Genomic DNA, 230,686 nt, shown 5'->3' with positions numbered 1-230,686 from the left:
ACGTCGCGTGCGCAGGCCCGCTGCTGGCCGCTGAACTGGATGCGCTGGGTAAAGCGCTGAAAGAGCCGGCTCGTCCGATGGTGGCTATCGTTGGTGGTTCTAAAGTATCTACCAAACTGACCGTTCTGGATTCCCTGTCTAAAATCGCTGACCAGCTGATTGTCGGCGGCGGTATCGCCAATACCTTCGTTGCCGCTCAGGGCCACAGCGTCGGTAAATCCCTGTACGAAGCTGACCTGGTTGACGAAGCAAAACGTCTGCTGACCACCTGCGATATCCCGGTTCCGACCGATGTTCGCGTTGCCACCGAGTTCTCCGAAACCGCACCGGCGACTCTGAAATCCGTTAACGACGTGAAAGAAGACGAGCAGATCCTGGATATCGGCGATGCTTCCGCTCAGCAGCTGGCTGAAATCCTCAAGAATGCCAAAACCATTCTGTGGAACGGCCCGGTTGGTGTGTTTGAGTTCCCGAACTTCCGTAAAGGGACTGAAATCGTGGCAAATGCCATCGCTGATAGCGAAGCGTTTTCCATCGCTGGCGGCGGCGACACCCTGGCGGCAATCGACCTGTTCGGCATTGCTGACAAAATTTCCTACATTTCTACTGGCGGCGGCGCATTCCTCGAATTCGTGGAAGGTAAAGTTCTGCCAGCCGTAGCGATGCTCGAAGAGCGCGCTAAGAAGTAATCGTTACGGGCAGGGATTCCTGCCCGTTGATTTATTGCCGATCTGACATTCAGGGCGGCCCGTGTTTTTTCCCAAAGCCCGACGATACAGGACAACGAAACATGTCTAAAATTTTTGATTTCGTAAAACCAGGCGTGATCACTGGTGATGACGTACAGAAAGTGTTCCAGGTAGCAAAAGAAAACAATTTTGCTCTGCCGGCAGTTAACTGCGTGGGCACTGATTCCATCAACGCTGTTCTGGAAACCGCTGCAAAAGTTAAAGCGCCGGTCATCGTTCAGTTCTCCAACGGCGGCGCTTCCTTCATCGCGGGTAAAGGCGTGAAAACTGACGTACCTCAGGGCGCGGCAATCCTGGGCGCTATCTCTGGCGCGCATCACGTTCACCAGATGGCTGAGCACTACGGTGTTCCGGTTATCCTGCACACTGACCACTGCGCCAAGAAACTGCTGCCGTGGATCGACGGTCTGCTGGACGCGGGTGAAAAACACTTCGCAGCGACCGGTAAACCGCTGTTCTCTTCTCACATGATTGACCTGTCTGAAGAGTCTCTGCACGAAAACATCGAAATCTGCTCCAAATACCTGGCGCGCATGTCCAAAATTGGCATGACTCTGGAAATCGAACTGGGTTGCACCGGTGGTGAAGAAGACGGCGTGGACAACAGCCACATGGACGCTTCTGCCCTGTACACCCAGCCGGAAGATGTTGATTACGCGTACACTGAGCTGAGCAAAATCAGCCCGCGTTTCACCATTGCCGCTTCCTTCGGTAACGTACACGGCGTTTACAAGCCGGGTAACGTGGTTCTGACCCCGACCATTCTGCGTGATTCTCAGGAGTATGTTTCTAAGAAACACAACCTGCCGCACAACAGCCTCAACTTCGTTTTCCACGGCGGTTCCGGTTCTACTGCTCAGGAAATCAAAGACTCCGTAAGCTACGGCGTAGTGAAAATGAACATCGATACCGATACCCAATGGGCAACCTGGGAAGGTGTTCTGAACTACTACAAAGAAAACGAAGCGTATCTGCAAGGCCAGCTGGGCAACCCGAAAGGCGAAGATCAGCCGAACAAGAAATACTATGACCCGCGCGTATGGCTGCGTGCTGGCCAGACTTCGATGATCGCTCGTCTGGAAAAAGCATTTAAAGAACTGAACGCGATTGACGTTCTGTAATGTAGTCTGTTGATTAAAATGGCTTCCCTCGGGAAGCCATTTTTTTATCGTTATTTCCGGAGAGCGGCGTTAACGCTTTCATCCGGCCAACTCACAGTGTACCTGCCTTTTTTGGGATGATGCCGAAAAATGGCATATTCCTCTGTTTTTGTTTACCTTTAAAAAGTTCTTTTCGTGAGAATGATCTCATTTGCTTGTTTTGCTATGACCAAGGAATATTGAATGGAAGATTTGAATGTTGTCGACAGCATAAATGGTGCGGGCACCTGGCTGGTACGCAACCAGGCGTTATTGCTCAGCTATGCTGTGAATATTGTTGCGGCTATCGCTATTATCATCATCGGCTTGATTGTAGCGCGCGTGATCTCCAATACGGTAAATCGTCTGATGCGTGCGCGTCATATTGATGCGACAGTGGCCGACTTTCTTTCTGCGCTGGTGCGCTATGGGGTTATCGCTTTTACGCTGATTGCGGCTCTGGGTCGCGTGGGGGTTCAAACCGCCTCGGTTATTGCCGTACTGGGCGCCGCCGGTTTAGCCGTTGGCCTGGCATTACAGGGATCGCTTTCTAACCTTGCGGCTGGGGTATTGCTGGTTATGTTCCGTCCGTTCCGCGCCGGTGAGTATGTCGATTTGGGCGGCGTTGCCGGTACGGTACTGAACGTGCAAATCTTTTCCACGACAATGCGCGCGGTAGACGGCAAAATTATTGTGATTCCGAATGGCAAAATTATCGCGGGAAATATCATCAACTATTCTCGTGAGCCGGTTCGCCGTAACGAATTCATTATTGGGGTGGCCTACGATTCGGATATCGATCAGGTGAAACAGCTGCTAACGACGATTATCGAGTCCGACGATCGTATTTTAAAAGATCGCGAAATGACGGTACGTTTGAATGAGCTGGGCGCCTCATCAATTAATTTTGTGGTGCGTGTCTGGAGTAAAAGCAGCGACCTGCAAAATGTCTACTGGGACGTGCTGGAACGTATTAAACGTGAATTCGACGCCGCTGGTATTAGCTTCCCGTACCCGCAGATGGACGTCAATTTTAAACGTGTGAAAGATAACGCCGCGGAGTAATTTTTCTCTCGCGCTGCCTGCCGGCGCTGCGCTTATCCGCCTCCAGTATTCTCTGGTTATTGAGCGGATAAGCGTAGCCGCCATCCGTTATTCAGTCTCTTCATTAGCTTTTCTTATTAGTGATTAAAATTATCAATTTCCGCTAATAATATTCCCGCGCTATAGTCTGCCTTTAAGAAAAACAGCTCAGGGTAGTTAACGTGATATCTTATTATTTTCAAGGGTTTGCCCTTGGCGCCGCCATGATCCTTCCGCTTGGCCCGCAAAATGCGTTTGTGATGAATCAGGGAATCCGTCGCCAGTACCACCTCATGATAGCGCTGCTTTGCGCGTTAAGTGATTTAGTCCTGATTAGCGCCGGTATTTTTGGCGGTAGCGCGTTGCTGATGCAGTCGCCATGGCTGCTGGCGCTGGTCACATGGGGCGGGGTCGCGTTCTTGTTATGGTACGGTTTTGGCGCGCTGAAAACGGCAATGAGCAGTAATCTGGAGCTGGCCAGCGCCGAGGTTATGAAGCAGGGGCGCTGGAAAATTATTGCTACGATGCTGGCGGTAACGTGGCTGAATCCGCACGTTTATCTGGATACGTTTGTCGTGTTGGGCAGTCTCGGCGGGCAACTGGCTATGGAGCCAAAGCGCTGGTTTGCTCTCGGCACGATTAGCGCGTCGTTCTTATGGTTTTTTGGGTTAGCGCTACTGGCGGCCTGGCTTGCGCCTCGACTGCGTACGGCGAAAGCTCAACGCATTATCAACATTCTGGTTGGGGTGGTGATGTGGCTTATCGCCTTCCAACTAGCGCGGGAAGGCGTCGCGCATATGCACGCGCTTTTCAACTAAGCGTTGTCTGATGGACAACAGGCCGATATCCGCTAAGCTTGCCTGCATGCGCCCTGTATATCAGGGCAATGACTGCAATATGGAGGAGAGACTGTGAAGTTCAAAGTGATGGCCCTGGCGGCATTAGTGGGTTTAAGTGCAATGTCGGCGCAGGCAAGCGAATTGCCGGAAGGCCCGCACATCGTGACTTCCGGTACGGCAAGCGTCGATGCTGTGCCTGATATCGCCACCTTAGCGATTGAAGTGAACGTCGCGGCGAAGGATGCGGCGACGGCGAAGAAGCAGGCCGATGAGCGCGTGGCGCAATATCTTTCCTTCCTTGAGCAAAATCAGATTGCGAAAAAAGACATTAGCGCGGCGAATCTGCGCACGCAGCCGGATTATGATTACCAAAACGGTAAAAGCATTCTGAAAGGGTATCGCGCGGTGCGAACCGTTGAAGTGACGCTGCGTCAGTTAGATAAACTTAATTCTCTGCTGGACGGCGCGCTGAAGGCGGGTCTGAATGAGATTCGTTCGGTATCGCTGGGCGTGGCGCAACCGGACGCCTATAAAGACAAGGCCCGCAAAGCCGCCATTGATGACGCGATTCATCAGGCGCAAGCGCTGGCAGCCGGTTTTAACAGCAAATTGGGGCCGGTTTACAGCGTTCGTTACCATGTCTCTAATTATCAGCCGAGTCCGGTGGTGCGAATGATGAAAGCCGCAGATGCTGCGCCGGTATCCGCGCAGGAAACTTACGAGCAGCCGACCATTCAGTTCGACGATCAGGTCGATGTGGTATTCCAGCTTGAACCTGGAACAGGGCAGACGTCGACAACGGCCGCCAGCACGCAGTAATCTCGCCCGGCTTGGGCGCTTCCAGGCCGCGTTTTCTCCCGGTGTTCTCGGTTTTTGCCGCCTGAACGCAATGATTTTGTGATGAATTTCAAAGAAGTGGCGGGAGAATAATGGGTTATGCAGGCCGGATAAGACGTTCACGCCGCCATCCGGCATTCATAGAGAGGCTAATCCTGACGCAGCACCTTGTGCCCGTACTCCAGTAGCGCGTCGGTCACTTTGCGCATCATCCGGCTTTCCGGGGCAAAGCGGTGCCAGTAAAGCATCCGGCGCTGTAGCAAACCAGGCGTTAAGTTGATCAACTCGCCGCTTTCCAGCTCTTTCTCAATCTGCAGGTGAGGGATCATGCAGCAGGTCGTGCCCTGGCGCGCAAGCTGTACAAACGCTTCGGATGAATTAACGATATGGCATGGCACGCTGCCGGGCGGTAGATCGAAATTCTGTTGCAAAAAGGCCTGATGCATATCATCCAGATGGTCGAACGCGACGGCGGGCGCTTTCAGCAGCGACGACCGGGTAACGCCATTGGGGAAATAGCGCTCGGCAAACGGCTTTGACGCGACAAACAGATAGTCGAGCGCGCCCAGTTTGTCTACCAGGCAACTGGGCAGCGCCTGATGCTGAATACTCACCGCGCCCACCACCTCGCCGCGACGCAGACGTTCTTGCGTGCGCGTTTCATCTTCCACCTGTAAATTGAGACGGATAGGGGAGTCCGCCAGCACCGGCGCCAGCGCCGGAAGCAGCCAGGTCGCCAGACTGTCGGCGTTAACCGCCAGCGACAGCAGCAGCGGCGTAGAGCCGGTTTGTTCATCGCCCAGCCACTCTTCTTCCAGTAGTTCAACCTGACGCAGCAGAGCCAGTAATTTTTGTCCTTGTTCCGTGGGGCGAGGAGGAACGGTACGCACCAACAAAGGTTGTCCGAACATATTCTCAAGCTGTTTTATGCGCTGTGAGACGGCGGATTGCGTGATGCACAGCTTCTGGGCGGCGCGCTCGAATCCTCGTTCACGTATAACGGCATCCAGCGCCTGTAGTGTTCTGTAGTCCGGACGTTTCATTGTTGTGTCATGCTCCTGTTATTTTTTTCCGCACTATGACATAAATTTGCCGTCGGTACAGATGAAATCCGTAGCCTGTGTACGGACACGGAGATTTTTCCCGACAATGTTCTATAATGCGGCTGTATTTTCACACCACAGGCGAAACGATCTATGACGCAGGATGAACTGAAAAAAGCGGTAGGATGGGCGGCACTTCAGTATGTACAGCCCGGCACCATTGTGGGCGTTGGTACAGGCTCAACGGCCGCACACTTTATTGATGCGCTGGGCACAATGAAAGGCCAGATTGAAGGCGCGGTCTCCAGCTCGGACGCCTCGACTGAAAAACTCAAAGGCCTCGGTATTCATGTGTTTGATCTCAACGAAGTGGATAGCCTGGGTATCTATGTCGATGGCGCGGACGAAATCAACGGTCATATGCAGATGATCAAAGGCGGCGGCGCGGCATTAACCCGTGAGAAAATTATTGCTTCCGTGGCGGAGAAATTTATCTGTATTGCGGATGCCTCTAAACAGGTGGATATTCTTGGCAAATTCCCGTTGCCGGTCGAAGTGATTCCGATGGCGCGCAGCGCGGTCGCTCGTCAACTGGTGAAGCTGGGCGGGCGTCCGGAGTACCGTCAGAACGTGGTCACGGATAACGGCAACGTGATTCTGGATGTTTATGGGATGGAAATCCTTGATCCCATCGCGCTGGAAAACGCCATTAACGCGATTCCAGGCGTCGTGACCGTAGGGTTGTTCGCCAACCGTGGCGCCGATGTCGCACTGATCGGCACGCCGGACGGGGTGAAAACCATCGTAAAATGATCCCGCCAGGCGTATTTCCTGCCGCGTAAAAAATTCGGTCAGGGCAAATTTGGTGACATGTATCACGTTTAATCGTTTGCCCTGCCGATCCCTCCAAAGAAAAAGTTATTCCCGGTATTTTCATCTGCTATTTCCCGCTGTATGCGATTCCTTCACGACGCTGGCGCAAACGTTCATATTGCCGTGATAATTTTTTTTGATATGTTGAAGGACGGATGCAAATCCACACACAACATCAGATGGCAAAAAAAGACAGGATCGGGGAAATGGCAAAGGTATCGCTGGAGAAAGATAAAATTAAATTTCTGCTGGTTGAAGGGGTGCATCAAAAGGCGCTGGAAAGCCTTCGTGCGGCAGGTTACACCAACATTGAATATCACAAGGGCGCGCTGGACGCTGAACAGTTGAAAGCGTCCATCCGCGATGCCCACTTCATCGGTCTGCGATCCCGTACTCATCTGACAGAAGAAGTGATTAACGCCGCAGAGAAGCTGGTGGCGATTGGCTGTTTTTGCATCGGCACCAACCAGGTGGATTTAAATGCGGCGGCAAAACGCGGTATTCCGGTCTTTAACGCGCCATTCTCGAATACCCGTTCCGTGGCGGAGCTGGTGATTGGCGAGCTATTGCTGCTGCTGCGCGGCGTGCCGGAAGCGAACGCCAAAGCGCACCGCGGCGTATGGAATAAACTGGCGGCGGGATCGTTCGAAGCGCGCGGTAAAAAGCTTGGTATTATCGGTTACGGCCATATCGGAACGCAGTTGGGCATTCTGGCGGAATCGCTGGGGATGCATGTCTATTTCTATGATATTGAAAATAAACTGCCGCTTGGTAACGCAACTCAGGTGCAGCACCTGTCTGAATTGCTGAATATGAGCGATGTGGTCAGTCTGCACGTACCTGAAAACGCCTCCACCAAAAACATGATGGGCGCAAAAGAGATAGCCCTGATGAAGCCGGGTTCGCTGCTGATTAACGCCGCGCGCGGTACGGTAGTGGATATCCCGGCTTTGTGCGACGCGCTGGCGACGAAACATCTGGCGGGGGCGGCTATCGACGTCTTCCCGACGGAACCGGCCACTAATAGCGATCCGTTTACCTCTCCGCTGTGCGAATTCGATAACGTGATCCTGACGCCGCATATCGGCGGCTCGACGCAGGAGGCGCAAGAAAACATCGGTCTGGAAGTCGCAGGAAAACTGATTAAGTACTCGGATAACGGCTCGACGCTTTCCGCCGTGAACTTCCCGGAAGTGTCGCTGCCGCTGCACGGTGGTCGTCGCCTGATGCACATCCACGAAAACCGCCCGGGCGTATTGACCGCGCTTAACCAGATCTTTGCCGAGCAGGGCGTTAACATTGCCGCACAGTATCTGCAAACCTCCGCCCGAATGGGGTATGTGGTAATTGATATAGAAGCCGATGGCGATGTAGCGGAGAAAGCGCTGCTGGCGATGAAGGCGATTCCGGGCACCATTCGCGCCCGTCTGCTGTACTAATTTCCTCTAAATGGGCAGGAGATGACCTGCCCATCCTTTCTCTGGTTTCCCTGCCTCAACATCTCTTCGTGTAACGCATACATTCTGTTTTCGAGCCTTGCCGCAATTGGTAATTAAAGGCAGCGTTGCGTGTTGTACAGCAATAAAAGGAATTTACGATAAGGGCTCAGCATAGCGCTGAAACGGGAAAGCCCCTACCGAAGCAGGGGCTCTAAAAAGGAAAGGGACGATGATGAGATACGTCATCATGCTGCTGATCCTGTTAATCATCGCTTGCCCAGCATATTAACAGTGAGTACGCAGGAGGGGGGTTCGCCTCCCTCACCCTTCACCGAGAAATTTAGGTCAAAAAAGCGACGCTGTCAATCGACAAAACACGGCTACCACTCCCAAATTTTGGATGGCGTTACCACCGCAGGCAGCGGGATATCCCACTCTTCAACCGGCAGTTTTTCCACTAACTGGCAATCATGCGCGTAGCCCACAGGTAGGATCTTATGCTGCTGCCAGTTTTGTAGCGTGCGGTCATAAAAACCGCCGCCCATACCTAAACGCTGCCCGTCTTCGTCAAACGCGACTAACGGCGTTACCAGCACATCCAGCTTTGCCAGCGGCAATACGTCGCGGACATCAAGCCGTGGCTCCTGAATCTTTAAGCGGTTGGTCACCAGCACACTCTGCGGATGATAGTGCAGGAACAGGAGGTTGCCGGGGCTGAAGGGATGAAGAACCGGAAGGTAGACGCGCTTGCCCGCTTGCCATAGCTGTTCAATCAGCGGCTGGGTGTCGAGTTCGCCATCAAAGGAGAGAAACACGGCGACAGTGTGCGCCATCACGACGGGAGGAAAGCTGAGCATTCGGGCGGCGGCCTGTTGACCAAAGCGGCGTTGCAGCTCTGGCGTTAGCGCACGGCGACGTTGCCGAATCATTCGGCGGATTTCTTGTCGTGATAAAGAGAGTTCGGGAAGTTGCGTCATGGCTGTCGCCAGTCAGAAGGGGAATCTCCGAGATGCCGCCGCAGGCTGTAACCCTTGAACCCTTGGTTCAAGGTGAATGTGTCGTCACAGTTTTAAGGCTTCTCGGACGAACCGAGCATGCTCACCAACCGCGGAGCGCCACATTCTTGTGGTATGAAATATCGGCTCAGGGGACTGGCCCGCTTGCAAACATCTCAGAGAAATTCTGTTTTCACAATCACTTTACCATAGTAAAGCGAAAAGTGTTATTCAAAGTTTTGGCCCGTTTTTTCGGTTATGCGACCTTGATCAAGCAACGCCTGTTCGATGGTCTGTTGTAGCATCCGAATACGTTGTTCCATGCTCGCCGCGTAATCGCGGGTCTTCGCTTTTTCCTGAGTTAACTCATAGCTGATATTCAATGCGGCAATGAAAACCAACTGCTCAGTATTTGTGACTCTAGTGCGAACTTTCAGATCTTGCAACCGCTGATTCAGATCGTCCGCAGCCTGATTCAACGCATCCCTTTGGTCAGGCGGGCAATTCACTCGCAGTGAACGGCCAAATATTTGGATATCGACGGGTTGTGCAGACATGCCACCTTCCTGCTGATTGACTGCGCTGCCTTCGTCTCCAGACCCAGGGTCCGCGAAGGGGCGACACTATAGCTACCCTGGTGTGAAGATACAAGCCCTTTTCTGGTTCACCAGGGTCCAAAGTGGTAGCATATCATGAATATCCTCCCTTTGATGACGAATGCTTATGTCTATACAGAACGAAATGCCTGGTTACAACGAAATGAACCGGTTTTTGAATCAACAAGGGGCCGGTCTGACCCCGGCTGAAATGCATGGTTTAATCAGCGGGATGATTTGCGGCGGCAACAACGACAGCTCATGGCAGCCGCTGTTGCACGACCTGACGAACGAAGGTCTGGCCTTCGGGCATGAGCTTGCTCAGGCGCTGCGCAAAATGCACGCGGCGACCAGCGACGCGCTGGAAGACGACGGCTTTCTTTTTCAGCTTTATCTGCCTGAAGGCGACGATGTCAGCGTATTCGATCGCGCTGATGCATTAGCCGGGTGGGTTAACCACTTTTTGCTTGGCCTCGGCGTAACGCAGCCTAAACTTGATAAAGTCACCGGCGAAACGGGTGAAGCGATTGACGACCTGCGTAATATTGCGCAGCTTGGTTATGATGAGAGCGAAGATCAGGAAGAGCTGGAGATGTCGCTCGAAGAGATCATCGAATATGTCCGTGTTGCGGCGCTGTTATGTCATGACACTTTCACGCGCCAACAGCCAACCGCGCCGGAAGTGCGTAAACCGACGCTACACTAAGAAAAAACGAAATGGAGGCCATGTCATGACTCAGCAGGAATACCAACGCCGTCGCCAGGCATTACTGGCGCAAATGCAGCCCGGCAGCGCCGCGCTGATCTTTGCCGCGCCGGAGGCGACGCGCAGCGCAGACAGTGAATATCCGTATCGCCAGAGTAGCGACTTCTGGTATTTCACCGGTTTTAACGAACCGGAAGCCGTGCTGGTACTGATTAAGAGTGATGACACCCACAACCACAGCGTTTTGTTCAACCGCGTTCGCGACCTGACGGCGGAAATCTGGTTTGGTCGCCGTTTAGGACAGGATGCCGCGCCGGAAAAACTGGGTGTTGACCGGGCGCTGGCGTTTAGCGAAATCAACCAGCAACTCTTTCAGTTGCTTAATGGTCTGGATGTGGTGTACCACGCGCAGGGCGAATATGCGTATGCCGACGAGATTGTTCTGGCTGCGCTGGAGAAGCTGCGTAAAGGCTCCCGCCAGAATCTGACCGCGCCGGCCACCATGACTGACTGGCGACCGATCGTCCATGAGATGCGCCTGTTCAAATCGCCGGAAGAGATTGCTGTCCTGCGCCGTGCCGGGGAAATTAGCGCGCTGGCGCATATCCGCGCGATGGAAAAATGCCGTCCGGGGATGTTTGAGTATCAGTTGGAGGGTGAAATTCACCACGAATTTAATCGCCACGGCGCGCGCTATCCCTCCTATAACACCATTGTCGGCAGCGGCGAAAATGGCTGTATCCTGCATTACACTGAAAACGAAAGTGAAATGCGCGACGGCGATTTAGTGCTTATCGACGCGGGCTGTGAATATAAAGGTTACGCGGGCGACATCACGCGTACTTTCCCGGTGAACGGGAAATTCACGCCAGCTCAGCGTGAAATTTATGACATCGTTCTGGAATCGCTGGAGACCAGCCTGCGACTGTTCCGTCCTGGCACCTCTATTCAGGAGGTGACCGGCGAAGTCGTGCGCATCATGATAACCGGGCTGGTGAAGCTGGGGATTTTGCAAGGAGAGGTTGATCAACTGATTGCCGAAAATGCGCATCGTCCTTTCTTTATGCATGGCTTGAGCCACTGGCTGGGGCTGGATGTTCATGATGTCGGCGTTTATGGGCCGGATCGCTCCCGCATCCTGGAGCCGGGCATGGTGCTGACCGTAGAGCCAGGCCTCTATATCGCGCCGGATGCCGACGTGCCGGAAGCGTATCGCGGCATTGGCGTTCGAATTGAAGATGACATTGTCATTACCGAAACCGGTAATGAAAACCTGACCGCTGGCGTTGTGAAGAAGGCGGATGACATTGAGGCATTAATGGCGGCGGCGCGGCAGCAATGAGCGTCATTATCGTTGGCGGCGGCATGGCAGGCGCGACGCTGGCGCTGGCCATCTCTCAGTTCAGTCATGGGACGTTGCCGGTACACCTGATTGAAGCGAAAGCGCCTGAAGCCGACGGCCATCCCGGCTTTGACGCCAGAGCGATTGCGCTGGCGGCGGGCACTTGCCAGCAACTGGCGCGAATTGGCGTCTGGCAGACGATTTCCGATTGCGCAACGGCAATCAACACCGTACACGTCAGCGATCGCGGTCATGCCGGATTTGTGACTCTCGACGCGCAGGATTACAGCCTGGCAGCGTTGGGTCACGTTGCGGAGCTGCATGATATCGGGCTGCGTCTGTTTGCGCTCTTGCGTAAAGCGCCAGGCGTTACGCTGCACTGCCCGGAGCGCGTAGCCAGCGTGTCGCGTACCCAACAGCAGGTTAACGTCACACTGGAAAATGGCAATGTGATAGCTGGCAGCGTGCTGGTGGCGGCTAACGGTACCCACTCCGCGCTCGCGTCAGCCTGCGGCGTTGACTGGCATCAGGAGCCTTACGAACAGTTAGCGGTGATAGCGAATGTCGCGACCGCGATCCCGCATCAGGGACGCGCCTTTGAACGTTTTACTCCCAATGGCCCGCTGGCGATGTTGCCGATGTCGCATGGCCGATGTTCGCTGGTTTGGTGTCACCCGCTCGACCAGCGCGATGAGGTGCTGAGCTGGTCCGACGCGCAGTTCTGTCATGCGTTGCAGGCCGCGTTCGGCTGGCGGCTGGGGCGAATTACTCAGGCCGGTAAGCGCAGCGCGTATCCGCTTGCCCTTACTACGGCGGCAAAAGTGTTTACTCACCGGACTGTCGTGGTCGGCAATGCGGCGCAGACGTTGCATCCTATCGCCGGACAAGGGTTTAATCTCGGTCTGCGCGATGTCATGAGCCTGGCGGAAACGCTGGTCGCGGCACAGGACGCGGGCGAGGATATTGGCGCCTGGCACGTGTTATCGCGCTATCAGCAGCGTCGTCAGGTTGACCGGGATACGACGATTGGCGTAACGAACGGTCTGGTCCATCTGTTTGCAAATCGTTGGGCGCCGCTGGTTATTGGGCGCAATATCGGTTTAATGGCGATGGAATTATTACCGCCTGCGCGCGATGCGCTGGCACAGCGGACCTTAGGTTGGGTTGCGCGTTAAGCCGATCTGTAGGCCGGATAAGGCATTTACGCCGCCATCCGGCATCGTGTTCGTAAAAATGCCGGATGGCAGCTTCGCCTTATCCGGCCTACGGTTTTGATTGTTCCGGTTTCCAGGAGTAAATAGTGCAAAGTGTTGATGTAGCAATAGTTGGCGGAGGCATGGTGGGACTGGCTGTTGCCTGCGGCTTGCAGGGGAGCGGTTTGCGCGTTGCGGTACTGGATCACGTAGTCCCCCAGCCGTTGGCGAACGATGCGCCGCCTCAGCTTCGGGTGTCGGCGATTAATGCCGCCAGCGAAAAACTGCTTACCCGTCTTGGCGTATGGTCAAACATTGTGGCACGACGGGCAAGTTGCTACCACGGTATGGAAGTCTGGGATAAAGACAGCTTTGGCCGTATTACGTTTGATGACGCAAGCATGGGATATAGCCATCTGGGGCATATTGTTGAAAACAGCGTCATTCACTATGCACTGTGGCAAAAAGCGCAGCAAGCGGCGGATATCACCTTAATGGCGCCAGCGGAATTACAGCAGGTCGCCTGGGGGGAAAACGACGCTTTCCTGACTTTAAAAGACGGCGCGATGTTAACCGCGCGTCTGGTGATTGCCGCGGATGGCGCCAACTCCTGGCTGCGTAACAAAGCGGATATCCCCTTAACTTTCTGGGACTACCGTCACCATGCGCTGGTAGCGACTATCCGCACCGAAGAGCCGCACGGCGCGGTTGCTCGCCAGGTGTTTCATGGTGAAGGTATTCTGGCATTTTTGCCGTTAAGCGATCCGCATCTGTGTTCCATTGTCTGGTCGCTTTCTCCGCAGGATGCGGAGCGTATGCAACAGAGCGGCGACGAGGCGTTTAACCAGGCGTTGACTATCGCCTTCGATAATCGGCTGGGCTTATGCCGCCTGGAAAGCGAACGGCAGGTTTTTCCGCTGACGGGCCGCTATGCTCGCCAGTTTGCCGCGCATCGTCTGGCGTTGGTCGGCGATGCCGCGCACACCATCCATCCGCTGGCAGGGCAAGGCGTCAACCTCGGCTTTATGGACGCGGCTGAACTGGTGGACGATCTGCGCCGGCTTCAGCGCCAGGGCAAAGACATTGGTCAACATCTTTATCTTCGTCGTTATGAGCGTAGCCGTAAACATAGCGCGGCGATGATGCTTGCCGGGATGCAAGGTTTTCGTGACCTGTTTGCCGGCGAAAACCCGGCAAAAAAATTGCTGCGCGACATCGGACTGAAACTGGCGGATACGCTCCCCGGCGTCAAACCCCAACTGCTTCGCCAGGCAATGGGGCTAAACGACCTTCCGCAATGGCTTCGTTAAGCGTCTGACTGCACGCCAGCAAGAGTTTGAAACCCGTCACACTTTGCTTTCCCGGCTATCGCGCCGGGGGGCTTTCCTCGTTTGAAATAATCTAATTTCACCGCCTATTTCGCATTATATTTTCTAATGCCACTATTTTTAGCGAACGCGATTTTCGACATTTTTTCCGCATTTAATATTAATTTATGTTGTGGTAAATCGTATCAGCTTCCTTTTTATGACGAGTATTTAGCGTAATAGTGGTTTTTTGTGCTGATGGGATTTTAGCGTTTTTTAGTCATAAGCTAATGTGATGGTAAATTCAGCCTTATGGTTTAGCGCCTGGTTCGGTGGTAAGTTCAGGAGCAAGAGAACGTTTGCGTCGGCGCAGGAAAAAGGGCGTCGATGCCAGGTTTCGTGGCGAAGATTTCCCATGAAAATGGTTGTTAGCCCCCGCTAATTCAACGAGGAAAAGATGGCCCAACAGACGCCTTTGTACGAACAACACACGCTATGCGGCGCCCGCATGGTCGATTTTCATGGCTGGATGATGCCCCTGCATTACGGCTCTCAGCTTGATGAACACCACGCTGTGCGCACCGATGCCGGGATGTTTGATGTATCGCATATGACCATTGTCGATCTTCATGGTAGCCGTACACGAGAGTTTCTACGTTATCTGCTGGCAAACGACGTCGCGAAGCTAACGAAGACGGGTAAAGCCCTCTACTCCGGTATGCTTAATGCATCGGGCGGCGTGATTGATGACCTTATCGTCTACTACTTCACTGAAGATTTCTTCCGTCTCGTTGTTAACTCCGCCACCCGCGAAAAAGACCTCTCCTGGATTACCCAACACGCTGAACCTTATGCCATCGACATCACCGTTCGTGACGACCTGTCGCTGATTGCGGTACAGGGGCCGAATGCGCAGGAAAAAGCGGCGACTCTGTTTACTGACCAACAGCGCCATGCAGTAGAAGGTATGAAGCCGTTCTTCGGCGTTCAGGCGGGTGATTTGTTTATCGCCACCACCGGTTATACCGGCGAAGCGGGCTATGAAATCGCCATGCCGAATGAAAAAGCGGCGGATTTCTGGCGTGCGCTGGTGGAGGCGGGCGTGAAGCCGTGCGGTCTTGGCGCGCGCGACACGCTGCGTCTGGAAGCAGGCATGAACCTGTACGGTCAGGAGATGGATGAAGGTATCTCTCCGCTGGCGGCTAATATGGGATGGACTATCGCCTGGGAACCTGCTGACCGCGACTTTATTGGCCGTGAGGCGCTGGAGATGCAGCGTGAAAAAGGCCATGAGCAGCTTGTCGGTCTGGTGATGACCGAGAAAGGCGTATTGCGTAATGAACTGCCGGTGCGTTTTACCGATGCGCAGGGCAATCAGCAAGAAGGCATTATCACCAGCGGGACGTTTTCCCCAACGTTGGGCTACAGCATTGCGCTGGCGCGCGTTCCGGCGGGCATCGGCGAGACGGCGATTGTACAAATTCGTAACCGTGAAATGCCGGTAAAAGTGACTAAACCTGTTTTTGTGCGTAACGGCAAAGCCGTCGCGTGATTCATCCTTTTTTGGAGATTAATTGATGAGCAACGTACCCGCAGAACTGAAATACAGCAAAGAACACGAATGGCTGCGTAAAGAAGCGGATGGCACTTACACCGTTGGCATTACTGAACACGCTCAGGAGCTGTTGGGCGATATGGTTTTTGTTGATCTGCCGGAAGTCGGCGCGACCGTAAGCGCGGGCGACGACTGCGCCGTGGCGGAGTCCGTAAAAGCGGCGTCCGACATTTATGCGCCGGTAAGCGGCGAGATCGTGGCGGTAAACGATGCGCTGAGCGACTCCCCAGAGCTGGTGAACAGCGAACCGTATGCCGGTGGCTGGATCTTTAAAATCAAAGCCAGCGATGAAAGCGAACTTGAATCGCTGCTGGATGCCACCGCGTATGAGGCATTGTTAGAAGACGAATAATGTTGTGCCGGATGGCGCTAATGCTTATCCGGCCTACTCACTGCAACGCGAATGATTTTGCGTATTCGTTTTCGCACGCGTAGGCCCGGTAAGCGTCAGCGCCACCGGGCAATTGAGTTAGAGACACCTACGATTCACTGCACGTTTCAGGAACCATCGCCCATGACACAGACGTTAAGCCAGCTTGAAAACCGCGGCGCTTTCATTGAACGCCACATCGGACCGGACGCCGCGCAGCAGCAAGAGATGCTGAATGCGGTTGGCGCCGAGTCGTTAAACGCGCTGACAGGTCAGATTGTGCCGAAAGACATTCAGCTCGCGACTCCGCCGCAGGTTGGCGAGGCGGCAACCGAATATGCCGCACTGGCGGAATTAAAAGCCATCGCCGGGCGTAACAAGCGCTTCACGTCCTACATTGGCATGGGCTACACAGCCGTGCAGCTACCGCCGGTTATCCTGCGCAACATGCTGGAAAATCCAGGCTGGTATACCGCCTACACTCCTTATCAGCCGGAAGTCTCTCAGGGGCGTCTGGAAGCGCTGCTCAACTTCCAACAGGTGACGCTGGACCTGACGGGGCTGGACATGGCTTCCGCCTCGCTGCTGGATGAAGCGACCGCCGCCGCTGAAGCGATGGCGATGGCAAAGCGCGTCAGCAAACTGAAAAATGCCAACCGTTTCTTTGTCGCCTCTGATGTCCATCCGCAAACTCTGGACGTCGTGCGTACGCGTGCCGAAACCTTTGGCTTTGACGTCATTGTAGATGACGCGGCGAAAGCACTGGATCACCAGGATGTGTTTGGCGTGCTGTTACAACAGGTAGGCACCACAGGTGAAATTCACGACTACAGCGCACTGATTACTGAGCTGAAATCCCGTAAAGTTGTGGTCAGCGTCGCCGCCGATTTTATGGCGCTGGTGCTGCTGACGGCTCCGGGCAAACAGGGCGCGGACATTGTTTTCGGCTCTGCGCAACGCTTCGGCGTACCGATGGGGTACGGTGGCCCGCACGCGGCGTTCTTTGCCGCCAAAGACGAATTTAAACGCTCCATGCCAGGCCGTATTATCGGCGTCTCAAAAGATGCGGCGGGCAATACCGCACTGCGCATGGCGATGCAGACTCGCGAGCAGCATATCCGTCGTGAGAAAGCGAACTCCAACATTTGTACCTCGCAGGTACTGCTGGCTAACATCGCCAGCCTGTATGCCGTTTATCATGGTCCGGTCGGTCTGAAGCGCATCGCTAATCGTATCCACCGCCTGACCGATATTCTGGCGGCAGGTCTGCAACAGAAAGGCTTAAAGCTGCGTCATGCGCACTACTTCGACACCCTGTGTGTGGAAGTGGCTGATAAAGCTGCGGTACTGTCGCGTGCGGAAGCGGCAGAGATCAATCTGCGCAGCGATATTCATAACGCGGTGGGTATTACGCTCGATGAAACCACCACCCGTGAGAATGTGGCGCAGTTGTTCAATGTTTTGCTGGGCGACAGCCACGGTCTGAACATTGAAACACTGGATAAAGACGTGGCGCTTGATAGCCGTTCCATTCAGCAAAGTATGCTGCGTGACGATGCGATTCTGACGCATCCGGTATTTAACCGTTACCACAGCGAAACCGAGATGATGCGCTATATGCACTCGCTGGAGCGTAAAGATCTGGCGCTGAACCAGGCGATGATCCCGCTGGGTTCCTGTACCATGAAGCTGAACGCCGCCGCCGAGATGATTCCTATCACCTGGCCGGAATTCGCTGAACTGCATCCGTTCTGCCCGCCGGAACAGGCGGAAGGATATCATCAGATGATTAGCCAGCTTTCTGACTGGCTGGTGAAACTCACCGGGTACGACGCCGTCTGTATGCAGCCTAACTCCGGCGCACAGGGGGAATACGCGGGGCTGCTGGCGATTCGTCACTATCACGAAAGCCGCAACGAAGGGCATCGCGATATCTGCCTGATTCCGGCCTCTGCTCACGGCACTAACCCTGCTTCTGCACATATGGCAGGAATGCAGGTGGTGGTTGTGGCGTGTGATAAGAACGGCAACATCGACCTGGACGATCTGCGAGCAAAAGCAGAACAACATGCTGCGAACCTCTCTTGCATCATGGTGACCTATCCGTCCACCCACGGCGTCTATGAAGAAACGATCCGTGAAGTGTGTGAAGTTGTGCACCAGTTCGGCGGTCAGGTTTACCTTGACGGCGCGAACATGAACGCCCAGGTCGGCATCACCTCACCGGGCTTTATTGGCGCGGACGTTTCGCATCTTAACCTGCATAAAACTTTTTGCATTCCGCACGGCGGCGGCGGCCCAGGCATGGGACCGATCGGCGTGAAAGCGCATCTGGCACCGTTTGTACCTGGTCATAGCGTGGTGCAAATCGAAGGGATGCTCACCCGTCAGGGTGCGGTGTCTGCCGCGCCGTTCGGTAGTGCCTCTATCCTGCCAATCAGCTGGATGTACATCCGCATGATGGGCGCAGAAGGCCTGAAGCAGGCAAGCCAGGTCGCGATTCTTAACGCTAACTACATTGCCAGCCGTCTGAAAGACGCGTACCCGGTACTGTATACCGGTCGCGATGGCCGTGTGGCGCACGAATGTATTCTTGATATTCGCCCATTGAAAGAAGAAACCGGCATCAGCGAGCTGGATATTGCCAAGCGTCTGATCGACTACGGTTTCCATGCGCCAACCATGTCGTTCCCGGTGGCGGGCACGCTGATGGTAGAGCCGACGGAATCTGAAGGTAAGGCCGAGCTGGATCGCTTTATCGATGCGATGCTGGCTATCCGCGCAGAGATTGACCAGGTGAAAGCCGGTGTCTGGCCGCTGGAAGATAACCCGCTGGTGAACGCGCCGCACATTCAGAACGAACTGGTCGCCGAGTGGGCGCATCCGTACAGCCGTGAAGTTGCCGTATTCCCGGCAGGCGTGGCAGACAAATACTGGCCGACGGTGAAACGTCTGGATGATGTTTATGGCGACCGTAACCTGTTCTGCTCCTGCGTACCGATTAGCGACTACCAGTAATTTACTGATTCGACTGTCTTCTAAAGGCGCTTCGGCGCCTTTTCAGCTTGTTAATAAAGTGCGCTTTGTTGATGTCGGATGCAGTGTGAGTGCCTTATTCAGGCTACAAAGTGTTACTAATTCAATATATTACAGTAAATCGTTGGCTCCTGTCAGGTAACCTGGCGTTTGTATCAGTGTATTAGCCAGAATTAAATTACCGGTTTTTTAGAGTCTAATGATTCATTGTGCATCATTTTTATCTTGCTGTTATTTAATCAAAATAACACGGTGTATTTACATTTGATTACAAATAGTTTCTCTCCGGAATCGTTATTTACCTCTCAATATAGTTACAAAAATTTCCGTATATTAAATCCATCAAGTTATTAATTTAAATTATAAATTAAAAATAACCATAAATAACGTAAATATTTATTAACTTAGTGCTTTGTTTTTTATACCTGGAGGGAATAATGAAACGATTTATATTTCTGCCATTAATGACATGTTTTATATTAATGAATGCAATGGCAGCTGACGGAGAAAATAATCCCAGTAATCTATTAGGTGCACCTGTTAATACCGCTATTTCTGGTGGTTCAGTATTGCCGGAAGGAAAGTTATTAACCGCCGTGAATAGCTCATTTCGCGATAAAGATCATCAAATCGAGGGGCACGGAAGTCCGGATGTTTACTCCCAGATATGGTTATTGAAGATTCGTTACGGTTTGACCGACAGACTGGAATTATCAACTGTGGGTTCCTATATCAATAACAAACGAGACAATCTGTCTCCTGAGCACATAGAGGGAATGGGCGACCAATCGGTGGGGGTCAATTATGCTTTAATGAGCCAGCGAAGAGGTGATCCGTTTTGGGTTACGGTAGGTGGGGCATTATTACTACCCACCGGGCAAGATGGAGATAATCATTTGCCTGGGAATAGCGCCTGGGGAGGAAGAGTAACACTCACTTTAACAAAATTATTTACTCCTAACATTAAAGGGGATATGGGTTTTGTCTATCAGGGACCATTTGAGCGCGGTAACCAGGACGTGAAACGAGGTAACGAATTCCAGTGGAATACCCAGGTGCGGTATATGTTTAGCGATTTACCGCTGGATCTTGGTCTGGAAAGTGCCTACAGCAATAATGCCTCTGGAACGAAAAAACTGTCTAATGGCAGCGTAATTAATAACCATTCTGGAACTACCGAATGGGTTGTTGGTCCGTCATTTAATATTGCCGTCGATTCACTGAAATTATGGTTTGGTGCCGGAGCCTTCTTCCCGGTAATGCAGGAAGCGAAGTCGCCAACCAAAATGGAAGATGTACGCTGGGAATTTAAAATAGGTAAGACCTGGTAAGACTCGTTCAAAGTGTTACCCGCCGACTGGCGGGTAACGTGCAGGAGTTAAAGCTTCTCGCCGTTGCTGGCAATCACCTCTTTGTACCAGTTGAAGCTCTTCTTACGCGAACGCGACATATCGCCCGTACCGTCATCGTGCTTGTTCACGTAGATAAAGCCGTAGCGCTTGCTGTACTGCCCGGTGGTGAACGACACGCAGTCGATGCAGCCCCACGGCGTGTAGCCCATCAGGTCGACACCATCGTAAGTCACCGCTTTTTTCATCTCTTCAATATGGGCGCGCAGGTAGTCAATGCGATAGTCGTCGTTGATGCTGCCATCTTCTTCTACTTTGTCGTAAGCACCAAAACCGTTTTCGACAATAAACAGCGGCTTTTGATAGCGTTCGTACAGTTCACACAATGAATAACGCAGGCCCACCGGGTCAATCTGCCAGCCCCAGTCAGATGCTTTAACATAGGGGTTCGGTACGCTGCCTTCAAAACCGGAAATCGCATCGCCGCTACCGCCTTCGGCTTTGACCGCGTTGGTCATGTAATAACTGAAACCAAGATAATCGCAGGTGCCTTCGCGCAGCACTTCAAGATCGCCATCTTCTATTTTGATGTTAAATCCGCGGCGCTCCCACTCGTTCAACACATAGGACGGGTAATAGCCGCGCAGCTGTACATCGGTAAAGACGTAGCGTTCACGCATCGATTCCTGAGCAAACATCACATCTTCTGGTTTGCAGGAGAAGGGATACAGCGCGACCATCGCCAGCATACAGCCAACTTTCATCTGTGGATTAATACGACGTGCCGCTTTCACCGCCAGGGCGCTGGCGACAAACTGATGATGTAAGACCTGATACATGGTTTCTTCTGGATTCTCATGCTCGGTATACACCACGCCGGAACAGCAGTAGCCAAACAGCGGCGCGCGCCAGTTTCGCTGGTTGTTAATTTCGTTGAAGGTCATCCAGTATTTGACCTTATGCTTGTAGCGTTCAAACACGACTTCAGCAAAACGGACAAAGAAATCAACGACTTTACGATTGGTCCAGCCGCCGTAGTGCTGGACCAGATGTAACGGCATTTCAAAGTGGGAAAGGGTGATGACCGGTTCGATGTTGTATTTGAGCAATTCATCAAACATGTCGTCGTAGAATTTCAGACCGGCCTCGTTTGGCTGGGATTCGTCGCCATTCGGGAAGATACGCGTCCAGGCAATAGAGGTACGGAAGCATTTGAACCCCATTTCGGCGAAAAGACGGATGTCTTCTTTGTAATGTCCGTAAAAATCCACCGCCTCGTGGTTCGGATAGTATTTGCCAGCAACGACATTCTGGGTAATTTCGCGTGGCACGCCGTGTGCGCCGCCGGTTAGCACGTCGCAGATGCTGGGGCCTTTACCGCCTTTATTCCAGCCGCCTTCAACCTGGTGTGCAGCAACCGCGCCGCCCCATAAAAAATCTTTTGGCAAGGTGAGTTTTCTCATTGTTGCATAATCTCAATTTATTTAGTCTGTTATCATTCATTCTGCACCAAATGACATGTAAAGCGTACGCAAAATTCCAGGATGCTCGCGTGTCGGGGCAGGAACATATTCAGATCGTAGCATTCACTTCAAGAGGCCATATTCAGGGGGATAACCACATGCAGCCAAACGACATTACTTTCTTTCAACGTTTCCAGAATGACATTCTGGCAGGGCGTAAAACCATCACTATTCGTGATGCCTCCGAGTCCCACTTTAAAGCAGGCGATATGCTACGCGTGGGGCGGTTCGAAGATGATGGCTATTTTTGCACAATCGAAGTGACAGGAACGTCAACTGTGACGCTGGATACGCTGAACGAAAAACATGCGCAACAGGAAAATATGTCGCTTGATGAGCTGAAACGGGTCATTGCTGAAATCTATCCCAACCAGACGCAATTTTATGTGATTGATTTTAAATGTCTTTGATAAATATGAACGCGTGTTAGTTGAGTTTCTGTAATTAACTTGTTGAATAAGAAAGAAAATTTAATTTTGAGAATTTATTTTAGCTAACATGTGTTCACTGGAACCATTCTCAGTTACGCTAGAGGCGCAGTTCATCGTTATGAACGTTTCTCCGGAGTAAGTTATGGTGCAAAAACCATTAATGACGCAGGGATATTCGCTGGCTGAGGAAATCGCCAACAGTATTAGCCACGGCATTGGATTGGTATTTGGTATTGTCGGCCTGGTGCTGTTGTTGGTTCAGGCGGTAGAGGCGAATGCTGGTATGACGGCTATTGCCAGCTACAGTTTATATGGCGGGAGCATGATCCTGCTTTTTCTTGCCTCAACGCTTTATCATGCCATTCCTCATCAGCGGGCAAAAATCTGGTTAAAGAAATTTGATCACTGCGCTATCTATCTGCTCATTGCCGGAACCTATACGCCATTTCTGCTGGTAGGTCTTGATTCGCCGCTGGCGCGCGGACTAATGATTGTGATCTGGAGCCTGGCGCTATTCGGTATCCTCTTCAAGTTGACGATTGCGCACCGATTTAAAGTGCTTTCACTGGTTACGTATCTGGCAATGGGCTGGCTGTCGTTGATAGTGGTTTATCAGTTGGCGATTAAGCTGGCGATAGGCGGCGTGACGCTGCTGGCGGTAGGTGGCGTCGTTTACTCGCTGGGCGTAATTTTCTATGTTTGCAAACGCATACCTTATAACCACGCCATCTGGCATGGCTTTGTGCTGGGTGGCAGCGTGTGCCATTTCCTGGCCATCTATTTGTATGTGGGACAGGCGTAATTCCCGGATGCCCGTGCCGGATGGCGGCGCTGTCGCACCTTATCCGGCCTACGAGAACAGCACGTGCGAGCCTGATGGCGTTGCGCTATCAGGCTATCCGGCTTTTAACGTGATATCACTCTTCCAGCGAGTAGGGCAGCGGGACGATATGCAGGGTGTTGGCATCGTCGCGAACGCGGAAGACGCTTTCGGCTTCTAAATCGTTATTCATGACGGCCTGAACCAGTAACTGACCATCGTCCAACTGTGCCGCCGCCAGAATAGCGCCGGTACGACGCCAGTTCTCGCCCATCTGTAGCTCCAGATCTTCTCCTGCTTCCGGTACCCGGCTGGCTTTGCCCGCCAGCAACCAAAGCGCGCGTTTATTGGCGCCGCGGAATTTTGCCCGTGCGACCATCTCCTGTCCGGTGTAGCAGCCTTTCTTGAAGCTGATGCCGCCCAGCGCCTGTAGGTTAGTCGCCTGGGGGATAAACTGACCGCTGTTCGCCGCGTCAATCACCGGAATGCCTGCTTCAATATCCAACGCCAGCCACTGTTGACTGTTATTCAGTTCGGCTTCGCCATGCAACTTCTCCGTTAACATGTTGACCGTCGCGACATCGGTGACAAGCAGGAATCGTTCCGCAGGATGTTCAAACCATAGCAGCGTGGAGGCGCCGTCTCTGACCACCTGATTTTCACTATTGGGCAGTTCGCTAAAGACATTAGCCAGCGCCGCGCGGGCCTGAAAACCTGCCACGCCAAGCAATACGCGTTCGTCATCCGGCGCGATGACCACTTTGGAAAATACGGCGTACTTTTTCAGCTCCGTTAATTGCGCTTCACGCACGCTACGGCGCTCAATCCAGGCGAAACCGTCGCGCTCACGGAACAGGCGCAGAGTGCTCCACATCTTACCTTTAGCATCGCAGTGGGCGGCGAGAAGGTGTTGCTGTTCAGTCATCTGGCTTACGTCAGCGGTGACCTGGCCCTGAATATACTTTTCACTGTCTACGCCGGTAATGGACGACAGCGCCCAGTCGTCAAGCGCGATCAGCGTCAGCGGCAGGCGGGCTGACGATGAAGGATGACGTGGAGGAAAGGAGATAAAAGCCATAAATAATGTCCTGGTTAGCTGCAACAATAATGGTTAATGGTAAAAGAGCCATCGGTCATTGCAAGTGCTTTAAATAGCCCATTGAGAGCGGATTGATCGTTTTGCGAGGCGGTATCCAAAACGGATGAACGTATTGATTCCCAGCCTTTTATTTCGCGATCGCGTTCCAGATTACTGAGATTCCCGTAAAACAACGCCAAAAACACGTTACAATAGCCCGGTACTTCATTTTCGCGAGGCAGGAAGAACATGGATATTCACAATAAAGCACGTATTCACTGGGCATGTCGTCGCGGTATGCGCGAACTTGATATTTCCATCATGCCGTTTTTTGAACATGAGTACGATAGTTTAAGTGATGAAGAAAAGCGTATTTTTGTCCGTTTGTTGCAGAGTGATGACCCGGATTTATTTAACTGGTTAATGAATCACGGTAAACCGGCTGACGCTGAACTGGAACAGATGGTCCGACTCATTCAGACACGGAATCGGGAACGTGGTCCTGTGGCAATCTGATTTACGCGTCTCATGGCGCGCTCAGTGGATCTCATTGCTCATTCATGGGCTGGTTGCCGCGGTGATTTTATTGATGCCCTGGCCGCTGAGTTATACCCCGTTATGGATGATACTACTGTCGCTGGTCGTGTTTGACTGTGTACGTAGCCAGCGCAGGATTAATACCTGCCAGGGAGAGATCAAGCTACTCATGGACGGGCGCTTACGCTGGCAGGGGCAGGACTGGACGCTCTTGCGTCCGCCCTGGTTACTGAAGAGCGGGATGGTGTTGCGTTTACGCGCAGAGTCTGGACGTCATCAGCATTTATGGCTGGCGGCGGATAGCATGGAAGAAGCGGAATGGCGTGAGTTGCGTCGGATACTGTTACAGCAGCCGATATCGCGCCAACACTGACGGAACGGCGTAAACGCGGTTCCGTCGAGAGGGAAATACAGCGAGTAAGGTTTCAGGCGTAGTGTTCGGCCATTTCGCCGAGAATTTGTTCACACCAGGTCTGTATACGCTCATCGCTGAGATCGTACTGGTTCGTTTCATCCAGCGCCAGGCCGACAAACAGTTGCCCATCCGCAATGACCGGTTTATTGCTGGTAAATTCGTAGCCTTCTGTGGGCCAGTAGCCGACAAATTTAACGCCTTTGAGGGCAAGTTTGTCATGCAACATACCCAGCGCATCCAGGAACCACTCACCGTAGCCGAGCTGGTCGCCCATACCGTAAAGCGCAACGATTTTGCCTTCCAGATTGAGATCGTCCAGTTGCTCCCAGACGGCTTCCCAGTCCTCCTGAATTTCGCCAAAATCCCAGGTGGGAATGCCTAAAATGAGCACGTCGTACTGCTCCATTAAGGCGGGGGCGTCATCCTTAAGGTTATGTAATGTCACCAGCTCCGGGCCGAGGATATCGCGAATTTTCTCTGCGGCCATCTCGGTGTAGCACGTGCTGGAACCGTAAAAAAGACCCATGTTCATTACGTTACATCTCGATTCTGCTATAGCGTTGCGGGTAGTGTAACAGAATCGCTGCATTCACGGCACAATGAGGCATAATGCACCCAAAGTCAGCGTGAAGTGGGGAGCGCGAATGGAACAGGATTTAGCGCGTATTGAGCAGTTTCTGGATGCCCTGTGGCTGGAACGAAATCTGGCGGAAAATACATTAAGCGCGTATCGTCGCGATTTATCGATGGTCGTTGCGTGGTTGCATCATCGCGGAAAAACGCTTGCGACGGCGCAGGCTGATGATTTACAAACGCTGCTGGCTGAACGGGTGGAGGGCGGATACAAAGCGACCAGTTCCGCACGCCTGTTAAGCGCTATGCGGCGCTTTTTCCAGCATCTGTACCGTGAAAAGTATCGTGAGGATGATCCGAGCGCGCAGTTGGCCTCGCCTAAGCTTCCGCAGCGTTTACCGAAAGACCTTAGCGAGGCACAGGTTGAACGGCTCTTGCAGGCGCCGCTTATTGATCAACCTTTGGAGTTGCGCGATAAAGCTATGTTGGAAGTGCTGTATGCCACCGGTTTGCGCGTGTCGGAACTGGTGGGGCTGACAATGAGCGATATCAGTCTGCGGCAGGGCGTGGTGCGGGTTATCGGTAAAGGCAATAAAGAGCGGTTGGTGCCGTTAGGCGAAGAGGCGGTATATTGGCTGGAAACGTATCTGGAGCATGGGCGTCCCTGGTTACTCAATGGCGTATCGATTGACGTATTGTTCCCCAGCCAGCGTGCGCAGCAGATGACGCGGCAGACCTTCTGGCACCGTATTAAACATTATGCGGTACTGGCTGGAATCGATAGCGAAAAACTATCGCCGCATGTTTTACGTCACGCTTTCGCCACGCATTTGCTGAATCACGGCGCCGACTTGCGCGTTGTACAAATGCTACTTGGGCATAGCGATCTTTCGACGACACAAATTTATACGCATGTCGCAACGGAGCGTTTGCGTCAACTTCATCAACAGCACCATCCGCGGGCATGAGTGCTGACAGGAAAGGATAGTTTATGAAAAAGCGTTTTATGATGTTCACTTTACTGGCGGCGGCGTTTTCAGGCGTGGCCCATGCGGATGATGCGGCTATCCGTCAGTCGCTGGCTAAGCTGGGCGTTCAGAGTACGGAAATTCAGGCCTCGCCAGTGGCAGGAATGAAAACCGTCCTCACTCACAGCGGCGTACTGTACGTCACTGACGACGGCAAACATATTATTCAAGGGCCGATGTATGACGTGAGCGGCGCGCATCCGGTAAACGTGACGAACAAACTGCTGATGAGCCAGCTAAATGCGCTGGAAAAAGAGATGATCGTCTATAAAGCGCCGGATGAGAAACATGTCATTACTGTTTTTACCGATATCACCTGCGGCTATTGTCATAAGCTACATGAAGAGATGAAAGATTATAACGCGTTGGGGATCACGGTACGTTATCTGGCCTTCCCGCGCCAGGGGCTGGAAAGCCAGGCGGAGCAGGATATGAAATCTATCTGGTGCGCCAAAGACAAAAACAAAGCGTTTGATGACGCCATGGCAGGTAAGGGCGTGAAACCGGCAAGCTGTGACGTGAACATTGCTGATCATTATGCGTTGGGCGTGCAGTTGGGCGTTAGCGGTACGCCAGCCATTGTATTGAGTAACGGCTATGTGGTGCCTGGCTATCAGGGACCGAAAGAGATGAAAGCGTTTCTTGATGAGCATCAAAAACAGACCAGTGGTAAATAATACGCGTGAAACAACAGAGACAACTTCGTCGGCGTGAGGCTGATGAGACAGCGGAACTCCCCGCCGATCTTCCTCCATTACTACGACGTTTATATGCCAGCCGGGGCGTTCGTAGCGCCCGCGAACTGGAGCGCAGCGTGAAAGGAATGCTGCCCTGGCAACAGCTTAGCGGCATAGATAACGCGGTGGAGATCCTCTACAACGCCTTTCGCGAAGGTACCCGCATTATTGTTGTTGGCGATTTTGACGCCGACGGCGCGACCAGTACTGCGCTAAGCGTATTGGGAATGCGTGCGTTGGGATGTGACAACATCAGTTATCTGGTGCCTAATCGCTTTGAAGATGGCTACGGTTTAAGCCCGGAAGTGGTCGATCAGGCGAAGGCGCGCGGCGCGCAGCTTATCGTCACCGTAGACAACGGCATTTCATCCCACGCCGGCGTAGCGCATGCAAAGACGTTGGGGATTCCGGTGATCGTGACCGATCACCACCTGCCAGGCGACACGTTGCCGGATGCCGAAGCGATTATTAATCCTAATCTGCGCGACTGCGAATTCCCGTCTAAGTCGCTGGCGGGCGTCGGCGTGGCGTTTTACCTGATGCTGGCGTTGCGAACATTTTTGCGCGACAAAGGATGGTTCGACGAGCGCAACATCGCGCCGCCGAATCTGGCGGAGCTGCTGGATTTAGTGGCGTTGGGAACGGTAGCAGACGTTGTGCCGCTGGACGCTAACAACCGTATTCTGACCTGGCAAGGGCTAAGTCGTATTCGTGCCGGGAAATGCCGTCCGGGAATTAAAGCGTTGCTGGAGATATCGAATCGCGATCCGCAGCAGCTTGCCGCCAGTGATTTAGGCTTCGCGTTGGGGCCTCGCCTGAATGCCGCCGGCAGGCTGGATGATATGTCCGTTGGCGTGGCGTTACTGTTGTGCGACAACCTCGGCGAAGCGCGTGTTCTGGCCAGCGAGCTGGATGCGCTTAACCAGACGCGCAAAGAAATAGAGCAGGGGATGCAGGCGGAAGCGCTTATCCTGTGCGAAAAGCTTGAGCGCAGTAGTGAAACGCTTCCGGGCGGTCTGGCGATGTATCATCCTGAATGGCATCAGGGCGTGGTCGGAATTCTGGCGTCGCGCATTAAAGAGCGTTTTCACCGCCCGGTGATCGCCTTTGCGCCTGCGGGCGACGGCACGCTAAAAGGCTCAGGCCGTTCGATTCAGGGGTTGCATATGCGCGATGCGCTGGAAAGGCTGGATACGCTTTACCCTGATCTGATGATCAAGTTCGGCGGTCATGCGATGGCGGCGGGATTGTCGCTGGAAGAGCATAAATTCGAGCAGTTTCAGCAACGTTTTGGCGAGCTGGTAACGGAATGGCTCGATCCTGCCCTGTTGCAAGGCGAAGTGATCTCCGATGGTCCATTAAGCGCGGCGGAGATGTCTATGGAAGTGGCGCAACTGTTGCGGGATGCCGGACCGTGGGGGCAAATGTTCCCGGAACCGTTATTCGATGGTCGTTTCCGTCTGCTACAACAGCGTCTGGTGGGCGAGCGCCACCTCAAGGTGATGGTGGAGCCCGTCGGCGGCGGCCCGCTGTTGGATGGCATCGCATTTAATATTGATACGACCTGTTGGCCGGATAACGGCGTGCGGGAGGTAGAACTGGCTTATAAACTGGACATTAACGAGTTTCGCGGCAACCGTAGTTTACAGATTATTATCGATGATATTTGGCCGCTATGATCGGGGCGATTTAACAACACTTTCGCTGTAATTAAGGGGCGAAATCCGCTAATATTTCGCCCTTATAACCGCATTTTGACAAGTCAAATAAAAGAAATCAGACCATGTTTGAAATTAACCCGGTGAATAACCGCATTCAGGACCTCACGGAACGCACCAACGTTCTTAGGGGGTATCTTTGACTACGATGCTAAGAAAGAGCGTCTGGAAGAAGTAAACGCCGAGCTGGAACAGCCGGATGTCTGGAACGAACCTGAGCGCGCGCAGGCGCTGGGAAAAGAGCGTTCATCGCTCGAAGCGATCGTCGATACGCTTGATCAAATGACTCAGGGGCTGGACGACGTTTCCGGGCTGCTGGAACTGGCGGTAGAAGCTGACGACGAAGAGACGTTTAACGAAGCCGTCGCGGAGCTGAATACGCTGGAAGAGAAACTGGCGCAGTTGGAATTCCGCCGGATGTTCTCCGGCGAGTACGATAGCGCCGATTGCTATCTCGATATTCAGGCCGGTTCTGGTGGTACTGAAGCGCAGGACTGGGCCAGCATGTTGCTGCGTATGTATCTGCGTTGGGCGGAAGCGCGCGGCTTCAAGACGGAAGTCATTGAAGAGTCGGAAGGGGAAGTCGCCGGCATTAAGTCCGCGACTATCAAAATCTCCGGCGAATATGCCTATGGCTGGCTGCGCACTGAAACCGGCGTACATCGTCTGGTGCGTAAAAGCCCGTTTGACTCCGGCGGTCGCCGTCATACCTCGTTTAGCTCCGCGTTTGTGTACCCGGAAGTGGACGACGATATCGATATCGACATTAACCCGGCGGATCTGCGTATCGACGTCTATCGCGCGTCTGGCGCAGGCGGTCAGCACGTTAACCGTACTGAATCCGCAGTGCGTATCACCCATATTCCCACCGGGATTGTGACGCAGTGCCAGAACGACCGTTCGCAGCACAAAAACAAAGACCAGGCCATGAAGCAGATGAAAGCGAAGCTTTATGAACTGGAGATGCAGAAAAAGAACGCTGAAAAACAGGCGATGGAAGACACTAAGTCCGATATCGGCTGGGGAAGCCAGATTCGTTCCTATGTCCTGGACGATTCCCGCATTAAAGACCTGCGTACTGGGGTGGAAACCCGCAATACACAGGCGGTACTGGACGGTAGTCTGGATCAATTTATCGAAGCAAGTTTGAAAGCAGGGCTATGAGGAATCAACATGTCTGAACAAAACGCACAGGGCGCTGACGAGGTAGTCGATCTTAACAATGAAATGAAGGCACGTCGCGAGAAGCTGGCTGCACTGCGTGAGCAGGGTATCCCGTTCCCGAACGATTTCCGTCGTGACCGTACCTCAGACCAACTGCACGCAGAGTTTGACGCGAAAGAAGCTGAAGAACTGGAAGCGCTGAATATTGAAGTGTCCGTCGCGGGCCGTATGATGACTCGCCGTATTATGGGTAAAGCCTCTTTTGTTACCCTGCAAGACGTAGGCGGCCGCATTCAGCTGTATGTGGCGCGCGATGATCTGCCGGAAGGCGTTTACAACGAGCAGTTCAAGAAGTGGGATCTTGGCGATATCCTCGGCGCGAAAGGTAAGCTGTTCAAAACCAAAACCGGCGAGCTGTCTATCCACTGCACCGAACTGCGCCTGCTGACGAAAGCGCTGCGTCCGTTGCCGGATAAATTCCACGGCCTGCAGGACCAGGAAGCGCGCTATCGCCAGCGTTATCTGGATCTCATCTCTAACGATGAATCCCGTAACACCTTCAAAACCCGTTCGAAGATCCTGGCCGGTATTCGCCAGTTTATGGTTGCTCGCGGCTTTATGGAAGTCGAAACGCCGATGATGCAGGTGATCCCAGGCGGCGCGTCTGCCCGTCCGTTTATCACCCATCACAACGCGCTGGATCTGGACATGTACCTGCGTATCGCGCCGGAACTGTACCTCAAGCGTCTGGTGGTTGGCGGCTTCGAACGCGTATTCGAAATTAACCGTAACTTCCGTAACGAAGGCATCTCCGTGCGCCATAATCCTGAGTTCACCATGATGGAACTCTATATGGCGTATGCGGACTACAAAGACCTGATCGAACTGACGGAGTCTCTGTTCCGTACGCTGGCGCAGGATGTTCTGGGCACCACCCAGGTTCCGTACGGTGATGAAGTGTTTGACTTCGGTAAGCCGTTCGAAAAACTGACCATGCGTGAAGCGATCAAGAAATATCGTCCGGAAACGGATATGGCTGATCTGGACAACTTCGACTCCGCGAAGGCGATTGCTGAAAGCATCGGCATTCACGTCGAGAAGAGCTGGGGGCTGGGCCGTATCGTCACTGAGATCTTTGACGAAGTCGCTGAAGCGCATCTGATTCAGCCGACCTTCATCACTGAATATCCGGCTGAAGTGTCTCCGCTGGCGCGTCGTAATGATGTGAACCCGGAAATCACTGACCGCTTCGAGTTCTTTATCGGCGGTCGTGAAATCGGTAATGGCTTTAGCGAGTTGAACGATGCGGAAGACCAGGCGCAGCGTTTCCTGGATCAGGTTAATGCAAAAGCGGCGGGCGATGACGAAGCCATGTTCTACGACGAAGACTACGTGACGGCGCTGGAACACGGTTTACCGCCGACAGCGGGTCTGGGAATTGGCATCGACCGTATGGTGATGCTGTTTACTAACAGCCACACGATTCGCGACGTTATTCTGTTCCCGGCGATGCGTCCGGTGAAATAAGATGTAAATTGCCGGATGGGGCATTAGCCGCCATCCGGCATCTCTTCGTTCAGACGTAGCGCCATCAGGCAATCTTTAACGCTGGCAGTAATTGAGCAGTCGTTCACGCGCTTGTTCGTCTGACGCTTGCATGACCATCCACGGGCTAAATGCCCACGGCGTAGCGAGAAGGCTTTTCCATACGCTTTTAAATTCGCTCCACTGATAGTCCATCACCTCTTCGCTGTTAACCTGCAACACACTGGTTGCCCGCGCGGCAAATACCGGACAGACTTCATTTTCCACAATACCGTTTGGATCTGTCGCCCGATAGCTGAAGTGCGGATAGACGGGGGTGAGATCGGTAATTTCCACGCCGAGTTCGAACCGACAACGGCGGATGATCGCCTCTTCGGTGGTTTCGCCTTGTTGCGGATGACCGCAAACCGAATTCGTCCACACGCCTGGCCAGGCTTTTTTGCTCAGCGACCGTCGTGTTACCAGCAACTGACCATCTTCGTTAAATAGCCAGCAGGAGAAAGCCAGATGCAAAGGCGTATTAAGCGTATGAGCCGCATACTTTTCCAGTGTGCCGGAAGGCTTATCCTGCTCATCCAATAAAACGACATGTTCCTCAGTCATGAAAGCTCCTGAAAATTAAAATGACCCAGCAGCATGGCCAGGCCATATACTCAGACGATCAGCGTAGCGCATAACAGAAAGAAAGGCATTACCAAAACAGGCCCTGACAGAACGCAGACGAGCGCCATTGCGCCGTGAGTCGATATTATGCTGGCATATCGGATATTCGCGGCATCATCATCCGCGCGGACCCTTTCCGGCGTCAATGGATTGGGCATACGGCATTTGGCTGCTATCATAAGGCGTCTGTCAATAGAGTGAGGAATGGTTTTGAGCGCAGGACGCCTGAACAAAAATAGCCTGGGTATTGCGGTGCTGTTATGCACAGGGCTGCTGCTGGCGGGGTGTTCCAGTAATTCCGGCTCAGGAACGTATTCCGGCTCCGTCTATACCGTTAAGCGCGGCGATACGTTGTATCGTATATCGCGCGCCACGGGAACCAGCGTGAAAGAACTGGCCCGACTGAATGGCATTTCTCCGCCTTATACTATTGAGGTGGGGCAGCGAATTAAAGTGCGCGGCAGTGCAAAGAGTAGCAGTTCAACACGCAAAACCAGCAATAAAACAGCAACAAAAACTGCCGCGGTCAGACCGTCATCTTCGGTGCCAAAATCCTCCTGGCCGCCGGTGGGGCAGCGCTGTTGGGTATGGCCTGCCAACGGTAAAGTGATTTTACCTTATTCCACCGCGGAGGGCGGAAATAAGGGGATCGATATTGCGGGCGCGCGCGGAACGCCTGTTTATGCGGCGGGAGCGGGTAAAGTTGTCTATGTCGGGAACCAGCTGCGCGGTTACGGCAATCTCATCATGATTAAGCACAATGAAGATTACATTACGGCTTACGCTCATAATGACACCATGCTGGTTAATAATGGACAAAGCGTTAAAGCGGGGCAAAAAATCGCTACGATGGGCAGCACGGATGCCGCATCCGTAAGACTGCACTTCCAGATTCGCTACCGGGCGACGGCCATCGATCCGCTGCGTTATCTGCCGCCGCAGGGGAGTAAACCGAAGTGCTGACGGTGAATTAATCGCCAGTCAGCCAGTAAGTCTCTTGCCAACCAGAGCGTAAGGTTTATAATGCCTTACGCATCTCAAAGCGGGCGTAGTTCAATGGTAGAACGAGAGCTTCCCAAGCTCTATACGAGGGTTCGATTCCCTTCGCCCGCTCCAGACAAATATCTACTAAATCCACAAATTTACAGCCATTTTTCCTGTACTGCCCCACAGTACACAGGGTTTCAATGCCTATGTCGGACGGCTATTATCCGCTGGCGACTCCGGTAATGACTTTATCATTCAGCCCGCAGCACAACGATGCCCGGTCTGGAATGCATGTATTCCATAAACGGTGTATCCACCACTTTTCTGTTTGCGGCCAATGAGGAGGCGTTCCTGAACCACACCTGTTCATCATGACGAACTACGATACCCACATGTGAAACGTCCAGCCCGTCAAGCGGGGAGTAGACACCGATATAATCCCCGTTTTTTAGGTGGTTCATGACCTGCTGGTTGATGGCTCTTCCGGGAATGTAATTTATTTTACGAGGATGGATGCCCAGACCAGGAATGTACTCGCTGCCATCAGGTTTATGGTTAAGCTGCTTGTCAACAACGACATAATCAGGGCTGATATCCGGCGTTACATCCCGTGCATTACGCGGTGCTGCGGCGAACCAGTCAGAGAAGAAGTGCCGGCGGCTGAGATAAGCAACTTTGCCCGCGGCGTAGCGAGTCCTGGCAAGATTATGCAGAAACGATTTCTGATTATCGCTGCGGGCCAGGGCCTCAACGTAATCAGCCAGGGTAAAGCAGTCCACGCCGTTGAAATTCGCTACAAGGACTTCGGGTGTGCCGGGCCCACCGATGAGCGTATTTGCCTGATAAGGTGTTCCGAGAAAAGCAGACGATACGCGGCTGATAACTTCTCCATGGTTTTCGCCTTTATAAGGAATGACATCCGACTGGATAATCCGGCTTACTTTTTCTGCCGTAACGCTGTCCATGCTGGTCTGATATTTTTCTGTGCCAGGGACGGTACAGGCCGTCAGATGCGCCGACATAAGCAAAATTGTCCATGTATTTACCTTCATTATCATCTCCGGAAAGGTTCAAATCCCTTTTTTACCTTTACCGGAAATGGTTGTGATGGATACAGAAAAACGCCAGAGGTTGATTACAGGTTGAGTAATATGAACGCTGATGATGATAAATGTGAAGATCATCATACGACTTTATTCGCAGTTGTTTTTTGCCTGATCGTCAAAGCCAACATGCCCCTTCAGGCTGGCGATACATACCGGTCAAATCCGTGCCGAACTGGCCCGCAAGGGAACACCTGTCGGGCCTTATGACCAGATGATTGCTGGCCATGCCCGTAGCCGCGGACTGGTCGTCGTCACAAACAATCTCCGCGAGTTTGAACGCATTCCGGGTATCCGAATCGAAGACTGGTGCTAATTTCTGCATCAGATGTTATCCCCGGATTCAAACTCTTTTCCGGATTTAGTGGCACAGTCAGTTTGGTTACCTGCTTAATGGTGGTTTGCATCACATTTTTAGCTGGTGGTATTTTTTTATGTTGACTGGAGATACCTGCCAACAGCATAACTTTTACGGCCAGATAATAAATAAAAGAGTACCAAAATGTCGTATTCTGACATGTTTACGAAGGGAGTACCGCTCCCTTCTTTTTTTGTTTCCTGGATACTCACTGAACAATGCCGTTACTGCCCGATAACTGCCGCATCCCCTCTCCATAGCCTTTTCCTGCAACTAAGTCACAGACGTTGGTTTACCAGGCCGATATGACTTCTTTCCCGTTATATACCCTTCATACTTCAAGTGGCTTATGTGTTGACTACGGATTACTCGGCCCATCATGGGCCTCGCCCTGACGGGCCGTCGCACGCGACGTTCAAATCTGCTCCCGGCAGATTTGTCGCTCACCCCAGTCACAGAGTTATCTATGCTCCTGGGGACTCACTCCCTTGCCGCCTTTAAGCAACTCAAATTATTTTGGGTATATATCAGTGAACTTCTATTTTTGTCAGTTTTTATTTTTCAGTTTATTTATTATTAAATACTGTTTCTGGCCTGGATATATTTTCGTGAATAGCCTCCCGACAGCCGCAGACAAAGATATTTGCTGGCGTAACAGCGCTCATAATTTAAAAGATTTATTTATAGTTTGTTATCACGGAAAGATTTTAACTTAATACATGCCAGTAAGGCATCAGGTAAAAATAACCGGAGAGAAGAAGATGAACAAAATGCTATTAGCCGGAAGTGCCGGTATTGTTCTGCTGTCTGCTGCAGCCAGTCCGGTATGGGCAGACGATAATGCCAGTACATTTTCGCTTGGATACGCCCAGTCCCATACTAATCACGCCGGGACGTTGCGTGGGGTTCGGCTGGCAAACAACTATGAAATGTCACCGGACTGGGGGCTGACAACCTCATTTGCCTGGCTAAATGGAAGCCAGCGCTATTCCGATGAAAGCAGTAATGGTCGTGTAACAACCCGTTATTACTCCCTGCTTGCAGGCCCTTCATGGAAAATAAATAACCAGTTAAGCCTGTATAGTCAAGTGGGCCCCGTATTATTGCATCAGCGTGATCACGGAATAAATGAGTCTGACAGTAAGGTCGGATATGGTTATTCTGCAGGCGTGGCTTATACCCCGGTCAGTAATGTCGCTATAAATCTGGGTTATGAGGGTGCGGATTTTGATGCTACCCATAACAGCGGAAGCCTTAATAGCAACGGCTTTAATCTTGGCGTGGGTTACCGGTTCTGAATAGGATAATTCGATAAAAAATGTTACTTTGTGGAGATGATGGATTATGAAAAGCCATATTATGCCAGGCGTTGCGCTGATGGTTATCCTGTTTTCAGGAAATGTTATGGCCGCAACAAACATGACTGATAATGTTACTCTGAATAATGACAAGATATCCGGACAGGCCTGGCAGGCCATGCGTGATATCGGAATGTCGCGATTCGAGTTGTTTAATGGTCGAACCCAAAAGGCGGAACAACTGGCTGCGCAAGCAGAAAAACTCCTGAACGATGACAGCACTGACTGGAACCTGTATGTCAAATCAGATAAAAAAGCCCCAGTTGAAGGAGACCGCTATATTCGGATAAATTCATCGATTACGGTAGCCGAAGATTATCTCCCTGCGGGGCAGAAAAATGATGCTATTAATAAAGCAAACCAGAAAATGAAAGAAGGAGATAAAAAAGGGACTATAGAGGCCCTGAAACTAGCAGGCGTCAGTATGATTGAAAATCAGGAACTCATTCCTCTTCAGCAAACCCGTAAGGATGTGACCACAGCGCTTTCCTTGATGAACGAAGGAAAATACTATCAGGCAGGTCTGATACTGAAATCAGCTCAGGATGGCATAATTGTGGATTCTCAGTCAGTTCAGGAATTACCCACGGCCCCCGTGCAGCACGATTCCGCGCATTAATATCCCCCAGCCTGCTGTATATATTACAGCAGGCAGCATTATGTCTGACAGCTATTACCAGTTTGTTCTTTGCTGTCGGCATTGCTTTTAAATTTCATCCGTGAAGTTCAGTAATGTCAGGGTACCTGCATTCATATCTATTGTGATGCTCATCACAAATACAGAAGAATATCATTTCATTTATTATTTTTTATCCCTTCCGCTTATGATGGTTCATAATGATTTATTAAGTTAATGTTTTGGAATTAAATGCCTTTTACTTGCGTTATATCTAGTTTTTTATGCTACCAGTAGTTTTATTGTTATATATGGTTAGTATTATGTTTTGTAAATATCCAGTGTGATGGAAAAGCAAAACATACATTCCCGATAACATATTACAAAATATTTCATGTCCGCTGCGAATATCTGTCTGTTAGGTATTCATCCGCTTATAATTACATTAAAAAGTATTTCTTTGATGATTATTCTTAAATTACGATCATAATCATCGATCGTATCGATCTATTTTTATTGTTTTAATTTGAATAAGAATTTTCTTACAACTGATTAGGCATTAGCTGAAATCAATATTTTTCGATGGAAAGTTCAGGTGCTTCGTTTAACACCCGGCGTTTATTATTCATACGAATCTTTTCTGAACGCTTTCATTAATACCCTCAGATTTGTTTTCAGCCTTTGCAAAATAATTCTCATTCACCCAAAGGACATATTATCTATGCGTAATAAAATAATACTTGCCATGGCGGCTGCCGGTATGATGTATGGCGCTTCTGTATATGCAGTCGATCCACCAACAGCAGGCCCGTTCGGCTCAGGTAAAATTCTTTTCACTGGTACCATCACCAACTCACCCTGTGATATCGCACCGGGCGACGATGCGATCACCGTTCCGTTTGGACAGATTTCTTACCGTAAACTGAATACCGCCGACGCAACCACGGACTCAAAACCGTTCACCATTCATCTGCAGAACTGTGCTTTCGATCCGAATGATGCAGGTTCAAATCCTGCTGGCTCCGCAGGGAAAATGTCTAAAGTAACCGTCTCTTTCAGTGGCACAGCTGATACCTCAGGTAAAGCTTACGTCAGCACCGGCAGTGCCCAGCATGTTGGTGTGCAGCTTCTGAAAAGTGACAATACCTCACTGATTACACCCAATACCCCGATGCCGGATGGCGAAGCTCAGCAACTGCAAGCCGGGAATAACGAACTTAACTTCTTTGCCCGCCTGATAGCCCTGACAAATGCCGCAACTCCTGGCGATGTTAACGCATCTGTCACCTACACACTGAAATACCTGTGATTTTACGCGGTAAATAACGACAGGGAGAAGCCGTCCACGGAGGGGTTCGGACGGCTTTTATATCTGACCATGCCTGCGGGCTGTCTGTTACACGGACGACAACACGAAAGCGCCATGCCATGAAAATTACCCGGCTTGCCATTCTGATTACCCTGACATTTTCCGTCCTGAAGTCGCAGGCCACGGAGTTCAATGCCAGCCTGCTGGACAGCGGGAACCTGTCTAAGGTGGACCTCACGGCCTTCAGCCGCGAGGGGTATGTGGCGCCCGGTAACTATATTCTCGATATCTGGCTCAATGACCAGCCGGTACGGGAACAGTATCCGGTCAGAGTTGTACCGGTTGCCGGACGCGACGCGGCCGTCATCTGTGTGACAACAGACATGGTGGCCATGCTGGGTCTTAAGGATAAGATTATTCATGGCCTGAAACCCGTTACCGGTATCCCGGACGGGCAATGCCTTGAGCTGCGCTCCGCTGACAGTCAGGTACGGTACAGCGCTGAAAATCAGCGTCTGACCTTCATTATTCCCCAGGCCTGGATGCGATATCAGGACCCGGACTGGGTCCCCCCTTCACGCTGGAGCGACGGCGTCACCGCCGGCCTGCTCGATTACAACCTGATGGTCAACCGCTATATGCCGCAGCAGGGGGAAACCTCTACCAGCTACAGCCTCTACGGCACCGCCGGGTTTAATCTCGGCGCCTGGCGGTTGCGGAGCGATTACCAGTACAGCCGTTTTGACAGTGGGCAGGGCGCATCACAGTCCGATTTTTATCTGCCGCAGACGTATCTGTTCCGTGCCCTGCCAGCACTGCGCTCAAAACTGACGCTCGGACAGACGTACCTCAGCTCCGCTATTTTTGACTCCTTCCGCTTTGCCGGGCTCACTTTGGCCAGCGATGAGCGCATGCTGCCGCCCTCTCTTCAGGGGTATGCCCCGAAAATCAGCGGCATTGCGAACAGTAATGCACAGGTTACCGTCAGCCAGAATGGCCGCATTCTGTACCAGACCCGGGTGTCGCCGGGGCCTTTTGAGCTTCCCGACCTGAGCCAGAATATCAGCGGCAACCTGGATGTCAGCGTCCGGGAAAGCGACGGTAGCGTCCGGACCTGGCAGGTCAACACGGCCAGCGTCCCCTTTATGGTACGCCAGGGACAGGTTCGCTATAAGGTGGCCGCCGGACGTCCGCTGTACGGCGGGACGCATAACAACAGCACGGTCAGCCCTGACTTTCTGCTCGGGGAGGCCACCTGGGGAGCATTTAACAACACGTCGCTGTATGGCGGCCTCATTGCCTCCACCGGCGACTACCAGTCCGCGGCGCTCGGGATCGGCCAGAATATGGGGCTGCTGGGCGCTCTGTCTGCGGACGTCACCCGCTCAGATGCGCGGTTGTCGCATGGGCAGAAGCAGTCCGGTTACAGCTACCGTATCAACTATGCCAAAACGTTTGATAAAACCGGCAGTACCCTGGCGTTCGTCGGATACCGCTTCTCGGACCGCCATTTTCTGTCCATGCCGGAGTACCTGCAGCGTCGGGCCACCGACGGCGGCGATGCATGGCATGAAAAACAGAGCTACACCGTGACTTATAGCCAGTCCGTTCCGGTACTCAATATGAGCGCTGCCCTCTCGGTAAGCCGGCTCAATTACTGGAATGCGCAGTCCAACAATAACTACATGCTCAGCTTCAACAAAGTGTTCAGTCTCGGCGACCTTCAGGGGCTCTCGGCCTCGGTGTCGTTTGCCCGTAACCAGTACACCGGCGGGGGGAGCCAGAACCAGGTCTACGCCACCATCAGTATCCCGTGGGGAGACAGCCGCCAGGTGAGTTACAGCGTACAGAAAGATAACCGGGGCGGCCTGCAGCAGACCGTGAATTACAGCGATTTCCATAACCCGGACACCACATGGAACATCAGCGCCGGTCATAACCGCTATGACACCGGCAGTAACAGCAGCTTCAGCGGCAGCGTGCAGAGCCGTCTGCCGTGGGGCCAGGCGGCAGCGGACGCCACCCTGCAGCCCGGGCAGTACCGCAGCCTGGGCCTGAGCTGGTACGGCTCGGTGACCGCCACCGCCCACGGCGCCGCCTTCAGCCAGTCGATGGCCGGGAATGAGCCCCGCATGATGATAGATACCGGAGACGTGGCCGGTGTACCGGTGAACGGCAACAGCGGGGTGACCAACCGCTTCGGGGTGGGCGTGGTGAGCGCCGGCAGCAGCTATCGGCGCAGCGATATTTCGGTTGATGTGGCCGCCCTGCCGGAGGACGTGGACGTCAGCAGCTCCGTCATCAGCCAGGTGCTGACGGAGGGCGCGGTGGGCTACCGGAAGATTGACGCCAGCCAGGGGGAGCAGGTGCTCGGTCATATCCGGCTGGCTGATGGCGCCAGTCCACCGTTTGGCGCTCTGGTAGTGTCCGGGAAAAGCGGCAGAACCGCGGGGATGGTCGGAGATGACGGTCTGGCCTACCTGACAGGCCTCAGCGGGGAAGACCGCCGGACCCTGAACGTGTCCTGGGATGGCCGGGTGCAGTGCAGACTCACCCTGCCGGAAACGGTGACACTCAGTCGGGGGCCGCTGTTACTGCCCTGCAGATAAAAATATCCCTGTCACAGAGCAGGACTAACGGAGAAAACAGGTGAAAAACAGCAGAAGAAGCCGTGTGATTTTACTCGCACTGGCGGCAGCATGGAGCCAGTGCAGCCCGGCGGCCGTCAATGTTGACCGGACCCGTATTATCATGGATGCGCCGCAGAAAACGGTGGCCATCACGCTGAATAACGATGACAAAACCACGCCGTTCCTGGCGCAGTCCTGGGTGACGGATGCTGACGGGGTGAGAACGGATGCGCTGATGGCGCTGCCGCCGCTGCAGCGTATTGATGCCGGACAGAAATCCCAGGTCCGCATCACCCAGGTTCGTGGGCTGACAGATAAGCTCCCTCAGGACAGGGAAACGCTGTTCTGGTTTAACGTGCGGGGCGTTCCCCCGAAGCCGGAAGACGACAACGTCCTGCAGCTGGCCATGCAGAGCCAGCTGAAACTGTTTTACCGTCCGAAAGCCATTATCAGAAGCAGCAATGACCAGCCGGAAAGAAAGCTGACCGCTGAGCGGAATGCGGGACACCTGACCCTCAGAAACCCGACGCCGTACTACATCACTGTGGCGTGGCTGGGAGCAGACCGTAGCCACAGGCTCAGCGGTTTCCGCGAGGGCGTGATGGTGCCGCCCCTGGGGAGCCTGCCTTTAAAGGCTGTTCTGCCGGCAGAAACCCGGACGCTGTGGGTGGGGTATATTGATGATTACGGTGGACTGCAGATGAACCGCTACGCCTGCGATGCCCTGAACTGCGCGTTTAAGGACGCAGGGGCGACATCATGACAGAATGGATTTTTAATCTGAAAACAAAACTGACCGTGCTGGTGATGATGTTGTGCTCTTTATGTGTGACTAAAGTGTATGCGGTTGAGCCAAGCCTGAATGAATGTATCATTACCTCTGGTCAGAATATTAATTTTAAAAACATAAATATAACAAACGATAATTACACCCCGGGTCCGGGGACAGTTGTCAGCACAATAACTCAGAAGTTCACTTATTCGTGTAATATATCATCTTTGATTTCAGGTAAACCACCTTTACTGTTATTAAATCAGCCTTATTTCAGAGATTTTACCAAAAAGTTAGACAGTATGGGCCTGGGTTTTCAGGTGTCCGTTACCGACGCTCCTGTCTTAACCTGGGACGATATTAAAGGGATATCGCAGGGAGGAAATGAGCCTAAAGTGGAATTTGGACAGCCTTTACCTCCAGGGCTCACGACACGAACCGCAACTGTAAAAATGGACTTCTTATATCTGACAGCCTACAAAGAGAGCAGTGCTGTGTACACTTTTTCCGGTATAAATAATGTGATGAATGTTGTTCCGGTAAATTATGCTCAAAGAAACAACGGATTTGTTTTATCTGGTTTTAATGTGAGAATTCTCAGAAACGGATTGGGTAAAGTTGACATTGTTCCATTACAGGTCAACTTTGGGCATATTTATACGACTTATGAACCTTCACAGACCAGACAGGCAAATTTTACAGTGATCGCCAGGCAGGTTTTACGACCGGCTATGGGACAGGAATTCACGATCCCTCTGGCCATCACCTTCGGGAAAGGTGCGCTGACACAGGATACCGGGCAAACTCTGAATCTTGTCAGTCTGGATGGCCCCAACAAAGGTCAGCCTAATGGACTCCGGCTTTCAATAAAAGATGATAAAGGAAAAGAGATTACTTTTGATAAACAAGAAGTACTGGGGGATATTACTATTACAGGAACTGTCACCGGTAATGTGTCGAAGGTATATACTGCAGTAATAACCCCGACCCCGGGGGGAAGTGTAAAGACAGGAAAGTTTTCTGCTGCAATACCCGTTACTGTTACCTATAACTAATCGGGGGTGACAGATAATAAAAATAAAAGAGCTGACTGAGTTATCGGGGAACTAATCCCGAATAAACCCACATTAATAATAAATACTATTTAAGAGCTGTTCTTCACCTCCGGAAAATTATTTACCCAGTTATGGAGAGGTTTTATGTGCCCTGATAATACACACGCAAAAAAGCAGTACCTTATCCCAGGTAACGATATTCATTATCCCGGACAGACCAACCATGATGCCTGTTTTATTCCGGTAAGTGTCCGCCAGTATGCCGGCGAGCCCCTGTATATCATCGTGGCACACTGGTGCCTGTTGCAGCAGAACTGGGTTCAGCGTAACCAGATAGCAGAGGCGTTTCACATCACGGCCAGACGGGCCAGCTACCTGATTGCCTATCTGCGAAGCAAAACATCACGGGTGGTCAGCATCTGCCGTCACCAGACCCTGCCCAATAAAGCACGACGCTATGAGATTTATGTTATCCGGGTTCTTGACAGTCCCACCCCGTCCACGCGCCGTGAAAAGGCCGGACCGCCACCGGTATCAAAACGCCGGGTCGGTAATGGTGACAGGTCGATGGCAAATGAACTGTGGAACCGGCTGTGCAGTAACAGAAATGCGGGAAAGATCCTGAAAAAGAAGGAGAATGAGGATGACGGAACATAACCGGATACCGGCCCGGCAGATTATCGTTTACGGTGACTGCTGGCCGGTGACGATCGCCGTGGCACACCTGGTCCGGAGATTTCTGCCGAGCTGCAACTGTGAAACCGCATACAGGCTGCCTGTTCTGTTGCAGCAATTACGTCGGAAACCGGAGGCCATACTGATACTATGTCTGCGTCCCCGTGAACATCTCTTTTTGTTCTATTCCCTGAGACAGATACTGCCGGACTACCCGGTTATGATTATCAGCGATGAGCTGTTTTTCAGCGACCGGGTGGTACTGAAGGTATACGGCGGCATCCCGGCGCTGCTGGAGCAGGAACTGGCGGAGATACTTATCCGGGGGCGGCGGGGTGAACAGTGGGCCGGGGGCGCACGCCTGCGCAGGACAGGAGAGCTGGACGCCTTTTTGTTATCTCCGGCTCCGGTGACGGGCTTTCTGGAAGTGCCACCGATATTTAACAATCCGAAGCGGTTGATGAACTATATGGACCAGTTGATGCACCGGGAGATACTGGCATGCGGAGTGAGCCTGGCCCAGTTACGCTTGCTTCAGGAAGTTTACCGTGGACGGGGAAGGTTGTCAGCGTTGTGTGGAAGGCTGAATACGCAGGAGAAGCAAATCTGGCAGGACAAATACCGGTTACTGGTGAAGTTGGGAATGCGGAACCGATTACGGGAACTGCTGTTTGGTACCCGGTTTTGTAAATCACTGCAGCGAACTCCGTTTATCGCTCCGCAATAACCCGCCTCCGGCGACTCTATCCAGAAACCCTGAAACGCCGGCTAAACCCGGTGGCGGTGGGGTATGTTTTGCCTGTGGTGTAGTGGAGTAAAATACAGAATTCAGGCGGGACGCTGAATGTATGACCTTTCATACCGTTTGATAAGTAAAAACGCTTCTGGAATGAAACCCGACGTGAATGATACGGCCTGAGCAGAAGCGTTACATATTTACTGCATGATCTCGGTATAGCCATGAATTCCCATATACACGCCGACCAGACCAATCAGAATGCTCGAAAAATAGGGCGCCCGCCGGGCAAGCGTCGAAAAACCACTCCAGCGCTTTGCTGCCTGCTGAACGCTTATCGCCGCGCCCACGCCTACCGTCACCAGCGTTAATGCCAGGCCAAGACTAAAGCTCAGCACCATCGTGGCGCCCAGCGTAAACGCTTTAAGCTGGATACAAATCAGTAAAACGGTGATCGCAGCCGGACAGGGGATAAGCCCTCCGGTCAGGCCGAACAGCAGGATCTGTCCATTAGTCACTGTTTGACCATCAAAACGGCGTTGAATATCGGCAGCATGGGCGCGTTCATGGGCATCCTGATACGCTTTTGACGTTGCGCCTTCCGGATGTATGTGACCATGATGGTCGTGGTCGTGGTCGTGGTCGTGGTCGTGGTCGTGGTCGTGGTCGTGGTCGTGGTCGTGGTCGTGGTCGTGGTCGTGGTCGTGGTCGTGGTCGTGATGGTGGTCGTGATGGTGGTTTCCCGCCAGCCACTGCTGCTCGCCTCGCCATGTCCGCCAGAACATCCAGCACGCGGTGCTCAGAATAATAATCGCAGAAATTAACTGCAGCCATGGTTCCACTGATTGTGCGGTGAATGCCCGGCTAAGATACATCCCACCCAGCGCGATTAACCAGACGATCGCGGTATGAGAAAGCGTTGCTGCCAGACCGAGCATGACGGCCTGTTTAACCGTACCTTTAATGGCAATGATAAAAGCCGCCATCATAGTTTTGGAGTGCCCTGGTTCAAGCCCGTGCAAAATACCTAATAAAATGGCGCTGGGAATGAAGAACCAGCCGTTTCCTTGCTGAAGAAGTGTCGAAAATTCACCCATGAGAATGATTCTTAGTTGTTTTATGTGGGTGTCATTCTACTCCCCCCTAGTATGGAATACTACCCCCCAGTAGCATCGTAATGCTATAATTTGTATTCGTTAATGTTAGTGAGGTGTTGCAATGTCACATACCATCCGGGACAAACAAAAGCTTAAAGCCAGAACCAGCAAGATTCAGGGACAGGTGATAGCGCTAAAAAAAATGCTGGATGAACCGCATGAATGCGCGGCCGTGTTACAACAGATCGCGGCGATTCGCGGCGCGGTAAATGGCTTAATGCGCGAGGTGATTAAAGGGCATCTGACCGAGCATATCGTTCATCAGAGTGATGAAGCCAGACGTGAAGAAGATCTGGACGTAATATTAAAGGTGCTGGATTCTTATATAAAATAGCCGGGAGTTATATCCCGGCTATCTTTTACTTTAGCTGAAAAACATCACCGATACGCAAAGTAAACCGACGACCAACGTAATGAAATTACCTACTGAACGGTAGGGTTTCAATGCCGGTATCAGGTACGTTGACAACGTGGGCATAATAAACAGAATCATCGCAATGAGCGGGCCGCTAATGGCATAAATCATAGAGATGGCATTCGGGTTAATACAGCAAATAATAAACGTAATCCCGGAAACCAGCATGATAGACAGCGCGCGATTGAACGCCCGGCTTTTTTTCACGCCAACCTGCTGTAGGGTGGTTCTTACCATTTCGGTTGCGCCCTCGATGACGCCGAAATAGGTGCCGAGGAAAGATTTCGACATGGCCACGACGGCAACGATAATACCGGAAATAGAGAGCCAGGCCGGCGCATTGGGCATCATCGAGAGCGCGGAAAGGATGGTAACGCCTTCGTTGCGCGCGTCTTCAATGTATGACGGCGGAATGGAGAGCAGGCAGCTAAAGACAAAGAATAGCACGCTCAGGCAGATAATCAGGTAGGCGACCTTCATGATCTTTCTGCATTTATCCATGGCCTGATCGCCAAAATTTTCCCGTCTGTCGATGGCAAACGTCGAAATAATGGGCGTATGGCTAAAAGCAAAAACCATCACCGGAATAGAAATCCATACCTGGTGCAACGTGTGACTATCCAAAGACATCTGCCCGGTCAGTAACGAAGGTTGCCAGCTTCCGGTTAAGTAGAGCGAAAGGAACAAGAAGTAAGCGATAAGTGGAAAGACTAAAAAGCCCATTACGCGAAGAGTGGCATGTCTTCCCATTAAGAAAATCATATTCAGGATAAGTACTACGCCGAAGCTAACTGCCATCCGGATGCGAATATCTATCTGAATATGCTTCGCTAATTGCTCTGTCAGGGAATTGGTAATCGCCACAGCATAAATTAATACCACGACAAAAAACGCAATGAAATAAAGCGTGGTAATAATACTGCCGATTTTCTTGCCGTAATAATGAGTAACGGCGCCAGTAATTCCCTCACCGGCAGAAGTCTTTGAGGAAAGAATAAACTGACACAGCGCCTTATGCGGCCAGTATGTCAGCGGCCAGGCGACCAGCGCGGTAATAAATAGCACGATTGCGCCTGCCGATCCCAACTGGATGGGAAGGAAAAGAGTGCCTGCGCCTACAGCCGTTCCGTATAATGCAAAACTCCAGAGAGTCTCATCTTTTGACCAAATTTTAGACATTATTTGAATTTATCAACTATAAAACACACAAAAAGAAGCGCAATTTACCATAAATAGCGTCAGTTGGGGGCGTTTTAAGCAGATGGATGTCGTGGAGGAGGAGGGCCGGGAGCGTTGCGATCCCGGCAAAAAAGAGCAATATCATGCACTAACGCGCTGTTGGCGGCGGGTCACTATTCGCTGGCGTAAAACATCGTATGCCCAGTTGTACAGCATCGTGTACGGTAAAAAGAACAGGAAGAAACCAATTTCCAGGGTGAATGCTTGTAGCAGGCTGACATTCAGTACCCAGGCGACAATACTCACGCCAATGACAATAAACCCACTTTCAAATCCTAACGCATGGAGTGCGCGCACTTTGGCGGTTCGTCTCACCTGATGCGCAGGCCACAGTCGATCAAACAGAGCGTTATAAATGATATTCCAGATCATGGCCGTCGTTGCCAGCAATATCGTCAGGCCGCCCATCTCCAGCACCGAGCGCTGCATTAGCCAGGCGGTCGTTGGCGCCAGTATCGCAGTCGCAATACCTTCAAAACAGACAGCATGGAGAATACGCTCCGGCAGCGAGCGGCGTTGTATGGCGTCATGTTGCATAAACGAAAAAACCTTACTCTTAATCAAACGAAAGAAATTTCCGCTATTTTATCGTTTAATGTGATACCTAAAAGATAACATCCATCGATAAAATAGATATGTTATGCGTTACTCACCTGAAGCGTTAATGGCATTTGTTGAGACCGTCTCTTGCGGTTCGTTTTCTGCGGCGGCGCGCCGCCTGCGTAAAAGCCAGTCCACCATTAGTACCGCCATTGCGCATCTGGAGGCGGATCTGGGATTTTCATTATTTGATCGATCTTCGCGCCAGCCCGTTCTGACCGAAGAAGGAAAACGGGTGCTTAGCTATGTTCAGGCTATTTTATCGGCGAGCGATCGTCTGGATGAGGTGGCGCTGACATTATCCGGCGAGACGGAGGCAAGACTCACGTTCGTCCTCTCTGATACCCTGCACCCTGACAGTCTGGAAGAGTTAATGGCGCAGTTTGATCGTCAATTTCCGCATACCGAGTTTGAATGTTTGATCGGAGAAAATGATGATGTCATCGACCTGCTGCAAAAAGGGCGCGCCCAGATAGGCCTGATTGAAGCGCGTGATGACTATCCCACAAACATTGGCGCGATGCGTCTGCCTGTTCAAAGCTGGATGGGGGTTTATGTGGCGACCACGCATCCGTTGGCGTCGCAGACGAACCTGCAATGGGAGCAACTGCATACCTGGCGCGAGCTGCGTCTGAATACCTACCTTGAATCTAACGCCAACATTACGCGCGGCCCGGCCTGGTCAGCGCCAAACTATTTATTGCTGTTGAGCATGGCGGTTCAGGGATTTGGCTGGTGCGTATTGCCCTGCGCGCTGGTGGAAGAGTTTGCGGCGGAAAAACCGCTGGCGCAGCTGGATGTTCCTGGCTGGCCGAGGGCGATTGCTATTGATTTGCTGTGGAACAAGAAAACGCCGCCCGGAACGGCGGGGAACTGGCTTCGCTACCATTTGCAGCAGAAATAAGCTGCGTCACCGTCAAATCAGCGTCATTTCCTTTGTGATAAAACTCACTTTTTTTAAACAATCAAGATAACTAATTTTAACAATGCTCTACTATGGCGGTGTCATTTTGCGCTGAGGTGGTAATGAAAGAGGTTGTGATAGTGGGGGCTTTACGGACACCCATCGGCTGTTTTCAGGGAACGCTGGCCCGTCATTCCGCCGTCGAGCTGGGGAGCATGGTCGTAAAAGCGTTAATTGAGCGCACCGGCGTGGACGCTAACGCTATCGATGAGGTCATCCTCGGTCAGGTACTGACGGCTGGCGCCGGGCAGAATCCGGCGCGCCAGTCAGCCATCAAAGGAGGGCTGCCGACAACCGTTTCCGCCATTACCATTAATGACGTTTGTGGTTCCGGTTTAAAAGCGTTGCACCTGGCGACGCAGGCTATTCAGTGCGGCGAAGCGGACATTGTTATTGCGGGCGGGCAGGAGAATATGAGCCGTGCGCCGCATGTCCTCAATGACAGCCGTACCGGCGCGTTGCCTGATGCCGACAATCTGGTGGATAGTCTGGTACATGATGGCTTATGGGATGCCTTCAACGATTATCACATTGGCGTGACGGCAGAAAACCTGGCGCGGGAATATGGCATCAGCCGCGAGTTACAGGATGCTTATGCGCTCAGTTCGCAACAAAAAGCCAGGGCCGCGATTGATACCGGACGTTTTAAAGATGAGATTGTCCCCATCGTCACGCAACGTAATGGGCAGACCGCAATTGTCGATACGGATGAACAACCGCGGGCCGACGCCAGTGCGGAGGGGTTAGCCCTGCTGCATCCGGCGTTTGATAGTTTAGGTTCGGTGACGGCGGGTAATGCCTCCTCAATCAACGATGGCGCCGCCGCGGTGATGATGATGAGCGAGGCGAAAGCCCAGGCGCTGGGGCTGCCGGTGCTGGCGCGCATCCGCGCGTTTGCCAGCGTCGGCGTCGATCCTGCGCTAATGGGGATTGCGCCGGTATATGCTACCCGGCGCTGTCTGGAGCGTGCCGGCTGGCAACTGGCGGAGGTCGACCTTATCGAAGCCAACGAAGCGTTTGCCGCCCAGGCGTTGTCGGTAGGAAAAATGCTGGAATGGGATGAGCGACGGGTAAACGTTAATGGCGGCGCGATTGCGCTGGGGCATCCTATTGGCGCTTCCGGCTGTCGAATTCTGGTTTCACTGGTGCACGAAATGGTTAAACGCGACGCGCGAAAAGGCCTGGCGACGCTGTGTATTGGTGGCGGCCAGGGCGTTGCTTTAACCATTGAACGCGATTGATCCTGCGCCAGCCATCCTTTTTCTGCTTCATTATTCCGTCATAAAAAGCCCTCTATCACGAGGGCAAAGCCAGTAACAGAACCCCCTTTTTCGTTATAGCGCGGAACGTCTTGCCGCGTCGGGCATTGCAGACGCATACCGCTTTTAATTCAATTCGCACATCAGACCTCGTTCTAAAACAAGCTTCAATTTTTATCTGAGTAACCGCATACAGCACCTGGCGCACATGTCTGAAAATCATACAAGTGTATAAGTTTTAGCGCCGATCGTGATCGCTACAGCAGTTTTAAAAATAACCAACCATATAAATGAAACGTTGTTTTATTTATTGTTGAAAACCTTCATCCAGGCGACTATGATGCCGTTAAATAAATCAAAACAGTGTTTTGATTTTATGCCATTGCGATCGATTTATCATTGGAGGGAAAAGTGGACGTAAGGCAAAGCATCCATAGCGAGCACGCTAAAACGCTGGACACCCAGGCGCTGCGACGCGAGTTTTTAATAGAAAATATTTTTGTCGCTGATGAATATACGATGGTCTACAGCCATATCGACCGTATTATTGTCGGCGGCATTATGCCCGTCAGCCATTCTGTTGAAATCGGCGGAGAGGTGGGTAAACAGCTTGGCGTTTCCCGGTTACTGGACCGGCGCGAGCTGGGCGTCATTAATATTGGCGGCGCGGGCGCCATTATCGTTGACGGGCAGCGCCATGACATTGGTCATCGTGATGCTCTGTATATTGGTAAAGGGGCGAAAGAGCTGGTCTTCGTCAGCAATGAGGCGAGCAGACCGGCGAAGTTTTATTACAACTGCGCGCCAGCGCATACCGCTTATCCGACGAAAAAAGTGTCGCCTGCCGACGTTGCGCCCGTCACCTTAGGCGATAACCTCACCAGTAACCGTCGCACCATCAATAAATACTTCGTACCGGATGTACTGGAAACCTGTCAGCTCAGTATGGGACTCACCGAACTGGCGCCCGGCAATCTATGGAACACCATGCCATGCCATACCCATGAGCGCCGTATGGAAGTTTACCTCTATTTCAATATGGAAGAAGACAGTTGCGTTTTCCATATGATGGGGCAGCCTCAGGAAACCCGTCATATTGTGATGCGTAATGAACAGGCGGTTATTTCCCCAAGCTGGTCAATACATTCCGGCGTTGGCACCAAAGCCTATACGTTTATTTGGGGCATGGTGGGAGAAAATCAGGTCTTCGATGACATGGATCACGTTGCGGTACAAGATCTGCGCTAGTCGCGACCGGTGATAACGCCTGTGCGTGACAGGCATGACAAAAATAAGGATTAACAATGATTTTGAATGCATTTTCTCTTGAGGGTAAAGTCGCGGTTGTGACGGGGTGCGATACCGGATTGGGGCAGGGGATGGCGTTAGGGCTGGCGGAAGCGGGCTGTGACATTGTCGGTATTAACATTGTTGAACCGACGGAAACTATTGCGCGCGTCACCGCTCTGGGACGTCGTTTTTTAAGCCTGACAGCCGATCTGCGTCAAATCGATGGTATTCCGGCATTACTGGAACGGGCGGTGGCGGAATACGGTCATATTGATATTCTGGTGAATAACGCGGGTTTGATCCGTCGTGAAGATGCGATTGATTTCACGGAAAAAGACTGGGATGACGTCATGAACCTGAACATCAAGAGCGTGTTCTTTATGTCTCAGGCGGCGGCAAAACATTTTATTGCCCAGGGCAACGGCGGCAAAATTATTAATATCGCGTCTATGCTCTCCTTCCAGGGCGGCATTCGCGTTCCGTCTTATACCGCGTCGAAAAGCGGCGTAATGGGAATAACACGTCTGATGGCGAACGAGTGGGCGAAACACAATATCAATGTGAACGCTATCGCACCGGGCTATATGTCTACGAATAATACCCAGCAATTGCGCGCTGATGCACAACGTAGCGCCGAAATTCTCGACCGTATTCCGGCTGGACGTTGGGGGCTACCGGGCGATTTAATGGGCCCGGTAGTCTTCCTGGCATCCAGCGCCGCTGATTATATTAACGGCTATACCATAGCGGTAGATGGCGGTTGGCTGGCGCGTTAATCCGCTACTGACAAATGCGTTTCTGGGAAAATCGACTCTTTGGCCGAAAAACTGATAAAGCCCTGTCCTGGTACAGGGTTTTTTATGATCTCATTAGCATAGTCCATATTGTGGGTTTAACTTAATCCATATATTGTTAAATAATAGCTATGATCAATGCTTTAATTCATTGAAATATTGGTGGTTTAAAAGAATACCCGGCAACGGCGTTAAATTTAAAAAGTGTAATATCCATCACATATCGCTATAGCGTAGCCATTTAATCCATATTTATGCCGTTTCCAGCCTGACACTTGAGGAAGAGTATCCCGTACTTTCAGGCTATGTCTTACTCTGTTGTGGCAGGAAAATATGGTCTCTATTAATCATGACTCTGCTTTAACGCCGCGTTCGCTTCGCGACACACGACGTATGAATATGTTTGTTTCGGTTTCTGCAGCGGTAGCGGGACTGTTATTTGGTCTGGATATCGGCGTTATCGCCGGGGCGCTGCCTTTTATTACCGACCATTTCGTACTGACCAGCCGGCTGCAGGAATGGGTCGTCAGCAGTATGATGCTTGGCGCGGCAATTGGCGCATTATTTAACGGCTGGCTTTCATTCCGGCTGGGGCGTAAGTATAGCCTGATGGCCGGCGCGATTTTGTTTGTGCTCGGCTCGCTGGGGTCGGCGTTTGCTTCCAGCGTGGAAGTATTGATTGGCGCCCGCGTGATACTGGGCGTAGCAGTAGGGATTGCCTCCTATACCGCGCCGCTTTATCTATCTGAAATGGCAAGTGAAAATGTTCGCGGCAAAATGATCAGTATGTATCAACTGATGGTGACGTTAGGCATTGTGCTGGCTTTTTTATCCGATACGGCATTCAGCTACAGCGGCAACTGGCGCGCGATGTTGGGCGTACTGGCGCTGCCTGCGGTGTTGCTCATTATTCTGGTGGTATTCCTGCCGAATAGTCCGCGCTGGCTGGCGCAAAAAGGTCGCCATATTGAAGCGGAAGAGGTGCTGCGTATGCTGCGCGATACCTCGGAAAAAGCCCGTGATGAACTGAATGAGATTCGGGAAAGCCTCAAACTCAAGCAGGGCGGGTGGGCATTATTTAAAGCTAACCGCAATGTTCGCCGCGCCGTGTTCCTCGGTATGCTGCTACAGGCAATGCAGCAGTTCACCGGCATGAACATCATTATGTACTATGCGCCGCGCATTTTTAAAATGGCCGGCTTTACCACCACGGAACAGCAAATGATCGCTACGCTGGTGGTCGGACTGACCTTTATGTTCGCGACGTTTATCGCCGTCTTTACGGTAGATAAGGCCGGGCGTAAACCGGCGTTAAAAATCGGTTTCAGCGTAATGGCGTTAGGGACATTGGTGTTGGGCTACTGCCTGATGCAGTTTGATAACGGTACGGCATCAAGCGGCCTCTCCTGGCTTTCCGTTGGGATGACGATGATGTGTATCGCCGGTTACGCGATGAGCGCCGCTCCGGTGGTGTGGATACTGTGTTCGGAAATCCAGCCGCTGAAATGCCGTGATTTTGGCATTACCTGTTCAACCACGACAAACTGGGTATCGAACATGATCATCGGCGCGACATTCCTGACTCTGTTGGACAGCATTGGCGCGGCAGGTACATTCTGGCTCTACACCGCGCTGAATATCGCTTTTATCGGCATCACTTTCTGGCTGATTCCGGAAACCAAAAATGTCACCCTGGAGCACATCGAACGCAAGCTGATGGCGGGCGAGAAGCTAAGAAATATTGGCGTGTAATCCCCCCTCCCATGCCGGATAACGCCTGTTATCCGGCATGATGAAAAATAGACTGGAAACGGATGTGTAAGTTTGTTTCACTGCCATAATGCTTTAAAAAAAGGAGAGCGCAGTGAAAACGATCGGGCTGTTGGGGGGGATGAGCTGGGAATCGACTATCCCTTATTACCGTTTAATCAATGAAGGCATTAAACAGCAGTTGGGAGGCCTGCACTCGGCGAGCTTACTGCTGCATAGCGTAGATTTTCACGATATTGAAGTATGTCAACGCCGCGGCGAATGGGATAAAGCGGGCGATATCCTGGCGCAGGCCGCGCAGGGGTTACAGCAGGCGGGCGCAGAAGGCATTGTGCTGTGTACCAACACCATGCATAAAATCGCGCACATTATTGAATCTCGTTGTTCTCTGCCTTTCCTACACATCGCGGATGCTACCGGGCGAGCTATCGCCCGTCAGGGGTTGCATCGCGTGGCGCTATTAGGGACTCGCTATACGATGGAGCAGGATTTTTATCGCGGGCGGCTGGAACAGCAATTTGCGATTGAGACCATCGTGCCGGAGGCGGACGATCGGGCGCGTATCAATCAGGTCATTTTTGACGAGCTCTGTCAGGGGACATTCACTGACGCGTCGCGCCACTATTATTTACAGGTTATCGAACAACTGGCTGCGCAAGGCGCGCAGGGCGTTATTTTTGGCTGCACTGAAATAGGTTTGCTTGTTCCCCAGACGCAAAGCGCGCTACCGGTTTTCGATACCACGGCAATTCATGCCGCAGATGCCGTGAGCTTTATGCTTTCGTCATCGGCCCCAGAATAACCTCCAGCGGTTCGACCAGGCGCGAAAGGTGCGTTTGTAAATGCTTACTGAAGGCGTCAACCAGCGCGGAGGCGGGGCGGTGTAGCGGGCGAATCAGGCTGACGGTAAAGGGCACGTCAATGCTGAAGCGGCGAACGGTGACGCCGCTGGCGGCATAGTCCAGCGCGGTTAGCGGGTTAACGATCGAAACGCCCGCCCCGGCGCGCACCATCGCGCAGACGGAGGCCGCGCTATGCGTTTCCACCACCATTCTGCGCTTCACCTGATGTTCGGCAAATAACGTATCCAACAACTGTCGATAGCTGTCCAGACGGGAGAGGCTGATAAAGTTTTCCCCCTGAAAATCGTCTGGCGTCAGTACCGTTTTGGCGGCAAGCGGATGGTCGCAGGGCAGTACGCACACTTCATTTAGCGTTAGTAACTCGGTACGGGTTGTTCCTGCCGGGGCATGAAGCGTCTCCGTCAGCCCTAAGTCGTGGCGCTGGGCGGAGAGCCACTCTTCCAGCAACGGCGACTCCTGCGGCACAATATTCAGGCTGACATCCGGATAACGCGCCAGAAAAGGCGGTAGTAACGGCGGCAAAAAGGATTGTGAAAAGACCGGCAGGCAGGCGATAGAGAGCTCGCTCTGACGGAACTCGCGCAGACTTTCCGCCGCGCTGACGATGCGATCCAACCCATACCAGGAGCGTTGTACCTCTTCGAACAGGCGTAGCCCTTGCACCGTCGGATGTAAACGCCCGCGTGTGCGCTCAAACAGCGTTAATCCCAGCACTTTCTCAAAACGCGCCAGCTCGCGACTGACGGTAGGCTGCGAGGTATGCAGCAGCCGCGCCGCTTCGGTGAGATTTCCGGCGGTCATTACGGCATGAAAAATTTCAATGTGACGTAAATTAACGGCAGCCATACGTTTTCCTGAATCATTTATCCCATATCATTTTTGCATAGACTGACAATAAAACGATATTTTTTATTCTTTCTAAGGTATGGCGTAATCGTTAAAAAGCCTGTTCCGGAGTTTGTTATGTCATTGTCGCATTATTACGCTGAAACTGACCTTAACGCTGAAAATTTGCTCAGATTGCCTGCTGAATTCGGCTGTCCGGTCTGGGTCTATGACGCGCACATTATTCGCCGTCAGATAGCCGCCCTGCAGCAGTTTGACGTCGTGCGTTTTGCGCAAAAAGCCTGTTCGAACATTCATATCCTGCGCTTAATGCGCGCGCAGGGCGTCAAGGTGGATTCTGTTTCATTGGGGGAGATCGAACGTGCGCTGGCGGCGGGCTACGATCCGCAAACGTGCCCTGATGATATCGTTTTTACCGCCGATGTGATTGATGCCGCCACGCTGGCGCGCGTCAGTGAACTGCATATTCCGGTCAATGCCGGCTCGGTAGATATGCTGACGCAGCTTGGTCAGGTTTCGCCTGGGCATCGCGTCTGGTTGCGCGTGAATCCTGGCTTTGGTCACGGCCACAGCCAGAAAACCAACACCGGGGGCGAAAACAGCAAACACGGCATCTGGCATAGCGATCTTCCGGCGGCGCTGGCGGTAATGCAGAAATACCGACTGAAACTTGTCGGTATCCATATGCACATTGGTTCCGGCGTCGATTATGGTCATCTGGAGCAGGTTTGCGGCGCGATGGTACGCCAGGTACTGGAATGTGGTCAGGATGTGGAGGCGATTTCGGCAGGCGGCGGACTCTCGATACCTTATCGTGAGGGAGAAGAGCCCGTTGATACGCGTCATTACTATGGCCTGTGGAACGCGGCGCGCGAGCAAATCGCCCGCCATCTGGGACATGCGGTCAAACTTGAGATCGAACCCGGACGTTTTCTGGTGGCGCAATCAGGCGTGCTGGTAACGCAGGTGCGTAGCGTAAAACAGATGGGAAGCCGCCATTTCGTGCTGGTAGATGCGGGTTTTAACGATCTGATGCGCCCGGCGATGTACGGTAGCTATCACCGTATTTCGGCGCTGGCGGCGGATGGTCGCGCGCTTGAAAATGGCCCGAGGGTCGAGACGGTGGTCGCCGGGCCGCTATGCGAATCAGGCGATGTTTTTACGCAGCAGGAAGGGGGAATGGTTGAAACACGCGCCTTACCTGCGGTCATCCCCGGCGATTACCTCGTATTGCACGATACCGGCGCGTACGGCGCGTCTATGTCATCGAATTACAACAGCCGCCCGCTCCTGCCGGAAGTACTGTTTGACAATGGACAGGCGCGGCTGATCCGCCGTCGTCAGACCATTGAAGAGCTGTTAGCGCTGGAGATGCTCTGAAGCGCATCATTAGGCCGGACGTTGAAAAAACGGGCCTGCGGCGACGGACTCGCGCAGAATCAGCGTGCCGGTAAAGGGCGGGATCGGGGCGACCGGCTCGCTGTTCGCCAGACGAACGGCCTGATCGATTGCGGTGGCTATCATATCCTCGATGGGTAAATAGACTGTTGAAAGCCCCGGTTCAAGCCAGGTTGCGCCCGGCGCATCGTCAAAACCAAACAGCGACACATCCTGCGGGATGCGTAATCCGGCCTGGCGCAGCGCTTTTGCCGCGCCCAGCGCCGTGTCATCATTACAGGCGAATAGCGCGCTAAACGTGACGCCTTCCTCCAGTAATTCCCGGCAGGCGTCATAGCCGCGCGTCAGCGTGTAATCGCCGTATTTCACTTTTGCCGGTTGCCAGGGAATGCCATATTTTTCCAGCGCCTTGCGATAACCCGCTACGCGTGATGTGCCGGTGGGAGTATGAACAGGCAGCGTAATACAGGCGATATCGCGATGGCCCTGCGTAATCAGATATTCCACCGCCTGGAATGCCGCCGTCTCCTGCTCGAAGAAAATAGCGCGATCGCGGGCCTGAGTGACGTTGCGATTAATAATCACCAGCGGCATTTCCGTGGCGTCAATCAACGACAAAATCGCCGGCTCATCCATATAGCGAGTGTAAAGAATAATAGCGTCGCACTGTCTGTCGGCCAACATTTGTACGGCTTTCTGCTCTCGTTCCGGCGTATCGTGACCATCGGTGACGATCAACTGCTTGTTATGAAACTCCGCCTGGCGCGACGCCCGGCGCAACAAACTGCCAAAATAGAAGCCGTCAAACGTAGAGACGACCAGACCGATGCTGTTGCTGGTGCGATTCGCCAGCGAGCGTGCCAGCAGGTTGGGGCGATAGTCCAGAGCCTGCATCGCCGTAAACACTTTCTGGCGCGTGCTTTCTTTTACCTGCCCCGTCCCATTCAGCACTCGTGAGACGGTGGCCTTTGATACGCCCGCATGGCGGGAAACATCCAGCATTGTCGCCATCATGCTACCCTGATTAATCGGTTGTCGACAGGTGTCCGGTATCCGTCGGCGTGGATACCGAATGTCGGCGTACCAGTGTCGGACTAAATACATGAGTTACTTCTGGCGTAGGGCATTTCCCCGCCAACGCTAACGCCAGCTCCGCCGCCTGTGTCGCCATGGTGACGATCGGATACCGAATGGTGGTCAGTCGGGGACGCACATAGCGTGAGACCAGTACATCATCAAAACCGATGAGCGATACTTCGCCCGGCACCCCCACGCCATTATCATTTAATACTCCCATCGCGCCAGCCGCCATCGAGTCGTTATAGCAGGCCACCGCGGTAAAATTTCTGCCGCGACCTAATAACTCAGTCATCGCCTGCTCGCCGCCGCTTTCATCCGGTTCGCCGAACGTCACCAGCCGATCGTTAGCCGGGATATGGCTTTCCGCCAGCGCATCGTAATAGCCCCTCAGGCGATCTTCGGCATCAGAGATGGTGTGGTTGGAACAGATATACCCAATACGCGTATGACCTTGCTGGATCAGATGTCGGGTCGCCAGCCATGCCCCGTAACGGTCATCCAGCGCGACACAGCGGTGTTCTAACCCCGGTAAAATGCGGTTAATCAGCACCATGCCGGGGATTTGCTTCATTAATGAGGCCAGGTCCGCATCCGGAATCATTTTGGCGTGTACCACTAACGCTGCGCAACGATGACGAATCAACTGTTCAATAGCCTGACGCTCTTTTTGTTCGTTATGATACCCGTTGCCAATCAGTAAAAAATTTCCGGTGTGATACGCCACCTGTTCAACGGCTTTCACCATCGCGCCGAAAAAAGGATCGGAAACGTCGCCGACCACCAGACCGAGGGTTTCCGTTGCCTGCTGTGCCAGCGCGCGCGCGTTGGCGTTAGGGTGATAGCTCAGGGACTCCATTGCGCTGGTCACCGCCAGCCGGGACGCTTCGCTGGCTTTTGGCGAATCGTTAATAACGCGAGAAACGGTGGCGACTGAAACACCGGCCAGTCGGGCTACATCTTTTATGGTCGCCATGATAATACCTATAGTGGGTAAACGCTTACATTACGCCAGTTTTACGGAAAATGAACGTCTGTTCAAGCCTCTTGCCCCGCCGTGTCGGGCAAATGTGACCTGCACGGGAGAAATGCGTCTGTAAAGTGACAATACAAATCTTTCGTTACAGTTTGCGAAGCGCTGTTGCGATTGTCTGCTGGCAGGCCAGCGAGTCAGGTTGATAGAGTGGTGATCCCAGAGGTATTGATAGGTGGAATCAACGTCATTGTTGATCACACGAATTACACCAACCTGCGTAGAGATGCGCAGGTTTTTTTTTGTTTCGCCTGAACCTGTAACAGTAACGGATAATTTACACAACTCGTTGCATTTCCGTTTATTCCTTTGCGTTTTCGGACTGGCGATGCAGACGCGCGAAGCCCACAATCAAGATCCCAGAGGTATTGATTGGTGAGATTATTCGGTACGCTCTTCGTACCTGTCTCTTGCACCAACCTGCGCGGATGCGCAGGTTTTTTTTCGAACCTATTTTGCTATCGCTCCTGTTACGCAACTCGTGTAATCTGCCACAATTCATGTTTTAGCGAATTGTCGGCCAAAGGGAGTTGAAATGCTGTTTGGATTTTTCCGTAACCTGTTTCGCGTGCTTTATCGTGTGCGCGTCACTGGCGATGTCCGGGCGCTACAGGGGAACCGGGTCTTAATTACCCCCAATCACGTTTCATTTATCGATGGTATGCTACTGGCGCTGTTTTTGCCGGTACGGCCTGTCTTTGCGGTATATACCTCCATCAGCCAGCAATGGTATATGCGCTGGTTAACGCCGCTGATCGATTTTGTGCCGCTCGATCCCACTAAACCCATGTCCATTAAACACCTGGTGCGCCTGGTGGAGCAGGGGCGTCCAGTGGTGATTTTCCCGGAAGGGCGGATTTCCGTGACCGGCTCGCTGATGAAAATTTATGACGGCGCAGGCTTTGTGGCGGCAAAATCGGGCGCAACCGTCATTCCGCTCCGTATTGACGGCGCGGAGCTTACGCCTTTCAGTCGCCTTAAAGGTCTGGTTAAACGGCGCTTATTCCCCCGCATTCAGCTTCATATTTTACCGCCGACGCAAATACCGATGCCGGAAGCGCCGCGCGCGCGCGACAGACGTAAGATAGCGGGTGAGATGCTGCACCAGATCATGATGGAAGCGCGTATGGCGGTGCGCCCGCGCGAGACGTTATACGAATCGTTGCTGGCGGCGCAATATCGTTACGGCGCAGGTAAAAACTGTATTGAGGACATTAACTTTACGCCGGATACGTATCGTAAGTTACTGACCAAGACGCTTTTTGTTGGCCGGATTCTGGAAAAGTACAGCGTTGAGGGCGAGAAAATCGGTTTAATGCTGCCGAATGCCGCCATCAGCGCGGCGGTGATTTTCGGCGCGGTTTCTCGTCGCCGCATTCCGGCCATGATGAACTACACGGCGGGGGTAAAAGGGCTGACCAGCGCGATTACCGCGGCGGAAATTAAAACGATTTTTACCTCCCGCCAGTTCCTCGATAAAGGTAAATTGTGGCACCTGCCGGAGCAGCTAACGCAGGTTCGCTGGGTTTACCTGGAAGATTTAAAAGCGGACGTCACGCCCGCCGACAAGCTGTGGATTTTTGCCCACCTCCTGGCGCCGCGACTGGCGCAGGTAAAACAGCAGCCGGAAGACGCGGCGATCATTCTTTTTACCTCCGGCTCGGAAGGGCACCCGAAAGGGGTGGTGCACAGTCATAAAAGCATTCTGGCGAACGTCGAGCAGATAAAAACGATTGCGGATTTCACCGCCAATGACCGTTTTATGTCGGCGCTGCCGCTCTTTCACTCGTTCGGTTTGACGGTGGGCCTGTTTACGCCGTTGTTGACCGGCGCGGAAGTGTTTCTTTATCCAAGTCCGCTGCACTATCGCATTGTGCCGGAACTGGTCTATGACCGTAACTGTACCGTGCTGTTTGGTACATCAACCTTCCTCGGCAACTATGCGCGCTTTGCCAATCCGTATGATTTTTATCGCCTGCGCTATGTGGTGGCCGGTGCGGAAAAACTTCAGGAGAGCACTAAACAACTGTGGCAGGATAAATTCGGTCTGCGCATTCTTGAGGGCTACGGGGTAACGGAATGCGCGCCAGTAGTCTCGATTAACGTGCCGATGGCGGCTAAGCCGGGTACTGTTGGCCGCATTCTGCCTGGCATGGACGCGCGTCTGCTGGCGGTGCCCGGTATTGAAAACGGCGGTCGGCTACAGCTGAAAGGGCCGAATATCATGAATGGCTATCTGCGCGTGGAAAAACCGGGCGTGCTGGAGGTGCCGTCAGCGGAAAACGCCAGAGGCGAAACCGAGCGCGGGTGGTACGACACGGGTGACATTGTACGCTTCGATGAAAATGGTTTTGTGCAGATTCAGGGGCGCGCGAAACGCTTTGCGAAAATTGCTGGCGAAATGGTCTCGCTGGAGATGGTCGAGCAACTGGCGCTTGGCGTTTCGGCGGACAAAATGCACGCTACCGCCATTAAAAGCGATGCCAGCAAAGGTGAAGCGCTGGTACTGTTTACGACTGACAGCGAACTCACCCGAGAAAAGTTACAGCACTATGCCCGTGAACACGGTATTCCGGAACTTGCCGTCCCGCGCGATATCCGTTATCTGAAACAGCTTCCCTTACTTGGCAGCGGAAAACCCGATTTTGTCACGCTGAAAAGCTGGGTGGATGCGCCGGAACAACATCATGAGTGAGTCAGTACGCACTAACACCTCCATCTGGTCGAAAGGGATGCTGTCGGTGATTGTCGCGCAGTTTCTCTCGGCTTTTGGCGATAATGCGCTGCTGTTTGCGACGCTGGCGCTGCTGAAAGCCCAGTTTTATCCGGACTGGAGCCAGCCTGTTCTGCAAATGGTGTTTGTGGGCGCTTACATTCTTTTTGCGCCGTTTGTCGGTCAGATCGCGGACAGCTTTGCCAAAGGCCGGGTGATGATGGTCGCCAATGGCCTTAAACTGGCGGGAGCGGCAGGTATCTGCCTCGGCGTGAATCCTTTTGTCGGTTATACGTTGGTCGGGATTGGCGCGGCGGCTTATTCTCCAGCGAAATACGGCATTCTGGGCGAACTGACGACAGGCGATAAGCTGGTTAAAGCCAATGGTCTGATGGAAGCTTCTACTATTGCGGCGATTTTGCTCGGTTCTGTCGCTGGCGGCGTATTGGCCGACTGGCATGTCATCGCCGCGCTGGTTGCCTGCGCGTTGGCCTACGCTGGCGCAGTGGCGGCGAACCTGTTTATCCCGAAGCTTGTGGCGGCGCGTCCAGGACAATCCTGGCGGTTGGCGGCGATGACGCGTAGCTTTTTCTGCGCTTGCGTTGTCCTTTGGCGTAACGGTGAAACGCGTTTTTCGCTGGTGGGCACCGGCTTATTTTGGGGCGCAGGCGTGACGCTGCGTTTTCTGCTGGTACTGTGGGTGCCGGTGGCGCTGGGCATTATGGATAACGCCACGCCGACTTACCTGAACGCCATGGTGGCGGTAGGGATTGTGGTCGGCGCGGGCGCGGCGGCAAAACTGGTGACGCTGGAGACCGTATCGCGCTGTATGCCCGCCGGGATTTTGATTGGCGTTGTGGTTGCGATCTTCTCATTACAGCACGCATTGCTGCCTGCTTATGCCTTGTTGCTGTTGATAGGTATGCTGGGCGGCTTTTTTGTGGTGCCGCTCAACGCCTTGCTCCAGGAGCGCGGTAAGAAGAGCGTTGGCGCCGGGAATGCCATTGCCGTACAAAATCTGGGCGAGAATAGCGCCATGCTATTAATGCTGGGACTGTACTCGCTGGCGGTGCTGGTTGGCGTTCCGGCAGTGGCGATAGGTATCGGCTTTGGCGTGCTGTTCGCGCTGGCGATCGCGGCGCTGTGGATCTGGCAGCGCCGGCAGGCATCATACTGAGTGAATATGCCGGGCGGCGAGTGCGCGTTATCCGGCTTACATTGTCTCTGTAAGCCCGGAAGCGTAGCGCCACCGGGCACTGACTATCACGGTGCCGGGTAGGTATAAACCTGATGCGCCGCCTCAATCTCCGCCAGGACCTCTTCGCTTAACGTCAGATGCAGACTTTCCACATTCGTCTTGAGCTGCGCCATCGTGGTTGCGCCCAGTAACGTACTGGCGACAAACGGCTGGCGGCGAACAAAGGCCAGCGCCATCTGCGCCGGATCAAGATTGTGACGCTTCGCGATATCGACGTAGGCGGCAACGGCTTTTTGCGCCTGTTCGCCGCTGTAACGTGTGAAGCGGCTGAACAAGGTATTCCGCGCGCCTGCGGGTTTGGCCCCGTTCAGGTATTTACCGGTTAATGTGCCAAACGCCAGACAGGAATAGGCGAGCAATTCAACACCTTCATACTGGCTGACTTCCGCCAGTCCGACCTCGTAGCTGCGGTTTAACAGGCTATAGGGGTTCTGGATAGTGACAATACGCGGCAGGTCATGTTTTTCCGCCAGATGCAGATAGCGCATCACGCCAAACGCTGTCTCATTTGAAACGCCAATATAACGAATCTTACCCGCTCGCTGAAACTCACTTAGCGCGTCTAACGTCTCTAGTAGACTTACTACTGGCGTGGAGTCTGTCCAGTTATAGCCGAGTTTACCGAAGCAGTTAGTGGGGCGCTGCGGCCAGTGCACCTGATACAAATCCAGATAGTCGGTCTGCAATCGGGTCAAACTGTCGTGTAGCGCTTCGCGAATATTTTTACGATCCAGCGCCTGATGAGGCCGGATGCCTTGATCATTATTACGTGCCGGTCCGCTAACTTTGCTGGCGATGATCAGTTTTTCACGGTTGCCGCGTTTGGCGAGCCAGTTACCGATATAGGACTCCGTCAGCCCTTGTGTTTCCGGGCGCGGCGGTACCGGATACATCTCGGCGGCGTCGATAAGGTTAATGCCATTTGCGATGGCATAGTCGAGCTGTGCGTGAGCGTCGGCTTCGCTGTTTTGTTCACCAAATGTCATTGTGCCCAGCCCTAGCGTACTTACTTCGAGCGAGCTGTGGGGTATACGGTGATAGTGCATAGCCGTTTCCTTTTTATTATGAAGTCAGAAATTCCCGACAAAGGACAATAAAAATGGCAGAGGGAAGGCAAAAGGGAAAGTAAAATTGCAGGCTGCGCGGCGTAATTGTTACCGGGCGTGGTCACCACGCACCGTTACGGGACGCAGCCTGAAGGCTTGCAGAACGCTGACCTCGATCACAGGCCACCGCTTAACGTTCGATAATTTGAGACACTTCGTCACGGTTGATTTGCATCTCGTTTCCCTGTGCATCGGTATAGCTGACCAGACCGGTATCATCGTCAACTTGCGGTTTTCCATCGGTCAGGATCATACGACCATCTTTCGTCGCCATTACATAATCGCTGCTGCATCCGGATACCGCAAAAGCCAACCCTACTGCGGAAATTACAACTGCCCACTTTTTCATCCGTTTGTCCTCACGTAGCCTGCATCTGATAATAGTCTGTTAATCATATGTCTGATAATAGTCTAGTAATAACGCGCAGCTCTGCATGTCGGAAGCAGCAAAATCTTAATCTGTGAGAAGAAAGGAAATAAAGTGAGTATTCGCTCCCCCGGCGGGGGAGCGAGACAGGATTACAGTGGATTCTTTTTATTACGCAACAGGTTCAGGCTCTCTACTGCGATAGAGAAGAACATGGCGAAATAGATATACCCTTTCGGAACGTGAACGTCGAAACTTTCCAGAATCAGGGTAAAGCCAACCAGGATCAGAAAGGAGAGCGCCAGCATTTTTACCGACGGATGGCGATCGACAAACTCGCCGATGGGCCGTGCCGCAAACATCATGACGCCTACGGCAATAACGACTGCCGCCATCATAATAAACAGATGATCGGAGAGGCCAACCGCTGTGATAACTGAATCAAGGCTGAAAATAATATCCAGCAGCATAATCTGCACTATTGCGCCCAGGAAAGAAGAAACCCGGGTTTTTAACCCTTCTTCTTCGCCTTCGATGGACTCATGGATCTCCTTGCTGGCTTTCCAGATTAAAAATAACCCGCCCAGTAACAGAATGAGATCGCGAGCGGAAATCGCTTCGCCGAAAAGCTCAAACAGCGGATTAGTCAGACGAGTGACCCAGGCGATTGACGCCAGCAGCGCCAGGCGCATAACCATCGCCGCCGCCAACCCAAGCCGCCGTGCGTGGTTTCGTTGCGCCGTAGGAAGTTTTGCTACCACCAGAGAAAGAAAAATAATGTTGTCGATCCCAAGTACAATCTCCAGCAGCGTCAGCGTACCGAGCGCCAGCCAGGCATTAGGATCGGTTATCCATGCAAATAACATCGAACAAAGTCCTGCCAAAAAAAGAAGCGGTAATTATAGGCCCGTCGAGTGACGGGCGAAAGCCCAGGCTGAATTTGCGCAACCAGGAACGGTGTAAAATAGCGGCGACAATACGCTTACGTTTATCCGGCATCGGCCCGATGCGTAGCCATAGCGGAGGCGCATTTGCGTGTAATGGACGTTACGGATTCTGCAATAAAAAATGGCGAGCCAGCAGCGCCTGCGTAAAATTTTTTTTCAGATAAAATCCACGCGGTAGCGTCAAAATAGGTTCCCCGCGCGCGCCGATAGCCTCGGTGAGCGCCCTGGCATTGGCGGCTTTGGGTCGCAGTTGCAAGACTTCGCCATGACGGGCGGTAATGCGTTCCACCTGGCCCAGCACTATCATGTCCATCAGCTCTTCCCAGTCGAGGCGTAGCTGCCTGTCCTCTTCTTCACTCGGACTCCAGAGTAGCGGCGAACCTACGCGGCGTTCGGCTAACGGTATGCTGCGATCGCCTTCGACCGGTACCCATAGCACGCGCTTCAATTTATGCCGTACGTGACTTGTCTCCCAGGTCACGCCGCTGTTACCGGTTAACGGCGCCACGCAAACAAAGGTTGTTTCCAGAGGACGACCCAGACTATCCACCGGGATGGTTTTCAGTTCTACGCCTAACGCGGCGAAATCCTGCTCCGGCTTGCTCCCGGCGCTGGCGCCGAGCCAGATCTCCAGCAAGACGCCGATCCAGCCTTTGTCTCGCTTCAAATCTTTAGGCGTGGTAATGCCGGCCATCGCCGCCAGCTCGCCTAACGTATAGCCGGAAAGCTGCCGCGCCTGGGCTAACAGCAATGCTTCCGAAGCAGGCGGAGTCAGTAGCGGACAAAGAGCGGACATGACAATTACCTTAGGTCAAAAAGTGAGCAGTGATTTTATACCGTATGGGCAGAGTTTATCTTTTTCTGTGTCTTATATTCAATAGACTGATTTTTATTGCCTTTTTTGTGTTGTTTCTTCGTGTTGCGCAACGCTGAAGCGGGTTTTCCAATTCTGGTCACTGACAATAAACAGGATCTTACACTATGTTATCCACAGAAAGTTGGGATAACTGTGTAAAACCACCACTACTGTTTCCATTTACAGCCTTGACGTGCGACGAAAATCGAAAATTCAGACAAATAGTGCGTAAGTTATTGGCACAATCTGTGGATAAAACCGACGCTGGTTGATCTTTCATCAGCATAAGGATCTTAGATGTGATACTGGTCACGCTTTATGAAGGCGGCATGTAAGATTTGTCTATAACACAATGAATATAAGGCACTATTTTTACTGTTTTCAGCATGAGGAATTCAGACTGTTCTGGGTTTTCCCGTGGTAATTCCATACTTCTTCACAACTATATCCACAGAAAAGGTGAATAAAATGGCGCAAGGGGGTCATCATCTGTTTATAACTCGGCTATTTACTGTGAGTTATTCAATTGTTATTAGGCTGTGTCACTATTACAGAGTGGTTTACCGCCTCACTGGAGTATGAAACAATCGTTCATATATAAGGTTTATGTTGAGGTAGTCCGGTGATTGATGACGATGGCTACCGCCCAAATGTAGGTATCGTAATTTGTAATCGTCAGGGGCAGGTGATGTGGGCCCGGCGATTTGGTCAGCACTCCTGGCAGTTCCCGCAGGGCGGGATAAATCCAGGGGAGTCGGCAGAACAGGCGATGTACCGGGAACTGTTTGAAGAAGTTGGGTTAAGCCGTAAAGATGTGCGGATCCTTGCTTCTACTCGCAACTGGTTGCGTTACAAGTTACCAAAACGTTTGGTGCGTTGGGACACAAAGCCGGTATGTATCGGCCAGAAACAAAAGTGGTTTCTTTTGCAGTTAATGAGCGCCGACGCCGAAATCAATATGCAAACCAGCAGTACGCCGGAGTTTGACGGCTGGCGCTGGGTAAGTTACTGGTATCCGGTTCGACAAGTGGTGTCATTTAAACGCGATGTCTACCGCAGGGTAATGAAAGAGTTTGCAAGTGTTGTCATGGCGCTTCAGGATAATCCCCCTAAGCTACAAAGCGCGCCTGCTTATCGACGTAAAAGAGGTTAAGCCACGCAAATTATGCTCACTCGCCTGCGCGAAATAGTCGAAAAAGTGGCCAGTGCGCCGCGTCTGAACGAGGCGCTGAATATTCTGGTCACGGATATCTGTCTTGCGATGGATACAGAGGTTTGCTCGGTTTACCTGGCCGATCATGACCGACGCTGTTATTACCTGATGGCGACGCGGGGGTTGAAAAAACCGCGTGGTCGAACCGTTGCGCTTGCGTTTGATGAGGGGATCGTCGGTCTGGTGGGCAGGCTGGCGGAACCCATTAACCTTGCCGATGCGCAAAAACATCCCAGCTTTAAATACATTCCTTCGGTAAAAGAGGAGCGTTTTCGCGCGTTTCTCGGCGTGCCGATCATTCAGCGTCGCCAACTTCTCGGCGTGCTGGTCGTACAGCAGCGCGAATTGCGCCAGTACGATGAAAGCGAAGAGTCTTTCCTCGTCACGCTCGCTACGCAGATGGCGGCTATCCTGTCACAGTCGCAGGTCACAGCGCTGTTCGGGCAATACCGGCAGACGCGAATCCGCGCGCTTCCTGCGGCGCCGGGCGTGGCTATCGCAACGGGCTGGCAAGACGCGACCATGCCGCTGATGGAACAGGTTTACGAAGCGTCTACGCTGGATACCTCTCTTGAACGCGAACGACTGACCGGCGCGCTGGAAGAGGCGGCGAACGAATTCCGACGATACAGCAAACGCTTTGCCGCCGGCGCGCAAAAAGAGACGGCGGCCATTTTCGATCTGTACTCACACCTGCTTTCAGATGCCAGACTGCGTCGCGAACTCTTCGCCGAGGTCGACAAAGGCGCTGTTGCGGAGTGGGCCGTTAAAAAAATCATCGAAAAATTTGCCGAGCAATTTGCGGCGCTAACCGATAACTACCTCAAAGAACGTGCGGGAGACTTACGCACGCTGGGGCAGCGGCTGTTATTCCACCTTGATGATTCAGTTCAGGGGCCAAACGCCTGGCCGGAACGTTTTATTCTGGTCGCGGATGAGCTGTCGGCGACCACCCTGGCGGAGCTGCCGCAGGACAGGCTGGCGGGCGTTGTAGTGCGCGACGGCGCGGCAAACTCGCATGCGGCGATTATGGTGCGCGCGCTCGGTATCCCGACCGTCATGGGCGCGGATATCCAGCCTTCGGTGCTACATCGCCGTACGTTGGTGGTGGATGGCTATCGCGGTGAATTACTGGTCGATCCTGAACCCGTGCTTATTCAGGAATATCAGCGGCTCATTAGTGAAGAGATAGAACTCAGTCGTCTGGCGGAGGACGACGTCAATCTTCCCGCCCAACTGAAAAGCGGCGAGCGAGTCAAAGTGATGCTGAATGCCGGGCTCAGCCCCGAGCATGAGGAAAAGTTAGGCAGTCGGATCGACGGTATCGGCCTGTACCGTACTGAAATTCCCTTTATGCTGCAAAGCGGGTTTCCCTCGGAAGAAGAGCAGGTGGCGCAGTATCAAGGGATGCTGCAAATGTTTAACGATAAACCGGTGACGCTGCGGACCCTGGATGTGGGAGCGGATAAACAACTGCCCTATATGCCGATCAGCGAGGAGAACCCGTGCCTGGGCTGGCGCGGGATCCGCATTACGCTGGATCAGCCGGAGATCTTTTTGATCCAGGTCCGCGCGATGCTGCGCGCCAATGCGGCGACTGGCAACCTCAGCATTTTGTTGCCGATGGTCACCAGTATTGATGAAGTCGATGAAGCGCGGCGTCTGATCGAACGCGCCGGGCGCGAGGTCGAGGAGATGATCGGCTATGCGATCCCGAAACCGCGTATCGGCATTATGCTGGAAGTGCCGTCCATGGTATTTATGCTGCCGCATCTGGCTAACCGGATCGACTTTATCTCGGTCGGTACAAACGATTTAACGCAATATATCCTGGCGGTAGATCGCAACAATACTCGCGTGGCCAGTATTTACGACAGTCTGCATCCGGCTATGCTGCGCGCACTGAGCATGATTGCGCAGGAAGCCGAAAAAAATGGCCTCGATCTTCGTTTGTGCGGCGAGATGGCGGGCGATCCGATGTGCGTGGCGATTCTTATCGGTCTGGGATATCGCCATCTTTCGATGAATGGCCGTTCGGTAGCGCGTGTGAAATATCTGCTGCGGCATATCGATTTTGAAGACGCGCAAACCCTTGCCAGACGCAGCCTTGAGGCGCAGATGGCGACCGAAGTGCGTCATCAGGTGGCGGCGTTTATGGAGCGCCGCGGGATGGGGGGATTGATTCGAGGAGGGTTGTAACGACTGGAGCGGGAAAAGAGAGTGACTGTGGATTCACGGCGCAGACAACACGCCTGCAAGATGAAAGACAATGCGTATACATATCTTTTAACGGTAATCGGCATCTCGCTTTTAACCCTTGTGCTATTATTCGCACCTTTGGAGCGTCTGCAACGCGCAGGCGCGCTTATCAATCGCTATCTCTTCAGCGAAATAACAAGAAATTGTGGTGACAGATGACCAGTAGCTATCTGCATTTTCCGGACTTTGATCCGGTCATTTTCTCAATTGGGCCCGTCGCGCTTCACTGGTATGGCTTGATGTATCTGGTGGGATTCGTTTTCGCGATGTGGTTGGCGGTGCGTCGCGCTAACCGTCCGGGAAGCGGTTGGACCAAAAACGAAGTTGAAAATTTACTCTATGCAGGTTTCCTGGGGGTCTTCCTGGGGGGGCGAATTGGCTATGTCCTGTTTTATAACTTCCCTCTGTTTCTGGATAACCCGCTCTATTTATTCCGCGTCTGGGACGGCGGCATGTCCTTCCACGGCGGGCTTATCGGCGTGATACTGGTGATGATTATCTTCGCCAGGCGCACGAAGCGCTCGTTCTTTCAGGTGTCTGATTTTATTGCACCGTTAATTCCGTTCGGCCTGGGCGCCGGGCGTCTGGGCAACTTTATCAACGGTGAATTGTGGGGGCGAGTCGATCCTAACTTCCGGTTTGCCATGCTCTTTCCTGGCTCACGCGCGGAAGATATTGCGCTGCTGCCGTCACATCCGCAATGGCAGCCTATTTTTGATACCTACGGCGTATTGCCGCGCCACCCTTCCCAGTTGTATGAGCTGGCATTAGAAGGCGTGGTGCTGTTTATCATTCTTAATCTCTTTATTCGTAAACCGCGTCCGATGGGCGCAGTCTCCGGATTATTCCTGATTGGCTATGGCGCGTTTCGTATCATTGTTGAATTCTTCCGCCAGCCGGACGCGCAATTTACCGGCGCGTGGGTACAGTACATCAGCATGGGGCAGATTCTCTCTATCCCGATGATTATCGCTGGCGCGATCATGATGGTTTGGGCATATCGCCGCCGCCCGCAGCAACACGTTTCCTGAGGAACCATGAAACAGTATTTAGAACTGATGCAAAAAGTGCTGGATGAAGGCACACAGAAAAACGACCGTACCGGCACCGGCACGCTTTCCATTTTTGGCCATCAGATGCGTTTTAACCTGCAGGAAGGCTTTCCGCTGGTGACGACAAAACGCTGCCATTTACGTTCAATTATTCACGAACTGCTATGGTTTTTGCAGGGCGATACCAACATCGCTTACCTGCACGAAAATAATGTCACCATCTGGGACGAATGGGCCGATGAGAACGGCGATTTAGGCCCGGTTTATGGTAAGCAGTGGCGGGCATGGCCAACACCGGATGGCCGCCATATCGATCAGATCGCCACGGTTTTAAGCCAGCTTAAAAACGACCCGGACTCTCGTCGTATTATCGTTTCTGCGTGGAACGTCGGCGAGCTGGATAAGATGGCGCTGGCGCCGTGTCACGCCTTTTTCCAGTTTTATGTCGCAGATGGAAAACTCTCCTGTCAGCTTTATCAGCGCTCCTGCGATGTGTTCCTCGGTCTGCCGTTCAACATTGCCAGCTACGCGTTACTGGTGCATATGATGGCGCAACAGTGCGACCTGGACGTCGGCGATTTTGTCTGGACCGGCGGCGACACGCACCTGTACAGCAACCATATGGAGCAGACGCACCTGCAATTAAGCCGTGAACCGCGCGCGCTGCCGAAGTTGGTCATTAAGCGTAAACCCGATTCGCTTTTTGACTACCGGTTCGATGATTTCGAAATTGAAGGCTATGATCCGCACCCCGGTATTAAAGCGCCGGTCGCTATCTAAGCGCTGACGATCCTGCCATAACCGACGCCATCGCGCGTCGGTTTTTTTTACCCTTCGTCTCAATCTTCGGCGCGGATTCCTGAAATTTTGCAACGCGCTGCAAGAAATGAACTTTTTTCCGTAACGCGCCGAACAATCTGTATTTGGCGCTCGTTATTTTTCTTCCGCCCGCCATACTGCCGACATGAAAAAACAACAGGGCTATACGCTCATTGAAACGGTGGTCGCGATGTCGCTCATTATCATTCTCAGCGCCACAGGACTTTATGGCTGGCAACGCTGGCAGCAGCAACAGCGCCTGTGGCAAACCGCATGTCAGGTGCGGGATTACCTGCTGCAACTTCGTGAGGACGCTCACTGGCATAACCGCGATCACATTCTTCGCGTGGTCAGCGAAGGCGGTTCATGGTGCTTTGTCAGCTCTGTTGCTACGCAAACATCGTGTACGCCATCTTCCCCCTTTGTGTTTACGCCCGACTGGCATGATGTCGTCCTTGCCGATATCACGCCGTCGTTAGCCTTCTTTGGCCTGCGCAATACGGCATGGGCAGGGCACATCGTACTGAAAAACGCTGCCGGAGAGTGGCGTCTGGTCGTCTCTTCCTGGGGGCGAATCAGGCTATGCGAGCGTAACGAGGCCGCTACGTGTCAATAACCACGCGGGGGTTCTCGCTACTGGAGGTTGTGCTGGCGATGGCGATAGGTTCCATTTTACTGCTTGGGTCCGCACGATTTTTACCGGCGCTACAGCGTGAGATCTGGCACAACACGCGACAGTTATCGCTGGAAGATGAAATCTGGCAGCGAACCTATACCGTAGCGAAGCATCTTCAGCGTGCGGGTTACTGCCATGGCCACTGTACTGGCGAAGGGTTACATCTTGCCGAACAGGGGCAATGCGTCATCGTTCAGTGGGACGGGAATAATAACGGTGTCTGGGATACCATACCGGCGAAAGAGGCCGACCAGACCGGGTTTCGTATGAAGGATAACGTTCTGGAAACATTACGCGGAGCAACATCTTGCCAGGGGAAGGGATGGGAAAAAATGACCGATCCCAATACGGTACTCATCACGGCGTTTACCGTTGAGCGCCGGGATATAACGGGATTCTCGCCAGTGCTCATGCTGCATCTGCGCGGCGCCAGCAAAGCCGAGCCTCAGACGGTTATTGACGCGCAATACAGCGTAACGGGATTTAATCTGTGAATCGGGAACGTGGCGCTTCTTCGCTAATACTGGCGCTTTTAATACTGATTCTGGGTAGTCTGCTACTGCAAGGCGTAAATCAGCAGCAGGCCAGCTATGCCGCCCGCGTGACGACGCAGAGCCTGGCGATACAACGCCAGGCGCTCGTACAGTCGGCGCTGGAATGGGGGCGGGGGCAGCTATGGTCAGGCGTAACCGAAATGGAATGTCGGCGCTATTCCTCTTCAGGAGCAAGAGTCTGTTTGCGGAGATTATCGGGGGATGAGGTGGTGATGGCGGCGCAAGATGACGGCATGACGTTATGGCGTTTGGGCAACGTCATTCAGGGAAGCATTGTCTTTTCTCCCCACGGCTGGAGCGATTTTTGTCCGTTAAAAGAGGTGGCGTTATGCCGCATCCCCTGAATTTACAACGCGGGTTTAGCCTCCCGGAAGTTTTAGTGGCGATGGTTCTAATAGTAATGATCATCACCGCGCTGTCAGGCTATCAGCGGGTATTAATGCACAGTTTTGCATTACGACACCAGTATCTCCAGATCTGGCGGCAGGCGTGGCAGCAAACGGCGCTGTATCCATTTTCGCCTGCTGACGGCTGGAAGGCCAACCGGATGCAGACAATGCAATCGGGATGTGTCAGCATCAGCGTCACGATGGTTTCACCCTCTGGCAGGCAGGGGCAGATGACGCGCTTGCATTGTCCAAATCGTTAATCGTCAGGAGTAATTATGTTAAGGGTCTACCACTCCAATCGTCTGGATGTGCTGGAAGCGTTGATGGAGTTCATCGTCGAACGCGAGCGGCTGGATGATCCCTTTGAACCAGAAATGATTCTGGTTCAAAGCACGGGTATGGCGCAGTGGCTGCAGATGACCCTTTCACAAAAGTTTGGTATTGCGGCGAATATCGCTTTTCCGTTACCGGCGAGTTTTATCTGGGAGATGTTTGTCCGCGTGTTGCCGGATATCCCCAAAGAAAGCGCTTTCAGCAAACAAAGCATGAGCTGGAAACTGATGACCTTGCTGCCACAGTTGCTGGATAAGGATGAGTTTGTACTGCTGCGCCATTATCTGACCGACGACACCGATAAACGCAAACTCTTTCAGCTTTCCGCGCGCGCTGCCGACCTGTTCGATCAGTATCTGGTTTATCGGCCTGACTGGCTTACGCAGTGGGAAGTAGGAAAAAGCGTGGAAGGTCTGGGGGAGGCGCAAAACTGGCAGGCGCCGCTGTGGAAAGCATTGGTGGAATATACCGCCACGCTGGGGCAGCCACGCTGGCATCGCGCCAATCTCTACCAACGCTTTATTCAAACGCTGGAAAGCGCGACCGCCTGCCCGCCAGGGTTGCCGTCCCGCGTTTTTATTTGCGGCATTTCCGCGTTACCGCCAGTGTATCTCAGAGCGTTGCAGGCGCTGGGCAAACATATTGAAATCCATCTCCTTTTTACTAATCCGTGTCGGTATTACTGGGGGGACATTAAAGACCCAGCCTGGCTGGCAAAACTCATGGCTCGCCAGCGTCGTCACAGTTTTGAAGACCGTCATTTACCGTTGTTCCGTGAAAACCAGAATCCGGAAGCCTTATTTAACAGCGACGGTGAACAGGATATCGGTAATCCGCTACTGGCCTCATGGGGAAAACTGGGGCGGGATTATATCTACCTGCTATCTGAACTGGAAAACAGCCAGGAGCTGGATGCGTTTGTTGATATTACGCCAGATAATCTTTTGCATCGGATTCAGGCGGATATTCTTGAACTGGAAAGCCATGCGGTGGCGGGCGTAAACCTTGAGGAGTATTCGCGCAGCGACAATAAGCGTCTGCTCGATCCCGAGGATAACAGCCTCTCTTTTCACGTTTGTCACAGCCCGCAGCGCGAGGTGGAGATACTGCACGATCGCCTGCTGGCGATGCTGGAAGCCGATCCGACGCTAACGCCGCGCGACATTATCGTTATGGTGGCTGATATTGACAGCTATAGCCCGTTTATCCAGGCGGTATTTGGTAGCGCGCCAACGGAGCGCTATCTGCCTTATGCCATTTCCGATCGGCGGGCGCGTCAGTCACATCCGGTGTTACAGGCATTTATCAGCCTACTTTCGTTACCGGACAGCCGCTTTGTCTCCGAGGATGTTCTGGCGTTGTTAGACGTACCGGTATTGGCTGCCCGCTTTACGATCAACGAAGAAGGGCTGCGTTATCTGCGCTTGTGGGTCAATGAGTCAGGCATTCGCTGGGGAATTGACGATGACAACGTGCGCGAGCTGGAACTTCCTGCCACGGGGCAGCATACGTGGCAATTTGGCCTGACGCGTATGCTGCTGGGGTATGCGATGGAAAGCGCCCAGGGTGAGTGGCAGTCGGTTCTGCCTTATGACGAATCCAGCGGTCTGATTGCTGAGCTGGTCGGGCATCTGGCTTCGCTGCTGATGCAGCTTAATATCTGGCGGCGCGGTCTGGCGCAGGAGCGACCGCTGGAAGAGTGGTTGCCCGTTTGTCGCGACATGCTCAATGATTTCTTCCTGCCCGATGCGGACACGGAAGCGGCAATGACATTGATTGAACAGCAGTGGCAGGCCATTATCGCCGAAGGCGTCGCGGCGGAATATGGCGACGCGGTACCGATTTCGCTACTGCGGGATGAACTGGCGCAGCGTCTGGATCAGGAACGTATTAGCCAGCGCTTCCTGGCGGGCCCCATCAATATTTGTACGCTGATGCCGATGCGTTCCATTCCGTTCAGAGTCGTTTGCCTGCTGGGAATGAACGACGGCGTATACCCGCGCAAGCTTGCGCCGTTGGGCTTTGACCTGATGAGCCAAAAACCCATGCGCGGGGATCGAAGCCGTCGCGACGATGACCGCTATCTGTTTCTGGAAGCGTTAATCTCGGCGCAGCAGACGCTGTATATCAGCTACATCGGTCGCTCCATCCAGGATAATAGCGAACGCTTTCCCTCTGTACTGGTGCAAGAATTGGTGGATTACATCGGGCAAAGCCACTATTTGCCTGGCGACGAAATGCTGACCTGTGATGAGAGCGAAGCACGAGTCAAAGCGCATATTACGCGTCTGCATACCCGTATGCCTTTTGATGCGCAAAATTACCAACCCGGCGAACAGCAAAGTTATGCCAGAGAGTGGTTGCCTGCGGCGAGTCAGTCGGGAAAAGCGCATTCTGACTTTGTGCAGCCGCTTCCTTTTACGATGCCGGAAACATTGACTCTGGAAAGTCTGCAGCGTTTTTGGGCCCATCCGGTACGCGCATTTTTTCAGATGCGGCTTCAGGTTAATTTCCGCTCGGAAGAGAGTGAGATTCCTGATGCGGAACCGTTTGAATTAGAGGGGTTGACGCGATATCAACTTAACCAACAGTTGCTCAATACGCTGGTTGAAGAGGACGACGTCGAACGCTTGTTCCGCCGTTTCCGGGCAGCGGGAGAGCTGCCTTACGGCGCGTTTGGCGCAATATTCTGGGATGCGCAATGTCAGGAGATGCAGCAACTGGCAAGCCGGGTCATCGCCTGCCGTAAGCCGAGCCAAAGCCTGGAAGTGGATCTGCTTTGCAATGGCGTTCAGCTAACCGGCTGGCTACCGCAGGTACAGGAGGATGGATTATTGCGCTGGCGTCCCGCTTTAATCAGCGTTGCGCAAGGTGTGCAACTTTGGCTGGAACACCTTGTCTATTGTGCCAGCGGCGGTAGTGGCGAAAGTCGCCTGTTTTTGCGCAAAGAGGGAGAATGGCGATTTCCGCCTCTTGATAAAACGCAGGCAATGGCTTACCTGGCGCAACTGATTGAAGGCTACCGGGAAGGCATGTCTTCTCCGCTATTGGTACTGCCGGAAAGCGGCGGCGCATGGATAAAAGCCTGTTATGACGCTGAAAATGATGTCATGTTAGACGACGATGATACCTTACAGAAGGCCAGGACAAAGTTTTTACAGGCTTATGAAGGCAACATGATGGTGAGCGGCGAAGGCGAAGATATCTGGTATCAACGTCTTTGGCGTCAGCTGGAATCTGAAACGTTGCAGGCTATCATTGCGCAGTCCCGGCATTACCTGTTACCGCTGTTTCGTTTTAATCAGTCTCGTTGATTGTATGAAAATCGCGCCATTAAAAGGCTTCGACTATGATGCGCTCTTCGTCACGGACTGATTACTGATAAAAAGATGCTGCCTGGTTCAGCACAATAATATCCCGTTCTGCTCAGGTCGATGGTTTACGTGACCATACAGATGAGTGGGAATGAAAGTTAATGATGAGGTCCGTGAATGCCCCGCAGCACCTGGTTCAAAGCGTTATTGTTATTGGTCGCCCTCTGGGGGCCTGCAGTTCAGGCGGATATCGGTTGGCAACCGCTGCAAGAAACTATCCGTAAAAGCGATAAAGATACCCGGCAGTATCAGGCGATACGTCTTGATAATGACATGGTGGTGTTGCTGGTATCCGATCCGCAGGCTGTAAAGTCTCTTTCAGCGTTAGTGGTGCCCGTTGGATCGCTTGAAGATCCTGAGGCTCATCAGGGGCTTGCTCATTATCTTGAGCATATGTGCCTGATGGGGTCAAAAAAATATCCGCAGGCGGATAGCCTTGCCGAATACCTTAAAAGACATGGCGGTAGCCATAACGCCAGCACTGCGCCTTATCGAACAGCCTTCTACCTGGAGGTTGAAAACGATGCGCTTCCAGGCGCCGTAGATCGCCTGGCCGACGCCATTGCTGCGCCATTGCTCGATAAAAAATACGCCGAACGCGAACGAAACGCGGTGAATGCCGAGCTGACGATGGCGCGCACCCGCGACGGTATGCGTATGGCGCAGGTAAGCGCCGAAACCATTAACCCGGCGCATCCAGGCTCGCACTTTTCTGGCGGCAATCTGGAAACGTTAAGCGATAAGCCGGGCAATCCGGTGCAACAGGCGTTGATCGCTTTTCATGAAAAATACTATTCATCTAATCTGATGAAGGCGGTGATTTACAGTAATAAACCCTTGCCGGAACTGGCGCGTATTGCCGCCGCAACCTATGGTCGCGTGCCGAATAAACAGATTAAAAAACCGGAAATTAACGTACCTGTCATCACCGAGGCGCAGAAGGGCATCATTATTCATTACGTGCCGGCGCTACCGCGTAAAGTGCTGCGCGTGGAGTTTCGTATTGATAACAATAGCGCGCAGTTCCGCAGCAAGACCGATGAACTGGTCTCTTATCTGATTGGCAATCGTAGCCCGGGGACGCTCTCTGACTGGCTGCAAAAACAAGGACTGGTCGAAGGTATTAGCGCGGATTCCGATCCGATTGTTAATGGTAACAGCGGCGTATTTGCCATTTCGGCAACGCTGACTGATAAAGGTTTGGCCAATCGTGATGAAGTTGTCGCGGCTATTTTTAGCTATATCAATACGTTACGTGAAAAAGGGATAGATAAACGTTACTTTGACGAGCTGGCGCATGTGCTGGATCTCGACTTCCGCTATCCGTCGATTACCCGCGATATGGACTATGTCGAATGGCTGGCGGACACTATGATCCGCGTCCCGGTAGCGCATACGCTGGATGCGGCGAATATCGCCGATCGTTACGATCCTGCCGCTATCAAAAATCGCCTGGCGATGATGACGCCGCAGAATGCGCGCATCTGGTACATCAGTCCCCAGGAACCCCATAATAAGATTGCGTATTTTGTGGATGCGCCTTATCAGGTCGATAAGATTAGCGAACAGACGTTTAAAAACTGGCAGCAAAAAGCACAGGGCATTGCGTTGTCGCTGCCGGAGTTAAACCCCTATATTCCTGATGATTTTACGCTTGTTAAGAATGACAAAAACTACGTGCGGCCAGAACTGATTGTCGATAAAGCGGATTTGCGCGTGGTTTATGCGCCGAGTCGTTATTTCGCCAGCGAGCCAAAAGCTGACGTGAGCGTGGTATTGCGTAATCCGCAGGCGATGGACAGCGCCCGCAATCAGGTACTGTTCGCCCTTAATGATTATCTGGCGGGAATGGCGCTCGATCAGCTCAGCAACCAGGCGGCAGTGGGCGGCATTAGCTTTTCTACTAACGCCAACAATGGTCTGATGGTCACTGCGAACGGTTATACCCAGCGTTTGCCGCAGCTTTTCCTGGCGTTGCTGGAAGGATATTTTAGCTACGACGCCACGGAAGAACAGCTGGCGCAGGCGAAATCCTGGTATACGCAGATGATGGATTCTGCGGAGAAGGGAAAAGCCTACGAGCAGGCGATTATGCCGGTGCAGATGATTTCGCAGGTGCCTTATTTTTCCCGTGATGAACGTCGCGCTTTGCTGCCGTCCATTACGTTGAAAGAGGTAATGGCCTATCGTAATGCGTTAAAAACGGGCGCTCGTCCGGAATTTCTGGTTATAGGGAATATGAGCGAAGCCCAGGCGACCTCTCTGGCGCAAGATGTTCAAAAACAGCTCGCGGCGAACGGATCGGCGTGGTGTCGCAACAAAGACGTGGTGGTTGAGAAAAAGCAGTCCGTAATATTTGAAAAAGCGGGCAGTAGCACTGACTCCGCGTTAGCAGCGGTCTTTGTCCCGGTCGGCTACGACGAGTACGTCAGCGCCGCCTACAGCGCGATGTTAGGTCAGATTGTTCAACCGTGGTTTTACAATCAGCTACGAACCGAAGAGCAACTGGGATACGCCGTTTTCGCCTTTCCGATGAGCGTTGGCCGTCAGTGGGGAATGGGATTCCTGCTACAGAGCAACGATAAACAGCCCTCTTACCTGTGGCAACGCTATCAGGCATTTTTTCCTGACGCCGAGGCGAAGCTGAGGGCGATGAAGCCGGAAGAGTTCGCCCAAATTCAGCAGGCGATCATTACGCAAATGCGCCAGGCGCCGCAAACGTTGGGCGAAGAAGCATCCCGTTTAAGCAAGGATTTCGATCGGGGTAATATGCGCTTTGACTCGCGTGATAAAATCATCGCTCAGATAAAATTGCTGACGCCACAAAAGCTTGCCGACTTCTTCCACCAGGCGGTGGTGGAACCACAAGGTATGGCAATATTGTCACAGATTGCCGGTAGCCAGAATGGAAAAGCAGAATACGTGCATCCGACAGGCTGGAAAGTGTGGGATAACGTCAGCGCATTGCAGCAAACGTTACCTCTAATGAGCGAAAAGAATGAATGATGTCGCCGAGACTCTTGATCCTCTGCGCTTGCCCCTGACAGGCGAGCGTCTGATTGAAGCATCAGCGGGCACAGGCAAAACGTTTACTATCGCGGCGCTGTATCTGCGGTTATTGCTCGGTCTGGGCGGCAGTGCCGCATTTCCCCGTCCGTTGACCGTTGAAGAACTGCTGGTGGTAACCTTTACGGAGGCCGCCACTGAAGAGCTGCGTGGGCGAATTCGCAGTAATATCCATGAGTTGCGCATCGCCTGTCTGCGAGAAAGCACGGATAATCCGCTGTATGCCCGCTTGCTGGAAGAAATTAGCGACAAAAAGCAGGCCGCGCAGTGGTTATTACTGGCGGAACGACAAATGGATGAGGCCGCGGTTTTTACCATCCACGGTTTTTGCCAGCGTATGCTCAGCCTGAACGCTTTCGAATCCGGTATGTTGTTTGAGCAACAGCTTATTGAAGACGAATCTTTGTTGCGTTATCAGGCCTGCGCCGATTTCTGGCGGCGTCATTGCTATCCGCTGCCGCGCGACATCGCGCAGGTGGTGTTTGACGTATGGAAGGGGCCGAAGGCGCTCTTAAAGGATATCGATCGTTATCTGCAGGGCGAAGCGCCGGTCATTAAAGCGCCGCCATCGCAGGAGGAGACGCTGGCATCGCGTCATGAACAGATCCTGGCGCGCATCAACCAGGTGAAGCAGCAGTGGTGTGAGGCGGTTAGCGAGCTGGACGCGCTAATCGAATCATCCGGCATCGATCGCAGAAAATTCAACCGCGGCAATCAGGCGAAATGGATCGAAAAGATCACCGCGTGGGCGCAAGAAGAGACCAAAAATTATCAATTACCCGAGGCGTTGGGAAAATTTTCACAGCGTTTTTTAGCTGAGCGCACCAAAGCTGGCGGCGTGACGCCCCAGCACCCATTGTTTGTCGCCATTGATAACCTGTTGGGCGAACCGCTATCGATTAAAGATCTGGTTCTTACCCGAGCGCTCTCAGAGATCCGTGAAACGGTGGCTCAGGAAAAACGACGGCGCGGCGAGCTGGGGTTTGACGATATGCTCAGCCGTTTAGATACCGCGCTGCGTAGTGAAAGCGGCGAGGCGCTGGCTACGGCGATTCGTACCCGTTTTCCGGTGGCGATGATCGATGAATTTCAGGATACCGACCCACAACAGTACCGTATTTTTCGCCGTATCTGGCGACATCAACCCGATACGGCGCTATTGCTGATTGGCGATCCTAAGCAGGCGATTTATGCGTTTCGTGGCGCGGATATCTTTACCTACATGAAGGCTCGCAGCGAAGTGAGCGCGCACTATACGCTTGACACTAACTGGCGCTCCGCGCCGGGGATGGTGAATAGCGTTAACAAGCTGTTCAGTCAGATGAACGACGCCTTTATGTTCCGCGATATTCCCTTCAGTCCGGTAAAGTTTGCGCCCAGAAACCAGTCGCTGCAATTTAAAGTGAATGACGCGCCTCAACCGGCGATGACCCTGTGGCTAATGGAGGGGGAAAGCTGCGGTTCGGGCGATTATCAAAGTTATATGGCGCAGGTGTGCGCCACGCAAATTCGCGACTGGCTGCGCGCCGGACAAACGGGCGACGCGCTGCTGACGAATGGCGATTCGTCGCGGCCCGTTCGCGCCTCGGATATCAGCGTGCTGGTGCGCAGCAGGCGTGAGGCCGCGCTGATACGGGATGCGCTGACCTTACTGGCGATCCCCTCCGTCTATCTTTCTAACCGCGACAGCGTATTCGAAACGCTCGAAGCGCAGGAAATGCTGTGGGTGTTGCAGGCGGTGATGGCGCCCGAACGTGAGAATACGCTACGTAGCGCTCTGGCGACATCAATGATGGGCCTTACCGCGCTGGATATCGAAACGCTTAACAATGATGAAAATGCGTGGGATGCGGTTGTCGAAGAGTTTGATGGCTACCGGCAGATTTGGCATAAACGCGGCGTGATGCCTATGCTGCGCGCGTTAATGTCGGCGCGCAATATTGCTGAAAACCTGTTGGCGACAGCGGGAGGCGAACGTCGGCTGACGGATATTCTGCATATTAGCGAACTGTTACAGGAAGCCGGTTCGCAGCTGGAAAGCGAACATGCGCTGGTGCGTTGGCTGGCGCAACATATCCTTGAACCCGATAGCAATGCTTCCAGCCAGCAACTACGTCTGGAAAGCGATAAGCATCTGGTGCAAATCGTCACCATTCATAAATCGAAAGGTCTGGAATACCCGCTGGTCTGGTTACCTTTTATCACCCATTTCCGCGTGCAGGACCAGGCTTTTTATCACGACAGGCACTCCTACGAGGCGGTGCTGGACCTTAGTCACGCCGAAGAGAGCATAGCACTGGCGGAAGCCGAACGCCTGGCGGAAGACCTGCGCCTACTTTATGTCGCGCTGACCCGTGCAGTGTGGCATTGCAGCCTAGGCGTCGCGCCGCTGGTGCGGCGTCGCAGCGATAAGAAAGGCGAGACGGATGTGCACCAAAGCGCGCTTGGGCGACTCCTGCAAAAAGGCGAACCGATGGATGCCGCAGGCCTTCGCGCCTGTATTGAGGCGCTATGCGACGAGGATATCGTGTGTCGAACGCCAGGCAGTACGGATAACGACCGCTGGCAAATTGCCGCTGCATCGCACGCGGAACTCAGCGCCAGAACGCTGCAACGTCTGCTTTATGATAGCTGGCGCGTCACCAGTTATTCCGGTTTGCAGCAGCGGGGACATAGCGTGGCGCAAGATCTTATTCCTCGTCTCGACATTGACGCCGCAGGCGTTGGCGAAGCGGCGGAAGCGCCGGCAATGACGCCGCATCACTTTCCTCGCGGGGCATCGCCGGGAACATTTTTGCACAGCCTGTTTGAAGAGCTTGATTTTACTCAACCGATAGACCCCCAATGGGTACAGGAAAAACTGGAGCTGAGTGGTTTTGAAACGCGATGGGAGCCCGTACTTACCCGCTGGCTGGACACCGTGTTACACGTTCCCCTTAACGAGACGGGCGTTAGTCTGAGCGTGCTGACCGGGCGTGAAAAACAGGTCGAAATGGAGTTTTATCTGCCGATTGCCCAGCCGCTTACCGCCGGAGAGCTGGATGCGTTGATTCGTCGATACGACCCGCTTTCAGCAGGTTGCCCTGCTCTGGATTTCATGCAGGTTCGCGGCATGTTAAAGGGCTTTATCGACCTGGTTTTTCGTTATGAGGGGCGCTATTACCTGCTCGACTATAAATCTAACTGGCTGGGCGAGGATAGCGCCGCTTATACCCAGACGGCGATGGCTGCGGCGATGCAGGCGCATCGCTATGATTTGCAGTACCAGCTTTATACGCTGGCATTGCACCGTTACCTTCGTCATCGAATGGCGAATTACGACTATGAACGCCATTTCGGCGGCGTCATCTATCTCTTTTTACGCGGGGTGGATAGCGAACGTCCGCAGCAGGGTATTTTTACCACTCGTCCTGCGGCGGCGTTAATTAACCAACTGGATGATATGTTTGCAGGTGAAATGAGTGAGGAGGCGCAATGACAATCCAGGAGCGGTTGCTGGAGGCCGTTGAACAAAAACTCTTACGGCCCATTGATGCCCAGTTTGCTTTAACCGTCGCCGGTAACGACGATCCCGCCGTGACGCTGGCGGCAGCGCTGCTTAGTCATGACGCAGGTGAAGGTCACGTGTGTCTGCCGTTGTCGCGTTTAACGTTAACGGAGGAGGCGCATCCCTTACTGGTCGCCTGGATAAGCGAAACGGCTACGCCAATTGACTGGAAAAAGCGGTTACTGGCGTCTGCGGCGGTTAGCTGCGGCGATAGCCCCGCGCCGTTAATTCTGTGCGGCGATCGCCTCTACCTGAATCGCATGTGGTGCAACGAGCGTACGGTTGCGCGCTTTTTTAACGAGGTTAACCAGGCCATCGCCGTAGATGAAGATCAGTTATCCCGTATTCTGGACGCGCTATTCCCTCCGACAGACGAGGTGAACTGGCAAAAGGTGGCCGCCGCTGTAGCGCTAACTCGCCGTATCTCCGTGATTTCAGGCGGTCCCGGCACCGGTAAAACCACCACCGTCGCGAAGCTGCTGGCGGCATTAATTCAAATGGCGGATGGCGAACGTTGCCGTATCCGGCTGGCGGCACCGACCGGGAAAGCGGCCGCACGCCTGACGGAGTCGCTCGGCGCGGCGTTGCGTCAGCTTCCTCTTACCGATGCGCAGAAAAAGCGTATACCGGAGGACGCCAGTACGCTGCACCGACTGCTGGGCGCACAGCCCGGCAGCCAGCGATTACGCCATCATGCGGGCAACCCGCTGCATCTGGACGTGCTGGTGGTCGATGAAGCATCAATGATTGATTTGCCGATGATGTCACGTTTGATTGACGCTCTGCCGCCGCACGGGCGGGTCATTTTTCTTGGCGATCGCGATCAGTTGGCATCCGTTGAGGCGGGTGCTGTGTTGGGCGATATTTGCGCCTATGTCAACGCAGGGTTTACGGCGGAACGCGCCCGACAGCTAAGTCGACTAACAGGGAGCGCCATTCCGGCGGGGGCCGGAACGCAAGCCGCGTCTTTACGCGATAGCCTCTGTTTGTTGCAAAAGAGCTATCGTTTCGGCAGCGATTCTGGCATCGGCAAGCTGGCGGCGGCGATTAACTGCGGCGACAGGTCGGCAATCCAGGCTGTTTTTCAGCAGGGGTTTAGCGATATAGAGAAGCGTACATTGCAAAGCAGCGACGATTATGCCGGGATGCTGGATGACGCGCTGGCGGGCTATGGTCGCTACCTGCGGTTGCTGCATGAAAAAGCAACGCCGGAGGCAATCCTTCAGGCTTTCAATGAGTATCAACTGCTTTGCGCGCTGCGCGAAGGCCCATTTGGCGTGAGGGGACTGAATGACCGCATTGAGCAGGCGATGGTGCAGCAACGAAAAATTCAGCGGCATCCGCACTCTCGCTGGTATGAAGGGCGTCCGGTAATGATTGCGCGCAACGATAGCGCGTTGGGGCTATTTAACGGCGATATTGGTATTGCGCTCGATCGCGGGCAGGGGTTACGCGTCTGGTTTGTGATGCCGGACGGCACGATCAAGTCCGTTCAGCCCAGCCGTCTGCCGGAACATGATACAACCTGGGCGATGACGGTACATAAATCACAGGGGTCTGAATTTGATCACGCCGCGCTGATTTTACCCAGCCAGCGTTCGCCGGTCGTGACGCGGGAGCTGGTGTATACCGCTGTTACGCGGGCGCGGCGGCGGTTATCGCTGTATGCCGATGAACGGATCCTGGCAAGCGCGATTGTGACGCGTACGGAGCGGCGCAGCGGATTAGCCACCTTATTTGATGAAGTCAGTCGTACCGGATAAGACGAGTTCTCGCCGGATGGTGACGCGTAGCGTCTTATCCGGCCTCCAAATGATGCTTTCGAGCGTAGGCCTGATAAGCGCAGCGCCATCAGTCCCCTCTTGTTATCCTAAATCCGCCATCAGCACCTTTGAACGTCGCTGATAGTTATACATTTTTTTCTTGCTCTCAGGCAGTAACTCAATATCGACAGGCGTGAAACCGCGTTCCTGGAACCAGTGAATACTGCGCGTCGTCAGCACAAACAATTTACTCAGCCCCATTTGCCGCGCCTGGGCGGCAACCCGCTCCAGAAGCACTTCTCCACGCGATGAGCTGCGATAATCCGGATGCACCGCAACGCAGGCCATTTCGCCTATTTTCTCTTCCACAAAAGGATACAGCGCCGCGCAGGCGATAGTCATATTATCGCGCTGAATAATGGTAAATTTATCGATCTCCATCTCCAGTTGTTCACGGGAACGGCGTACCAGAATGCCCTGCTGTTCCAGTGGGCGGATAAGCTCCAGAATACCGCCAATATCGTTGATGGTGGCGCGGCGGATCTGCTCGGCGCTCTCCATGACGATCTGCGTACCGATACCATCACGCGAGAACAATTCCTGTAATAGCGAGCCATCTTCCTGATAGCTGATCAGATGGCAACGACGGACGCCGCTACGACAGGCTTTTACCGCGCCGCGCAAAAAACGTACGGTTCCGGAGTTGTAATCGCCCAGCGCTTCCAACTCTTCCACCCGCGCCTGCGCTTCATTCGGGAAGAGTTCAGAAATGATGCCGCCCTCGCTATTGGTAACGCCCTGAGAAGAACAGAAACCGATCATTTTTTCCGCTTTCAGTTTAACGGCGAGTTGAGTGGCAATCTCTTCTGAGGTCAGATTAAAACTTTCGCCGGTCACTGAGACGGCGACCGGCCCCATCAGAACGATCGCGCCGTTATCCAACTGGCGGTTGATCGCATCTTCATCAATGCGCCGGATACGGCCGCTATGACAGTAGTCCACGCCATCATCAACGCCCAGCGGCTGCGCAATGGTGAAATTGCCGCTGACGACATTAATGTGCGCGCCCTGCAACGGCGTATTGTTCAGACTCATCGACAGACGGGCGGTAATATCGAGCTGGAGTAAACCGGCGGCCTGTTTCACCAGCTCCAGTGCTTTGGCGTCCGTCACCCGCGTGTTTTTGTGGTAAATCGGTTCATGATGATGCGCGGCCAGATTGGCGTCGATTTGCGGTCGCGCGCCATACACCACGACAAGGCGAATACCGAGGCTATGCAGTAGCCCGATATCGCTAACGATGCTGGAAAAATTGTCATGCTCAATGGCTTCGCCGCCGAGCATAATGACAAAGGTTTTTCCGCGATGGGTGTTGATATAGGGAACTGAATGGCGAAACCCTTCTACCAGTTCGGTTTTACGTTCCTTTATCATTGCGCGCCCCACTAGTGAATTATTATTCGAAATTAGTGTATTTTTATTCTGTTTTTGCCCTCTGTGCAAGCGTAAATTTTATGCGGTTCGATCGCTTTTCTTAGTAATGCCGTGAATATAAAAAGAATGTTTACCCTTTTATAGATGACAGATTATGCGTCATTCGCTAAAGTTTCCGGTCAATTTGGATGAACTTTGTATGATCTCTATTTAGTTTTTGCTCGGGAGAAGCATGTCGGGAGCCAATTCAGCAATCAGCCGTCGCCGTTTACTACAAGGCGCGGGCGCCATGTGGCTATTAAGCGTGAGCCAGGTCGGGCTGGCTGCCGTAAGCCAGGTCGTTGCGGTGCGTATCTGGCCTGCGTCCAGCTATACCCGCGTCACGGTAGAGTCGAATCGTCTGCTGAAATATAAACAATTTGCCTTAAGTAACCCGAACCGCGTGGTGGTAGATATTGAGGATGTGAATCTGAACTCGGTGCTTAAAGGCATTGGCGCGCAGATTCGCAGCGACGATCCGTATATCAAATCCGCAAGGGTAGGGCAGTTTGATCCTAAGACTGTGCGTATGGTCTTTGAGCTAAAACAAAACGTGAAGCCGCAGCTATTTGCGCTGGCGCCTGTGGCAGGCTTTAAAGAACGTCTGGTGATGGATCTTTATCCTGCCAATGCGCAGGATATGCAGGATCCGCTGCTGGCGCTGCTGGAAGACTACAATAAAGGCGATCTGGATAAACAGGTGCCGCCTTCGCAAAGCGGGCCGCAGCCCGGTAAAGCGGGGCGCGACCGCCCCATTGTTATTATGCTTGATCCGGGACACGGCGGCGAAGACCCCGGCGCGATAGGCAAATACAAAACGCGTGAAAAAGACGTGGTGCTCCAGATAGCCCGCCGCCTGCGCGCGTTAATCGAAAAAGAAGGCAACATGAAGGTCTATATGACGCGCAATGAAGACATCTTCATTCCGTTAAAAGTCCGGGTGGCGAAAGCGCAGAAACAGCGCGCCGACCTGTTTGTCTCTATTCATGCGGATGCCTTCACCAGCCGGCAGCCTAGCGGTTCATCCGTATTCGCGCTATCGACCAAAGGCGCCACCAGTACCGCGGCGAAATATCTGGCGCAAACGCAGAACGCCTCGGACTTAATTGGCGGCGTGAGCAAAAGCGGTGACCGTTATGTCGACCATACGATGTTCGATATGGTGCAATCGCTGACCATTGCCGATAGTTTGAAATTCGGTAAAGCGGTGTTGAAGCAGCTTGGTAAAATTAATGACCTGCATAAAAACAAGGTCGAGCAGGCGGGGTTTGCGGTGTTAAAGGCGCCCGATATTCCGTCTATTCTGGTCGAGACGGCGTTTATCAGTAACATTGAAGAAGAACGCAAGCTCAAGACCGCGACGTTCCAGCAACAGGTCGCAGAGTCGATTCTGGCGGGCATTAAAGCGTATTTTGCCGATGGGGCGACGCTGGCGAGAAGAAGTTAACCTGAGATGACGGCGAGTTTATTGCGCGGGTAAGTAGGATGCTGCCCGCACTGTCGTTGCGGACCAGACGACAGATACAAAAAAACACCCGTAAGGGTGTTCATTAAGTTGGTTGCGGGGGCCGGATTTGAACCGACGACCTTCGGGTTATGAGCCCGACGAGCTACCAGGCTGCTCCACCCCGCGTCCGTCTAAACTTGCATTCTCATTGTAATTGGTTGCGGGGGCCGGATTTGAACCGACGACCTTCGGGTTATGAGCCCGACGAGCTACCAGGCTGCTCCACCCCGCGTCCGTGGATGCGCACTATACTCCGCTGAGCTTTTGTTGCAACCCTTTTTTCATATAAATCGCTAATTTCTCATGAATTGCGCAAATACACCGCAGATAGCGCGATTTTTAAACGAATTTACATAATGAGATCGCGATCGCATTTCATTACTTCGGACGGTTTGTTATCTTCACCGGGCACTTTCGATTACGCAGAAGACGAGACACCATGAAAGGACGTTGGGCAAAATATGTGGCGACAGGCGTAATGCTGGCAATGCTGGCTGCCTGTTCATCAAAACCGACCGATCGCGGTCAGCAATATAAGGACGGGAAATTTACCCAGCCCTTCTCCCTGGTAAACCAGCCGGACGCGGTGGGCGCGCCGATTAATGCTGGTGACTTTGCCGAGCAGGTCGACCAGATCCGTTCCGCGTCGCCACGTTTATACACCAATCAAAGCAACGTCTATAACGCTGTCCAGAACTGGTTACGTTCCGGAGGCGATACGCGCACTATGCGCCAGTTTGGTATCGATGCCTGGCAGATGGAAGGCACCGACAACTACGGTAACGTCCAGTTCACGGGCTACTATACGCCCGTCGTTCAGGCTCGCCATACGCGGCAGGGCGCGTTCCAGTACCCTATCTATAGTATGCCGCCAAAACGCGGACGCTTACCGTCCCGCGCTCAGATCTACGCAGGCGCGCTGAGCGATAAGTACATCCTGGCCTGGAGTAATTCGCTGATGGATAACTTTATTATGGATGTCCAGGGCAGCGGTTATATTGATTTCGGTGATGGTAGTCCGCTGAACTTCTTTAGTTATGCTGGTAAAAACGGCTGGCCTTATCGCAGTATTGGTAAAGTACTTATCGATCGCGGTGAAGTGAAAAAAGAAGATATGTCGATGCAGGCTATACGCGAATGGGGAGAGAAGCACAGCGAAGCGGAAGTGCGTGAATTACTGGAGCAGAACCCGTCGTTCGTCTTCTTTAAGCCGCAATCTTTTGCGCCGGTCAAAGGCGCCAGCGCTGTACCGCTGATTGGGCGAGCATCCGTCGCCTCCGACCGCAGCATCATTCCGCCTGGCACGACCTTGTTGGCGGAAGTACCGTTGCTGGATAACAACGGTAAATTTAGCGGTCAGTATGAGCTACGTTTGATGGTCGCACTGGATGTCGGCGGAGCGATTAAAGGCCAGCACTTTGATATTTACCAGGGGATTGGCCCGGATGCCGGGCATCGTGCCGGATGGTATAATCACTATGGTCGCGTCTGGGTGTTAAAAAGCGCGCCGGGCGCCGGTAACGTGTTTAGCGGCTGATTGTGGTATTCTGCGACAACCGGATTGCCCGATAACGCGATCGCTATCGGGCCTGAAAATAGTGAGCAGGGGTGAGGAATAACCTCACCTTTTTTTATTCTGAGGTCATATGTCAGTGGTGATAAGTGATGCCTGGCGCCAACGCTTTGGCGGCACCGCGCGTCTGTATGGTGAAAAAGCGCTGCAGCGATTTGCTGAGGCGCATATCTGCGTCGTGGGAATCGGCGGGGTGGGATCATGGGCGGCAGAGGCGCTGGCGCGTACGGGCATCGGCGCGATTACGCTGATTGATATGGACGATGTCTGCGTGACCAATACGAACCGTCAGATCCATGCGTTGCGTGATAACGTCGGGTTGGCGAAAGCGGAAGTGATGGCCGAACGGATTCGTCAAATTAACCCGGAGTGCCGGGTAACGGTTATCGATGATTTCATCACGCCGGATAATGTGGCGGGTTATATGGACGCGGGTTTTACCTATGTCATTGACGCCATTGACAGCGTTCGTCCAAAAGCCGCGCTGATTGCGTACTGTCGCCGATATAAGGTTCCTTTAGTGACCACTGGCGGCGCAGGCGGGCAGATCGATCCGACGCAAATCCAGGTCGCTGATTTGGCGAAAACCATCCAGGATCCGCTGGCGGCAAAACTGCGTGAGAGATTGAAACATAATTTTGGCGTAGTGAAGAACAGTAAAGGTAAACTGGGCGTGGACTGCGTTTTTTCCACTGAAGCGCTGGTTTACCCACAGGCGGACGGTTCCGTATGCGCGATGAAAGCTACCGCAGAAGGGCCAAAACGGATGGATTGCGCCTCTGGCTTCGGCGCGGCGACGATGGTGACGGCAACGTTCGGTTTTGTCGCCGTTTCCCATGCGCTGAAGAAGATCATGGCTAAAGCGGCGCGACAAGAATAAAAGGACGGGGCGGAGTGTCACGCAGACGCGTATCCGGCCCTGCGCCCTTTGTTAGCGAAAGAAGCGCTGTACCCTGCCGAACACCGGTTTCAGACGGGCGCGGAGATAATGGGAATATAAATTTTCAGATATGCATAGAAACAACCCGAACCATACTGCACAAAAGCAGAGCAGTTCCGCGTAATTAATGTGCTCGCCAAATATCATAATGGCAAGTAAGAACTGTAAAGACGGCTCTATATATTGCGCCAGTCCGGTGACAATCAACGAGGTATGATTTAACGCGATGGCAAATAATACCAGTGGAATGATTGTCACTGGCGCCGTCATAACATACAAAAAGAAAGGAGTATTAGCGGATATAATTGGCCCGCTATCGCTAAAGATAAAAATTAATAGTGAGACAGGCAATGCCCATAATGTTTCAATCGCTATCGATGTCATCACATCATAATGTATAAACTTTCGTGCCAGGCCATATAGCGCAAATGATAATCCCATGGTTAGCGCCAGCGCCGGGAAATGCCGTAGCATGATAATTTGAAAAGTCAGGCCACAAACACCGGAAAAAACGGCGATGGCCTGAAACAACGACAGTTTTTCTTTAAGAAAAATGCATCCCAGCGCAATAACAAATAGCGGGTTGATAAAATAGCCGAGGCTGGCATCAAGCACCAGATGATGGGTTAGCGCATAAATAAAAGATGACCATGAGACAATCATTAAAAGTCCGGCGATCATGCAGAAGAAAAAAGATTTTTTATCTTTCCAGGCATCATGAAATCGCGTTCGCTGCCGAAATAACAATCTTACTGCCAGTAATAATGGAATTGACCAGAACACCCGGTATATCAATATTTGTGCGAGATTTCCCCCTGATAAATATTGATAATATAAAGGTGTTAACCCCCATAATATAAATGCCAGTACCACAAACATGGTACCGCTACGCAGATATTTTTCCACTTATCCATATCCTGTTATAACTTCACCCGATGCGTATGAATTTTCCAGTTCTCCTGCTACGCTACATCAAGTGGCTTTATTTACTCTAAAATCTTCACGCCGTTTTAACATGGATTCTAACATTGTAATTTCATTGTGATAGCTGATAAAAATCAAAAGAATGTTTATCAGGGAAATCTGATGCAGAAACTAATAAAGTGACTGGATTATTTTATCTGCATCGCCTGACCGCCGCGGACGGCGCTGTCAGGCGACAGAATATTTACGCTATTTCAACCCTTATGCGTTGCGGCAACAATCGCTTCGCTCAGCGCGTTCAGCCCCTGACTGCGTGAGGCGCTAAGCTGGGCGCGTAAACCCAGCTCATCAAACAGCGCCAGCGGTGAACGAGCCTGCAGCTCGGCGGCGTTTTTTCCTTCCACCGCGGTGAGCAATACCGCCAGCAGGCCGCGGACAATCCGCCCCTCACTGTCGCCGAAAAAGTGCATCGTTCCGTTATCTGATCGGGTAAAGCCCAGCCAGACGCGGTTCTCGCAGCCGGCTATCTCTTTCGCCTGCGCTTTGCATTCATCCGGCAGAGCGGGGAGCTGTTTTCCTAACAGAATCAACTGACGATATTTATCCTCCCACTGGGTCAGCGGGAGAAAGATAGCGCGTAACGTCTCTTCCGTTACCGTTGTGCCGAACGGGTGTCCGGTATAAAGAGGGTTTGTCATTAATCCACCAGCAGTTCCAGCGCGCGGTCAACGGCGTTAACCAACGCATCCACATCATGTTGGGTATTATACGGCGCAAAAGAGGCGCGCAGAGTCCCTGTGACGCCAAGTTCCGCCAGCAATGGCTGGGCGCAATGTTGCCCGGCCCGGAGCGCAATACCGTATTCCGCCAGCAGCGTCACCATATCGCCGTGGTGCACGCCGACAAAATCAAAGGCCAGCAGGCTGGAGTCCTGGCAGCGGAACGAACGAAAGCCCGGACGTTTCGCCAGTGCGTCTTCCGCCAGCGTCGCCAGCCCGCGGCTCCAGTTTTCGGCCTGTTCAATATCGATATCGGACAGCCATTCCAGCGCAGCGCTCAGGCCGATGACCCCGGCGACGTTCGGCGTCCCCGCTTCCAGTTTCCAGGGAGCGCTTTGAGTGGTGAAGCCTTCAAAGCTAACGTCACGGATCATCTTGCCGCCGCCGAGCCAGGGCGACATCGCCTCAAGAAGCTCCGGCTTACCGTACAGCACGCCGATACCGGTCGGGCCATACAGTTTGTGAGCGGAAAAAGCATAAAAATCGATATCAAGCTGCTGGAGATCCGCCGGGAAGTGTACCGCGCCTTGCGCGCCATCTACCATCACTACCATTCCCGCCGCGTGAGCGGCGCTGATAGCGCTTGCGAGATCCGGGCAGCCGCCCGTTACGTTCGACATTTGCCCCAGCGCCAGAATCCGGCTGCGCGACGTGATCAGTTCCGGCAGACGCTCAACATCAGGAAGACGTCGGTCATTAAGCGGCAGTTTTATGACCTGCGCGCCGGTTTGTTGCGCCACCATCAGCCAGGGCACAAGGTTGGCGTGATGCTCGGCGACGCTAACGATAATTTCATCGCCGGGGCGCAGACGAGGACGGGCGTAACACTGCGCCACCATGTTGATCGCTTCGGTGGTGCCGCGAGTCCAGACGATACTTTTTTCATCGGGCGCGTTTAACAGTCGCGCTGCTTTTGCTCTGGCCGCTTCATATTGCGCCGTCAGGCGCTGCGCCTGTGCAAACTGGCTACGATGAACGTTACCGGCGCTCAAACAATAAAACTGGTGCGTGGCGTCAATGACTGCCTGTGGCTTTAATGCCGTGGCGGCGCTATCGAGATAAACACCCGCATCGGCTAGCGCGGGAAACTGCGCGCGAAACTGCGTGGGATTAAAAGCGTTCATGATATTCCTCGGTTCAGTTTACCGATCGTGGCGTAAAAGCGCGGCTGATACAAGGTTTGTCCTAACCATCGGAATCGTCTGTATATCCTGGCGAATTATGTAAAGGAGGTTATGCTGAATAATGTTAGGCGAATGTTTAAGCCTGTTACGGAGTCCGCTTTAAATAGCACAAACAGCTTTAAGGAGAAGAAGATGAAAAAGACTGCCGCAATTATCTCTGCATGTATGCTGACTTTTGCCCTGAGCGCCTGTTCCGGTCCTAATTACGTTATGCACACCAATGATGGACGTAGCATTGTGACCGACGGTAAACCCCAGACCGATAACGATACCGGTATGATTTCGTATAAAGACGCTAATGGCAACAAACAGCAGATCAATCGTACTGACGTGAAAGAGATGGTGGCTCTGGAAAACTAACCGTTTGTTATACAAAAAAAAGCACCGCAATATGGCGGTGCTACATTAATCACTATGGACAGACAGGGTAAATGTACAGGAAGTGAAAAAGGGTAGTCTCGCTACCGTGGTCTGAATCGCAGACCAATTGCAAACACAACAACACAACATCACAACCGTAAGCCAAAAGCCCATCAGAACACGCATTCCGATAAAACTTTTCGTTCCGGCTCAGGAAGTGCCGCCACTATAGGTATTTGCTGGTAGAACCTCAACGGACAATTTATAATGTCTCAGATTAAAAAAACTAATAGGTTACATATTGTTACCTATTTGTTAAATTCATTCGACATTAAGTCCAGAGGCCATGTCAAAACGATTACCTCCTTTAAATGCGTTACGCGTTTTTGATGCTGCCGCGCGCCATTTGAGCTTTACGCGAGCAGCGGAAGAACTTTTTGTGACGCAGGCCGCAGTAAGCCACCAAATTAAGTCACTTGAGGATTTTTTGGGGCTAAAACTGTTCCGCCGCCGCAATCGTTCGCTGCTGCTGACGGAAGAAGGCCAAAGCTATTTTCTCGATATTAAAGAGATATTTTCCCAGCTCACGGAAGCAACGCGTAAGCTCCAGGCGCGCAGTGCCAAAGGGGCGCTGACGGTGAGTTTACCGCCCAGTTTTGCCATCCAGTGGCTGGTGCCCAGACTCTCCAGCTTTAACTCAGCTTATCCGGGAATTGACGTTCGGATACAAGCCGTTGACCGTCAGGAAGATAAACTGGCAGACGATGTCGATGTCGCGATTTTTTATGGCCGGGGAAACTGGCCGGGCTTGCGCGTCGAAAAATTATACGCAGAATATTTACTGCCCGTCTGTTCTCCTTTATTGCTCACAGGCGAAAAACCGTTAAAAACGCCGGAAGATCTGGCGAAACACACGCTATTGCACGATGCCTCCCGGCGTGACTGGCAGGCCTATACTCGTCAGTTAGGGCTCAACCATATTAACGTTCAGCAAGGGCCGATATTTAGCCACAGCGCGATGGTGCTACAGGCCGCTATTCACGGACAGGGGATCGCGCTGGCGAATAATGTTATGGCGCAGTCGGAAATTGAAGCCGGGCGACTGGTGTGTCCATTTAACGATGTTCTGGTGAGTAAGAATGCTTTTTATCTGGTTTGTCATGACAGCCAGGCAGAACTGGGTAAAATAGCCGCCTTCCGTCAGTGGATTTTGGCGAAGGCGGCGACGGAGCAAGAAAAATTCCGTTTTCGTTACGAACAATAATTAACTTAGGGTATGACCATGACCAGCCGTTTTATGCTGATTGTCGCCGCTATCAGCGGTTTTATTTACGTTGCTCTGGGCGCGTTCGGGGCGCATGTTTTGAGTAAAACCCTGGGCGTGGTTGAAATGGGCTGGATTCAGACCGGCCTGCAATATCAGGCGTTCCATACGCTGGCGATCTTTGGCCTGGCGGTGGCGATGCAGCGCCGTATCAGCATCTGGTTTTACTGGAGCAGCGTTTTTCTGGCGCTGGGCACGGTGCTGTTTAGCGGCAGCCTATACTGCCTTGCGCTTTCGCATCTGCGCCTGTGGGCGTATATCACGCCTGTCGGCGGCGTCAGTTTCCTGGTGGGCTGGGCGCTATTGCTGATTGGCGCCATTCGTATGAAACGTAAGGGCGCGAGCCATGAATAAAGTTGTATTGCTCTGCCGTCCGGGGTTTGAAAAAGAGTGCGCTGCAGAAATTACCGATAAAGCGGGAAAACGGGAAATATTTGGTTTTGCACGCGTAAAAGAGAACGCAGGCTATGTCATTTATGAATGCTATCAGCCGGAAGATGGCGAAAAGCTGATTTCAGAACTGCCGTTCAGTTCGTTGATTTTCGCCCGCCAGTGGTTTGTGGTGGGTGAACTGCTGCAACATTTACCGCCGGAAGACAGAATTACGCCGATTGTCGGCATGTTGCAGGGCGTAGTGGAAAAGGGCGGCGAGCTGCGGGTTGAAGTCGCCGACACCAATGAAAGTAAAGAACTGATGAAGTTCTGCCGCAAATTTACGGTGCCGCTGCGCGCGGCTTTGCGTGATGCGGGCGTATTGACGAATTATGAAACGCCGAAGCGTCCGGTCGTTCATGTCTTTTTTATCGCGCCAGGATGCTGCTATACCGGTTATTCGTTCGCGCATAACAATTCACCGTTTTATATGGGCATCCCGCGTTTGAAGTTTCCGTCTGATGCGCCGAGCCGCTCAACGCTGAAACTGGAAGAGGCGCTCCACGTTTTCATCCCGGAAGATGAGTGGGATGAACGTCTGGCGAACGGCATGTATGCGGTGGATTTGGGCGCCTGTCCCGGCGGATGGACGTACCAGTTAGTGAAGCGCAATATGTGGGTCTACTCCGTAGATAACGGCCCGATGGCGCAAAGCCTGATGGACACCGGACAGGTGACCTGGTTGCGTGAGGATGGCTTCAGGTACCGTCCGAACCGGAATAATATTTCATGGATGGTCTGCGATATGGTGGAGAAGCCGGCCAAAGTCACCGCGTTAATGGCGCAGTGGCTGGTGAACGGCTGGTGTCGGGAGACGATTTTTAACCTTAAACTGCCGATGAAAAAACGCTATGAAGAGGTATCGCATAATCTGGCGTATCTTCAGGCGCAGTTGGATGAGCATGGCGTTAATGCGCAGATCCAGGCGCGTCAGCTTTATCACGATCGCGAAGAAGTGACGGTGCACGTGCGTCGGTTGTGGGCGGCTGTTGGCGGACGTCGCGACGAGCGATAAAAACGCGCTGCCGTCATCCGGCGCGTCATCAGCGCCGGATGGCGCACGCTTATCCGGCCTATGACTGCGGCGCATCTGAAACAATATGCGTCACGTCATCCAGATGGCCGATGCGCGCCTCTCCTGAACGATTAAATTTACTTTTATCAATCAATAGCAAAGACTGCGAGGCGCGTCTGAGCAGGATAGATTTAAAATCGGCGTTGATCGCATTGGAGTCCCACAGATCGCCGCCGCTGTCGATCCCCTCGCAGGAAAAGATGAACAGATCGATATCAAGCGATTTTAGCTGTGAGATAAGCGACGGGTTAACGTAACAGCCATATTTACGTTCAAGCTGGCCGCCGGAACTTATCAGCGCAATGCGTTCGCGTTTTCCCAGCTCCTGACAGATAGGATGGCTATTGGTAAAAACCTGAATGGGAATATCCGGCAACTGGCGGGCCAGATACCAGCAGGTTGAACTGGCATCCAGCGCAATCGTCATTCCTTCTTCTATCCACGCTAACGCTTCACGGGCAATATCGGCTTTATGCGCATAATGGCTTTTCAGGCGGATATGGAATGGATCGCCGCTGTCCTGATTTTCACGATGAATATATTTAGCTCGTCCGTGATTACGCAGCACTTTTCCCTGCGTCTGTAGTTCACTGAGATCGCGGCGGATGGTCTCTTTACTGACGTTAAGCCGGGTGGCCAGCGCTTCGGTGGTCAGGCTTTTATGATTGATCAGCAGATCGACTATCGCTTGTTGGCGTGCCGCTTTCATTTTTCTCACCCCATCATTCGATGAACGCCCGCGTCATGCGGGCGCACCGGCAAGAGATTACGGCGTTACCCCTTTTTTTAAAAGAATATTTCCGTACTTCGCGCACTCACCTGTGATAACGATCGCAAACGCTTTTTGCGCCCGCTCATAAAACGCATAGCGGTCGATACGAACGATATCCGGGCACGGCGCTTCTAATGACAAGGCATCGCGATAGCGCGCTTCAACGCTGGGATCGAGCGTGTCGCCTTCCTCGGCGGCCATCATCACCAGCGGCGGGGCGTAGCTATCCAGCTCAAAGAGCGGAATGATTGCCCGCAGTAGATCGCTGACGCTAAGACCATCGGCGCGAATCACCTGCGGGCCCAGGCTATGCGCGGGAAAGTGAGCGTCGGAAAAAATGATTTCGTCCCCGTGGCCCATCTCGGCCAGCACTTTGAGCAGTGTCGGGGAAATTAACGGTGAAATGGTTTTTAGCATTTCATACTCCCTCAATAATTTCAGGTTCGGTTTGCGGCCAGAAATAGCGATACTGATAATTGACCTGCGCACGCGCCTGTTCCGGGCTATTAAATTCGCCTACGCCGTACCAGCCAAACATGGCAGCGCCGGCCACGGTGGTTTCCGCGTCGTCCAGCACCTTGATAGGGAGAGCAAGCTGATTCGCTTTAATTTGATTCCATAAAGCGTTGCGACTGCCGCCGCCAACCAGTAACAGTTCTGTGGCGTTAAAATGGCCGATTTTCTCCAGCGTGCGCAGATTACGTTGCAGTTGCGCCGTCAGGCCTTCCAGCGCGGCGCGATAGAAATGGCCGCGGGTGGTATTGAGCGTCACGCCCTGCCAGCCTGCATTTTGGCAGGCAAGCAGATCGCACTGCATCCGCACGCCTTCCGCGCCAGCGGGAATAGCGCGCGCTTCGTCGATCAGCGTTTGCCATGGCGTTTCCGGCGTCCACAGCAGTTTTCGTACCCATTCGAGTACGCCGGAGGCCAGCCACTGCATTCCGGGGTTATAAAGCCCCGACTGACTGTCCAGTTCACAGGTCGAGCCTGGATACTGGCTGAGCAGCGAGGTATCCACCTGACCGCTGCGCACCATCAGAATCTCCCATGTTCCTGAGGAGAGCACCGGTTCACCTTGCTGCGCGCCAGCGCCGAATAACGCGAACTGAGTATCGTGTCCGGCAGAGATCACCGGCACACCCGCCGGGAGACCGAGTAGCCTGGCCGCGTCTGTCTGTAGCGTGCCTATCTGGGCGCCCGCTTCCACGATACGCGGGAACAGGCGGCGCGCCAGGCCCGTCGCCTGCAGGATTTCCGGACTAAAGTCGCGCTGATGGATATCCAGTAGCTGGCTGGTGCCTGCCATAGTGATATCGGTCGTAAACTCGCCGGTCAGACGGTGGTTAATCAGCGACGAGATAAACAGCCAGCAGTGAGCTTGTTCCAGCAGGCGCGGATGATTCTCTTTAAGCCAGACCAGTTTATACAGCGTGTTAAAGCTGAACGCGCCGACGCCGGAGAGCGTCTGCAATTGCCGGGGCGAGATAGAGCGCTCAATCGTTTCCATCACGGCAGCGGTTCGCGGGCATTTCCAACTGATGACCGGGTAGAGCAGCTCGCCCTGCGCATCGACCAGCGCGCCATCGACGCCGAACGTAGTCACCGTAATACCGCGAACAACACACTCCGACAGGGCGCTGGAAAGTGACCTGCAACAATCGGCGAAACGTTGCAGGATGGCGTCCAGCGACCACTGATGCCAGGTGCTATTTTCTGCGGCAATGTCGCTGGCGTTAGCGGTTGAGGCGCGGGCGACAATTTTCCCCAGGCGATCAACGGCGATCGCCCGAACGTTAGTCGCACCGCAGTCGAGAACCAGGATAACGTCTTGTTTCATAGATAACTCCATAAACGCCGCCCGATGGCGCTACGCTTATCCGGCCTACGGTTCACGCGCCCGTAGGCCCGGTAAGCCTGCGCCACCGGGCTAAGCCGCATTAACGTTTATACAGCGGGCCATAATTCTGGCAGGCACGATAATCCTGGCCTTCGATATCCATACCGTGAGCCGCCCAGGCGGAAGGACGGTAGATCTTCGCCTCCTCCACGTTGTGCATACATACCGGGATACGCAGCATCGCGGCGAGAGTAATAAAGTCCGCCCCTACATGGCCGATGGTGAGTACGCCGTGGTTAGCGCCCCAGTTCGCCATCACCGAATAGACATCGGTAAACGGGCCTTTGCCGGTAAGACGCGGCGCAAACCAGGTGGTAGGCCAGGTAGAGTTGGTGCGGGCATCAAGCTGATCGTGCATCGCTTTCGGCAGTTCGACGCTCCAGCCCTCGGCGATTTGCAGTACTGGTCCCAGGCCTTTGATGATATTCACGCGGGTCATGGTGAATGGCACGCCGCCTTCGGTCAGGAAACGGGATGAGTAGCCGCCGCCGCGGAAGTATTCGTGAATCGCCGGGCACCATTCAGTGGCCGCCAGACACGCATCCGCCTCTTGTTGGCTGATTTCCCAGTGCGGTTTCATGGTCGGCTTGCCTTCGCTGTCGCGCTGTTTACAGGCACCGTCCAGAGCGGCAGAACCGGAGTTAATCAGGTGAATAATGCCGTGCTCCGCCAGGCCGCTAAGCGCCTGGCCGGTGACGCGTTCTACGGCTTCCGGCGACCAGTAGGTTCGCACGTCGGCGAATATCTGCGCGGTACCGGTGAGTTGATGGCCAAACAGCATCGCTACGCCGTTCAGACTGTCATTTTCGGTGGCGACGACAAACGGTTCGCGTACGCCGTTCCAGTCAAAAGAACTATTGAGCAGCGCTTCGGCGGTATCGCCGTTCGGGTATTGATCGGTCCAGTGGCGCTGACCCTGGAAGCCGGCGGCAATGGCGTTGTAGCCCTGCGATTCTTCAACTAACCCTTTGTCCGCCAGCGTCTTGTTGCCCTGCATCATGTCGCGAATACACATCGCCATCAGCAGGCTCTCTTTTAACACCGCGCGGTTCTGGGCTTCATTGCGCTTATACTGCGAGGCGTTCTGATCTTCGCCGTAGCGGAAGTTTTTATCCGCCCACGCCAGCGCCATCTCCAGTTCGGCCTCATCATAAATTTTTTGATCGATACGGCGGCGCAGTTCGGTCATATCTACCGCTTGCACCTTCATGCCCAGCCAGGATTCGAAGAAGTTATGATCGACAATGGAACCCGCGATCCCCATCGACACGCCGCCGACGGAGAGGTAGCTTTTGCCTTTCATACTGGCAACCGCTAACCCTGCCCGCGCAAAACGCAGCAGTTTTTCTTCGACGTCGGCAGGAATGGAGGTATCGTCGGCATCCTGCACGTCATGGCCATAAATGGAGAACGCCGGAATGCCTTTCTGGCTGTGCGCCGCCAGCGCCGCGGCAAGGTAAACCGCCCCAGGACGCTCTGTGCCGTTAAAGCCCCAGATGGCTTTCGGACGCATCGGGTCCATATCAATGGTTTCGCTGCCATAGCACCAACACGGCGTAACGGTAATGGTCACGCCCACGTTCTGGCTACTGAATTTTTCTTCACAGGCGGCGGATTCCGCCATTCCGGCAATACAGGTATCCGCAATGACGCACTCCACCTGTGCCCCGCAGGCGTGGCGGATTTTCTCGGTGATGAGCGCCGCCGTCGCTTTCGCCATGTTCATGGTTTGCTCTTCGAGCGACTCGCGTACGCCCATACGACGTCCATCAATCACCGGGCGGATACCGATTTTCGGTAAGCTGATTTTTTTCATGACAGATTCCTCACGTTATTCGGATAAATGTTCAGTTTGTCGCCGCTTGTGAACGGAAACGGGCAAAAATGAAGATGACGGCAAAACACAATGCCGGAACCAGTTCGGCGGTCGGGATTTTGCCTGCAGCGTCGCTAACGAAACCCATTACTGGCGTAACAATACCGCCGCCAATGATGGTCATGACGATAAAAGACGAGCCGTACTTAGTGTCCTGTCCCAGATTTTTGATACCCAGCGAGAAGATGGTCGGGTACTGGATTGACATAAATGCGCTACACAACGTCAGAGCCAGCAGGCCGATATGTCCGCCGCTAAAGGCGGAAATCAGACACAGGAGCATGGCAAACAGGGCATAGGCGGCCAGCACTTTATGCGGCGCGAAGCGGCTGATAAGCCAGGTTCCGGTGAAACGGCCGATAAAGAAGCACACCATCGTGCCGGTCAGGTAGTTGGCGGCGAAACCGGGCGTCATTCCAGGGATCTCCTCAATGGCGTAGCGGATCAGATAGCTCCAGCAGGCGGTTTGCGCCCCCACATAGCAGAACTGCGCCAGCACCGCCCAGCGCCAGTGGCGGATACGGATGAGTCGGGAGAGAGAAGATAAGAAAGAGCTTTGTTTAGCATCGCTATGATCGTCACTTTGCAGGGCCGGAAATTTGGTCAGCATAATCAGCAGCGCAACTACTAATACGATGGCGACGATAATCATGTATGGCGTTTGTACCGATAACACCAGGCTGTGTTTATAGGCGCTAAGCTGATCCGGCGTCATTTTATCAAGCGCTGCTTGCGATTGATGCGGCACGTTAGACAAAATAAGGCTTTGCCCAAACACAACGGCGATAATAGCGCCAAAGGAGTTAAAAGTTTGCGCCAGATTAAGCCGGAAATGTCCGCCGCTTTCTGGACCTAATACCGTAACAAAAGGGTTGGCTGCAGTTTCAAGGCAGCCTAAACCGGCGGCGATGATAAACAGGCCAATTAAAAATAATGTGTAATTCATTATCTCGGCGGCAGGCCAGAATAATGCGGCGCCAACAGCATACAAAAAAAGCCCGGTGATAATCCCTGCTTTATAACTGAGTTTTTTCATCAAAATCCCAGCGGGGATTGGAATGACGAAATAACCGAAATAAAACGCTGACTGAATAAGCCCGGCCTGAAAGTTAGTTAGCGTAAAAGCTTGTTGAAACTGCGGTAATAAAATGTCATTCAGATTATTGGCGACGGCCCACAGAAAAAATAGCGAGCAAAGTAAGGCGAATGGAATAATGTAGCGCTTGCTCTTGCTTTGCTCTGCATCCACAGCACGAAAACTCTGCGTTTGTATTGTTGTGTTTCCCATAGCATCCTCATCGGTTCAGAAGCTTTTGCGTGCGGTCGGTTCTGGTCACCAGACCGTAAAATTAGGTGAGTTCGCTTTTCTTTCCGGTAATAAATTGGCGTCCGGAATGAACTCATGGATTCATTTTCAAATAAAAAAGGCCTTTTAATATGATGGCGGTCACATTTATACCTGAGAGCAGAGCGTTCTGTGATTATCATCACTTTAATTTCCATAAAAAAATGACCGTTTGAGATGTTTAATTTAAAAAACCACAGACTGAATGCCCGAATTAAATTATTGCCACGAAAACGGGCAGTAGTAACTTATTCTTCATTTTTGCCCGTTTTAAAAAATATTATTAAGAGCGGGCATTTATCGGCGAGAGAAACGGTAGTCGTCTGGTTTATCGTGGCGAATTAATTGATGTGAATCACAAAATATCGTTATTTAAATTCCCTTCTCTTTATTCAGTATGATGATAGTTGCTAACTATTCGATTATTTCAACAGGACAGCAGCGCGATGCGAAAGGCGGTTTTGTTGTCTCATTTTGAATCACAGAGAGAGGTAAATAATGGAACGAAATAGACTGGCGCGGCAGATTATTGATACCTGTCTGGAAATGACGCGGTTAGGGTTAAATCAGGGGACGGCAGGTAACGTGAGCGTACGTTATCAGGGCGGAATGCTGATTACGCCGACGGGGATCCCCTACGAGAAGCTGACAGAGTCGCACATTGTTTTTATTGATGCTGACGGTCAGCATGAGCAGGGCAAGCTGCCTTCCAGCGAGTGGCGTTTTCATATGGCGGCATACCAGACGCGCCCTGACGCCAATGCTGTGGTACATAACCACGCTGTCCATTGTACGGCAGTCTCGATCCTGAATCGCCCGATTCCGGCGATTCACTACATGATTGCCGCCGCGGGTGGAAACTCTATTCCCTGCGCGCCCTACGCCACTTTTGGCACCCGCGAACTTTCTGACCATGTTGCCGTGGCGCTTAAAAATCGTAAAGCGACGCTGTTACAGCATCACGGGCTTATCGCTTGTGAAGAAAATTTAGACAAAGCATTGTGGCTGGCGCATGAAGTGGAAGTGCTGGCGCAGCTCTATTTAAGTACGCTGGCCATTGTCGATCCGGTACCGGTACTGGATGACGAGGCGATCGCTATCGTACTGGAGAAATTTAAAACTTACGGATTACGTATTGAAGAGTGATGTCAGGAGACAGGCGATGGCGAACAGAATGATTCTGAATGAAACGGCATGGTTTGGCCGGGGAGCGGTGGACGCATTAACCGATGAGGTGACGCGCCGCGGTTATCATAAAGCGCTGATTGTTACCGATAAAACGCTGGTGCAATGCGGTGTGGTCGATAAAGTGACAAGCAGAATGGATGCCGCAGGGCTGGCGTGGGAAATCTATGCGGGCGTGATCCCTAATCCTACGATTTCCGTTGTCCAGGAAGGGCTTAAGGTCTTTACCCAAAGCGGCGCGGACTATCTCATCGCCATTGGCGGCGGTTCTCCGCAGGATACCTGCAAAGCGATCGGTATTATCAGTAACAATCCGGAATTTGCCGATGTGCGCAGTCTGGAAGGGCTATCGCCGACCCGTAAACCCAGCGTGCCGATTATGGCGATCCCGACAACGGCGGGAACCGCGGCGGAAGTCACTATCAATTATGTGATTACCGATGAAGAGAAACGGCGCAAATTCGTTTGTGTCGATCCACATGATATTCCGCAGGCGGCATTTATCGATGCCGATATGATGGACGGTATGCCGCCCGCGCTGAAAGCGGCAACGGGCGTGGATGCGCTAACCCATGCTATTGAAGGCTATATTACCCGGGCCGCATGGGCGCTGACGGATGCATTACATATCAAAGCCATTGAGATTATTGCTGGCGCGCTGCGCGGCGCCGTAGCCGGAGAAAAAGAGGCCGGTGAGGCGATGGCGCTGGGGCAATACGTTGCCGGGATGGGGTTTTCCAATGTGGGGCTGGGACTGGTGCATGGGATGGCGCATCCGCTGGGCGCGTTTTACAACACGCCGCACGGCGTCGCGAATGCTATTTTGCTTCCGCATGTGATGCGTTTCAATGCCGGGTCTACCAACGAGAAATTCCGTGATATCGCCCGGGCGATGGGGGTGAAGGTAGAAGGATTGAGCCTTGAAGAGGCGCGTAATGCCGCAGTGGAAGCCGTATTTGCGTTAAATCGCGATGTGGGAATTCCGCTGCATTTGCGTGATGTCGGCGTTCGAAAAGAGGATATCCCGGCGCTGGCGCAGGCGGCGTTCGATGATGTCTGTACGGGCGGCAATCCGCGTGAAGCGAGTCTGGCGGACATTGTCGAACTGTATCATATCGCCTGGTAATTTTGCCGGATGGCGCTGCGCTTATCCGCTCTACATTTCGTGCAGTCCTGTAGGCAGGATAAGGCGTTCACGCCGCCATCCGGCAACAAAACTACCGCGCCAGCCGTAGCTGCTGTAAGTTTCCGTCGATATGTAAATCGGTTTGCAGACGTGCAATATCGCGGCAGAGAAATGCCATTTCTTTATGCGTCTCAAGCTTTTTGCGCCACTTTTCCGGCACCTCGTCCAGATGGGCGTAAATTCCCTCCAGATTTTGAAACTGAATCAACAGCTGGGTCGCGCTTTTGGGGCCGATACCGGCAACGCCGGGGACTTTCGAACTGCTGATTCCTGCCAGACCCCAGTAATCCGGCAACTGCCGGGGAAGTACGCCAAACTCTTTTTCAATAAATGGCGCGTCCAGCCAGCGTTTCTGGAAGTAGTCGCGAATGCGCAATCCCGGAGAGAGCAACTGGCAATAGCCTTTATCGGTTGACACAATGGTTGCCTGGTGTCCGGCTTCGGTAACTTTTAGCGCCAGCGTCGCCGCCAGATCGTCCGCTTCGTTACCGTCTGATGCCCAACAGCGTACGCCGCGCTGTTCAAACGCGGCGCGTAGGGCGGGCATTTCATTATGTAAATCGTCAGGCATCGGCGGACGTCCTGCTTTGTAGTCCGGCAAACGCTGATGACGCCAGCCGCTGCTGCGCGCGTCGTCATCAAATACCGCTACGGCATGGGTTGGCTGGCTGTGGATAATCAATTGATCGAGCGCGTGTTGGCAGGTTTCCACACAGGGCGATCCCTGAACGGCGTGAATACGGCGAATCAAATTGAGCGCGTCGACGATAAGCAGATGAGCAGCCACGGTGTTCTCCCTTACAAACCTGCGCGTAGGGTAACATTCACGGCGGGGGGAGGCGAGCATTGCGAAATAGCGCTATCCGTAGGCCTGATAAGCGAAGCGACATCAGGCAACAAAGCCGGATGGCGACGAGCGCCTTATCCGGCCTACAGATCCTAAAATGTGCTGAGAATTAATCGCAGGTAACGATCTTCATCGCCAGGCCGCCGCGCGAAGTTTCGCGGTACTTAGCGTTCATGTCTTTACCGGTTTCGTACATGGTCTCAATCACTTTATCGAGGCATACACGCGGTTCGCTGGTACGGCGCAGCGCCATACGCGCGGCGTTGACTGCTTTGACTGAAGCAATCGCGTTACGCTCAATGCAGGGAACCTGTACCTGACCGGCAACCGGATCGCAAGTTAACCCCAGATTATGCTCCATGGCGATTTCTGCGGCGATACACACCTGCGCCGGACTACCGCCCAGCAGCTCGGCCAGACCCGCTGCCGCCATGGAACAGGCCACGCCGACCTCTCCCTGACAACCCACTTCGGCGCCGGAAATAGAGGCGTTCATCTTATACAGCGAGCCAATCGCGCTGGCGACCAGCATATAGCGAGCAAGTGAGTTAGCATTTACTTCGCGGATAAACTTGTCATAGTACGCCAGCACCGCCGGAACAATACCACATGCGCCGTTAGTCGGCGCAGTGACTACTCGTCCGCCTGCGGCATTCTCTTCGTTCACCGCCAGCGCGAACATATTGATCCAGTCGACGACCGCCATCGGATCGGTGGTGGTCTTATCCTGACTGACCAGCACCCGACGCAGCGCCGCCGCGCGACGCGGAACGCGCAGTTTGCCCGGCAATACGCCCTCGGTGGTGATACCGCGCTCAATACCGCTGCGCATTACCTCCCAGACCCTGGCGAAGTGCTGCTCCAGCGCTTCTTTACTGTGCAGAGCCAGTTCGTTTTGCATCATCAGACCGGAGAGCGACAGACCCGTCTCCTGGCAGTGACGCTGTAAATCCGCGGCGGTTTTGTAAGGGTACGGCACGTTAACAGGTTCGCTATTCGTCAAACCAAAGTGCTCTTCATCGACGATAAAGCCACCGCCAATGGAGTAGTAGGTTTGGCTGTAGAGCACCTTATCGCCCGCCAGCGCGGTAATACGCATCCCGTTTTCATGCAGAGACAGGTTGTCGGCGTGGAAATTCATGCACTTATCGACCGGAAATTCGACTTCATGCTGCCCATTGGCCAGTAGTAAACGCCCATGGGTGTTCACATCCTGGATAAAGGACGGAATGGCGTCGATATCGACGGTGTCCGGCAGATTCCCCGCCAGGCCCATAATAATGGCGATATCAGTGTGGTGGCCTTTACCCGTCAATGACAGCGAGCCGTAGACATCCACCACGACGCGGGTGACATCTGTAAGGATATGGCGGGCAATCAGATCGTCCGTGAACTGCTTGCCTGCTTTCATTGGTCCGACGGTGTGAGAACTGGAAGGGCCAATGCCGATTTTAAAAATATCGAATACGCTAATCATAGGGCATCCATTGCGGTTGTATCATAGAGAAGCGCCGCGGTAAGCGGCGCTAAAGGACTTAGCTGAACAGTGAGTAGAAAATAGCGGAGATGGCAATCAGGCCCATAATCACAACGAATACGTTGCTGATATGACCGCTGTACTTACGCATTGCCGGTACTTTCTGGATGGCATACATCGGCATCAGGAACAGAATCATCGCGATGATCGGGCCGCCCAGGGTTTCAATCATGCCCAGGATGCTGGGGTTCAGCGTCGCCACAATCCAGGTGGTGACCAGCATGAACAGCGCGGTAATTTTATTCAGTTTGTTGATTTCGATGGATTTACCTTTACCACGCAGCGATTTAATCACCATACCGTTAAAGCCTTCACGCGCGCCCAGGTAGTGGCCGAGGAAGGATTTGGTGATAGCAATCATCGCAATGATCGGCGCCATCCAGGCGATGATCGGCGCGTTAAAGTGGTTCGCCAGGTAAGACAGAATAGAGATGTTCTGCTCTTTTGCTGCCGCCAGATCTGCCGGCGTCAGGCTCAGCACGCAGCTGAAGACGAAGAACATCACGGTTAGCACCATCATGATGTGGGCGAAGGCCAGAATTTTAGAACATTTCTTCTCAGCGCCTTCACCGTACTCTTCACGCTTCGCAACCGCGAAGGAGGAGATGATCGGGGAGTGGTTGAAAGAGAAAACCATCACCGGAATCGCCAGCCACAGCGTCATCCACAGACCGTTACCGGTAGACGCGGCGGAGTCAAAGGACAGCGTTTCCAGCGCCGCGCCGTTCCACTGCGGGATCAGGTACAAGGCCAGCAGCATCAGCGCAGCGACGAACGGGAATACCAGGATACTCATCGCCTTAACGATCATTTGCTCGCCGAAGCGCACGATGGTCATCATGCCAACAATCAGGATCAGGGAAAGAATCGCCCGCGGCGGCGGATTAATCGCTAACTGGTGGGTCAGGAAGCTTTCCACGGTATTAGTAATCGCCACGCTGTAAACCAGCAGGATGGGGTAAATCGCGAAGAAGTAGAGCAGGGTAATCAGTTTACCTGCGCCGATACCGAAGTGTTCCTCAACGACTTCAGTGATGTCTTCACCCGGGTTTTTACCGGACAGCACGAAGCGGGTTAAACCACGGTGTGCGAAAAAGGTCATCGGGAAAGCGAGAATCGCCATGATGATGAGCGGAATCATGCCGCCGACGCCTGCGTTGATCGGCAGGAACAGAACGCCCGCGCCGATTGCCGTGCCGTAAAGGCCCAGCATCCACATGGTATCCGTTTTGCGCCATGCGCTTCGAGAGTCAATCGAAGCAATAGTGCTGGTCTGAGTGGTTTCCATCTATTTCTCCTGGAGGATGCTAAAAATCAGGTTGCTGGTCTAATCCAATGAAAAAAGACCTGATCGTAAAATGAAATCTGCTTAGGGACGCTTTTTATATAATTTTTCGCCGTAATAATTTTCGGGCGGAAAGATACATTTAAGTGATGAATCTATCAGTGATCCCGATCTCAAATGCAATAATCCGCTTCTTACATGGATAAATTTGGACCATTAATCTATTAAAAAAACGTCATAACGAATTTCCGGGCGCGAAGGCTACCATTAACGATATAAGGCCGGAAAGATTGGGGCGCAAGATACGGAGGTTTGACTATAAAAATCAAGTTTTTTAGTGAATTCTGGCGAAGAATAAGAGTTTGAACCGATAAATCACGGTAAGAGGAGTGAGGTAAACGTTTGCCTGGCAATCTATTTATGGTGAATTATAAATGGTGTTTATAAAACAATGCGGGCTATGCCTCTGATGAACATCATAAAAAATGAAGGCATACGTTAATCGCCATACCGCAATGAAAGGAATGGGGGAAGCGCCCGGCTGCTGGCGGCAACCGGGCATAAGCGCTAAGCGCAGATCTCGTAACAGGGGATGTAGGCGGAACCTGGCAATTTCATACGATGCTGCGCGACGAATCCCTGCAGCAGATCGTCCATGCGACGCATCATCTCTCGATCGCCGTGGATTTTATACGGACCATTAGCTTCAATGGCGCGTATCCCGACCTCCTTCACGTTCCCCGCGACAATACCGGAGAAGGCGCGCCGCAGATCCGCCGCCAGAATTTCAACCGGCTGATCCGGGTACAGTTTCAGGTTGGCCATATTCTCATGCGACGGCTCAAACGGCACCTGCAGATCCGGTGCAATACGCATCGACCAGTTAAAACTATAGGCGTCGCCGGTATCGCGGCGATTCTCTTTCACTTGCGGCATCGCTTTCTTCATCAGCCGCGCTACCTCCGCCGCATCGTCAATGATGATGCGGTAATGACGGCGGGCCGCTTCGCCCAGCGTATGGGTAATAAACTCATCCAGCACGCGGAAGTAATCGGCGCTCTCTTTTGGTCCGGTCAGGATCAGCGGCAGCACCTGATTTTTATTGGCTGGATTCATCAGAATCCCCAGCAAATAAAGCAGCTCTTCCGCCGTACCCACGCCGCCCGGGAAGATGATGATACCGTGTGCGATACGGACGAACGCTTCCAGGCGTTTTTCGATATCCGGCATGATGATCAGTTCGTTCACCAGCGGGTTAGGCGGTTCAGCCGCAATAATGGAAGGTTCAGTCATGCCGATAAAGCGGCTGTCTTTATAACGCTGCTGCGCGTGACCGACCGCCGCGCCCTTCATGGGGGCTTCCATCGCCCCAGGGCCGCAGCCGGTGCAGATGTTCAGCTCGCGTAATCCCAACTGTGTGCCGACGCGACGGGCATACAGGTACTCGTTTTCGTTAATTGAGTGGCCGCCCCAGCATACCACCATGTTTGGCGCTTCGCCGACGTGCAGCGCCCGGGCGTTGCGCAAAATGGAGAACACCAGATTGGTGATATGTGTTGAGCTTTCAAGATCCAGATGCTGGAAACGACCGGCATTATGGATCTGCCCATTCACAAAGAGAATGTCGCGCAGCACCGCGAACAGGTTAGCCTGTAGCGCACGAATAATCCGCCCGTCAACAAAGGCGTCTTCAGGCGGATTAATCAATTCCAGCTTCACGCCGCGCTCGCGGCGCAGCACGTTAATATCGAAATTTTCAAAGCGGGACAGCAGCTCTTTGCTGTTGTCGGTCAGGCTGCCGGAGTTAAGAACGGCAAGTGAACAGTTACGAAACAGTTGATACAGGTCGCTACTGGCCGTGCGTTTCAGCATGTCCACTTCCAGTTGCGACAACATATCCATTGAGCCAAGCGGGCTAATATGTGTAATCAAGTAAACTCCTTATGGGACGCAACACGCCATTCCCTGTTGATTACAATAGCCCTGGCTGATGACCTTTCACAACCTTACATGCGCAATCCGGCACGCAAAATTGACAAAAAAGATTACTGACGCGCCAGCCTGCCCGTGGCGGGCACAAAATCGGCATTGCTGCGCCAGGGATTAATGTCCAGCCCGCCGCGGCGGGTATAGCGCGCATAAACGCTTAACGTTTCCGGCTGACAGAAGCGCAGAATGTCATTAAAAATACGCTCTACGCACTGCTCGTGAAATTCATTATGGTGACGGAAGGAGACCAGATAACGCAGCAGTTTTTCCCTGTCGATTTTGCGCCCGCGATACTGAATTTGTATTGAGCCCCAGTCCGGTTGGTGGGTGATCAGGCAGTTGGATTTCAGCAGATGACTGACCAGCGTCTCCTCTACTTGCTTCTCGCCGCTGACCGCATGTTGCAGATAGTCGGTAGTAAACTGGTAGTTGTCGATACTGATATCCTGATCGTCAATACAGGCGCCGTGGAAATGGGCGACAGGCTGTCCTTCCAGCTCATCAAGACGATGAAGCCTCACGCTAACGTTGCCCTGCGCGCAGGCGCGCAGATCGCGCTCCAGCGTCTGGCGCACCGTCTCCCAGGTGTCAAAGCGCGTCTGGTTAAAGCTGTTCAAATACAGTTTAAAGCTTTTGGATTCGATTAAATTAACGCTGGTGTAATCCAGTTCGACATGCCCGACGGCGACCTGCGGAAGACCACGGCTGTTAAGCCAGGAAAGTTCATACAACGTCCAGATATCCGCGCCGTGGAACGGCAAATTATCGGCTGTTAATCCGAGCGGGTCGCGATTCAAACTGCGTGGTACGCCCTGCAGCAGGCTGGCGTCATAATTGTCCCGGTAATCCGTTGATTTTCCGAGAGTCAGGCCATCGAGAGCCTGATGGTTTTCATAAGAAGACATGTTTCACCGTCATAAACCAGATACACTATGCGCCAAGTGTATCCTGGCTTTTATGAAGAGAGAAACTGGTGGACGAACTGACAGCGCAGGCATTGAAAGCCTTTACGACGCGTTACTGCGACGCGTGGCAAGAAAAACACGGTAGCTGGCCGTTGAGCGAAGAACTGTATGGCGTACCTTCTCCGTGCATTATTTCTTCAACCCGCGATGCCGTTTACTGGCAGCCGCAACCTTTTGAAGGCGAAGAAAATGTAAACGCGGTTGAACGCGCCTTCGATATTATGGTACAACCTGCGCTCCACGCGTTTTACACCACGCAGTTTGCTGGCGACATGCCCGCGCAGTTCGCGGATGAAAAGCTTACGCTACTGCAAACCTGGAGTCAGGATGACTTTCGGCGCGTGCAGGAAAATCTGATAGGCCACCTGGTCACGCAAAAGCGGCTCAAGCTTCCTCCCACGCTTTTTATTGCGACGCAGGAAAATGAGCTTGAGGTCATTTCGGTCTGTAATCTGTCCGGCGAGGTGATTAAAGAAACGCTGGGCACCCGCAATCGTACCGTTCTTGCCGCAACGCTTGCGGAATTCCTTACGCAACTTAATCCTCTTCTGTAATCGTTTGCCCTAACAGGTGTGAGAGATCTCTTACAAAGTCTGTAGGAGATCGCCAGGATATCAGCGGATACTGAGTCCCGTTTTCTTATGTAAGTCTATATAAAACAACCTGTTAAAATGTTTTTGCGCACTTTCATATGAAAATTTACTTAAGGTATTGTCTGTAGGTGTCTTGTAAGACAAGGTGAAACAGGCGATTCTATCTTCGTCGACAGGGAGTCGTACAACGAAGCGAACGTCAGGATGATGACGCTTCAGCAGGACACGCCAGGATGGTGTTACAAGGAAAGGCTTCAGGATGAAGCAAAGTGGAAAGCGCAGGATGCGTTAAAGGACACCTCCAGGACGGAGAACGAGAGCCGATCAGGATGTTCGGCGGGTCTGGATGACCAGGGACGCTTCAGGAAGAAGCTATCACATCGGGCGATGTGCGCAGGATGCAAACGTTCAGGATGAACAGGCCGTAAGGTCACAGGAAAAGTTGTCACGGATGAGCAGGGAGCACGAAAAGTAGCTGGAATGCTGCGAAACGAACCGGGAGCACTGTTTATACAGTGCTCCCTTTTTTTTGTTATTCTTCGCGCCAGATTTTCATCATTGAGGTTTTTAACATGACGACTCATGACCGTGTGCGTCAGCAGTTACATGCGCTTGAAACGCTGCTGCGCGAGCATCGCCACTGGCGGCTGGATGCGCCGCAGGCGCACCTGTTTACCAGCACCCAACCATTTTTTATGGATACCATGGAACCGCTGGAATGGCTGCAATGGGTATTGATCCCACGTATGCATACCCTACTTGATAATGCGCAGCCGCTGCCCGAGGCGTTTGCCGTCGCCCCTTATTATGAAATGGCGCTGGCGGCGGATCATCCGCAGAGGGAGGCGATCCTGGCGGTTTTGCAGGATCTGGATGCGCTATTCGTCCGCGATAAATCCTGATGCTGGAGATCCTCTATCAAGACCAGTGGCTGGTTGCCGTGAATAAACCCGCAGGCTGGCTTGTTCACCGGAGCTGGCTGGATCGCGACGAAAAAGTCGTGGTCATGCAAACGGTGCGCGACCAAATCGGCCAGCATGTTTTTACCGCCCACCGTCTCGACAGACCCACGTCGGGCGTACTGTTAATGGGGCTGTCCAGCGAAGCGGGACGCCGTCTGGCGCAGCAGTTCGAGCAGCACCACATCCGTAAACGCTACCATGCCATTGTGCGCGGCTGGCTGATGGATGACGCAGTACTGGATTATCCGCTGGTGGAAGAGCGCGATAAAATTGCTGATAAATTCGCCCGCGAGGATAAAGCGCCCCAGCCGGCTGTAACGCAGTATCGCGGACTGGCGACGGTCGAAATGGCGGTGCCGACCGGACGTTATCCCACCACGCGTTATGGTCTGGTTGAGCTGGAACCAAAAACGGGACGCAAGCACCAGCTTCGTCGTCATCTGGCGCATCTGCGTCATCCTATCATCGGCGACAGCAAGCATGGCGATTTGCGACAAAACCGCAGCGCCGCAGAGCATTTTGCCTGTCGTCGCCTGATGCTTCATGCCAGTCGGCTTGAACTGACGCACCCCTTCACCGGACAGCCGTTGATGATTCAGGCCGGGTTGGATGAAACCTGGATGCAGGCGCTGACACAGTTTGGCTGGCGTGGACTTCTCCCTGACAATGAAAGGGTTGAGTTTACGGCGGCGTCCCGGCAGGATGAGACTCATCAGGCATAATTCAGGGAGATACGCATAATGGCGGAAATTGGTATTTTTGTCGGGACCATGTATGGCAACTCACTGCTGGTGGCGGAAGAAGCGGAAGCGATCCTCGCCAGACAGGGCCACAGCGCGACCGTGTTTGAAGATCCTGAACTGTCCGACTGGCAGCAATATCAGGATAAGGTTGCGCTGGTCGTTACCTCGACGACCGGGCAGGGCGATCTACCGGATAGCATTGCGCCGCTCTTTCACGGCATTAAAGATACAGTCGGTTTTCAACCAAACCTGCGTTACGGGGTGATTGCGCTAGGTGATAGCAGCTACCCCAATTTCTGTAATGGCGGCAAACAGTTTGATGCCCTGTTGCAGGAGCAAAGCGCGCAGCGGGTGGGGGAGATGTTATTCATTGACGCCAGCGAACATCCGGAGCCGGAGAGCCAATCCAATCCCTGGGTTGAAAACTGGGGAACTTTACTTTCCTGAGGTAAATCCCTCCCCCCTACGGGAGGGTACCTTTTCGTTTGCTTGCGTTGCCAGTAAGCAAAATCACGACCTGTACACAGTGTAAAGTAACTGAATCGTGTTAGCTTTGGGCATATGCCCGCAAAAGCGGCAGTTTTTTACGGGCGTTTTCATGTAATCAAGCGACCTGTTTCACATTCTTCTCTTTTTATTCCTCCTGCGTCGACGCCTGACGCCTTCTGATTTCATTTCCGTGAAGTGGCTTCCACTGTCCTGGGCTTTTGCCATAAACAGGCGTAATTCATCGCCAAAATACTGTGTTGTTGCACGGTGAGTGTGTGTGGCGCGCTTTTTATACTTCTCCTGCCAGTGAATAAAAGCATGCAGCGTGCAAAGCAAACGACCTAATAAAAGCTGCAACAAGGAAACGTTATCTCTGATTCCCTACCGGTTGTGCAGTTCAGAGTGAGCGTAGCTAACGCGAAATTTCAGGAGTGCAACAATGAGTTCATTAAGTCACGCGGCGAGTAGTGCGGAGAAACGCACGAACGCCCGCTACTGGATAGTGGTGATGCTGTTTATCGTCACATCCTTCAACTACGGCGACCGCGCCACATTGTCCATTGCCGGCTCAGAAATGGCCAAAGATATCGGCCTTGATCCGGTAGGCATGGGCTATGTTTTTTCTGCTTTTTCATGGGCCTATGTTATCGGGCAGATCCCGGGCGGCTGGCTGCTGGACCGCTTTGGTTCCAAACGCGTCTATTTCTGGTCTATTTTCATTTGGTCAGTCTTCACCCTGTTGCAGGGTTTTGTCGATATCTTTAGTGGTTTCGGCATTATTGTCGCCCTCTTTACGCTTCGTTTCCTGGTTGGTCTGGCGGAATCGCCTTCTTTCCCGGGCAACAGTCGCATCGTTGCAGCCTGGTTCCCGGCGCAGGAGAGGGGAACGGCAGTGGCCATCTTTAACTCCGCGCAATACTTTGCCACGGTTATTTTCGCGCCGATTATGGGCTGGCTGACGCACGAAGTGGGCTGGTCGCATGTCTTCTTCTTTATGGGCGGGTTAGGGATCATCATCAGCTTTATCTGGTTGAAAGTTATCCATGAACCAAATAACCATCCGGGCGTAAATAAGAAAGAGTTGGAGTACATCGCAGAAGGCGGCGCGCTGATCAATATGGATCAGAAAGACACCAAAGCGAAAGTACCGTTTAGCGTCAAATGGGGCCAGATCAAACAGCTGCTGGGCTCTCGTATGATGATTGGCGTTTACATCGGTCAGTACTGTATTAACGCATTGACCTATTTCTTTATTACTTGGTTCCCGGTCTATTTGGTCCAGGCGCGCGGCATGTCGATTCTCAAAGCGGGCTTTGTCGCCTCGGTTCCTGCGGTCTGCGGCTTTATCGGCGGCGTGTTGGGCGGCATCATTTCCGACTGGTTGATGCGTCGTACTGGCTCCCTGAATATCGCGCGCAAGACGCCGATTGTGCTGGGGATGTTGCTGTCAATGGTTATGGTGTTCTGTAACTATGTGAACGTGGAATGGATGATCATCGGCTTTATGGCGTTGGCCTTCTTCGGTAAAGGTATCGGCGCGTTGGGCTGGGCAGTAATGGCGGATACCGCGCCGAAAGAGATCAGCGGTCTTTCCGGCGGCTTGTTTAATATGTTCGGCAATATTTCCGGTATTGTGACGCCAATCGCGATTGGTTACATCGTTGGCACCACCGGTTCCTTCAACGGCGCGTTGATCTATGTCGGCGTACATGCCCTGGTGGCCATCATCAGCTATCTGGTGCTGGTAGGCGATATTAAGCGTATTGAACTGAAACCTGTCGCAGGACAATTATCATGACAACGCAATCCAGTCCCGTGATTACGGACATGAAGGTCATTCCGGTTGCCGGACATGACAGTATGCTACTCAACATCGGCGGCGCGCATAACGCGTACTTCACCCGTAACATCGTCGTCCTCACCGATAACGCCGGGCATACTGGCGTCGGCGAGGCGCCGGGCGGAGAAGTGATTTATCAGACGCTGGTCGATGCTATTCCGATGGTATTAGGCCAGGAAGTCGCCCGCCTGAACAAAGTGGTGCAGCAGGTGCATAAAGGCAACCAGGCCGCTGATTTTGACACCTTTGGTAAAGGCGCATGGACGTTTGAACTGCGGGTTAACGCGGTGGCGGCTTTGGAAGCGGCGCTGCTTGATCTACTGGGACAGGCGCTTAATGTGCCGGTCTGTGAACTGTTAGGACCCGGTAAACAGCGCGATGCCGTCACCGTGTTAGGCTATCTCTTCTATATTGGCGATCGTACTAAAACCGATCTGCCGTATCTGGAAAGCACGCCGGGCAGTCATGAATGGTACCGTCTGCGCCATCAGGAAGCGCTGAACAGCGACGCGGTCGTGCGGCTGGCGGAAGCGTCTCAGGATCGCTACGGTTTTAAAGATTTTAAACTCAAGGGCGGCGTGCTGCCGGGCGAACAAGAGATTGATACCGTTCGCGCGCTAAAAAAACGCTTCCCGGACGCGCGTATTACCGTGGATCCGAACGGCGCCTGGCTACTGGATGAAGCCATTGCGTTGTGCAAAGGGCTGAATGATGTACTGACCTACGCGGAAGATCCGTGCGGCGCGGAGCAAGGATTCTCTGGTCGTGAAGTCATGGCGGAGTTCCGCCGTGCTACAGGACTGCCGGTGGCGACCAATATGATTGCCACCAACTGGCGTGAAATGGGACACGCGGCGATGCTCAATGCGGTAGACATCCCTCTTGCCGACCCGCATTTCTGGACTCTCACCGGCGCCGTTCGCGTGGCGCAACTGTGCGATGACTGGGGGCTAACCTGGGGCTGCCATTCGAATAACCATTTTGATATTTCACTGGCGATGTTTACCCATGTCGGCGCGGCGGCGCCAGGCAAACCCACCGCTATTGATACGCACTGGATCTGGCAGGAGGGCGATTGCCGCCTGACTAAAAATCCGCTGGAAATTAAAAACGGCAAAATTGCCGTTCCGGATGCGCCAGGACTGGGCGTGGAGCTTGACTGGGAACAGGTGCGAAAAGCGCATGACGCGTATAAAACGCTGCCAGGCGGCGCGCGTAATGATGCAGGCCCGATGCAATACCTGATCCCCGGCTGGACTTTTGACCGCAAACGCCCTGTTTTTGGTCGTCACTAATTCTGAATAAGGACACAGTTATGAGTACTCAATTTACGACGCCTGTAGTGACTGAAATGCAGGTTATCCCGGTTGCGGGCCATGACAGTATGCTGATGAACCTGAGCGGCGCGCATGCCCCGTTCTTCACGCGCAACATCGTCATTATTAAAGATAACTCCGGTCATACCGGGGTCGGCGAGATTCCGGGCGGCGAAAAAATCCGCAAAACGCTGGAAGATGCGATCCCACTGGTGGTGGGAAAAACGCTGGGTGAATATAAAAATGTCCTGACCGCCGTTCGCAACCAGTTTGCCGATCGCGATGCGGGCGGACGCGGTTTACAAACGTTCGATCTCCGTACCACTATCCATGTGGTGACTGGTATTGAAGCGGCAATGCTTGACCTTTTAGGCCAACACCTGGGCGTCAACGTCGCTTCGCTGTTAGGCGACGGTCAGCAGCGCAGCGAAGTCGAAATGCTGGGTTATCTGTTCTTTGTCGGCAATCGCAAGGCCACGCCACTGCCGTATCAGAGCCAGCCGGATGAGCCATGCGACTGGTATCGTCTGCGCCATGAAGAGGCGATGACGCCGGAAACGGTAGTGCGTCTGGCGGAAGCCGCCTATGAAAAATACGGCTTCAACGACTTCAAACTGAAAGGCGGCGTGCTGGCGGGCGAAGAAGAGGCCGAGTCAATCGTAGCGCTGGCGAAACGTTTCCCACAAGCGCGCGTCACGCTCGATCCAAACGGTGCCTGGTCGCTGAACGAAGCGATCAGCATTGGTAAATACCTGAAAGGTTCTCTGGCCTATGCAGAAGATCCGTGCGGCGCGGAGCAGGGTTTTTCCGGACGTGAAGTGATGGCGGAATTCCGTCGCGCGACCGGATTACCGACGGCCACCAATATGATAGCGACCGACTGGCGTCAAATGGGGCATACGCTGTCGCTGCAATCCGTCGATATCCCGCTGGCGGACCCGCACTTCTGGACTATGCAAGGCTCTGTACGCGTGGCGCAAATGTGTCATGAGTTCGGTCTGACCTGGGGCTCGCACTCTAACAACCACTTTGATATTTCGTTGGCGATGTTTACCCATGTTGCCGCGGCGGCGCCGGGCAAGATCACCGCGATCGATACCCACTGGATCTGGCAGGAAGGCAACCAACGTCTGACTAAAGAACCGTTTGAAATTAAAGGCGGCATGGTGCAAGTACCGACCAAACCGGGGCTGGGCGTTGAGCTCGATATGGATCAGGTGATGAAAGCGCATGAGCTTTATCAAAAGCATGGCTTAGGCGCGCGTGACGACGCGATGGGAATGCAGTACTTAATTCCTGGCTGGACGTTTGATAATAAGCGTCCTTGCATGGTGCGTTAAGTCAGAGCCGGTTCCGTAAGGAACCGGTCCTTCTCTGGGTGTATGCTTAACAGGATCAACATGCGTAAGGACGACTTATGAAAATAGTGATCGCACCAGACTCGTATAAGGAAAGTTTGAGTGCTCTTGAGGTAGCGACCGCCATTGAACAAGGATTTCGCGAGATCTGGCCTGACGCCGATTACCTGAAATTACCGCTGGCTGATGGCGGAGAAGGTACTGTCGAAGCGATGGTTGAAGCGACGGCGGGTCGAATCGTGCATGTTGAGGTCACCGGGCCGTTGGGGCATCGCGTCAATGCGTTTTATGGGCTTTCCGGCGATGCGCGTTCCGCGTTCATTGAAATGGCGGCCGCCAGTGGGCTGGAGCAGGTACCGCCCGCGCAACGCGATCCGTTGAAGACCACATCATGGGGAACCGGCGAGCTGATCCGTCATGCGCTGGATGCGGGCGTTGAGCATATCATTATTGGTATCGGCGGTAGCGCCACCAACGATGGCGGCGCGGGGATGGTGCAGGCGCTGGGGGCCAGGCTACGGGATGCGCAGGGCAATGATATTGTGCAAGGCGGCATTGGGCTGGAAACACTCGCCAGCATTGATATCAGCGGCCTGGATAAGCGTTTGTCGGCGTGTCATATAGAGGTCGCCTGCGATGTCACGAATCCCCTTACCGGCAAAGAGGGCGCGTCTGCGGTTTTTGGTCCGCAAAAAGGGGCGACGCCGGAAATGATTGAACGCCTGGATACGGCATTGACTCGCTATGCGCATTTGATTGCCCGCGATCTGCATGTCGATGTGTTGGATCTGGCAGGCGGCGGCGCGGCAGGCGGCATGGGGGCGGCGTTATACGCGTTTTGCGGCGCGCAGCTACGGCGTGGTATTGAGATTGTCACCGATGCGCTTCATCTGGAAGCGTGTCTTGCGGATGCTGATTTAGTCATCACCGGCGAGGGACGCATCGACAGCCAGACCATTCACGGTAAAGTCCCTATTGGCGTGGCAAACATCGCCAAACGGTATAACAAGCCGGTAATTGGTATTGCGGGTAGCCTGACGGCGGATGTTGGCGTGGTTCATGAACATGGGCTTGATGCCGTTTTCAGCGTGATTTATACCATCTGCACGCTGGAGGACGCGCTGAAGAATGCGAGTGAAAACGTACGAATGACCGCGCGCAACGTGGCTGCAACGCTGAAAGCGGGGCAACAGTTACGCTGAGTTGTAGGCCGGATAAGGCGGTCACGCCGCCATCCGGCGAATATCAGCCTAATATCTTCTTCGCTTCACGCGCGACATTATCCATCTCATCCAGCAGCTCCAGAAACTCAGGTTCCAGCTCCTCTTCGTGGACGCCGCTGCGAAGCTGTTGCTCAATAAGCTGGCAAAGGTTCTTCATCCGCGGTACGCCGCTATAGCCGCAGCTCCCGTGTAGCTTATGGATCAGATCGACCAGACCGTTGGGGTTTTCTCCCACCAGTTGTTCTTCAATTTTGTTGCGCACTTCCGGCAGAAAATCAATCAGCATTTGCAGCATATCCCGTGCCAGATCGGGCTTACCGGCAGCCTGGCGGAGCGCAAGCTGCCAGTCGAGCGTCGCATTCGGATTGAAGATAAACTCAGCCGGTTCCGGCGCCATCAGGCGCGCTGCTACGTTGGCGCCAGGTTTATAGCGCAGCAACAGATTATGCAACTTCTCTTCTTCTATCGGTTTAGCCAGATAGTCGTTCATGCCCGCGCTGAGCAACTTCTCTTTTTGCCCAGCCATCGCATGTGCCGTAACGGCAATAACCGGTGTTTGCTGCTGATGAGGAAGCTGGTGAATCAATTCGCAGGCGCGTATGCCGTCCATATCCGGCATCTGAATATCCATCAAAATCAGATCAAACTGCATTTGTTTCGCCCGATCCACCGCCTGATGTCCGCTATCACAAAGTTCTACGTGCTGGACTTTATCTTCCAGTAACGCGCCGATAAGCTTCAGATTAGCGGGATTATCATCAACCGCCATAACCGTCATGGTGATTTTACTGGTATCCATTAGCAGCGGTTCAGGATGGTGATTCAACTGGCAATATTCCGTCAGCGCTGGCAACAGGCGCGTTGCCGTCAATGGTTTTAACAGACAGGCCGCCGCGCCTCCTTGTTTCAGCTTTTCGGCGTTAATTTGCGCATGGCAAGGTAGCGCCAGCAGTAGAAAGTCCGTCATTGACGCCGCTTTCGCCAGACGTTCATGCTGCATGGTGAGCGGCTCGCGGAAGGTCACCGGAACGCTCAAAATCATAATATCGTAGTGCGCTAACGGCAGCGCGGAGAAGGTCGGGCTGTAAACCACCTCCACCGGCGTGTCGCTCAGTAGATCCAGGGTACATTGCGCGGCGGTAGCATTCGGTTCGACATAAGCCAGCCGTTTTCCGGCCAGACATGCGGTCGACGGCCCGTCAATAATGACATTTGGGTTAAGATCAAGATTAATATGAAACCAGAAGGTCGAGCCGCGATTAGGCTGGCTGTGGAAAGAGATATCCCCGCCCATTTCGTTGACCAGCTTTTGCGTAATCACCAGCCCAAGCCCGGTGCCGCCGTGACGGCGAGAAATACTGGCATCGGCCTGGCGAAACGCCTGAAACAGTCGCGACTGGTCGCGTTCCGGAATGCCGATCCCCGTATCGCGGATCTGCACTTCAATCTGTACTTTGGTGTTACTGAGCGCCCGCTTTTCTACCAGAATATCGATATTGCCACTCTCGGTGAACTTAATGGCATTACCCACCAGATTAGTAATGACCTGTTGCAGGCGCAGCGGGTCGCCAATCACATTATCCGGGACGTCGTTTTTAATATTTAACGTCAACTCCAGCCCTTTATCATGCGACGAGTGGGCCAGCAGCGTAACCACTTCATCCAGCGTGTTGCGCAGTGGAAAAGGGATACTTTCCAGAATGAGCTTACCGGCTTCCAGCTTGGAGAAATCGAGCACGTCATTAATGATTGCCAGCAGATTATTCGCGGAACGCTCAATGGTGTTCAGATGGTCGCGCTGGGTGGGGTTCAGCTCCGTTTTTAATGTCAGGCGGGTAAAGCCAATGACGCCGTTCAGCGGCGTTCGCAGTTCGTGCGACATGTTCGCCAGGAACTCCGACTTAATACGCGCCGCTTCCTGGGCACGCTTTTTCGCCAGATCCAGCTCAACGTTTTGGATTTCCATCTGCTCAAGGGTTTCACGCAGGTCTGAAGTGGCCTGATCGATATTATGCTGCATCTCTTCGTGATAGGCGGCAAGCGACATCGCCATGGAATTAATGCCGTTTTTCAGCATGTCCAGCTCGCCCAGCATAAATCCTTCCACCCGGCTATCCAGTTGTCCGCGGCGAATGCGGTCAACGGTATTCACCATATTACGGATAGGCCCGGTGACATCGCGCATAAGCCGCCAGCCAAAGATCAGCGCAATGCCAATACAAAAAAGCATCATCACGCTGGAGATAAAAATCTCTTTGTATTGCTGTAGCCTTACCGACTTGAGATCCAGTTCAAGCGCCACATATCCCAGCATATTTTTGGTATTTTTCGCGTCGGCAATGGCTGACTCGTCCGGCGAATAGCTCTCCGAGATAATCGGAGTGCGCAGAATCATAATATCGCCGTGGCGATCGACGCTCAGACGACGTGGAAACGGCGCTCCGGCGGGAAGCTGCATCTGTGAGGGGTCCAGATGGAAATTAGACGTTACAAACAGACGGTTATGATCGTCATAAACGGAAATCGCCCGCACAATATCAGAGTGTCTGCGGTGCAGGACGCTGATAAGTTGGCCGATAGACTCCCGGTTTTGTAAGTTCATACCATATTCGCTGGAGACGGCGAGCGGTTCAATAATACTGGCGCCGGCATCTTCCAGTTGACGCTGCAGGTCGTTATAGCGGTGCACTACAAAAAAGATACTGAGCAGCAAACCTATCAGGACGGTCGGGGCCAGGATCAGAATCATCATGCGTGCGCGCAGGCTGTAGTTGGTCATGGAGTTCCGTTATGGGACAATTAGGGTCACACTGTTAAATTGAGAAAAAGCTGGTCGATGGCGCAATTCTACTCTGCAAAACGGCGCGTGACGACGCGTCAGATCATAACCGTTAAAGTCAATGACCTCGATTCATTTGGTCAGGGCGTAGCCCGTCATAACGGAAAGGCGCTGTTTATCCCTGGTTTATTGCCTGAGGAAAGCGCAGAAGTCATTATTACAGAAGATAAAAAGCAATTTGCCCGCGCACGCGTTTCGCGCCGTTTGAATGATAGCCCGGAACGAGAAACGCCGCGCTGCCCGCATTTTGGCGTCTGCGGCGGTTGTCAGCAGCAGCATGTCAGCATCGCCCTGCAACAACGCAGCAAAAGCGCGGCGCTGGCGCGTTTGATGAAACACGAGGTGAATGACATCATCGCCGGCGCGCCCTGGGGTTATCGGCGTCGTGCGCGGTTAAGTCTGAATTGCCCGCCGGATAAACCGCTGCAAATGGGATTTCGCAAAGCGGGTTCCAGCGATATCGTCAATGTCGAACAGTGCCCCGTTTTGGCGCCCCAGCTTGCAGTATTGCTGCCCCGAATCAGGGCGTGTCTGGCGAGTTTACACGGCACCCGACATCTTGGGCATGTTGAGCTGGTACAGGCGGGAAGCGGTACGCTGATGATTCTGCGCCATACCGCGCCATTAAGTGCGGCGGATAAAGAAAAACTGGAACGCTTTTCGCATTCTGAGGGATTGTCTCTGTTTCTGGCGCCGTTTAGCGAGATACTGGAAACGGTATCTGGCGAAGCGCCCTGGTATGATTCGCACGGCTTACGTTTAGCCTTCAGTCCGCGAGACTTTATTCAGGTTAATGAGGCGGTAAACCAGCAAATGGTCGCCCGCGCGCTGGAGTGGCTTGATGTGCGCGCCGAGGATCGTGTCCTGGATCTGTTCTGCGGAATGGGGAATTTTACGCTGCCGCTGGCAACGCGCGCGGCAAGCGTGATTGGGGTTGAGGGCGTTCCGGCGCTGGTAGAAAAAGGCCGTGAAAACGCCATCCGCAATGGTTTACATAATGTGACATTCTTCCATGAGAACCTGGAGGAAGATGTCACGAAGCAGCCGTGGGCGAAAAACGGCTTTGACAAAGTCTTACTCGATCCTGCGCGTGCGGGGGCTACAGGAGTGATGCGACATATTATAAAATTAAAACCTATTCGCATTGTTTATGTATCCTGTAACCCGGCGACGCTGGCGCGCGATAGTGAAGCGCTGGTCAATGCGGGATATGAGGTTACGCGTTTAGCGATGCTCGACATGTTCCCGCACACAGGACATCTGGAATCAATGGTTCTGTTCGAGCGCATGTAATGATTACCGGCTTACCGACTTCGGTAGGCCTGGTCCCTTAAGGAGAGGACGATGGTCGCGGTAAGAAGTGCACATATTAATAAAGCTGGTGAATTTGATCCGAAGAAGTGGATCGCAAGCCTGGGAATTTCCAGCCAGCAGTCGTGTGAGCGCTTAGCCGAAACCTGGGCGTATTGCCTGCAACAGACACAAGGACATCCGGATGCGGATCTGTTGCTGTGGCGTGGCGTGGAGATGGTAGAAATTCTTTCCACGCTGAGTATGGATATCGACACGCTGCGGGCGGCGCTACTGTTCCCTCTGGCCGACGCCAACGTAGTCAGCGAAGATGTACTGCGCGAAAGCGTCGGCAAATCTATCGTTACCCTGATTCATGGCGTGCGCGATATGGCGGCGATCCGTCAGCTAAACGCCACTCATAACGACTCTGTTTCTTCGGAGCAGGTTGATAACGTCCGTCGAATGTTATTGGCGATGGTGGATGATTTCCGCTGCGTGGTCATCAAACTGGCCGAGCGAATCGCTCATTTGCGCGAAGTGAAAGAGGCGCCGGAAGATGAGCGCGTGCTGGCGGCGAAAGAATGTACCAACATCTATGCGCCGCTCGCTAATCGTCTGGGCATCGGGCAACTGAAGTGGGAACTGGAAGACTACTGTTTCCGCTACCTGCATCCGGCGGAATACAAACGCATCGCCAAACTGCTGCATGAGCGCCGTCTCGATCGCGAACATTACATCGAAGAGTTTGTTGGACATCTGCGCGCCGAAATGAAAAACGAAGGCGTGCAGGCGGAAGTCTACGGACGACCAAAACATATTTATAGCATCTGGCGCAAAATGCAGAAAAAGCATCTGGCGTTTGATGAACTCTTTGACGTGCGCGCCGTGCGTATCGTCGCTGAACGTCTGCAAGACTGCTACGCCGCGTTGGGGATAGTGCATACGCACTATCGCCACCTGCCGGATGAATTCGATGATTATGTCGCTAACCCGAAACCGAACGGTTACCAGTCTATCCACACCGTGGTCCTGGGGCCGGGCGGTAAAACCGTTGAGATCCAGATTCGTACCAAACAGATGCATGAAGACGCCGAACTGGGCGTGGCGGCGCACTGGAAGTATAAAGAAGGCGCCGCGTCCGGCGGCGTGCGTTCCGGTCATGAAGACAGAATTGCGTGGCTGCGTAAGCTGATCGCCTGGCAGGAAGAGATGGCCGATTCCGGCGAAATGCTGGATGAAGTGCGCAGCCAGGTGTTTGACGATCGGGTCTACGTTTTTACGCCAAAAGGCGACGTGGTTGACTTGCCTGCCGGTTCTACGCCGCTCGATTTTGCTTACCACATCCACAGCGATGTCGGGCACCGCTGCATTGGCGCTAAAATCGGCGGCCGTATTGTGCCATTCACCTATCAGTTGCAGATGGGCGATCAGATTGAAATTATCACTCAGAAGCAGCCGAATCCCAGCCGCGATTGGCTGAATCCAAACCTGGGCTATGTGACGACCAGCCGCGGACGCTCAAAAATTCACGCCTGGTTCCGCAAGCAGGACCGTGACAAAAATATCCTGGCTGGACGGCAGATCCTCGACGATGAGCTGGCGCATTTAGGGATTAGCCTGAAAGAGGCCGAGAAACATCTGCTGCCGCGCTACAACTTTAATGAGCTGGAAGAGTTGCTGGCGGCGATAGGCGGCGGTGATATCCGTCTTAATCAGATGGTGAATTTCCTGCAATCGCAGTTCAATAAGCCGAGTGCAGAGGAGCAGGATGCAGCGGCGCTGAAACAGCTTCAGCAAAAAACATACGCGCCGCAAAATCGTCGTAAAGACGACGGGCGCGTGGTGGTAGAAGGCGTGGGTAATTTGATGCACCACATTGCCCGCTGCTGCCAGCCGATTCCGGGGGATGAAATTGTCGGCTTCATTACTCAGGGGCGGGGGATTTCCGTGCACCGGGCCGACTGCGAACAGCTGGCGGAACTGCGCTCCCATGCGCCGGAGCGGATCGTAGAGGCGGTATGGGGCGAAAGCTACTCGGCGGGGTATTCGCTGGTGGTGCGCGTCCAGGCCAACGATCGCAGCGGCTTGCTACGCGATATCACCACCATTCTGGCTAACGAAAAAGTCAACGTGCTGGGCGTCGCCAGCCGCAGCGACATTAAGCAGCAGATCGCCACCATTGATATGACCATCGAGATCTACAACCTGCAGGTGCTGGGCCGCGTGCTCGGTAAGCTGAACCAGGTGCCGGATGTGATTGATGCACGGCGACTGCACGGGGGGTAAACCCCAGACAGTAATAATGTAGCGGCTTTGCTACTCGTTCAGCAAAGCCGCATTAGCCAACCCCATAAGCATGAGACATGGGGTATGTTTTTGACGTACATTTCATTTCCGGTGTACTCTTATGTAAGATTTATACTTACAGTGGAGGCTGTTATGGCCAGAACAATGACCGTTGATCTTGGCGATGAACTGCGCGAGTTTATTGAATCGCTCATAGAATCAGGTGATTACAGAACACAAAGTGAAGTGATCAGAGAGTCTCTTCGTCTGCTGAGGGAAAAACAGGCCGAGTCACGACTTCAGGCGTTACGTGAACTTCTGGCTGAAGGTCTGAACAGCGGAGAGCCCCAGGCCTGGGAAAAGGATGCCTTTTTACGGAAGGTCAAAACAGGGATGATCAAACCCGATGATAACGGTAAAATTAACGCCAAAGGCCAGTGAAGATCTGGAAAATATCTGGCATTACGGCTGGCTGTATTTTGGCGAAATACAGGCCGATCGATATATTAATCATCTATCAGAAATATTCAGCATCATGAGTGCCAATAACATTGGCACGCCTCGACCTGAACTGGGTGAATACATTTATGCCTTACCGTTTGAAAGGCATATTATCTATTTTATACAATCAGTTACGGAAGTTATCGTGATACGTATTCTGAGCCAGAATCAGGATGCTGGTAAGCATGTAAATTGGTTATAGCCTTTTTATCTAAAAAACAAGTGTGATTGAGCAGGGGGAATCAACAATATTACCAAGGAAAGTGACCTTTGCTGTGTTGCTACCCGCGGCTTGAGCGCCGGAGACAATTCCCATAACTAAAGATGCAGTTACTGCCAGTTTACAAAAATGAGATGACTTCATCGTGTTATCCTTAATTAACGTATTTTATGGCAGCATTTTGTACGCGTATACCAAGGGATATGCGGCATAGAGCCATGCTGCGGGCTTTGGGTAAAAAATAGGTCATAATAAAAATATTATATTTCTACATTTTTATGAGTGTATTCTTAAGGGCTGAATGATCGTACAGGCTCATAAAATATTATATGTAATACTTTCAATATGTTTATTTCATGTATGTTCCAGAAAAAACAAAAAAGTGGTCTTTTTTGGATATTAAACTGGCGTGCATGCTACTAGTTTTTCCGTAAAAGTGAAATAATTTATTTTTTTGAAAGGGAAGGCTCTTTGGGGGGGGTACTTATAGCGTTTGCATAATTTTTTTTGCTTAATTGATGTTATTTATAATGCCTGGTGCAAATATCTGTTTTTTTTTAATAAGTTAGTTATATGATTATTATATTGTTGTGTATCGATTAATAATTTTAAAATTATACGGGAGAGGTAGCGTTCAACACCTGTTAACAATATATTTTATTATATAGGCGTTGCCGTAGTGTCCTCTGTGCGTGAATGGTTAAGAATAATACGTTACAATTGTCGCTAGTATTTACAACCGATTAAAAACCATGACAACTAACCATCAAATTGACCGTCTTCTCACCCTCATGCAGCGCCTGCGTGACCCGGAAAACGGCTGCCCGTGGGATAAAGAGCAGACCTTCGCCAGCATCGCGCCTTATACGCTGGAAGAAACATATGAAGTACTGGATGCTATTGCGCGTGAGGATTTTGACGATTTGCGCGGCGAACTGGGCGACCTGTTGTTCCAGGTGGTGTTTTACGCGCAGATGGCGCAGGAAGAAGGCCGCTTCGATTTTAATGATATCTGCGCTGCCATCAGCGACAAGCTGGAGCGCCGCCATCCGCATGTTTTTGGCGAGCTTTCCGCGGATAATAGCGAAGAAGCATTAGTTCGCTGGGAGCAAATCAAAACGGAAGAGCGCGCGCAAAAAGCGCAGCATTCCGCGCTGGACGATATTCCGCGCAGCTTACCGGCCTTAATGCGCGCGCAAAAAATCCAGAAACGGTGTTCAAACGTGGGCTTTGACTGGACGACGCTGGGACCGGTCGTCGATAAGGTCTATGAAGAGATCGATGAGGTGATGTTCGAGGCGCGGCAGGCGGTTGTTGATCAGGCTAAACTGGAAGAGGAAATGGGCGATTTGCTCTTTGCCACGGTCAACATGGCGCGTCATTTAGGTACGAAAGCGGAGCTCGCTTTGCAAAAAGCGAACGATAAATTTGAACGTCGTTTTCGCGAAGTTGAACGTATTGTCGCAGCCAGAGGCCTGGAAATGACCGGGGTGGACCTGGAAACAATGGAAGAAGTTTGGCAGGAAGTAAAACGCCAGGAAATTGATCTCTAAAGGTTTTAGGCGGTCAAGAGCGATTTGTGTGATTTTTTAAATAACAAGCGCTTGATTTACGTCAAAAACATTTACCTCAAAGGGGCTATTTTCTCCCTCCCTGTGTGAATGTCAGCCTGACGAAGAGGAGGAATAATGAAAGTTTGTGGCGTAGGTCATGTTCGGGTATACTGCTTTCCCGTCCTGGTTATTCCATCGTCTTTTAAACCTAACTTCTCAGGTTCCGCATGACAACGAACTATATTTTTGTGACCGGCGGGGTCGTATCCTCTCTGGGTAAAGGCATTGCCGCAGCCTCCCTCGCAGCCATTCTGGAAGCCCGTGGTCTCAACGTGACCATCATGAAACTGGATCCGTACATCAACGTTGATCCGGGTACTATGAGCCCAATCCAACACGGGGAAGTGTTCGTTACTGAAGACGGCGCTGAAACCGACCTGGACCTGGGGCACTACGAGCGTTTCATCCGCACCAAGATGTCTCGCCGCAACAACTTCACGACTGGCCGTATCTACTCCGACGTTCTGCGTAAAGAACGCCGTGGCGACTATCTGGGCGCAACCGTACAGGTAATCCCTCACATCACTAACGCGATTAAAGAGCGCGTGCTGGAAGGTGGCGAAGGCCACGATGTGGTACTGGTGGAAATCGGCGGTACCGTTGGTGATATCGAATCGCTGCCGTTTCTTGAGGCGATTCGTCAATTGGCGGTAGATATCGGTCGTGAACACGCGCTGTTTATGCACCTGACGCTGGTACCTTACCTGGCGGCTGCGGGCGAAGTGAAAACTAAACCGACTCAGCACTCCGTGAAAGAGCTGCTGTCTATCGGTATTCAGCCCGATATTCTGATTTGTCGTTCCGATCGAGCAGTTCCTGCCAACGAGCGTGCAAAAATTGCATTGTTCTGTAATGTGCCGGAAAAAGCCGTTATTTCAATGAAAGATGTCGATTCCATTTATAAAATTCCAGGCCTGTTGAAATCTCAGGGGCTTGATGATTATATTTGTAAACGATTCAGCTTGAACTGTCCGGAAGCTAACCTGTCTGAATGGGAACAGGTCATTTACGAAGAAGCGAACCCGGCAGGCGAAGTGACTATCGGCATGGTCGGCAAATATATTGAACTGCCGGATGCCTATAAGTCGGTGATCGAAGCGCTGAAACACGGTGGTCTGAAAAACCGCGTTACCGTCAACATCAAATTGATCGATTCGCAAGATGTTGAAACGCGCGGCGTCGAAATTCTGAAAGATTTGGACGCTATCCTGATCCCCGGCGGCTTCGGCTATCGTGGCGTTGAAGGTAAAATCGCCACTGCGCGCTATGCGCGTGAAAACAATATTCCTTATCTGGGCATTTGCCTGGGGATGCAGGTTGCGTTGATTGAGTTCGCTCGTAACGTGGCCGGCATGGACAACGCCAACTCAACGGAATTTGTGCCAGACTGTAAGTACCCGGTTGTGGCGTTAATTACCGAGTGGCGCGATGAAGACGGTAACGTTGAAGTCCGTAGCGAGAAGAGCGATTTGGGTGGCACCATGCGCCTGGGCGCGCAGCAGTGCCAGCTTAGCGATGACAGTCTGGTACGTCAGTTGTACGGCGCGTCGACGATTGTTGAACGTCATCGCCATCGTTACGAAGTCAACAATATGTTGTTGAAACAAATTGAAGCAGCGGGTCTGCGTGTCGCAGGCCGTTCCGGTGATGATCAGTTAGTCGAGATCATTGAGGTACCGAATCATCCGTGGTTCGTGGCCTGTCAGTTCCATCCGGAATTTACTTCCACGCCGCGTGATGGACATCCGTTGTTCGCCGGCTTTGTTAAAGCCGCCAGCGAGCATCAGAAACGTCAGGCGAAGTAAAAAAGTTAGAACAGCGGTGCACCCTAAGCGGTGCACCGTTTGTCTGAAGTTTTAGTTTAACTAGTGACTTGAGGAAAACCTAATGTCCAAAATCGTTAAAGTCATCGGTCGTGAAATCATCGACTCCCGTGGTAACCCGACTGTTGAAGCTGAAGTACACCTGGAAGGTGGTTTCGTAGGTATGGCGGCGGCTCCGTCAGGTGCTTCTACTGGTTCCCGCGAAGCGCTGGAGCTGCGCGATGGCGACAAATCCCGTTTCCTGGGTAAAGGCGTAACCAAAGCTGTTGGCGCGGTTAACGGCCCGATCGCTCAGGCTATTCTTGGCAAAGACGCTAAAGACCAGGCTGGCATCGACAAAATCATGATCGACCTGGACGGTACTGAAAACAAATCTAACTTCGGTGCAAACGCCATTCTGGCTGTCTCTCTGGCTAACGCCAAAGCTGCTGCTGCCGCTAAAGGTATGCCGCTGTACGAGCACATTGCTGAACTGAACGGCACTCCGGGCAAATACTCCATGCCGGTTCCGATGATGAACATCATCAACGGCGGCGAGCACGCTGACAACAACGTCGACATCCAGGAATTCATGATCCAGCCGGTTGGCGCGAAAACGGTTAAAGAAGCCATCCGTATGGGTTCTGAAGTTTTCCATCACCTGGCAAAAGTGCTGAAAGGCAAAGGCATGAACACCGCTGTGGGTGACGAAGGCGGCTATGCGCCGAACCTGGGCTCCAACGCGGAAGCACTGGCTGTTATCGCTGAAGCGGTTAAAGCGGCTGGTTACGAGCTGGGTAAAGACATCACCCTGGCGATGGACTGCGCAGCATCTGAATTCTACAAAGACGGTAAATACGTTCTGGCTGGCGAAGGCAACAAAGCGTTCACCTCCGAAGAATTCACCCACTTCCTGGAAGAACTGACCAAACAGTACCCGATCGTTTCCATCGAAGATGGTCTGGACGAGTCTGACTGGGACGGTTTTGCATACCAGACCAAAGTACTGGGCGACAAAATCCAGCTGGTTGGTGACGACCTGTTCGTAACCAACACCAAAATCCTGAAAGAAGGCATCGAGAAAGGCATCGCTAACTCCATCCTGATCAAATTCAACCAGATCGGTTCTCTGACCGAAACTCTGGCTGCAATCAAGATGGCGAAAGACGCTGGCTACACTGCTGTCATCTCTCACCGTTCTGGTGAAACTGAAGACGCTACCATCGCTGATCTGGCTGTTGGTACCGCTGCAGGCCAGATCAAAACCGGTTCTATGAGCCGTTCTGACCGCGTTGCTAAATACAACCAGCTGATTCGTATCGAAGAAGCGCTGGGCGAAAAAGCACCGTACAACGGTCGTAAAGAGATCAAAGGCCAGGCGTAATCCTGCTTTTACCTCTTAACGTATAAACCCGCTTCGGCGGGTTTTTTTGTATCTGTTCAATAGCGCAGCCGCTGTGCATGACCGGGCAGACGAAATCTGCAATAATTAACGATTATCCCCTTAACAGAGAACGCTATGCAGTACCCGATTAACGAGATGTTCCAGACCCTACAAGGCGAGGGTTATTTTACCGGCGTCCCCGCTATTTTTATTCGTTTACAGGGATGTCCGGTCGGCTGTGCCTGGTGTGATACTAAGCATACCTGGGATAAACTGAGCGATCGGGAAGTGTCTCTGTTCAGCATTCTGGCAAAAACCAAAGAGAGCGACAAATGGGGTGCTGCGAGCAGTGAAGATCTGCTGGCGGTGATTAATCGTCAGGGCTATACCGCACGTCACGTTGTCATCACCGGTGGCGAACCCTGTATTCACGACCTCATGCCGCTCACCGATCTGCTTGAAAAGAGTGGTTTTAGTTGTCAGATTGAAACCAGCGGGACGCACGAAGTGCGCTGTACGCCTAACACCTGGGTAACGGTTTCACCAAAAGTGAATATGCGCGGAGGATATGACGTGCTTTCCCAGGCGCTGGAGCGCGCCAATGAAATCAAGCATCCCGTTGGGCGTGTTCGTGATATTGAGGCGCTGGATGAACTGTTAGCCACGCTGAGCGATGATAAACCGCGCGTGATTGCTTTGCAGCCCATTAGCCAGAAAGAAGACGCGACGCGTCTGTGTATTGAAACTTGTATTGCACGTAACTGGCGTTTGTCGATGCAAACACATAAATATTTAAATATCGCCTGATGCATTACTAATCCTACGGACGGCCTGCCGATGCCGTCTGTGACTCATCCATTACCTTGCATTGTTTATTTTCTCTATGTGAATTTCGATGAGTGTATAAAAGCACTGATAAATTTTTCCATAGCGATGCACGGATCACGCTATTTTGGTAAATTTAAAGAAAAAATCATTCTATGAACTTTTTTGCATCAAAATCAGCAAATTAGCTGTTCTTTAATAATTTAAATTGTTGCGATTATGTTGGTGGAATGTGGTGCTGATAAAAAGTATTTTATAAACAATGATATACGTTTAGTGTGTTCCCCGCGCCAGCGGGGATAAACCGATTATGGACGACAGCTATATGAAAACGCATTGGTGTTCCCCGCGCCAGCGGGGATAAACCGGCAATTAATAACAGAAAATAAATAGCGAGGAAGTGTTCCCCGCGCCAGCGGGGATAAACCGGCGAGATTAAAGCTGGCTAACTATTTGTGAGAGTGTTCCCCGCGCCAGCGGGGATAAACCGTGCGCAGATTCCGAACCGCTTACGATGAAGTGGTGTTCCCCGCGCCAGCGGGGATAAACCGTTTGCCTGGGCTGGTTCGCCGAAAACGGCGCGGTGTTCCCCGCGCCAGCGGGGATAAACCGGCTGCTCTCTCACGGGGGTGGCCTTTTTTATTGTGTTCCCCGCGCCAGCGGGGATAAACCGCGAGCCCAAATAAGCCGCCAGGCGTCGCGAGAGTGTTCCCCGCGCCAGCGGGGATAAACCGCCGGTGCTAAGTGGGTGCGTCTGCGTGATTTTGTGTTCCCCGCGCCAGCGGGGATAAACCGCCATACCATTTCCACTGGCGCAACGATTTTTGGTGTTCCCCGCGCCAACAAGGATAGCCGTTGCATAATCATAATCTGTGTACCAGTAATGGCTGGTACAAACCTGTAAAGTAAAAAGGCCGCGTTTTTCCGGGGAGGCTTTTATACAGGAGAAGGCCATGGCGTTAAGGATCAGGGTATTGCTCGAAAATCATAAGGGAGCTGGAGCGGATAAATCGTTGAAGGCCCGACCAGGATTAAGCCTGTTGGTCGAGGATGAGTCTACGTCTATCTTGTTCGATACCGGCCCTGATGGCAGTTTTATGCAAAACGCGTTGGCGATGGGGATCGACCTGTCCGATGTGTCTGCTGTGGTGCTTTCGCATGGTCATTACGATCATTGCGGCGGCGTGCCATGGCTTCCTGATAACAGTCGAATCATCTGCCATCCCGATATTGCGCGCGAACGTTATGCGGCAATGACTTTTCTCGGTATTACCCGGAAAATAAAAAAATTGTCGTGTGAGGTGGACTATTCACGCTACCGAATGATGTACACGCGTGACCCTCTGCCGATTGGCGAAAACTTTATCTGGTCAGGGGAAATACCGGTGGTCGCGCCTGAAGCCTACGGCATTTTTGGCGGCCACGATGCGGAGCCGGACTCTATTTTGGATGAGGGCGTACTGATTTACCAGTCGGCAAAAGGATTAGTCATCATTACGGGATGCGGGCATAGGGGGATCGCAAATATTGTTCGGCACTGTCAGAACATTACCGGTATAAAGCAGATTTATGCGCTTATCGGCGGATTTCATCTCCGCTGCGCATCACCGTTCACGCTGTGGCGAGTCAGGCGCTTTCTGCAAGAACAAAAACCTGAAAAACTATGTGGTTGTCACTGTACAGGGGCCTGGGGGCGGTTGTGGCTACCGGAAATAACCGCACCTGCAACCGGTGATGTGCTGCGCTTTTAACACCGCGCGCTGGACAATGTTTTCACTGATGAAACGTCGTGTGGATGGGCTGGAATCAATCTGCCATCCAGCCCACGCGTTAATAAACCTTATTCGCCGCGATAGACGCAGCCGGCTGTACAGGTCTCTTTCACCATCACGGCGCTCAGTAGCGGCACGACAGGTTTAACCTGATCCCAAATCCATTTTGCCAGCACTTCGCTGGTGGGATTGGACAGCCCTGGAATATCATTCAGATAGTAGTGATCAAGACGATCGTAAGTAGGTTTAAACGCCGCTTTGAGATCCGCGAAATCCATAATCCAACCGGTATGCGGATCGACTTCACCGGTAATTTCGAGACGCACCATAAACGAGTGTCCGTGCAGGCGGCCGCACTTATGCCCTTCAGGCACGTGAGGCAGGCGGTGAGCGGCTTCAAAGGTGAAATCTTTATACAACGTGGTGGACATGATGAACTCTCAGGCAATAAAAAAACCGCCGTAGGGTACCGGAAAGCGCATTTTTTATCATTAACTAAAACCATTCTCCGCCTTGTGACGGGCAATTAATTTAAGAATTTCCAGAAAATTCAATAATTATCAATCAATTATGAAATCGATTTTGGCGTTAATAACGATAACTAAAACAGGTTAGTTCATTTGGTTATTTGTTATTTCCAACCCTTCTTTAATTGTTATTCCTCTCACCGTTAACCTTATCCTCAGTTTGGGATTTATCGCTTATACACTTCATCCTTCAAGCCGCATCTGTGTTGACTGCGTTTACTCACCCCAGTCACGTATTTATGTACGCTCCTGGGGCGCGCTCAGCTTACAGTCTGGGCTACAGCGAACTTGAATGCTTTTGTGTATAGATCCGCTTTGCTTACTGGAACATAACGACGCATGACGACACCGGCTCCACTGACTGGGTTGCTTCCGCTTAATCCGGAGCAACTGGCGCGCCTTCAGGCCGCGACAACCGACCTTACTCCCGAACAGCTTGCCTGGGTCTCCGGCTATTTTTGGGGCGTACTGAACCCGCGCTCAGGCGCTGTTGCCGTCACGCCTGCTCCTGAGGGGAAGATGCCGGGGGTTACGCTTATCTCCGCTTCGCAAACCGGCAATGCGCGTCGTGTGGCGGAAGCGCTGCGTGATGATCTGCTGGCGGCCAACCTTAATGTGACACTGGTGAACGCCGGCGACTACAAATTCAAACAGATTGCCAGTGAAAAACTGTTGGTGATAGTGACGTCCACCCAGGGAGAAGGCGAGCCGCCGGAAGAGGCTGTCGCGCTGCATAAATTCCTGTTCTCCAAAAAAGCGCCGAAACTGGAAAACACCGCTTTTGCCGTGTTTAGCCTCGGCGACACCTCTTATGAATTTTTCTGCCAGTCCGGAAAAGATTTCGACAGCAAACTGGCGGAACTGGGCGGTGAACGTCTGCTCGACCGTGTCGATGCTGACGTTGAATATCAGGCAGCTGCCAGCGAATGGCGCGCCCGCGTGGTTGATGTTCTGAAGTCCCGCGCACCTGTCGCGGCACCTTCGCAATCCGTCGCTACTGGCGCGGTAAACGACATCCACACCAGCCCCTATACCAAAGACGCGCCGCTGACCGCGACCCTCTCTGTGAATCAGAAAATCACCGGTCGCAACTCGGAAAAAGATGTGCGTCATATTGAGATTGATTTAGGCGACTCCGGTCTGCGTTACCAGCCGGGCGATGCGCTGGGCGTCTGGTATCAGAACGATCCGGCTCTGGTGAAGGAGCTGGTTGAGTTGCTGTGGCTGAAGGGCGATGAGCCAGTGACGGTTGATGGTAAAACCCTGCCGCTCGCCGAAGCGCTGGAGTGGCACTTCGAGCTGACGGTGAATACCGCCAACATTGTTGAGAACTACGCGACCCTGACGCGCAGTGAGTCGCTGTTGCCATTAGTGGGCGACAAAGCGCAGCTCCAGCACTACGCCGCGACCACGCCCATTGTTGATATGGTGCGTTTCTCTCCGGCGCAGCTCGACGCTGAAGCATTAATCGGCCTGCTGCGTCCGCTGACGCCGCGTCTGTACTCCATCGCCTCCGCGCAGGCGGAAGTCGAAAGCGAAGTACACGTAACCGTCGGCGTCGTGCGCTACGATATTGAAGGCCGCGCCCGCGCGGGTGGTGCTTCCAGCTTCCTCGCCGACCGCGTGGAAGAAGAGGGCGAAGTGCGCGTGTTTATTGAACACAACGATAATTTCCGCCTGCCAGCTAACCCGGAAACGCCGGTGATTATGATTGGCCCAGGTACGGGTATCGCGCCGTTCCGCGCCTTTATGCAGCAACGCGCCGCCGACGGTGCGGAAGGCAAGAACTGGCTGTTCTTCGGTAACCCGCACTTCACCGAAGACTTCCTTTATCAGGTTGAATGGCAGCGTTACGTGAAAGAAGGCGTGCTGAACCGGATCGATCTGGCCTGGTCCCGCGATCAAAAAGAAAAAATCTACGTACAAGACAAACTGCGCGAACAGGGCGCGGAGCTGTGGCGCTGGATCAATGACGGTGCCCACATTTATGTCTGCGGCGACGCCAGGCGTATGGCCGCAGATGTCGAAAAAGCATTGCTGGAAGTGATTGCTGAATTCGGTGCAATGGACATCGAAGCGGCGGATGAATTTTTAAGTGAGCTGCGCGTCGAGCGCCGTTATCAGCGAGATGTCTACTAATGAGCGAAAAACATCCAGGCCCACTGGTGGTCGAAGGTAAACTGTCCGATGCCGAGCGCATGAAGCTGGAAAGCAACTACCTGCGCGGTACCATTGCGGAAGATCTGAACGACGGTCTCACCGGCGGTTTTAAAGGCGACAACTTCCTGCTAATACGCTTTCATGGCATGTATCAGCAGGATGACCGCGATATTCGCGCCGAGCGTGCGGCGCAGAAGCTGGAGCCGCGCCACGCGATGCTGCTGCGCTGCCGCCTGCCGGGCGGGGGGATTACTACGACGCAATGGCAGGCGATCGATAAATTCGCGGCGGATAACACGATTTATGGCAGTATCCGTCTGACCAACCGCCAGACCTTCCAGTTCCACGGCATTCTGAAGAAGAACGTTAAGCCGGTGCACCAGATGCTGCACTCGGTGGGGCTGGATGCGCTGGCAACCGCCAACGACATGAACCGTAACGTGCTGTGTACCTCTAACCCGTACGAGTCTCAGCTGCATGCTGAAGCCTACGAGTGGGCGAAGAAGATCTCCGAACATCTGCTGCCGCGTACTCGCGCCTATGCGGAGATCTGGCTCGATCAGGAGAAGGTGGCGACCACCGATGAAGAGCCGATCCTCGGTCAGACCTATCTGCCGCGTAAGTTCAAAACCACGGTAGTGATCCCGCCGCAAAACGATATCGATCTGCACGCCAACGACATGAACTTTGTGGCGATTGCCGAGAACGGCAAGCTGGTCGGCTTTAACCTGCTGGTGGGCGGCGGTCTGTCTATTGAGCATGGTAATAAGAAAACGTATGCCCGTACCGCGAGCGAGTTTGGCTTCCTGCCGCTGGAGCACACCCTGGCGGTGGCCGAAGCGGTAGTGACTACGCAGCGCGACTGGGGCAACCGTACCGACAGGAAAAACGCCAAAACCAAATACACCCTTGAGCGCGTGGGACTGGAGACGTTTAAAGCGGAAGTCGAGCGTCGCGCGGGGATCACATTTGAACCCATTCGTCCGTATGAATTTACCGGTCGCGGCGATCGTATCGGTTGGGTGAAAGGGATCGACAACAACTGGCACCTGACGCTGTTTATTGAAAATGGTCGTATCCTGGATTATCCGGGGCGTCCGCTGAAAACCGGCCTGCTGGAGATCGCGAAGATTCATCAGGGCGAGTTCCGTATTACCGCTAACCAGAACCTGATTATTGCCAGCGTGCCGGAAAGCCAGAAAGCGAAGATCGAGACGCTGGCACGCGACCACGGGTTGATGAATGCCGTGAGCGCGCAGCGTGAAAACTCAATGGCCTGTGTATCGTTCCCGACCTGCCCGCTGGCAATGGCGGAAGCCGAGCGTTTCCTGCCGTCGTTCACGGACAAAGTGGAAGCGATTCTGGAAAAACACGGCATTCCTGATGAGCATATCGTGATGCGCGTGACCGGTTGCCCGAACGGCTGTGGCCGCGCGATGCTGGCGGAAATTGGCTTAGTAGGGAAAGCGCCGGGTCGCTACAACCTGCATCTTGGCGGCAACCGTATTGGGACACGTATCCCACGGATGTATAAAGAAAACATCACCGAGTCGGATATTCTGGCCTCGCTGGATGAACTGGTTGGGCGCTGGGCGAAAGAGCGCGAAGCGGGTGAAGGCTTCGGCGACTTTACGGTGCGTGCGGGCATCATTCGCCCGGTGCTCGATCCCGCGCGTGATTTCTGGGAATAACCTGAATTGCCGGATGGCGTCTGTGTAGGCCTGATAAGCACAGCGCCATCAGGCAAGGCAAACAGTGAGGAACTTATGTCCCAACTCGATCTCAACGCATTGAATGAACTGCCAAAAGTCGATCGCGTACTGGCGTTGGCGGAAACCAACGCCCAACTGGAAACGCTAACTGCCGAAGAACGCGTGGTCTGGGCGCTGGAAAATCTGCCCGGCGAATACGTGCTCTCCTCAAGCTTTGGCATCCAGGCGGCGGTGAGCCTGCACCTGGTGAACCAGATTCGCCCGGATATCCCGGTGATCCTCACCGATACCGGCTATTTGTTCCCGGAAACCTATCAGTTTATTGATGAGTTAACGGACAAACTTAAACTCAACCTGAAAGTTTACCGCGCGGGCGAAAGTCCGGCCTGGCAGGAAGCGCGCTACGGCAAACTGTGGGAGCAGGGCGTTGAGGGCATTGAGAAATACAATGACATCAACAAAGTCGAGCCGATGAACCGGGCGCTCAAAGAGTTAAACGCGCAGACCTGGTTTGCCGGTCTGCGTCGCGAGCAGTCCGGTAGCCGCGCGCATTTACCCGTTCTCGCTATCCAGCGCGGCGTGTTTAAAGTGCTACCGATTATCGACTGGGATAACCGCACGGTTTACCAGTATCTGCAAAAGCATGGTCTGAAATACCATCCGCTGTGGGATCAGGGCTATCTGTCGGTGGGCGATACACATACTACCCGCAAGTGGGAGCCGGGCATGGCGGAAGAAGAGACACGCTTCTTCGGACTGAAACGTGAGTGCGGGCTGCATGAAGGGTAATTGTCCTTACGCGGTATGATTATACTTGCTGCTATGAAAAATCCGGCAGGCAGCCGGATTTTAAATTGGTTATATTACTGACTATCTTTATGTCAGTAATATATTGCGACTGCACCCATCTTTACCAATGTGCAAAGAACGTTCATGGGTTAGATATAGTTTTTCAAGAATTACATCAATAAACATTTTTTTTGCATGATAGTCGTTATAATCCTGATTAAGTTTTTTTAAAAAACCAGAATTTGTTGGTTTAAACTCTGCAAACGGTGAATAGCTGTGTAGTAAATAGGAGATGCACGGATGCATCATGCTAAAAGCGACTTCACCTTGTACCTCCTGATAACCTATTTTGCAAAACTGAGTCGTAGGCTCAAAGTTACCGGCATTAATACAGGCCAGCATCGATTTTTCATCTGCAGTAAGTAAGTCCTGCCATTCGACAAGTGGGTGGTCTGGAGCCTCTGCTGGACGCATCATCTCATAAACCGCCGTTTTGATTTGTGCATTGCCCGTCACTTCTTTTCGTAGAGTAGAAATCGACTCCTGAAGTAATTCTGGGTGCCAGGTCATCTTCGCACCAATTACCTCGCATATTTGTAAAAATAACTGTCTCTCCTCCCTACTCATAGATTCTATCACTGCATCATCTGATATATTGAGGATGTCCTTAATATTGCTTTGGCTGATCACCGTGTCGCCGACCATAAGTAAAAATTGTGTCTGAGAGGCATCCAACTTGATAGTAAACAGATCCTGATGAGCCGGGCAGGCCAGATGTTGTAGCCGTTTAAAGGCGTAAATTTTATTTATATCCTCTACGTTAACTTCCATCTCTCCAGGTTCACCACGGCCCTGACCGTGAATGATGGAGTGTAACACTTCCAGCGCATGGTCCTTTTTTTCCGCTCTAAAATGATCCTGGACTTTATCCCAGCCCCCCATATGGATTGCTTTTTCTTTATCTGCGCTTAACAGATGAGCAAGCCGACTTTCATTAAGCGTATAATTTTGATGATTACCGAAGCTTAAAGTGACTGGCATAATATCTTCCTTCAAATTTATATTATTCAATATCCGGAGTAAAATATATCGTTCAACTCCCTCTTTTTTATTAAACAGACAAGGTTTACTACAGGAGAGAATTTGAACGACATTATTAATACAGCACATTTATGGTTGGTAATCCTTTGTGGTGACGATAATTCAGACAAAAGGTAGATGATTCGCCGCAAATGGTCGTTTTTTTAAATTTTGCCTCATGCAGGGGGCATTGGACGAAGCCTCTTTGATCGCCTCTTCCAGAAGAAAAGGGCGGAAAAATTTATAATAATTATTCGTGAAATAAATATTTCCGAAGAATATATAAACTTGAGTGAGTATATTTAAATATAATCTCATGGTATGCGATTTTTGTGAGGTATATCAACAAAAAAGACCATTAAAAAGGCGTAGAGTGCTTTTATTATCCACATGCTGGAGTTTACGTGTCGATATATCACTATTGGGGAAAGTCTCGACGAGGAGAAATTGACGGCGGTGATGATTACCATTTGCTTTGCTGGCATTCTTTAGATGTTGCGGCTGTGGGTTACTGGATGGTGATAAATAATATTTATTTTATTGACCACTATCTAAAAAAATTAGGCATCCAGGATAAGGAGCAGGCGGCGCAATTTTTTGCCTGGATTTTATGTTGGCATGATATTGGAAAGTTTGCTCATTCCTTCCAGCAGCTATACCGTCATGAGGCTTTAAATGTTTTTAATGAGCCTACACGGCATTATGAAAAAATCGCGCATACCACGCTGGGATACGTGTTGTGGAACTCCTGGCTAAGTGAATGCCCTGAATTGTTTCCTCCTTCTTCGCTTTCAGTTCGTAAAAGTAAGCGCGTTATGGCGCTTTGGATGCCAGTTACTACAGGTCATCATGGACGCCCTCCAGAGGCAATCCAGGAGCTGGACCATTTTCGCCAGCAGGATAAAGATGCTGCAAGAGATTTTCTTCTGAGAATAAAAGCGCTCTTTCCTTTAATTACTTTGCCTGAAGCCTGGGATGAAGATGAGGGTATCGACCAATTTCAGCAACTTTCCTGGTTTATTTCCGCTGCGGTTGTACTGGCTGACTGGACTGGTTCCGCCAGCCGTTATTTTCCGCGTACTGCGGAAAAAATGCCTGTTGATACCTACTGGCAGCAAGCTCTCGCTAAAGCACAAACTGCCATCACGCTATTTCCCTCAGCGGCGAATGTGTCTGCCTTTACGGGCATAGAAACGCTTTTCCCTTTTATTCAGCATCCCACACCGTTACAACAAAAGGCGCTTGAGCTGGATATCAACGTGGATGGCGCCCAACTCTTTATTCTTGAAGATGTCACCGGGGCCGGAAAAACAGAGGCGGCGCTCATATTAGCTCATCGACTGATGGCGGCAGGTAAAGCGCAGGGACTCTATTTTGGACTGCCGACAATGGCGACAGCCAACGCGATGTTTGAACGTATGGCGAACACCTGGCTGGCGCTGTATCAGCCGGACTCCCGTCCCAGCCTGATTCTGGCGCATAGCGCGCGTCGCTTAATGGATCGTTTCAATCAGTCAATATGGTCGGTCACTCTTTCTGGTACGGAAGAACCCGATGAAGCGCAGCCTTATAGTCAGGGATGCTCCGCCTGGTTTGCCGACAGCAATAAAAAAGCGTTGTTGGCGGAGGTTGGCGTAGGCACGTTGGATCAGGCGATGATGGCGGTAATGCCATTTAAACATAACAACCTGCGGTTATTGGGTCTTAGCAACAAGATTTTACTGGCTGATGAGATCCATGCCTGTGATGCATGGATGTCCCGAATACTTGAAGGTTTGATCGAACGGCAGGCCAGTAATGGCAACGCCACTATTCTCTTATCCGCGACGCTATCGCAGCAGCAGCGAGATAAGCTGGTGGCGGCATTTTCCCGTGGGGTGAGGCGTAGTGTGCAGGCGCCGTTGCTAGGCCATGACGATTATCCCTGGCTGACTCAGGTCACACAAACAGAGCTGATTTCTCAGCGGGTTGATACACGCAAAGAGGTTGAGCGCAGCGTAGATATTGGCTGGCTACATAGTGAAGAGGCGTGTCTTGAACGTATAGGTGAAGCAGTGGAAAAAGGAAACTGTATCGCCTGGATACGTAACTCCGTTGATGATGCGATTCGTATCTATCGCCAGCTTCAACTGAGTAAGGTCGTCGCCACGGAAAACCTTTTACTCTTCCATAGTCGCTTTGCTTTTCACGATCGTCAGCGGATTGAGTCACAGACGCTGAATCTCTTTGGCAAACAGAGCGCTGCGCAACGTGCCGGTAAGGTCATTATCGCCACGCAGGTAATCGAACAAAGTCTGGATATTGACTGCGATGAGATGATCTCTGATTTAGCGCCGGTGGATTTATTAATTCAGCGGGCCGGTCGACTACAGCGTCATATTCGCGATCGTAACGGTCTGGTGAAAAAGAGTGGGCAGGATGAGCGAGAGACGCCAGTGCTGCGCATTCTTGCTCCGGAGTGGGATGACGCGCCGCGAGAGAACTGGTTATCCAGCGCCATGCGTAACAGCGCCTATGTCTATCCCGATCATGGGCGCATGTGGCTGACGCAGCGCATATTACGTGAGCAGGGGACGATTCGGATGCCGCAATCTGCCCGATTGTTGATTGAGTCGGTCTACGGCGAGGACGTCAACATGCCGGTTGGATTTGCAAAAACCGAGCAATTGCAGAAAGGCAAATTTTATTGCGACCGGGCATTTGCCAGACAGATGCTGCTTAACTTTGCGCCGGGCTATTGTGCTGAAATTAGCGATTCTCTACCGGAGAAAATGTCAACGCGGTTGGCGGAAGAGTCTGTCACGCTGTGGCTGGCGAAAATCGTGGATGGCGTCGTAACCCCTTATGCCAGCGGTGAACACGCCTGGGAGATGAGCGTGCTGCGGGTACGTCAGAGCTGGTGGGATAAACATAAAGACGAGTTTGAAAAATTAGACGGCGACCCCTTGCGTAAGTGGTGTGCGCAACAGCATCAGGATAAGGATTTTGCCACGGTGATTGTGGTGACGGACTTTGCCGCTTGTGGTTATTCGGCGAATGAGGGATTGATTGGCATGATGGGGGAATAGCGAATACAGATATGGACAATTTTTCACTTTTAACAACGCCCTGGCTCCCCGTCCGTTTCAAAGACGGCTCGACGGGTAAGTTGGCCCCCGTCGATCTGGCGGATGAAAACGTGGTGGACATCGCCGCAACGCGAGCAGATTTGCAGGGAGCGGCCTGGCAGTTTCTGTTGGGATTGCTGCAATGCAGTATCGCGCCGAAAAGATACAAAAACTGGGAGGATATCTGGTTTGATGGATTGCATGCCGATGCGCTCCATAAGGCATTAGCACCGTTAGAACACGCTTTTCAGTTTGGCGCGGAAACGCCGTCTTTTATGCAGGATTTTGAAGAATTACCCGACAATAAAATAACTATAGCTTCGCTATTACCGGAAACACCAGGTATTCAAACTACTGAGTTAAATACAGATCATTTTATCAAACGTGGCGTAATGGAATGTTTTTGCCCGCATTGTGCCGCGTTGGCGTTGTTTTCTATGCAGCTTAACGCTCCTTCCGGCGGACAAGGCTACCGCACTGGGCTGCGCGGCGGCGGGCCACTGACTACATTGATTGAATTGCAGGAATATCAGGGAGAGCGGCAAACGCCGCTCTGGCGCAAGCTGTGGCTCAACGTGATGCCGCAGGATGCTGCGGATCTGCCTTTGCCTGTCGTCTATGATGCGGCTGTATTTCCCTGGCTTGCCGCAACACGTACCAGCGAGCCACCAGCTCATACTATTACAACAGATGAGCAGGTAAATAAATTACAAGCATACTGGGGGATGCCACGCCGTATCCGTCTGGATTTCGCGACAATACGTCAGGGAGTGTGCAATATCTGCGGTAATAATAGTGATGAGCTGCTAATCCAGATGTTGGTCAAGAATTATGGCGTTAATTATGACCGCTGGCGGCACCCATTAACACCACATCGCCTGCAAATAAAGAATAGTAAGGGATTTGAACCTGTTATAACCCAACCTGGTGGACTTCTTTGGCGAGATTGGCTGGGACTAAGTCAAGAAAACCCGACGGAAAAGAATACCGAATATCCGGCACAGGTGATCAAAGTGTTTAATGCCCGAGAGCTCAGGAATATCAAAGTAGGCTTGTGGGGATTTGGTGCCGATTTCAAAAAAATGAAAATCCGCTGTTGGTATGAGCACCACTTTCCGTTGCTGATGACGGAAGGTCTGATCCCTGATTTACGTAAAGCAATACAAACTGCTACCCGACTCCTCAGCCTGCTGCGCAGTGCGCTAAAAGAAGCGTGGTTCGCCAATGCGAAGGGCGCCCGCGGTGATTTCAGTTTTATCGACATTGATTTCTGGAACCTGACGCAGGGGCGCTTTCTCAATCTGATCCACGATCTGGAAAACGGCCACAAGCCGGACGAAAGGCTGAATAAATGGCAAAGAGAACTTTGGCTGTTTACCCGTCGTTACTTCGATGATCACGTCTTTACCAACCCCTACGAGAGCAGCGATCTGAAGCGCATCATGAAGGCGCGCAAAAAACATTTTACTTCATCGGCGGAAAAGCAAAGCGCGAAAGCCGTCAAAGCAAAGAAGCAGGAGGCTGCTGAATGAGTATTGTGCAAGAGGATCACAAAGCCACGCTGCGCAAATGGCATGAGGATTTGCAGGAGAAGCGGGGTGCATGGGCCAGCTTGCGGCGCAGTAAAACGGTGAATGAGGCCTGCTTGTCTGAGGGATTTCATTTGCTGTTAATGCAGACGCATTCGTTGTGGAAAAACAAGGCAGACTGGCATGTTACTGCATTGGCAATTACTGCGGTACTGGCTGCGCATATCAAATTTATTGATGAGCGACAGAGTTTTGCTACACAGCTTGGACAGAAGAAGAGTGGTGACAATCCGGTAATGTCAAAACTACGCTTCTCCCGCCTGTCTGCGGTGAAAACTCCCGACGAGCTATTACGCCATTTGCGTCGTGCAGTGCAGTTGCTTGATGGTTCGGTAAATCTAATTTCTCTGGCGGACGATATTTTCCGCTGGTGTCAGGAACAAGACGACTTGCTGAGCCACCATCGCCGCCAGCAGCGGCCAACCGAATTTCTCCGTATCCGCTGGGCGCTGGAATACTACCAGGCTGGCGATAACGAACAAGATTAACAGGGATATCTTTATGACAACGTTTATTCAGCTCCATTTATTAACCGCTTATCCTGCCGCCAACCTCAACCGTGACGATACCGGCGCGCCAAAAACCGTGGTGCTTGGCGGCGCGACGCGTCTGCGTATCTCCTCTCAGAGCCTGAAACGTGCCTGGCGTACCTCGGAACTGTTTGAGCAGGCGCTTGCCGGGAATATCGGTATTCGTAGCGGACGTATTGCGCGCGAAGCGGCGCAGATTCTCGTTGAAAGCGGCATTGACGCCAAAAAAGCGGTTGAGTACGTCAAGAACATCGCTAACTATTTTGGCAAGGTAAAGGCGGAAAAGAAACCCAAAGATGAGTTGACGAATGCTGAAACCGGGCAACTGGTGCATATCAGCCCAGCTGAGTTTGAGGCTGTGAAAGCGCTGGCGCACCGTCTGGCAGAAGAAAAACGCGCGCCAAAAGAGGAAGAGCTTGCACTGCTACGTAAAGATCGCATGGCCGTCGATATTGCCATGTTTGGCCGGATGTTAGCGGAGAAAACTGATTTTAACGTTGAAGCCGCCTGCCAGGTCGCCCACGCCTTCGGCGTCAGCGAAACGATCGTCGAAGACGATTTCTTTACTGCTGTGGATGACCTACGCCAGGCATCGGCAGAAGATGCAGGCGCAGGCCATCTCGGCGAAACCGGCTTTGGCTCCGCGCTGTTTTACACCTATATCTGCATCAACAAAGATCTGCTGGTGAAAAACCTGAACGACAATGAAGAACTGGCAAACAAAACGCTGCGCGCCTTTACTGAAGCGGCGCTGAAAGTGTCGCCGACCGGCAAACAGAACAGCTTTGCCAGCCGTGCCTATGCCTCGTGGGCGCTGGCCGAAAAAGGCACCGACCAACCACGTTCACTGGCGGCCGCGTTTTATGAACCGATCAACGGTACAGACCAATTGAACGTTGCGGTTAAGCGTATTACATCGCTGCATAAGAATATGAATAAGGTTTATGGCCAGCGGACTGATACCGCCAGTTTCGACGTGATGAATCAGCAGGGAAGCATGAAAGACGTGCTTGACTTCATCTGCGCGTAAGGGGCGGCTTATGAGCCAATATCTGGTTTTTCAGCTTCACGGGCCGATGGCCTCCTGGGGCGTGGATGCGCCAGGCGAAGTGCGCCACAGCCATGAGCTACCCTCGCGCTCGGCGCTGTTGGGGTTATTAGCTGCGGCGCTGGGAATTCGCCGCGATGAGGAGGAACGGCTAAACGCCTTCAATCGTCATTACCAATTTTTGCTGTGCGCCAGTGGCAACCCGCGCTGGGCGCGGGATTATCACACGGTGCAGATGCCGAAAGAGGTACGTAAGGCACGTTACTTCAGCCGCCGTGAAGAGTTGCAGGATCCTGAATTATTGAGCGCGCTGATTTCCCGACGCGACTACTACACCGACGCTTGGTGGATGATTGCTGTCAGCGCGACGCCGGACGCGCCTTACACGTTGGCGCAGCTTCAGGCGGCGTTACAACATCCTGTGTTCCCGCTGTATCTGGGGCGCAAAAGTCACCCTCTGGCGTTGCCGCTTGCGCCGCAACTGCTGGAAGGACGCGCGCCGGATGCCCTGCGCGAAGCGTATCGTCAGTACCAGGATAAATTTAATGCGCTGAGACTACCTCTTCCCAAGCTACAGAACGAATGCTGGTGGGAAGGTGAACACGATGGCTTAACGGCGAACAAAATTTTACGTCGTCGCGACATGCCATTGAGCCGCCAGCAATGGCTGTTCGGTGAACGTAGCGTGAATCAGGGGCCGTGGCTCAGCAAGGAGGACGCGTGTATCTCTCAAGAATAACGCTGCACACCAGCGAGCTTTCGCCAGCACAACTCTTGCATCTGGTGGAGCGCGGTGAGTACGTGATGCACCAGTGGTTATGGGATCTCTTTCCCGGCGGCAAGGAACGGCAGTTTCTGTATCGCCGCGAAGAGTTACAGGGCGCGTTTCGCTTTTTTGTCCTCTCGCAGGAACAGCCTGCCGCCAGCGCGATTTTTGACGTGCAGACTCGCCCGTTTGCGCCAACGCTGAGCGCGGGGCAGACGCTGCGGTTTAACCTGCGCGCCAATCCGACAATTTGCAAAAACGGTAAGCGTCACGATTTGCTGATGGAGGCGAAACGCCAGCGTAAAACGCAGGGCGATAGCCAGGATATTTGGTCTTATCAGCAGCAGGCGGCGTTGGAATGGCTGGTGCGCCAGGGGGAGCAAAATGGCTTTACCCTACGCGAGGCGAGCGTTGATGCTTACCGGCAGCAGCAGATACGTCGAGAGAAATCCCGGCAGATGATTCAGTTTAGCAGCGTGGACTATACCGGCGTGCTGGTGATTAACGATCCCGCGCTTTTCCTGCAACGTCTGGCGCAGGGGTACGGTAAAAGCCGGGCGTTTGGCTGCGGAATGATGATGATCAAACCCGGAGAGGACGCGTGACGTTCGTACCGCTCAACCCGATCCCGTTAAAAGATCGAACCTCGATGATCTTCCTCCAGTACGGTCAGATCGACGTGCTGGATGGGGCATTCGTGCTGATCGATAAAACAGGAATCCGCACGCATATTCCTGTTGGTTCGGTTGCCTGCATCATGCTGGAACCGGGAACACGGGTTTCCCATGCGGCTGTGCGTCTGGCATCGACGGTAGGAACGCTGCTGGTATGGGTGGGCGAGGCGGGAGTGCGGGTCTATTCCTCCGGACAACCCGGCGGCGCACGAGCCGATAAGTTGCTTTATCAGGCAAAGCTGGCGTTAGATGACGATCTGCGGCTGAAGGTGGTGCGCAAAATGTATGAACTGCGTTTTCGCGAACCGCCGCCCGCCCGTCGCTCCGTTGAGCAACTGCGCGGTATTGAAGGTTCTCGCGTGCGGGCGACCTACGCATTACTGGCGAAGCAATACGGCGTGAAGTGGCATGGTCGTAACTATGATCCGAAAGACTGGGAGAAGGGGGATGTCGTCAACCGATGTATTAGCGCGGCAACATCGTGCCTGTACGGGATTTCAGAAGCGGCTATCCTGGCGGCGGGATATGCGCCGGCTATCGGTTTTATCCATAGCGGTAAGCCGCTTTCTTTTGTTTATGACATTGCCGATATCATCAAATTTGAATCGGTGGTGCCCAAAGCATTTGAGATCGCTGCTCGTCACCCGGCGGAACCAGATAAAGAAGTGCGCCTGGCCTGCCGTGATATTTTTCGTAGTTCGAAGCTGACCGGAAAATTGATCCCACTGATCGAAGAGGTACTCGCTGCCGGTGAAATTGAACCGCCTCAGCCTGCGCCGGATATGCTGCCGCCAGCAATACCGGAACCTGAATCACTGGGTGATAGCGGCCATCGGGGGCATGGTTGATGAGTATGGTGGTTGTGGTCACGGAAAACGTACCGCCGCGCCTGCGGGGTCGCCTTGCCGTCTGGTTACTGGAGATTCGGGCCGGTGTTTATGTTGGCGATACCTCGAAGCGTATTCGGGAAATGATTTGGCAACAGATCACACAGCTTGGCGGTTGCGGGAATGCCGTCATGGCCTGGGCGACCAACACGGAGTCGGGATTTGAGTTCCAGACATGGGGTGAAAACCGACGTATTCCGGTAGATTTGGATGGACTGCGTTTGGTTTCTTTTCTTCCTGTTGAAAATCAATAAGTTGAATGTTCTTTAATAATAAGGAATTGTTATCTTACCGTTGGTAGTTTGTTAGGTAGTAAAAAAGGGCTTTTAGAACAAATATATAGTTTTAGTGTGTTCCCCGCGCCAGCGGGGATAAACCGGGACTGACGGATAAATCATATATTGAAACGGGGTGTTCCCCGCGCCAGCGGGGATAAACCGGTGGTGTCCGGTCTGTCGTTCACCCCCGCAGTGTGTTCCCCGCGCCAGCGGGGATAAACCGAGCTGGAAGCCGCAGAGAAGCGCATAGCAGAAGTGTTCCCCGCGCCAGCGGGGATAAACCGGCATCCGCTAGCCTCACGTAAGTTAAAGTTAAGTGTTCCCCGCGCCAGCGGGGATAAACCGGCGCGTAACGCCACGCTATCAGTCTGGAACATGTGTTCCCCGCGCCAGCGGGGATAAACCGGGATCGGCATGGTTATTCATTTTCACGGCTTGCGTGTTCCCCGCGCCAGCGGGGATAAACCGCCCGATATACAGAATTATCGGGCATCCATGAGGTGTTCCCCGCGCCAGCGGGGATAAACCATCCCAAACAGTGTCGCCGTAACGCTCGGTGACGTGTTCCCCGCGCCAGCGGGGATAAACCGGCGCTGAAGAATTACTGGTTGGCGATACGGTGGTGTTCCCCGCGCCAGCGGGGATAAACCGGCGCTGAAGAATTACTGGTTGGCGATACGGTGGTGTTCCCCGCGCCAGCGGGGATAAACCGCGTTAACTAAAACGTACAAAACAGGGAAATAAGTGTTCCCCGCGCCAGCGGGGATAAACCGGTGGCTTGACGTGACACAGGGGCTGCCGTGGTGTGTTCCCCGCGCCAGCGGGGATAAACCGAGTTTCCCAATCTTTCGCCACGCTGGGAAATCGTGTTCCCCGCGCCAGCGGGGATAAACCGGAATTTTTACGGGTGATATTTTTTCTCATTGTGTGTTCCCCGCGCCAGCGGGGATAAACCGGCCAGGCCGGGATCGGTGGGGTTATCGACGAGGTGTTCCCCGCGCCAGCGGGGATAAACCCACGGCATCATCAACCGAGACAAGCCCCAACTCGTGTTCCCCGCGCCAGCGGGGATAAACCGACCGAGAACGTTCTACCTTTGATTACCTTCCCGTGTTCCCCGCGCCAGCGGGGATAAACCGGACGCGTTAACTGGCCTGCGTGATGCTATCGAGTGTTCCCCGCGCCAGCGGGGATAAACCGAATTATTTATCAGTCCCATAGTTGTGTCTCTTGTGTTCCCCGCGCCAGCGGGGATAAACCGCACTCCGCGCCGCTGGCATCCATGTTATCGAAGTGTTCCCCGCGCCAGCGGGGATAAACCGAAAATTATCGAGGATGAATTTAAAACAGGTGCGTGTTCCCCGCGCCAGCGGGGATAAACCGATTTGCCCCTCATCTTTCGCCCTTAAGCCGGGGTGTTCCCCGCGCCAGCGGGGATAAACCGGTACGGAAATTGTAAGCCCCTGGATTCACAGTGTGTTCCCCGCGCCAGCGGGGATAAACCGCTCCAGCAGTTGGGCATCAACAGGAGAAACGGGTGTTCCCCGCGCCAGCGGGGATAAACCGGCAGCGCCGGTGTGGCACTTGCATGAATCGTTGTGTTCCCCGCGCCAGCGGGGATAAACCGGCCGATATGGCTAAAACGGCGCTTGAGAACAGGTGTTCCCCGCGCCAGCGGGGATAAACCGAGGGGCGTTCCGCAGTCGACAAGGGCTGAAAAATAATTCCCCGCGTCAGCGGGGATAAACACGTTTCACCAGCATATCAGGACGTTTTTTCCGCCTTCGCCAGCTCTTTTACCAACGGCAGCATTATCCGCACTACATCGCGGCTACGGCGCTCAATTCGCCCAGGCAGCGCCTTGTCAATATGCTGTTGATTATCAAGCCGTACGTCGTGCCAGCTATTGCCGTTCGGGAAGGATGCATTTTTCACGCGTTGCTGGTATCCGTCTTTTTTACCCAGATTCCAGTTCGTCGCCTCAACAGAAAGCACCGATATTCCCGCTTTATCGAAAACTTCCGCATCATTACAGCAACCCGTTCCTTTGGGGTAGGATGGATTGCGTCCCGGATTGGTGTTGGCGGCGATACCATAACGGCGCGCAATCGCTAATGCCCGATCGCGGGTCAGCGTACGCACCGCTTCCGGCGTATTTTTCCCGCTATTAAAATAGAGTTTGTCGCCAACAATCAGGTTATCGAGATTAATGACCAGCAGTGTATTTTTCTTCTCAGCGTCACTCATTCGTTTGAGTAAATTTTCCGCGCCTAGCTTTCCCTCTTCTTCCCCGCTGGTGGCGATAAAACGAATCCCGTAATGGGTCGGTATATCTTTCAGACGCGCCGCCAGTTCCAGCATAACGCCTAATCCCGCGGCATTATCATCCATTCCCTGTAACGTTAAACCGCCCAGATTGGCATCGACATCAGCGTCGCTCTGCGGAGCGTACGTATCCAGATGCGCCATAATGATGATCTGTTGCGGCACGCGCCCTTCATGGGCGGCGATGACCGTACTGCCCGTCACGTTATGCCAGTTTTTGCGATTATCCTTCGTGGTATAAATAAATCGGCTATTAAACGTTCGAATATCGCTTTGGTATCCCATCTGGGTAAATTGTTGGCGTAAATAATCGGCAGACAACATCTCGGCGGGGGAGCCCGTCATTCTCCCGGGAAAAAAGGTGGCGATATGTCGTGCCTGAGTATTCGCTATTTCACCAGGCCCTGGTGATGCTGCTTGTGCAGGAAGGATAAAGCCTACGCCGAGCGCCAGAATGACGGCAAAGCGGCGCGTTGCGGAAAACATAATGAGTCCTTAAATACAGAACAAAATTTTACGTGGCTAGTATGAAACCGCGATCGTGTTAATACAATTTCATTTGCTCCTAAATGCTGGCAATCCGGTACGTTAAGCATTTTTTGATATTGGTTTTTGGGCCGCGTTATTCCTTTGAGGAACTACTCATTCCAATTCGTCATTTCATTCACTCTCCTGCGCTCCCTATAGTCGTGTAATCGAAATGTTTAGCAAAAAACGGTATTGCAAAGGAACGGTTATGGAGCAAAAACGACTCACCCACCTGCGGCAACTGGAGGCGGAAAGTATCCACATTATCCGTGAAGTGGCAGCGGAATTCGCTAATCCGGTCATGCTGTACTCCATTGGTAAAGACTCCAGCGTCATGCTGCATCTGGCGCGTAAGGCGTTTTATCCGGGGACGTTGCCGTTCCCGCTATTGCACGTTGATACCGGTTGGAAATTCCGTGAGATGTACGCCTTTCGCGATCGTACCGCCAACGCATACGGCTGCGAATTGCTGGTACATAAAAATCCGGAAGGCGTGGCGATGGGCATCAATCCGTTCGTTCACGGTAGCGCTAAACACACTGACATTATGAAAACCGAAGGGTTAAAGCAGGCGCTGAATAAGTACGGTTTTGATGCCGCGTTCGGCGGCGCACGGCGCGATGAGGAAAAATCCCGCGCGAAAGAACGTATTTACTCCTTTCGTGACCGTTTCCATCGCTGGGACCCGAAAAATCAGCGGCCAGAGTTGTGGCGTAACTATAACGGTCAGATTAATAAAGGCGAAAGTATACGCGTCTTCCCGCTCTCCAACTGGACAGAGCAGGATATCTGGCAATACATCTGGCTGGAAAACATCGACATCGTGCCGCTGTATTTGGCTGCTGAACGCCCGGTTCTGGAACGTGACGGCATGTTGATGATGGTGGATGACGATCGTATCGATCTCCAGCCTGGCGAAGTCATCAAAAAAAGGATGGTGCGCTTCCGTACACTTGGCTGTTGGCCGCTCACCGGGGCGGTGGAATCCCACGCGCAAACGCTGCCGGAAATTATCGAAGAGATGCTGGTTTCTACCACCAGCGAGCGCCAGGGGAGGTTGATTGACCGCGATCAGGCGGGGTCGATGGAGCTTAAAAAACGTCAGGGGTATTTCTAAGGAGTCGCCATGAACACCATACTTGCACAACAAATCGCCAATGAAGGCGGCGTCGAAGCCTGGATGATTGCCCAACAACACAAAAGCCTGTTGCGTTTTTTAACCTGTGGCAGCGTTGATGACGGTAAAAGTACGCTGATAGGTCGTTTACTGCACGATACCCTGCAAATTTATGAAGATCAGCTCTCTTCTCTGCATAATGACAGTAAACGTCATGGCACACAGGGAGAAAAACTCGATCTGGCGCTGCTGGTGGATGGGCTGCAGGCCGAGCGTGAGCAGGGCATTACTATTGACGTCGCGTACCGCTATTTCTCCACGGAAAAACGAAAATTTATTATCGCCGACACGCCGGGCCATGAACAATATACCCGTAATATGGCGACCGGGGCGTCCACCTGCGATCTGGCGATCCTACTGATCGACGCGCGTAAAGGCGTGCTGGATCAGACGCGTCGCCATAGCTTTATCTCCACTCTGTTGGGGATCAAACACCTGGTGGTGGCAATCAACAAAATGGATCTCGTTGACTACCGCGAAGAGACCTTCGCCCGTATTCGTGAAGATTACCTGACCTTTGCTGAACAGTTGCCGGGCGATCTGGATATTCGCTTTGTCCCGCTTTCGGCGCTGGAAGGGGATAATGTCGCCGCGCAGAGCGCGAATATGCGCTGGTACAGCGGTCCGACGCTGCTGGAAGTCCTGGAAACGGTAGACATACAGCGTGCGGTAGACCGTCAGCCGATGCGCTTTCCGGTACAATACGTCAATCGCCCGAACCTTGATTTTCGGGGGTATGCCGGCACTCTGGCGTCTGGTAGCGTCAAAGTCGGAGAGCGCATTAAAGTGCTGCCGTCTGGCGTGGAATCCAGCGTGGCGCGTATCGTCACTTTTGATGGCGACAAAGAAGAAGCCTGTGCGGGCGAAGCCATTACCCTGGTACTCAACGACGACATTGATATTAGCCGCGGCGATCTGCTGCTGGCGGCAAACGAGACGCTGGCACCTGCGCGGCACGCCGCGATCGACGTGGTATGGATGGCGGAACAGCCGCTGGCGCCGGGCCAAAGCTACGACGTTAAACTCGCGGGCAAGAAAACCCGCGCGCGTATCGAGGCTATTCGCTATCAGATTGATATCAACAATCTGACCCAACGAGACGTCGAGAGTCTGCCGTTAAACGGTATTGGTCTGGTAGAGATGACATTCGATGAGCCGCTCGCGCTGGATATTTATCAGCAAAATCCGGTGACGGGCGGGCTGATTTTTATCGACCGACTTTCTAACGTCACCGTGGGCGCTGGCATGGTGCGGGAACTGAACGAACGCGGAGCGACGCCGCCCGTGGAATACAGTGCGTTTGAGCTGGAGCTGAATGCGCTGGTACGCCGTCATTTTCCGCACTGGGACGCCCGCGATTTGCTGGGAGATAAACATGGCGCTGCATGATGAGAACGTGGTCTGGCACTCTCATCCCGTTACTGTCGCCGCTCGTGAACAGCTCCACGGCCACCGTGGCGTGGTGCTGTGGTTTACCGGACTCTCCGGTTCGGGAAAATCAACGGTGGCCGGCGCGCTGGAAGAGGCGTTACATCATCGTGGCGTCAGTACCTACCTGTTGGATGGCGATAATGTGCGCCACGGTTTGTGCCGTGATTTAGGTTTTAGCGATGCCGATCGCCAGGAGAATATCCGGCGGGTAGGCGAAGTGGCCAGTCTGATGGCGGACGCCGGCCTGATTGTTTTGACGGCATTTATTTCTCCGCACCGCGCCGAGCGGCAACTGGTAAAAGAGCGCGTCGGCCACGATCGTTTTATCGAGATTTATGTCAATACGCCGCTGGCTATCTGTGAACAGCGCGATCCTAAAGGATTGTATAAAAAAGCGCGCGCGGGCGAGTTGCGTAACTTTACCGGTATCGACGCCATTTACGAAGCGCCTGACTCGCCCCAGGTTCATCTTAATGGTGAACAATTAGTAACAAATTTGGTTTCCCAATTATTAGACCTGCTGAGACGGCGCGATATTATCAGATCCTGAGACACCACCGGGCTTGTATGCCCGGTATGGTCAAGGTTACAGGATTTAATATGCGTAATAGCCATAACATTACTTTCACAAGGTCAGACGCCTTCATGGTCGACGATGACGCCACCAGTGCATTTCCGGGGGCGGTGGTCGGCTTTGTGTCATGGCTGCTGGCGTTGGGGATCCCTTTTCTGCTTTATGGCCCTAACACGCTGTTTTTTTTCCTCTATACCTGGCCCTTTTTCCTCGCGTTAATGCCGGTATCGGTGATTATCGGTATTGCGTTGCATCTGCTGGTAAAGGGCAAAATACTTTTTAGCATCATGTTTACTCTACTGGCCGTAGGCGCGCTGTTCGGCGCGTTATTTATATGGCTATTAGGGTAGACGGGTTATCACTGCGCCTCCGGTCATAATTCAAACCGTAACCAACAATGAGATTATGTTCTCCTTACTCGGGTATACGTAACATCCGGCAAATGTGGTACATTTGCCGGCGTTGTCGCGGCAATCCCGTCCTGAATGTGGAGTCACAGAGGACGTTATGGGATGATGATGCCGTTTTTCAGGGGGCAGGATGGGTAAACTAACGCTGCTGTTGCTGGCTTTACTGGTCTGGCTACAGTACTCGCTGTGGTTCGGTAAGAATGGCATACATGACTATAGCCGCGTCAACGATGATGTGGTCGCGCAGCAGGCGACAAACGCCAAACTTAAAGCGCGTAACGATCAGCTTTTTGCCGAAATTGACGATCTCAATGGCGGCCAGGAAGCGATTGAGGAGCGCGCGCGCAACGAACTTAGCATGACCAAACCGGGCGAAACCTTCTATCGTCTGGTGCCTGACGCCTCAAAACGCGCGGCAACGGCGGGGCAAACTCATCGATAAACCATCCAGGGATTTAACATGGCAGCCACTTTATTGGACGTTTGCGCCGTGGTGCCGGCTGCCGGATTTGGCCGCCGAATGCAAACAGAATGTCCTAAGCAGTATCTCTCAATCGGTAATAAAACCATTCTGGAGCACTCAGTTCATGCGCTGCTGGCGCATCCTCGGGTGACACGCGTTGTTATTGCTATCAGCCCTGGCGATCATCGCTTTGCCCAACTTCCGTTGGCGAATCACCCGCAAATCACCGTTGTGGATGGCGGCAACGAACGCGCTGATTCCGTTTTGGCCGGGTTGCAGGCCGTTGCAAAGGCGCAGTGGGTGCTGGTGCACGACGCGGCAAGACCCTGTTTGCATCAGGATGACCTTGCGCGGTTGCTGGCTATCAGCGAAAACAGCCGGGTCGGCGGTATCCTCGCCAGTCCGGTGCGCGACACCATGAAACGCGGCGAACCGGGGAAAAACGCTATTGCCCATACCGTAGAGCGCGCCGATTTATGGCACGCGCTCACCCCGCAGTTTTTCCCCCGCGAACTCTTGCATGATTGTCTGACGCGTGCGCTGAATGAAGGCGCGACCATCACCGACGAAGCGTCAGCGCTGGAGTATTGTGGTTTTCATCCGGCGCTGGTAGAAGGTCGCGCGGATAACATCAAGGTCACCCGTCCGGAAGATCTGGCGCTGGCGGAATTTTATCTGACCCGAACCATCCACCAGGAGAAAGCATAATGCGAATTGGACACGGTTTTGACGTACACGCGTTTGGCGGAGAAGGGCCGATTATTATTGGCGGCGTGCGTATCCCTTATGAAAAAGGGCTATTGGCACATTCCGATGGCGATGTGGCGTTACATGCGCTGACCGATGCGCTGCTGGGCGCGGCGGCGCTTGGCGATATCGGCAAGCTCTTCCCGGATACCGATCCGGCATTTAAGGGAGCGGATAGCCGCGAACTACTGCGTGAAGCCTGGCGTCGTATTCAGGCGAAGGGGTACACCCTCGGCAACGTGGATGTCACCATTATTGCGCAGGCGCCGAAAATGCTGCCGCATATTCCGCAAATGCGCGTCTTTATCGCCGAAGATCTCGGCTGCCATATGGATGACGTTAACGTGAAGGCGACGACGACGGAAAAGCTCGGATTTACCGGACGCGGAGAAGGCATTGCCTGCGAAGCGGTCGCGTTGCTGATGAAGGCGGCGAAATGACAGAGTTTTACAATCTCACCTGGCTGCACGGAAAACCACAAGGTAGCGGATTGCTGAAAGCGAATCCGGAAGATTTTGTGGTGGTTGAAGATTTAGGCTTTACGCCGGATGGTGAAGGCGAGCACATTCTGCTGCGTATTTTGAAAAACGGTTGCAATACCCGTTTTGTCGCTGACGCGCTGGCGAAATTCCTGAAAATTCACGCTCGCGAAGTGAGCTTTGCCGGGCAAAAAGATAAACACGCCGTTACCGAGCAGTGGCTGTGTGCGCGCGTGCCGGGGAAAGAGATGCCCGATTTCAGCGCCTTTCAGCTGGAAGGTTGTAAAGTGCTGGAATACGCGCGTCACAAGCGTAAGCTGCGTTTAGGCGCGCTGAAAGGCAATGCTTTTACGCTGGTGTTGCGTGAAATAAGCGATCGCCGCGATGTCGAAACACGATTGCAGGCGATTCGCGATGGCGGCGTGCCGAACTATTTTGGCGCACAACGATTCGGCATTGGCGGCAGCAACGTGCAGGGCGCGCTGCGCTGGGCGCAAAGTAACGCGCCGGTGCGCGATCGCAATAAACGCAGTTTTTGGTTGTCGGCGGCACGTAGCGCGTTGTTTAATCAAATTGTTCACCAGCGGCTGAAGAAACCAGACTTTAATCAAGTTGTTGACGGCGATGCGCTACAATTAGCGGGGCGTGGAAGCTGGTTCGTCGCGACATCTGAAGAACTGCCTGAATTGCAGCGCCGGGTAGACGAAAAAGAGCTGATGATTACAGCATCGTTGCCGGGCAGCGGAGAGTGGGGAACACAGCGTGCGGCGCTGGCGTTTGAGCAAGATGCCATTGCCCAGGAAACGGTGTTGCAATCGCTGTTGCTGCGCGAAAAAGTAGAGGCGTCGCGCAGAGCGATGCTGCTTTATCCGCAACAATTAAGCTGGAACTGGTGGGATGACGTTACCGTCGAGTTACGTTTCTGGCTGCCCGCAGGCAGTTTTGCCACCAGCGTAGTAAGGGAACTGATCAACACAATGGGTGATTATGCGCATATTGCTGAGTAACGATGACGGGGTTCACGCGCCCGGTATACAAACGCTGGCGAAAGCGCTGCGTGAGTTTGCTGATGTACAGGTCGTAGCCCCGGATCGTAACCGCAGCGGCGCGTCTAATTCCCTCACGCTGGAATCTTCGCTTCGTACTTTTACCTTTGATAATGGCGATATCGCCGTACAGATGGGGACGCCGACCGATTGCGTCTATCTGGGCGTTAATGCCTTAATGCGTCCGCGTCCGGATATTGTCGTTTCCGGTATTAACGCGGGTCCGAATCTGGGCGATGATGTGATCTATTCCGGTACAGTCGCCGCGGCGATGGAAGGTCGTCATCTCGGCTTTCCGGCATTAGCGGTCTCCCTTAACGGCTATCAGCATTATGATACGGCTGCAGCCGTGACTTGCGCGCTTTTGCGAGGGTTAAGCCGGGAGCCGTTGCGTACTGGGCGTATTCTCAACGTGAATGTCCCGGATCTACCGTTAGCGCAGGTTAAAGGCATCCGCGTGACTCGCTGTGGTAGCCGTCATCCAGCGGATAAAGTAATCCCGCAGGAAGATCCGCGCGGTAATACATTGTACTGGATTGGCCCGCCGGGCGATAAATACGATGCCGGGCCGGATACCGATTTCGCGGCGGTGGATGAAGGCTACGTCTCCGTCACGCCGTTGCATGTGGATTTAACCGCGCACAGCGCGCATGATGTGGTTTCAGACTGGTTAGACAGCGTGGGAGTTGGCACGCAATGGTAAGTGGACGTGTACAGGCTCTTCTTGAACAATTGCGCGCGCAGGGCATCAGAGATGAGCTGGTGCTTAATGCGCTTGCCGCAGTGCCGCGCGAGAAATTTATTGATGAAGCGTTTGAACATAAGGCCTGGGAAAATATCGCTTTGCCGATAGGCCAGGGTCAGACGATTTCGCAGCCCTATATGGTGGCGCGAATGACGGAACTGCTCGAACTGACGCCGCAGTCCAGGGTGCTGGAAATTGGCACCGGTTCCGGCTATCAGACGGCGATTCTGGCGCATCTGGTGCATCACGTTTGCTCCGTTGAGCGGATTAAGGGGCTGCAATGGCAGGCGCGCCGCCGCCTGAAGCAGCTCGATTTACATAATGTTTCTACCCGTCATGGCGATGGCTGGCAAGGCTGGCAGGCGCGTGCGCCGTTTGACGCTATCATTGTGACGGCCGCGCCGCCGGAAATTCCTACCGCGCTCATGGCACAGTTGGATGAAGGCGGCATTCTTGTTCTGCCCGTGGGCGATGAGCAGCAGTTTTTGAAACGCGTGCGTCGCCGGGGCGGCGAATTTATTATCGATACCGTGGAGGCCGTTCGCTTCGTCCCGTTAGTCAAGGGAGAGCTGGCCTAGTTTGCCCTGCAAACACCCACTATTACGCCTGATGAAGCCGAAACGAATACCTGGAGTTTTCCTGGTTATTCCCGGTGGGTTAAGCGTATCGTGAACACATTTTCCCGTGTTCACTTAATGCGTTGCACGGTTCTTACGTCACTGGTTGTTAACCAAATTTTTTCCTGGGGGATAAATGAGCGCGGGAAGCCCAAAATTCACCGTTAGTCGCATTGCGGCACTATCACTGGTTTCACTATGGCTGGCAGGTTGTACCAGTTCGTCAAACCCTCCGGCGCCGGTTACGTCTGTGGACAGTGGTTCGTCATCAAATACCAATTCCGGGATGTTGATCACACCGCCGCCAAAAATGGGCGCGACGACGCAACAAACGCCGCAACAAGCGCCGCAAATTCAACCCGTTCAGCGTCCTGTAACGCAGCCCATGCAAACTCAACCGGTCGCGGAACAGCCCGTGCAGATGGAAAATGGGCGAATCGTATACAATCGCCAGTATGGGAATATTCCGAAAGGTAGCTATACGGGTGGCAGTACTTACACCGTGAAAAAGGGTGATACGCTTTTTTACATCGCCTGGATTACCGGGAACGATTTCCGCGATCTGGCCCAGAGAAACAGTATTCCTGCCCCGTATAGCCTGAATGTAGGGCAAACTTTGCAAGTTGGTAACGCATCCGGTACGCCAATTACTGGCGGAAATGCGATCACCCAGGCGGATGCAGCACAGCAAGGAGTTGTGACCAGGTCTGCACAAAATTCCACCGTTGCAGTTGCGTCTCAACCAACAATTACGTATTCTGAGGGCTCAGGTGAACAAAGTGCTAACAAAATGTTGCCAAACAACAAGCCTGCTGGGACGGTTGTCACAGCGCCTGTAACGGCACCAACGGTAAGCACGACCGAACCAAATGCAAGCAGTACGTCAACCAGCGCGCCGATTTCCGCATGGCGCTGGCCGACGGATGGCAAAGTGATCGAAAACTTTGGCGCTTCCGAAGGGGGCAATAAAGGGATCGACATTGCAGGCAGTAAGGGACAGGCTATCGTCGCAACCGCTGATGGGCGCGTCGTATATGCCGGTAACGCGCTGCGTGGTTACGGTAATCTTATTATCATCAAACATAACGATGATTACCTGAGTGCCTACGCCCATAATGATACGATGCTGGTCCGGGAACAACAGGAAGTTAAGGCGGGGCAAAAAATCGCTACTATGGGTAGCACCGGCACCAGCTCTACACGCTTGCATTTTGAAATTCGTTACAAGGGGAAATCCGTAAACCCGCTGCGTTATTTACCGCAGCGATAAAGCGGCGGAACCAGGCTTTGACTTGCTAGTTCCGTCAAGGGATCACGGGTAGGAGCCACCTTATGAGTCAGAATACGCTGAAAGTTCATGATTTAAATGAAGACGCGGAATTTGATGAGAACGGAGTAGAGGCTTTTGACGAAAAAGCCTTGAGTGAAGAGGAACCCAGTGATAACGACCTGGCTGAAGAAGAGCTGTTATCGCAAGGGGCCACACAGCGTGTGTTGGACGCGACTCAGCTTTACCTTGGTGAGATTGGGTATTCACCACTGTTAACAGCCGAAGAAGAAGTCTATTTTGCGCGTCGCGCACTGCGTGGAGATGTCGCTTCTCGCCGTCGCATGATTGAGAGTAACCTGCGTCTGGTGGTAAAAATTGCCCGCCGTTATGGCAATCGTGGACTGGCGTTGCTGGACCTGATTGAAGAGGGCAACCTGGGGCTTATCCGTGCAGTCGAGAAGTTTGACCCGGAACGCGGGTTCCGCTTCTCAACATACGCAACCTGGTGGATTCGCCAGACAATCGAACGGGCGATTATGAACCAAACCCGTACGATTCGCTTGCCGATTCACATTGTTAAAGAGCTGAACGTATACCTGCGCACCGCACGTGAGTTGTCGCATAAACTGGACCACGAACCGAGTGCGGAAGAAATTGCAGAGCAACTGGATAAACCGGTTGATGACGTCAGCCGTATGCTTCGTCTCAACGAGCGCATTACCTCGGTAGACACCCCGCTGGGCGGTGATTCCGAAAAAGCGTTGCTGGACATCCTGGCCGATGAAAAAGAGAACGGTCCGGAAGACACCACGCAAGATGACGATATGAAACAGAGCATCGTCAAATGGTTGTTCGAACTGAACGCCAAACAGCGTGAAGTGCTGGCGCGCCGTTTCGGTCTGCTGGGATATGAAGCTGCGACACTGGAAGATGTAGGCCGTGAAATCGGTCTTACGCGTGAACGTGTTCGTCAGATTCAGGTTGAAGGCCTGCGCCGTCTGCGCGAAATTCTGCAGACGCAGGGGCTGAATATCGAAGCGCTGTTCCGCGAGTAAGTACCCTTGTCAAAAAAAGGCCAGTCGACAGACTGGCCTTTTTTTTTACCGTTTGTCTTCTGCCAGCAACGGCGGGATACTCGGCACCATTGGCGCGTTATCAATATCTTTTTGCGTCATGCGAAACGCTTGTGGATAGTGTTCGCGGCTGGTACGACGTAACGGTTCGGTATCGCGCCAGGTATACAGACAATGCTGACACTGATATACCGTCCAGACTCCTTTTACCGGCGAAGTCGCCATGAGTTCAATATGTGCATCGGCACAGCGTGGACAAATCATCGGTTACTCCTTATTTACGGTTGGCCAGCATGGCGGTCAGCTTTTCAGCCCAGGCTTTAGTTTCCGGTAAATCAACAACCGGCTGGCTATAGTGACCACGGTTATCTGGCGCAACCGGCGTGGTGGCGTCAATGATCAGCTTGTCGGTAATCCCCGCCGGGCTTGAGCCCGGATCCAGTTCCAGGACGGACATATTCGGTAGCTGTACCAGATCGCCAGCCGGATTCACTTTCGACGACAACGCCCACATCACCTGTGGCAGATTGAATGGATCGACATCTTCATCGACCATGATCACCATCTTCACATATCCCAGACCGTGCGGCGTTGTCATCGCTCGCAGGCCCACCGCGCGGGCAAAGCCGCCGTAGCGTTTTTTGGTTGAGATGATGGCCAGCAGGCCGTGGGTGTACATGGCGTTTACCGCCTGCACTTCCGGAAATTCGGCTTTCAGCTGTTGATACAGTGGCACGCAGGTCGCCGGCCCCATCAGGTAGTCGATTTCCGTCCACGGCATCCCCAAATAGAGCGATTCAAAAATGGGTTTGCTGCGGTAAGAGACCTTATCGATACGCACCACGGTCATGTTGCGACCGCCGGAATAGTGGCCGGTAAATTCGCCGAACGGTCCTTCAATTTCACGTTTACGGCTCTCGATGACCCCTTCAAGAATGACTTCAGATCCCCACGGCACATCAAAACCGGTCAACGGCGCGGTGGCGATAGGATAGGGGCTTTCACGCAGCGCGCCTGCCATTTCATACTCCGACTGATCGTATTTCAGCGGCGTTGCGCCCATCAGGGTAATGATCGGATCGTTACCCAACGTGATCGCAATCGGCAGATCTTCGCCACGCTCTTCAGCTTTGTGCAGGTGCAATGCGATATCATGCATCGGCACTGGTTGCAGACCCAGCTTACGCTTGCCTTTAACTTCCATACGGTAGATGCCGACATTCTGCTTGCCGAAGTTATCGGGATCGAGCGGATCGCGTGATACCACACAGGCTTTATCCAGATAGAATCCGCCGTCGCCGTCGTTCAGACGAAACAGCGGCAGGATATCAAACAGGTTGATCGCGTCGCCGTCGACGGTATTTTCCGCCCAGCCCGGATTCGCCCGTCGTTTCGGCGCTACCGGAAAATTGTCCCAGCGGCGAATAAATTCATCGATCTGTTTTTTAACCGGCGTGTTAGGCGGCAAACCCAGTGAGATGGCATGGTTCTGCCAGGAACCGATGGTATTCATCGCCACGCGGGCGTCGTTAAAACCACGAATATTGTCAAACCACAGCGCGGGCGCGCCATCGCCGATTCGTCCCGTTGCGTTGGCAGCGGCGGCGAGATCCGGCTCCGCATTCACTTCCTCGCTGATTTTCAGCAGTTGTCCCTGCTGATCCAGCGCATGTAAAAAACTGCGCAAATCATCAAATGCCATTATCCATTCTCCTGTGAAAAATTTGCTGCCTGTCGCAGTCCTTGCCAGCGACGCGCGCGCGTATGCTCCAGACCAAACTGGTCGAGAACGCGCGCTACGATGTGCTGGATAATATCGTCAACGGTTTGCGGCAGGTTGTAGAACGCGGGCATGGGCGGCACTATCGCCACCCCCATACGAGAAAGCGCAAGCATGTTTTCCAGATGAATCGTGCTGAGCGGCATTTCCCGCGGCACAAGCACCAGCTTGCGACCCTCTTTCAACACGACATCGGCAGCGCGTCCCACCAGCCCCTCGGCATAGCCGGCGCGAACCCCCGCCAGTGTTTTCATACTGCAGGGGATAATAATCATGCCGTCGGTACGAAATGAGCCGGAGGAAATGGTCGCCGCCTGATCGGCCGGGCTATGACAATAATCTGCCAGGGCGGCTACCTCAGCGGGCGTGTAGGGCGTCTCCAGTTCAATAGTGGTTTTCGCCCACTTTGACATTACCAGATGCGTTTCAACATCAGGTATCGCCCGCAATGCCTGGAGTAGCTCGATGCCAAGCGGCGCGCCGGTCGCACCGGTCATCCCCACAATCAATCTCATTTCTTACCTCAAATATCGTTCGTATACGAACATTTTGATCAAAATACGCCCACACGGCCTTTGCGACAAGATCGCTCCCGACGCCTGCGCACGTTTAGCTAAAGCATTCGTCATTAAAAAACCGTGCATAAGTCGTTATGATAGAAAAAGTTAATTTATCCGGAGCGCTCATGGAGCTACGAAACACCGCGTTTCATCTGTTACGCCAACTTTTTCAGCAACATACCGCACGCTGGCAGCATGAACTACCGGAGCTCACCAAACCTCAATATGCGGTGATGCGCGTTATTGCTGAACATCCGGGTATTGAACAGGTCGATCTGACCGAAGCGGCGGTCAGCACTAAAGCGACGCTGGCGGAGATGTTAAGCCGGATGGAAAATCGTGGGCTGGTAAAGCGAGAAAACGATCCGCTGGATAAACGTCGGCGTTTTGTCTATCTCACCGTTCAGGGCCAAACGTTGCTCGCCGCCGCGATACCACTGGGGGATCGCGTTGACGATGAGTTTTTGGGGCGACTGAGCGCTGAAGAACGCGAACAGTTTACGCAACTGGTACGCAAGATGATGACGTAAGCGGCTTGCGCCGCTTCGCTATTTTTTGGCCATCAGCAGTGAGATATCCACTTTAGCCAGCGCCCGAATTGCGCTTTCCGGCAGGCCGTCATCGGTGACGATTTGGTTGAATTCCGCCAGCGGTAACGCCAGCCATGTAGCGACCTGGCCGTATTTGGTCGCGTCGCACACCAGAATTTTTTGGCGGCTGGCGCTGGCGACGGCCCGTTTCACCGTGACTTTATCTTCTGCCGGCGTTGAAATACCGCGCACGCTCCAGGAAGAGGCGGAAATAAAGGCCTGGTCAATCATCAGCCCGCGCAAAAGCGTCGCCGCGGCTTCACCGACGCACGACCGGTTTTCCCGGCATACCGCCCCGCCAGTGTGAATAATTGTGCAATCGCTATTGTCCATCAGGTAATCGGCGATGACGAAATCATTCGTCACCACCGTAAGTTTATTCATCGTAACCAGCTGCCTGGCGATCGCCAGCGTGGTAGTACCTGCATCAAGGTAGATACAGCTTTCTGGCTGTACCAGGCTGGCGGCCAGTTTGCCAATCGCCGCTTTCTGCGGCGTCGCCAGTTCGGTTTTGATCTGATGCGAGGGTTCGTGCGCCACGCGAGTCGATGATTGCACGCCGCCAGAGACCTGGATTACCGCGCCTTGCTGCTCCAGTTTTTGTAAATCACGGCGGATAGTCATGTGGGATACATGCATGCGCTCGGTCAGTTCAGCGATACTGACGATGCCTTTCTCCGCCACCATATCAAGAATGATTTGTCGACGCTCAGTAGGTATCAACGTCTGCTCCTTTCTTTAGTCCTGTCGCGATTTTACGCGATTTCTCGTCACTGCGTGTGAAGTTCTATGAGGATTGCCTTCACAAAAAATAACACATTTTGTTATTTTTTGTGAAACAACTCACCGCAATTGTTTACAAAAACGCCTATATTCACATAACAAAACATAATATCACGTAAATTAACATGGAGTGATAATGACAACAGGAACTGATTTTCATGTCGGCATTGTGGGGCTTGGCTCAATGGGAATGGGCGCTGCGCGTTCATGCCTGCGCGCCGGGCTTTCCACATGGGGGGCCGATCTTAACCCGCAAGCGTGCGCGAATCTTCTCGCTGAAGGGGCTTGTGGGGCTGCCGCCAGCGCCAGGGAGTTCGCCAGCGTCGTGGATGCGTTAGTCATTCTGGTCGTCAATGCCGCCCAGGTCAGACAGGTGTTATTCGGTGAGGATGGCGTCGCCCATCTGATGAAACCCGGAAGCGCGGTGATGGTTTCGTCTACGATCTCAAGCGCCGACGCGCAAGAGATCGCCGCGGCGTTGACGGCATTGAATCTTAACATGCTGGATGCGCCGGTTTCCGGCGGCGCGGTAAAAGCGGCGCAGGGCGAAATGACGGTGATGGCCTCCGGGAGCGAGGCGGCGTTTACCCGCCTGAAGCCTGTGCTGGACGCCGTTGCCAGCAACGTTTATCGCATCAGCGATACGCCGGGCGCAGGCTCAACCGTCAAAATCATTCATCAACTGCTGGCTGGCGTGCATATTGCGGCGGCGGCCGAAGCGATGGCGCTGGCCGCGCGGGCCGGTATTCCTCTGGACGTGATGTATGACGTCGTGACCCATGCCGCCGGCAACTCCTGGATGTTCGAAAACCGTATGCAGCATGTCGTTGACGGCGACTATACCCCGCGTTCGGCCGTCGACATTTTTGTCAAAGATTTGGGGCTGGTTGCCGACACGGCGAAAGCGCTGCGCTTCCCCTTACCGCTGGCCTCTACGGCGTTAAATATGTTCACCAGCGCCAGTAACGCCGGTTATGGCAAAGAGGATGACAGCGCTGTGATCAAAATTTTCTCAGGGATTACTCTGCCTGGCGTCACGCCTGAGGAGCCGTCATGTTAAAAATTGGCGTCATTGCCGACGATTTTACCGGCGCGACCGACATCGCCAGTTTTCTGGTCGAAAACGGGATGCCGACAGTGCAGATCAATGATGTCCCAACCGGGACGCAACCGGAAGGGTGCGACGCGGTGGTTATCAGCCTGAAAACCCGCTCATGCCCGGCGCAAGAGGCGATAAAACAATCGCTGGCGGCGCTGGTATGGCTGAAAAAACAGGGCTGCCAGCAAGTCTATTTCAAATATTGCTCGACTTTCGATAGTACCGCTGAAGGCAATATCGGCCCGGTCACCGATGCGCTGATGGTGGCGCTGGATACCTCATTTACCGTGATTTCTCCCGCGCTGCCGGTTAATGGACGCACGGTCTATCAGGGCTATCTGTTTGTCATGAACCACTTGCTGGCGGAGTCCGGTATGCGCCACCACCCTATCAATCCGATGACCGACAGCTACCTGCCGCGTCTGATGGAAGCGCAGGCGCAAGGGCGCTGCGGCGTTATTCCGGCTCAGATGCTTGATGAAGGCGTTGCCGCGACCCGTGCGGCGCTGTCGCGTTTACAGCAGGAAGGATATCGCTACGCAGTACTTGACGCGCTCAATGAGCGGCACCTGGAAATCCAGGGCGAGGTTTTGCGTGATGCCCCGCTGGTGACCGGCGGTTCCGGGCTGGCAATGGGGTTGGCGCGTCAGTGGGCGAAGCGCGGCGCGTCTCAGGCCCGTTCCGCAGGCTATCCGCTGAGCGGTCGTGCGGTGGTGCTTTCCGGTTCCTGTTCGCAAATGACGAATCAGCAGGTGGCCTTCTATCGACAACATGCTCCCACACGCGACGTTGACGTGGCGCGTTGCCTGTCATCCGAGACGCGCGAGGCCTACGCCGAAGCGCTGGCGCAGTGGGTGCTCAGTCAGGACAGCGAACTGGCGCCAATGATTAGCGCCACCGCCTCCACGCAGGCGCTGGCTGCCATCCAGCAGCAATATGGCGCTACCGAAGCCAGCCATGCGGTAGAGGCGCTCTTTTCCCTGCTGGCCGCTCGCTTAGCGGAAGGCGGTATCACCCGGTTTATCGTGGCGGGCGGCGAAACCTCGGGCGTGGTGACGCAAAGCCTCGGTATTACCGGTTTTCACATCGGACCGTGCATTTCACCCGGCGTGCCGTGGGTCAACGCGCTCCATGCGCCAGTCTCGCTGGCGCTAAAGTCAGGTAATTTTGGCGATGAATCCTTTTTCATCCGCGCTCAAAGGGAGTTTCAGGTATGACGACACTGGCAAAAGAAGAGCACGCTTTGCGAGAAGAGATGGTCAGGATAGCCGCCTCGTTTTTCCAGCGCGGCTATGCCACCGGCTCGGCAGGCAACCTCTCTCTGTTACTGCCGGACGGCAATATTCTGGCGACGCCCACCGGTTCGTGTCTGGGTAATCTCGACCCGCAGCGGCTATCCAAAGTGGACCCGCAGGGCGAATGGCTCAGCGGCGATAAACCGTCTAAAGAGGTGCGTTTTCATCTGGCGTTGTATCGCAATAACCCTTGCTGTAAGGCAGTGGTTCATCTGCACAGCACCTGGTCAACGGCGCTTTCCTGTCTCGAAGGACTGGACCCGCAAAATGTTATTCGCCCGTTTACCCCCTATGTGGTGATGCGGATGGGGGACATTCCGCTGGTTCCCTACTATCGCCCGGGGGATGACCGAATTGCCCGCGATTTGGCAGCGCTGGCGGCCCGGCATCAGGCCTTTTTACTGGCTAATCATGGGCCGGTCGTGTGCGGGGAGAATTTGCAGGAAGCCGCTAATAATACCGAGGAGCTGGAAGAGACGGCAAAGCTGATTTTTATCCTTGGCGAACGCCCGATTCGTTATTTAACCACCGAAGAAATTGCGCAGTTAAGGAGATAACCCGATGCCGCGTTTTGCCGCCAATTTGTCGATGATGTTTACCGAAGTGCCGTTTATCGAGCGTTTTGCCGCTGCTGCCGAAGCCGGTTTTCAGGCCGTTGAGTTTCTGTTCCCCTACGGCTTTGCCGCCAGCGAGATTAAAGCCCAGCTATCGCGTCATGATCTGACGCTGGCGCTGTTTAATACTTCGGCGGGCGATACCGCGGCGGGCGAGTGGGGACGTGCCGCGCTACCGGGGCGCGAACACGACGCGCGCGCCGATATCGATCTGGCTCTGGAATACGCTCTGGCGCTGGAATGCGAGCAGGTTCACATCATGGCGGGCGTAGTGCCGGATGGCGCTGATAGCGCACGTTATCGCGCCACGTTTATCGATAATTTGCGTTATGCCGCCGACCGGTTTGCCGCCCACGATAAACGTATTTTGATCGAAGCGCTGAGTCCCGGCGTTAAACCCTGTTACCTCTTTTCCAGCCAATATCAGGCGCTGGGCATCGCAGAAGAGGTTGACCGTCCGAATGTGTTCATCCAACTCGACACTTTCCACGCGCAAAAAGTGGATGGCAATTTGAGTCACCTGATTCGCGAGTACGCGGGCCGCTATGCCCATGTACAAATCGCCTCGCTACCGGACAGACATGAACCGGATGATGGCGAGATCAACTACCCGTGGCTGTTCCGGCTGTTCGATGACGTAGGTTATCGCGGCTGGATAGGCTGCGAATACCAACCACGGAATACCACTCAGGACGGGCTTGGCTGGTTTAACGCCTGGCGCTAACCCTGAACTACCCTACACAACAATAAAGAGGACATCCGGATGCAGATTATCATTACCGGCGGGGGCGGCTTTTTAGGCCAGAAACTCGCAAGCGCCTTATTAAACTCATCGCTGGCGTTTAACGAACTGCTTCTTGTTGATTTAAAAATGCCTGCACGGTTATCAGATTCCCCTCGTTTACGCTGTCTGGAGGCTGACTTAACCCAGCCGGGCGTGCTGGAGAATGTGATTACCGCTAATACCTCTGTTGTTTATCATTTCGCTGCGATTGTCAGCAGTCATGCGGAAGACGATTTCGATCTGGGATGGAAAGTTAACCTAGATCTTACCCGCCAGTTACTTGAGGCGTGTCGTCGGCAACCGCAGAAAATTCGTTTTGTCTTCTCCAGCTCGCTTGCCGTTTATGGCGGTACGCTGCCGGAATGCGTCACCGATACCACCGCGCTCACGCCGCGCTCGTCTTATGGCGCGCAGAAGGCCGCCTGTGAACTGTTGGTCAACGATTATACCCGCAAAGGCTATGTGGATGGGCTGGCGCTGCGTTTGCCGACGATCTGTGTTCGCCCGGGTAAACCAAACCGCGCCGCTTCTTCTTTTGTCAGTGCGATTATTCGTGAACCGTTGCAGGGCGAGACGACCATCTGCCCGGTGTCGGAAAGTTTGCGGCTGTGGATTTCCAGCCCGGCGACGGTGATCCATAACCTGTCGCTGGCCGCAACGTTACCCGCGCCTGGCGAGGCGAGCAGCATCAACTTACCGGGGATCAGCGTAACCGTGGGCGAGATGCTGGAAACGTTGCGTCAGGCGGGCGGTCAGGCGGCGCGCGATCGGGTTACGCATCAGCGCGACGAAGGCGTCGAGAAAATTGTCGCCTCCTGGCCGGGACGTATCGATAACCAGCGTGCGCTGGCGTTAGGTTTTGTCGCCGATAAACGCTTCGATGACATTATCGAACGCTTTCGACAAGATGATATGGAGGGGAGGTCATGACAAGTTTACCGACCCCAATTATCGGCCTGATCGTTGCCGTTTTCGTTCTGGTATGGCTGGTGTTACGCACCCGTGTTCATGCGCTGATCGCGATGCTGGCGGCGGCCTGTATCGCCGGTCTGTTGGGGGGAATGGGCATTGATAAAACGCTCTCTGTCATCACCAGCGGATTCGGTACGACGCTGGGCAGCATTGGCCTGGTGATTGGTCTCGGCGTAATGATGGGGCGCTTGCTGGAGGTTTCCGGCGCGGCGGAGCGTATCGCCTGGAGCTTTATCAAATGGCTGGGGAAACGCCGTGAAGAGTGGGCGCTGGCGATCACGGGTTATATTGTCAGCATTCCCATTTTCGTCGATTCCGCTTTTGTCATTCTTTATCCGGTGGCGAAAGCGCTGGCGAAAAGCGGTAAACGTTCGCTACTGACGCTGGGCGTCGCGCTGGCGGGCGGGCTGGTGGTCACTCACCATACGGTACCTCCGACGCCAGGCCCGCTGGGGGTAGCCGGGATTTTTAACGTCGACATCGGCGCAATGTTATTGACCGGGATGGCGCTGGCGGTGCCCTGTGTGATCGGCATTGTGTTCTATGCGCAGTGGCTGGATAAACGCTACCCTGATTTCGTGCCGCGCACGCTGAACGCCGATGAAGTCAATGCCGCGCTGGAGCAGTACAATAAAGAGAAAGAGCAAAAGGATCTGCCGAGCCTGACGCTCTCTCTGCTGCCTATTGTGGTGCCGATCGTGCTGATCTTCCTGAAGGCTATCTGTTCCACCCTCGCCACTGTAGAAGGATGGTCCGGCCTGGCGACGCATCCGGTGGTACAGGCAATCAACTTTGTGGGAAGTCCGGTGATCGCGTTGGCCATCAGCGTTCTGCTGGCGGTGTATACGCTGGTGCCGCGCATGGATAAACATACCACCGCAGAGCGTCTGGAAGAGGGCTTGCAAAGCGCCGGGATTATCTTACTGGTCACGGGCGCTGGCGGCGCATTGGGCGCGATCCTGCGCGACAGCGGCGCGGGGCAACAGCTGGCGGAGCAGGTTGCCAACCTGCCGATCTCGCCGATCCTGATCCCGTTTATCGTGGCGACGTTGGTACGCCTGATTCAGGGATCGGGGACGGTGGCGATGATCACTGCCGCCTCGATTTCCGCGCCGATCCTGGCGCAGATCCCCGGCATCAATATGTTGCTTGCCGCTCAGGCCGCAACGATGGGGTCGCTGTTCTTCGGCTACTTCAACGATAGCCTGTTCTGGGTGGTTAACCGCATGATGGGCGTCTCTGATGTCAAACAGCAGATGGTGGTTTGGTCTGTACCGACGACCATTGCCTGGGCGATTGGCGGCACCGGCGTGGCGCTGATTAACCTGCTGTTCGGTTCCGGCGGCAGTTGGCTCGATCCGTTACTGCCGATTGTCGTTCTGGCGGCAATTATGCTGTGGGTGCGTTGGCAGGCGCAGGGGATCAAAGACAAGCTGGTAGTTAAGGATTAAGACGGTATTATCCGTCCGGGAGCGCAATGCTCCCGGGCTGGCTACAATGATGGGGCGTGCTCCCCGCAATCCCATTGCGAACGTAAAAAATCAATAAATGCGCGTACTTTTGTCGATACATGGCGGGCGTCCGGATAAACGGCATAAATGCCCTGACGGGGAAAATGATAGTCGGGTAACACGTGAATTAACGTTCCATCCTCCAGTGCGGTGTTGACTAACCATTGCGGCAGTAATGCGACGCCGCTTCCCGCGAGAGCGAAGGCCATCAGCGAGCGCGCGCTGTCGACAGAAATTTTGCCGGCTTTGCTTATCTCCAGGCGTGAGTGTTGGCCATGATTATTCGTTACTGTCCACCGTAGCGGCGTAGGTAATCGCTCATGAATAATCCATTCCGCCTGAGCCAACGACTCCAGCGACGACACGGGGTGGCGGGCGAGCCACTGCGGCGCGGCGACCGGCAGAATGGTAAAGCGGGATATCAGCGCGGCGCGATAGCGGGAGTCCGCCAGCGAGCCAAGCCGAATCGCCACATCAAAGCGCTCGGCAATTAAATCGGCATGATGTGATGAGGACATATGCCGAATACGGAGATCGGGATGGCGCTGACTAAACTGCGCCAGTACCGGAATGACCACCTGTTCGCCAAACTCGGGCGTAGTGGTAATACGTAACTCGCCGCCCAGCCCACTATGGCTGGCACGCACTTCATCCTGCAAATTTTTCGCGGCATTGAGTAAATTCACGCCTTTTTGGTAAAAGAGGACGCCGGCGTCTGTGAGCGTCAATCGTCGGGTGGAACGTAGCAGTAACGTTACGCCAAGCTCTTTTTCAAGCTGCCGAATATTAAAACTCACTACCGCTTTTGTTTGGCCCGATGCGGCGGCGGCGGCCGTGAAGCTGCCGCTATCTACCACGGCGATAAACAGCGACATACGCTGCAAATTGAGCATGGCGAGCTCCTTTACTGTCAAAATTATTTTGACAGTATATCGTTGAAGCGCGGACTTATCTGGCTTTCTCCGGACGGCTACATTAGCGCCTCTGACGGAGGATGCATAATGACGTATCGCAGTAAAGTGGCAGTGGTTTACCTGCTCGGCTTCTTTCTTGATCTGATTAATCTGTTTATTGCCAGCGTGGCTTTTCCTGCGATGTCCGTGGATCTGCATACGTCCATATCGGCGCTGGCATGGGTGAGTAATGGTTATATCGCAGGATTAACGCTGATCGTTCCGTTTAGCGCGTTTCTTTCGCGTTATCTCGGCGCACGACGGCTGATCATATTTTCGCTCATTCTGTTTAGCGTTGCCGCCGCTGCCGCAGGTTTTGCCGATTCCTTACACAGCCTTGTTTTCTGGCGTATTGTGCAGGGGGTGGGCGGTGGCTTATTGATCCCGGTTGGTCAGGCGTTAACCTGGCAACAGTTTAAACCGCATGAACGCGCTGGCGTGTCATCGGTTGTCATGATGGTGGCGCTACTGGCGCCGGCATGTTCGCCTGCGATTGGCGGGCTGCTGGTGGAAACGTGCGGCTGGCGCTGGATATTCTTTGCCACGCTGCCGGTGGCCGTTCTCACTTTATTGCTCGCTTATTGTTGGCTGAATGTCGCTTCGACGACAATGGCGTCAGCAAGATTGCTCCATCTGCCGTTGTTGACGGACAGGCTGCTGCGTTTTGCCATGATCGTCTATCTGTGTGTGCCGGGTATGTTCATTGGTATCAGCGTGGTCGGGATGTTTTATCTACAGAACGTCGCGCAGCTATCGCCTGCGGCGGCGGGGTCGCTGATGCTCCCCTGGTCGATCGCTTCATTTGTCGCCATTATGTTTACCGGACGTTACTTCAATCGGCTTGGGCCGCGTCCGCTGATTATCGTCGGCTGTCTTCTTCAGGCCGCAGGGATACTGCTTTTAACTAACGTTACGCCTGCGACATCGCACCGTGTACTGATGATGATATTCGCCTTAATGGGTGCTGGCGGCAGTTTGTGCAGCAGTACCGCGCAGAGTGGCGCTTTCCTGACTATTGCTCGCCGGGACATGCCTGACGCCAGCGCGCTATGGAATCTTAATCGTCAGCTCAGCTTTTTCCTTGGCGCGACGCTGTTGACGCTGCTGTTAAACGCGCTCCAGCGCGTTATGTCGCTTGAGGTTGCTTATCGCTGGACCTTTATTGCCGCCGCCGGTATCACCCTGCTGCCCCTTATTTACGCTGTCTGTCTAAACAATAGACAGGCGCTTCTGTGCCTGAAAAAGGAAAGATCATGAATCCATATAAAGAAGAAATTATTCATGCCCATGCGGCGATTGAGAACTGGCTTAGTAAGGGGGTGGGTAGCCTGGAGGCGTTGATAGCGCGTTTTGCTGTTGATTTTACGATGATAACGCCAGGAGGTATTTGTCTGGATTATCCGGCGCTGGGCGCTTTTTTCCAGGCGCAGCGCGCGTGTCGCCCGGGGCTGGTTATCGTGGTTGAGCACATTGACTTTGTGGCGGAGTGGCCGGAAGGTGCCGCGCTGCGTTATCGTGAGCGCCAGCAACTGCCGGGCCAGGCCGAGACGGTACGCTGGTCGACGGTTATTTTAAAAAGGGAAAGAGGACGGATAGTCTGGCGTCATTTACACGAAACGACAGTCACAGTCTGAAAAGCCTGTTCCGGCGCGTGGGCCCGATAACGCGCCGCTATCGGGCCCGACACGTTTACACCAGACTTTTCAGCCGATAGATCCACTCCAGCGCCTGGCGTGGCGTCAGGGAGTCCGGATCGAGATTCTCCAGCGCTTCAACGGCAGGCGATGTCTCCTCCGGGGCCGCAAGCAACGACATTTGCGTGCCGTCCACCTGCGTTGCCGCCGCATTGGGCGAGATGCTTTCCAGCTCGCGGAGTTTTTGGCGCGCGCGTTTGATGACTTCTTTAGGGACGCCCGCAAGCGCCGCGACCGCCAGGCCATAGCTCTTACTTGCCGCGCCGTCCTGCACGCTGTGCATAAACGCGATAGTATCGCCGTGTTCCAGCGCATCCAGGTGGACGTTCGCCACGCCTTCCATTTTCTCCGGTAATTGGGTCAGCTCGAAGTAGTGGGTAGCGAACAGCGTTAACGCTTTAATCTTATTCGCGAGATTCTCCGCGCAGGCCCAGGCCAACGACAGCCCGTCATACGTGGAGGTACCGCGCCCGATTTCATCCATCAATACCAGACTGTTTTCCGTGGCATTATGCAGAATGTTCGCGGTTTCGGTCATCTCCACCATAAAGGTCGAACGCCCGGAAGCCAGGTCGTCCGCTGCGCCGACGCGGGTAAAAATACGGTCGATGGGGCCGATTTCCACGTTTTGCGCCGGAACGTAACTGCCGATATAGGCCAGCAGGGCGATCAATGCTGTTTGCCGCATATAGGTACTTTTACCGCCCATATTGGGGCCGGTAATGATCAACATCCGGCGCTGCGGCGACAGGTTGAGCGGGTTAGCGATAAACGGCTCATTCAGTACCTGTTCAACCACCGGGTGGCGACCTTCGGTAATACGGATACCGGGTTTATCGGTAAATGTCGGGCAGGTGTAATTCAGCGTCCAGGCGCGTTCGGCCAGGTTAACCAGCACATCCAGCTCCGCCAGCGCGTTGGCGCTCTGCTGTAAATCGGCCAGATGCGGCAACAGCAGATCAAACAATTCGTCATATAGCTGTTTTTCCAGCGCCAGCGCTTTGCCTTTCGAGGTCAGAACTTTATCTTCGTACTCTTTTAGCTCAGGAATAATGTAGCGTTCGGCATTTTTCAGCGTCTGGCGACGCACATAATTGATGGGCGCCAGATGGCTTTGACCACGGCTAATCTGAATGTAATAACCATGTACCGCGTTATAGCCGACTTTCAGCGTATCCAGCCCGGTACGCTCGCGCTCGCGAATTTCCAGACGATCGAGATAATCGGTGGCGCCGTCCGCCAGCGCGCGCCATTCGTCCAGCTCTTCATGGTAGCCGGGCGCAATAACGCCGCCGTCGCGGACCAGTACCGGCGGCGCGTCAATAATGGCGCGTTCCAGGAGGTCGCGCAGCTCGGCGAAATCGCCCATTTTTTTACGCAACGCCTGTACCGGCGCGCTGTCAACGGTTTCAAGCTGAGCGTGCAACTCCGGCAGCTGCTGGAAGGCGTGACGCATTCGGGCGAGATCGCGCGGACGCGCGGTGCGCAGCGCCAGACGCGCAAGGATACGCTCCAGATCGCCGACCTGACGCAGCACCGGTTGCAGTTCGCTGACGGTGTCCTGCAAGGCGCCGATGGTCTGCTGGCGTTCACGCAATATGTCGGTATTTCGTACCGGCATATGCAGCCAGCGTTTAAGCATTCGGCTACCCATTGGCGTCACGGTACAGTCAAGCACCGCGGCGAGGGTATTTTCGACACCACCGGCCAGGTTCTGGGTAATTTCCAGATTGCGGCGGGTTGCGGCATCCATAATGATGCTGTCCTGCTGGCGTTCCATCGTAATGGAACGAATATGCGGCAGGGAGGTGCGCTGGGTATCTTTTACGTACTGTAACAGGCAGCCTGCCGCACATAATCCACGCGAGGCATTTTCGACGCCGAAACCGACCAGATCCCGCGTACCGAATTGCAGATTTAACTGCTGGCGGGCGGTATCAATCTCAAACTCCCACAACGGGCGACGGCGCAGACCCCGGCGTCCCTCTATTAACGCCATTTCAGCAAAATCTTCGGCATACAACAGTTCGGCGGGATTGGTGCGCTGCAACTCTGCGGCCATCGTTTCACGGTCGGCGGGTTCGCTCAGACGAAAGCGCCCGGAGCTGATATCCAGCGTGGCGTAACCGTAGCCTTTACCATCCTGCCAGATAGCCGCCAGCAGGTTATCCTGACGCTCCTGTAACAGGGCTTCATCGCTGATGGTGCCAGGCGTAACGATACGCACGACCTTACGTTCAACGGGACCTTTGCTGGTGGCCGGATCGCCAATCTGTTCGCAAATAGCGACGGATTCGCCCTGATTGACCAGTTTCGCGAGGTAGTTTTCTACGGCGTGGTGCGGGATACCCGCCATAGGGATAGGTTCGCCAGCCGATGCGCCGCGTTTGGTCAGCGAAATATCGAGCAACTGCGACGCACGCTTTGCGTCGTCATAAAACAGCTCGTAAAAGTCTCCCATACGATAAAAGAGCAGGATCTCCGGATGCTGGGCTTTCAGCTTGAGATACTGCTGCATCATTGGTGTGTGGTTGGAGAAGTCCTTATCAAATGACTCATTCATATTGATTTTACTCGTTTTTTTATTCTTTCAAGTGCTCATGTGGCCCCAGGTAAAACCCTTATAAACTCACATAAACCCATAAATTTGTAGCTCACCTGTAGCCTAAAATGTGACAGGTTACATTCTCATCATTCCTGGACTACAACAGGGGTGATACTTTGAAAACAACTCTCAGCCAGCCTTTCATTATCAACAAGTTAAGTATCAATGTTAAGTCTGCGCTCAGTCGCTCTGGAAAAATCGTTTTCGAAGCTAACCCAGCTCAAAAACTCTACATTGTTTTCGATGACCACAGAGAAGCTCCTGCTGGTTTCGGGGTAAAAGCCAGTTTGACGAAAAAGACCTACGTAATCCAGCGAAGAGTAGCCTCGTCAGATCGTAATGTCAGTGAGGGTAGGAAGCCAAGTTCTGTCTTGAAAGTAAAAGTTGGAAATGTGTTCGATTTTCCAAATATTGACGAAACAAGGCAAGCTGCCAGGCAATTAGTTCAGACCATGCTCGCAACAAAGAGAAATCCCAACAAAATTAAGAGGGAAACGGATGCTTCCGAACTCAAAATGAGACTGTAATTAAAATTGTGTAATTGCCTGATTTTGATATGTTCGATTCAACATCAAAAGCTGGTTGCTTTATGGACGAAAAACACCTGGCATTCACAGAGCATTAACTTCATCCCGACGGCCACAGCTATCAAGATTGTGTTGCATGAAGGTAAGCCGATCCATTTCGCCACCACGGTTATTGCGCTTTCTTCCGATAGGTATCTTGAGCTGTGCGATCTTTACTCTTCTCATGCGATCGAGTAACTACCTGCGTCGGATTACGGCTTCGTTTTTTTGGCCTGCGATCTTAATGCTGAAATGGGCAGAAAAACGCGAAATTTAGACGCTATTACGAATGGGCAATGGTACTTATTGAAGGCTATATCATTGCCCATAATGCAGGGAGGGTTAATATTATATAATTCTATTTCCAGATTACTTTATTTTAAAAAAAGACAGATTGCGTGAACAGAAAGAACCGGTGTCAATGTAGATTTGATTGGCGAATGTTGTTGTGTAGTCAACAATCATATGGCCGAAGATGAAAGTATCCGCACCGCGTATTGGATGGATATTCCCCTGTAACGAACCAAGCAGACGATCGCGTGACCATAGAACGCTATCAATATCAACTTGCTTCTCATAATCGTAGCTGTCATCTGGATAATCGGCATGGGCAATCACGTACTTCTTTGAGGACGTTTCAACCTGTATGATGTGAGGACGCTGCTTAAAAGTTAGTAATAGTTCAGTGGCTTCTTGCCTGTCTTTTTCGGTGACCGAGTCGTACCAGTAACCACCGTTTACATACCAGAAATTGCCATCCTGTGTTTCAAAAGCGTCAAGTGCCATAGCTTCATGATTACCCACTACAGAAATAAACCATGAGGTATTTAACAGTCTCAGTGTTTCAAGGTTTCCTTTTCCTCGATCAATGTTATCTCCAGTGGAGATCAAGAGATCGGTATCAGGAGAGAAATTTAATTGAGCCAGTCTGGTTAACAATAAGGAGTAACATCCATGAATATCACCAACGACCCAAATGTGGCGATAGAGATCGCTGTTGATGTCAGCATAACGAATTAATTCCATGATGTTCCTATAGCACAATTTTGGAGGCTGGTATTATAACAAAGAAGTAGGGTGATATTAATTTTTATTCTTTAAAATACACAGTTATTAAAATAGCCTACAAGCTAGAAATGAATAGATAATATATATTTTATGAATCGGTTAATTAAAGTAGACGATGTGCTTGAAAGATGCACGATTTCTCGCGCAACACTTTACTGATTAATTGCAAAGGCATACTTTCTCGCTCAGCGGCACGACGGATACGCAGGCACTGCCGGGGCTGATTAGCCAGACTCACTGTAAAATCAGGGAAGCCTCGGCTGACGGCGCTTATGACACGCGCTATTGCCATGATGTGTTATTGAGGAAAAAAATCAGGCCGCTAATCCCGCCACGAAGCGGTGCGCGATACTGGCCGGACAAGTAGTACCATGAGCGTAACCACGCGGTGGCGAATCAACATCGGAGCGGCAGCAATGAGGTCTGGAAAAGAAAGTGGGCTATCACCGTCGTTCAGTAGTGGAAACAGCGATGTTTCGTATTAAAACCTTGCTGGGCGGCTATCTGAGTCTGCGGAACTATGACGCGCAGGTGGGTGAAGCGATGGCGATGCTCAAGGCGCTGAACTGGATGACGTTGTTGGCAATGCCGACCAGCGTCAGGCTCGTATAACGAGTGCTCCGGTGGGAGTCCTGTATCCTTATCGTTGGCCGATTCTGAATTATTCAACAAAGCCTCATGTTGTCATAACCTACCAGATGCAGATAAAGTAGCATAAAGCGTTTTAAACGACAGCAACAAGGAAAGGGGTTGATCGTTTAATGATACTGCGCCAAATAACAAAATTCATAGTAATTAACTCCTGATTAATTCGACATATTTTTCACTAATCATAAAGCCATTTCCCAGCTTTCGCTGACTCAGAAAACATTCTGATTGTTAAAGGTGTACGAGTTCGTTCTACATCTTCCCGTTTTAATTTAAACCATCGTGTAAGCAGTGGAGTATTCTCCCAGGGAAAATAACACGACCATTTAACTTGTGATAAATCTACATTAAATTTTTTTTCAAATTTATCCAAAGCTTCATGCAGGTCATCGCCTGGAGCTTCAAATAAATCAGAATCAAGTTCTAAAGGGATTTCTTTCCAATTGCTGTCTAAATATCCGGGAATCTCTTCACGGAAGAGTGCTAACACCTCTTGCTGAATTGTGTCCATCAAAAGGATGTCCATTGTATACGATCTTTAGGGCGTGCTATTAGGTTGTATTTTGCCTGAGTTCTCCTTGATACCTGGTAAATTGAATTCACAAGACCAACCCAACCTAACCATGGAACATATCGTGCTATGACTGCGGCAAGATTATTTGTTTTTCGCATTCTTATACCAACGGGTGTAGGAACTCTAATACCAAAAGGAGTTCGTGCATTTCGTAAAAGCATTCTCCCATACCTGGAGATAACACTTGTCCCTTTGATTGCCTCTCCCGGTTTCGTTCTGGTTTTTAACCACGGTTGCCCGGCGAGGATAGCAGCACCTGACTCAATGCTAATCCCAGGTTCATCACAAAATTGCTCAAGGAAAATTACATCAAATAGTTCACCTGCTGACAGGTTCGATTGTCCGTGGTAGAAGTAGGTTCCGTTTAGTTCTTCTGTCGTATCCATTCAATCACCTTATAGACTGTTTGCCATTCATTCCAGACATCGGGACGTTTCTGCCGCTATACTAGCCTGGTAGTCAATACGCTGTCACAGGTAAAAAGAACGTTATCCGCGAAAAGTGGATGGGATATCGTAAGAATGCCAACATGTGGAGAAAGAGGGGGATGTCAGTTTACCGCGATATACGAGACGATAGTTTGTCAGTATAAGTTTCGGCTATTTTCCCGAGTCTGGGAGGCAGTTCTTTATCGCAAATAAAAAAAGCAGCAGCGAGGTGCTGCTGTATCAAAAAGCAGATTGATAAATGCAACGTAAGAGACAAATGGCCAACCGTAAAAGTGACCATAGCTATAATAATTATATTGATATTAAGTGGCAATGCAAAATATGGTCTTAATTATATCATGATGAGTTCAGCCAACTGTGATATGGCCTTATAAGGCTTGCAGTCTTTCATGGGCAGTAAGTAACGTCTGATATATGCTTAAATTCTTACTTCCGGGTTCAAGTAAAACTTTTTTAAATTCGGTCATGAGTTGCTCTTCATCTTCTTTCGAACGCATGTATTGTGGATGTTCCTGGAAGAAGATGAGCGCCTGTTCTTTGGTTTGTTTATATTTTTCGCAAAAAATGCTTGAGCTGATTGCGCTATTTTTTGATGCGGAATTATCAGCGTTCTGGTTTGATAATGATTTATTCTTCGCAAGGTCTGACGGCACATACGGAAGAGACTGACACTCATCAATACTATTTGCGTTGGCCAGTTGCTCTTTCTGAGCGCCAGGTTGCTGTACCGGTTTGCTCACGGAGGAAGGGAGGGGCACCTGGGCACAGCCAATCAGTAAAAAGACAGGAAGACAGCTATAAAATTTTTTCATATTAACTCCAACTACAGAAGAATGAGGCACAATGTTTTTACACAACCGTCAGAACGTTATCTGACAATAGTGATAAGGGGGCGAATGCGTTTCAGGAATGCTAGCAAAAAAAACTTCTGATATAAATAATTAATTCTTCATCCCGATGACAATATTTGATTTTTTGCTGCTGCAGAATAATAAGCCAGAATTTATACACTATGAGCTGATTTTCTATTTTAAATTATCAAGCGCTGTGCAAGTGGGCCAATTTAATTAGCGGGTGGCATCAGTTTCATAATGATTGCATCAGGATTTTGCCACTCGCTCCCGGTATTGTTTACATATTAAAATGATTTTTAACTGGTGCTGACAACTATGCTAAATACGCAGGAAGTACTTAAAGAAGGAGAGAAGCGGAAAATCCGCAGCCCGGAAGCATGGTTTATACAGACGTGTTCCGCGCAAAAGCTGCATATGTCATTTTCTGAAAGCCGACACAATGAAAACTGCCTGATTCAGGAAGGCGCGCTGCTTTTTTGCGAGCAGGCCGTTGTCGCACCAGTATCAGGAGACCTGGTTTTTCGACCGTTAAAAATTGAAGTACTCAGCAAATTACTGGCATTTATCGATGGCGCAGGATTAGTGGACACGACATATGCTGAATCCGATAAATGGGTTTTGCTGAGTCCTGAGTTTCGCGCTATTTGGCAAGATCGTAAACGCTGCGAGTACTGGTTTTTGCAGCAAATTATTACGCCTTCTCCGGCCTTCAATAAGGTACTGGCGCTGTTACGAAAAAGCGAGAGTTACTGGTTAGTTGGCTATTTACTTGCTCAGTCAACCAGCGGCAACACGATGAGAATGCTGGGAGAAGACTATGGCGTTTCTTATACCCATTTTCGTCGTTTGTGCAGCAGAGCGTTGGGCGGAAAAGCGAAGAGTGAATTACGAAACTGGCGTATGGCGCAATCGCTGCTGAATAGTGTAGAAGGCCACGAGAACATCACCCAATTAGCCGTTAATCATGGTTACTCATCGCCTTCACATTTTTCTAGTGAGATCAAAGAGCTGATCGGCGTTTCGCCGCGGAAATTATCAAATATTATTCAATTGGCAGACAAATGAAGACACATATTCTTTTGGCCAGAGTGCTGGCATGTGCCGCGCTTGTTCTGGTTGCACCTGGTTATTCTAGTGAAAAAATACCTGTAACGGGAAGTGGGTTTGTTGCGAAAGACGATAGCCTGCGGACATTTTTCGATGCAATGGCGCTACAGCTAAAGGAGCCTGTCATTGTTAGCAAAATGGCGGCACGAAAAAAAATTACGGGCAACTTTGAGTTTCACGATCCTAACGCATTACTGGAGAAGCTTTCCCTACAACTGGGGCTGATTTGGTATTTCGATGGGCAGGCTATCTATATTTATGACGCCAGTGAAATGCGCAATGCCGTGGTTTCTTTACGCAACGTTTCACTCAATGAGTTCAACAATTTTCTAAAACGCTCAGGTTTATATAACAAAAATTACCCGCTACGTGGCGATAACCGTAAAGGAACATTCTATGTTTCAGGGCCACCCGTCTATGTTGATATGGTGGTCAACGCCGCCACCATGATGGACAAGCAAAACGATGGTATTGAGCTGGGACGCCAGAAAATAGGGGTGATGCGTCTGAACAATACCTTCGTGGGCGATCGTACCTACAATCTGCGCGATCAGAAAATGGTTATCCCCGGTATTGCTACGGCGATTGAAAGGTTATTGCAGGGAGAAGAGCAACCCTTAGGTAATATTGTCAGTAGCGAACCTCCGGCGATGCCAGCGTTTTCAGCGAATGGAGAAAAAGGTAAAGCAGCAAATTATGCCGGTGGCATGAGTCTGCAGGAAGCTTTAAAGCAAAATGCCGCGGCGGGCAATATTAAAATCGTGGCCTATCCGGATACCAACAGTTTGTTAGTAAAAGGAACGGCTGAGCAGGTGCATTTTATCGAAATGCTGGTTAAAGCGCTGGATGTCGCCAAACGTCACGTAGAATTATCCCTGTGGATTGTCGATCTTAATAAAAGCGATCTGGAGCGTTTGGGCACTTCATGGAGCGGCAGCATTACTATTGGGGACAAACTTGGCGTGTCATTAAACCAGGCTTCAATAAGTACCCTCGATGGCAGTCGATTCATCGCCGCGGTAAATGCGTTAGAAGAGAAGAAACAGGCGACGGTGGTTTCGCGCCCGGTATTACTGACTCAGGAAAATGTTCCCGCTATTTTTGATAACAACAGAACGTTTTACACCAAGCTGATTGGGGAACGTAATGTGGCGCTTGAGCATGTAACATATGGAACAATGATCCGAGTGCTGCCCCGTTTTTCCGCAGATGGTCAGATAGAAATGTCGCTGGACATTGAAGATGGTAACGATAAGACGCCGCAATCCGATACTACCACCTCCGTAGATGCGTTACCCGAAGTCGGACGAACGTTAATTAGCACTATTGCGAGAGTTCCGCACGGAAAAAGTTTGCTGGTCGGTGGTTATACACGGGATGCAAATACCGATACTGTCCAAAGTATTCCGTTTTTAGGCAAATTACCGCTTATTGGTAGCCTGTTCCGTTATTCCAGTAAGAATAAAAGTAATGTTGTTCGTGTATTCATGATTGAACCAAAAGAAATTGTCGACCCGTTAACGCCGGATGCCAGCGAATCGGTAAACAATATTCTGAAACAAAGCGGTGCCTGGAGTGGGGACGATAAGTTACAGAAATGGGTTCGTGTTTATCTGGATAGAGGTCAGGAGGCAATTAAATGATTCCTGGCTCAACCTCCGGTATTTCATTTTCCAGAATATTGTCCCGGCAGACATCTCACCAGGATGCGACCCAGCATACTGATGCGCAACAGGCGGAAATACAACAGGCCGCAGAGGATTCGTCTCCAGGGGCGGAAGTACAAAAATTTGTCCAGTCGACGGACGAAATGTCAGCGGCGCTGGCGCAATTTCGTAACCGTCGCGATTATGAAAAAAAATCCAGTAATTTATCTAATAGTTTTGAACGCGTGCTGGAGGATGAGGCTTTACCGAAGGCGAAGCAAATATTAAAGCTAATTAGCGTACATGGCGGCGCGTTAGAAGATTTTTTACGTCAGGCGCGTAGCTTATTTCCTGACCCCAGTGATTTAGTCCTTGTGTTACGCGAATTGCTTCGTCGTAAAGATCTGGAAGAGATCGTGCGGAAAAAGCTGGAGTCGTTACTTAAGCACGTTGAAGAGCAAACCGATCCGAAGACCCTCAAGGCAGGGATTAATTGTGCGTTGAAGGCCCGGCTTTTTGGGAAAACATTATCGTTAAAACCAGGCTTATTGCGCGCCAGCTATCGGCAATTTATCCAGAGTGAATCACATGAAGTGGAGATTTACTCTGACTGGATAGCCAGTTATGGCTATCAACGTCGACTGGTGGTACTGGATTTTATCGAGGGTTCGCTATTAACCGATATTGACGCGAATGACGCCAGCTGTTCGCGTCTGGAGTTTGGCCAGCTTTTACGACGCCTGACGCAACTTAAAATGTTGCGCTCCGCTGACCTACTGTTTGTGAGTACATTGTTGTCGTATTCGTTTACCAAAGCGTTTAATGCGGAGGAGTCGTCGTGGCTACTACTGATGCTTTCACTATTGCAACAGCCACATGAAGTGGATTCGCTGTTAGCCGATATTATAGGTTTGAATGCGTTATTGCTTAGTCATAAAGAACATGCATCCTTTTTGCAGATATTTTATCAAGTATGTAAAGCCATACCCTCTTCACTCTTTTATGAAGAATATTGGCAGGAAGAATTGTTAATGGCGTTACGTAGTATGACCGATATTGCCTACAAGCATGAAATGGCAGAACAGCGTCGTACTATTGAAAAGCTGTCTTAATTTAATATTAACAGGATACCTATAGTGCTGCTTTCTCTACTTAACAGTGCTCGTTTACGACCTGAATTACTGATTCTGGTACTAATGGTGATGATCATTTCTATGTTCGTCATTCCATTACCTACCTATCTGGTTGATTTCCTGATCGCACTGAATATCGTACTGGCGATATTGGTGTTTATGGGGTCGTTCTACATTGACAGAATCCTCAGTTTTTCAACGTTTCCTGCGGTACTGTTAATTACCACGCTCTTTCGTCTGGCATTATCGATCAGTACCAGCCGTCTTATCTTGATTGAAGCCGATGCCGGTGAAATTATCGCCACGTTCGGGCAATTCGTTATTGGCGATAGCCTGGCGGTGGGTTTTGTTGTCTTCTCTATTGTCACCGTGGTCCAGTTTATCGTTATTACCAAAGGTTCAGAACGCGTCGCGGAAGTCGCGGCCCGATTTTCTCTGGATGGTATGCCCGGTAAACAGATGAGTATTGATGCCGATTTGAAGGCCGGTATTATTGATGCGGATGCCGCGCGCGAACGGCGAAGCGTACTGGAAAGGGAAAGCCAGCTTTACGGTTCCTTTGACGGTGCGATGAAGTTTATCAAAGGTGACGCTATTGCCGGCATCATTATTATCTTTGTGAACTTTATTGGCGGTATTTCGGTGGGGATGACCCGCCATGGTATGGATTTGTCCTCCGCCCTGTCTACTTATACCATGCTGACCATTGGTGATGGTCTTGTCGCCCAGATCCCCGCATTGTTGATTGCGATTAGTGCCGGTTTTATCGTGACTCGCGTAAATGGCGATAGCGATAATATGGGGCGGAATATCATGACGCAGCTGTTGAACAACCCATTTGTATTGGTTGTTACGGCTATTTTGACCATTTCAATGGGAACTCTGCCGGGATTCCCGCTGCCGGTATTTGTTATTTTATCGGTGGTTTTAAGCGTACTCTTCTATTTTAAATTCCGTGAAGCAAAACGTAGCGCCGCCAAACCTAAAACCAGCAAAGGCGAGCAGCCGCTCAGTATTGAGGAAAAAGAAGGGTCGTCGTTAGGACTGATTGGCGATCTCGATAAAGTCTCTACAGAGACTGTACCGTTGATATTACTTGTGCCGAAGAGCCGGCGTGAAGATCTGGAAAAAGCTCAACTTGCGGAGCGTCTACGTAGTCAGTTCTTTATTGATTATGGCGTGCGCCTGCCGGAAGTATTGTTACGCGATGGCGAGGGTCTGGACGATAACAGCATCGTATTGTTGATTAATGAGATCCGTGTTGAACAATTTACGGTCTATTTTGATTTGATGCGAGTGGTAAATTATTCCGATGAAGTCGTGTCCTTTGGCATTAATCCAACAATCCATCAGCAAGGTAGCAGCCAGTATTTCTGGGTAACGCATGAAGAGGGGGAGAAACTCCGGGAGCTTGGCTATGTGTTGCGGAACGCGCTTGATGAGCTTTACCACTGTCTGGCGGTGACGCTGGCGCGCAACGTCAATGAATATTTCGGTATTCAGGAAACAAAACATATGCTGGACCAACTGGAAGCGAAATTTCCTGATTTACTTAAAGAAGTGCTCAGACATGCCACGGTACAACGTATATCTGAAGTTTTGCAGCGTTTGTTAAGCGAACGTGTTTCCGTGCGTAATATGAAATTAATTATGGAAGCGCTCGCCTTGTGGGCGCCAAGAGAAAAAGATGTCATTAACCTTGTGGAGCATATTCGTGGAGCAATGGCGCGTTATATTTGCCATAAATTCGCCAATGGCGGCGAATTACGAGCAGTAATGGTATCTGCTGAAGTTGAGGATGTTATTCGCAAAGGGATCCGTCAGACCTCTGGCAGTACCTTCCTCAGCCTTGACCCGGAAGCCTCCGCTAATTTGATGGATCTCATTACACTTAAGTTGGATGATTTATTGATTGCACATAAAGATCTTGTCCTCCTTACGTCTGTCGATGTCCGTCGATTTATTAAGAAAATGATTGAAGGTCGTTTTCCGGATCTGGAGGTTTTATCTTTCGGTGAGATAGCAGATAGCAAGTCAGTGAATGTTATAAAAACAATATAAGGGCTTAATTAAGGAAAAGATCTATGCAACATTTGGATATCGCTGAATTAGTTCGTTCCGCACTGGAAGTAAGTGGTTGCGATCCTTCACTCATCGGAGGAATAGATAGCCATTCAACAATTGTTCTGGATTTATTTGCATTGCCAAGTATCTGTATCAGCGTCAAGGACGATGATGTATGGATCTGGGCGCAATTGGGTGCTGACAGCATGGTGGTATTACAACAGCGGGCTTATGAAATCTTAATGACCATAATGGAAGGATGCCATTTTGCCCGCGGCGGGCAATTACTACTGGGGGAGCAGAATGGGGAGCTAACGCTTAAAGCCTTAGTGCATCCGGATTTTTTATCTGACGGTGAAAAGTTCTCTACTGCCTTGAATGGGTTTTACAACTATCTGGAAGTTTTTAGTCGGTCGCTAATGAGATGAAAACACCTCGTTTACTGCAATATCTGGCCTACCCACAAAAAATAACCGGCCCAATTATTGAGGCGGAATTGCGCGATGTAGCCATTGGCGAACTGTGTGAAATACGCCGTGGCTGGCACCAAAAACAGGTTGTTGCACGTGCGCAGGTGGTTGGCTTACAGCGGGAACGCACCGTGCTGAGCCTTATCGGCAATGCCCAGGGGCTGAGCCGCGATGTCGTGCTTTATCCCACTGGACGTGCGTTATCGGCGTGGGTGGGATACTCGGTATTAGGCGCGGTGTTGGATCCGACGGGGAAAATCGTTGAGCGTTTTACCCCTGAAGTGGCGCCGATTAGCGAAGAACGCGTTATTGATGTCGCACCGCCTTCTTACGCTTCGCGCGTTGGCGTCCGTGAACCGCTGATTACCGGTGTGCGCGCGATTGACGGGTTATTGACCTGTGGCGTAGGCCAGCGAATGGGCATTTTTGCCTCCGCAGGATGCGGTAAGACCATGCTGATGCATATGCTGATCGAGCAAACGGAGGCGGATGTCTTTGTTATCGGTCTTATCGGTGAACGAGGCCGTGAGGTCACTGAATTCGTGGATATGTTGCGCGCTTCGCATAAGAAAGAAAAATGCGTGCTGGTTTTTGCCACTTCCGATTTCCCCTCGGTCGATCGCTGCAATGCGGCGCAACTGGCGACAACCGTAGCGGAATATTTTCGCGACCAGGGAAAACGGGTCGTGCTTTTTATCGATTCCATGACCCGTTATGCGCGTGCTTTGCGAGATGTGGCACTGGCGTCGGGAGAGCGTCCGGCCCGTCGAGGTTATCCCGCCTCCGTATTCGATAATTTGCCCCGCTTGCTGGAACGCCCCGGGGCGACCAGCGAGGGAAGCATTACTGCCTTTTATACGGTACTGCTGGAAAGCGAGGAAGAGGCGGACCCGATGGCGGATGAAATTCGCTCTATCCTTGACGGTCACCTGTATCTGAGCAGAAAGCTGGCCGGTCAGGGACATTACCCGGCAATCGATGTACTGAAAAGCGTAAGCCGCGTTTTTGGACAAGTCACGACGCCGACACATGCTGAACAGGCATCTGCCGTGCGTAAATTAATGACGCGTCTGGAAGAGCTCCAGCTTTTCATTGATTTGGGAGAATATCGTCCTGGCGAAAATATCGATAACGATCGGGCGATGCAGATGCGGGATAGCCTGAAAGCCTGGTTATGCCAGCCGGTAGCGCAGTATTCATCCTTTGATGACACGTTGAGCGGTATGAATGCATTCGCTGACCAGAATTAAAGTATTGCAGCGGCGCTGTACGGTATTTCATTCACAGTGTGAGTCGATATTACTTCGCTATCAGGATGAGGACCGCGGGCTGCAGGCCGAGGAGGAGGCGATCCTTGAACAAATAGCGGGTCTGAAATTGTTATTAGATACGCTGCGTGCAGAAAACAGACAGCTCAGTCGTGAGGAAATTTATACGTTATTACGTAAGCAGTCTATTGTTCGCCGGCAGATAAAAGATTTAGAACTCCAGATTATACAAATTCAGGAAAAACGGAGCGAGCTGGAAAAGAAAAGGGAAGAGTTTCAGAAAAAAAGTAAATATTGGTTGCGCAAAGAAGGGAACTATCAACGCTGGATAATCCGTCAGAAAAGACACTATATCCAGCGAGAGATACAGCAGGAAGAGGCCGAGTCAGAGGAGATAATTTAATGGGCGATGTGTCAGCTGTCAGTTCATCCGGGAACATTTTACTGCCGCAGCAGGATGAGGTTGGCGGTTTATCAGAAGCATTAAAAAAAGCGGTGGAAAAACATAAGACAGAATATTCCGATCATAAAAAAGATCGCGACTATGGCGATGCTTTCGTAATGCATAAAGAAACGGCTTTACCGGTATTGCTGGCGGCATGGCGACATGGCGCGCCAGCGAAATCAGAACATCACAATGGCAACGTTTCTGGTCTGCATCATAACGGAAAAGGCGAACTCAGGATTGCTGAAAAACTGTTGAAAGTCACTGCTGAAAAATCTGTCGGTTTAATTTCTGCGGATGCCAAAGTAGATAAATCCGCAGCGTTGCTATCGTCTAAAAATAGGCCGTTAGAAAGCGTAAGTGGTAAAAAATTATCTGCTGATTTAAAAGCTGTGGAATCCGTTAGTGAAGTAACCGATAACGCCACGGGAATCTCTGACGATAATATCAAGGCATTGCCTGGGGATAATAAAGCCATCGCGGGTGAAGGCGTTCGTAAAGAGGGCGCGCCGCTGGCGCGGGATGTCGCACCTGCCCGAATGGCCGCAGCCAATACCGGTAAGCCTGACGATAAAGATCATAAAAAGGTTAAAGATGTTTCTCAGCTTCCGCTGCAACCAACCACTATCGCCGATCTTAGCCAATTAACCGGCGGCGATGAAAAAATGCCTTTAGCGGCGCAATCAAAGCCGATGATGACTATTTTTCCCACTGCCGATGGCGTGAAAGGGGAGGATAGCTCACTGACTTACCGTTTTCAGCGCTGGGGAAATGACTATTCCGTCAATATTCAGGCGCGGCAAGCAGGGGAGTTTTCGTTAATACCGTCAAATACGCAGGTTGAACATCGTTTGCATGATCAATGGCAAAACGGTAATCCCCAGCGCTGGCACCTGACGCGAGACGATCAACAAAATCCGCAGCAGCAACAGCACAGACAGCAATCTGGCGAGGAGGATGACGCCTGATGTCATTGCGTGTGAGACAGATTGATCGTCGCGAATGGCTATTGGCGCAAACCGCGACAGAATGCCAGCGCCATGGCCAGGAAGCTACGCTGGAATATCCGACGCGACAGGGAATGTGGGTTCGGTTGAGCGATGCAGAAAAACGGTGGTCGGCGTGGATTCAACCTGGGGACTGGCTTGAGCATGTCTCTCCCGCTCTGGCGGGGGCGGCGGTTTCTGCTGGCGCTGAGCACCTGGTCGTTCCCTGGCTTGCTGCAACAGAGCGACCGTTTGAGTTGCCCGTGCCGCATTTGTCCTGTCGGCGTTTATGCGTAGAGAACCCCGTGCCGGGAAGCGCGCTGCCGGAAGGGAAATTGTTGCACATTATGAGCGATCGGGGCGGCCTGTGGTTTGAATATCTTCCTGAACTGCCTGCAGTCGGGGGCGGCAGGCCGAAAATGCTGCGTTGGCCGTTGCGCTTTGTAATCGGTAGCAGTGATACGCAGCGTTCGTTGCTGGGCCGAATCGGGATCGGAGATGTACTCCTGATTCGTACTTCCCGTGCGGAAGTTTATTGCTACGCGAAAAAGTTAGGTCATTTCAACCGTGTTGAAGGGGGAATTATTGTGGAAACGTTAGATATTCAACATATCGAAGAAGAAAATAATACAACTGAAACTGCAGAAACTCTGCCTGGCTTGAACCAATTGCCCGTCAAACTGGAATTTGTTTTGTATCGTAAGAACGTTACCCTCACCGAACTCGAAACCATGGGGCAGCAGCAGCTATTATCACTGCCGACCAATGCTGAACTTAACGTTGAAATTATGGCGAATGGTGTTTTGCTGGGTAATGGCGAACTGGTACAGATGAATGACACCTTAGGCGTTGAGATCCATGAATGGCTGAGCGAGTCTGGTAATGGGGAATGATATCTCATTAATTGCCTTACTGGCATTTTCCACCCTGTTGCCATTTATTATTGCGTCAGGAACCTGTTTCGTTAAATTTTCTATTGTATTTGTCATGGTGCGTAACGCCCTGGGATTGCAGCAGATACCTTCAAATATGACGCTTAACGGCGTCGCATTGCTGCTTTCTATGTTTGTTATGTGGCCCATAATGCATGATGCCTACGTCTATTTTGAGGACGAAGATGTCACCTTTAATGATATTTCGTCATTAAGTAAGCATGTTGATGAAGGTCTGGATGGTTATCGCGATTATCTGATCAAATATTCAGATCGCGAGTTAGTTCAGTTTTTTGAAAACGCGCAACTGAAGCGTCAGTATGGAGAAGAGACCGAGACGGTAAAGCGTGACAAAGATGAAATTGAAAAACCATCAATATTTGCGTTATTACCTGCTTATGCGCTGAGCGAAATAAAAAGCGCGTTTAAAATTGGTTTTTATCTCTATTTGCCCTTTGTTGTCGTCGACCTGGTGGTATCCAGCGTGCTACTGGCGCTGGGGATGATGATGATGAGTCCGGTGACGATATCTACACCTATTAAGCTGGTGCTTTTTGTCGCGCTTGATGGCTGGACATTACTGTCTAAGGGATTGATTTTACAGTATATGGACATTGCAACATGACATCATTACGAGACGGGATAGTTAAATGGATGATTTAGTGTTTGCAGGTAATAAGGCGCTCTATCTTGTTTTGATCCTGTCAGGGTGGCCGACGATTGTCGCAACGATTATCGGCCTCCTGGTAGGGTTATTCCAGACGGTAACGCAATTACAGGAACAGACGCTGCCTTTTGGCATTAAATTACTTGGCGTGTGTTTGTGCTTGTTTTTACTGTCTGGCTGGTATGGCGAAGTTTTACTCTCTTACGGGCGTCAGGTGATATTCCTGGCGTTGGCTAAGGGGTAAAAAATGTTTTACGCGTTGTACTTTGAAATTCATCACCTGGTTGCGTCTGCGGCACTAGGGTTTGCTCGCGTGGCGCCGATTTTTTTCTTCCTGCCGTTTTTGAATAGCGGGGTATTAAGCGGCGCGCCGAGAAACGCCATTATCATCCTGGTGACATTGGGAGTATGGCCGCATGCATTGAACGAGGCGCCGCCGTTTTTATCGGTGGCGATGATCCCGTTAGTTCTGCAAGAAGCGGCGGTAGGCGTCATGCTGGGCTGTCTGCTGTCATGGCCTTTTTGGGTTATGCATGCACTGGGTTGTATTATCGATAACCAGCGAGGGGCAACGCTAAGTAGCAGTATCGATCCGGCAAACGGCATTGATACCTCGGAAATGGCTAATTTCCTGAATATGTTTGCCGCTGTCGTTTATTTACAAAACGGCGGTCTGGTCACGATGGTTGACGTGTTAAATAAAAGCTATCAGCTATGCGATCCGATGAACGAGTGCACGCCTTCATTACCGCCGCTATTAACGTTTATTAATCAGGTGGCTCAAAACGCCTTGGTTCTGGCCAGTCCGGTGGTATTAGTGCTGTTGCTGTCAGAAGTATTCCTGGGTTTATTGTCGCGCTTTGCTCCGCAAATGAACGCTTTTGCGATTTCACTGACGGTAAAAAGCGGTATTGCCGTTTTAATTATGCTGCTTTATTTCTCTCCGGTACTACCGGACAATGTACTGCGACTCTCTTTCCAGGCCACAGGATTAAGCAGTTGGTTTTACGAGCGAGGGGCGACGCATGTCCTCGAATAAAACAGAAAAACCGACTAAAAAACGGCTGGAAGACTCCGCTAAAAAAGGCCAGTCATTTAAAAGTAAAGATCTCATTATCGCCTGCCTGACGCTGGGAGGAATTGCCTATCTGGTGTCGTATGGCTCATTTAATGAGTTTATGGGGATAATTAAGATCATTATTGCGGATAATTTTGATCAGAGCATGGCTGACTACAGTTTGGCCGTTTTTGGGATAGGGTTAAAATATCTAATTCCATTTATGCTGCTCTGCTTAGTGTGTTCCGCATTACCGGCGTTATTACAGGCCGGTTTCGTGCTGGCGACAGAAGCATTAAAACCTAATTTATCGGCGTTAAACCCGGTAGAAGGGGCGAAAAAACTTTTTAGTATGCGCACGGTTAAAGATACGGTCAAAACCCTACTGTATCTCTCATCCTTTGTGGTGGCCGCCATCATTTGCTGGAAGAAATATAAGGTTGAAATCTTTTCTCAGTTAAATGGCAATGTTGTGGATATTGCCGTTATTTGGCGTGAACTTCTCCTCGCATTGGTATTAACTTGCCTTGCTTGCGCATTGATTGTCTTATTATTGGATGCTATTGCGGAATATTTCCTGACCATGAAAGACATGAAAATGGATAAGGAAGAAGTGAAGCGTGAAATGAAGGAGCAGGAAGGGAACCCAGAGGTTAAATCTAAAAGACGTGAAGTTCATATGGAAATTCTGTCTGAACAGGTGAAATCCGATATTGAAAACTCACGCCTGATTGTTGCCAACCCCACGCATATTACGATCGGGATTTATTTTAAACCCGAATTGATGCCGATTCCGATGATCTCAGTGTATGAAACGAATCAGCGCGCACTGGCCGTCCGCGCCTATGCGGAGAAGGTTGGCGTACCTGTGATCGTCGATATCAAACTGGCGCGCAGTCTTTTCAAAACCCATCGCCGTTATGATCTGGTGAGTCTGGAAGAAATTGATGAAGTTTTACGTCTTCTGGTTTGGCTGGAAGAAGTAGAAAACGCGGGCAAAGACGTTATTCAGCCACAAGAAAATGAAGTACGACATTGAGCCGCGTAAAGCAGTAGCGATGTATTCATTGGGCGTTTTTTGAATGTTCACTAACCACCGTCGGGGTTTAATAACTGCATCAGATAAACGCAGTCGTTAAGTTCTACAAAGTCGGTGACAGATAACAGGAGTAAGTAATGGATTATCAAAATAATGTCAGCGAAGAACGTGTTGCGGAAATGATTTGGGATGCCGTTAGTGAAGGCGCCACGCTAAAAGACGTTCACGGGATCCCTCAAGATATGATGGACGGTTTATATGCTCATGCTTATGAGTTTTATAACCAGGGACGACTGGATGAAGCTGAGACGTTCTTTCGTTTCTTATGCATTTATGATTTTTACAATCCCGATTACACCATGGGACTGGCGGCGGTATGCCAACTGAAAAAACAATTTCAGAAAGCATGTGACCTTTATGCAGTAGCGTTTACGTTACTTAAAAATGATTATCGCCCCGTTTTTTTTACCGGGCAGTGTCAATTATTAATGCGTAAGGCGGCAAAAGCCAGACAGTGTTTTGAACTTGTCAATGAACGTACTGAAGATGAGTCTCTGCGGGCAAAAGCGTTGGTCTATCTGGAGGCGCTAAAAACGGCGGAGACAGAGCAGCACAGTGAACAAGAAAAGGAATAATTATGGTAAATGACGCAAGTAGCATTAGCCGTAGCGGATATACCCAAAATCCGCGCCTCGCTGAGGCGGCTTTTGAAGGCGTTCGTAAGAACACGGACTTTTTAAAAGCGGCGGATAAAGCTTTTAAAGATGTGGTGGCAACGAAAGCGGGCGACCTTAAAGCTGGAACAAAGTCCGGCGAGAGCGCTATTAATACGGTGGGTCTAAAGCCGCCTACGGACGCCGCCCGGGAAAAACTCTCCAGCGAAGGGCAATTGACATTACTGCTTGGCAAGTTAATGACCCTACTGGGCGATGTTTCGCTGTCTCAACTGGAGTCTCGTCTGGCGGTATGGCAGGCGATGATTGAGTCACAAAAAGAGATGGGGATTCAGGTATCGAAAGAATTCCAGACGGCTCTGGGAGAGGCTCAGGAGGCGACGGATCTCTATGAAGCCAGCATCAAAAAGACGGATACCGCCAAGAGTGTTTATGACGCAGCGGCCAAAAAACTGACGCAGGCGCAAAATAAATTGCAATCGCTGGACCCGGCTGACCCCGGCTATGCACAAGCTGAAGCCGCGGTAGAACAGGCCGGAAAAGAAGCGACAGAGGCGAAAGAGGCATTAGATAAGGCCACGGATGCGACGGTTAAAGCAGGCACAGACGCCAAAGCGAAAGCCGAGAAAGCGGATAACATTCTGACCAAATTCCAGGGAACGGCTAATGCCGCCTCTCAGAATCAGGTTTCCCAGGGTGAGCAGGATAATCTGTCTAATGTCGCCCGCCTCACTATGCTCATGGCCATGTTTATTGAGATTGTGGGCAAAAATACGGAAGAAAGCCTGCAAAACGATCTTGCGCTTTTCAACGCCTTGCAGGAAGGGCGTCAGGCGGAGATGGAAAAGAAATCGGCTGAATTCCAGGAAGAGACGCGCAAAGCCGAGGAAACGAACCGCATTATGGGATGTATCGGGAAAGTCCTCGGCGCGCTGCTAACCATTGTCAGCGTTGTGGCCGCTGTTTTTACCGGTGGGGCGAGTCTGGCGCTGGCTGCGGTGGGACTTGCGGTAATGGTTGCCGATGAAATTGTGAAGGCGGCGACGGGGGTGTCGTTTATTCAGCAGGCGCTGAACCCGATTATGGAGCATGTGCTGAAGCCGTTAATGGAGCTGATTGGCAAGGCGATTACCAAAGCGCTGGAAGGATTAGGCGTCGATAAGAAAACGGCAGAGATGGCCGGCAGCATTGTTGGTGCGATTGTCGCCGCTATTGCCATGGTAGCGGTCATTGTGGTGGTCGCAGTTGTCGGGAAAGGCGCGGCGGCGAAACTGGGTAACGCGCTGAGCAAAATGATGGGCGAAACGATTAAGAAGTTGGTGCCTAACGTGCTGAAACAGTTGGCACAAAACGGCAGCAAACTCTTTACCCAGGGGATGCAACGTATTACTAGCGGTCTGGGTAATGTGGGTAGCAAGATGGGCCTGCAAACGAATGCCTTAAGTAAAGAGCTGGTAGGTAATACCCTAAATAAAGTGGCGTTGGGCATGGAAGTCACGAATACCGCAGCCCAGTCAGCCGGTGGTGTTGCCGAGGGCGTATTTATTAAAAATGCCAGCGAGGCGCTTGCTGATTTTATGCTCGCCCGTTTTGCCATGGATCAGATTCAGCAGTGGCTTAAACAATCCGTAGAAATATTTGGTGAAAACCAGAAGGTAACGGCGGAACTGCAAAAAGCCATGTCTTCTGCGGTACAGCAAAATGCGGATGCTTCGCGTTTTATTCTGCGCCAGAGTCGCGCATAAAAACTGCCAAAATAAAGGGAGAAAAATATGTTAATTAGTAATGTGGGAGTAAATCCCGCCGCTTATTTAAATAATCATTCTGTTGAGAATAGTTCACAGACAGCTTCGCAATCCGTTAGCGCTAAAGATATTCTGAATAGTATTGGTATTAGCAGCAGTAAAGTCAGTGACCTGGGGTTGAGTCCTACACTGAGCGCGCCTGCGCCAGGGGTATTAACGCAAACCCCCGGAACGATCACGTCCTTTTTAAAAGCCAGTATTCAAAATACCGACATGAATCAGGATTTGAATGCCCTGGCAAATAATGTCACGACTAAAGCGAATGAGGTTGTGCAAACCCAGTTACGCGAGCAGCAGGCAGAAGTCGGAAAGTTTTTTGATATTAGCGGAATGTCTTCCAGTGCCGTTGCGCTGTTGGCTGCCGCGAATACGTTAATGCTGACGTTGAACCAGGCTGATAGCAAACTGTCTGGTAAGTTGTCATTAGTCAGCTTTGATGCAGCTAAAACGACGGCAAGCTCCATGATGCGCGAAGGGATGAATGCGTTGTCCGGTAGTATTTCCCAGAGCGCGCTTCAGTTGGGGATCACTGGCGTGGGCGCCAAACTGGAATATAAGGGGCTGCAGAATGAAAGAGGCGCGCTTAAACATAATGCCGCGAAGATCGATAAACTGACCACTGAAAGCCACAGTATTAAAAACGTGCTGAACGGGCAGAATAGCGTCAAACTCGGTGCTGAAGGCGTCGATTCTCTGAAATCGTTAAATATGAAGAAAACCGGTACCGATGCGACGAAAAATCTTAATGATGCGACGCTTAAATCTAATGCCGGAACCAGCGCCACGGAAAGTCTGGGTATTAAAGACAGTAATAAACAAATCTCCCCTGAACATCAGGCTATTCTGTCGAAACGTCTTGAGTCTGTCGAATCCGATATTCGTCTTGAGCAGAATACCATGGATATGACCCGAATTGATGCGCGCAAGATGCAGATGACGGGCGATCTGATTATGAAGAACTCGGTCACGGTCGGTGGTATTGCAGGGGCGTCCGGGCAGTACGCCGCTACTCAGGAACGTTCCGAGCAGCAAATTAGCCAGGTGAATAACCGTGTTGCCAGCACCGCATCGGACGAAGCCCGTGAAAGTTCACGTAAATCGACCAGCCTGATTCAGGAAATGCTGAAAACAATGGAGAGCATTAACCAGTCGAAAGCATCCGCACTTGCTGCTATCGCAGGCAATATTCGCGCTTAATCTGAAAGGTCATCTATACGCCATCATGGGTGTGATTTAATCGCGCTCCTGATGGCGAACTGGGGATATTATGCTTAATATTCAAAATTATTCCGCTTCTCCTCATCCGGGGATCGTTGCCGAACGGCCGCAGACTCCCTCGGCGAGCGAGCATGTCGAGGCTGCCGTGGTACCGTCTACCACAGAACATCGCGGCACAGATATCATTTCATTATCGCAGGCGGCTACTAAAATCCAGCAGGCACAGCAGACGCTGCAGTCAACGCCACCGATCTCTGAAGAGAATAATGACGAGCGCACGCTGGCGCGCCAGCAGTTGACCAGCAGCCTGAATGCGCTGGCGAAGTCCGGCGTGTCATTATCCGCAGAACAAAATGAGAACCTGCGGAGCGCGTTTTCTGCGCCGACGTCGGCCTTATTTAGCGCTTCGCCTATGGCGCAACCGAGAACAACCATTTCTGATGCTGAGATTTGGGATATGGTTTCCCAAAATATATCGGCGATAGGTGACAGCTATCTGGGCGTTTATGAAAACGTTGTCGCAGTCTATACCGATTTTTATCAGGCCTTCAGTGATATTCTTTCCAAAATGGGAGGCTGGTTATCGCCTGGTAAGGATGGAAATACCATTAAGCTAAATGTTGACTCACTTAAAAGTGAAATAAGTAGTTTAATTAATAAATACACTCAAATAAATAAAAATACGATTTTATTTCCCTCGCAAACTGGCAGCGGAGTGACAACAGCAACGAAAGCGGAAGCTGAGCAGTGGATTAAAGAATTGAATTTACCGGACAGCTGTCTAAAGGCGTCTGGTTCTGGTTATGTCGTACTGGTGGATACGGGGCCACTGAGCAAAATGGTTAGCGATCTTAATGGAATAGGATCGGGTTCAGCCCTTGAACTGGATAACGCCAAATATCAAGCCTGGCAGTCGGGTTTTAAAGCACAGGAAGAAAATCTGAAAACCACATTACAGACGCTGACGCAAAAATACAGCAATGCCAATTCATTGTACGACAACCTGGTAAAAGTGCTGAGCAGTACGATAAGTAGCAGCCTGGAAACCGCCAAAAGCTTCCTGCAAGGATAATAGAAGAGGATATTAATAATGGTTACAAGTGTAAGAACTCAGCCCCCCGTCATGATGCCAGGTATGCAGACCGAGATCAAAACGCAGGCCACGAATCTTGCGGCGAATCTTTCCGCAGTCAGAGAAAGTGCCACAGCGACGCTGTCAGGGGAAATTAAAGGCCCGCAACTGGAAGATTTTCCCGCGCTGATCAAACAGGCGAGTCTGGATGCGTTGTTTAAATGCGGGAAAGACGCTGAGGCGTTAAAAGAAATTTTCACCAATTCAAATAATGTCGCCGGTAAGAAAGCGATAATGGAATTTGCCGGGCTCTTTCGTTCAGCGCTCAACGCCACCAGTGATTCTCCTGAGGCGAAGACGCTACTAATGAAGGTGGGGGCAGAGTATACCACGCAAATCATAAAAGATGGCCTGAAAGAAAAGTCAGCTTTTGGGCCATGGCTGCCAGAAACAAAGAAAGCGGAAGCGAAGCTGGAAAACCTGGAAAAGCAGCTGTTAGATATCATCAAAAATAACACTGGCGGTGAATTAAGTAAATTATCGACGAATCTTGTTATGCAGGAGGTGATGCCCTATATTGCCAGCTGCATTGAACATAACTTTGGCTGTACGTTGGATCCGTTAACCCGTAGCAATCTTACGCAGCTTGTTGACGCCGCGGCGGCGAAGGCGGTTAAGGCGCTTGATATGTGCCACCAAAAATTAACGCAAGAGCAGGGTACCAGCGTAGGACGGGAAGCCCGGCACCTTGAAATGCAAACGTTGATACCCCTGCTGCTACGTAATGTTTTTGCACAAATTCCTGCAGATAAACTGCCTGACCCTAAAATTCCGGAACCTGCGGCTGGACCAGTACCTGATGGTGGGAAAAAAGCAGAACCTACGGGTATTAATATCAATATTAATATTGATAGCAGTAACCATAGCGTGGATAACAGTAAGCATATTAACAATAGCCGAAGCCATGTCGATAATAGCCAGCGCCATATCGATAATAGCAACCATGATCATAGCCGGAAGACGATTGATAATAGCCGAACATTTATTGATAACAGCCAACGCCATGGCGAGTCACACCATTCGACTAACAGCAGCAACGTAAGTCATAGTCATTCGCGTGTGGATTCGACTACGCATCAAACGGAGACGGCACACAGCGCCAGCACAGGGGCAATTGACCATGGCATCGCAGGTAAAATTGACATCACGGCTCATGCGACGGCAGAGGCTGTGACCAACGCTTCTTCCGAAAGTAAAGATGGAAAGGTGGTCACGTCAGAAAAGGGCACTACGGGTGAAACACCCTCTTTTGATGAAGTCGATGGCGTAACCAGCAAGAGCATTATCGGCAAGCCGGTACAGGCCACGGTGCACGGCGTTGATGATAATAAACAGCAAAGCCAGACGGCAGAGATTGTGAATGTGAAGCCGCTTGCCAGTCAACTGGCTGGCGTCGAGAATGTTAAAATCGATACCTTACAATCAGACTCGACGGTAATTACAGGTAATAAAGCCGGTACGACCGATAATGATAATAGTCAGACAGATAAGACTGGCCCATTTTCTGGTTTGAAGTTTAAGCAAAATAGTTTCCTCTCAACAGTACCGAGCGTTACGAATATGCATTCAATGCATTTCAACGCCCGTGAGGCGTTTTTGGGTGTGATACGTAAAGCCCTGGAGCCGGATACCTCCACACCGTTCCCTGTACGCAGAGCGTTTGACGGCTTGCGTGCGGAAATATTACCCAATGACACGATAAAGAGTGCAGCGTTGAAAGCGCAATGTAGCGATATTGACAAGCACCCAGAATTGAAAGCGAAAATGGATACGCTTAAAGAGGTCATTACTCATCATCCACAAAAAGAAAAACTGGCTGAGATTGCACTGCAGTTTGCCAGAGAGGCGGGGTTGACCAGGCAAAAAGGGGAAACTGACTATGTGTTAAGTAATGTGCTGGACGGCCTTATCGGAGACGGTAGCTGGCGAGCTGGCCCGGCTTACGAGTCATACCTGAATAAACCTGGCGTAGATCGGGTTATTACTACCGTTGATGGCTTGCACATGCAGCGTTAATTAACCGGGAAAGATGCGATGAATATGGATATTGAAGCAAGAGTCAAAAAAGTGATCACCTCCTGTATTGCCGTTGATGTTGATAGTATCAATGGTCAGACCCATCTGGTTGAGGATCTTTATGCTGACTCATTGGATTTAATTGATATTGTATTTGGTCTTAGTGAGGAGTTTGACATTAGTTGCAATGAAAACGATCTTCCTGATATGACGACCTTTGCGGATATATGCCGTGTTGTTAAAAAAAGTCTTGAGTCCAGGGTGTAGTATTTTTCTCTCGCTCGACAACAATTGAACAAGATTAATTGTTATGAAAATCATCACACACGTAGTACCCGGTTCAGGTATGGCTGCAATATATGATGATATTGCTGACAGTCCGCGTTTTGTTATTAAAGGCAAGTTACGTCATGTTGAAAATGATCCGAAGGAGCTGCTGATATGTGTTCCGATGCGTAGTGAATGGCTATTCTACTGGATTAAAGGAGAGAAATATTGCGCCCGGCGATGGGCGCGAAAAAGTATCAAGTCATTGTGTAACCAGATTAAATTTGAAGAAGCAATCTTATAAAAGATATAATTCAAGAGGAAAGTAAATTGCAAGCACACCAGGATATTATCGCTAATATTGGTGAGAAATTGGGTTTACCGCTCACTTTTGACGACAACAATCAGTGCTTATTACTACTCGATAGCGATATTTTTACGTCTATTGAAGCTAAAGATGATATCTGGTTATTGAACGGTATGATTATACCGTTATCGCCTGTTTGTGGCGATTCTATCTGGCGGCAGATTATGGTGATTAATGGTGAACTGGCTGCGAATAATGAAGGTACGTTAGCGTATATTGAGGCCGCAGAGACGTTGTTGTTTATACATGCAATTACCGATCTGACAAATACTTACCATATTATATCGCAGCTTGAGTCATTTGTGAATCAGCAGGAAGCGCTCAAAAACATACTGCAGGAATATGCTAAAGTATGAGGAGAGAAAATTGAATAATTTAACGTTGTCTTCTTTTTCAAAAGTTGGTGTGTCGAATGATGCCCGACTTTATATTGCTAAGGAAAATACTGATAAGGCATATGTTGCGCCTGAAAAATTTTCGTCAAAAGTATTAACCTGGCTTGGAAAAATGCCGTTATTTAAAAACACTGAAGTGGTGCAAAAACATACGGAAAACATCAAGGGACAGGATCAGAAAATTTTACAAACATTTCTCCAGGCACTAACGGAAAAATATGGGGAAACAGCGGTCAATAACGCACTGTTAATGTCCCGTATAAATATGAACAAACCCCTTACCCAACGTTTAGCAGTGCAGATCACGGAGTGTGTAAAAGCTGCTGACGAAGGGTTTATAAACCTTATTAAGAGCAAGGATAATGTTGGTGTCATGAATGCCGCTTTAGTCATAAAAGGCGGCGATACAAAAGTGGCAGAAAAAAATAACGATATTGGAGCAGAAAGTAAGCAACCTTTACTCGATATCGCGCTAAAAGGACTTAAGAGAACAATACCGCAACTGGAACAAATGGATGGAAATAGCCTGCGAGAAAACTTCCAGGAGATGGCTTCAGGTAACGGCCCGCTACGTTCATTAATGACGAATTTACAGAATTTAAATAAAATTCCAGAGGCTAAACAACTTAATGATTATGTTACAACGTTAAAAAATATTCAGATAGGAGCAGACAGGTTCTCACAATGGGGAACCTGTGGGGGAGTGGTTGAGAGGTGGATTGATAAAGCCTCTACTCATGAATTAACCCAGGCTGTAAAAAAAATTCACGTTATTGCTAAAGAACTGAAAAACGTTACAGCTGAACTTGAGAAAATAGAAGCCGGCGCGCCAATGCCACAGACGATGAGCGGACCGACACTGGGCCTGGCACGGTTTGCGGTCAGCAGCATTCCAATTAATCAGCAAACCCAAGTGAAACTGAGCGATGGAATGCCTGTGCCAGTGAATACGTTAACTTTTGACGGTAAGCCTGTGGCATTAGCCGGTTCGTACCCAAAAAATACGCCGGACGCGCTGGAAGCGCATATGAAAATGCTTCTTGAAAAAGAATGCTCGTGCCTGGTGGTGTTAACGTCGGAAGATCAGATGCAGGCAAAACAATTACCACCCTATTTCAGAGGGAGCTACACTTTTGGCGAGGTGCATACCAACAGCCAAAAAGTGAGCTCAGCCAGTCAGGGAGGAGCGATAGACCAATACAATATGCACCTGTCCTGCGGGGAAAAGCAGTATACAATCCCGGTATTGCATGTGAAAAATTGGCCAGATCACCAGCCGTTACCGTCTACTGATCAGTTAGAATACCTGGCGGATAGGGTGAAAAATAGTAACCAAAATGGCGCGCCGGGGCGTAGTTCATCAGATAAGCATTTACCGATGATTCATTGTCTGGGCGGAGTGGGGAGAACCGGAACGATGGCGGCGGCTCTTGTACTTAAGGATAATCCTCATAGTAATCTGGAGCAGGTACGTGCAGATTTCCGGGATTCACGGAACAATAGAATGCTGGAAGACGCCTCACAGTTTGTACAACTAAAAGCAATGCAAGCCCAGTTGCTTATGACGACGGCAAGCTGATAAAAACATAGCTTACTTTTAGAACTATCTGAAAGTAAGCTATTTCTGTATAATTATTTGTTTACCGCGATAGAAAGTCTTTTGTTTTTCTCTTCTGCTGACATCCCTTTTAATTTTCTGTAATTCTCCCAAATTTTTTTAGCATAACGCTTCCTTATATCCGATCGTTTCGGTGACGTCCCGGCATTATAAGCGCCAACGGCCTCCCAGCTATAACCGTAGATTTTCATCATATCTGATAAAATGGATGCGCCCACAATGACAGAAATGCAGGGGTCCTGTAACAACTGTTTTTCACTAATCCCCATTTTTTTCAGCCTTTTCATATGGAAGCTGTTAATTTGCATCAGGCCAAGATCGGTTGAACCATCTCGGTTATAACCAATGGCGCCTGGTTTCATCGCCGATTCCTGCTGGGCGATAGCGTAAAGTAGTTCGGATTCAATATTGAACATTTTTTCAGCCTGAAGCCAGCAATCAGCCCATGCCGTATTTATGCTAAGCAACCAGATTACGATGATAAAAAAATAATGCATATCTCCTCTCTCAGATTTTACCGTAATTTAATCAAGCGGGGATCCTGTTTCCATCTTTTGAACCAAATATTGTCTTCGTTTTTAAATTTATTCCACATTTTCTCGGCAATAGCTTCGCCGTGGGCAACCAGCACTAACGGTAATAATCCCGGATTATTATCTATACGCTGTTCACTTTCCAGAAATTCTCTTATCGTCGGTAAGGCACGCTCACTATTCTGACAATATTCAGCGTAAAGAAGATTAACAGCAATAAGTCCTGTTATTTCCTGCGTGGATATTTCTTTAGTTAATTTTCGTGCCAGTTCATGTTTACCTTTAAGAGAAAGAAACATAACCTGCATACTTAATAATATTGGATTATCCTGCAGGTGTTGTGAGCGTAATTCATCGCCTAAACGTATAGCATCATCAATACCGGTATGATAATAGGTAATCCACAGCTTAGTGATCCCTGCGGCTGCGCGCGTTGGATCCAATTTTAAACACTCGTTAATCGTTTGTAAGGCCTCCTCCAACTGACCAGCCATGAAGAGATTCCAGCCATAATAATATTTAATATCTGCAGAGATGGGCGAAAGTAAGTTAGCTTGTTTGAATAGCAAACTCCCGACGATGTATTCTGAATGAATCGTATTAATTAGCCCCAGTAATCCTAAAGCTTGTGGATTATTGTGGTCCAGCTCTGTCGCCTTAATCGCATGTTCTTTAGCTTTGATCATGGCGTTTTGTTTATCAAAAATCCCCATTTGCGCCATGCTGAGGTAGCATTCTGCCAGCGCACAGTAAGGCGCAATGCTGTTTGGCGACATGTTAACGCATTGAGTCAGCAATTTAAGCGCTTGCTGTAAGCTATAGGGGGTATATTGATTTAACTCATGCTTACCGCGTAAGTAAACCATAGTACTGTCAATCGAATTTAGCTCGCTAACCTGCTTTGTGTCCCAGCGAAGCCCGGGAATACATCTGAGCAAAAGATTAGCAATTTTGTTTTGCAAGAGAGAAGCGGGTTGGTGTTCTATCAACTTAATGCTTTCCTGGTGCAGCAGGTGATAACCTTTAACCCGAACTATCTCGATCTGTACAATATTATCATTGCCATCGGGTATCATCTGCCCGGAGATATAATAATCGGGGCGTAATTGATCCATGAGCTCAAGAATATCTTTAACACTGCGACAGTTCTTCGTAATGGTCACCGGTAGCACGCTCAGGCCAAAGGGCGCATACTGCGATAATCCCTTCACGATAGAGTAATGCAGACTCTCGGATTGAACCTGATCCTGCATCTGAAAAGGAAGTATCGCCAATGTATGAGTCGTAGGTTGCGGCGCTGGCGGAGACACCACTACGACCGGACGATTAAACCGATAGCCCTGTCCGTACAGTGTTTCAATGTAACGATGCTCTTTATCTTCCGACAGAATACGTCGTAAGGCATAAATACAGCGGGTAAGAGATTCTTCGTTAACTTCCGCGTCGCCCCATACCTGGTCCAGTAAGGTGTTTTTACTCACAATCTCGCCGGCGGCTTCGAGCAGGATGACCAGAACGGCATATTCTTTTGGCGGAATATTGACTTTCTTTTCTGAGCGTAGCAGGGAGCCGTCCATGTTGAGTATGAAATCATCAAAGACGAATTTTTTATTCGATACAGGAACAGGATTAAAATGTGGCATGATAATAGTGTATTCTCTTACAGGGTGAAAAGTTATAATAGCTAATACAAGTCGTTAGGATAGAATCTACTGTTTCAGTAATTCTGCTGTTAGTACTAACGGTCAGGTTGAGCTTTTATTATGAGCTTAATGTCATATTGTACGGGCTCGGGTTTATATGTTTTTAACATTTGATTATTTAGCTTATGCCTGTGCTTTAAATAACTGACATGTTGGTAATAATATTGTTATAACTAACCGTGATTATCGAATGGACGCTGTCGTATATCCTGGTGCAGAGAGTCAGCGCCGGGCATCTAAATATTTACATATTTAACTTGGCCTCATTGCAATAGAGATTAGTTTTGTAGCTATCTTACTGCATTTTTTTTGGGTGTAAATGCTGCTTATTATATCTTCATGGTTAATGGTCTGATAATTACACCATCAGAACCATTTTTCTCGAAGATTTCCACTAAATGACCATTCGTTGAAAGTTTAAGAGTGTAATTTGTCTTAGGTGCCAAAATATAAATGAAAGACTGTTTTTAATGGTGCGCTTATTTTTATATTTTTTTGCAAAATAATGATATCGTCTTTTCTTTACTCCCTTCAGCTATAGCGTGAAAAAGGCAGGGGGGTTATGAGCAGTATCATCCTCAGGCTGGCCCCCAGGCATTATATCGATATCAGGAGGAAGAGAAGAGGTATGCCTGGCAGAAAGCTAACAAGCGTGACTGTTTCGGTGTAGACCGTTCAGGCAAATAGTTCTCAGAGGGAACGGATGATGTATAAATATGAATAAAATGCCGGCCTTAATCCACAGGATTAAAGCCGGAAGGAGATAGTGTCATCTGGACGAATTCTTACGCTGTGAATAAGGCAATATCGGTTTACTAGTCATCATAGCGATGACAAGTTCACAAAAATCGTGTTATATAATCAGCCTTACTTTAAATTACCAGAGATATCAGTATAAGCTGTCTTCCGGACAGAACAATGATATTGAATAGCCTCCCATTCTGATATAGCGTGTTAATGCGCAGTCTGAATTTTAAATTATTACAATTTTAATAAAAATCTTTACTTGAATGACAGATACAAAAAATGTTAATGGTTCGCCATTTTTATGAATGTCGATGGCGTAGTTTTAAAATATTTTTTGAAACATTGAATGAAGTAGGACGTGCTGTCATAACCACATTTTAATGCTACAGCATTAACATTATGGTTGCCTATGCGTAAAAGTTTTGCTGCCTGATTCATTCTTGCCGATAAGTAGATGTCGCTAAAGCTGGTACCTTCTTCTGCAAGTTTCCGTTTGAGCGTTGACGTACTCATAAATATATGATCGGCAACATCCGTAAGCTTCCACTGTCTACTGGGTGACGAAGATATAATGTTGTAAACGCGCTCCTTTAACGTTATCTGAGCCGAGCTAAGGATGATCTCATAACTCTCCGGGAGTCGGAGAAAAGCAGTAAGCAGGAACAGCAGAAAATAAGGAATTAACTCTTCATTTTCAATACAACTCTTGTTGTTACAGTTACTGCAACCTTTGCTTGTATCCTTCGTACAGGAGAACGCCGTTTTCAGATGTTCAAATACCTCTCTTCTGGCAGGAAAGTCAGGCGTATAGAAGATTTTCTGCGCTTTCTCTGTGGGTACCGCCATTTTTGTTTGCTGCTCGTTTGGGATAAGTGCATAGAGAGCGCCAAGTCGTTGCGTCGGTATCTCGAGTATATCGAAATCCATGTGGCCATTGACCTCTTCAAGCGTCACGTTAACTACCTGCTCTTTTTTGAGCACCAACATCCCAGGTTCGTCACAGTAAATCGTATCGTGATTATTGCTAATCGTCAGTTTACCGCTCCGAAAGCAAACTAAAGTGAAACTGCTTACATAAAGATTTTTGATGGTAACCTGCTGAGTCTGACTTTTAATTTGCTGCCGGGTATTTGTCAAAAGTGATTTTAATTTCTGTAAGTTATCTGCGGCAGGACGCTGATGACTATTACTTACAAAGGTTACATTTTCCATATTATCCCTTTGTTGATGTTATTTTAATGTTCCTTACTGGTATCCTACTGAAAAAATCTGAGTTGTAAATGCTCTTTATTAGCGTGTGTTGGCAATGGTCTGATTGTTACACCAAAAGAACCCAAATTTGGGTAATTTATCTACAGTAGTTTAAGCCCCAATGGGGATGATGGTTCTTTTAATATGTGTTGAGACGCATTATACAGAATAAATTGATTTTATTTCTCACTTTTCATTCTATTTTCATCAGGAATCCCTGTGTCCTGTGCGGTAATCTGCTGCTATCGAGAACGACAGACATCGCTAACAGTATATATGGAAACATCAAAAGAGAAGACGATAACAAGCCCAGGGCCATACATAGTTCGATTACTTAACAGCTCACTGAACGGCTGTGAGTTTCCATTGCTGACAGGCCGAACACTCTTTGTGGTAGGTCAGAGTGATGCGCTCACTGCTTCAGGCCAACTCCCTGATATACCTGCCGATAGCTTTTTTATCCCGCTGGACCATGGCGGAGTAAATTTTGAAATCCAGGTGGATACGGATGCGACCGAAATTATACTCCATGAGCTGAAAGAAGGAAATTCTGAATCTCGTTCGGTGCAATTAAATACGCCAATACAGGTCGGTGAATTGCTTATCCTGATTCGCCCGGAAAGCGAGCCGTGGGTGCCCGAGCAGCCTGAGAAGTTAGAAACGTCTGCAAAAAAGAACGAGCCACGTTTTAAAAACGGAATTGTAGCAGCACTGGCCGGGTTTTTTATATTGGGAATTGGGACGGTGGGGACGTTATGGATACTTAACTCGCCGCAGCGGCAGGCCGCAGAGCTCGATTCGTTATTGGGGCAGGAGAAGGAGCGCTTTCAGGTGTTGCCAGGACGGGACAAAATGCTCTATGTCGCTGCGCAAAATGAAAGAGATACGCTGTGGGCTCGTCAGGTTTTAGCGAGGGGCGATTATGATAAAAATGCGCGAGTGATTAACGAAAACGAAGAAAATAAGCGTATCTCTACCTGGCTGGATACCTATTATCCGCAGCTGGCTTATTATCGGCTTCATTTCGATGAGCCGCGTAAACCCGTTTTCTGGCTAAGCCGCCAGCGAAACACGATGAGCAAGAAAGAGCTCGAGGTGTTAAGTCAAAAGCTGAGAGCGCTAATGCCTTACGCGGATTCGGTTAACATCACGTTGATGGACGATGTTACCGCCGCAGGCCAGGCGGAAGCGGGGCTAAAACAGCAGGCGTTACCTTATTCCCGCAGGAATCATAAGGGGGGCGTAACGTTTGTTATTCAGGGGGCGCTCGATGATGTAGAAATACTCAGAGCCCGTCAATTTGTCGATAGCTATTACCGCACATGGGGAGGACGCTATGTGCAGTTTGCGATCGAATTAAAAGATGACTGGCTCAAGGGGCGCTCATTTCAGTACGGGGCGGAAGGTTATATCAAAATGAGCCCAGGCCATTGGTATTTCCCAAGCCCACTTTAATTTAACGCAAATAAGGAAGTCATTATGGCAACACCTTGGTCAGGCTATCTGGATGACGTCTCAGCAAAATTTGATACGGGCGTTGATAATCTACAAACGCAGGTAACAGAGGCGCTGGATAAATTAGCAGCAAAACCCTCCGATCCGGCGCTACTGGCGGCGTATCAGAGTAAGCTCTCGGAATATAACTTGTACCGTAACGCGCAATCGAACACGGTAAAAGTCTTTAAGGATATTGATGCTGCCATTATTCAGAACTTCCGTTAATCAGTTATAAGGTGGATTATGTCGATTGCAACTATTGTCCCTGAGAATGCCGTTATAGGGCAGGCGGTCAATATCAGGTCTATGGAAACGGACATTGTCTCGCTGGATGACCGGCTACTCCAGGCTTTTTCTGGTTCGGCGATTGCCACGGCTGTGGATAAACAGACGATTACCAACAGGATTGAGGACCCTAATCTGGTGACGGATCCTAAAGAGCTGGCTATTTCGCAAGAGATGATTTCAGATTATAACCTGTATGTTTCTATGGTAAGTACCCTTACTCGTAAAGGAGTCGGGGCTGTTGAAACGCTATTACGCTCATGATTCGTCGATATCTATATACCTTTCTGCTGGTAATGACCCTTGCCGGCTGTAAGGATAAGGATCTTTTAAAAGGACTGGACCAGGAACAGGCTAATGAGGTCATTGCCGTTCTGCAAATGCACAATATAGAGGCGAATAAAATTGATAGCGGAAAATTGGGCTATAGCATTACCGTTGCTGAGCCTGATTTTACCGCTGCGGTGTACTGGATTAAAACTTATCAGCTTCCTCCCCGGCCGCGGGTGGAAATAGCGCAGATGTTCCCGGCGGATTCGCTGGTATCGTCTCCGCGAGCTGAAAAGGCCAGGTTATATTCGGCTATTGAACAGCGACTGGAACAGTCATTACAGACGATGGAGGGCGTGCTCTCCGCCAGGGTCCATATTAGTTATGATATTGATGCTGGTGAAAATGGCCGCCCGCCAAAACCTGTTCATCTGTCGGCATTAGCCGTATATGAACGAGGTTCGCCGCTTGCGCATCAGATCAGCGATATCAAGCGTTTCTTAAAGAATAGTTTTGCCGATGTGGATTATGACAACATTTCTGTTGTGTTGTCAGAACGTTCTGATGCCCAATTACAGGCTCCCGGCACACCAGTAAAACGTAATTCTTTTGCAACCAGTTGGATTGTGTTGATTATTTTGTTATCCGTGATGTCAGCAGGCTTTGGCGTCTGGTATTACAAAAACCATTATGCCCGCAATAAGAAAGGCATAACGGCTGATGATAAGGCGAAATCGTCAAATGAATAGGCAGCCATTACCCATTATCTGGCAAAGAATCATTTTTGATCCGTTATCGTATATCCATCCTCAGCGGTTGCAGATAGCGCCGGAAATGATTGTCAGACCCGCCGCCAGGGCGGCGGCAAATGAGTTAATACTGGCGGCATGGCGGCTTAAGAACGGAGAAAAGGAGTGTATTCAAAACTCACTGACGCAGCTGTGGCTGCGTCAGTGGCGCCGACTGCCGCAAGTAGCGTATTTACTCGGTTGCCATAAACTGAGAGCCGATCTGGCAAGGCAGGGAGCCTTGCTTGGCCTGCCGGATTGGGCGCAAGCATTTTTGGCAATGCATCAGGGAACAAGTTTATCTGTCTGCAATAAGGCGCCGAATCACCGGTTTTTACTTAGCGTCGGGTATGCACAGTTAAATGCCCTGAATGAATTTTTACCTGAATCTTTAGCACAGCGTTTTCCTTTGCTTTTTCCTCCATTTATTGAGGAGGCATCGAAGCAGGATGCTGTAGAAATGTCAATTTTGCTACTGGCCTTACAATATGCTCAAAAATATCCCAATTCCGTCCCCGCTTTCGCCTGTTGAGGGGATACTGATAAAGCGTAAAACGCTGGAACGTTATTTCTCTATTGAAAGATTAGAACAGCAGGCGCATCAACGGGCTAAGCGTATTTTGCGAGAGGCGGAAGAAGAGGCAAAGACCTTGCGGATGTACGCCTATCAGGAAGGTTACGAGCAGGGAATGATAGACGCGTTACAGCAGGTCGCCGCTTATCTTACTGATAATCAGACAATGGCCTGGAAGTGGATGGAAAAAATACAGATTTATGCCCGCGAGTTATTTTCAGCTGCGGTCGACCATCCCGAAACGCTTTTAACCGTCCTGGATGAGTGGCTAAGGGATTTCGATAAGCCTGAGGGGCAACTTTTTTTAACACTACCAGTTAACGCGAAAAAAGATCACCAAAAACTGATGGTGTTGCTTATGGAGAACTGGCCAGGCACTTTTAATCTTAAATATCATCAGGAACAGCGCTTTATCATGAGTTGCGGCGATCAGATCGCAGAATTTTCACCTGAACAATTTGTTGAAACGGCAGTAGGCGTCATTAAGCATCATCTTGATGAACTTCCACAAGACTGCCGGACAATTTCTGATAACGCCATTAACGCACTTATTGATGAATGGAAGACAAAAACGCAAGCATTGTAAAATGGAGGTTATAAGGTGATACCGGGTACGATTCCGACTTCTTATTTGGTCCCGACAGCGGATACTGAAGCGACGGGTGTGGTTTCGTTGAGTACCAGGGCCGCTATGCTGAATAATGTGGATAGCGCGCCTTTAAGCAATGGCGGCGACGTTGATCTTTATGATGCATTCTACCAACGACTTTTGGCGCTTCCTGAGTCAGCCTCTTCTGAAACGCTTAAAGATAGCATTTATCAAGAGATGAATGCCTTCAAAGATCCTAAAAGTGGTGATTCGGCTTTTGTTTCTTTTGAGCAGCAAACGGCTATGCTACAAAACATGTTAGCAAAAGTTGAACCGGGCACCCATTTATATGAGGCTTTAAACGGGGTATTAGTTGGTACAATGAATGCACAGTCACAAATGACCTCCTGGATGCAGGAGATTATTTTATCGGGCGGGGAAAACAAAGAGGCAATTGACTGGTGAACCCCCCATTGCTGGCGATTTGTGATAAGGTATGGTGTATATATCAGCAAATAATGCAGAAAATGCACCATGCCAGTGTATCTATCTTATTGATGTATATGGATTATTAAGGTATCTACCAGGCGTTTTATTCTGAAATGATTATATTAATATTGTAAGCTTCCATTACAAAATTGTGCATAAAGTTTGTAAGAGTATCTTTTTGTGACGAAATGAACGCGCGTTGGAATGTAATTATTGGCTATAATAATAAAAAAATCGGATTTAAATCATCTCTGTGAGTTTTAATTATTTGTTTATAAGAATATAACGATTTTGAGTTCCTTATAGCACACAGGATAAAATATGGTATTGCCTTCAATGAATAAATCAGTTGAGGCCATTAGCAATAATCACCTTCAACAGCCGAACAAATTTCCATTAATAAATGGATTAGCTGACGTAAGAGACTATTATGTCGCAAACTGCTTATTATTTAAACTTAATAAAGGCAGTTTGCGAATTGAAAACGAATTTGGGGAGTTCATCGAACAATCTGCGCCGTGTTTATTTTTATTGGAAAAAGATCAAACAATCACTCTTAGTATGAGCGAAATAGAAGGGCATATTGATTTTTCTTCACTGGAAGTTTCCTATGACTTAATGCAAAAATTCTACAAAGTTTTTTACAGTACAAGAAACTATAATGATCGAGAGCTATCATTAAAAACGAAACCAAAGTATTTTTTTCATGCGGACTTGTTGCCAGGGATGAGTGATACTTTTGACTCTATTTTGCATGGTGTGGCATGTCCACGGGTTTGTAGTAATGTGAGTATTGATGATCATGATTATTCATATTTCTCATTGATGTATCTTATATCGGCATTTGTACGTAAGCCCGGTGGGTTTGATTTCCTTGAGCGAGCAATAAAAATTACGACAAAAGAGAAAGTTTATAACATTATTATCAGCGATCTCACCCGCAAATGGTCACAGGCTGAGGTGGCAGGAAAGCTGTTTATGAGCGTATCAAGTCTGAAGCGAAAACTGGCCGCTGAAGAGGTGAGTTTTAGCAAAATATACCTGGATGCTCGTATGAATCAGGCTATAAAATTATTACGTATGGGGGCTGGAAATATTTCACAAGTCGCGACGATGTGTGGCTATGATACGCCTTCTTATTTTATCGCTATTTTTAAACGGCATTTTAAGATTACACCGCTTAGCTTTATGCGTACAATGAACCATTGATTTGTGAAATTATTTTAAACGTTACTATCTGTTTGCGTTACAGATACCAAATATTTTTTAATCGTAGTGTATATTTCAGTATCGCTACACCAGTGATATGTAGTTAATGAAAGGGAATCGAAAGCGTTCATTGTCAGACATACATGGCCACCAGGCGCCGGGCAATCGTTGTACTCTAAGAGATTACAGTAAAGTAAAACAGCAAATTTAATCATTATCAGATTTGTAAAAGGAATTCATTTCGGTAACGACATTGCGCATGTAATAACGTATCTGGTCTTATTACCTTTGTAGTAAGAAGGCGTTATCTACTTGCGCAGTAGTCGCCCAGGAAGAAAAATCATTACCGAAGCTGTGGTCAGTTTTCAAAAAAGGATAAATAAATGAGAAATGTAATTATATACGGTATTAACTGGACTAATTGTTATGCCCTTCAGTCTATTTTTAAGCAAAAATATCCGGAAAAGTGCGTTAAAACGTGTAACTCATTAACCGCACTTTTGCATTCTCTATCCGATATGCCGGACGCCGGGCTGATTTTAGCTTTGAACCCGCATGAGCATGTTTATCTTTTTCATGCGTTGCAAACGCGGTTGCAGAACCGTAAAGTTTTGGTAGTGGCAGATCGCTTGTATTATATCGATCGCTGTGTGCTGCAATATTTTGGCGTTATGGATTATGTTTTAAAAGATGAACTATCCTGCGCTATCCGCTCGGATCGAGAGAAGCTTCGTCTTCCGGAAGCCTGGCTGCGTTTCTGCCACAGGCCACAAAAGAAAACCGTGGTTGCTACGTATGCTTTTAATGCCGGCGAAACGCCGGAAGAGGTATTGTTTAATATCAATCAATACGCCTGGTGGAATCTACCTCCCGGCGTCACTCAGGCGAAATATGCGCTGCTGATATTATTATCCTCCGGACATCCGGCAATTGAACTGGCGAAAAAATTTGGTCTGGGAACAAAAACCGTCAGTATTTATCGTAAGAAGGTTATGTATCGTTTGGGGATGGACTCTTCGCCGCTATCTCTGTTCCGGGGACTGAAACTAGACGCGCATTTACAGCGCACAGCTTTTGCACATAACCCTGCTGTACCTGACGATAATTGCGCGTTACCGATTGCAGTAGGAATGAATTAAACTATTTTTATGTGACAATCATGCTCTTGTATTACGTGTAGTTATAGATTTATTTTTTGCTGGGATATTACAGATCTTGTGAGTAATAATCACATTGTGCTGGGTTAGCCAAACTCTGAAAAAATTTCGAAACAGGAAAAATATGGGGAGTAAAGCAGCTCATCTTTACGCTTGTCGCAAAGAAATTTAAAGATAGCTGCTTACCATACTGACCAACAATAGATATAGGGTGGCTTTCTACTACAACTGCCGTATTTATTTTCTGAACGCAGCTTTTAACCTTGCGCCTCTGGTACGATTTCATTACGCCTGTCGCGCCATGTTGCGTAAATAAATACCGCAATAAACACGATGGCAAATAATACCACGATGGTCGGCGCTGGCGCGCTATCAAGATAAAAAGACAGATAGACGCCCGCAAAAGCGGTAATAACTGACAGACTCACCGCTAATCCCAGCGCGCGCGCAAAGCGTCGCGTCAGCAAAATGGCAATTGCGCCGGGGGCGATAAGCAATGAAATCGACAGAATAATACCCACCGATTTCAGCGTGGCGACGATAGTCAGCGCAATCATACATAGCAGGCCATAATGCAGTAGCGTGATATTCAGCCCGCTGGCTTTCGCCTGGTGCGGGTCAAAAGCGTGTAGCAGGAGATCTTTCCATTTCAGCCCAATGATTAACGCAATACCCAGTGCAATAACTGACGTTTGTACGATATCCCCCAGCGATACGCCCAGCATATCCCCAAACAGGATGTGATCCAGATGCACTTCCGATTGAATAGAAACATAGAGCACCAGACCTGCGCCAAACATCCCGGAAAAGACGATGCCCATCACCGTATCACGTTTGATGCGGCTGTTATCGTCCAGATAGCCGGTCGCGATAGCGCAAAATAATCCGGCAATGAAAGCGCCAATCGCCAGGGGGATCCCCACAATATATGCCAGCACGACCCCGGGGAATACCGCATGACTCATTGCGTCGCCCATTAACGCCCAGCCTTTTAACACTAAAAACACGGACAGCAAGGCGCAGGGAATCGCTACAATGACCGAAACCATAAGGGCGTTCACCATAAAATCAAACTGAAAGGGTTCCAGTAACGTTGTTAAGAACATGTCGGCTCCTTCTGCAGGCGGGCGCGTCGACGGTTGGCTAACAGACCGTGTTTCGGGGCGAAAATAAAGGCCGTGATGAACAGTAAGGTTTGCATGACGACAATAATTCCGCCAGTGGCGCCATCCAGCCAGTAGCTAAGCCATGCGCCCAGAAAACTGGTCAGGCTGCCAATCACGACGGCAATCATGAGCAGACGTGGAAAACGGTCGGTGAGTAACCAGGCTGTCGCGCCCGGCGTGACGACGAGACAGATCACCAGGAACGCCCCAACGGTTTGCAGGGCCGCCACGGTGGAGACGGACAATAGAGTGAAAAACAACAGCTTTAGTCGACCCGGATTAAGCCCGATAGAACGCGCATGGGTTTCATCGAAAAAGACGACCATCAGATCTTTCCACTTTAACAGCAGAATCGTCAGCGAGACTGCGCCGATAATCGCCAGTTGCGCAATATCCGCTGGCGCGATCGCCAGCACGTTGCCGAGAATAATCGTCTGGATATTCACCGACATCGGATTGAGCGACACCATAAAAAGGCCGACGCCAAAAAAAGAGGAGAAGATAAGCCCGATAATCGCGTCTTCTTTCAGGCGTGAGCGTTGGTTAAGAAAGAGCATACTGCCTGCCGCCAGTCCGCCGGAAAGAAACGCGCCGAGCGAGAAGGGCAGCCCTAACATCCAGGCGCCAGCGACGCCAGGCACAATAGAGTGAGATAGCGCATCGCCAATGAGCGACCAGCCTTTGAGCATCAAATAGCAGGAGAGAAACGCGCACAGACCGCCCACCATCGCGGAGACCCACATCGCGTTGAGCATATACTGGTAGCCAAACGGCTCAACAAGCCAGTTCATGACGATTTTCCTCCGCTGGCCACGCGCCGGGAAATAAAGGGGCGCTCGTCATCGGTGATGATGTGCTCTTCACCTCCGCTTAGCGCGATATGACGTAGAACGCCGCTAAACGCCTGTTCCAGATTCGCGGCGGTAAACGTGGTTTCGGTAGGGCCGCTGGCCAGTACGGTTCCTTTAATCATTACCGTATAGTCGCAAAACTCGGTGACGGAGCCGAGATTATGCGTTGAGACCAGCATCGTGCGGCCTTCATCGCGCAGTTCCCGTAGTAGATCGATGATTCGCGCTTCGGTTTTTACATCCACGCCGGTAAAAGGTTCATCCAGCAGGATTACTTGTCCATCCTGAGCGATGGCCCTGGCAAGAAACACACGTTTTTTCTGCCCGCCGGACAGCTCGCCAATCTGCCTGTGACGATATTCCTGCATATCCACCCGCGCCAGCGCGGCGTCAACACAGGCGTGATCATGCGCAGTGGGACGGCGTAGCCAGCCCATATGGCCGTAGCGTCCCATCATCACCACATCTTCTACCAGCACCGGAAATGACCAGTCCACTTCTTCCGATTGCGGAACATAAGCAATGAGGTTTTTTTTCAGCGCCTTGTTGACTGACTGTTGCAGGATAGTGATATCGCCCTGCGCAAGATGCACAAAGCCCATTAACGCTTTAAATAACGTAGACTTACCGGAACCATTTACGCCTACCAGCGCGGCGATTGAACCGCCAGGCACCTGAAAAGTGGCGTCCCGTAGGGCGGTATGACCGTTGCGATACGTCACCGTGACTTGATCAACGGTAATCGCAGATTGACTCATTGTTGACTCCTCAGTCCGTCGTTAATGCCGTTGACGATGGTTTCGGTCGTGACGCGCAGCAGATCCAGATAGGTTGGCACAGGGCCGTCAGCGGCGCTCAGAGAATCGACATACAGTACGCCGCCATAATGCGCGCCGGATTCACGCGCGACCTGGCGGGCGGGTTTATCGGAAACCGTACTCTCGCTAAAGATGGCGGGAATATGGTGCTTTTTAATGGTATCAATCACTTTACGCACCTGTTTTGGCGTACCCTGTTGATCGGCGTTAATTGGCCAGAGATAAAGCTCTTTCATGTCGTTATCGCGCGCCAGGTAAGAGAAGGCGCCTTCACTGGTGACCAGCCAGCGCTGATCGGCAGGAATTTTTTCCAGCTCGGCACGCAACGGATCGGCCATCTGGCGAATTTTCGCTTTATAGCGTTCGGCATTTTGCTTATAGATCTGCGCATTATCCGGATCGTACTTCACCAGGGCATCGCGAATGTTATCGACATAAATCAGCGCGTTTTCTGCCGACATCCAGGCGTGCGGGTTCGGTTTACCGTTATACGGGCCTTCGGTAATGCCCATCGGTTTGACGCCGGTGGAGACGACGACTTCCGGTACGCCGGAAAGGTGCTGATAAAAGCGGGCGAACCATCGCTCCAGGTTCAGACCATTCGCGAGGATAAGCTGCGCCCCCTGCGCTCGTTTAATATCGCCGGGCGTTGGCTGATACTCATGGATTTCAGCGCCGGGCTTGGTAATTGAGCTGACTTCCGCTGCGTCGCCCGCCACGTTTTTCGCCATGTCGGCAATAACGGTAAACGTGGTGATGACTTTAAATTTCTCTTTTGCATAGGCTGGCGATAGCGCGAGTATCGCGACAATACCGGCAATCAGGAGTGTTTTCAGACGATGTAGATTCGTCATAGTATCCCTCGCAACAATGTGGTTAATTAATCATCGAATATAGCCTTTGCTATGTTATATAGCACAAGGTATGAATAAATGAAAATAATTCTTATTTGCGTAATGGCGACGATATGCAGTGATAGTGCTAAAGAGGGATAAGGTGTAAAATAAATGCATCTTAATGTTCGGAGAGAGCACGATGCCTGGTAAACGTATCGCTCGTGAAAAACTGACGATCAAAAAAATGATCGCGCTGTATGAAAGCCAGTGCCCACAGGCGTCAGCGGTGCAGGGGCATTACGACGCGCTGTTCGCCTATGCGCAAAAACGTCTTGATAAATGCGTATTTGGCGAGGAAAAACCCGCCTGTAAGCAGTGCCCGGTGCACTGCTATCAGCCGGCTAAACGCGAGGAGATGAAGCAGATTATGCGTTGGGCAGGTCCGCGAATGCTTTGGCGACACCCTGTCCTGACCGTGCGGCACCTTATCGACGATAAGCGCCCCGTTCCGGAATTGCCGGAAAAATATCAGCGCAAGAAGTGAAGGGGAAGCGCCAGGCCTACGGCGCGCATCATCTCCAGGCCGGATCAGATCCGGCAACCCGTTACGCTAACGCGTCTTTATCAATACCCAATCGCTTCATACGCGACAGCAGGGTGGTTCGTTTAAGCCCCAGACGCTGCGCCGCGCCTTTTGGTCCAGCCACTACGCCATTGGTCTCTTTCAGCACGCGTATAATAAGCTGATATTCATCTTCGCCTTCTTTGGCGCTTTCAGTTGCAACAGGCGAGGTATCGGGCGTTACGGCGGTAATATCCGGCAGCGACAGTTGTAGCACATTGCCGCGCGTCAGCAGCACGGCGCGCTCGACGACATTCTCCAGCTCGCGAACGTTCCCCGGCCATTCCATGCTGCTGAGCGTGCGCAGTGTTTCGGCGGGAATGCTGTCGATATTACGCCCCATTCGGCGGGCGATTTTGAAGGTGAACGCTTTGACCAGTAGTGGTATATCTTCCGGACGTTCGCGTAACGGAGGAAGCTGGATCGGAAATACATTCAGCCGATAGTAGAGATCGTTACGGAATTCGCGATCGGCGACCATTTTTTTCAGATCGCGGTTAGTCGCGGCGATCAGCCGCACGTCGGTCTGGATCAGTTTATTGCTGCCAAGACGTTCAAACTCTTGCTCCTGAAGGACGCGCAGCAGCTTAGGCTGTAGCTCCAGCGGCATGTCGCCCACTTCATCCAGAAACAGCGAGCTTTTATCCGCCAGCTCGAAACGGCCAATCCGCTGCGCGCTGGCGCCGGTAAACGCGCCGCGCTCATGACCAAACAGATCGCTTTCCAGCAGCCCCGCCGGCATCGCGGCGCAGTTCATCTTTACCATCCTGCGTCCGCTACGTCCGCTCAGGTTGTGAATGGCGCGGGCAATCAACTCTTTACCGGTTCCCGTTTCGCCCAGAATCAGCACGGTACTGTCGCTCTGCGCCACCATCTCAACCTGCTTTAGCACGTTGTACATCGCTTCGCTGCGCCCGATGATCTCGCCAAACTCGCTGTCGACGTTATTAAGCTGCTCCGTGAGCGCCAGGTTTTCGTCGACCAGGCGTTCCTTCAGGCGGTGGATTTCCTGATAGGCCAGCGCATTATCCACGGCAATGGCTACCCGTTCGGCAATCTGACGCAGCAGCTTGAGGTTGGCGGTGGTAAACACTTTTTCTTCGCACTGCGCCAGTTTGAGCACGCCAAGCATCGTCTTGCCGGACATCAACGGCAGCAGGCAAAGCGTCTGGATCTGATTGCCCCAGGTATCGAACAGCATGCGTTCGTAGGGGGCAAGCGGATCGCGTTCGTTGAGGTTGATAAGCAGCATCTCTTTACTTTTAAAGACGCGCTCCGTGAGCGTGCCGGCTTCGTCGACTTCGCTCTGTTCGTGCGCCGGATGATGCTCATCAAGGTAGTGGGTGGAGTAGATATTCAGCTTATTTTTGCGATGGCTGCGCAACACGATGCTGATCGCGTCGATATTGAAATAGTGGTGGATCTCTTTTGCGACTTCGCTTACCAGCTCATCAATATCCAGACGCGACAGGACGGCGTTGGTAATCGCAACCAGAATACGGAAGTTATCGCGTTCGCGGCACAACAGATCATAATCGACGTTATTGTTTACCCGGTTTTGAATTTGCTCGGCGACCACGCCGACAATTTGGGTAAACGTATGCAGGCGGTCATATTCCTTTTCACTCCAGGGGCGATCTTCCTGACGGATGAATTCGCAGCCGCCGAAAATACGGCCCTCCGCGGCTAAAGGAAGCAGACAGTAATGACCAAATTCAGGGTAGAGGCCGCTCGCGGCAAGCTGCGGCCAGGTTTCGGTAAACTCATGGAAATTACAGTGCAATGCATCGGGGCGAGAAAGGATGCGACGTACCGGGCCGTGCGCCAGTACGGTTTCATCTTCATATTCAACAGGACGGCCATTTTCTCGCGTCGCATAATATTGTGCGCGTTGCGACTGCGCCTGCCATAGCACAATGCCGGCGCTGTCGGCGAGCGCTGAACGCTTTACCAGTTGCGAAAGCGCTTCACTGAGCGACGCCAAATCGGGCTGCTGCAATAAGGTACGAGTGATATCGAACAAGCCTTGCTGTCCAAGATCGCTCATGGGTGTATACGACATGTTGCTTTTCCAGGAAAATACCGCAAAACGGTGCGAAAACGGTAAATGAATTATAGGTATAAGTCGTAAGTTATTGCCGGATGGCTGACCGCAAACTCGCTGGTCACACACTCCGTAGGCCTGATAAGCAAAGCGCCATCAGGCGTTAATGCAGCGTTAATGCCGGATGTCGACGCAAATGCGTCTTATCCGGCCTACAGTATGCTGCCAACAGGCTGCTAGCATATACGAGGTAATGGTTCGGCGTGTGGCAAATCAAGGGTTCGCTTCACGCCATAGAGTCCGGCTAAGCGAACGCCTTTGCGTTCCACGACTTCGCCAATCAGCGCTGCATCACGTCCCAGCGGATGCGCGCGTAATGCCGCCAACGCCCGATCTGCGGCCTGCCGTTCAACGGCAATCACCAGTTTTCCTTCGTTGGCAAAGTTCAGGGCATCCAGCCCCAACAGCTCGCAGACGCCGCGCACGGCAGGTTTGAGCGGCAGTGCGGATTCGGACAATTCAATACCGTAACCGCAGGACGCCGCAAACTCATGGGCGACCGCATTCACGCCGCCGCGCGTGGCGTCACGCAATGCCTTCACTCCGTCAATATGACGCAGCGTCTGAATAAGCGGCGTTAATACTGCGCAGTCGCTCGCCAGCTCGCCATCCAGTCCCAGTTGCTCACGCAGGTTGAGGATAGTGGCGCCGTGATCGCCAAGCGTACCGCTGACTAACAGCACATCGCCAACGTTCAGCGTTTGCGCGCCCCAGTGAATATCGGCGGGAATCGCCCCCATGCCGGCAGTGTTGATAAACAATTTATCCGCCGCGCCGCGCTGCACAACTTTGGTGTCGCCGGTTACAATGGCGATACCCGCTTCCCGCGCGGTCGCCGCCATGCTATTGACCACGCTTTTTAACGTCTCCATCGGCAGTCCTTCTTCAAGGATAAAGCCGCAGGAGAGATAGCGGGGGATCGCGCCGCTCACCGCTACGTCGTTCGCCGTACCACAAATCGCCAGTTTGCCGATATTGCCGCCGGGGAAAAAGAGCGGATCGATCACATAGCTATCGGTAGAAAACGCCAGACGGTCGCCCTCCGCCGTCAGCTGCGCCAGCTCCAGACGCGCCTGATCTTCTTGTTCCGCCAGCCACGGGTTGGCAAAGGCCTCCATAAACAGGCTATTAATCAACTGTTGCATAGCCTGGCCGCCGCTACCGTGGGCGAGTTGTATATTGTTCAAACTTCACACTCCTGCTGACGATACTGATACCAGGCGGCGCATGCGCCTTCGGAAGAGACCATCAGCGCGCCAAACGCGGTCTCTGGATTACATGTTTTACCAAATAGCGGGCACTGATGCGGCTTGCATCTGCCGGTCAGCACTTCGCCGCAGCGGGCGCGCGGATCGTCATAGACCTGCTGCGGCGCTGGGCGGAAATGCGCTTCGGCGTCAAAGCGCTGATACTCTGGCGTCAGGTGGACGCCGGAGGATTCAATCACGCCCAGACCGCGCCACTCGCTATCGCCATTAACGCAGAACACATCGGCGATGGCCTGCTGCGCCAGCATGTTTCCGGCATCCGGCACCACGCGACGGTATTGGTTTTCAACCTGGCTTAGGGCCGCTATTTTCTGCTCAACCAGCATGACCACGCCTTGCAGTAGATCAAGCGGTTCGAATCCAGCCACCACCAGCGGGCGATTAAAATCGGCGGCGATAAACTGGTACGCCTCGGTGCCGATGACCATGCTGACGTGGCCTGGCGCAAGAAAGGCGTCAATGCCGTTGTCCGGCTGCTCCAGTAAGCTACGCAGCGTCGGGATCAGCGTAATGTGCTGGCAGAAAAAGTAGAAGTTTCGCACGTCACGCTGTTTTGCCTGCTGCAGCGTGATGGCGGTGGTCGGCATGGTGGTTTCAAAGCCCAGCCCGAAAAATACCACTTTGCGGGTCGGGTTATCCTGCGCCAGCTTCAGCGCGTCCATCGGAGAGTAAACAATACGGACATCCGCGCCGCGCGCTTTAGCCTGCAACAGAGACCCCTGTTTCCCCGGCACGCGCATGGCATCGCCAAAGGTGCAGAAAATCACCTCCGGATGGCTGGCAATTTCCACGCAACTGTCGATGCGTCCCATCGGCAGCACGCAGACCGGACAACCGGGGCCGTGAATAAACTCCACGTTTTCGGGCAGTAACTGATCGAGACCAAATTTAAAAATCGCGTGGGTATGACCCCCGCAGACTTCCATAATGCGCAACGGACGTTCGGCAGTGTAAGGAAGAAGGGCGGCGCGTTCACGCAGGTGTTCAATGAGCTGCATTACCTGTTCCGGCGCACGGTACTCGTCAACAAAACGCATTATCTCTCCTCACCATACAGCAGTGCGCCGACGTCCGGCTCAACATCAAACATATTTTGTAGCGCGTCGAGCGTGTCGCGCGCTTCCGCTTCGTTAATGACGCTCATGGCGAATCCGACATGAACCAGCACCCACTGACCCAGACGCGGCTGACCGTTTTCATCACAACTGCCAACTAATGTGAGATCGACGTCGCGCTGAATGCCGCAGACGTCAACTTTTGCCTGATTGCCGTCAATGGCGCGGATTTGACCCGGCACGCCTATGCACATCGCTGCGCCTCCAGCCAGGCCAGCCACTGATCCATGCCTTCGCCGCTGGTGGCGGAAATCAGGATAATTTCAATCTCCGGGTTCACTTCACGCGCGCTGGCGATGCACTTCTCAACGTCAAAATTGAGGTAGGGCAGCAGATCGACTTTATTGAGCAGCATGAGCGACGCAGCGGCAAACATATGGGGATATTTCAGCGGCTTATCTTCACCTTCGGTCACGGAAAGCACTGCGACTTTATGCTTTTCGCCCAGATCGAAGCTGGCCGGGCAGACAAGATTACCGACGTTTTCGATAAACAGAATACCGTGGTCATCCAGCGGCAGGCGCGGCGCGGCGTCGGCGATCATTTGCGCGTCAAGATGGCAGCCTTTACCGGTGTTGACCTGAATGGCGGGCGTGCCGGTAGCGCGGATGCGGGCGGCGTCGTTCACTGTCTGTTGGTCGCCTTCAATCACCGCGCACGGTACACGGTCTTTCAATTTCATCAGCGTTTCGGTCAGCAGGGTGGTTTTACCGGACCCGGGGCTGGACACCAGGTTGAGCACCAGTTGCTGGCGGGCGGCGAAACGGGCGCGGTTGCGCTCAGCCAGACGATTATTTTTGTCCAGCACGTCGATTTCAACCTCCAGCATCCGCCGCTGACTCATACCAGGCGCGTGGGTTCCGGCTTCGCCGTGGCCGTAATGCAGATCGCCTTCTGCGGTCTGACTTGGGGCAAAGTCAGGCTTTTTAATGCCGGTAATATTCAGCGCCGGGCGAGCCGCTGGGGCAAAGGGCGCGCTACGAAACGCTGAGTGCGGATTATGTTCATCGCCTTCTATATAAAGGTTGCCTTCAGCGCAACCGCAAGTCGTACACATCGCTTACTCCTGATCTTTTTCTTGTTACAGGCTTTCTGCCGGATGGCGACGCGAGCGCCTATCCGGCATTAATCTTCAGTTTCATCAATCTCTATGCGCCGAATTTGTAAGCCGTCATCGGCCACAATTCGCAGCGTATCGCTATGACATTGCGGACAACGACGTACACGGTGGGTTAACAACGTGACATATTGTTGACAATGCTCACACCAGCATTCGGCTTCCTGTTCTTCGAGGTGCAGTTTACAACCTTCTGCTATCGTGCCGCGGCATACCAGATCAAAACAAAAGGAAAGAGCGCTGGTTTCCACGCAAGAAAATGCGCCAATTTTGATCCAGACGGCTGTCACACGTTTTGCACCGTATGCTGAAGCCTGTTGTTCAATCAATTCCAGTGCCCGTTGGCAGAGGGTGATTTCGTGCATATCGCCTCCCGTAGTGGTTGCCCCTGTAAAGCAATATTTATGCCAATATTTTTATCCCCTGGCAGTTTAATGTCGACGATGACGAAATGACATGTCGTCACCGCGTCGAAACGGCAGTTACTGTGCGCGTCTGCCATTAAAAACAATAAGTTAAAAATTGGCATGGAAAATGCTTAACGCAGGCATCTCTGTTAAACGGGTAACCTGACATGACTATTTGGGAAATAAGCGAAAAGGCCGATTACATCGCGCAACGGCATCGTCGCCTACAGGACCAGTGGCATATTTACTGCAATTCGCTGGTTCAGGGGATCACCCTCTCGAAAGCGCGCCTGCATCACGCAATGAGCTGCGCGCCGGAAAGGGATCTTTGCTTTGTCCTGTTTGAGCACTTTCGTATTTACGTCGCGTTGGCGGATGGTTTTAACAGCCACACCATTGAGTACTACGTTGAAACCAAAGATGGCGAAGATAAACAATTGATTGCACAGGCGCAGCTCGATATCGACGGCAAGGTTGACGAACGGGTTAACAACCGCGATCGCGAGCAGGTGCTGGAGCACTATCTGGAAAAAATCGCCAGCGTTTACGACAGCCTCTATACCGCTGTAGAAACCAACTCGCCGGTTAATTTGCGTCAATTGGTAAAGGGAAACAGCCCGGCGGTATAAGCCTGAGGCGTTGCCCGCTTTGATTCGCGATGTGGCGTTGCGCCATGTCATGAATGTTTTGGGGATGGGCGTGTCGATAAGTGTCGAAAATGACATTTCAACGGCATGTTTTCGTCAAAAATGACAATCACCTGAGGAATGCCTGGTGAATCGTTTTGTAATTGCTGACTCCACTCTCTGTATCGGCTGCCACACCTGTGAGGCCGCCTGTTCAGAGACGCATCGCCAGCATGGCCTGCAGTCAATGCCGCGCCTGAAAGTGATGCTGAATGAAAAAGAATCTGCGCCGCAGCTTTGTCACCACTGTGAAGATGCGCCATGCGCCACGGTATGCCCGGTTAACGCGATTAATCGCGTTGACGGCGCTGTCCAGCTTAATGAAAGCCTGTGCGTGAGCTGTAAACTGTGCGGTATTGCCTGTCCGTTTGGCGCTATTGAGTTTTCCGGCAGCCGTCCGCTGCATATTCCGGCGAACGCCAATACGCCGAAAGCGCCGCCAGCGCCGCCAGCGCCTGCGCGCGTCAGTACGTTGCTCGACTGGGTGCCGGGCGTACGCGCTATCGCGGTGAAATGCGACCTGTGCAGCTTTGACGAGCAAGGCCCGGCCTGTGTGCGGATGTGCCCGACTAAAGCGCTACACCTGGTGGATAACACGGATATCGCCCGCGCCAGCAAACGTAAACGTGAGCTGACGTTTAATACCGATTTTGGCGATCTCACCTTGTTTCAGCAGGCTCAGAGTGGGGATGCATAATGAGTTCACTTTCACTGATTACTAGCGGCGTCGCGTGGTTTGCCGCCGCCGCCGTTCTGGCGTTTCTGTTTTCGTTTCATAAAGCGCTGAGCGGCTGGATTGCCGGTATCGGCGGCGCGGTCGGCAGCCTGTGTACGGCTGGCGCGGGGTTCACCGCGCTGACCAGCGCCGTTACGGTGAGCGGCGTGATGCCGTTTACCGGTCACATGCTGCAAATTACGCCGCTGAATGCTATCTGGCTGATTACGCTGGGGCTGTGCGGTCTGTTCGTCAGCCTGTTCAATATCGACTGGCATCGCCATCCACAGGTAAAAGCCAACGGGCTGTTAATCAACCTGCTAATGGCGGCAGCCGTCTGCGCCGTGGTCGCCAGTAATCTGGGGACGATGGTGGTGATGGCGGAAATCATGGCGCTCTGCGCCGTGTTCCTCACCGGCGGTAGCAAAGAGGGCAAACTGTGGTTTGCGCTGGGCCGTCTCGGTACGCTGCTGCTGGCAATCGCCTGCTGGCTGGTGTGGCAGCGCTACGGCACGCTGGATCTGGGGCTGCTGGATCAACGCGCTCAGCAACTGCCGCTGGGCTCCGATATCTGGCTGCTCGGCGTTATCGGTTTTGGTCTGCTGGCCGGGATTATCCCGCTACACGGTTGGGTGCCGCAGGCGCACGCCAACGCCAGCGCTCCCGCCGCCGCGCTGTTCTCGACCGTGGTGATGAAAATCGGGCTGCTGGGCATTCTCACGCTATCTCTGCTTGGCGGCAATGCGCCGCTGTGGTGGGGCGTGGCGCTGTTGGTGCTTGGGATGATCACCGCCTTTGTCGGCGGTCTGTACGCGCTGATGGAGCATAACATTCAGCGCCTGCTGGCCTATCACACGCTGGAAAATATCGGCATCATTTTGCTCGGGCTGGGCGCAGGCGTTACCGGGATTGCTCTCAATCAGCCGGTACTGATCGCGCTGGGTCTGACCGGCGGGCTCTATCACCTGCTGAACCATAGCCTGTTTAAAAGCGTGCTGTTTCTGGGCGCGGGCAGCATCTGGTTCCGTACCGGTCATCGCGATATCGAAAAACTGGGCGGTATTGGTAAACGGATGCCGGTTATTTCTATCGCCATGCTGGTCGGTCTGATGGCGATGGCCGCGCTGCCGCCGCTGAACGGCTTTGCCGGCGAGTGGGTGATTTACCAGTCCTTCTTCAAACTGGGCAACAGCGGCGCGTTTGTTGGTCGTCTGTTAGGACCGCTGCTGGCGGTTGGCCTGGCGATTACCGGCGCGCTGGCGGTGATGTGTATGGCGAAAGTTTACGGCGTGACGTTCCTTGGCGCGCCGCGCACGAAGGAAGCTGAAAACGCCAGCTGCGCGCCGATCCTGATGGGCGTCAGCGTGGTGGCATTGGCGATTTGCTGCGTACTGGGCGGGGTTGCCGCGCCGTGGCTGCTGCCGATGATTTCCACTGCGGTACCGTTGCCGCTGGAAACCGCGCACACCACCGTATCGCAGCCGATGATCACGCTGCTGTTGGTCGCCTGTCCGCTACTGCCGTTCATCATTATGGCGATGTTCAAAGGCAACCGTCTGCCGTCGCGTTCTCGCGGCGCGGCCTGGGTGTGCGGCTACGACCATGAGCAGTCGATGGTGATTACCGCGCACGGTTTCGCCATGCCGGTGAAAGAGGCCTTTGCCCCGGTACTTAAACTGCGTAAATGGCTGAACCCGGTATCGCTGGTGCCGGGCTGGCAGAACGCGGCGGCCGCGGTGCTATTCCGTCGTCTGGCGCTGATTGAGCTGGCGGTGCTGGTGGTGATTGTGGTTTCACGAGGAGCCTGAAAATGAGTGTGTTTTATCCGTTAATTCAGGCGCTGGTGCTATTTGCCGTTGCGCCATTGCTGTCCGGTATTACTCGCGTGGCACGCGCCCGTCTACACAATCGCCGTGGGCCGGGCGTGTTGCAGGAGTACCGCGACATTATCAAACTGCTCGGTCGTCAGAGTATTGCGCCCGCGGATTCCGGCTGGGTTTTTCGCCTGACGCCGTTTGTGATGGTCGGCGTGATGCTGACTATCGCCACCGCGCTGCCGGTCGTCACCGTTGGATCTCCGTTGCCGCAACTGGGTGATTTAATCACCCTGATTTACCTGTTCGCGATTGCGCGCTTCTTCTTCTCTATTGCAGGCCTGGATACCGGCAGTCCGTTCACCGCGATCGGCGCCAGCCGTGAAGCGATGCTCGGCGTGCTGGTGGAGCCGATTCTGCTGCTGGGTCTGTGGGTCGCCGCGCAGGTGGCGGGTTCAACTCATATCAGCAATATCGCCGATACCATTTATCACTGGCCTGTCGCGCGCAGTATTCCGCTGATTCTGGCGCTGTGCGCCTGCGCCTTCGCCACCTTTATCGAAATGGGCAAGCTGCCGTTCGACCTGGCGGAAGCGGAGCAGGAGTTGCAGGAAGGGCCGTTGACCGAATACAGCGGTAGCGGCTTTGCGGTGCTGAAATGGGGCATCAGCCTTAAGCAACTGGTGGTGCTGCAAATGTTCGTCGGCGTGTTTTTGCCGTGGGGACAGATGGAAACATTCAGCGCAGGCGGACTGTTGCTGGCGCTGGTGATTGCCGTCGTCAAGCTGATTGTCGGCGTACTGGTGATCGCCCTGTTTGAAAACAGCATGGCGCGACTGCGTTTTTGCGCCACTTCACGCGTGACCTGGGCCGGTTTTGGGTTTGCGTTTTTAGCCTTCGTCTCCTTGCTGGCGGCGTGATTTAAGAGAGTTTGAGCATGTCTGAAGAAAAATTAGGTCAACAATACCTTGCGGCGCTGCACCAGGCGTTTCCGGGCGTCGTGCTGGACGAAGCCTGGCAGACCAAAGATCAGCTGACTATTACGGTAAAAGTGAACTATCTGCCGGAAGTGGTGGAGTTTCTTTACTACCAGCAGGGTGGGTGGTTGTCGGTGCTGTTCGGTAATGACGAACGCCAGTTGTGCGGCCACTATGCCGTTTATTACGTGCTGTCGATGGAGCAGGGCACGAAGTGCTGGATTACCGTCCGCGTTGAAGTGGATGCCAATAAGCTGGAATTCCCATCCGTTACGCCGCGCGTGCCGGCTGCCGTGTGGGGTGAGCGCGAAGTACGCGACATGTACGGTTTAATCCCGGTCGGTCTGCCGGACGAGCGCCGTCTGGTGCTGCCGGACGACTGGCCGGATGAACTCTATCCGCTGCGTAAAGACAGCATGGATTATCGTCAGCGCCCGGCGCCGACCACCGATGCGGAAACCTACGAGTTCATTAACGAGCTGGGTGACAAGAAAAATAACGTGGTGCC

210 protein-coding genes, 3 tRNA genes, 1 other RNA gene, 6 pseudogenes and 2 CRISPR repeat arrays (2 of these 222 cut by a window edge) are annotated in these 230,686 nt (G+C 52.0%); of the genes and pseudogenes, 155 read left to right on the top strand and 65 right to left on the bottom strand.

All coding sequences use genetic code 11. From position 1 onward, the window contains the following. From pgk to J4645_RS11670, 5 genes are all read left to right on the top strand, one after another. Nucleotides 1-689 carry the 3' portion of a phosphoglycerate kinase gene (gene pgk, locus J4645_RS11690; protein WP_000111274.1) on the top strand. The gene continues 475 nt to the left of window position 1, outside the view, so 689 of the gene's 1,164 nt are visible here — the last part of the coding sequence; its start codon lies beyond the left edge, outside the window; its stop codon occupies nt 687-689. Nucleotides 690-790: 101 nt separating this feature from the next. Then, on the top strand, nt 791-1,870 hold the full coding sequence (fbaA, locus tag J4645_RS11685; protein ID WP_000034387.1) for a class II fructose-bisphosphate aldolase: 1,080 nt from the start codon (nt 791-793) through the stop codon (nt 1,868-1,870). A 222-nt stretch (nt 1,871-2,092) separates the two neighbouring features. Beyond that, nucleotides 2,093-2,953, top strand: a complete 861-nt coding sequence (locus tag J4645_RS11680) for a small-conductance mechanosensitive channel MscS (protein ID WP_000389833.1) — start codon at nt 2,093-2,095, stop codon at nt 2,951-2,953. A gap of 200 nt (nt 2,954-3,153) precedes the next feature. After that, nucleotides 3,154-3,789, top strand: a complete 636-nt coding sequence (argO, locus tag J4645_RS11675; RefSeq protein ID WP_000626863.1) for an arginine exporter ArgO — start codon at nt 3,154-3,156, stop codon at nt 3,787-3,789. Nucleotides 3,790-3,882: 93 nt separating this feature from the next. Then, nucleotides 3,883-4,629 (top strand): oxidative stress defense protein, encoded by a 747-nt coding sequence (locus J4645_RS11670; protein WP_000669854.1) that lies wholly within the window; start codon nt 3,883-3,885, stop codon nt 4,627-4,629. Between the two features lie 167 nt (nt 4,630-4,796). On the opposite strand, the gene argP is transcribed toward J4645_RS11670, so the two are convergent. After that, on the bottom strand, nt 4,797-5,690 hold the full coding sequence (gene argP, locus J4645_RS11665; protein ID WP_000828345.1) for a DNA-binding transcriptional regulator ArgP: 894 nt from the start codon (nt 5,688-5,690) through the stop codon (nt 4,797-4,799). Between the two features lie 153 nt (nt 5,691-5,843). On the opposite strand from argP, the gene rpiA reads away from it, so the two are divergent. Together rpiA and serA are read left to right on the top strand one after the other, a co-directional pair. Continuing rightward, nucleotides 5,844-6,503 carry a ribose-5-phosphate isomerase RpiA gene (rpiA, locus tag J4645_RS11660; protein ID WP_000189741.1) on the top strand — a complete coding sequence of 220 codons (660 nt, stop codon included), beginning with the start codon at nt 5,844-5,846 and terminating at the stop codon, nt 6,501-6,503. 266 nt (nt 6,504-6,769) lie between these two features. Beyond that, entirely contained in the window at nt 6,770-8,002 is a 1,233-nt protein-coding gene (gene serA, locus J4645_RS11655; protein ID WP_001151627.1) for a phosphoglycerate dehydrogenase, read from the top strand. Nucleotides 8,003-8,382: 380 nt separating this feature from the next. Here the strand turns inward: serA and J4645_RS11650 are convergent, their stop codons facing one another. The 3 genes from J4645_RS11650 to zapA form a co-directional block, all read right to left on the bottom strand. After that, the gene (locus tag J4645_RS11650; protein WP_031607666.1) at nt 8,383-8,979 is read right to left on the bottom strand and encodes a 5-formyltetrahydrofolate cyclo-ligase; all 597 of its coding nucleotides are present in this window, start codon (nt 8,977-8,979) and stop codon (nt 8,383-8,385) included. Nucleotides 8,980-8,999: 20 nt separating this feature from the next. Then, nucleotides 9,000-9,183: non-coding RNA, 6S RNA (gene ssrS / locus J4645_RS11645), on the bottom strand. Nucleotides 9,184-9,224: 41 nt separating this feature from the next. Continuing rightward, nucleotides 9,225-9,554 (bottom strand): cell division protein ZapA, encoded by a 330-nt coding sequence (gene zapA, locus J4645_RS11640; protein ID WP_001276011.1) that lies wholly within the window; start codon nt 9,552-9,554, stop codon nt 9,225-9,227. 166 nt (nt 9,555-9,720) lie between these two features. Between zapA and J4645_RS11635 the strand changes: the two genes are divergently transcribed. The 8 genes from J4645_RS11635 (at nt 9,721) to J4645_RS11600 (ending at nt 20,493) form a co-directional block, all read left to right on the top strand. Further along, entirely contained in the window at nt 9,721-10,299 is a 579-nt protein-coding gene (locus tag J4645_RS11635) for a YecA family protein (RefSeq protein ID WP_000027236.1), read from the top strand. Between the two features lie 25 nt (nt 10,300-10,324). Continuing rightward, nucleotides 10,325-11,641, top strand: a complete 1,317-nt coding sequence (gene pepP / locus J4645_RS11630; RefSeq protein ID WP_000193681.1) for a Xaa-Pro aminopeptidase — start codon at nt 10,325-10,327, stop codon at nt 11,639-11,641. Then, entirely contained in the window at nt 11,638-12,816 is a 1,179-nt protein-coding gene (gene ubiH / locus J4645_RS11625; RefSeq protein ID WP_000111152.1) for a 2-octaprenyl-6-methoxyphenyl hydroxylase, read from the top strand. Before pepP ends, ubiH begins: the two co-directional genes overlap by 4 nt. A gap of 125 nt (nt 12,817-12,941) precedes the next feature. Further along, nucleotides 12,942-14,144 (top strand): FAD-dependent 2-octaprenylphenol hydroxylase, encoded by a 1,203-nt coding sequence (gene ubiI, locus J4645_RS11620; protein ID WP_001192144.1) that lies wholly within the window; start codon nt 12,942-12,944, stop codon nt 14,142-14,144. 454 nt (nt 14,145-14,598) lie between these two features. Beyond that, a complete protein-coding gene (gcvT, locus tag J4645_RS11615; RefSeq protein ID WP_000068738.1) occupies nt 14,599-15,693 on the top strand; it encodes a glycine cleavage system aminomethyltransferase GcvT in 1,095 nt (364 codons plus the stop codon). Between the two features lie 25 nt (nt 15,694-15,718). Continuing rightward, nucleotides 15,719-16,108, top strand: coding sequence for a glycine cleavage system protein GcvH (gcvH, locus tag J4645_RS11610; protein ID WP_001295377.1), 390 nt, complete (start codon nt 15,719-15,721; stop codon nt 16,106-16,108). Between the two features lie 162 nt (nt 16,109-16,270). Beyond that, nucleotides 16,271-19,144: an aminomethyl-transferring glycine dehydrogenase gene (gene gcvP / locus J4645_RS11605; RefSeq protein ID WP_000194977.1), complete on the top strand. Its 2,874-nt coding sequence runs from the start codon at nt 16,271-16,273 to the stop codon at nt 19,142-19,144. A 455-nt stretch (nt 19,145-19,599) separates the two neighbouring features. Continuing rightward, entirely contained in the window at nt 19,600-20,493 is an 894-nt protein-coding gene (locus J4645_RS11600; RefSeq protein WP_000819365.1) for a transporter, read from the top strand. Between the two features lie 47 nt (nt 20,494-20,540). On the opposite strand, the gene bglA is transcribed toward J4645_RS11600, so the two are convergent. Beyond that, nucleotides 20,541-21,974, bottom strand: a complete 1,434-nt coding sequence (gene bglA, locus J4645_RS11595) for a 6-phospho-beta-glucosidase BglA (RefSeq protein ID WP_001230152.1) — start codon at nt 21,972-21,974, stop codon at nt 20,541-20,543. A gap of 158 nt (nt 21,975-22,132) precedes the next feature. On the opposite strand from bglA, the gene yqfB reads away from it, so the two are divergent. Both yqfB and J4645_RS11585 read left to right on the top strand, forming a co-directional pair. Further along, nucleotides 22,133-22,444, top strand: coding sequence for a N(4)-acetylcytidine aminohydrolase (gene yqfB, locus J4645_RS11590; protein ID WP_001182972.1), 312 nt, complete (start codon nt 22,133-22,135; stop codon nt 22,442-22,444). A 163-nt stretch (nt 22,445-22,607) separates the two neighbouring features. Then, the gene (locus J4645_RS11585) at nt 22,608-23,267 is read left to right on the top strand and encodes a hemolysin III family protein (protein WP_000250289.1); all 660 of its coding nucleotides are present in this window, start codon (nt 22,608-22,610) and stop codon (nt 23,265-23,267) included. Nucleotides 23,268-23,382: 115 nt separating this feature from the next. Here J4645_RS11585 and ygfZ read toward each other — a convergent pair whose 3' ends face one another. Continuing rightward, nucleotides 23,383-24,363 carry a tRNA-modifying protein YgfZ gene (gene ygfZ / locus J4645_RS11580; protein ID WP_023214406.1) on the bottom strand — a complete coding sequence of 327 codons (981 nt, stop codon included), beginning with the start codon at nt 24,361-24,363 and terminating at the stop codon, nt 23,383-23,385. A gap of 249 nt (nt 24,364-24,612) precedes the next feature. On the opposite strand from ygfZ, the gene sdhE reads away from it, so the two are divergent. Together sdhE and J4645_RS11570 are read left to right on the top strand one after the other, a co-directional pair. Continuing rightward, nucleotides 24,613-24,879: an FAD assembly factor SdhE gene (sdhE, locus tag J4645_RS11575; RefSeq protein WP_000351186.1), complete on the top strand. Its 267-nt coding sequence runs from the start codon at nt 24,613-24,615 to the stop codon at nt 24,877-24,879. After that, nucleotides 24,860-25,273 carry a protein YgfX gene (locus J4645_RS11570; RefSeq protein ID WP_000244757.1) on the top strand — a complete coding sequence of 138 codons (414 nt, stop codon included), beginning with the start codon at nt 24,860-24,862 and terminating at the stop codon, nt 25,271-25,273. Before sdhE ends, J4645_RS11570 begins: the two co-directional genes overlap by 20 nt. 52 nt (nt 25,274-25,325) lie before the next feature. On the opposite strand, the gene fldB is transcribed toward J4645_RS11570, so the two are convergent. Beyond that, complete coding sequence (gene fldB / locus J4645_RS11565) at nt 25,326-25,847, bottom strand: flavodoxin FldB (RefSeq protein ID WP_001055885.1); 522 nt, start codon at nt 25,845-25,847, stop codon at nt 25,326-25,328. Nucleotides 25,848-25,959: 112 nt separating this feature from the next. On the opposite strand from fldB, the gene xerD reads away from it, so the two are divergent. The 5 genes from xerD to lysS all read left to right on the top strand — a co-directional run bounded on the left by xerD (nt 25,960) and on the right by lysS (nt 32,062). Continuing rightward, a complete protein-coding gene (gene xerD, locus J4645_RS11560) occupies nt 25,960-26,856 on the top strand; it encodes a site-specific tyrosine recombinase XerD (RefSeq protein WP_000434302.1) in 897 nt (298 codons plus the stop codon). A 23-nt stretch (nt 26,857-26,879) separates the two neighbouring features. Beyond that, nucleotides 26,880-27,593: a bifunctional protein-disulfide isomerase/oxidoreductase DsbC gene (gene dsbC / locus J4645_RS11555; protein ID WP_000745614.1), complete on the top strand. Its 714-nt coding sequence runs from the start codon at nt 26,880-26,882 to the stop codon at nt 27,591-27,593. 5 nt (nt 27,594-27,598) lie between these two features. Next, entirely contained in the window at nt 27,599-29,332 is a 1,734-nt protein-coding gene (recJ, locus tag J4645_RS11550; RefSeq protein WP_000813394.1) for a single-stranded-DNA-specific exonuclease RecJ, read from the top strand. Nucleotides 29,333-29,436: 104 nt separating this feature from the next. Next, nucleotides 29,437-30,535 (top strand): peptide chain release factor 2 gene (gene prfB / locus J4645_RS11545; RefSeq protein ID WP_010989230.1). Its coding sequence is split into 2 segments (ribosomal slippage): nt 29,437-29,511 and nt 29,513-30,535, totalling 1,098 coding nucleotides; the frame shifts between segments, so codons are not numbered across the junction. Nucleotides 30,536-30,544: 9 nt separating this feature from the next. Beyond that, a complete protein-coding gene (gene lysS, locus J4645_RS11540; RefSeq protein WP_000003339.1) occupies nt 30,545-32,062 on the top strand; it encodes a lysine--tRNA ligase in 1,518 nt (505 codons plus the stop codon). A gap of 75 nt (nt 32,063-32,137) precedes the next feature. Here lysS and idi read toward each other — a convergent pair whose 3' ends face one another. Further along, complete coding sequence (idi, locus tag J4645_RS11535; protein ID WP_000133994.1) at nt 32,138-32,683, bottom strand: isopentenyl-diphosphate Delta-isomerase; 546 nt, start codon at nt 32,681-32,683, stop codon at nt 32,138-32,140. Between the two features lie 264 nt (nt 32,684-32,947). On the opposite strand from idi, the gene actS reads away from it, so the two are divergent. Continuing rightward, complete coding sequence (gene actS, locus J4645_RS11530) at nt 32,948-33,706, top strand: amidase activator ActS (RefSeq protein WP_000244328.1); 759 nt, start codon at nt 32,948-32,950, stop codon at nt 33,704-33,706. A gap of 79 nt (nt 33,707-33,785) precedes the next feature. After that, nucleotides 33,786-33,859: transfer RNA gene (locus J4645_RS11525), tRNA-Gly, on the top strand. A gap of 122 nt (nt 33,860-33,981) precedes the next feature. Here the strand turns inward: J4645_RS11525 and J4645_RS11520 are convergent. Beyond that, nucleotides 33,982-34,788, bottom strand: a complete 807-nt coding sequence (locus J4645_RS11520; RefSeq protein ID WP_077905450.1) for a DUF1460 domain-containing protein — start codon at nt 34,786-34,788, stop codon at nt 33,982-33,984. A 190-nt stretch (nt 34,789-34,978) separates the two neighbouring features. On the opposite strand from J4645_RS11520, the pseudogene vapC reads away from it, so the two are divergent. The 9 genes and pseudogenes from vapC to J4645_RS11475 all read left to right on the top strand — a co-directional run. Beyond that, nucleotides 34,979-35,149, top strand: a pseudogene (gene vapC, locus J4645_RS11515) (tRNA(fMet)-specific endonuclease VapC); the annotation flags it as partial. Nucleotides 35,150-35,952: 803 nt separating this feature from the next. Beyond that, nucleotides 35,953-36,489, top strand: a complete 537-nt coding sequence (locus J4645_RS11510; protein WP_001038499.1) for an STM3031 family outer membrane protein — start codon at nt 35,953-35,955, stop codon at nt 36,487-36,489. 46 nt (nt 36,490-36,535) lie between these two features. Beyond that, entirely contained in the window at nt 36,536-37,168 is a 633-nt protein-coding gene (locus J4645_RS11505) for a YfdX family protein (RefSeq protein ID WP_000835269.1), read from the top strand. A 718-nt stretch (nt 37,169-37,886) separates the two neighbouring features. Further along, nucleotides 37,887-38,474 (top strand): fimbrial protein, encoded by a 588-nt coding sequence (locus J4645_RS11500; protein ID WP_058111556.1) that lies wholly within the window; start codon nt 37,887-37,889, stop codon nt 38,472-38,474. A gap of 119 nt (nt 38,475-38,593) precedes the next feature. Then, a complete protein-coding gene (gene stdB, locus J4645_RS11495; protein WP_023214403.1) occupies nt 38,594-41,083 on the top strand; it encodes a fimbrial outer membrane usher protein StdB in 2,490 nt (829 codons plus the stop codon). 40 nt (nt 41,084-41,123) lie between these two features. Continuing rightward, nucleotides 41,124-41,867, top strand: coding sequence for a fimbrial biogenesis chaperone StdC (stdC, locus tag J4645_RS11490; RefSeq protein ID WP_000798491.1), 744 nt, complete (start codon nt 41,124-41,126; stop codon nt 41,865-41,867). After that, nucleotides 41,864-42,931, top strand: a complete 1,068-nt coding sequence (locus tag J4645_RS11485) for a hypothetical protein (RefSeq protein ID WP_000141336.1) — start codon at nt 41,864-41,866, stop codon at nt 42,929-42,931. Before stdC ends, J4645_RS11485 begins: the two co-directional genes overlap by 4 nt. Nucleotides 42,932-43,075: 144 nt before the next feature. Further along, entirely contained in the window at nt 43,076-43,588 is a 513-nt protein-coding gene (locus J4645_RS11480) for a CaiF/GrlA family transcriptional regulator (RefSeq protein WP_000336255.1), read from the top strand. Continuing rightward, entirely contained in the window at nt 43,575-44,333 is a 759-nt protein-coding gene (locus J4645_RS11475) for a transcriptional regulator (RefSeq protein WP_000134789.1), read from the top strand. The genes J4645_RS11480 and J4645_RS11475 overlap by 14 nt, the downstream gene beginning before the upstream one ends. Before the next feature lie 209 nt (nt 44,334-44,542). On the opposite strand, the gene J4645_RS11470 is transcribed toward J4645_RS11475, so the two are convergent. Further along, the gene (locus tag J4645_RS11470) at nt 44,543-45,439 is read right to left on the bottom strand and encodes a nickel/cobalt efflux protein RcnA (protein WP_071696078.1); all 897 of its coding nucleotides are present in this window, start codon (nt 45,437-45,439) and stop codon (nt 44,543-44,545) included. A gap of 121 nt (nt 45,440-45,560) precedes the next feature. Here J4645_RS11470 and rcnR point away from each other — a divergent pair, with 121 nt between their 5' ends. Further along, nucleotides 45,561-45,833: a Ni(II)/Co(II)-binding transcriptional repressor RcnR gene (gene rcnR / locus J4645_RS11465; protein WP_000019953.1), complete on the top strand. Its 273-nt coding sequence runs from the start codon at nt 45,561-45,563 to the stop codon at nt 45,831-45,833. A 30-nt stretch (nt 45,834-45,863) separates the two neighbouring features. Here the strand turns inward: rcnR and J4645_RS11460 are convergent, their stop codons facing one another. Next, a complete protein-coding gene (locus tag J4645_RS11460; RefSeq protein ID WP_000036842.1) occupies nt 45,864-47,093 on the bottom strand; it encodes an amino acid permease in 1,230 nt (409 codons plus the stop codon). A gap of 141 nt (nt 47,094-47,234) precedes the next feature. Further along, nucleotides 47,235-47,690: a multidrug/biocide efflux PACE transporter gene (locus J4645_RS11455; protein ID WP_001530217.1), complete on the bottom strand. Its 456-nt coding sequence runs from the start codon at nt 47,688-47,690 to the stop codon at nt 47,235-47,237. A gap of 103 nt (nt 47,691-47,793) precedes the next feature. Here J4645_RS11455 and J4645_RS11450 point away from each other — a divergent pair, with 103 nt between their 5' ends. From J4645_RS11450 to J4645_RS11425, 6 genes are all read left to right on the top strand, one after another. Continuing rightward, on the top strand, nt 47,794-48,657 hold the full coding sequence (locus J4645_RS11450; protein ID WP_023214401.1) for a LysR family transcriptional regulator: 864 nt from the start codon (nt 47,794-47,796) through the stop codon (nt 48,655-48,657). 122 nt (nt 48,658-48,779) lie between these two features. Next, complete coding sequence (locus J4645_RS11445) at nt 48,780-49,958, top strand: acetyl-CoA C-acetyltransferase (protein ID WP_000665979.1); 1,179 nt, start codon at nt 48,780-48,782, stop codon at nt 49,956-49,958. A 429-nt stretch (nt 49,959-50,387) separates the two neighbouring features. Beyond that, nucleotides 50,388-51,224 carry a 5-dehydro-4-deoxy-D-glucuronate isomerase gene (gene kduI, locus J4645_RS11440; RefSeq protein WP_000383274.1) on the top strand — a complete coding sequence of 279 codons (837 nt, stop codon included), beginning with the start codon at nt 50,388-50,390 and terminating at the stop codon, nt 51,222-51,224. Nucleotides 51,225-51,280: 56 nt separating this feature from the next. Next, nucleotides 51,281-52,042, top strand: a complete 762-nt coding sequence (gene kduD, locus J4645_RS11435) for a 2-dehydro-3-deoxy-D-gluconate 5-dehydrogenase KduD (RefSeq protein ID WP_000602490.1) — start codon at nt 51,281-51,283, stop codon at nt 52,040-52,042. 351 nt (nt 52,043-52,393) lie between these two features. Further along, a complete protein-coding gene (araE, locus tag J4645_RS11430; RefSeq protein WP_000253650.1) occupies nt 52,394-53,812 on the top strand; it encodes an arabinose-proton symporter AraE in 1,419 nt (472 codons plus the stop codon). Nucleotides 53,813-53,924: 112 nt separating this feature from the next. Beyond that, entirely contained in the window at nt 53,925-54,632 is a 708-nt protein-coding gene (locus J4645_RS11425) for an aspartate/glutamate racemase (RefSeq protein WP_000848629.1), read from the top strand. Here J4645_RS11425 and J4645_RS11420 read toward each other — a convergent pair. Next, complete coding sequence (locus tag J4645_RS11420) at nt 54,604-55,539, bottom strand: LysR family transcriptional regulator (RefSeq protein ID WP_023214400.1); 936 nt, start codon at nt 55,537-55,539, stop codon at nt 54,604-54,606. The two genes, J4645_RS11425 and J4645_RS11420, sit on opposite strands and share 29 nt — an antisense overlap. 117 nt (nt 55,540-55,656) lie before the next feature. Here J4645_RS11420 and lysA point away from each other — a divergent pair, with 117 nt between their 5' ends. After that, complete coding sequence (lysA, locus tag J4645_RS11415) at nt 55,657-56,919, top strand: diaminopimelate decarboxylase (protein ID WP_023214399.1); 1,263 nt, start codon at nt 55,657-55,659, stop codon at nt 56,917-56,919. A 9-nt stretch (nt 56,920-56,928) separates the two neighbouring features. Here the strand turns inward: lysA and J4645_RS11410 are convergent, their stop codons facing one another. Together J4645_RS11410 and galR are read right to left on the bottom strand one after the other, a co-directional pair. Next, nucleotides 56,929-57,951 carry a LacI family DNA-binding transcriptional regulator gene (locus J4645_RS11410; RefSeq protein ID WP_000968338.1) on the bottom strand — a complete coding sequence of 341 codons (1,023 nt, stop codon included), beginning with the start codon at nt 57,949-57,951 and terminating at the stop codon, nt 56,929-56,931. A 10-nt stretch (nt 57,952-57,961) separates the two neighbouring features. Next, a complete protein-coding gene (gene galR / locus J4645_RS11405; protein ID WP_000201030.1) occupies nt 57,962-58,990 on the bottom strand; it encodes an HTH-type transcriptional regulator GalR in 1,029 nt (342 codons plus the stop codon). Nucleotides 58,991-59,582: 592 nt separating this feature from the next. Here galR and aas point away from each other — a divergent pair. Both aas and lplT read left to right on the top strand, forming a co-directional pair. After that, the gene (aas, locus tag J4645_RS11400; protein ID WP_000896101.1) at nt 59,583-61,742 is read left to right on the top strand and encodes a bifunctional acyl-ACP--phospholipid O-acyltransferase/long-chain-fatty-acid--ACP ligase; all 2,160 of its coding nucleotides are present in this window, start codon (nt 59,583-59,585) and stop codon (nt 61,740-61,742) included. Beyond that, nucleotides 61,735-62,937: a lysophospholipid transporter LplT gene (gene lplT, locus J4645_RS11395; protein WP_023213842.1), complete on the top strand. Its 1,203-nt coding sequence runs from the start codon at nt 61,735-61,737 to the stop codon at nt 62,935-62,937. The genes aas and lplT overlap by 8 nt, the downstream gene beginning before the upstream one ends. A gap of 86 nt (nt 62,938-63,023) precedes the next feature. Here the strand turns inward: lplT and J4645_RS11390 are convergent, their stop codons facing one another. From J4645_RS11390 to mutH, 4 genes are all read right to left on the bottom strand, one after another. Further along, on the bottom strand, nt 63,024-64,064 hold the full coding sequence (locus J4645_RS11390; protein ID WP_000558960.1) for an NADP(H)-dependent aldo-keto reductase: 1,041 nt from the start codon (nt 64,062-64,064) through the stop codon (nt 63,024-63,026). 190 nt (nt 64,065-64,254) lie between these two features. Continuing rightward, the gene (locus J4645_RS11385; protein ID WP_000758662.1) at nt 64,255-64,473 is read right to left on the bottom strand and encodes a YgdI/YgdR family lipoprotein; all 219 of its coding nucleotides are present in this window, start codon (nt 64,471-64,473) and stop codon (nt 64,255-64,257) included. A 170-nt stretch (nt 64,474-64,643) separates the two neighbouring features. Beyond that, nucleotides 64,644-65,357 (bottom strand): TerC family protein, encoded by a 714-nt coding sequence (locus J4645_RS11380; RefSeq protein ID WP_000895635.1) that lies wholly within the window; start codon nt 65,355-65,357, stop codon nt 64,644-64,646. A 181-nt stretch (nt 65,358-65,538) separates the two neighbouring features. Then, entirely contained in the window at nt 65,539-66,234 is a 696-nt protein-coding gene (gene mutH / locus J4645_RS11375) for a DNA mismatch repair endonuclease MutH (protein WP_001274930.1), read from the bottom strand. Nucleotides 66,235-66,916: 682 nt separating this feature from the next. Here mutH and rppH point away from each other — a divergent pair. From rppH to recD, 12 genes are all read left to right on the top strand, one after another. Next, nucleotides 66,917-67,447, top strand: coding sequence for an RNA pyrophosphohydrolase (rppH, locus tag J4645_RS11370; protein WP_000564481.1), 531 nt, complete (start codon nt 66,917-66,919; stop codon nt 67,445-67,447). Nucleotides 67,448-67,459: 12 nt separating this feature from the next. After that, complete coding sequence (gene ptsP / locus J4645_RS11365) at nt 67,460-69,706, top strand: phosphoenolpyruvate--protein phosphotransferase (RefSeq protein WP_000957888.1); 2,247 nt, start codon at nt 67,460-67,462, stop codon at nt 69,704-69,706. A gap of 215 nt (nt 69,707-69,921) precedes the next feature. Beyond that, complete coding sequence (lgt, locus tag J4645_RS11360) at nt 69,922-70,797, top strand: prolipoprotein diacylglyceryl transferase (protein WP_000204647.1); 876 nt, start codon at nt 69,922-69,924, stop codon at nt 70,795-70,797. Nucleotides 70,798-70,803: 6 nt separating this feature from the next. Beyond that, on the top strand, nt 70,804-71,598 hold the full coding sequence (gene thyA, locus J4645_RS11355; RefSeq protein WP_000816247.1) for a thymidylate synthase: 795 nt from the start codon (nt 70,804-70,806) through the stop codon (nt 71,596-71,598). Between the two features lie 184 nt (nt 71,599-71,782). Beyond that, complete coding sequence (locus J4645_RS11350; protein WP_000744665.1) at nt 71,783-72,253, top strand: prepilin peptidase-dependent protein; 471 nt, start codon at nt 71,783-71,785, stop codon at nt 72,251-72,253. After that, nucleotides 72,244-72,807, top strand: coding sequence for a prepilin peptidase-dependent protein (locus tag J4645_RS11345; protein WP_000029156.1), 564 nt, complete (start codon nt 72,244-72,246; stop codon nt 72,805-72,807). The genes J4645_RS11350 and J4645_RS11345 overlap by 10 nt, the downstream gene beginning before the upstream one ends. Then, entirely contained in the window at nt 72,804-73,211 is a 408-nt protein-coding gene (locus tag J4645_RS11340) for a DUF2509 family protein (RefSeq protein ID WP_001078532.1), read from the top strand. Before J4645_RS11345 ends, J4645_RS11340 begins: the two co-directional genes overlap by 4 nt. After that, on the top strand, nt 73,196-73,516 hold the full coding sequence (locus J4645_RS11335) for a prepilin-type N-terminal cleavage/methylation domain-containing protein (RefSeq protein WP_023207782.1): 321 nt from the start codon (nt 73,196-73,198) through the stop codon (nt 73,514-73,516). Before J4645_RS11340 ends, J4645_RS11335 begins: the two co-directional genes overlap by 16 nt. Nucleotides 73,517-73,531: 15 nt before the next feature. Next, entirely contained in the window at nt 73,532-76,903 is a 3,372-nt protein-coding gene (gene recC / locus J4645_RS11330; RefSeq protein WP_071667799.1) for an exodeoxyribonuclease V subunit gamma, read from the top strand. A gap of 177 nt (nt 76,904-77,080) precedes the next feature. Next, nucleotides 77,081-79,969 carry a pitrilysin gene (gene ptrA, locus J4645_RS11325; protein WP_023207780.1) on the top strand — a complete coding sequence of 963 codons (2,889 nt, stop codon included), beginning with the start codon at nt 77,081-77,083 and terminating at the stop codon, nt 79,967-79,969. Further along, entirely contained in the window at nt 79,962-83,507 is a 3,546-nt protein-coding gene (gene recB / locus J4645_RS11320; protein WP_001000549.1) for an exodeoxyribonuclease V subunit beta, read from the top strand. The genes ptrA and recB overlap by 8 nt, the downstream gene beginning before the upstream one ends. Then, on the top strand, nt 83,504-85,339 hold the full coding sequence (gene recD / locus J4645_RS11315; protein WP_023214396.1) for an exodeoxyribonuclease V subunit alpha: 1,836 nt from the start codon (nt 83,504-83,506) through the stop codon (nt 85,337-85,339). Before recB ends, recD begins: the two co-directional genes overlap by 4 nt. Nucleotides 85,340-85,441: 102 nt before the next feature. Here recD and argA read toward each other — a convergent pair whose 3' ends face one another. Then, a complete protein-coding gene (argA, locus tag J4645_RS11310; RefSeq protein WP_000588963.1) occupies nt 85,442-86,773 on the bottom strand; it encodes an amino-acid N-acetyltransferase in 1,332 nt (443 codons plus the stop codon). Between the two features lie 232 nt (nt 86,774-87,005). Between argA and amiC the strand changes: the two genes are divergently transcribed. Beyond that, nucleotides 87,006-88,259: an N-acetylmuramoyl-L-alanine amidase AmiC gene (amiC, locus tag J4645_RS11305; RefSeq protein WP_023214395.1), complete on the top strand. Its 1,254-nt coding sequence runs from the start codon at nt 87,006-87,008 to the stop codon at nt 88,257-88,259. Nucleotides 88,260-88,368: 109 nt separating this feature from the next. On the opposite strand, the gene J4645_RS11300 is transcribed toward amiC, so the two are convergent. Together J4645_RS11300 and J4645_RS11295 are read right to left on the bottom strand one after the other, a co-directional pair. Continuing rightward, nucleotides 88,369-88,445: transfer RNA gene (locus J4645_RS11300), tRNA-Met, on the bottom strand. Nucleotides 88,446-88,474: 29 nt separating this feature from the next. Continuing rightward, a tRNA-Met gene (locus tag J4645_RS11295) sits at nt 88,475-88,551 on the bottom strand. A 207-nt stretch (nt 88,552-88,758) separates the two neighbouring features. On the opposite strand from J4645_RS11295, the gene mltA reads away from it, so the two are divergent. Then, nucleotides 88,759-89,856 carry a murein transglycosylase A gene (gene mltA / locus J4645_RS11290; protein ID WP_000678621.1) on the top strand — a complete coding sequence of 366 codons (1,098 nt, stop codon included), beginning with the start codon at nt 88,759-88,761 and terminating at the stop codon, nt 89,854-89,856. 109 nt (nt 89,857-89,965) lie between these two features. Beyond that, nucleotides 89,966-90,772, top strand: coding sequence for a tRNA cyclic N6-threonylcarbamoyladenosine(37) synthase TcdA (tcdA, locus tag J4645_RS11285; protein WP_000117742.1), 807 nt, complete (start codon nt 89,966-89,968; stop codon nt 90,770-90,772). A 51-nt stretch (nt 90,773-90,823) separates the two neighbouring features. Here the strand turns inward: tcdA and rarD are convergent, their stop codons facing one another. The 3 genes from rarD to csdA form a co-directional block, all read right to left on the bottom strand. Further along, nucleotides 90,824-91,711 (bottom strand): EamA family transporter RarD, encoded by an 888-nt coding sequence (rarD, locus tag J4645_RS11280; RefSeq protein ID WP_077911075.1) that lies wholly within the window; start codon nt 91,709-91,711, stop codon nt 90,824-90,826. Nucleotides 91,712-92,010: 299 nt separating this feature from the next. Next, nucleotides 92,011-92,454, bottom strand: a complete 444-nt coding sequence (csdE, locus tag J4645_RS11275) for a cysteine desulfurase sulfur acceptor subunit CsdE (protein ID WP_000184198.1) — start codon at nt 92,452-92,454, stop codon at nt 92,011-92,013. Next, nucleotides 92,454-93,659, bottom strand: a complete 1,206-nt coding sequence (gene csdA / locus J4645_RS11270) for a cysteine desulfurase CsdA (protein WP_000991052.1) — start codon at nt 93,657-93,659, stop codon at nt 92,454-92,456. The genes csdE and csdA overlap by 1 nt, the downstream gene beginning before the upstream one ends. Nucleotides 93,660-93,851: 192 nt before the next feature. Between csdA and J4645_RS11265 the strand changes: the two genes are divergently transcribed. The 4 genes from J4645_RS11265 (at nt 93,852) to rlmM (ending at nt 96,850) form a co-directional block, all read left to right on the top strand. Then, the gene (locus J4645_RS11265; RefSeq protein ID WP_000750393.1) at nt 93,852-94,079 is read left to right on the top strand and encodes a YgdI/YgdR family lipoprotein; all 228 of its coding nucleotides are present in this window, start codon (nt 93,852-93,854) and stop codon (nt 94,077-94,079) included. A gap of 346 nt (nt 94,080-94,425) precedes the next feature. Next, entirely contained in the window at nt 94,426-95,343 is a 918-nt protein-coding gene (gene gcvA, locus J4645_RS11260; protein ID WP_000044409.1) for a glycine cleavage system transcriptional regulator GcvA, read from the top strand. Between the two features lie 18 nt (nt 95,344-95,361). Then, nucleotides 95,362-95,757, top strand: a complete 396-nt coding sequence (locus tag J4645_RS11255) for a DUF423 domain-containing protein (protein WP_000203913.1) — start codon at nt 95,362-95,364, stop codon at nt 95,755-95,757. Then, a complete protein-coding gene (gene rlmM / locus J4645_RS11250; RefSeq protein WP_001045494.1) occupies nt 95,750-96,850 on the top strand; it encodes a 23S rRNA (cytidine(2498)-2'-O)-methyltransferase RlmM in 1,101 nt (366 codons plus the stop codon). The genes J4645_RS11255 and rlmM overlap by 8 nt, the downstream gene beginning before the upstream one ends. A gap of 58 nt (nt 96,851-96,908) precedes the next feature. Here rlmM and fucR read toward each other — a convergent pair whose 3' ends face one another. From fucR to fucP, 5 genes are all read right to left on the bottom strand, one after another. Then, a complete protein-coding gene (gene fucR / locus J4645_RS11245) occupies nt 96,909-97,619 on the bottom strand; it encodes an L-fucose operon activator (protein ID WP_000642331.1) in 711 nt (236 codons plus the stop codon). Nucleotides 97,620-97,676: 57 nt separating this feature from the next. After that, nucleotides 97,677-98,099 (bottom strand): L-fucose mutarotase, encoded by a 423-nt coding sequence (gene fucU, locus J4645_RS11240; protein WP_023214393.1) that lies wholly within the window; start codon nt 98,097-98,099, stop codon nt 97,677-97,679. Between the two features lies 1 nt (nt 98,100). Beyond that, complete coding sequence (fucK, locus tag J4645_RS11235) at nt 98,101-99,519, bottom strand: L-fuculokinase (protein ID WP_023214392.1); 1,419 nt, start codon at nt 99,517-99,519, stop codon at nt 98,101-98,103. 100 nt (nt 99,520-99,619) lie between these two features. Beyond that, nucleotides 99,620-101,395 (bottom strand): L-fucose isomerase, encoded by a 1,776-nt coding sequence (gene fucI / locus J4645_RS11230; RefSeq protein WP_023214391.1) that lies wholly within the window; start codon nt 101,393-101,395, stop codon nt 99,620-99,622. Nucleotides 101,396-101,426: 31 nt separating this feature from the next. After that, nucleotides 101,427-102,743 (bottom strand): L-fucose:H+ symporter permease, encoded by a 1,317-nt coding sequence (gene fucP / locus J4645_RS11225; protein ID WP_023214390.1) that lies wholly within the window; start codon nt 102,741-102,743, stop codon nt 101,427-101,429. Nucleotides 102,744-103,298: 555 nt separating this feature from the next. On the opposite strand from fucP, the gene fucA reads away from it, so the two are divergent. Both fucA and fucO read left to right on the top strand, forming a co-directional pair. Next, nucleotides 103,299-103,946 (top strand): L-fuculose-phosphate aldolase, encoded by a 648-nt coding sequence (gene fucA, locus J4645_RS11220; protein ID WP_000440828.1) that lies wholly within the window; start codon nt 103,299-103,301, stop codon nt 103,944-103,946. 16 nt (nt 103,947-103,962) lie between these two features. Continuing rightward, nucleotides 103,963-105,111 (top strand): lactaldehyde reductase, encoded by a 1,149-nt coding sequence (gene fucO, locus J4645_RS11215; RefSeq protein WP_000013562.1) that lies wholly within the window; start codon nt 103,963-103,965, stop codon nt 105,109-105,111. Nucleotides 105,112-105,202: 91 nt separating this feature from the next. Here the strand turns inward: fucO and xni are convergent, their stop codons facing one another. The 5 genes from xni to queF all read right to left on the bottom strand — a co-directional run bounded on the left by xni (nt 105,203) and on the right by queF (nt 111,734). Further along, on the bottom strand, nt 105,203-105,958 hold the full coding sequence (gene xni, locus J4645_RS11210) for a flap endonuclease Xni (RefSeq protein WP_001519360.1): 756 nt from the start codon (nt 105,956-105,958) through the stop codon (nt 105,203-105,205). 169 nt (nt 105,959-106,127) lie between these two features. After that, a complete protein-coding gene (gene sdaB, locus J4645_RS11205; protein ID WP_000626384.1) occupies nt 106,128-107,495 on the bottom strand; it encodes an L-serine ammonia-lyase II in 1,368 nt (455 codons plus the stop codon). A gap of 58 nt (nt 107,496-107,553) precedes the next feature. Then, the gene (gene sdaC, locus J4645_RS11200; protein WP_000450462.1) at nt 107,554-108,843 is read right to left on the bottom strand and encodes an HAAAP family serine/threonine permease SdaC; all 1,290 of its coding nucleotides are present in this window, start codon (nt 108,841-108,843) and stop codon (nt 107,554-107,556) included. Between the two features lie 564 nt (nt 108,844-109,407). Beyond that, nucleotides 109,408-110,772 carry a nucleotide 5'-monophosphate nucleosidase PpnN gene (ppnN, locus tag J4645_RS11195; protein ID WP_000627973.1) on the bottom strand — a complete coding sequence of 455 codons (1,365 nt, stop codon included), beginning with the start codon at nt 110,770-110,772 and terminating at the stop codon, nt 109,408-109,410. 113 nt (nt 110,773-110,885) lie between these two features. After that, complete coding sequence (gene queF / locus J4645_RS11190) at nt 110,886-111,734, bottom strand: NADPH-dependent 7-cyano-7-deazaguanine reductase QueF (protein WP_023214389.1); 849 nt, start codon at nt 111,732-111,734, stop codon at nt 110,886-110,888. Between the two features lie 68 nt (nt 111,735-111,802). On the opposite strand from queF, the gene syd reads away from it, so the two are divergent. The 8 genes from syd to J4645_RS11150 all read left to right on the top strand — a co-directional run bounded on the left by syd (nt 111,803) and on the right by J4645_RS11150 (nt 120,297). After that, nucleotides 111,803-112,348: a SecY-interacting protein gene (gene syd / locus J4645_RS11185; protein WP_000343990.1), complete on the top strand. Its 546-nt coding sequence runs from the start codon at nt 111,803-111,805 to the stop codon at nt 112,346-112,348. 611 nt (nt 112,349-112,959) lie between these two features. Then, nucleotides 112,960-113,289, top strand: coding sequence for a YqcC family protein (locus J4645_RS11180; RefSeq protein ID WP_000207010.1), 330 nt, complete (start codon nt 112,960-112,962; stop codon nt 113,287-113,289). Further along, nucleotides 113,289-114,071: a tRNA pseudouridine(65) synthase TruC gene (truC, locus tag J4645_RS11175; RefSeq protein ID WP_000890034.1), complete on the top strand. Its 783-nt coding sequence runs from the start codon at nt 113,289-113,291 to the stop codon at nt 114,069-114,071. Before J4645_RS11180 ends, truC begins: the two co-directional genes overlap by 1 nt. An 18-nt stretch (nt 114,072-114,089) precedes the next feature. Beyond that, a complete protein-coding gene (locus tag J4645_RS11170) occupies nt 114,090-114,539 on the top strand; it encodes a flavodoxin (protein WP_000807739.1) in 450 nt (149 codons plus the stop codon). Nucleotides 114,540-115,020: 481 nt separating this feature from the next. Next, nucleotides 115,021-116,379, top strand: coding sequence for a galactarate/glucarate/glycerate transporter GudP (gudP, locus tag J4645_RS11165; protein WP_000097015.1), 1,359 nt, complete (start codon nt 115,021-115,023; stop codon nt 116,377-116,379). Beyond that, nucleotides 116,376-117,716, top strand: coding sequence for an enolase C-terminal domain-like protein (locus tag J4645_RS11160; protein WP_000211804.1), 1,341 nt, complete (start codon nt 116,376-116,378; stop codon nt 117,714-117,716). The genes gudP and J4645_RS11160 overlap by 4 nt, the downstream gene beginning before the upstream one ends. 20 nt (nt 117,717-117,736) lie before the next feature. Next, complete coding sequence (gene gudD / locus J4645_RS11155; protein ID WP_000107109.1) at nt 117,737-119,077, top strand: glucarate dehydratase; 1,341 nt, start codon at nt 117,737-117,739, stop codon at nt 119,075-119,077. A 77-nt stretch (nt 119,078-119,154) separates the two neighbouring features. After that, the gene (locus tag J4645_RS11150; protein WP_000706486.1) at nt 119,155-120,297 is read left to right on the top strand and encodes a glycerate kinase; all 1,143 of its coding nucleotides are present in this window, start codon (nt 119,155-119,157) and stop codon (nt 120,295-120,297) included. Nucleotides 120,298-120,340: 43 nt separating this feature from the next. Here the strand turns inward: J4645_RS11150 and barA are convergent, their stop codons facing one another. Further along, nucleotides 120,341-123,097 carry a two-component sensor histidine kinase BarA gene (gene barA, locus J4645_RS11145; protein ID WP_023214388.1) on the bottom strand — a complete coding sequence of 919 codons (2,757 nt, stop codon included), beginning with the start codon at nt 123,095-123,097 and terminating at the stop codon, nt 120,341-120,343. Between the two features lie 57 nt (nt 123,098-123,154). Between barA and rlmD the strand changes: the two genes are divergently transcribed. From rlmD to J4645_RS11125, 4 genes are all read left to right on the top strand, one after another. Then, the gene (gene rlmD / locus J4645_RS11140) at nt 123,155-124,450 is read left to right on the top strand and encodes a 23S rRNA (uracil(1939)-C(5))-methyltransferase RlmD (RefSeq protein WP_000046854.1); all 1,296 of its coding nucleotides are present in this window, start codon (nt 123,155-123,157) and stop codon (nt 124,448-124,450) included. Nucleotides 124,451-124,501: 51 nt separating this feature from the next. Then, nucleotides 124,502-126,736 carry a GTP diphosphokinase gene (gene relA / locus J4645_RS11135; RefSeq protein WP_000226837.1) on the top strand — a complete coding sequence of 745 codons (2,235 nt, stop codon included), beginning with the start codon at nt 124,502-124,504 and terminating at the stop codon, nt 126,734-126,736. 84 nt (nt 126,737-126,820) lie between these two features. After that, nucleotides 126,821-127,177, top strand: coding sequence for a type II toxin-antitoxin system ParD family antitoxin (locus tag J4645_RS11130; protein ID WP_072102304.1), 357 nt, complete (start codon nt 126,821-126,823; stop codon nt 127,175-127,177). Further along, a complete protein-coding gene (locus tag J4645_RS11125; RefSeq protein WP_000633744.1) occupies nt 127,143-127,439 on the top strand; it encodes a type II toxin-antitoxin system RelE/ParE family toxin in 297 nt (98 codons plus the stop codon). The genes J4645_RS11130 and J4645_RS11125 overlap by 35 nt, the downstream gene beginning before the upstream one ends. Before the next feature lie 18 nt (nt 127,440-127,457). Here the strand turns inward: J4645_RS11125 and J4645_RS22240 are convergent. Beyond that, nucleotides 127,458-127,601 (bottom strand): annotated as a pseudogene (locus J4645_RS22240) (fimbrial protein SteA); the annotation flags it as partial. 608 nt (nt 127,602-128,209) lie between these two features. Here J4645_RS22240 and mazG point away from each other — a divergent pair. From mazG to J4645_RS11100, 5 genes are all read left to right on the top strand, one after another. Further along, nucleotides 128,210-129,010, top strand: coding sequence for a nucleoside triphosphate pyrophosphohydrolase (gene mazG / locus J4645_RS11120; RefSeq protein WP_000210451.1), 801 nt, complete (start codon nt 128,210-128,212; stop codon nt 129,008-129,010). 227 nt (nt 129,011-129,237) lie between these two features. Next, nucleotides 129,238-130,875: a CTP synthase (glutamine hydrolyzing) gene (gene pyrG, locus J4645_RS11115; protein WP_000210864.1), complete on the top strand. Its 1,638-nt coding sequence runs from the start codon at nt 129,238-129,240 to the stop codon at nt 130,873-130,875. 82 nt (nt 130,876-130,957) lie between these two features. Next, entirely contained in the window at nt 130,958-132,256 is a 1,299-nt protein-coding gene (gene eno, locus J4645_RS11110; protein ID WP_000036734.1) for a phosphopyruvate hydratase, read from the top strand. Nucleotides 132,257-132,391: 135 nt separating this feature from the next. Continuing rightward, nucleotides 132,392-133,063, top strand: a complete 672-nt coding sequence (gene queE, locus J4645_RS11105; RefSeq protein ID WP_001199961.1) for a 7-carboxy-7-deazaguanine synthase QueE — start codon at nt 132,392-132,394, stop codon at nt 133,061-133,063. Nucleotides 133,064-133,359: 296 nt separating this feature from the next. Further along, nucleotides 133,360-133,937: direct repeats of the CRISPR family, unit length 29 nt; unit sequence GTGTTCCCCGCGCCAGCGGGGATAAACCG. Between the two features lie 97 nt (nt 133,938-134,034). Next, nucleotides 134,035-134,832: an MBL fold metallo-hydrolase gene (locus J4645_RS11100; protein WP_023136475.1), complete on the top strand. Its 798-nt coding sequence runs from the start codon at nt 134,035-134,037 to the stop codon at nt 134,830-134,832. Between the two features lie 89 nt (nt 134,833-134,921). Here J4645_RS11100 and queD read toward each other — a convergent pair whose 3' ends face one another. Continuing rightward, nucleotides 134,922-135,284: a 6-carboxytetrahydropterin synthase QueD gene (gene queD / locus J4645_RS11095; RefSeq protein WP_000108313.1), complete on the bottom strand. Its 363-nt coding sequence runs from the start codon at nt 135,282-135,284 to the stop codon at nt 134,922-134,924. A gap of 435 nt (nt 135,285-135,719) precedes the next feature. On the opposite strand from queD, the gene cysJ reads away from it, so the two are divergent. From cysJ to cysH, 3 genes are all read left to right on the top strand, one after another. Further along, nucleotides 135,720-137,519, top strand: coding sequence for an NADPH-dependent assimilatory sulfite reductase flavoprotein subunit (cysJ, locus tag J4645_RS11090; protein ID WP_000210909.1), 1,800 nt, complete (start codon nt 135,720-135,722; stop codon nt 137,517-137,519). Continuing rightward, nucleotides 137,519-139,231 (top strand): assimilatory sulfite reductase (NADPH) hemoprotein subunit, encoded by a 1,713-nt coding sequence (cysI, locus tag J4645_RS11085; protein WP_023214386.1) that lies wholly within the window; start codon nt 137,519-137,521, stop codon nt 139,229-139,231. The genes cysJ and cysI overlap by 1 nt, the downstream gene beginning before the upstream one ends. Before the next feature lie 75 nt (nt 139,232-139,306). Continuing rightward, entirely contained in the window at nt 139,307-140,041 is a 735-nt protein-coding gene (cysH, locus tag J4645_RS11080; protein WP_000080397.1) for a phosphoadenosine phosphosulfate reductase, read from the top strand. Between the two features lie 87 nt (nt 140,042-140,128). Here the strand turns inward: cysH and sopD are convergent, their stop codons facing one another. Further along, nucleotides 140,129-141,082, bottom strand: a complete 954-nt coding sequence (gene sopD / locus J4645_RS11075; RefSeq protein ID WP_001145535.1) for an SPI-1 type III secretion system effector SopD — start codon at nt 141,080-141,082, stop codon at nt 140,129-140,131. A 443-nt stretch (nt 141,083-141,525) separates the two neighbouring features. Here sopD and J4645_RS11070 point away from each other — a divergent pair, with 443 nt between their 5' ends. From J4645_RS11070 to cas2e, 8 genes are read left to right on the top strand one after another with little or no spacing between them, the layout of a single operon-like run. Continuing rightward, a complete protein-coding gene (locus J4645_RS11070) occupies nt 141,526-144,189 on the top strand; it encodes a CRISPR-associated helicase/endonuclease Cas3 (RefSeq protein ID WP_023214385.1) in 2,664 nt (887 codons plus the stop codon). Nucleotides 144,190-144,200: 11 nt separating this feature from the next. Further along, nucleotides 144,201-145,760, top strand: a complete 1,560-nt coding sequence (casA, locus tag J4645_RS11065) for a type I-E CRISPR-associated protein Cse1/CasA (protein ID WP_023214384.1) — start codon at nt 144,201-144,203, stop codon at nt 145,758-145,760. Continuing rightward, nucleotides 145,757-146,305 (top strand): type I-E CRISPR-associated protein Cse2/CasB, encoded by a 549-nt coding sequence (gene casB, locus J4645_RS11060; protein WP_023214383.1) that lies wholly within the window; start codon nt 145,757-145,759, stop codon nt 146,303-146,305. The genes casA and casB overlap by 4 nt, the downstream gene beginning before the upstream one ends. A gap of 13 nt (nt 146,306-146,318) precedes the next feature. After that, nucleotides 146,319-147,377, top strand: a complete 1,059-nt coding sequence (cas7e, locus tag J4645_RS11055; protein ID WP_023214382.1) for a type I-E CRISPR-associated protein Cas7/Cse4/CasC — start codon at nt 146,319-146,321, stop codon at nt 147,375-147,377. A 10-nt stretch (nt 147,378-147,387) separates the two neighbouring features. Then, the gene (gene cas5e, locus J4645_RS11050) at nt 147,388-148,134 is read left to right on the top strand and encodes a type I-E CRISPR-associated protein Cas5/CasD (RefSeq protein WP_023214381.1); all 747 of its coding nucleotides are present in this window, start codon (nt 147,388-147,390) and stop codon (nt 148,132-148,134) included. After that, on the top strand, nt 148,116-148,766 hold the full coding sequence (cas6e, locus tag J4645_RS11045; RefSeq protein WP_000281480.1) for a type I-E CRISPR-associated protein Cas6/Cse3/CasE: 651 nt from the start codon (nt 148,116-148,118) through the stop codon (nt 148,764-148,766). The genes cas5e and cas6e overlap by 19 nt, the downstream gene beginning before the upstream one ends. After that, the gene (gene cas1e, locus J4645_RS11040) at nt 148,763-149,683 is read left to right on the top strand and encodes a type I-E CRISPR-associated endonuclease Cas1e (RefSeq protein WP_000144832.1); all 921 of its coding nucleotides are present in this window, start codon (nt 148,763-148,765) and stop codon (nt 149,681-149,683) included. The genes cas6e and cas1e overlap by 4 nt, the downstream gene beginning before the upstream one ends. After that, nucleotides 149,683-149,976, top strand: a complete 294-nt coding sequence (gene cas2e, locus J4645_RS11035) for a type I-E CRISPR-associated endoribonuclease Cas2e (RefSeq protein ID WP_023202636.1) — start codon at nt 149,683-149,685, stop codon at nt 149,974-149,976. Before cas1e ends, cas2e begins: the two co-directional genes overlap by 1 nt. Before the next feature lie 96 nt (nt 149,977-150,072). Further along, nucleotides 150,073-151,750: a CRISPR direct-repeat array (repeat unit 29 nt; unit sequence GTGTTCCCCGCGCCAGCGGGGATAAACCG). 14 nt (nt 151,751-151,764) lie between these two features. Here the strand turns inward: cas2e and J4645_RS11030 are convergent. After that, nucleotides 151,765-152,811, bottom strand: a complete 1,047-nt coding sequence (locus J4645_RS11030; RefSeq protein ID WP_000490481.1) for an aminopeptidase — start codon at nt 152,809-152,811, stop codon at nt 151,765-151,767. 250 nt (nt 152,812-153,061) lie between these two features. Here J4645_RS11030 and cysD point away from each other — a divergent pair, with 250 nt between their 5' ends. From cysD to J4645_RS10980, 10 genes are all read left to right on the top strand, one after another. Beyond that, nucleotides 153,062-153,970 (top strand): sulfate adenylyltransferase subunit CysD, encoded by a 909-nt coding sequence (gene cysD / locus J4645_RS11025; RefSeq protein ID WP_023214377.1) that lies wholly within the window; start codon nt 153,062-153,064, stop codon nt 153,968-153,970. Nucleotides 153,971-153,979: 9 nt separating this feature from the next. Further along, nucleotides 153,980-155,419 carry a sulfate adenylyltransferase subunit CysN gene (gene cysN, locus J4645_RS11020; protein WP_023214376.1) on the top strand — a complete coding sequence of 480 codons (1,440 nt, stop codon included), beginning with the start codon at nt 153,980-153,982 and terminating at the stop codon, nt 155,417-155,419. Continuing rightward, nucleotides 155,406-156,011, top strand: a complete 606-nt coding sequence (gene cysC / locus J4645_RS11015; protein WP_001173659.1) for an adenylyl-sulfate kinase — start codon at nt 155,406-155,408, stop codon at nt 156,009-156,011. Before cysN ends, cysC begins: the two co-directional genes overlap by 14 nt. Before the next feature lie 50 nt (nt 156,012-156,061). Beyond that, nucleotides 156,062-156,385, top strand: a complete 324-nt coding sequence (locus J4645_RS11010; protein ID WP_001537530.1) for a DUF3561 family protein — start codon at nt 156,062-156,064, stop codon at nt 156,383-156,385. 190 nt (nt 156,386-156,575) lie between these two features. Continuing rightward, nucleotides 156,576-156,887 carry a cell division protein FtsB gene (ftsB, locus tag J4645_RS11005; RefSeq protein WP_000517480.1) on the top strand — a complete coding sequence of 104 codons (312 nt, stop codon included), beginning with the start codon at nt 156,576-156,578 and terminating at the stop codon, nt 156,885-156,887. An 18-nt stretch (nt 156,888-156,905) separates the two neighbouring features. Further along, a complete protein-coding gene (gene ispD / locus J4645_RS11000; protein ID WP_000741649.1) occupies nt 156,906-157,616 on the top strand; it encodes a 2-C-methyl-D-erythritol 4-phosphate cytidylyltransferase in 711 nt (236 codons plus the stop codon). Then, on the top strand, nt 157,616-158,095 hold the full coding sequence (ispF, locus tag J4645_RS10995) for a 2-C-methyl-D-erythritol 2,4-cyclodiphosphate synthase (RefSeq protein ID WP_001219244.1): 480 nt from the start codon (nt 157,616-157,618) through the stop codon (nt 158,093-158,095). The genes ispD and ispF overlap by 1 nt, the downstream gene beginning before the upstream one ends. Next, complete coding sequence (truD, locus tag J4645_RS10990) at nt 158,092-159,141, top strand: tRNA pseudouridine(13) synthase TruD (RefSeq protein ID WP_023214375.1); 1,050 nt, start codon at nt 158,092-158,094, stop codon at nt 159,139-159,141. Before ispF ends, truD begins: the two co-directional genes overlap by 4 nt. Further along, nucleotides 159,122-159,883 (top strand): 5'/3'-nucleotidase SurE, encoded by a 762-nt coding sequence (gene surE, locus J4645_RS10985; RefSeq protein WP_001221538.1) that lies wholly within the window; start codon nt 159,122-159,124, stop codon nt 159,881-159,883. Before truD ends, surE begins: the two co-directional genes overlap by 20 nt. Then, the gene (locus tag J4645_RS10980) at nt 159,877-160,503 is read left to right on the top strand and encodes a protein-L-isoaspartate(D-aspartate) O-methyltransferase (protein WP_000253542.1); all 627 of its coding nucleotides are present in this window, start codon (nt 159,877-159,879) and stop codon (nt 160,501-160,503) included. The genes surE and J4645_RS10980 overlap by 7 nt, the downstream gene beginning before the upstream one ends. Before the next feature lie 138 nt (nt 160,504-160,641). On the opposite strand, the gene J4645_RS22235 is transcribed toward J4645_RS10980, so the two are convergent. Beyond that, the gene (locus J4645_RS22235) at nt 160,642-160,800 is read right to left on the bottom strand and encodes a peptidase (RefSeq protein WP_223148970.1); all 159 of its coding nucleotides are present in this window, start codon (nt 160,798-160,800) and stop codon (nt 160,642-160,644) included. Here J4645_RS22235 and nlpD point away from each other — a divergent pair. Then, nucleotides 160,730-161,812, top strand: coding sequence for a murein hydrolase activator NlpD (gene nlpD, locus J4645_RS10975; protein WP_223163312.1), 1,083 nt, complete (start codon nt 160,730-160,732; stop codon nt 161,810-161,812). The two genes, J4645_RS22235 and nlpD, sit on opposite strands and share 71 nt — an antisense overlap. Before the next feature lie 62 nt (nt 161,813-161,874). Continuing rightward, complete coding sequence (gene rpoS, locus J4645_RS10970) at nt 161,875-162,867, top strand: RNA polymerase sigma factor RpoS (protein WP_000081498.1); 993 nt, start codon at nt 161,875-161,877, stop codon at nt 162,865-162,867. A 45-nt stretch (nt 162,868-162,912) separates the two neighbouring features. On the opposite strand, the gene J4645_RS10965 is transcribed toward rpoS, so the two are convergent. From J4645_RS10965 to J4645_RS10955, 3 genes are read right to left on the bottom strand one after another with little or no spacing between them, the layout of a single operon-like run. Then, the gene (locus J4645_RS10965; RefSeq protein WP_000562967.1) at nt 162,913-163,149 is read right to left on the bottom strand and encodes a non-oxidative hydroxyarylic acid decarboxylases subunit D; all 237 of its coding nucleotides are present in this window, start codon (nt 163,147-163,149) and stop codon (nt 162,913-162,915) included. Between the two features lie 10 nt (nt 163,150-163,159). Further along, on the bottom strand, nt 163,160-164,587 hold the full coding sequence (locus J4645_RS10960; RefSeq protein WP_023214374.1) for a non-oxidative hydroxyarylic acid decarboxylases subunit C: 1,428 nt from the start codon (nt 164,585-164,587) through the stop codon (nt 163,160-163,162). Further along, the gene (locus tag J4645_RS10955; RefSeq protein WP_023214373.1) at nt 164,587-165,180 is read right to left on the bottom strand and encodes a non-oxidative hydroxyarylic acid decarboxylases subunit B; all 594 of its coding nucleotides are present in this window, start codon (nt 165,178-165,180) and stop codon (nt 164,587-164,589) included. The genes J4645_RS10960 and J4645_RS10955 overlap by 1 nt, the downstream gene beginning before the upstream one ends. Nucleotides 165,181-165,350: 170 nt before the next feature. Between J4645_RS10955 and J4645_RS10950 the strand changes: the two genes are divergently transcribed. Next, on the top strand, nt 165,351-165,755 hold the full coding sequence (locus J4645_RS10950) for a MarR family winged helix-turn-helix transcriptional regulator (protein ID WP_000423338.1): 405 nt from the start codon (nt 165,351-165,353) through the stop codon (nt 165,753-165,755). An 18-nt stretch (nt 165,756-165,773) separates the two neighbouring features. Here J4645_RS10950 and ygbI read toward each other — a convergent pair whose 3' ends face one another. Continuing rightward, nucleotides 165,774-166,538 carry a DNA-binding transcriptional repressor YgbI gene (gene ygbI / locus J4645_RS10945; protein ID WP_000613178.1) on the bottom strand — a complete coding sequence of 255 codons (765 nt, stop codon included), beginning with the start codon at nt 166,536-166,538 and terminating at the stop codon, nt 165,774-165,776. Nucleotides 166,539-166,734: 196 nt separating this feature from the next. Between ygbI and ltnD the strand changes: the two genes are divergently transcribed. From ltnD to J4645_RS10915, 6 genes are read left to right on the top strand one after another with little or no spacing between them, the layout of a single operon-like run. Further along, nucleotides 166,735-167,658: an L-threonate dehydrogenase gene (ltnD, locus tag J4645_RS10940; protein WP_000206964.1), complete on the top strand. Its 924-nt coding sequence runs from the start codon at nt 166,735-166,737 to the stop codon at nt 167,656-167,658. Beyond that, a complete protein-coding gene (gene otnK / locus J4645_RS10935) occupies nt 167,652-168,914 on the top strand; it encodes a 3-oxo-tetronate kinase (RefSeq protein ID WP_023214372.1) in 1,263 nt (420 codons plus the stop codon). Before ltnD ends, otnK begins: the two co-directional genes overlap by 7 nt. After that, entirely contained in the window at nt 168,911-169,549 is a 639-nt protein-coding gene (locus J4645_RS10930; RefSeq protein WP_000209068.1) for an aldolase, read from the top strand. The genes otnK and J4645_RS10930 overlap by 4 nt, the downstream gene beginning before the upstream one ends. Nucleotides 169,550-169,553: 4 nt before the next feature. Next, on the top strand, nt 169,554-170,330 hold the full coding sequence (locus J4645_RS10925; protein WP_023207761.1) for an HPr family phosphocarrier protein: 777 nt from the start codon (nt 169,554-169,556) through the stop codon (nt 170,328-170,330). Between the two features lie 39 nt (nt 170,331-170,369). After that, on the top strand, nt 170,370-171,320 hold the full coding sequence (gene denD, locus J4645_RS10920) for a D-erythronate dehydrogenase (RefSeq protein ID WP_023207760.1): 951 nt from the start codon (nt 170,370-170,372) through the stop codon (nt 171,318-171,320). Then, nucleotides 171,317-172,813 carry a gluconate:H+ symporter gene (locus tag J4645_RS10915; protein WP_000202725.1) on the top strand — a complete coding sequence of 499 codons (1,497 nt, stop codon included), beginning with the start codon at nt 171,317-171,319 and terminating at the stop codon, nt 172,811-172,813. The genes denD and J4645_RS10915 overlap by 4 nt, the downstream gene beginning before the upstream one ends. A gap of 41 nt (nt 172,814-172,854) precedes the next feature. Here J4645_RS10915 and J4645_RS10910 read toward each other — a convergent pair whose 3' ends face one another. Continuing rightward, nucleotides 172,855-173,787 (bottom strand): LysR family transcriptional regulator, encoded by a 933-nt coding sequence (locus J4645_RS10910; protein ID WP_000216305.1) that lies wholly within the window; start codon nt 173,785-173,787, stop codon nt 172,855-172,857. An 87-nt stretch (nt 173,788-173,874) separates the two neighbouring features. Between J4645_RS10910 and J4645_RS10905 the strand changes: the two genes are divergently transcribed. Both J4645_RS10905 and J4645_RS10900 read left to right on the top strand, forming a co-directional pair. Then, on the top strand, nt 173,875-175,083 hold the full coding sequence (locus J4645_RS10905; RefSeq protein WP_000222409.1) for an MFS transporter: 1,209 nt from the start codon (nt 173,875-173,877) through the stop codon (nt 175,081-175,083). Further along, nucleotides 175,080-175,460, top strand: a complete 381-nt coding sequence (locus tag J4645_RS10900) for a DUF4440 domain-containing protein (protein WP_023214371.1) — start codon at nt 175,080-175,082, stop codon at nt 175,458-175,460. Before J4645_RS10905 ends, J4645_RS10900 begins: the two co-directional genes overlap by 4 nt. 55 nt (nt 175,461-175,515) lie before the next feature. Here J4645_RS10900 and mutS read toward each other — a convergent pair whose 3' ends face one another. Further along, entirely contained in the window at nt 175,516-178,083 is a 2,568-nt protein-coding gene (mutS, locus tag J4645_RS10895; protein ID WP_001005807.1) for a DNA mismatch repair protein MutS, read from the bottom strand. Nucleotides 178,084-178,241: 158 nt separating this feature from the next. Between mutS and J4645_RS10890 the strand changes: the two are divergent. Both J4645_RS10890 and J4645_RS10885 read left to right on the top strand, forming a co-directional pair. Then, a pseudogene (locus J4645_RS10890) lies at nt 178,242-178,663 on the top strand (cytoplasmic protein); the annotation flags it as partial. A gap of 103 nt (nt 178,664-178,766) precedes the next feature. Beyond that, nucleotides 178,767-178,889 (top strand): annotated as a pseudogene (locus J4645_RS10885) (cytoplasmic protein); the annotation flags it as partial. Nucleotides 178,890-179,060: 171 nt separating this feature from the next. Here J4645_RS10885 and pphB read toward each other — a convergent pair. Continuing rightward, entirely contained in the window at nt 179,061-179,717 is a 657-nt protein-coding gene (pphB, locus tag J4645_RS10880) for a protein-serine/threonine phosphatase (RefSeq protein WP_023214358.1), read from the bottom strand. A 223-nt stretch (nt 179,718-179,940) separates the two neighbouring features. On the opposite strand from pphB, the pseudogene J4645_RS10875 reads away from it, so the two are divergent. Then, nucleotides 179,941-180,371 (top strand): annotated as a pseudogene (locus tag J4645_RS10875) (transposase); the annotation flags it as partial. Between the two features lie 72 nt (nt 180,372-180,443). On the opposite strand, the pseudogene J4645_RS10870 reads toward J4645_RS10875, so the two are convergent. From J4645_RS10870 to invH, 4 genes and pseudogenes are all read right to left on the bottom strand, one after another. Further along, nucleotides 180,444-180,536, bottom strand: a pseudogene (locus J4645_RS10870) (GNAT family N-acetyltransferase); the annotation flags it as partial. A gap of 49 nt (nt 180,537-180,585) precedes the next feature. Beyond that, on the bottom strand, nt 180,586-180,933 hold the full coding sequence (locus tag J4645_RS10865; RefSeq protein WP_001555786.1) for a DUF1493 family protein: 348 nt from the start codon (nt 180,931-180,933) through the stop codon (nt 180,586-180,588). After that, on the bottom strand, nt 180,918-181,367 hold the full coding sequence (locus tag J4645_RS10860; RefSeq protein WP_023215377.1) for an STM2901 family protein: 450 nt from the start codon (nt 181,365-181,367) through the stop codon (nt 180,918-180,920). The genes J4645_RS10865 and J4645_RS10860 overlap by 16 nt, the downstream gene beginning before the upstream one ends. A gap of 431 nt (nt 181,368-181,798) precedes the next feature. Continuing rightward, the gene (gene invH, locus J4645_RS10855; protein WP_023214357.1) at nt 181,799-182,242 is read right to left on the bottom strand and encodes an SPI-1 type III secretion system invasion lipoprotein InvH; all 444 of its coding nucleotides are present in this window, start codon (nt 182,240-182,242) and stop codon (nt 181,799-181,801) included. Between the two features lie 456 nt (nt 182,243-182,698). Here invH and invF point away from each other — a divergent pair, with 456 nt between their 5' ends. The 22 genes from invF (at nt 182,699) to sptP (ending at nt 204,551) form a co-directional block, all read left to right on the top strand. After that, a complete protein-coding gene (invF, locus tag J4645_RS10850) occupies nt 182,699-183,349 on the top strand; it encodes a type III secretion system transcriptional activator InvF (RefSeq protein WP_001674874.1) in 651 nt (216 codons plus the stop codon). Next, nucleotides 183,346-185,034, top strand: coding sequence for a type III secretion system outer membrane ring protein InvG (invG, locus tag J4645_RS10845; RefSeq protein WP_000848099.1), 1,689 nt, complete (start codon nt 183,346-183,348; stop codon nt 185,032-185,034). The genes invF and invG overlap by 4 nt, the downstream gene beginning before the upstream one ends. Beyond that, the gene (gene invE, locus J4645_RS10840) at nt 185,031-186,149 is read left to right on the top strand and encodes a type III secretion system gatekeeper InvE (RefSeq protein WP_000612171.1); all 1,119 of its coding nucleotides are present in this window, start codon (nt 185,031-185,033) and stop codon (nt 186,147-186,149) included. Before invG ends, invE begins: the two co-directional genes overlap by 4 nt. Before the next feature lie 24 nt (nt 186,150-186,173). Continuing rightward, nucleotides 186,174-188,231 carry a type III secretion system export apparatus protein InvA gene (gene invA / locus J4645_RS10835; protein ID WP_000927219.1) on the top strand — a complete coding sequence of 686 codons (2,058 nt, stop codon included), beginning with the start codon at nt 186,174-186,176 and terminating at the stop codon, nt 188,229-188,231. A gap of 23 nt (nt 188,232-188,254) precedes the next feature. Further along, nucleotides 188,255-188,662, top strand: a complete 408-nt coding sequence (gene spaK / locus J4645_RS10830; protein ID WP_001164066.1) for an SPI-1 type III secretion system chaperone SpaK — start codon at nt 188,255-188,257, stop codon at nt 188,660-188,662. Then, on the top strand, nt 188,659-189,954 hold the full coding sequence (gene invC / locus J4645_RS10825) for a SctN family type III secretion system ATPase InvC (protein ID WP_000856766.1): 1,296 nt from the start codon (nt 188,659-188,661) through the stop codon (nt 189,952-189,954). The genes spaK and invC overlap by 4 nt, the downstream gene beginning before the upstream one ends. Then, complete coding sequence (gene spaM / locus J4645_RS10820) at nt 189,932-190,375, top strand: SPI-1 type III secretion system protein SpaM (protein ID WP_000555884.1); 444 nt, start codon at nt 189,932-189,934, stop codon at nt 190,373-190,375. Before invC ends, spaM begins: the two co-directional genes overlap by 23 nt. Continuing rightward, a complete protein-coding gene (gene spaN, locus J4645_RS10815; protein ID WP_023214356.1) occupies nt 190,375-191,385 on the top strand; it encodes an SPI-1 type III secretion system protein SpaN in 1,011 nt (336 codons plus the stop codon). The genes spaM and spaN overlap by 1 nt, the downstream gene beginning before the upstream one ends. Continuing rightward, nucleotides 191,385-192,296 (top strand): SPI-1 type III secretion system protein SpaO, encoded by a 912-nt coding sequence (spaO, locus tag J4645_RS10810; RefSeq protein WP_023214355.1) that lies wholly within the window; start codon nt 191,385-191,387, stop codon nt 192,294-192,296. The genes spaN and spaO overlap by 1 nt, the downstream gene beginning before the upstream one ends. Next, nucleotides 192,286-192,960, top strand: coding sequence for an SPI-1 type III secretion system export apparatus protein SpaP (gene spaP / locus J4645_RS10805; RefSeq protein ID WP_000526016.1), 675 nt, complete (start codon nt 192,286-192,288; stop codon nt 192,958-192,960). Before spaO ends, spaP begins: the two co-directional genes overlap by 11 nt. Nucleotides 192,961-192,985: 25 nt before the next feature. Beyond that, nucleotides 192,986-193,246: an SPI-1 type III secretion system export apparatus protein SpaQ gene (gene spaQ / locus J4645_RS10800; RefSeq protein ID WP_000342503.1), complete on the top strand. Its 261-nt coding sequence runs from the start codon at nt 192,986-192,988 to the stop codon at nt 193,244-193,246. Between the two features lie 3 nt (nt 193,247-193,249). After that, on the top strand, nt 193,250-194,041 hold the full coding sequence (gene spaR / locus J4645_RS10795; protein WP_023214354.1) for an SPI-1 type III secretion system export apparatus protein SpaR: 792 nt from the start codon (nt 193,250-193,252) through the stop codon (nt 194,039-194,041). Further along, on the top strand, nt 194,028-195,098 hold the full coding sequence (gene spaS / locus J4645_RS10790; protein WP_000097721.1) for an SPI-1 type III secretion system export apparatus protein SpaS: 1,071 nt from the start codon (nt 194,028-194,030) through the stop codon (nt 195,096-195,098). Before spaR ends, spaS begins: the two co-directional genes overlap by 14 nt. Nucleotides 195,099-195,235: 137 nt before the next feature. Next, on the top strand, nt 195,236-195,733 hold the full coding sequence (gene sicA / locus J4645_RS10785; protein WP_000386309.1) for a SycD/LcrH family type III secretion system chaperone SicA: 498 nt from the start codon (nt 195,236-195,238) through the stop codon (nt 195,731-195,733). Nucleotides 195,734-195,735: 2 nt separating this feature from the next. After that, on the top strand, nt 195,736-197,517 hold the full coding sequence (gene sipB, locus J4645_RS10780; protein WP_000245782.1) for an SPI-1 type III secretion system needle tip complex protein SipB: 1,782 nt from the start codon (nt 195,736-195,738) through the stop codon (nt 197,515-197,517). Between the two features lie 27 nt (nt 197,518-197,544). Then, on the top strand, nt 197,545-198,774 hold the full coding sequence (gene sipC / locus J4645_RS10775; protein ID WP_000909028.1) for an SPI-1 type III secretion system needle tip complex protein SipC: 1,230 nt from the start codon (nt 197,545-197,547) through the stop codon (nt 198,772-198,774). A gap of 70 nt (nt 198,775-198,844) precedes the next feature. Then, nucleotides 198,845-199,867, top strand: coding sequence for an SPI-1 type III secretion system needle tip complex protein SipD (gene sipD, locus J4645_RS10770; protein ID WP_023214353.1), 1,023 nt, complete (start codon nt 198,845-198,847; stop codon nt 199,865-199,867). Between the two features lie 18 nt (nt 199,868-199,885). Continuing rightward, nucleotides 199,886-201,943, top strand: coding sequence for an SPI-1 type III secretion system effector SipA (sipA, locus tag J4645_RS10765; RefSeq protein WP_023214352.1), 2,058 nt, complete (start codon nt 199,886-199,888; stop codon nt 201,941-201,943). A gap of 18 nt (nt 201,944-201,961) precedes the next feature. Continuing rightward, nucleotides 201,962-202,210, top strand: a complete 249-nt coding sequence (locus tag J4645_RS10760; RefSeq protein ID WP_001055579.1) for an acyl carrier protein — start codon at nt 201,962-201,964, stop codon at nt 202,208-202,210. Nucleotides 202,211-202,253: 43 nt separating this feature from the next. Next, on the top strand, nt 202,254-202,514 hold the full coding sequence (locus J4645_RS10755; protein ID WP_072206347.1) for a hypothetical protein: 261 nt from the start codon (nt 202,254-202,256) through the stop codon (nt 202,512-202,514). 26 nt (nt 202,515-202,540) lie between these two features. Then, nucleotides 202,541-202,933: a chaperone SicP gene (sicP, locus tag J4645_RS10750; RefSeq protein ID WP_001147854.1), complete on the top strand. Its 393-nt coding sequence runs from the start codon at nt 202,541-202,543 to the stop codon at nt 202,931-202,933. Next, nucleotides 202,920-204,551 (top strand): SPI-1 type III secretion system effector GTPase-activating protein SptP, encoded by a 1,632-nt coding sequence (sptP, locus tag J4645_RS10745; protein ID WP_023212173.1) that lies wholly within the window; start codon nt 202,920-202,922, stop codon nt 204,549-204,551. The genes sicP and sptP overlap by 14 nt, the downstream gene beginning before the upstream one ends. A gap of 53 nt (nt 204,552-204,604) precedes the next feature. Here sptP and iagB read toward each other — a convergent pair whose 3' ends face one another. The 3 genes from iagB to hilD all read right to left on the bottom strand — a co-directional run bounded on the left by iagB (nt 204,605) and on the right by hilD (nt 208,785). After that, a complete protein-coding gene (gene iagB, locus J4645_RS10740; RefSeq protein WP_000558932.1) occupies nt 204,605-205,087 on the bottom strand; it encodes an SPI-1 type III secretion system invasion protein IagB in 483 nt (160 codons plus the stop codon). A 17-nt stretch (nt 205,088-205,104) separates the two neighbouring features. Further along, nucleotides 205,105-206,766, bottom strand: coding sequence for a transcriptional regulator HilA (hilA, locus tag J4645_RS10735; protein ID WP_001120090.1), 1,662 nt, complete (start codon nt 206,764-206,766; stop codon nt 205,105-205,107). A 1,089-nt stretch (nt 206,767-207,855) separates the two neighbouring features. Continuing rightward, a complete protein-coding gene (hilD, locus tag J4645_RS10730; protein ID WP_000432699.1) occupies nt 207,856-208,785 on the bottom strand; it encodes a transcriptional regulator HilD in 930 nt (309 codons plus the stop codon). A 315-nt stretch (nt 208,786-209,100) separates the two neighbouring features. Between hilD and prgH the strand changes: the two genes are divergently transcribed. From prgH to sprB, 9 genes are all read left to right on the top strand, one after another. Further along, nucleotides 209,101-210,279, top strand: coding sequence for a type III secretion system inner membrane ring protein PrgH (gene prgH / locus J4645_RS10725; protein ID WP_000450196.1), 1,179 nt, complete (start codon nt 209,101-209,103; stop codon nt 210,277-210,279). A 24-nt stretch (nt 210,280-210,303) separates the two neighbouring features. Further along, nucleotides 210,304-210,546, top strand: coding sequence for a type III secretion system needle filament protein PrgI (gene prgI / locus J4645_RS10720; protein WP_000235228.1), 243 nt, complete (start codon nt 210,304-210,306; stop codon nt 210,544-210,546). Between the two features lie 18 nt (nt 210,547-210,564). Next, entirely contained in the window at nt 210,565-210,870 is a 306-nt protein-coding gene (prgJ, locus tag J4645_RS10715) for a type III secretion system inner rod protein PrgJ (RefSeq protein WP_000020431.1), read from the top strand. Then, nucleotides 210,867-211,625, top strand: a complete 759-nt coding sequence (prgK, locus tag J4645_RS10710; RefSeq protein WP_000621238.1) for a type III secretion system inner membrane ring lipoprotein PrgK — start codon at nt 210,867-210,869, stop codon at nt 211,623-211,625. Before prgJ ends, prgK begins: the two co-directional genes overlap by 4 nt. Then, entirely contained in the window at nt 211,597-212,196 is a 600-nt protein-coding gene (gene orgA / locus J4645_RS10705) for an oxygen-regulated invasion protein OrgA (protein WP_001591231.1), read from the top strand. The genes prgK and orgA overlap by 29 nt, the downstream gene beginning before the upstream one ends. After that, entirely contained in the window at nt 212,153-212,824 is a 672-nt protein-coding gene (orgB, locus tag J4645_RS10700; RefSeq protein WP_000916655.1) for a type III secretion system linker protein OrgB, read from the top strand. Before orgA ends, orgB begins: the two co-directional genes overlap by 44 nt. A 15-nt stretch (nt 212,825-212,839) precedes the next feature. Further along, nucleotides 212,840-213,292, top strand: coding sequence for a type III secretion system effector protein OrgC (locus J4645_RS10695; protein WP_000612183.1), 453 nt, complete (start codon nt 212,840-212,842; stop codon nt 213,290-213,292). 345 nt (nt 213,293-213,637) lie between these two features. Further along, nucleotides 213,638-214,525 carry an invasion transcriptional regulator HilC gene (gene hilC / locus J4645_RS10690; protein WP_000243998.1) on the top strand — a complete coding sequence of 296 codons (888 nt, stop codon included), beginning with the start codon at nt 213,638-213,640 and terminating at the stop codon, nt 214,523-214,525. A 383-nt stretch (nt 214,526-214,908) separates the two neighbouring features. Further along, nucleotides 214,909-215,664, top strand: a complete 756-nt coding sequence (gene sprB, locus J4645_RS10685; protein WP_001246670.1) for a transcriptional regulator SprB — start codon at nt 214,909-214,911, stop codon at nt 215,662-215,664. A 275-nt stretch (nt 215,665-215,939) separates the two neighbouring features. On the opposite strand, the gene sitD is transcribed toward sprB, so the two are convergent. From sitD to sitA, 4 genes are read right to left on the bottom strand one after another with little or no spacing between them, the layout of a single operon-like run. Then, entirely contained in the window at nt 215,940-216,788 is an 849-nt protein-coding gene (gene sitD, locus J4645_RS10680; protein WP_000480205.1) for an iron/manganese ABC transporter permease subunit SitD, read from the bottom strand. After that, a complete protein-coding gene (gene sitC / locus J4645_RS10675) occupies nt 216,779-217,639 on the bottom strand; it encodes an iron/manganese ABC transporter permease subunit SitC (RefSeq protein WP_001104336.1) in 861 nt (286 codons plus the stop codon). Before sitC ends, sitD begins: the two co-directional genes overlap by 10 nt. Continuing rightward, nucleotides 217,636-218,457 (bottom strand): iron/manganese ABC transporter ATP-binding protein SitB, encoded by an 822-nt coding sequence (gene sitB / locus J4645_RS10670; protein ID WP_000083153.1) that lies wholly within the window; start codon nt 218,455-218,457, stop codon nt 217,636-217,638. Before sitB ends, sitC begins: the two co-directional genes overlap by 4 nt. After that, a complete protein-coding gene (gene sitA, locus J4645_RS10665; protein WP_000182930.1) occupies nt 218,454-219,371 on the bottom strand; it encodes an iron/manganese ABC transporter substrate-binding protein SitA in 918 nt (305 codons plus the stop codon). Before sitA ends, sitB begins: the two co-directional genes overlap by 4 nt. A gap of 181 nt (nt 219,372-219,552) precedes the next feature. On the opposite strand from sitA, the gene J4645_RS10660 reads away from it, so the two are divergent. Then, nucleotides 219,553-219,897 (top strand): nitrous oxide-stimulated promoter family protein, encoded by a 345-nt coding sequence (locus J4645_RS10660; protein ID WP_001117938.1) that lies wholly within the window; start codon nt 219,553-219,555, stop codon nt 219,895-219,897. Nucleotides 219,898-219,958: 61 nt separating this feature from the next. On the opposite strand, the gene flhA is transcribed toward J4645_RS10660, so the two are convergent. The 6 genes from flhA to hypA all read right to left on the bottom strand — a co-directional run bounded on the left by flhA (nt 219,959) and on the right by hypA (nt 225,944). Further along, on the bottom strand, nt 219,959-222,037 hold the full coding sequence (flhA, locus tag J4645_RS10655) for a formate hydrogenlyase transcriptional activator FlhA (protein ID WP_000122692.1): 2,079 nt from the start codon (nt 222,035-222,037) through the stop codon (nt 219,959-219,961). A gap of 218 nt (nt 222,038-222,255) precedes the next feature. Further along, a complete protein-coding gene (gene hypE / locus J4645_RS10650) occupies nt 222,256-223,266 on the bottom strand; it encodes a hydrogenase expression/formation protein HypE (protein WP_001059957.1) in 1,011 nt (336 codons plus the stop codon). Beyond that, on the bottom strand, nt 223,263-224,384 hold the full coding sequence (gene hypD / locus J4645_RS10645) for a hydrogenase formation protein HypD (RefSeq protein ID WP_001212962.1): 1,122 nt from the start codon (nt 224,382-224,384) through the stop codon (nt 223,263-223,265). The genes hypE and hypD overlap by 4 nt, the downstream gene beginning before the upstream one ends. Next, nucleotides 224,384-224,656 carry a hydrogenase 3 maturation protein HypC gene (gene hypC / locus J4645_RS10640; protein ID WP_000334871.1) on the bottom strand — a complete coding sequence of 91 codons (273 nt, stop codon included), beginning with the start codon at nt 224,654-224,656 and terminating at the stop codon, nt 224,384-224,386. The genes hypD and hypC overlap by 1 nt, the downstream gene beginning before the upstream one ends. Continuing rightward, nucleotides 224,647-225,519 (bottom strand): hydrogenase nickel incorporation protein HypB, encoded by an 873-nt coding sequence (gene hypB / locus J4645_RS10635; protein ID WP_000337631.1) that lies wholly within the window; start codon nt 225,517-225,519, stop codon nt 224,647-224,649. The genes hypC and hypB overlap by 10 nt, the downstream gene beginning before the upstream one ends. Before the next feature lie 68 nt (nt 225,520-225,587). After that, complete coding sequence (gene hypA, locus J4645_RS10630) at nt 225,588-225,944, bottom strand: hydrogenase maturation nickel metallochaperone HypA (protein WP_000544461.1); 357 nt, start codon at nt 225,942-225,944, stop codon at nt 225,588-225,590. 209 nt (nt 225,945-226,153) lie between these two features. On the opposite strand from hypA, the gene hycA reads away from it, so the two are divergent. The 5 genes from hycA to hycE all read left to right on the top strand — a co-directional run. Next, a complete protein-coding gene (gene hycA, locus J4645_RS10625) occupies nt 226,154-226,615 on the top strand; it encodes a formate hydrogenlyase regulator HycA (protein WP_000158075.1) in 462 nt (153 codons plus the stop codon). Nucleotides 226,616-226,760: 145 nt separating this feature from the next. Next, the gene (gene hycB / locus J4645_RS10620) at nt 226,761-227,369 is read left to right on the top strand and encodes a formate hydrogenlyase subunit HycB (protein WP_001079163.1); all 609 of its coding nucleotides are present in this window, start codon (nt 226,761-226,763) and stop codon (nt 227,367-227,369) included. Then, nucleotides 227,369-229,195 (top strand): formate hydrogenlyase subunit 3, encoded by a 1,827-nt coding sequence (gene hycC, locus J4645_RS10615; RefSeq protein WP_000097041.1) that lies wholly within the window; start codon nt 227,369-227,371, stop codon nt 229,193-229,195. Before hycB ends, hycC begins: the two co-directional genes overlap by 1 nt. Before the next feature lie 2 nt (nt 229,196-229,197). After that, nucleotides 229,198-230,121, top strand: a complete 924-nt coding sequence (locus J4645_RS10610) for a respiratory chain complex I subunit 1 family protein (RefSeq protein ID WP_000110563.1) — start codon at nt 229,198-229,200, stop codon at nt 230,119-230,121. 17 nt (nt 230,122-230,138) lie between these two features. Continuing rightward, on the top strand, nt 230,139-230,686 hold the beginning of the coding sequence (gene hycE / locus J4645_RS10605; RefSeq protein WP_001288155.1) for a formate hydrogenlyase subunit HycE. It continues 1,162 nt past the right edge of the window; the window shows 548 of its 1,710 coding nt (coding positions 1-548); its start codon is at nt 230,139-230,141; its stop codon lies off the right edge, out of view.

It is taken from the genome of Salmonella sp. 32082101201600294FB01SM01, from assembly GCF_017572865.1.
In the GTDB taxonomy this organism is placed as follows: domain Bacteria; phylum Pseudomonadota; class Gammaproteobacteria; order Enterobacterales; family Enterobacteriaceae; genus Salmonella; species Salmonella enterica.
Note: the sequence above shows the minus strand (reverse complement) of the source record. Positions and strands in the feature narration are given on the sequence as shown.

Excerpts from the sequence above, each read along its gene's own strand:
- spaM (WP_000555884.1), top strand. The coding sequence starts at position 189,932 with ATGCATTCGCTGACCAGAATTAAAGTATTGCAGCGGCGCTGTACGGTA.
- hilA (WP_001120090.1), bottom strand. The coding sequence starts at position 206,766 with ATGCCACATTTTAATCCTGTTCCTGTATCGAATAAAAAATTCGTCTTT.
- J4645_RS11255 (WP_000203913.1), top strand. The coding sequence starts at position 95,362 with ATGACCAGCCGTTTTATGCTGATTGTCGCCGCTATCAGCGGTTTTATT.
- lysS (WP_000003339.1), top strand. The coding sequence starts at position 30,545 with ATGTCTGAACAAAACGCACAGGGCGCTGACGAGGTAGTCGATCTTAAC.
- zapA (WP_001276011.1), bottom strand. The coding sequence starts at position 9,554 with ATGTCTGCACAACCCGTCGATATCCAAATATTTGGCCGTTCACTGCGA.
- J4645_RS10955 (WP_023214373.1), bottom strand. The coding sequence starts at position 165,180 with ATGAGATTGATTGTGGGGATGACCGGTGCGACCGGCGCGCCGCTTGGC.
- mutS (WP_001005807.1), bottom strand. The coding sequence starts at position 178,083 with ATGAATGAGTCATTTGATAAGGACTTCTCCAACCACACACCAATGATG.
- cas2e (WP_023202636.1), top strand. The coding sequence starts at position 149,683 with ATGAGTATGGTGGTTGTGGTCACGGAAAACGTACCGCCGCGCCTGCGG.
- surE (WP_001221538.1), top strand. The coding sequence starts at position 159,122 with ATGCGCATATTGCTGAGTAACGATGACGGGGTTCACGCGCCCGGTATA.
- idi (WP_000133994.1), bottom strand. The coding sequence starts at position 32,683 with ATGACTGAGGAACATGTCGTTTTATTGGATGAGCAGGATAAGCCTTCC.
- argA (WP_000588963.1), bottom strand. The coding sequence starts at position 86,773 with ATGATAAAGGAACGTAAAACCGAACTGGTAGAAGGGTTTCGCCATTCA.
- recB (WP_001000549.1), top strand. The coding sequence starts at position 79,962 with ATGAATGATGTCGCCGAGACTCTTGATCCTCTGCGCTTGCCCCTGACA.
- sptP (WP_023212173.1), top strand. The coding sequence starts at position 202,920 with ATGCTAAAGTATGAGGAGAGAAAATTGAATAATTTAACGTTGTCTTCT.
- gudD (WP_000107109.1), top strand. The coding sequence starts at position 117,737 with ATGAGTACTCAATTTACGACGCCTGTAGTGACTGAAATGCAGGTTATC.
- gcvH (WP_001295377.1), top strand. The coding sequence starts at position 15,719 with ATGAGCAACGTACCCGCAGAACTGAAATACAGCAAAGAACACGAATGG.
- J4645_RS11335 (WP_023207782.1), top strand. The coding sequence starts at position 73,196 with ATGCCGCATCCCCTGAATTTACAACGCGGGTTTAGCCTCCCGGAAGTT.
- stdB (WP_023214403.1), top strand. The coding sequence starts at position 38,594 with ATGAAAATTACCCGGCTTGCCATTCTGATTACCCTGACATTTTCCGTC.
- mltA (WP_000678621.1), top strand. The coding sequence starts at position 88,759 with ATGAAAGGACGTTGGGCAAAATATGTGGCGACAGGCGTAATGCTGGCA.
- fucU (WP_023214393.1), bottom strand. The coding sequence starts at position 98,099 with ATGCTAAAAACCATTTCACCGTTAATTTCCCCGACACTGCTCAAAGTG.
- J4645_RS11475 (WP_000134789.1), top strand. The coding sequence starts at position 43,575 with ATGACGGAACATAACCGGATACCGGCCCGGCAGATTATCGTTTACGGT.
- J4645_RS10760 (WP_001055579.1), top strand. The coding sequence starts at position 201,962 with ATGAATATGGATATTGAAGCAAGAGTCAAAAAAGTGATCACCTCCTGT.
- ubiH (WP_000111152.1), top strand. The coding sequence starts at position 11,638 with ATGAGCGTCATTATCGTTGGCGGCGGCATGGCAGGCGCGACGCTGGCG.
- queF (WP_023214389.1), bottom strand. The coding sequence starts at position 111,734 with ATGTCTTCTTATGAAAACCATCAGGCTCTCGATGGCCTGACTCTCGGA.
- sipB (WP_000245782.1), top strand. The coding sequence starts at position 195,736 with ATGGTAAATGACGCAAGTAGCATTAGCCGTAGCGGATATACCCAAAAT.
- J4645_RS11420 (WP_023214400.1), bottom strand. The coding sequence starts at position 55,539 with ATGGCTGCCGTTAATTTACGTCACATTGAAATTTTTCATGCCGTAATG.
- gcvT (WP_000068738.1), top strand. The coding sequence starts at position 14,599 with ATGGCCCAACAGACGCCTTTGTACGAACAACACACGCTATGCGGCGCC.
- spaR (WP_023214354.1), top strand. The coding sequence starts at position 193,250 with ATGTTTTACGCGTTGTACTTTGAAATTCATCACCTGGTTGCGTCTGCG.
- rlmD (WP_000046854.1), top strand. The coding sequence starts at position 123,155 with ATGGCGCAATTCTACTCTGCAAAACGGCGCGTGACGACGCGTCAGATC.
- amiC (WP_023214395.1), top strand. The coding sequence starts at position 87,006 with ATGTCGGGAGCCAATTCAGCAATCAGCCGTCGCCGTTTACTACAAGGC.
- J4645_RS11130 (WP_072102304.1), top strand. The coding sequence starts at position 126,821 with ATGTTTTTGACGTACATTTCATTTCCGGTGTACTCTTATGTAAGATTT.
- J4645_RS11030 (WP_000490481.1), bottom strand. The coding sequence starts at position 152,811 with ATGTTTTCCGCAACGCGCCGCTTTGCCGTCATTCTGGCGCTCGGCGTA.
- hypD (WP_001212962.1), bottom strand. The coding sequence starts at position 224,384 with ATGCGTTTTGTTGACGAGTACCGTGCGCCGGAACAGGTAATGCAGCTC.
- sipC (WP_000909028.1), top strand. The coding sequence starts at position 197,545 with ATGTTAATTAGTAATGTGGGAGTAAATCCCGCCGCTTATTTAAATAAT.
- mutH (WP_001274930.1), bottom strand. The coding sequence starts at position 66,234 with ATGTCCGCTCTTTGTCCGCTACTGACTCCGCCTGCTTCGGAAGCATTG.
- relA (WP_000226837.1), top strand. The coding sequence starts at position 124,502 with ATGGTCGCGGTAAGAAGTGCACATATTAATAAAGCTGGTGAATTTGAT.
- iagB (WP_000558932.1), bottom strand. The coding sequence starts at position 205,087 with ATGCATTATTTTTTTATCATCGTAATCTGGTTGCTTAGCATAAATACG.
- hilC (WP_000243998.1), top strand. The coding sequence starts at position 213,638 with ATGGTATTGCCTTCAATGAATAAATCAGTTGAGGCCATTAGCAATAAT.
- J4645_RS11680 (WP_000389833.1), top strand. The coding sequence starts at position 2,093 with ATGGAAGATTTGAATGTTGTCGACAGCATAAATGGTGCGGGCACCTGG.
- invF (WP_001674874.1), top strand. The coding sequence starts at position 182,699 with ATGTCATTTTCTGAAAGCCGACACAATGAAAACTGCCTGATTCAGGAA.
- flhA (WP_000122692.1), bottom strand. The coding sequence starts at position 222,037 with ATGTCGTATACACCCATGAGCGATCTTGGACAGCAAGGCTTGTTCGAT.
- invH (WP_023214357.1), bottom strand. The coding sequence starts at position 182,242 with ATGAAAAAATTTTATAGCTGTCTTCCTGTCTTTTTACTGATTGGCTGT.
- fldB (WP_001055885.1), bottom strand. The coding sequence starts at position 25,847 with ATGAACATGGGTCTTTTTTACGGTTCCAGCACGTGCTACACCGAGATG.
- J4645_RS11585 (WP_000250289.1), top strand. The coding sequence starts at position 22,608 with ATGGTGCAAAAACCATTAATGACGCAGGGATATTCGCTGGCTGAGGAA.
- J4645_RS11170 (WP_000807739.1), top strand. The coding sequence starts at position 114,090 with ATGGCGGAAATTGGTATTTTTGTCGGGACCATGTATGGCAACTCACTG.
- sprB (WP_001246670.1), top strand. The coding sequence starts at position 214,909 with ATGAGAAATGTAATTATATACGGTATTAACTGGACTAATTGTTATGCC.
- J4645_RS11100 (WP_023136475.1), top strand. The coding sequence starts at position 134,035 with ATGGCGTTAAGGATCAGGGTATTGCTCGAAAATCATAAGGGAGCTGGA.
- serA (WP_001151627.1), top strand. The coding sequence starts at position 6,770 with ATGGCAAAGGTATCGCTGGAGAAAGATAAAATTAAATTTCTGCTGGTT.
- ftsB (WP_000517480.1), top strand. The coding sequence starts at position 156,576 with ATGGGTAAACTAACGCTGCTGTTGCTGGCTTTACTGGTCTGGCTACAG.
- fucA (WP_000440828.1), top strand. The coding sequence starts at position 103,299 with ATGGAACGAAATAGACTGGCGCGGCAGATTATTGATACCTGTCTGGAA.
- sitC (WP_001104336.1), bottom strand. The coding sequence starts at position 217,639 with ATGAACTGGCTTGTTGAGCCGTTTGGCTACCAGTATATGCTCAACGCG.
- J4645_RS10965 (WP_000562967.1), bottom strand. The coding sequence starts at position 163,149 with ATGATTTGTCCACGCTGTGCCGATGCACATATTGAACTCATGGCGACT.
- hycC (WP_000097041.1), top strand. The coding sequence starts at position 227,369 with ATGAGTTCACTTTCACTGATTACTAGCGGCGTCGCGTGGTTTGCCGCC.
- lgt (WP_000204647.1), top strand. The coding sequence starts at position 69,922 with ATGACCAGTAGCTATCTGCATTTTCCGGACTTTGATCCGGTCATTTTC.
- fucO (WP_000013562.1), top strand. The coding sequence starts at position 103,963 with ATGGCGAACAGAATGATTCTGAATGAAACGGCATGGTTTGGCCGGGGA.
- J4645_RS10660 (WP_001117938.1), top strand. The coding sequence starts at position 219,553 with ATGCCTGGTAAACGTATCGCTCGTGAAAAACTGACGATCAAAAAAATG.
- spaQ (WP_000342503.1), top strand. The coding sequence starts at position 192,986 with ATGGATGATTTAGTGTTTGCAGGTAATAAGGCGCTCTATCTTGTTTTG.
- sdhE (WP_000351186.1), top strand. The coding sequence starts at position 24,613 with ATGGATATTCACAATAAAGCACGTATTCACTGGGCATGTCGTCGCGGT.
- spaS (WP_000097721.1), top strand. The coding sequence starts at position 194,028 with ATGTCCTCGAATAAAACAGAAAAACCGACTAAAAAACGGCTGGAAGAC.
- ptrA (WP_023207780.1), top strand. The coding sequence starts at position 77,081 with ATGCCCCGCAGCACCTGGTTCAAAGCGTTATTGTTATTGGTCGCCCTC.
- spaP (WP_000526016.1), top strand. The coding sequence starts at position 192,286 with ATGGGGAATGATATCTCATTAATTGCCTTACTGGCATTTTCCACCCTG.
- gcvP (WP_000194977.1), top strand. The coding sequence starts at position 16,271 with ATGACACAGACGTTAAGCCAGCTTGAAAACCGCGGCGCTTTCATTGAA.
- sitD (WP_000480205.1), bottom strand. The coding sequence starts at position 216,788 with ATGTTCTTAACAACGTTACTGGAACCCTTTCAGTTTGATTTTATGGTG.
- J4645_RS11510 (WP_001038499.1), top strand. The coding sequence starts at position 35,953 with ATGAACAAAATGCTATTAGCCGGAAGTGCCGGTATTGTTCTGCTGTCT.
- J4645_RS11180 (WP_000207010.1), top strand. The coding sequence starts at position 112,960 with ATGACGACTCATGACCGTGTGCGTCAGCAGTTACATGCGCTTGAAACG.
- sitA (WP_000182930.1), bottom strand. The coding sequence starts at position 219,371 with ATGACGAATCTACATCGTCTGAAAACACTCCTGATTGCCGGTATTGTC.
- J4645_RS11505 (WP_000835269.1), top strand. The coding sequence starts at position 36,536 with ATGAAAAGCCATATTATGCCAGGCGTTGCGCTGATGGTTATCCTGTTT.
- J4645_RS11125 (WP_000633744.1), top strand. The coding sequence starts at position 127,143 with ATGATAACGGTAAAATTAACGCCAAAGGCCAGTGAAGATCTGGAAAAT.
- ptsP (WP_000957888.1), top strand. The coding sequence starts at position 67,460 with ATGCTCACTCGCCTGCGCGAAATAGTCGAAAAAGTGGCCAGTGCGCCG.
- sicA (WP_000386309.1), top strand. The coding sequence starts at position 195,236 with ATGGATTATCAAAATAATGTCAGCGAAGAACGTGTTGCGGAAATGATT.
- fucK (WP_023214392.1), bottom strand. The coding sequence starts at position 99,519 with ATGAAACAAGACGTTATCCTGGTTCTCGACTGCGGTGCGACTAACGTT.
- rarD (WP_077911075.1), bottom strand. The coding sequence starts at position 91,711 with ATGTTTGTGGTACTGGCATTTATATTATGGGGGTTAACACCTTTATAT.
- J4645_RS11455 (WP_001530217.1), bottom strand. The coding sequence starts at position 47,690 with ATGCAACATGACGCCATACAACGCCGCTCGCTGCCGGAGCGTATTCTC.
- prgJ (WP_000020431.1), top strand. The coding sequence starts at position 210,565 with ATGTCGATTGCAACTATTGTCCCTGAGAATGCCGTTATAGGGCAGGCG.
- fbaA (WP_000034387.1), top strand. The coding sequence starts at position 791 with ATGTCTAAAATTTTTGATTTCGTAAAACCAGGCGTGATCACTGGTGAT.
- pepP (WP_000193681.1), top strand. The coding sequence starts at position 10,325 with ATGACTCAGCAGGAATACCAACGCCGTCGCCAGGCATTACTGGCGCAA.
- dsbC (WP_000745614.1), top strand. The coding sequence starts at position 26,880 with ATGAAAAAGCGTTTTATGATGTTCACTTTACTGGCGGCGGCGTTTTCA.
- thyA (WP_000816247.1), top strand. The coding sequence starts at position 70,804 with ATGAAACAGTATTTAGAACTGATGCAAAAAGTGCTGGATGAAGGCACA.
- invG (WP_000848099.1), top strand. The coding sequence starts at position 183,346 with ATGAAGACACATATTCTTTTGGCCAGAGTGCTGGCATGTGCCGCGCTT.
- cysN (WP_023214376.1), top strand. The coding sequence starts at position 153,980 with ATGAACACCATACTTGCACAACAAATCGCCAATGAAGGCGGCGTCGAA.
- csdE (WP_000184198.1), bottom strand. The coding sequence starts at position 92,454 with ATGACAAACCCTCTTTATACCGGACACCCGTTCGGCACAACGGTAACG.
- fucP (WP_023214390.1), bottom strand. The coding sequence starts at position 102,743 with ATGGGAAACACAACAATACAAACGCAGAGTTTTCGTGCTGTGGATGCA.
- yqfB (WP_001182972.1), top strand. The coding sequence starts at position 22,133 with ATGCAGCCAAACGACATTACTTTCTTTCAACGTTTCCAGAATGACATT.
- denD (WP_023207760.1), top strand. The coding sequence starts at position 170,370 with ATGCAGATTATCATTACCGGCGGGGGCGGCTTTTTAGGCCAGAAACTC.
- queE (WP_001199961.1), top strand. The coding sequence starts at position 132,392 with ATGCAGTACCCGATTAACGAGATGTTCCAGACCCTACAAGGCGAGGGT.
- cysH (WP_000080397.1), top strand. The coding sequence starts at position 139,307 with ATGTCCCAACTCGATCTCAACGCATTGAATGAACTGCCAAAAGTCGAT.
- sitB (WP_000083153.1), bottom strand. The coding sequence starts at position 218,457 with ATGAGTCAATCTGCGATTACCGTTGATCAAGTCACGGTGACGTATCGC.
- cysJ (WP_000210909.1), top strand. The coding sequence starts at position 135,720 with ATGACGACACCGGCTCCACTGACTGGGTTGCTTCCGCTTAATCCGGAG.
- orgA (WP_001591231.1), top strand. The coding sequence starts at position 211,597 with ATGATAAGGCGAAATCGTCAAATGAATAGGCAGCCATTACCCATTATC.
- rcnR (WP_000019953.1), top strand. The coding sequence starts at position 45,561 with ATGTCACATACCATCCGGGACAAACAAAAGCTTAAAGCCAGAACCAGC.
- J4645_RS10900 (WP_023214371.1), top strand. The coding sequence starts at position 175,080 with ATGAATCCATATAAAGAAGAAATTATTCATGCCCATGCGGCGATTGAG.
- cas5e (WP_023214381.1), top strand. The coding sequence starts at position 147,388 with ATGAGCCAATATCTGGTTTTTCAGCTTCACGGGCCGATGGCCTCCTGG.
- hypC (WP_000334871.1), bottom strand. The coding sequence starts at position 224,656 with ATGTGCATAGGCGTGCCGGGTCAAATCCGCGCCATTGACGGCAATCAG.
- kduD (WP_000602490.1), top strand. The coding sequence starts at position 51,281 with ATGATTTTGAATGCATTTTCTCTTGAGGGTAAAGTCGCGGTTGTGACG.
- hilD (WP_000432699.1), bottom strand. The coding sequence starts at position 208,785 with ATGGAAAATGTAACCTTTGTAAGTAATAGTCATCAGCGTCCTGCCGCA.
- fucR (WP_000642331.1), bottom strand. The coding sequence starts at position 97,619 with ATGAAAGCGGCACGCCAACAAGCGATAGTCGATCTGCTGATCAATCAT.
- J4645_RS10865 (WP_001555786.1), bottom strand. The coding sequence starts at position 180,933 with ATGGACATCCTTTTGATGGACACAATTCAGCAAGAGGTGTTAGCACTC.
- J4645_RS11150 (WP_000706486.1), top strand. The coding sequence starts at position 119,155 with ATGAAAATAGTGATCGCACCAGACTCGTATAAGGAAAGTTTGAGTGCT.
- queD (WP_000108313.1), bottom strand. The coding sequence starts at position 135,284 with ATGTCCACCACGTTGTATAAAGATTTCACCTTTGAAGCCGCTCACCGC.
- ltnD (WP_000206964.1), top strand. The coding sequence starts at position 166,735 with ATGACAACAGGAACTGATTTTCATGTCGGCATTGTGGGGCTTGGCTCA.
- J4645_RS10950 (WP_000423338.1), top strand. The coding sequence starts at position 165,351 with ATGGAGCTACGAAACACCGCGTTTCATCTGTTACGCCAACTTTTTCAG.
- J4645_RS10860 (WP_023215377.1), bottom strand. The coding sequence starts at position 181,367 with ATGGATACGACAGAAGAACTAAACGGAACCTACTTCTACCACGGACAA.
- J4645_RS11385 (WP_000758662.1), bottom strand. The coding sequence starts at position 64,473 with ATGAAAAAGTGGGCAGTTGTAATTTCCGCAGTAGGGTTGGCTTTTGCG.
- csdA (WP_000991052.1), bottom strand. The coding sequence starts at position 93,659 with ATGAACGCTTTTAATCCCACGCAGTTTCGCGCGCAGTTTCCCGCGCTA.
- J4645_RS11480 (WP_000336255.1), top strand. The coding sequence starts at position 43,076 with ATGTGCCCTGATAATACACACGCAAAAAAGCAGTACCTTATCCCAGGT.
- tcdA (WP_000117742.1), top strand. The coding sequence starts at position 89,966 with ATGTCAGTGGTGATAAGTGATGCCTGGCGCCAACGCTTTGGCGGCACC.
- pphB (WP_023214358.1), bottom strand. The coding sequence starts at position 179,717 with ATGGAATTAATTCGTTATGCTGACATCAACAGCGATCTCTATCGCCAC.
- invE (WP_000612171.1), top strand. The coding sequence starts at position 185,031 with ATGATTCCTGGCTCAACCTCCGGTATTTCATTTTCCAGAATATTGTCC.
- J4645_RS10925 (WP_023207761.1), top strand. The coding sequence starts at position 169,554 with ATGCCGCGTTTTGCCGCCAATTTGTCGATGATGTTTACCGAAGTGCCG.
- J4645_RS11410 (WP_000968338.1), bottom strand. The coding sequence starts at position 57,951 with ATGATGGCGACAATGCTGGATGTTTCCCGCCATGCGGGCGTATCAAAG.
- araE (WP_000253650.1), top strand. The coding sequence starts at position 52,394 with ATGGTCTCTATTAATCATGACTCTGCTTTAACGCCGCGTTCGCTTCGC.
- lysA (WP_023214399.1), top strand. The coding sequence starts at position 55,657 with ATGTCATTGTCGCATTATTACGCTGAAACTGACCTTAACGCTGAAAAT.
- sopD (WP_001145535.1), bottom strand. The coding sequence starts at position 141,082 with ATGCCAGTCACTTTAAGCTTCGGTAATCATCAAAATTATACGCTTAAT.
- actS (WP_000244328.1), top strand. The coding sequence starts at position 32,948 with ATGGTTTTGAGCGCAGGACGCCTGAACAAAAATAGCCTGGGTATTGCG.
- cas7e (WP_023214382.1), top strand. The coding sequence starts at position 146,319 with ATGACAACGTTTATTCAGCTCCATTTATTAACCGCTTATCCTGCCGCC.
- otnK (WP_023214372.1), top strand. The coding sequence starts at position 167,652 with ATGTTAAAAATTGGCGTCATTGCCGACGATTTTACCGGCGCGACCGAC.
- cysD (WP_023214377.1), top strand. The coding sequence starts at position 153,062 with ATGGAGCAAAAACGACTCACCCACCTGCGGCAACTGGAGGCGGAAAGT.
- rlmM (WP_001045494.1), top strand. The coding sequence starts at position 95,750 with ATGAATAAAGTTGTATTGCTCTGCCGTCCGGGGTTTGAAAAAGAGTGC.
- J4645_RS11650 (WP_031607666.1), bottom strand. The coding sequence starts at position 8,979 with ATGACGCAACTTCCCGAACTCTCTTTATCACGACAAGAAATCCGCCGA.
- ispD (WP_000741649.1), top strand. The coding sequence starts at position 156,906 with ATGGCAGCCACTTTATTGGACGTTTGCGCCGTGGTGCCGGCTGCCGGA.
- sipD (WP_023214353.1), top strand. The coding sequence starts at position 198,845 with ATGCTTAATATTCAAAATTATTCCGCTTCTCCTCATCCGGGGATCGTT.
- galR (WP_000201030.1), bottom strand. The coding sequence starts at position 58,990 with ATGGCGACCATAAAAGATGTAGCCCGACTGGCCGGTGTTTCAGTCGCC.
- truC (WP_000890034.1), top strand. The coding sequence starts at position 113,289 with ATGCTGGAGATCCTCTATCAAGACCAGTGGCTGGTTGCCGTGAATAAA.
- J4645_RS11160 (WP_000211804.1), top strand. The coding sequence starts at position 116,376 with ATGACAACGCAATCCAGTCCCGTGATTACGGACATGAAGGTCATTCCG.
- J4645_RS11500 (WP_058111556.1), top strand. The coding sequence starts at position 37,887 with ATGCGTAATAAAATAATACTTGCCATGGCGGCTGCCGGTATGATGTAT.
- J4645_RS11390 (WP_000558960.1), bottom strand. The coding sequence starts at position 64,064 with ATGCACTATCACCGTATACCCCACAGCTCGCTCGAAGTAAGTACGCTA.
- barA (WP_023214388.1), bottom strand. The coding sequence starts at position 123,097 with ATGACCAACTACAGCCTGCGCGCACGCATGATGATTCTGATCCTGGCC.
- sdaC (WP_000450462.1), bottom strand. The coding sequence starts at position 108,843 with ATGGAAACCACTCAGACCAGCACTATTGCTTCGATTGACTCTCGAAGC.
- sipA (WP_023214352.1), top strand. The coding sequence starts at position 199,886 with ATGGTTACAAGTGTAAGAACTCAGCCCCCCGTCATGATGCCAGGTATG.
- ygfZ (WP_023214406.1), bottom strand. The coding sequence starts at position 24,363 with ATGGCTTTTATCTCCTTTCCTCCACGTCATCCTTCATCGTCAGCCCGC.
- orgB (WP_000916655.1), top strand. The coding sequence starts at position 212,153 with ATGCTCAAAAATATCCCAATTCCGTCCCCGCTTTCGCCTGTTGAGGGG.
- rpoS (WP_000081498.1), top strand. The coding sequence starts at position 161,875 with ATGAGTCAGAATACGCTGAAAGTTCATGATTTAAATGAAGACGCGGAA.
- J4645_RS11635 (WP_000027236.1), top strand. The coding sequence starts at position 9,721 with ATGTCTATACAGAACGAAATGCCTGGTTACAACGAAATGAACCGGTTT.
- J4645_RS10980 (WP_000253542.1), top strand. The coding sequence starts at position 159,877 with ATGGTAAGTGGACGTGTACAGGCTCTTCTTGAACAATTGCGCGCGCAG.
- J4645_RS11265 (WP_000750393.1), top strand. The coding sequence starts at position 93,852 with ATGAAAAAGACTGCCGCAATTATCTCTGCATGTATGCTGACTTTTGCC.
- J4645_RS10930 (WP_000209068.1), top strand. The coding sequence starts at position 168,911 with ATGACGACACTGGCAAAAGAAGAGCACGCTTTGCGAGAAGAGATGGTC.
- argP (WP_000828345.1), bottom strand. The coding sequence starts at position 5,690 with ATGAAACGTCCGGACTACAGAACACTACAGGCGCTGGATGCCGTTATA.
- J4645_RS11520 (WP_077905450.1), bottom strand. The coding sequence starts at position 34,788 with ATGATAATGAAGGTAAATACATGGACAATTTTGCTTATGTCGGCGCAT.
- J4645_RS11485 (WP_000141336.1), top strand. The coding sequence starts at position 41,864 with ATGACAGAATGGATTTTTAATCTGAAAACAAAACTGACCGTGCTGGTG.
- sdaB (WP_000626384.1), bottom strand. The coding sequence starts at position 107,495 with ATGATTAGCGTATTCGATATTTTTAAAATCGGCATTGGCCCTTCCAGT.
- recC (WP_071667799.1), top strand. The coding sequence starts at position 73,532 with ATGTTAAGGGTCTACCACTCCAATCGTCTGGATGTGCTGGAAGCGTTG.
- pyrG (WP_000210864.1), top strand. The coding sequence starts at position 129,238 with ATGACAACGAACTATATTTTTGTGACCGGCGGGGTCGTATCCTCTCTG.
- J4645_RS11445 (WP_000665979.1), top strand. The coding sequence starts at position 48,780 with ATGAAAGAGGTTGTGATAGTGGGGGCTTTACGGACACCCATCGGCTGT.
- J4645_RS11380 (WP_000895635.1), bottom strand. The coding sequence starts at position 65,357 with ATGTTATTTGCATGGATAACCGATCCTAATGCCTGGCTGGCGCTCGGT.
- J4645_RS11010 (WP_001537530.1), top strand. The coding sequence starts at position 156,062 with ATGCGTAATAGCCATAACATTACTTTCACAAGGTCAGACGCCTTCATG.
- invC (WP_000856766.1), top strand. The coding sequence starts at position 188,659 with ATGAAAACACCTCGTTTACTGCAATATCTGGCCTACCCACAAAAAATA.
- bglA (WP_001230152.1), bottom strand. The coding sequence starts at position 21,974 with ATGAGAAAACTCACCTTGCCAAAAGATTTTTTATGGGGCGGCGCGGTT.
- fucI (WP_023214391.1), bottom strand. The coding sequence starts at position 101,395 with ATGAAAAAAATCAGCTTACCGAAAATCGGTATCCGCCCGGTGATTGAT.
- J4645_RS10915 (WP_000202725.1), top strand. The coding sequence starts at position 171,317 with ATGACAAGTTTACCGACCCCAATTATCGGCCTGATCGTTGCCGTTTTC.
- J4645_RS11460 (WP_000036842.1), bottom strand. The coding sequence starts at position 47,093 with ATGTCTAAAATTTGGTCAAAAGATGAGACTCTCTGGAGTTTTGCATTA.
- J4645_RS10755 (WP_072206347.1), top strand. The coding sequence starts at position 202,254 with ATGAAAATCATCACACACGTAGTACCCGGTTCAGGTATGGCTGCAATA.
- prgI (WP_000235228.1), top strand. The coding sequence starts at position 210,304 with ATGGCAACACCTTGGTCAGGCTATCTGGATGACGTCTCAGCAAAATTT.
- J4645_RS11470 (WP_071696078.1), bottom strand. The coding sequence starts at position 45,439 with ATGGGTGAATTTTCGACACTTCTTCAGCAAGGAAACGGCTGGTTCTTC.
- J4645_RS10610 (WP_000110563.1), top strand. The coding sequence starts at position 229,198 with ATGAGTGTGTTTTATCCGTTAATTCAGGCGCTGGTGCTATTTGCCGTT.
- hypA (WP_000544461.1), bottom strand. The coding sequence starts at position 225,944 with ATGCACGAAATCACCCTCTGCCAACGGGCACTGGAATTGATTGAACAA.
- spaN (WP_023214356.1), top strand. The coding sequence starts at position 190,375 with ATGGGCGATGTGTCAGCTGTCAGTTCATCCGGGAACATTTTACTGCCG.
- eno (WP_000036734.1), top strand. The coding sequence starts at position 130,958 with ATGTCCAAAATCGTTAAAGTCATCGGTCGTGAAATCATCGACTCCCGT.
- truD (WP_023214375.1), top strand. The coding sequence starts at position 158,092 with ATGACAGAGTTTTACAATCTCACCTGGCTGCACGGAAAACCACAAGGT.
- prgK (WP_000621238.1), top strand. The coding sequence starts at position 210,867 with ATGATTCGTCGATATCTATATACCTTTCTGCTGGTAATGACCCTTGCC.
- lplT (WP_023213842.1), top strand. The coding sequence starts at position 61,735 with ATGAGTGAGTCAGTACGCACTAACACCTCCATCTGGTCGAAAGGGATG.
- spaK (WP_001164066.1), top strand. The coding sequence starts at position 188,255 with ATGCAACATTTGGATATCGCTGAATTAGTTCGTTCCGCACTGGAAGTA.
- spaO (WP_023214355.1), top strand. The coding sequence starts at position 191,385 with ATGTCATTGCGTGTGAGACAGATTGATCGTCGCGAATGGCTATTGGCG.
- hycA (WP_000158075.1), top strand. The coding sequence starts at position 226,154 with ATGACTATTTGGGAAATAAGCGAAAAGGCCGATTACATCGCGCAACGG.
- J4645_RS10960 (WP_023214374.1), bottom strand. The coding sequence starts at position 164,587 with ATGGCATTTGATGATTTGCGCAGTTTTTTACATGCGCTGGATCAGCAG.
- gcvA (WP_000044409.1), top strand. The coding sequence starts at position 94,426 with ATGTCAAAACGATTACCTCCTTTAAATGCGTTACGCGTTTTTGATGCT.
- xerD (WP_000434302.1), top strand. The coding sequence starts at position 25,960 with ATGGAACAGGATTTAGCGCGTATTGAGCAGTTTCTGGATGCCCTGTGG.
- J4645_RS11450 (WP_023214401.1), top strand. The coding sequence starts at position 47,794 with ATGCGTTACTCACCTGAAGCGTTAATGGCATTTGTTGAGACCGTCTCT.
- J4645_RS11600 (WP_000819365.1), top strand. The coding sequence starts at position 19,600 with ATGAAACGATTTATATTTCTGCCATTAATGACATGTTTTATATTAATG.
- cysI (WP_023214386.1), top strand. The coding sequence starts at position 137,519 with ATGAGCGAAAAACATCCAGGCCCACTGGTGGTCGAAGGTAAACTGTCC.
- J4645_RS11350 (WP_000744665.1), top strand. The coding sequence starts at position 71,783 with ATGAAAAAACAACAGGGCTATACGCTCATTGAAACGGTGGTCGCGATG.
- hypB (WP_000337631.1), bottom strand. The coding sequence starts at position 225,519 with ATGTGTACGACTTGCGGTTGCGCTGAAGGCAACCTTTATATAGAAGGC.
- prgH (WP_000450196.1), top strand. The coding sequence starts at position 209,101 with ATGGAAACATCAAAAGAGAAGACGATAACAAGCCCAGGGCCATACATA.
- mazG (WP_000210451.1), top strand. The coding sequence starts at position 128,210 with ATGACAACTAACCATCAAATTGACCGTCTTCTCACCCTCATGCAGCGC.
- cysC (WP_001173659.1), top strand. The coding sequence starts at position 155,406 with ATGGCGCTGCATGATGAGAACGTGGTCTGGCACTCTCATCCCGTTACT.
- casB (WP_023214383.1), top strand. The coding sequence starts at position 145,757 with ATGAGTATTGTGCAAGAGGATCACAAAGCCACGCTGCGCAAATGGCAT.
- gudP (WP_000097015.1), top strand. The coding sequence starts at position 115,021 with ATGAGTTCATTAAGTCACGCGGCGAGTAGTGCGGAGAAACGCACGAAC.
- J4645_RS10905 (WP_000222409.1), top strand. The coding sequence starts at position 173,875 with ATGACGTATCGCAGTAAAGTGGCAGTGGTTTACCTGCTCGGCTTCTTT.
- ispF (WP_001219244.1), top strand. The coding sequence starts at position 157,616 with ATGCGAATTGGACACGGTTTTGACGTACACGCGTTTGGCGGAGAAGGG.
- casA (WP_023214384.1), top strand. The coding sequence starts at position 144,201 with ATGGACAATTTTTCACTTTTAACAACGCCCTGGCTCCCCGTCCGTTTC.
- rpiA (WP_000189741.1), top strand. The coding sequence starts at position 5,844 with ATGACGCAGGATGAACTGAAAAAAGCGGTAGGATGGGCGGCACTTCAG.
- recD (WP_023214396.1), top strand. The coding sequence starts at position 83,504 with ATGACAATCCAGGAGCGGTTGCTGGAGGCCGTTGAACAAAAACTCTTA.
- aas (WP_000896101.1), top strand. The coding sequence starts at position 59,583 with ATGCTGTTTGGATTTTTCCGTAACCTGTTTCGCGTGCTTTATCGTGTG.